We start from the raw sequence: 228805 nt of genomic DNA on the forward strand, positions 1-228805 counted from the left end.
GCGTTGAGAGTGACGTGGGAAAAGGCAGCATATTCTGGTTCGAACTGCCTGTTAAAGTCTCGGGTGACGCGCCGCCAAGCACCGATTCCGCCGCAGCCTATGCACCTGACAGTGCGGGGCACTATGATGCCCGCATTCTTTTGGCAGAGGACAACGCGATCAACAGCGAAGTGGCAAAGGCCCTCCTTGAAAGCTTTGGAGCGACGGTCACAGTGGTGGAAAACGGGCAACTGGTCATCGGGCGTCTGCGCGAACAAAGCTTTGACTTCGTGATCATGAATCAACAAATGCCGGTTATGGACGGGATCGCGGCCACGCAGGAGTTGCGCGCGATGGGATGCGCCGCGCCGATGGTAAGCTTGACTGCAAACGCGTTTGCCGAAGACCGCCAGCGCTGCCTTGACGCAGGCATGGATGATTTCGTCGCGAAACCCGTAACACGCGAAAAAATTGCAGCGATCCTCGCCCAATTCGCGACGCCAGCAAAAGAGCCTGACCTGCTCGACCTGAACCAGTTGGAACAGGTTATCGATGATTTTGGACTTCCGCTGTTCGAAGAATTACTCGCGCAATTGGCGCGGGACGGACAGTCACTTTTGCAATTGGCGACTGACAACGCGGACTGACAAGACGCCGATATCTTTGACCCTCCGCTTCATGCGCTGAAAGGGGCTGCATCTACCCTTGGACTGAAACGCGCAGGGGGACAGGCGCAGGCATTGCGCCACGGCCGGTCACCAATACTTCAAGCGCTTGATTCGTTGGTCAATCTGTTGGGCAAAAGCATTGACGCAGCCAGCGGTTAGGGCCGCTTTCGCATTGGCCGCGAGGGCCAAAAAAAGCCCCCCGCACAACGATGCGGGGGGCTTTTGCTGCCTTTTGGCAGTGATTGATTATTCGTCGCCCTTCAGCGCCGCACCAAGGATATCACCCAAGGATGCGCCGGAGTCAGACGAGCCGTACTGCTCAACCGCTTCTTTTTCTTCTGCGATTTCACGTGCTTTGATCGACAGGCCCAACTTGCGGGTCTTGCTGTCGATGTTGGTCACGCGGACGTCAACCTTGTCACCAACGCCGAAACGCTCTGGGCGCTGCTCGGCACGGTCACGGGACAGGTCGGACCGACGGATGAAGCTCTTTGCACCTTCATAGTCGACTTCGATGCCACCGTCTTCGATCTTGGTCACTTCAACAGTGATGATCGAACCACGCTTCACGCCGCCAACAGCTTCTGCAAATGGGTCACCGTCAAGTGCCTTGATCGAAAGCGAGATACGCTCTTTTTCGACGTCAACTTCAGCAACTTTCGCACGGACCATGTCGCCCTTGCGGAAATCACCGATGACGTCTTCGCCGCGGCCTTCCCATGTCAGGTCGGACAGGTGAACCATACCGTCGATATCGCCTTCAAGACCGATGAACAGACCGAACTCAGTGATGTTCTTGACTTCACCCTCAACTTCAGTGCCCTCGGGGAACTGCTCTGCAAAGACTTCCCATGGGTTGCGCTGGGTCTGCTTGAGCCCAAGGGAAACGCGGCGCTTGGCGCTGTCGATTTCCAGAACCATGACTTCGACTTCTTGCGAAGTCGAAACGATCTTGCCGGGGTGAACGTTCTTTTTGGTCCAGGACATTTCGGAGACGTGGACCAGACCTTCGACACCGGCTTCCAGCTCAACAAATGCGCCGTAGTCTGTGATGTTGGTCACGCGGCCCTGATGCACAGTGCCGATACCAAAGCGGGATTCAACTGCATCCCATGGGTCTTCCTGCAACTGCTTCATGCCAAGGCTGATGCGGTGTGTTTCCTTGTTGATCTTGATGACCTGCACCTTGATCGTTTCACCGATCGCGAGGATCTCGGATGGGTGGTTGACCCGGCGCCATGCCATGTCGGTGACGTGCAGCAGACCGTCAACACCGCCCAGATCAACGAACGCACCATATTCGGTGATGTTCTTGACCACACCGTCAACTTCCTGTCCTTCGGTCAGGTTACCGATGACTTCGGCGCGCTGTTCGGCACGTGATTCTTCAAGGATCGCACGACGGGACACAACGATGTTGCCACGGCGACGGTCCATTTTCAGGATCTGGAATGGCTGCTTGAGGCCCATGAGCGGGCCAGCGTCACGCACAGGGCGCACATCAACCTGTGAGCCCGGCAGGAACGCAACCGCGCCGCCAAGGTCCACGGTAAAGCCGCCTTTTACGCGGCCAAAGATCGCGCCATCGACACGCTCTTCGTCAGCATATGCTTTTTCCAGACGATCCCATGCTTCTTCACGGCGCGCCATCTCGCGAGAGATAACAGCTTCACCGCGGGCGTTTTCAACCTGACGCAGGAACACTTCAACAGTGTCGCCAACGGCCAGTTCAGCCTCTTCACCGGGATTTGCGAATTCTTTGATATCAACGCGGCCTTCCATCTTGTAGCCGACGTCAATGATGGCTTGGCCTGCTTCAATAGCGATGACTTTGCCTTTGACAACAGACCCTTCGGCCGGTGTGTCAATTTCGAAGCTTTCGTTCAAGAGTGCTTCAAACTCTTCCATAGTGTTAGCCATGTGGCAGTTTTTTCCTAATCTAGCTTTTATACGGGCCGCGCGGTTGTCTCCGCCGGTCTTTAGGTGATTACCCACCGCAGGTGGGACGGGTTTCAGTTGGTCTAGCATCGTCACGGAACATAAAACGACAGGGCCGGCTTAGTTACCGACCCCGCTCAAATCTCAAGTCCGCGCCTGTCTCGACGCTTCGACAGCGGTGATATAGGACGGTTTGGCTATGTTTGCAAGGGACTTTGCGCCAAACTTGCCCGGCACATCAGGCCGGGTTTTCCGCCGCTTTGCGCAATTGATGCGCCGCTGCAAAAGACACCAGCTTGCGGCTTCCGGCATCCCACAGGTCCAGCCGCGCGCATTTGAAGCTTTCCATCAGGGTCATGCGGTTACAGTCAACCAGTTCTTCGTGGTCGCGCAGAACCTCGCTAAGCCGATAAAAGGGGATGCGGCTATAAAGATGGTGCACGTGGTGAATCCCGATGTTGGCGGAAAACCAGCGCAGGATCGGCGGCAGGTCGTAGTGTGAGCTGCCATAAAGCGCCGCCTCGTGCAGTTGCCAGTCTTCGCTATGGTCCCATTGGGTCTGTTCGAACTGGTGCTGGATATAGAACAGCCAAACCCCCACTGACGCTGCAATCAGGGTGGTTGGAAGCGCCACCAGAAACAACGCCTGCCAACCGCCGAAATAAACGATTGTGGCCATGATCGCGGCTGTGCAGAAATTCGTACCCATCGCAGAGATCCAGTAGCTTTTCCCCTGAGTCATCAATCCAAATGGCAAACGGTTTTGCAGTAAGAAGATGTAGCTTGGCCCCAATCCGAACATGACAATCGGGTGCCGGTAAGCACGATAAAGGAACCGGCCAAAGGCCGTCCGCTGGTGATATTCCTCTGTTGTGAGGGTCATCACGTCGCCAATGCCCCGGTGATCCAGGTCACCCGCATGACTATGGTGAATCGAATGGGTGCGCCGCCATACATCGTAGGGTGTCAGTGTCACAACGCCCAGCGCCCGGCCGACCCAGTCACTGACGTTGCGGTTCCCAAAGAATGACCCATGCCCGCAATCGTGCTGGATGCAGAAGAGACGCAGCAGAAAGCCACCATTGACCGCCGAAATCAGAAAGGCCCCGAGATAGCTGTATTGCGCCACCCAACAAGCCAGAACCCACAGGGCAATAAAGGGGATGACACTGATCCCAAGCTCAAATGTGCTGCGTAAACTGTCAGGTTCACGGTACTTCGCAAGAATCCTGATCCAGTCACGGGCGGCGGGAATGTTATGTGGGGCGGGCTGAGTGGTCGCGTGGGTATTGTCTGTCATGGTGGTGCGTTGTTCCTTTGCCGTTCCCCGATACAGCAATTCCGTTACTTAGCAACTAAGCATCTTGCCCTAGCGGCAAGGAAATTGGCTTTGTCTCATTGCTGCAATTGTCCCTAGGCCCGCTTATGGTGCCGATTTCCATCTTCAAGGGGCCGAAAAATAGCAGTTTTTTTGGGGTGCACCCGAACAGGTCGCGAAAAACTCCTTGTAGCATTTTTCCGGCACAGGCCGCGCAAGGCGCTTATGTCGCAGGGCCGTTGGATTTTACAGCTTGTGCAACGCGTCCTGCACCGCGCCGAAATAGGCGCCGACCTGCGCCCCATCGACCAAGGCGTGATGCACCTCGAGTGTCATGGCCATGTCCCATCCATCGCCATTTTGGACGAATTTTCCCCAAGTCACCCGCGGGATGCAATCCTCTGGGCCCGGAAGGGCATTGTTGATGCTGCTATAGTCCAGCCAGGGCATACACGACAGATAAGCCAGATCGTCGCGCTCACCGGTGTTCGGGGCAAGAGAACGGCCAGCGGCGACCGCAGTGATCAATCGGGCCGCTTGCGCATCGAACGCGGCAAAATCTGCCACGAAGGGGACGTATGCGTAACCAAAACTGCCCGCCGCCTTTGGCACCGTCATGGACAGGCTGATCATGTCATGGCGCACCACCTGATCACCCCGAAAACGCATGCACAGTTCCGGGACCGCATGAATGCCCGCGCCAATCGCAAAAAGGCAGGCCCGATAGGCAGAAAGCCCACCCGCCTTGCGCGCAATGATATTGCTCACATCCAGTCGGGATGTGATGGCGTAATGCGGTTTCTGGTAGGACCGGAACAGTTGAAACTGGGCAGCGCGGGGCCATGTCGCAAGGTCAACAGTCCGATAGGTCATTGGCGTTCCTTCAATTCGATCCAGGAAACAGCAAACCGCCGTTAGCGCGCGCGCTCGATAACCTCGACCGCGCGCGCGATAGCATCTTCGATCGTCATGTCCGAAGTGTCCAACATCACCGCGTCGGCTGCAGGTTTCATCGGCGCCTCAGCGCGGCCGCTGTCACGGGCATCGCGTGCCTTCACATCCGCCAGAACAGAGGCCAATGTGACGTCAGCCCCCTTCGATAGCAGTTCCTTGTATCTTCGTTCCGCCCGGCATTCGGCACTGGCGGTCACATAAATCTTGACCGCCGCATCGGGGCAGATGACCGTCCCGATATCGCGGCCATCCAACACGGCCCCATCGGCACGCGCGGCAAACTTGCGCTGAAAATCAACCAATGCGCTGCGCACATCAGCAATGACAGCAACCTTGCTGGCGGCTTGGGCTACAGCGGCGGTGCGCAACTGATCATCCTCAAGATCACATGGGTCAAGCGTGTGGGCAACGTCAACAGGATCGCCACCAGCCAGCACCTTGGCCGCCACAGCACGATAGAGCAGACCTGTATCCAGATGTGCAAAGCCAAAACGCGCCGCCACAGCCTTGGAGATCGTGCCTTTACCGGCTGCCGCTGGTCCATCAATGGCCACTGTAAATGTCACTCTATGCTCCCGACTATTACCGCGATTGGTCCTGTGTCAGCGCCCTAGCCATTCTTGCGAACAAGTTGCGCCCCCAGGTCAGCCATCAGACTCTCAAAAATTGGGAAGGACGTGGCAATTGGCGACCCGTCGTCAACGGTCATCGGTTTCTGAGTGGCCATTCCCATCACCATAAATGCCATGGCGATGCGATGATCAAGCACACTCGCAACGGTGACGCCGCCAGGCACATTGCCATGGCCGCGTCCCGTGACGCGCCACCAGTCAGGGCCTTCGTCAACGGTAACGCCTGCCGCCCGCAAGCCCTTGGCCATCGCATCAATGCGGTCGCTTTCCTTGACGCGCAATTCCCTGACGCCCAGCATATCCGTAACGCCCGTTGCAAAGGACGCCACAACCGACAAAACAGGATATTCATCAATCATACTGGCCGCGCGTGCCGGGGGGACGGCAACGCCCTGCAAATCAGGAGAATATTTGGCACGCAAATCGGCAACAGGTTCACCGCCTTCTTCGCGCATGTTTTCATAGGTCAGATCGGCACCCATTTCCTGCAGGGTCGTAAACAGCCCGGCCCTGGTAGGATTCAAGCCGATGTTGGGAACCAGAACATCAGATCCCGGCGTGATGATCGCCGCGCAAACAGGAAAGGCCGCAGAGGAGGGATCGCGCGGCACGACAATATTCTGCGGGATCAATTCGGGCTGACCATCAAGAGTGATCACGCGGCCTTCGTCCGCCTCTTCAACAGTCAGGGTTGCACCAAACCCTTGCAACATCCGCTCCGTATGGTCGCGGGTCGCTTCCTTCTCGATCACGACGGTCTGGCCGGGGGCATTAAGGCCTGCCAGCAAGACCGCAGACTTCACCTGCGCTGATGGGACAGGAACAGTGTAGCGCACGGGAACAGGGTCAGCCGCGCCAACAATCGTCATGGGCAAACGGCCCCCTGCCCTGCCGACGGCCTCGGCCCCGAACAGGGCCAACGGGTCCGTGACGCGGCTCATGGGGCGGCCGTTTAAGGATGCATCGCCCGTGAAGGTGGCCGAAATTGGTGAAGTCGCCATCGCCCCCATGATCAAACGCACACCTGTGCCGGAATTCCCGCAGTCGATGACTTGCTCAGGTTCCGCAAAACCACCGACGCCAACACCTTGAACAGTCCATGTGCCATCGCCATGATCGGTCACGGTGGCCCCAAAGGCGCGCATCGCCTTGGCTGTATCCAGCACATCTTCGCCTTCCAGCAGACCGGAAATATGGGTTTCTCCCACGCAAAGTGCACCAAGAATCAATGAGCGATGTGAAATCGACTTGTCACCTGGCACATTTGCGATCCCGCGCAAGGGACCACAGGGGCGAGAGGTCATTGGAACAGGGGTGCCATGGCCGGACATCAAATCACTTTCCTATTGCATCAGCGGCCTGATACCGTAGCAACGGATCAGGGTCCATCGCCCCGACTTCTTTTGGCCAAAAATATCCAATCCCCCCGGATCAAGCCGCGTGAAACGTCAGATAGTAGGGTCTACGGCCTTCCCGCAGGGCTTTTTGCTCATACCGGGTCGACGCCCAGTCAGCCCAGGGCGTCTGCCAGTCGGCGGCGCATTCAGCTTGCCAGACAAAGCCATGACGGGGCACCTGCTCAAGCGTTTGACGGACATAGTCGGGAATATCCGTCGCAACGCGCAACTCTGCCCCGGGTTTCATCACGCGCGCCAGTGGGGCCAGGTGTTCCGGTGTCACAAAGCGGCGCCGATGATGGCGCTTCTTCGGCCAAGGATCAGGGTAGTTGAGGAAAACTCTGCTGAGCGTATCATCGGGCAACACATCAAATAAATCCCGAACATCGCCGGGGTGGATGGCAACATTGTCGATATCAGCCTTGCGTATTTTCCCCAACAGCATGGCCACACCATTGATGAAAGGCTCACAGCCCAGAATCCCGACATCGCGATATGTCTGCGCCATATGAACCAGATGCTCGCCACCGCCAAAGCCGATTTCAAGCCAGATGTCCCGATCACCAAACAAACACGCCAGATCAAGTGGGGTGCGTTCGGGATTTTCTTCCCAACTGACAGGGCCGGGCGAAAGCGGAGCGAGGTCGTTTTCAAGGTAATCATGCTGTGCGGCACGAATGGTCTTGCCACGAAATCGGCCGTAAAAATTGCGCCAAGGGGCGCCGGATGGATGGTTAGTCTTGCTCATGCGGCGGCATCTAGCAATTGCACGCCGCATGAGCAATATTTTAAAAAGCCGGCGGATCAAGATCCACCTTACGCTACTTTAGCTGCTTCACTTTGAAGAACCGTAAGATGGGTTTCAACCCATCCCCGCCTAAACAGCCCCTTTGAGCGCATCAACCAAATCAGTCCTTTCCCAACTGAAACCACCATCAACATCGGGCTCGCGACCGAAATGGCCATAGGCAGCTGTACGTTCATAGATCGGCCTGTTGAGCTGAAGGTGATGGCGGATGCCGCGAGGGGTCAGATCAACCAACTGGCCAATCGCGCGCTCAATCGCCGCTGGGTCGACTTCGCCTGTCCCGTGGGTCTCGGCATAAATGGACAGTGGCTTGGCCACACCAATTGCATAGCTCAGTTGTATTGTGCAGCGTTCTGCCATACCCGCAGCCACCACGTTCTTGGCCAGGTAGCGGGCAACATATGCCGCCGACCGGTCAACTTTTGTCGGGTCCTTACCAGAGAACGCACCCCCGCCATGTGGGGCCGCCCCGCCATAGGTATCAACAATGATCTTGCGCCCGGTCAGCCCTGCATCGCCGTCAGGCCCCCCGATGACAAACTTGCCCGTCGGGTTAACCCACCATTCGGTCTGTGGGGTGATCAGCCCGTCGGGCATGACCTGCCTGATATAGGGTTCAACAATGGCCCGAATATCATCGCTGGACTGGTTTTCATCAGCATGTTGGGTCGACAAAACAATCGACATCACCTCTACCGGTTTGCCATTGGCATAACGCAGAGATACTTGGCTCTTGGCATCGGGGCGCAACGTGGGCTGTTCGCCGGATTTACGCACTTCGGCCAAACGGCGAAGAATTGCATGGGCGTATTGAATAGGCGCGGGCATCAACGCATCGGTTTCGGTTGTCGCATAACCAAACATGATGCCCTGATCACCGGCACCTTCTTCCTTGTTATCACTCGCATCGACGCCTTGGGCAATATGCGCGGATTGTTCGTGCAGCAGGTTCGTAATCTTGCAGGTCGCATGATGGAACTTGTCCTGCTCGTAGCCAATATCCTTGATGCATGCGCGGGCAATATCATCAACCCTGTCCATGCAATCCGTGAGCTTGGCCTTATCGGCAAGACCGATTTCTCCGCCAATGACAACGCGGTTGGTGGTTGCAAAGGTTTCGCAGGCCACGCGCGCCTCTGGTTCTTCGGACAGCAGTGCATCCAGAACCGCATCTGAAATGCGGTCACACACTTTATCCGGGTGTCCTTCGGACACAGATTCCGAAGTGAAAATATAGTCCTGTCTTGCCATGGGGAAGTGCTCCAGTAAAATCATCTGCCACGTCAGGAAGCCGTTGTGACAGCACTGTCCACGGGTCTATGCTTTCGGTCGGCTAAGGTCAATCGTCGTTCCGCAGTCGCCCCCAATAGGCACCAAATGTTAACAAAACCAGCAACAGTAAGATCGGTCGATCGCCCCATTTGGCATAGAGTGTCATCGGCAGCACCCGCGGCAGCGCCAGATCCATGGCACCTGCATGACCCAGCGGAATACTCTGCACGATGCGCCCATGCGCATCAATAACCGCGGAAATACCGGTATTTGCGGCACGCACCATCGGCAGCCCCTGCTCGATCGCGCGCAAACGCGCCTGTGCCAGATGTTGATACGGGCCCGCCGCCTGACCAAACCAGGCGTCGTTGGTGATCAGGACCAGCAGACGCGGGCGCTGGACGGGGCGCGCTATCTCTTCGGCAAAGATACCTTCGTAGCAAATCAGTGGCACGGCGGCACCAATTCCCGGCAAAAAGACCGTGTCGCTGCCCTGCCCGGGCGTGAAGCCACCACCGATGACATCCGCCAACCCGGACACCCCAAACTGCGCCGCCCAGCGGCCGCCAGGGATGTATTCGCCAAAGGGCACAAGGTGGCTTTTGTCATAGAGGTCAGTGATTTCCCCGTTACCGTTCAGCACCACAAGACTGTTGTAGAACCGGTCTTGATCGTCAACGCGCTGAATACCAAAAACCAATGGTGCCCCCTGCGCCGCCTCAACCAGCACAGAGGTGTCGGCTTCAACATAGTGCAAAAGAGAAGGGATTGCCGTCTCTGGCCAGACAACCAGATCAGGGGCAGTGCCCTGTGCGCTCAGGTCCAAAAGCCTGCGCAAGAAAATGTTCCGAAATGCCGGGTCCCATTTTTGATGCTGCGGCGCATTGGGCTGGACGATCCTGACAATCGGTGCCTCGGCGATCGGTTCATTGGGTTCTGGTGGGACCAACGCAAACGCCACGGCAAAAAACCCTGCCCCAATCAAAACACCCATCACCCTGCGCCCGAAAAAGAACTGCGCCGCGCCATAGGCAGCCAGCACCGTGAGCAGCGTCAAGAAATGCGGTCCCCCAAACCCGGCGGCCTGTGCCAGCCATGTCGGCACCCAGATGTGCCCCAGAAGAGCCCAGGGAAAGCCTGTCAGAATAAGTGACCGTGCGATTTCGACCCAGACCAGACATAGGGCGAGCATGAAAAGACTGCGCGGTGCCAAACGCGCCGCCACATAGGACGCCAGCGCCCAGAACAGTGCCGCCCCGGAGGCCATAAAAACGATCGCAAATGGGGCCATCCAGCCGTGGCGGGCCAGATCAATCAGAAACGGTTCGATGATCCAGCGCAGGCTGAACCCAAAGTACCCCAATCCGACGCTCCACCCATAGAACGAGGCTTGCCGGGGCGAAACAGCAGTTGAATGAATCGCCAGCACAGCCGCCAGCGCGACAATGGAAACCGGCCACAGGTCATTTGGCGCCTGCCCAAGTGCGGCCAGTAAGCCAAGCAAGACAAGCAAGGCAAAGCGATACCTTAGACCAAGCCCCACAAACCGGCCCAGAGTTTTAGCCACGCTGACTGCCGCTCAGACACACACGCAGGCGCTTGATACGGCGCGGATCGGCGTCCAGCACCTCGAATTCGACCCCGTCAGGATGTGTGACGACCTCGCCACGCGCGGGCAAATGCCCGGCAAGCAATGTCACAAGGCCACCCAGCGTGTCGATTTCCTCTTCATCAATCTCTTCATGCGCTGTCAGATTGATGCCGATTTCTTCCTCGAAATCCTCAAGTTCTGTCCGGGCCTGCACAATATAGATGCCCGGCTTTTCAAGTGACCAGCTTTTGGCCTCTTCGATGTCATGTTCATCTTCGATCTCGCCCACGACCTGTTCGATCAAGTCTTCGATCGTAACCAACCCATCGGTGCCGCCGTATTCGTCGATGACCAGCGCCATGTGAATCCGTTCTGCCTGCATCTTTTGCAGCAACACACCCAGTGGCATGGACGGGGGCACAAACAGCAAAGGGCGCAGCATAGCGCGCAGGTCAAAATCATCACCCGCGCCGTTAAAGCCATATCGCAGCGCGAAATCCTTGAGGTTCGCAGTACCGATCGGCGTATCAAGGGTCCCGTCAAAGACCGGCAGGCGGGTGAGGCCACACTCGCGAAAAATCTCGACCAGCTCCTGTTTGGTCGCGGTGACCGGGGCTGCGATGATATCCGTTTTGGGGATCGCCACGTCTTCAACACGCATCCGGCTGAGGTTGAGCATGCTCAATGTGGACCCCGCAGATGAATAGGATTGCCGGGGGCTTTCTAGATCTTCTTCGTCTGTGTGTGGGGGAAAGACGGCATCCCGAAAACGGGCAAATACGCCCGGCTTGTCATCGTCATTGTCCAACTGCGCGCTTTGCGCTGCAATAGATGGACCTTCGCTCGTGTCGCCCATTTCATCCTTACCTACGCGCGCGGAATTGCGCGCTTATTCCCTATATGGATCACAAATACCCATTTTGCCAAGTATCTCTGTTTCCAATGCTTCCATCAGGGTGGCGTCGCGGTCACGCTCGTGATCGAAACCCAGCAAATGCAGAGTGCCATGCACAAGTAAATGAAGTGTGTGATCGGTGATCGATTTGCCTGCGGCAGCCGCTTCTTTTGCGCAGGTATCATAGGAAATCGCAATATCGCCCAGTTCGTTATCCGGACCAGGTTGCGGCGGCAGCGGCATTTCGCCGTCGACAGCAGCGCCCCGTTCGTCCGCAGGCCAGCTCAGCACGTTTGTTGGCGTTGGCCTGCCACGAAAATCCTCGTTCAAGGCGGCGATCCGCGCATCATTGCAGGCAAGCAGGCTGACTTCAAACACCGAAGGCTCCAGCCCCAACCGGGTGAGAGTGGCATCGGTGGCCTGCTCTGCCAGTTCCTCCAGTGAAACGGAAATCCAGCGCCGATCCTCAACCATGCAATCAACAGTCACAGGCACCACCCATTTTTTTATGGCTCACTAGTCTTAAGGCTCACTTGGGGTCGTCTTTTTCATAGGCTTCGATGATCGCGGCCACCAGCGGATGCCGCACGACATCTTTGGCTGTGAAATAGTTGAAACTGATTTTGGGAATGTTCTTGAGCAGACGCTCCGCATCCCATAGCCCCGAATTGACGCCACGCGGCAAGTCGATCTGGGTGCGGTCGCCGGTGATGACCATACGCGATCCTTCGCCCAGACGGGTCAGAAACATTTTCATCTGCATGGTGGTTGCATTCTGCGCCTCGTCCAGCACCACGAATGCGTTCGACAGAGTGCGCCCGCGCATAAAGGCCAAAGGCGCGATTTCGATGACCTTTTCCTCCATCATCTTGGCCGCCTGCTTGCCCGGCAGAAAATCATTCAGCGCGTCATAAAGCGGCTGCATGTAGGGGTCGACCTTGTCCTTCATGTCACCGGGCAAATAGCCCAGCTTCTCGCCCGCCTCGACCGCAGGGCGGGACAGGATGATCTTGTCCACGTGACCGCTGATCAGCATGTTCACACCGACAGCCACGGCCAGATAGGTTTTACCCGTCCCCGCAGGGCCGATGCCAAAAGCCAGTTCCTTGTCAAACAACGATTTGACATAGGCTTTCTGCGCATCGGTGCGCGGTTCAATCAGCTTTTTGCGGGTCTTGATCTCGACCCGGCTGGTTTCGCCTTTGAACAGCTCGATCTGGTCACCATCACGCGCAGGCCCGCGCACAGGCTCCGGCCCCATCCGCAATTCGCGGTCCAGATCGCCGGGTTCAAGCGTGCGCCCGGCTTCGAGCCGCTGATAAAGCGCCTGCAGGACTTGCACGGTATCCTTGCGCGCATCCTCTTCGCCGATCACGGCAAGCTGATTGCCGCGGCGCAGGATCTGCACACTTAGTCTATCTTCGATGGTGGTGAGGTTGCGGTCATATTCGCCGCAAAGGTCAATCAACAGAAAGTTATCGGGGAATTCCAAAAGGTCTTCTGCGGTCGCTTCAGCGGGTGGGGTCAGGGCACCGGTGGCCAAACAGCTCTCCTTTGAGTCTTTATGATCTGATGGTGCCGACACAAGCACGCAGGCGCAAGCGCTGGCTGACATTTGTCATCGAATTGATACGAAAAAGATGATCAAACCGTTTGGCGTGCGCGCAGGTTCGCCCGAATAAACGCCAGAATGAAAATCACGGTAAGCATAAGGATGATCGTGGGGGCTGGTGCGCTGTCAATAAAGAAGCTCAGGTAGACCCCTGCCAACCCGGCCAAGAGTGTGACGCCAAAGGCAATCGGAAGCATCAGACTTAACCGTCTGGTGAGCAGAAACGCAATAGCTCCGGGTGCGATCAGCAGGCCGATGGACAGGATGATACCAACCGCTGACAATGTGGCCACGATGGTCAGTGACATCAGCGCCAGCAGCCCGTAATGCAGCCAGCCCACCCGCAGCCCCACGGCCTGCGCCTGGACGGGATCAAAGGCGTGCAGCATGAAATCCCGCTGTTTGGCAAGGATCACAAAGCCCACAAGTGCGGCGATCACCCCGGTTGTCCAGAGATCCGCCGCCGAAACCCCGAGCATATTGCCAAAAAGGATATGATCCAGATGCACCTCGGTCGAGATTTTGGTGTAGATCACAATCCCAAGGCCGAACATGCCCGAAAAGACGATCCCCATCACCGTATCCTGTTTGACCCGGCTGTTGGCCGACAGAAAGCCGACGGAAAGCGCGCAGACCATGCCCGCAGCAAAGGCCCCGATGATCAGCGGGATATTCAGCAGATAGGCAAAGACCACGCCGGGCAAGACTGCATGGCTGATGGCGTCGCCCATCAGGGACCAGCCCTTCAGTACCAGAAAGCACGACAAAAGGCTGGTTGGCACCGCGATCATGGCGACCATCAGGAACGCCTTGTTCATAAACGCGAACTGAAAGGGGAAAAGCCAATCCATCACGCGCGCTCCAATGCTTGGGCGGCTTTCCGTCGCGCGGCCAGATAGCCGTGCTTTGGGGCCCAGACGAACGTCGCAAGAAAGATCAGCGTTTGCAGCGTCACAATCATGCCGCCTGTCGCCCCATCCAGAAAATAGCTCAGGTACGCACCGACAAAACTGGTCCCGGCCCCGATGGCGACACTCAGCATCAGCAAACGCGGGAACCGGTCGCAAAGCAAATAGGCCGTAGCCCCCGGCGTGACCACCATCGCAATGACCAGAAAAGCGCCTACTGTCTGCAATGCCGCCACGCAGGATGCCGAAAGCAGCGTAAAGAAAACGACGCGCAAAAGGCCCGGCCGCAAACCAATAGACCTTGCATGGTTTTCGTCAAAGAAGACGACCATCAAGTCCTTCCACTTCGCCAACAGCACCGCCAGCGTCACAAAACCGATGATTGCCAGTTGCAGCGTATCCGACGGGGTGATGGCCAGAATGTTGCCCATTGTGATGGTCTGGATGCTGACCGATGTAGGCGACAGCGACACCATGAACAGGCCCAGCCCAAAAAACGACGTGAAGATCAGGCCGATGATCGTGTCCTCTTTCAATCCGGACCGTTGGTTGAGGAACAGCATCGCACCGGCAGCCAGCCCGCCAGCGGCAAAAGCGCCCAGCGCAAAGGGCAGCCCCAGCATATAGGCACCAGCGACACCGGGCACGATTGAATGGCTCAGCGCATCGCCGATCAGCGACCAGCCCTTGAGCATCAGGTAGGCCGACAAGAACGCACACACGCCCCCGACCAGCGCACTGACCCACATGGCGTTGAACATGTAACCGTAGCTGAAGGGTTCCAGCAACAGGCCCATCACCTTTCATCCTCATACATCACAAAGGGCCGTTCATCGTCGGTGATGACACGGATCGTGCGGCCGTCTTCGTCTTCGTGCAGGTCAGAGCCGCCCAAAACGAAGTGACGCAGCACGCCGCCGAACGCGACTTCGAGATTCGCGCGGGTAAATGTCGTTTCCGTCGGGCCGTAGGCCAGCACGGTTTCCTTGACCAGCACGGTCCGGTCACAGAATTCAGGCACCGACCCAAGGTTGTGAGTCGATACCAGCATCACCCGGCCTTCGTCCCGCATTTCGCGCAGCAGGGCGATGATCGCCTCTTCGGTCTGCACATCGACGCCCGTGAAAGGTTCATCGAGCAGAATCACCTGACCCTCTTGCGCCAGTGCGCGGGCAAGAAAAACGCGCTTGCGCTGCCCGCCCGATAGCTCGCCAATCTGCCGATGCCGAAAGTCGGACATATTCACCCGCGCCAAGGCGCCGGTGACGGCGTCATGATCGGCCTTCTTGGGACGGCGAAAAAACCCCATATGGCCATAGCGACCCATCATCACCACATCTTCGACCAGCACCGGAAAGGTCCAGTCGACCTCTTCCGACTGGGGCACATAGGCGACCGTGTTCAGGCGCAACGCTTCTTTCACGGGCATGCCCAGTACCGTGATGTCACCGCGGGCCGTGGGGACAAAACCCATGATTGCCTTGAACAGCGTAGACTTGCCTGCCCCGTTCACGCCCACCAGTGCAGTGATCGTACCGGTCGGAATCTCGAAAGATGCATCGCGCAGGGCCGTGTGGCCGTTGCGATAGGTCACAGTTACATCATGGGCAGAAATGCCTGATGTCGTCATTCTGTCAGACCCTCGGCGATAGTTTCGGTCGTGATCCGCAGCAGATCAAGGTAGGTCGGCACATCACCGTCCGCTTCGGTCAGACTGTCGACATAAAGCACACCGCCATATGTGGCACCTGTTTCACGTGCCACCTGTTCGGCGGGTGACTGACTGACGGTGCTTTCGCAGAAAACGGCGGGAATTTTGTTGTCGCGGACCCCGTCGATGACCTTGCGCACCTGTTGCGGCGTGCCTTGGGCATCAGCATTCATCGGCCAGAGGTAAAGCTCTTTCATCTGATAATCGCGAATCAGATAGCTGAATGCCCCCTCGCAAGTGACGAGCCAGCGGCGGTCTTCCGGCACGGCCAGAATGCGGTCGCGCAAAGGTGCAAGGGTTGCCGTAATCTGCGCTTTGTAGCTTGCGGCATTGGCGCGGTAGGTGTCCGCATTTGCAGGATCATACCGTGAAAATGCGTCGCTGATATTGTCGACGTAAATCAGCGCATTGGTCAGCCCCATCCATGCATGCGGGTTGGGCTTGCCGTCATATTCGCCCTCGGTGATGCTGATCGGGTCAATCCCGTCGGTGATTGTCACGCTGGGCACATCGCCGAGATTGGCGAGGAACGGCTCAAACCACAACTCAAGGTTCAGCCCGTTCCACAGGATCAAATCGGCATCAATCGCCCGGACGATATCGCGCGGGGTCGGCTGATAGCCGTGAATTTCCGCCCCCGCCTTGGTGATGCTTTCCACATCAGCCACGTCGCCCGCGACGTTGCGTGCCATATCCGCTATGACGGTAAATGTCGTGACCACTTTGAAGCGGTCTTCCTGCGCCCAGCCACCCGTCGCGAGACAGGCGAAACATACGAACGCGCCGATCAATTTCATCCTGATCATACTTTTGATGTCCCCAATCAAATGAATCGACAGTTGCATATGAGAATAATTCGCAACAGTAAACATCATTGTGTGACTTGCACAGTCTTGTGAGACGCCTTGAGAGAGACGCCCAAAAAAAACGGCCCGCAGTTTGCGGACCGTTTTCATCAATCTGACCCAAGGGAGGATAGGTCGATCGGAGAGACTTACTTAGCGGAAGTAGTTGCTTTCTTGGCAGCAGCAGTCACTTCGTCAGTTGCTTTCTTGGCAGCAGCAGTCATGTCCTCGGACATGTCCTTGCCAGCGGCGAGAACCAGTTCCATTGTCTGGGTCTGTACTTTTTTCGCGATTTCGGCGAAAGCGGACATGTGCTCAGCAGCGGACTCGGCCTGTGCAGACGCGAAATCCGTCATGGCTTTCGCATAGTCAGCAGGGTCGGCCTTTGCTTTGGACATCGCTTCAACTTTTGCCAGAGTGTCCTGTGTCCACTTTGAAGAAATCTCAGCAGATTTGCCCGCAGCTTCGATTGCAACGCCAGACATTTTTTCTGCCAGCGTCGTCTGGTTCTTGAACTGCTCTTCCATTGCCTTTGTATCCACAGGGAATGATCCCATCATGTCTTTGAATACGGCGGTGAAGTCTTGTGTCTTAGCCATTGTCTTTAATCCTTATATATGTCGGTGCGGAGCCCCCTCCGCGTTTATTTGATACCGACAATATGCATGCTGCAGTGCAGCATTTCAAGCTTTTTCTGCACTGCAGCATAAATTTCTCGAAAGAACTGCTTTAAGACATTAAAACAACTATTTAGGAAGCACATAGGTCCCCGGCGCGGGACAAAGCACAGGACTATCTTCACCGCCAGGTTGTCTTGCCTCCACTTTTTTCCCTGATTTACCCGCTAACCACGAATCCCACCTTGGCCACCATGACCCGGCATGTTTTTCAGCGGCGTCAAACCAGTCGTCTGCCGTCAAACCCATTTCCGGGTTCGTATAGTGACCGTATTTGTTTTTCGTTGGCGGATTGACGATACCAGCGATGTGACCGGATTCGGACAAGATGAAGGTCTTGTCTTTTGAACCCATCTTCTGCACGCCGTTGTAACTGCTTTTCCACGCCGCAATATGATCGGTTTCGCAGGCGATGGCACACAGTGGCACAGTGACATCTTTCAGATGCAGGGTGGTGCCGCAGACTTCGAACCCGTCGGTTGCAAAGCGGTCATCCTGACAAAGCCCGCGCAGATATTCCACGGCCATCTTGGCTGGCAGGTTGGTGCCGTCACCGTTCCAGTACAGCAGATCGAATGCAGGTGGCGCCTTGCCCATCATATAGCTTTTGATTGCCGGCCCATAGATCAGATCGTTTGACCGGAGATAGGAAAAGGTGCGTGACATGAAGAAGGAGTCGAGGATTCCGTTTTGTTCGACTTCCGCCTCGATCCCATTGACGAAATCGTCGTCAAGGAAAACGCCCACTTCTCCGCGGTCAGAAAAGTCGGTCAGCGTCGTAAAGAATGTCGCGCTGTTTACGGAATTGTCTTTGCGCTCTTTCATCAGGGCAAGCGTCAAAGCCAGCGTTGTGCCCGCGATGCAGTAGCCCACCGCATTCACCTTTTTGACACCACAGATCTTTTTGACCTGGTCAATCGCGGTCAAATATCCGTCTTCGATGTAATCATCCATGGATATGTCACGATAGCCTGCATCCGGATTGACCCATGACACGACAAAGACAGTGTATCCCTGATCAACCGCCCATTTGATCAAGCTGTTCTGGGGCTTGAGGTCCAGAATATAGAATTTGTTGATCCACGGCGGAAAGATCATCAGCGGCGTGTTATACACCTTTTCAGTTGTGGGCGTGTATTGGATCAGCTCGAACATGTGGTTACGAAACACCACTGACCCCGGCGTTGTCGCAAGGTTTTCGCCCAGCTTGAACGCCGACTTGTCCGCCAGGGTGACAACGAGGTCACCATCGTTCGCTTCCAGATCGGAAATCAGGTTTTCAAGGCCCGCAACAAGGCTCTCTCCTTCGGTTTCTGCGGCCAGAGCGAGAGCTTCGGGATTCGTGGGCAAAAAGTTAGTCGGGCTGATCAAATCGACCAGTTGCTGCGAAAAATAGCGCAAACGCTTCTTTTCCTCAGAATCAAGCGTTTCGATATTTTCCACTGCCTGCTGCACTGCGGCGCTGTTCATCAGGTACTGTTGCTTGATGAAATTGAAATAGGGGTTGGTGTCCCACAACTCATGAGAGAACCGCCTGTCTTTCGGCGTTTCATCGGCCGCAGGCTGAAGCTTGCCCTGCATCAGCAGATGCTGCGCTTCGACGTAATGTTTGACCGACTTGCCCCAAAACGACACCTGATGTTCGATCAGCTTGGCTGGATTATGCATCATTTCAGTCATGTAGGCCGATGCCGCCTTGACGTATAAGTCGTGGCTTGGCCCCTGCAATGCAGGCGGGACCGGGCGCGATTGCCCCATGACTTTTAGCAAGCGTTGCGTCAGCGCCTCAACTTTTGCCAAGTTTGCTTCAAGTTTCGCCACATTTTGTTGTGATGTCGCTTGATCGACCAAATCGCTTGTTGTCATGTTAACGTTCCTATGCCTATGCTGCACACGCAGCATCCTCTGCGCACCCCGATCGGAGTTACCAAATGAAGTATATGTTGACCTATGACCTGATGGAAAGTGCGCGCAACACAAACCAATGGATGGGCGCCACCGCCCATGCGTTCGCCTCTTACCCCATGATGTCCTGGGGTGCCAACCCCGCAATGGACTGGCTCAAGGCCTGGGGTGAGGTGACTGAACGCACCTTTGCGCGCATGGTGGTCAAGCCCGACTGGAACATTCCGCCGGTGACCGGCGACAAGGGCCGGGATTACCCTGTTGTCGTCGAAACCGTTGTTGAACGCCCCTTTGGTGATCTTATTCATTTCACAATGCCCGGCCGTGCGCCAAGCAAGCGGCGCGTGCTGCTGGTTGCCCCGATGTCGGGTCACTACGCCACGCTGTTGCGCAAGACTGTCATAAGCCTGCTGCCGGATTGCGACGTTTATATCACCGACTGGCACAATGCCCGTGATATTCCGGTTAGTGCTGGCAAGTTCGATATCGAAGATTATACCCTCTATCTGGTTGATTTCATGCGCGAGCTTGGATCGGATATCCATGTCATCGCCGTCTGCCAGCCCGTCCCGCTGACACTGGCCGCGACCGCCTATCTTGCCGAACAAGACCCAGAGGCGCAGCCAAAGTCCCTGACCCTGATCGGCGGCCCTGTCGACCCCGAGGCGAACCACACCGAAGTGACCGACTTTGGCCGTTCCGTCACCATGGGGCAACTCGAAGAAACGATGATCCAGCGCGTCGGCTTCAAATATTCTGGCGTGGGTCGCATGGTCTATCCCGGCCTGTTGCAGTTGGCCTCTTTCATCTCGATGAACGCCGAAACGCACACGAATTCCTTCCGTGATGAAATCATCCGTGTCGCCAAGGGCGAAGCGTCAGAGCATGACCGCCACAATGCATTCTATGATGAGTACCTTGCCGTGATGGACATGACTGCCGAGTTTTATCTGTCAACGGTCGAACGGATTTTCAAGGGGCGTGAAATCGCGCAAAACGACTTTGTCGTTGCCGGGCACAAAGTCGACTTTGGCAAGGTCACAACCGTTGCTGTCAAGATCGTCGAGGGTGAAGCTGATGATATTTCCGCCCCCGGTCAGTGTCTGGCCGCCCTTGGTCTGCTGACCAATCTGCCCGATGAAAAGAAGGCATCGCACCTTGAACCTGGTGCCGGCCACTATGGCATTTTTGCCGGTGGAAGCTGGCGGAATAACATCCGACCGCTGGTGCTCGACTTTATTGACGCCAATTCAGGCGACGCCCCGAAATCCGCCAAAGTTGTCGCAATGAAATAGGCGTAGCGGGCCCTTTCGGCGCTATCCTGCTGGAGCCAGCCTATGGCGCACCACGTTAAAGCCTTCTTTTGCAGTCGGTGGTTCAAAATGCCGTGCGATTTGCCAGAACTGTTCATCGGTCAAGGCAAACGGATGATCACCAGCCAGATTACGGGCGCGCAACCGATCAAGGCATACAGAGTCTGGCACATCCAGATAATGCAGATGATGGGCCACGCCCATATCGCCAAGAATGCCGCGCATCCAGTTACGATTGGCCACCGTATTTGCAGGGAAGTCCAGAACCACCGAAACTCCCGTGCCCAGCAATGAAACGACGTGTGGTGCGATGACTGTCTGCAACTTGGCTGCACACCGCACATAGTCCGACACAGATGTCATCTGGTCTGCAAACAGAGCCGCCAGCCAGACATCCTCTGCCAGCATCACGGTGGCATCCTCACCTGCCAGTGTTGATTTGCCTGTTGCGGGTTTGCCGCACAGAAGGTGCAGCGCAGGTACTGAAGCCGCCATCAGGGCCGCAACATCAAAGGCATTTGCATCCAGCGACGCAATGCATCTGTCACCGGCTCGGCGGCGTCCAATGTAGGCAAATATCCGGCCTGTTCGATCACTTCGAGCGTGCCGTAAGGCAGCATCTCGGCCATGACTTCCTGACGTTTCAAGGGGAATTGCCCGTCAAAACGACCGCAGATCACCATCGATGGTTGCTGCTTGATCGCGCGCAATGTTGCCTGCTGGTCCTTGCGGCGCTGCATCGCACGGGCTTGTTTGACATAGACGTCCGGCCCAAGTGCGCGCCCCATATCCTTGAGCAATTCGATAATCCGCACCTTGTCGCAGTTCGGTCCAAGCCATGTGGAATTCACTTCGTGCTGCAACACGTCATCAAAGCGACCCGATCGCGCGGCAATAATGTGCGGTTCGCGGCCCGCAGCCACCTCGGGCGTGTCGGATTGTGCGGTCGTCGCAATCAGGGCAATGCGCGTGACCCGTTCCGACGCACGCCGCATGATCTCCATCGCGACCATCCCGCCCATGCCCATGCCAGCAAGCGCAAATTTGGACGGGGCCCAGCTCAGGATTTGGCTTGCGACCTCTTCCATCCGCTCGCCACGTGTGGTCGGCGCGAACATGACCGCATGCTCCATACTCAACATTCTGATCTGATAGCCGAATATGCGCGCATCACACAGCATTGGCGGAATCATCACCAGCGTTTCACTTGGCATTCATGCCACCCAATTATTGCCCTGCCGCTAGTTAGCCTGCCGGGCGGGCGCGGTACAAGTGCCCGCATCGCGCAATATACGATCCGACCAAGCGGAAATCTGCTGGACCAGCGGTGCGGTCTGACCAGGGCTGAAAATATCGCCCGCCATGACATGACCATTGGGATCGTCGCCCTTTTGAGGAGTGATCATCAGCGCTTCCGCATCTCCCCCCCAGCGGCCGATCACTTTGCGGATTTCGACCGGGTTCACCACGGTATCGGCATCATTAAAGGCAAAAAAGGCCGGGACGCGAATGGTTGACAGATCAGCCCCCCGCACGGCCCGCACCGCGTCGGCCATGGTGGATACGGCTTCGGTCGGATAGCGGGTCGTCCAGAATTTGGCGTGCGCGGCGTTGATCGGGTCAAAATTGCGCTCGCGTCCAACAAGATATTTCCCCCACACGCGGGAATAAGGCATATCAAGCAGCATTTGTGCAGCCCTATTTGTCAGCCCATAATTTGGCGAAACATGAACCACTGCTGCGGCCTGCCGTCCCTGCGCCAGCGACAGGGTCGCCAACGTGCATCCGGTTGAACAACCCATGATGACAACTTCGTCACCCAATGCTGCGGCAATATCAAACGCCTCTGCCATGTCCTGCTGCCAATCCGCAAATGTGGCCCGCGCCATGGCAGGTCCATCCTGACCATGCCCATCAAGACGGGTAAAAAAGATGTTCGCCCCCAAATGCCCCGCAACCAGATCAGGCAGTGGGCGCAATTCTTCGCCAGTGGCCGAGAATCCATGCACATAGAGCAGGACATAGCGGGTCTTTTGCCCCTCAGCGCCAGCCCAGATGACGCGCTTTTCACAGCCCGGCCTCAGGTTGGGCACAAGCGCTTCCGTCTCGCGCAGATAGTCAGTGATATTCTTGGGATCAAGCAAGGGCACGCTCCGCCTGTGGTCGGTAGAAAATGACAAGACCAAGCACTGCGATGCTCAGGACCGCTGCCGGGATCAAGGTAACAGATAGCTGCAAAGCCGCCAGCGCGCCATCAGTTTGCGCGACATAGCCGCCGGTGGCCTCTTGCCAGCCCGCAGCCGACAGGATCAGCCCCAGCACAGCAGGGGCCAGCGCGTTGGCAAGCTTCTGGCCAAACAGCCAAACCGCCGAAAAGGCCCCTTCCAACGCCAGTCCGGTCTGCGCGCGGGTGACATCCATCAGGTCCGGATACATAGCCCACGGGATTTGCTGATAAGCGCCATTGGTCATGCCCGCCAGCACGAATATCCCTGCGATTGCGGTCACATTGACCGACGGCAGCGCCAGATAGAGCCCGTAAAGCAACCCCACATAAAGACATAGCCCCAGCACCAGCGCCCACAGTTTGCCCAAACGGTGCGACAACAGCACCCATACCGCCTGGCTCAGGATCGCGCCTGCAACAAAGGCCGCAAACATCAGGCTGAGTGTCGACAAGGCCGCCGCAGCGCCTGACAGGGCGGTATCGCCACTATCCACCACCAGATAGATCGCCGCAAAAGGGAGCCCGGCCGTGATCAGCGCAATCGCCATGGTCATCACGCCATAAAGCACCACCAGAACAAGAAACGCACGGTTGGCAAGGACAGTGCGAAAGCTTTCCGACAGACCAACAGGGGCGGCCTGCACAATATGCGGCGCCTTGGCCGTGGCCAGCAAAGACAGCCAGACAGCCCCCGCTATCAGGGGGCTGACAGTGATTGCGGCCCACGCATAGCCTTTCGCCGCTGCAATCCCGGGTATCAGTGCGCCGCCGACCAATATCCCCACGCTGGCAAAGCCCATGCGCCACCCAGTCATGGCAGAGCGTTCGCGCGGGTTCTGTGTAATCTCGCCCGCCATCGCGCCATAGGGAATGGCAATCATCGTAAATCCGATGGTGGCCAGCACGAAAAAGCCGGTGACCCATACCAGATTGCCCGCCAAAGCCAGCCCCTGAGGGACGGCAAAAAGCCCGATCATGCCAGCAGGCATGACAAGCGCACCCCAGAACATCCACGGGGCACGGCGGCCAAACCGGCTTTGGGTGCGGTCGCTCAGATAGCCGATCAACGGGTCTGTAATCATGTCGAAAACCAAAACGGCGGTGGTGACAAAGCCCGCAATGCCCACGGGCACACCAAGGAAAGATGTCAGGAAAGTCAGCACCAGCAATTGCTTGACCACGACAAAGACAACCACGCCCATGTCAGCCAGACCCCAGCCTGCTTTTTGCCCCAATGTCAGCGCCATGCAATGTCCTCCGTCTTGGCGGCAGGCTAGCGGGCCAATGGTGCTGCACGAAACAGAGACGTTGCGTAAGATGGGTTTTAACCCATCCCCGCTGACAGGACGTCCTCTACCGACCGGACGATCAGAGCCAGACAGGCGTCATCTGAAAACCTGTGATCTGCGCCATCCACAAGTGTTAGACGCATATCCGGACCCTCTGCGTGGGCCAGCAGACGCAAGGCCACCGACATATCAACATCCGCATCAGCGGTCCCCTGCAAAAAGCGTACCGGAAATGGCAGCTCCAGCGGATCACGCAGCACCAATCGGGTGCGGCCTTCTTCGATCAGGCGCTTTGTGATAATATAGGGGTCCCCGTATTCAGAAGGCAGTGCCACCTGCCCTGCGGCCAGTTCCGTCTTTTGGTCGTCTGTGAAACTGGCCCACATGCTGTCCTCAGTGAAATCCGGGGCAGCGGCGATTGTGACCAACCCCGCGACCCTCTGCGGCATGGCGCGGGCCACCAGCAGTGAAATCCACCCCCCCATCGAGGAGCCCACAAGAACCACCTTCCCTGCCAAAAGGCCCAATGCGGCACAGGCATCCTCGAACCAGTCGCCGATCGCGCCATCCTCAAAGCGCCCGTCGCTTTCGCCGTGGCCGGAATAGTCAAATCGCAAAAAGGTGCGTCCCGACTCGCGCGCCCATTTTTCCAGATGAACCGCCTTGGTGCCCTCCATGTCGGACTTGAAGCCCCCCAGAAAAACAACCGCCGGGCCTGTGCCATCAGTCAGATGATAGGCCAGCCTGCGGCCTTGCGGTGTCACGAAACTCTCAGCCATTTTGCACCTCTTGCAGCCCACTTGCGATCATGGCGGCAACAAAACACATGACGGCAAAAAGGCCAATCACCAGTGGCACGCTGATAGCGGCCAATACGGCAAAACCCGCGCCGCCAATCATCAGAACAAGCCCGACAATCGTGTTGGAAAGGGCCGTATACTGCGCCCTATCCTGCGGCCCGGCCATATCGACCAGATGCGTGGACCGGCCATTGCGCACCCCCTGATAGGATATCATCAGCCCAAACAGCAAAACCGGCAGCACCAGCGGCACGCCAATGAGCCCTGCAAATTCCAGCCCGATCACCAGAAGCAGCGCGACGCCGCCCGCAATACCGGCCATTTGCAGGACACGCCGCGATGATCTGTCCGACAATCGGCCCCAAACATAAGACGACACCAAAGCCGCCGCGGCCGATGCTAAAACCAATGCCCCCAATGCGCCAAATCCGCTGTCGGGGTTCAGCATGACCAGATAGGGTGGCGCAAGGGCCGTGCCGACCAGCAAAGACCGCACCACGATAAAGCGGGTCAATTGCGGGCGGTCCCGCAACAGACCAAAGGGGACAAAACATATGTCGGCGACCTCTGCGTCAGTACCCGCCTCGCGCAGAGTGGCAAGGATGACTGCGCCCATAGCCCAAAAAGCGGCAGCCAGAAAAATTGCCGAAATTACAATGACAAAGCGATCCCCCAGCCCGGTTAACAGCAAGGCAGCAAAGGCGATCACGCCGACTGCCGCCGCACTGCTGGCCACGCCTGTCGCGGTGCCCCGGCGCGATTTGCCAACGGTCTTGCCCAGAATATCCTTGTAGCTGGCCGAACAGACGGATCGGGCAATGGCCAGCAAGGCCAGAAGGCCCACAATCACCGGCCCCGCCGCTGCCCCGTCAAGTGTCAGGGCGGCCACGGCAATCGCCGCCGCGCTCAGCCCCTGTACAAATGCCCCGCCAACCCAGAACCATTTGCGCACCTGTGCACGCGCAATCACGGGGGATGTCAGCAGTTGTGGCAACAATGCGCCAGATTCGCGGACGGGCACCAACAATCCAGTCCAGAATGCGCCCGCGCCCAGATGGGTCAGGAGCCAGCTCAGCACCAATTTGGGGTCGATCAACCCATCCGCAATCTTGCTGGCGCCGAGCGACAGAACATGCCGCAGGAAATTACCGGCTTCGGCGTCTTGTGCCTTTTGCGGCAAATCCGGATCTGCCGCCTGATCATCGACCAGCACGTCGAATAGCTTTGTGGTCATACTGTCGATCATCCTGACACCCCTTTCGGGTATCAACATAGGGCTTGTCCACAGAATTCTTGTCGCACTGTCTGATAAGCGCAGCGGCGGCACCTGATTTTCCCCAAACGAAACAGTTGCCAAAGACAAGAAAAGACCGGGCCAAGCCCGGTCTGTTTGTCTCTGCACTTTCTGTAAATGCGGATACTTACGAACCGAAGGGTCTAGCCCCCGACGTAGACCGATTTCTGCGGACGGTAAAAAATCTTCTGGTCGTGCAAACGGCCTAGAAGTTCTTCGTTTTCGCGCTGGTCACGCTCGATCACCGAGATCGATTCCAGATGCGCGGGGTTTTCTTCGGTCAAGGCACGGCGCATCCGGCACAACTCGCGGCCGCGCGCGCGCAGTGCTTCTTCAATCATATCGACATCAGATATCGTCAGTTCGAACGTACGATTATAACGCGCCATGGTGAATCCTTTCAGCATAGTTTCATATCGGAAATTTGTGTCGGTTTTACCCACAGACAAGTCGCAGTCAACGTATTCTTGGGTATACATCCGCCTTGCGCCCGCTTAGGGCGATCCCCGCGCGAAAACCGCGGACCAAGGTCGCCTCTTTTTGCGTCGGCCCGCCTTATCTTACAGCACTCACAAACAGGGCCGCGCCTGTCGTGCTGCGCCCATTCGCCCAAGCTTCATCCGCATTGATGACTTCAACCAGTTCGGCATTTGGTCCAAAAAACTCAACCACGCGCGTGGAAAGATCGTAAGTCTCTGTTTCGCCTGATGTTTTCGTTACGGAGCCGATAACGGCATCATTTGCGGGATTGAAGGAGAGCTCACCAGCAATTGCTGTCGCATTTGTCATGCTGAGTTCGTCAGAAATGTTGCTACCCTGGTTGAGTGCGTCAACAACCTCGTCGCTTAACTGGTAAAAATTGTCAGCCTTTCCGGATATTGACTCTTGCGTGAAGTCCACAACCAATTCAGCGTTTCCCACGGCTGCGAAAACGGCATCCACCCTTGAGAACTCAAGAAGTGTAGCTGGCCCATTGTACGAAGCTATACCTGATGTCGGAACGCTGCTCGTCGGGGTCGATTCGAGGTCTGCTGTTATCGTTTCTATTTCACTGTATAAATCGTTTAGCGCGAAAAGACTTAATTCATGGGTTTCCACCGCTCCGTCGGTCGTGCTTGACCCTCCGCAGGCAGAAAGCCCAAAAATACACAGCACAAGGGAAATTTTTAGAAATGTCACTCAGGTTTCTCCTCACAAATCGTTAACAAGGGGTAAACCTCTGGGTTTATCGAAGAAAGCTGAAACGCCGTGCATGGTAAACTCGTGACTTGACAGCAACAGTCGCAGCGGCGACACCCCCGCCATCAACCCGCAACCGGGCGTCCCGTAGGCGCCAAACTGACGAGGAGCCCATCAGATGGCCCAAATCTCTCTCACATTTCCGGACGGCAACGCGCGCCAATATGATGCGGGGATCACCCCTGCGGATGTCGCTGCGGACATTTCATCGAGCCTGCGCAAAAAGGCGATCAGCGCGACCGTGAACGGCGCGCATTGGGACCTGCAGTGGCCGATCGACGCTGACAGCAGCATCGCCATCAACACTATGAAAGACGAAGAACCCGCACTTGAACTGGTGCGCCACGATCTGGCGCACATCATGGCCCGCGCGGTGCAAGAGATCTGGCCCGATGTGCAGGTAACGATCGGACCCGTGATCAAGGACGGCTGGTACTACGACTTTGACCGCAAGGAACCCTTCGTGCCCGAAGACCTCGCCCTCATCGAAAAGAAGATGAAGGAGATCATCAACAAGCGTGATGAGGTCAGCACAGAAATCTGGGACCGGCCCAAGGCGATCCAATATTACAAAGACCAGGGCGAGCCCTACAAAGTCGAACTGATCGAAAGCATCCCCGGGGATGAGCCGCTGCGCATGTACTGGCACGGTGACTGGCAAGACCTTTGCCGCGGGCCACACCTGCAAAACACCGGACAGGTTCCCGCTGATGGCTTCAAGCTGATGTCGATTGCGGGTGCCTATTGGCGCGGCGACAGCGACCGCGCGATGCTGCAACGGATTTACGGCACGGCTTTTACCAATAAGGAAGGGCTGAAAGCGCACTTGCACCGGCTCGAAGAAGCCGCCAAACGCGATCACCGCAAACTTGGCCGCGAGATGGACCTGTTCCACATGCAGGAGGAAGCCCCAGGCCAGATTTTCTGGCACCCTAACGGCTGGACAGTCTACACCGAATTGCAGGACTACATGCGCCGCCAGCAGCGCAAGGGCGGCTACGTCGAGGTCAACACACCACAGGTCGTGGACCGCAAGTTGTGGGAAGCCTCGGGTCACTGGGAAAAATATCAGGAGCATATGTTCATCGTCGAAGTGGACGAGGATCACGCCCGCGAAAAGGCGGTCAATGCGCTTAAACCGATGAACTGTCCCTGCCATGTGCAGATTTTCAATCAGGGCCTGAAATCCTACCGCGACCTGCCCCTGCGGATGGCCGAATTCGGGTCTTGCAACCGCTATGAACCATCCGGTGCCCTGCACGGCATCATGCGGGTGCGCGGCTTTACGCAGGATGACGGGCATATTTTCTGCCGCGAGGACCAGATCGAAGAGGAAACAGCCGAATTCATCCGGTTCTTGACGGTCATCTACAAGGACCTCGGCTTTGAAAAATTCAGCGTGAAATTCTCTGATCGGCCCGAACTGCGCGCTGGCGCGGATGAGGTATGGGACAAGGCCGAAGCCGCCCTGTTGTCCGCAACCCGCGCTGCCGGGATCGAACCCGAACTGAACCCGGGCGAAGGGGCATTCTACGGCCCCAAGCTGGAATTTGTGCTAACCGACGCGATTGGCCGCGACTGGCAATGCGGCACCCATCAAGTGGATTTCGTGCTGCCCGAACGGCTTGATGCCAACTACATCGGCGTAGACGGTAACAAACACCGCCCCGTCATGCTGCACCGGGCGACGCTTGGATCGTTTGAGCGGTTCATCGGTATCCTGATCGAGGAACATGCTGGCAAACTGCCGTTCTGGCTGGCACCCCGTCAGGTGGTCGTTGCCACAATCGTGTCGGATGCGGATGATTTCGCGCTTGAAGTCGTCGCGGCGCTGAAAGCGGCTGGCGTGCGGGCCGAGGCTGATTTGCGCAACGAAAAGATCAACTACAAGGTCCGCGAACATTCGGTTGGCAAGGTGCCGGTCATTCTGGCGCTTGGCGCGCGCGAAGTGGAACAGCGGACCGTCACAGCACGCCGCTTGGGTGAGAAACAGACCGCCACGGTAGCACTTGACGATATCGTAGCCGAGCTTGGTGCGGCGGCAACACCGCCCGATCTGGCCTAAGCCTTCAGGTAAACCGACTGGACATCGGGTTTCCACCCGATTGTCCAGTTGCCGTCAGCCTCAATCGCCGGCCGTTTCATCAAGGTGGGGTGTGCGGCCAAAAGCGCCATCGGGTCGCCAGCCTTTTCCTCATCCGTCAATCCACGCCAAGTGGTCGAGGATTTGTTGATCACCGCTGCACCGAAGGTTGCGATAATCTGTGCAAGATCCTCAGGCGCGACGCCGTCCGCACGGACATCTATGATGGTTGGATCATATCCTGCCTCTGCCAAGGATTTCCGCGCTTTGCGGCACGTATCGCATGTTTTTAGCCCAAAAAATTTCATTCTGCTGTCCCATTATGCAAACGGTCGCCGAAAACCCAAGTGCGACGACATGTCATTTGCCTTTTTCATAAAACGGTTAAGTCTAAAGGGGCAAGGTCAAGACTGACCCTGCTTTGGGACTTATGATGCAAGTTCCAGATACGGCAAGAAGGAGAAGGACGATGCCAAGTGGCACTGTAAAGTGGTTCAACACAACAAAGGGGTACGGATTTATTGCACCCGCAGATGGCGGCGCGGATATCTTTGTGCATATTTCAGCGGTAGAGAAATCCGGGCTCACCGGGTTGGCCGATGATCAAAAAGTGACGTTTGATCTGGTTGAGGGGCGCGACGGCCGTAAAATGGCCGGAAGTCTCGAAGTCACACCAGACTGAGATTTCCGCCAACAAAGCATGCGGCCTTTAATTCTCAGGCCGTAAATCTGGATGACTCATTGTCCTCGTTTGAGGGCACTTTGGACTGCTGGGTCACCACACTACTCGTTTCACGGGTCAAACGATCGACCAAGCGGACCTGAATTGGCAATTAAAGCCAGACATTCTGCTCCGCTTCGTCCCAGCCCAATGTCCAACGGGTTCCATCGCTAATCACAGGGCGCGCCATCAGAGCGGGTTGGGCTTCCAATTGCGATTCGACCTCCGATTCCCGTAACCATGCGTTCAGATTGCGGAATGTCTGCGTTTTGCGATCAACCAGATTGTCCCCGAACTCAGCGATAAGCGGCGACCATTCCGCCTCTGACATGGGGTCGGCCCGGACATCGCGGAAGATTACGTCATGCCCCGCCTCTGCCAGCGCTTTGCGGGCTTTGTTGCAGTCAGGGCAGGTCGGCAAACCGTATAGGATCATTTGGGGTATCCGATAAGACAGGATTTCAGGTCATAAAGAAGCAAGTCAGCAGATCATCAGGCATATGCGCGCCCTTGTCACGCCCGACACCGCAGGTACTCACGCACGACACATCGGGGGCCTTCCGCGCGCAGCACCCGTTCGTTCACGATGGTCCACGCACGCAAGTCCAATTCAGGAAAGTAGGTATCAGCGGCATCAACCCGCAGATCGACATCCGTAAGCAGTAGCCTGTGTGCCAGTGGGATCATCTCTTTGTAGATCCCTGCCCCGCCCATACCATAAATACGGTCATAGCCCTGATCGCGGGCATGCTTGACGGCGGCGGTCACGGACGGGGCCACAACTTCTGCTACATCAGATCGGCCGGACACGACAATATTATAGCGGCGGGGCAATGGCTTGACTGGCAGACTGTCCCATGTATTCCGCCCCATGATCAGCGCGCCGCCAAGCGTTTCGCGTTGGAATGACTTGAGGTCTTCGGGGATATCCCATGGGATCGCGCCGTTATGTCCGATTGCACCACTCTGATCCTGCGCGACGATAAGTGTAATCATCGCTCAGACCGCCACGGGTGCGCGAATTGCAGGATCCGGATCATAGCCAATGATTTCGAAATCCTCAAAACGGAAATCGAAAATAGAAGCTACGTCGCGTTTGATCTGCAATTTCGGCAAGGCCTTGGGGGTCCGCGATAGCTGCAATGCCACCTGCTCCATATGGTTGGAATAGATGTGCGCATCGCCAAGCGTATGGACGAATTCACCAGCCTCATAGCCTGTCACATGGGCGATCATCTCGAGCAGCAGCGCGTAAGACGCGATGTTGAATGGCACGCCCAGAAACATGTCGGCAGAGCGTTGGTACAGTTGCAGATGCACGCGGCCATTCAGCACCCGCACTTGCCACATGGTGTGGCACGGTGGCAGTGCCATGCGGGGCACATCTGCGGGGTTCCATGCAGACACGATCAGGCGGCGGCTGTCGGGTGACGTCTTGATCATCTCGATCAGGTTCGCAATCTGGTCAATGCCTCCCGCAGTAAAAAGCGGTGCGCCCTCCTGTGACTGCCCTGTGGATTCAAGGGCGGGAAATGCGCGCCACTGATGGCCATAGACAGGGCCCAGATCGCCATTTTCATCGGCCCATTCATCCCAGATCGAAACGCCGTTTTCTTTCAGGTATCTGATGTTCGTGTCCCCTGACAGGAACCACAAAAGTTCGTGGATGATCGAGCGCAAGTGCAGCTTCTTGGTTGTAACCAACGGAAACCCGTCAGCAAGCCGATAGCGCGACTGCATACCGAAATAGGATAGTGTGCCTGTCCCTGTGCGGTCGGTTGATTCCTCGCCGAATTCCAGAATGGCGTTCAGCGCATCATGATACTGCTGCAATTTTATCCTCGACTCTCGTTCCTCTGACCGAACTCCATCGTGCCAAGGTTTAGGCTGTTATGCAATCAGATGGGTGCGCATGTAAAGGAACGCTGCCCGGAGGCGGAAAATGCGTAATTCTATAATCATAAGGCATTTTATCTGGGTTTTCTGGAATACAGTCGCCCTTTATTAACTATATTGTTGCCTAACAAAGGCCTAATTCTGGAGTCAGAAGCAAGGGACGTCTGTGGTAATTCCTCCATAGCCCGTCGCCAATATACAGGTGGCTTGGGTTGAATGTTGACATAAGAAAAGGCGCGCAAGATGTTATGCCCAAAGAAAAAAGCGAAGAGGCAGAATACCATGACAAGATTTGCAACAGCCGCCGCGCTACTGGCGTTGCTGGCCGCCTGTGACGACCAGCCGCTCAATTTCGATGGAGACGAGGAAGAACCGGCGACGGAAACCCCCACATCCCCCCCCGCGTCTACCCCGGACGTGATTGAGGATGATCCGCTCAACCCCGAAGGCATACCGGCCGTGAACGGTGTTTTCGGCCCAGTCGCAGGTGACGTGAAAGCGGGCAGTTATAGCACCAGTGGTGCAGGACAGGTGACTGTGCAGATTACGCTGGACGGTGACGATCTTGATCAGGTCTATGCCCGTGATACGGACCGTGAAACGCAATTCTCAGGCACTCAGTATCGTGCATTCAGTCAGCAAGATGATGGTCGCGACCGTGCATTTACCGCCTTGGCAGGGCGCTCGGCTGATGGGAACGCCACAGCAATCGTCGCTGCAGACGGTGGGCAGTTCCTCAAGTTCTTTGGCGGTGTGACCTACAGTGCGACCGACTATGTTGCCCCGACAAGCGGATTGGCCAGCTATGCAGGCAGATACGCCGGTCTGCTAAATCTTGGCCGCACAGATGACCTGCTTGATAATTCCGGAGCGACAGGCAGCGTTGTTCCAAGTCGTTCAACTACTGTGACGGGCAACGTTTTTATCAATGCAGACTTTACGGACAGCTCTTTGAACGGCGCAATCCAAAACCGGGTGAACGAAGGTGGAACCCCGTCTGCGGCGCCCGAAATTGTGTTGACGCCTGACGCGATCAACGCAGATGGAACGTTCCGTGGCGCTGTCGAGTTCGTCAATAGTGGTGGTTCTGTTTCGTCAATCGGTACATATTCTGGTGCGTTTGGTGGCACCGACGCCAGCAGTGTCGCTGGTGGTATTGCGATCCAAGATTTTGATGACGCGTCTGATGACGAGAAGGAATTCGGTATCTTTGTCCTCAGTCAATGCGGTCAGGGGGCGCCAACGACGGCGTGTGGCAACGTCGACGACATTGATGAATAAAGCGATCTTGCTTGCGGCTTGCCTGTTTGGGCAGGCTGCAATTGCACAAACCACAGTCGATATTCCTATTGACGAGGCCAGCGTGATTGCGAGGCGGGCGCTTTTTGCGGGCGAAACAGAGCTTGCCCTGCAAATTGCACGTGGGCTTTTGCAGGTGAACCCTGATGATCGCGAAGCGTTGCTGCTTGTTGCCGCAGGGGCCCCTCGTGTCGGACAGGCCACCCAAGGACGCATCGCGGGTGCCCGCGCCTACAGGCTGGCCCAGAATGATATTCAGGCCTATGAGGCCGCCCGTCTGACGGCACTGGCTGCGGCAAACGAAGAACGCTTTACGCTTTCAACCTTCTGGCTGCGGCGCGCGCTGATCTATGTACCCAACGATTCCGAGCGTGAACGCACGCTTGCCGACGCCAGAACAGTCCGCCGCGCAAACCCTTGGTCAACAAGCATCGGCTTTTCAGTTGCCCCGTCCAACAACGTCAACGGCGGCGTTGACGATGCGGATGGCGGCACCGTCGGTGTGTTGACGCAGACATTCTCTGCCGATGCAGTCGCACAGCCCGGCGTGCGGGCCTCGCTGAATTTCGGGACAAGCTATCGGTTCCATGAAAGCCCCGTTGATCGCGCTTCTGTATCCCTGCAATATCAGGCGGCCCGCGTGAAGCTGCGCGATGAAGTGGTGGAAAATCCATTCTATGAAGCGGCCATCCAGAGCGGACGGTCCACTGAAGGGATCGCTGAAACGGTCCAGCTGGACGCAGCACAGTTCGGTCTGGACTACCTGAGCGTCGGCGTCAGCTATGACCGCGCACTGGAAATCGGCACTGTTGGCGTGCGGTATGACACCGGCCTGCTGGAGTTCGGTGAAGAGCGGATTTACGACTTCAACCGTGCCACCCTGAGTTTCAGCCGCGCCCTGACTGAGGACACAACTCTGCAATTGGTCGGTCGCCGCGAGATTCAGGAACATGAAAACGAAAACACAGGGCAGGTTCGCCGGACGACCCTGATTGCCGGCCTGTCTTACCGGCTTGGCAATGGCGACCGGATCAGCACGAGCTATACCAAGCTCGACAGTGAAAGCGAAAGCATCAACTACACCTATGACGAATGGTCTTGGGAGGTGGGCTACGGCTGGGCAGAGCCGATTGGCCCGGTATCAGTCAGTGTCAGCGCCGGGATCAAAAGAGCCGACTACCCGTCGTATTTTCTGTCATTTGCTGACGGCCGCCAGGACGAAGGCTATTTCTACGGAATCGAATTGGACTTTCCTGAATTCGAATATGCAGGTTTTAGCCCCGGCATTTCCATTCAGGGCACTGATACGGAAAGCAATGTTAGCCGGTTCACGCGCAACTCAATCTCGACCCAATTGACGATAAATTCAGCGTTCTGACGTCTATCGCAAATGGCAGCCCGAAAAAATGGTGTGCCTTTCAGCCTGCGTTAAAGCACAGGCTATCGCTACGACTGGCTTCAGTTTTGGCTGGTATCAGCCAATTCCCGATCTTCCTCGGGAACGTTCAGCGTAGACCAGGTATCGTCGCGTGACGGCGATGGTGGCGTCACACAGGCCCCTTTGTGAATATTCACCTTGGCGATGAAATTGGCCGAAATTGGCGCAGTCACAAAAAGGAAGGCCATGATCAGCACCTCGTGCAGTGACCCATCACCAAAGGCCCAAGAATGGATCATCGAGGCCAGCAACAGCGCCCCGATCCCCACGGTGCCGACTTTGGTCGGGGCGTGCAGACGTGTCATTGAATCGTTGAATTTCAGCAGACCAATCGCGCCGACCATCGCAAAGATGGACCCGACAATCAGACAGAAAGCAACAAGGGCAGCGGCAAGTTCAGTCATTCGATAATGTCCCCCCGCAAGATAAACCGGGCGAGTGCGACGGTCGATACAAACCCCAGCATCGCGATAATCATCGCCACTTCGAAATAGATTTGCACCCCTTGGGAAATCCCCAGAAGCACGATCAACCCGATAGCGTTCAGCACCATCGTGTCCAGTGCCAGAATGCGATCACCGCTGCCGGGCCCTTTGACCAGACGCACCATGCACAAGGCTTGCGACAAAACGACGGCAACAAATGCAATCGAAATGGAAATGTTCATTAGGGCGATCATACGAATATCTCCTTCAAGCGACGCTCGTATCGGTCCTTGATTTCGTCGCGCACGGCATCGGGGTCGTCGGTGTCAAGCACATGCACCAACAAGCTATGCCCCTCATCAGACAAGTCCGCAGACACAGTCCCCGGTGTCAGCGTGATTGTCCCGGCAAGCACCGTGATTGCTTCGGGCTGTTTGAGGTCCAGCGGGATCACGATCCATGCAGGACGCAAGCTTTCGTTGGAGCGCGTCAGCACGATGATCGCCACCTGCACGTTGGCCACCAGAATATCCCGGATCACAACCATGGAATAGCTGATCATCTTGCTCATCCGAAAGCGGTTTGGCCGGTCCGGCCACCAAGCTTGCGTGATAACAGGAATGATAATGCCAAGGATCAGGCCAAACACCAGCATTCCTGCGGACAGTTTATTCTGCAGCAGTATCCAGACAACAGTCAAAAGGATCGTCAGCAGTGGGTGCGGCATCAGCCAGTAGAAGGCGCGCGGCATGTCAGTGATCCTCCTGCGGTTTGCTCAACTTGCCCGGCGTGTCCAGGACCGTGGCAACATAGGCATCGGGTGCGAAAAGTTGCACCGCCATCGCGGTCGTGTACCGGTGCATCTGCCCTGCAAAGACCGTGTGCGCGATCAACAGGGCGACCAGTCCGGACACCGCCACATAAGACAGGTTGCCCGGCCGGGCGACTGCCTCGGTTGGTTCAAGGCTGTTGGCTTTCCAAAAGATCACGCTGCCCGCGCGGGCAAAACCCACGACGCTGATCAGGCTGGCGCTCAGGATAATGGTCCAGATCCATGCCATCTGCGCAGTGGTGAATCCCGCGCTCAGGATCAGCAGTTTGCCGATAAAGCCCGACAACGGCGGCAGACCCGCCATCGCGATGGCCGCCACAAAGAAAAGCCCCGCCGTCATCGCAGCGCCAGCCACTGGCGGCTGTGCAGTCAGATCAAGGTTGTTTCGCCCTGCCCGCACCAGATCGGAAATCAGGAACAACGCGGCCCCCGCCAGAGTGGAATGCACGATATAGTAAAGCGCCGCCGCGATCCCTGCCGGGGTAAACAGCGCAATTGCCACCATCACCATCCCCATTGATCCAATCACCGAAAAGGCCACCAACCGGTCAAGTTTGCGCGCCGCAAGCACGCCGACCATCCCAATTGCCAGAGAAATCAGCGCCGCTGGCAATAGCCACATCGTCTGCATCCCTGCAGTGACCTCCAGATCGGGCGGGAAAATCAACGTATAGACCCGAATGATCGCATAGGCCCCGACTTTTGTCATGATCGCAAACAGGGCCGCGACGGGTGCTGGCGCCTCGGCATAGCTGGATGGCAGCCAGAAATGCAGTGGCACGATGGCGGCCTTGATCGCAAAGACCAATATCAGCAGGACGGCCGCAATACGGATGCCGACGCTCGCAGCCGGATCAATCAGCGTCACCCGTTGCGCCAGATCGGCCATATTCAACGTGCCCGTTTCGGCATAGATGGACCCCAGCGCAAACAGGAACAAGGTCGAGCCCAGCAGGTTGAACAGTACATACTGCACCCCCGCCTTGAGCCGCGCATTGCCCCCCGCGTGGATCATCAGACCATAAGAAGCAATCAACAGAACTTCGAAAAAGACAAACAGGTTAAAAAGGTCGCCTGTCAGGAACGCCCCCATGATGCCCATCAGCTGGAACTGGAAAAGGGCGTGGAAATGGCGTCCGCGCTCATCCCAGCGTGACCCGACCGCATAAAGCAGCACAAACAGCGCCAAGACAGCTGTCAGCAGCACCATCATGGTCGATAACCGGTCGCCGACCAGCACAATCCCGAAAGGGGCCGCCCAATCGCCCAACTGGTATAGCGTGACTGTTCCGTCAGATGCCTGCCAAACCAGACCGGCAGCCGTCGCAATCATGGCAACGACCCCTGCAATCGACACGACCCGCTGAATACCAATGTGATAACGTGCCGCGAACACAATAAATGGCGCAAGGAAGGCCGGCAGAATAATCGGAAGGATCAGCCAATGGGTCATGACGCATCCTCCGTCTCAGACCGGTCATCGACGTGATCGTCATCCGCCCCCAGATAGGCCCCCAGTGCAATCATCACGACCACGGCTGTCATTCCGAATGAAATCACAATCGCTGTCAGGACAAGCGCTTGCGGCAGCGGATCGGTGTAGTTTGTCGCGTCGGTCAGAATCGGCGGTGCACCGATGGTCAGGCGACCAGACGCAAACAGGAACACATTCACCGCATAGGTCAGCAACGAAATTCCAAGGATCACCGGGAAAGTCCGCAGCCTCAGCACCAGATAGATGCCAGCGGCGGTCAAAAGTCCGATTGCGGATGCAACAAGCAGCTCCATTACACGGCCTCCCGCTCTTCACGGGATGGATCGATATCCATCGGATGTTCACTTTCCGGTACATGGGCGCGGCGCGCCAATCGCGAGAAACTTTCAAGCGACAGCATGACCGCCCCGACCACCGCAAGGAAAACCCCAAGATCAAACAGAGCAGCTGTCGCCAGTTCAAATTTGTAGAATGGCGGAATGCGCACATAGGTGAAGTCGGAGGTCAGGAAAGGTTTGGATACAAACCATGACCCGATGCCCGTCAGTCCCGCAATCAGGACCCCTGCCCCGATCACCCCATGATAAGGATAACGCAGACGCGCAGACGCCCAGCTAAAGCCGCTGGCCATATATTGCATCACCACGGCAATTGACACGATCAGACCGGCGATAAACCCGCCACCCGGTTCATTGTGCCCGCGCAGGAAGATATAAAAGCCCACCATCAGCACAACCGGCATCATCACGCGGGTCAGCACAACCATCATCGTTGGGTGCATATCTCCCGCCCGGGGCTGGTCCGGTTTGCGGTTCAGCAAACGCGCGCGCACCGGTCCGGACAAAAGCGTTTCGGTCAGCGCATAGATCAACAGGGCAGCAATCCCCAGCACGATAATCTCGCCGTATGTGTCAAAGCCCCGGAAATCCACAAGGATCACATTGACCACGTTGGTCCCGCCCCCGCCTTTGTAGGAGTTGGCAAGGTGGAATTCCGAAATCGACGGGCTGACCGTGTCGCGCAGCAGGTAGTAGTAGGACAGGGCCATCGTCGCCACCCCTGCCGCTATCCCGATGGCGCCATCACGGACGCGCCGCAGGCTGCTGCTTTCAATCGGGGTCCGGTTTGGCAGAAAGTTGAGCGCCAAAAGCAGAAGGATAATGGTCACCACTTCGACCGTAAACTGTGTCAGCGCCAGATCAGGCGCGCTGAAATAGACAAACGCGACTGACACCATCAGCCCGACAATTCCAATCAGGATCAGTGCAAAAAACCGGTTGCGGTGCATGAACACCAGCGCAAGCGTCGCGGCCACCAACATAGACCATCCCGCCGCTGCAATCGGTGTGATCGGCTGCATGGTCCTTGTCGCTTCGCCAATCGTGCCGGTGGCAAACGCATGATAGCCTGCAGCCACAACCGTGATCGCCATGATGCCTGCATAGCGCGTGAATGCCCCGTCATGCAGCGGCTGGATGATTTTTTGCGCCAGCGCCACAACCGCCGCGATCAGCGCTTCAAAAATTGTCTTTGCCTCGGGCCGTGGGGCTGCATCCCATGCGCGCAACAATGGTCTGAAGATCGCCAGAACCAACAGCCCACCAACAACGGCAATGATGGACATATAGAGCGCAGGTACAAGCCCGTGCCAGATCTTGATGTAGTTCTTGGGCACCTCTGCCGCCTCGCCAAGCACAGAGGCTGTGACAAGCTTGACAAACGGCTCTGCCAGAAAGGGTGCGACCCCGATCAGCACGACAAGCGACACAAGAAACGCAGGTGGCCCCCAAAGGCCAAAGGGCGGGTCATGCGGTTTGGCAGGGTAGTCATCGCGCACCGGCCCAAGGAAAACATGACCGATCAGGCGGAAACAGTAGGCCGCCGAGAAGAGCGATCCAAAGGTCGCAAGCGCGGGCACAAGCCAGTGATTTTCGAACAGGACGGTGTGATACGCCTCTTCCAGCATCATTTCCTTGGATAAAAAGCCGTTCAGCAATGGAATCCCTGCCATCGACAAGGCCGCCAACGTAGCAATGACAAACGTCACAGGCATCAGTTTGCGCAAACCGCCAAGCCTGCGGATATCGCGGGTGTGTGCCTCGTGGTCGATGATCCCTGCCGACATGAACAAGGCCGCCTTGAACGTCGCGTGGTTGAGGATGTGAAACACCGCTGCCATCGCCCCGAATGCTGTGCCCGTGCCCAGCAGCATGGTGATCAGTCCCAGATGGCTGACGGTCGAAAAGGCCAGCAGCGCCTTGAGGTCATGCTTGAATAGCGCAATCACCGCCCCCAAAACCATCGTGATCAGGCCCGCTGACGTGACGATCACAAACCATTCGGTTGTCCCCGATAGCACCGGCCACATGCGCGCCATCAGGAAAATACCCGCTTTGACCATCGTGGCCGAGTGCAGATAGGCCGACACTGGCGTGGGGGCCGCCATCGCGTGCGGCAACCAGAAATGGAACGGGAACTGGGCGGATTTGGTGAAACAACCCAGCAAGATCAGGATAAGCGCGGGCAGATACAGAGGCGACGCCTGAATCATTTCGCGGTTTTGCAGAATGACGCTGAGGTCATAACTGCCCACGATCTGGCCAAGGATCAACATGCCACCAATCATCGCCAGACCACCCATGCCGGTCACGGCAAGCGCCATGCGCGCGCCCTGCCGTCCCTCGGGCAGATGTTTCCAATAACCGATCAGCAGGAAAGACGAAAGCGACGTGAGCTCCCAGAAAATCAGCAAAAGCAGAATGTTGTCAGACAGAACAATTCCTACCATCGCGCCCTGAAACAGCAGCAGATAGGTAAAAAACTCGCCCATGTTGTCTTCGCGGGCCAGGTAAAAGCGCGCATAGGCGATGATCAAAAGGCCGATCCCAAGGATCAAACAGGCAAAGAAGAAGCCCAGCCCATCCAGCATAAGGTTGAAATTCAGCCCTAGCAGGGGAAGCCAATCAATCCCGGTGGTCACGGTTTCGCCCGCTATGACCGCAGGCAGATTGCTAAGCAAGCCGATCAATGCTGCGAGCGTGACAGTAAATGTCACGCCGGCACAGGCTTGGCGGCCCGCGGAATTCATCAATCCGGGTAACAGCGCACCCACAAAGGGTAAGGCGACGATAAAGAAGAGGGACACGCGCACTCCTGATCTTAAGGGCCCAAAAACGTCTCACCTTACTGGTTGAGAATTCCAACTTTCTCAAGCGAAACCCACAGTATTGCGGCGAAAAAGTTGACACAGGTGCCAAAAACTCAAACTTGGACCCTCAACATAAACCGGTCGCTGCCTTCTTCAATCTGCACACATGCATTTGAAACACTGCAACATGCTTTTCATCTATGGCTGTGGCAGAACTTCACCAGCTAGGACATTACATGCGCTTTTTCATTTTGGTTCTCATTTTGCTGACGGGCCCGCCAGCGCTTGCAGATTCGGTACAGCCACGCGATGGCTGGGTGGTAGAGCCGACCGACAAACCCTTTGATGCACTTCTTGGCGACCTGCGCGCGGCAGTCCGCGAAAACGGCATGGCTGTTGTGACTCAGGCCGGACCAACGGGCGCCGCCGCGCAACGCGGCATTATCATTCCGCAAAACCGGGTTGTTGGCGTGTTCAACAATGTCTTTGCGGTTCGAATTCTGGATGCTTCCGTGTCCGCGATGATCGAAGCCCCAGTGCGGTTCTACTTGACCGAAGAAAACGATGGCGTTGCCACTCTTTCCTACAAGAAACCCACCTTTGTCTTTGCGCCCTATGCGCTGGACGCAGGGCCGGACCTGATGTTAGCTGCAAGCGAACTGGATGCGGTTTTTGCCGCCATCGCTGCGGACGCAATACAATAAGCCTAGGATTTCCAAATGTTACAGTCTCTTCGTGCCGCTGATGTTTTGGCACGCCGTCTTTACGACGCAGGATGCCGCCATGCGTTCGGGATGCCCGGTGGCGAAGTACTGACCCTGATTGATGCGCTGGAAAAAGCGGGTATTCGTTTCGTCCTGACCAAACATGAAAATGCCGCCGGTTTTATGGCCGAGGGGGTGCATCACTTGGATGGTGCCCCTGCCATTCTGGTGGCAACCGTTGGCCCCGGTGCAATGAACGGCGTGAACGTGATTGCAAATGCACAGCAGGACCGGGTGCCACTGATTGTCTTGACCGGCTGTGTCGATGCCGCCGAGGCCGAAACCTATACCCATCAGGTGCTGGATCATCGTAGAGTACTCGAACCGATCACGAAGGCCACATTCACCCTCAATGCCCCGGCGGCGGGTATCATCGCCGACAAAGCCGTCGGAATCGCCACAGAAGGGCGCGCGGGCCCAGTGCATATCGACGTGCCGATTGCGGTGGCCGAACAGACCGCACAGCCGATGAATGGCAGCCGCGCCCCTGCCAGTCCTGTGGCCCCGACCGGTGCTGATCTGCGCACCGCGCGTGACTGGCTCGCGCAGGCAAAACGCCCTGTTATGCTGGCCGGACTGGATGTGCTGAAAGACGGTGCCGCAGCGGATGTGCAGCAATTTGCCGAAACCTTCGGCGTGCCGGTGATGACCACATACAAGGCCAAAGGTATCATCCCCGAAGATCACCCTTTGGCGCTGGGGGGCGCAGGCTTGTCACCACTTGCGGACAGGCATTTGTTGCCCTTTGTGGCAGAGGCTGACCTGATCATTCTGGTTGGCTATGATCCGATTGAAATGCGCACAGGCTGGCAGAGCGCATGGGACCCTGTGCAACAGAATGTCATCGACATTCATGCAGCGCCCAACCACCACTACATGCATCAGGCCACACTCAGTTTCATCGCTGATACGGGCGCCGCCCTGAATTGTTTGTCCGCAGGCACCGCCCCGCAGGCCACATGGGCCGAAGGTCAGGTGCCCGCATTGAAGTCTGCCCTTGCCGCCGCCTTTCCAACGGATGAGCCATGGGGACCGGGTGCCGTAATCGACACCTGCCGCAATGTGATGCCACCCGAAACTATTGCGACCGTCGACAGTGGCGCGCACCGCATCATGCTGTCGCAGATGTGGACATGCCCTGCCCCGCGCAAATTGCTGCAATCATCGGGCCTTTGCACGATGGGCTGTGCTGTGCCCCTTGCCATCGGCGCCAAAATCGCAGCACCGGATCAGCCCGTCATCAGCTTTTCAGGCGACGCGGGCCTTTTGATGGTCGCAGGCGAGTTGGCAACAGCCGCAGAGCTTGGCCAGAACACGATTTTCGTTGTCTTTGTCGATGCCTCGCTTGCGCTGATCGAACTGAAACAGCGGCAGCGGCAGATGGACAACCGTGGCGTCGATTTCGTGCATCACGACTATGCTGCCGTGGCGCAGGCCTTTGGTGGCAACGGTGTCACCGTCAGCGACCGCACGGAACTCACCGCGGCATTGCAGGATGCGCTGAACGCCGACAGCTTTACCTTGATTGCAGCAAAGATTGCACAACAATCATATGACGGACGTATTTGACATGGGACCACTTCACGGCATTCGCATTCTGGACCTGAGCCGTATTCTGGCGGGGCCGACATGCACCCAGCTGCTGGGCGATCTGGGCGCTGAAGTTATCAAGATAGAAAACCCGAACGGCGGTGACGACACCCGCTCATGGGGGCCCCCCTTTGTGACAGGCAAGGATGGTGCCCCAACCGATCTGTCAGCCTATTTTCTTTGCGCCAACCGTAACAAACTGTCTGTTGCCGTCGATATTTCCACCCCCGAAGGGCAAGGCACAGTCCGGGCCATCGCCGCACAATCCGACATCGTGATCGAGAACTTCAAACCCGGCGGCTTGGCAAAATACGGTCTGGATGCAGCCACGCTGTGCGCGGCTGACCCGGCGCTGATCTACTGCTCAATCTCGGGGTATGGGCAAACCGGCCCCAATGCCCACAAGCCGGGCTATGACCTGATGGCGCAGGGCTATGGCGGGATCATGTCACTGACCGGCGAACCTGACGGCGAACCGATGAAGGTTGGCGTGGGCATCGCAGACGTGATGTGTGGCATGTACGCCAGCGTAGGCATTCTGGCGGCGCTGCGCCACCGCGACCAGACCGGTGCAGGCCAGCATATTGATCTGGCACTGGTCGATAGTCAGGTCGCATGGCTGATCAACGAAGGAACTAGCTATCTGGCAACCGGAAAAGCACCAGTGCGACGCGGTAACGGGCATCCCAATATTGCGCCATATCAAGTGTTCGAGACGGCCGATGGGCATGTCATCGTGGCTGTCGGCAACGATGGCCAGTTCAAACGTTTCTGCGGCTTCCTGAGACTGGAAGCGTTGCCTGCTGATCCATGCTTTGCCACCAACAGCGCGCGGCTGGAAAATCGCGCGGCGCTGATCGCGGCGTTGACCCCGGCGATTGCGGCGCTTTCCACGGCACAGATGATCGCCGGTCTTGAGGGATGTGGGGTGCCCGTCGGACCGGTACAGACGGTTGATCAGGTTTTTGGCTCGGATCAGGTAGCCGCCCGCGATATGGCCGTAACGATCAATAGTGATGCTGCCGAAAGCGGTAAGGTCGATCTGATCGGCAATCCGCTGAAATTCTCGGCCACGCCGGTTGATTACAGACGTCCGCCGCCAACACTCGGGCAAGATACAGCGGACGTGCTGGCAAGGCTTAAGATAAAGCCCTGAAATTGAATGCTTATGTTCAATTGAAACAATATATGACAGGTTCGTCAATCACGGCCCTGTGTGATGTTTGTGCGCGGCGGGACTGATACCCATGCAGACAGACTGAGACAGCGATCGGAGAGACGATGCAGGATATTTTTGGCCAAGAAACCACGCTGACCACCACGGCAGCGCTGGACAGATGGAACAAAACCCAGCTTGCCTTCCTTGCTCACGGGGCAGGTACGCCGGTCCATCTGGCCGAGACCCTGACAGCCGAACCGGATTTCGCACTTGGACATACCGTCAAGGCGATGTTCTATATCCTTCTGGGCCGCAAGGAACTTTTCGCGACCGCCCAAGAGGCGTGTGAGACCGCTCAGGCCGCACAGCGTGCCCGCCCAATATCCACCCGCGAGCAGCATTTTCTTGAGGCGCTGCGCGTCTGGATGCAAGGCCACCCCAAAGCCGCCCTGCACCATTTCGAAGCCGCCCTAGCGCAAAACCCCACCGACACGCTGGCCATGAAGCTGGATCATGCTGTGCGCTTTGTTGTCGGCGACAACGTCGGGATGCGCAGGATGATTGAAAGCGTCATGCCGTCATACGACAACACCCATCCGGGATATGGCTATCTGCTGGGCTGTCACGCCTTTGCATTGGAAGAAACCGGCGATTACCACGCGGCGCAAGTCGCGGGACGCAAGGCGCTGCTGCTTGCCCCTGATGATGCCTGGGGTCTACATGCCGTCGCCCATGTGCACGACATGACAGCCGACGCCGCTGGCGGCATCAAGTGGCTGGCGGGGCGTGAAAATGCATGGGCGCACTGCAACAACTTCCGCTATCACGTCTGGTGGCATAAAGCCCTGATGCACCTTGATCTGGGCGAGATTGACATCGTACTGGACCTTTACGACCAGAAAATTCGCAATGACAAAACCGACGACTACCGCGACATCTCGAACGCGACATCACTCCTCAGCCGTCTGGAGCTTGAAGGTGTGAATGTCGGGAGCCGCTGGGAAGAGTTGGCCGATCTGGCGGCCAACCGGACCGAAGATGGCTGCCTGATCTTTGCGGACCTGCATTACATGCTGGCCTTGGTTGGTGACAATCGAGACACGGCAATAGCATCAATGATGGGGCGCTTGCACAAGGACGCCAGGGAAGGCCGCACCGATATGCAAAAAGCGATGGCAGACCCCGGACTGGCTGCAGCAGCCGGCCTTGAGGCGTTTGGCGAGGCCCGATTTGAAGCCGCCTTTGCCAACCTAGCCAAGGCACATGGCAATTTGCAGGAGGCAGGTGGCAGCCATGCCCAGAGGGACGTCTTTGAAAGGCTTACGATTGACAGTGGTATTCGTGCGGGCCTGCTCAATCAGGCCGAGACATTTCTTGCCCAACGCACCGCCCGGCGTAATGGACGCATTGACGGCTATGCTGCGGCGCGGCAATGGTTGATAGCAGAAGGTCGACGGGCTGCGGGTGCCGGTTCGCATGTCGTAGCCTAAGTTCTGCGCGAAGGCTCAAATAATTGAAAAACATGACGATATCCCCATCTCACGCGGTCCAGACCCCCACGATCCGCGATCCGCGACTGGATTTCTATCGCGGGATCGCGATGTTTATCATCTTGATGGCGCACACGCCGGGCAACTGGTGGAACCAGTGGATCCCCGCCCGTTTCGGCTTTTCGGACGCGGCAGAGATCTTTGTCTTCTGTTCCGGCATGGCCTCTGCCGTGGCATTCGGTCGGACCTATGACCGACGCGGGTGGCTGTTGGGCACGTCGCGGATCATGTTCCGGGTCTGGCAGATTTACTGGGCCCATATCGCGACTTTCCTGCTGACAGCGGCATTGTTGGCGGCTTTCGATCAGGCGGGCATGTTTGACAAGAACTATATTGGATCGCTCAACCTTGGCCGGTTCTTCAACGATACCGGCCCGCAGTTGGTTGGACTTTTCACGCTGACTTATGTGCCCAATTTTTTCGACATCCTGCCGATGTATATGATGATTTTGCTGATGGTGCCGATTGTGATGGCCTTGTCGCGCGTCAACCCATGGCTGGTCGGCGCTTTTGTGGCCCTTGTCTGGCTCATGGCGCAGGGGCAGTTGCTGACATCCGTCGGTCTTGGCTGGTTGCAAATTGATCTGCCCGCAGAGCCGTGGTCGGACCGCGCATGGTTTTTTAACCCGTTCGGCTGGCAACTGATCTTTTTCACTGGCTTCGCCCTTATGCGCGGCTGGATACCCGCCCCGCCGGTGAACAAATGGATGATTGGGCTTGTGGCCTTGGTGTTGCTGGCCAGTTTTACCGTGTCACTCGTGGCGATGCGCGAATTTGGCTGGACATGGGCAAGAGAATGGCGATCAGACAACGCGATGTGGATCACCAAAACAGACAGCGGTATCTTTCGGTATATCCACTTTCTGGCGGTCGCCTATTTCGGCTGGGTCATCGCAGGCCCGCAAGGCCGCCATCTGCGCGCATCCGGCATGACATTTCTGGCAAGGCTCTGGCGCGGGGTCGTGGCCCAGATCACCAAGGTCGGCCAACAGTCGCTGGCGGTCTTTCTTGTGTCGATCGTTTTGTCCCGGCTGCTGGGCTTTGCCCTGGATGTCGCCGGCAACAGCCCGCTGCCCGTTGCGGCCGCCAACATTGCTGGTTTTGCCATCTTGCTGGCAACGGCCTATCTTGCTGGTTGGTTCAAAGGACAACCGTGGAAAGGCCAGCCCGTGAAAGGACAGTCCAAACCGTGATTGATCGTCGCACATTTCTGGCGTTGATGGCCGCCGCGGGAATGCCTGCGCAGCTTGCGGCGCAGGCGGCACAGCCCTTTTCACGGGACTGGCTTATCAATCTGGCGCGCGAAAAGTCGCAAACGGATTATATCGCCCGCCCCCTGATCCCCGAGCCGTGGCGCACGATGGATTATGATGATTTCCAGCACATTTGGTTTAACGCGAAAAAGGCGATCTGGAACGACACCGACAGTCCGGTCAAGATTGATCTGTTTACAGCCGGGCTTTATGTGGAGCGAGCGACGACAATCCATCTGGTCACGGACGGGCAGGCACGTGTTCTGCCCTATGACATCTCGCTGTTTGACAAGACCGATGATTTCCCCGACCTGCCGATTGACGACACGATGGGCTATTCCGGCCTGCGCCTGCGGGCGGAACTGAACCAGCCAGAAATTTTTGAAGAATTCATGGTCTTTCAGGGGGCCAGCTACTTTCGTGCGATTGCAAACAAGCAAACCTACGGACTGTCTGCCCGTGGTCTGGCCCTGCGCACAGGCGACCCCGCAGGCGAAGAGTTCCCCGATTTCACCGATTTCTGGGTCGAGGCCCCTCGTGCCGACGCTGACAGCTACATCGTGCACGCCCTGCTCGATGGGCCTTCGGTCACAGGTGCCTTTCAGTTCACCATCACACCCGGCGCGCCGACAACTGTCACGGTGCAAAGCACACTTTTCCCCCGCGTAGATCTGATGCATGTGGGCCTTGGCACACTGACTTCGATGTTTTTGTTCGATGAGACAAACCGCAACCGCTTTGACGATTTCCGCCCGGCTGTGCACGACAGCGAAGGGTTGCTGATCGTCAACGGCAATGGCGAACGCATCTGGCGGCCTTTGGCCAACCACAAAACGGTCGAGGTCAGCGCGTTTATCGATGACAGCCCTGCCGGGTTCGGTCTGATGCAACGCGACCGCGATCCCGAAAGCTACGCCGATCTTGAGGCGCATTACGATGCCCGCCCGTCTCTGTGGATCACACCCGATACCAATTGGGGCGCAGGCGCGGTTGAACTGGTCGAAATCCCTGCCGATCGCGAGATTTACGACAATATCGTTGCCTACTGGCGCCCGCGCGAACCGCTGCAAGCGGGCCAGCGCTATGACATCGGCTATCGGATGGACTGGGGCGATGAACCCGCAGGATTGCCCGATGTGGCGCGCGTCATCAACACACGCATCGGCAAGGGTTTTGACCAGATCAAGACCGTATTTGCGATTGATTTTGCGCCGCACCCCGCGCTGGAGGGCCCGCTTGATGATCTGACGATCATCCTGCGCGGCACTGCGGGCGAGGTATCACCCCCGATCCTGCAACAAAACCCCGGCACCGGGGGTCTGCGCCTGAATTTCAGTGTCTTGCCCGGCGATGCACCGCTGATTGAGTTACGCGCACAAATGCTGCTGAACGGCAACGCGCTGACAGAAGTGTGGCTCTACAGATGGACGGTGTGAAGCCCCCGGACATGATGCCGCCGCAGGTGCCATTGGCGCGGCCGATTCAGGCGTTGAACAAACCGCACAAAGATCAGACAGCCCCTGGCTCCGTTGACCGTACAACAACATTCTGGTGGCGCATCTTTGCGTTTCTGCCCGCCTTTGCGGTGACAACTGCGGTTGTCACGATGATTGTGAACTGGTTTGCGATGGCAGGGCTTTACCCCGTCGAAATCGCGATTATTGCGCTAATCACGGTCACGTTCTTCTGGGTCGCCCTGTCTGTGTCGACGTCTGTTGTCGGTGTCAGCAGCCTCTTTCTTGGAAAGGGGCGCACGCCCAAGGCGCACGATCCGGCACCGCAGAAAGTGGCCTTGTTGGTGCCGGTTTACAATGAAGTCCCCACCGACGTGTTTGGCAATGCCGCCGCGATGATGCGCACCCTGATTGAACGCGACGGCGGCCATGATTTTTCCCTTTTCATCCTGTCTGACACCCGCGGCGATGCGGCTGCCGCACTGGAAGAACGCGCCTTTCTCAACCTGCAGGCCCGCTTGCCGTTGGGAGCCCATATCTATTACCGCCGCCGGATCGAGAACACCGACCGCAAGGTCGGCAATCTGGCGGACTGGGTCGAACGCTGGGGCGGTGCATATGACGCGATGCTGGTGCTGGACGCTGACAGTCTGATGAGCGGTGAGGCGATCCTTGCAATGACCGACGCGTTGGCCGAGGACCCCGCAGCAGGGCTGATCCAGTCCTTTCCGACGATCTTTGGCGCGCGCACTGTCTTTGCCCGCCTGCAACAGTTTTCCAACCGGGTTTACGGCGCGCCGCTGGCCGAGGGGCTAAGCCGCTGGACAGATCAGGACGGCAACTATTGGGGCCATAATGCAATCATCCGCACGCGGGCCTTTGCCGCCTGCGCCGGCTTGCCCAAAAGCGGCAAAGGTGAACTGATCCTGAGCCATGATTTCGTCGAGGCCAGCTTGCTGCGTCGGGCCGGATGGGCTGTGCGCTTCTTGCCCGGTGTGCAGGGCAGTTACGAGGAAGTCCCCGCAACCCTGATCGACTACGTGTTGCGCGACCGGCGCTGGTGTCAGGGCAACCTGCAACACCTTGGCCTGCTGCGCGCGCGTGGGTTTCATGCCCTGTCCCGCTTTCATCTGATCAGCGGTGCTATGGGCTATTTGATGTCGCCCGCATGGTTCACACTCCTGATTATCTGGGCGCTTGTGGGGAACGGCGATGAGGCGAACGTCGTCAAATACTTCAGTGGCTACAATTCGCAGGTGAACTGGCCCACCATGTCGACGGGTAACAGCATGGCTATTCTTGGTTTTATGTATGCCATGCTGATTGCGCCCAAAATTCTGGGCGCAGGCGTGATCCATAAATCCGGGCTGCGGCTGCGCGACATGGGCGGGATCTGGCAGTTCCTGACATCCATGTCGCTGGAGATCGCTCTGTCGATCGCTTATGCGCCGGTACTGATGGTGCAGCAGACCAAGGCCGTAGTGGCGAAATGCATTGGACGCAAGGTGGGCTGGAACCCGCAGAACCGTCAAGGCGGGCACTATTCCCTTGCTGTCATGGCGAAATTTCATGCCGTTGAAACATTCTTGGGTGCCTGTGCCCTGTTCGGGATGGCTGCGGGTCTGATGTCACTGTGGCTATTGCCTATCGCCCTGAGCCTCGCATTCGCTGTGCCCCTGTCGTGGCTCAGCGGGGTGGACCTATCCAAACGGCGCTGGTCGGCCCGTCACATGGGCACGCCAGAAATTATCAATGCGCCCCCCATCATTCGTCGTGCCATGGCAGAACGCCGCCGCGCCGCCGCAACGCTTGAGGCGCAGGCAAGGATCGCGGCGGAGTGAGTAAGCAGATGACCAGCGGCATGACACTATTCGGAGTTGACCTACCGAACTTGGCCGCAGTCTTCCCGAAGCGGTATGCGCAATACTGGTGACCTGCCCCCGAGGCTCCCTCATTCATAACGAGAGTTAGCGGGTCCGGTTTTCCTATTTTTCGTCGTTGGTTTGGGCAAGCGCGCCGGTCGCGGAGCCCTCATTTTGCTAACGCGTCCGGCGTGCTTCTGCGGGTGTTTGGTTTCCAAGCGATGAGTGCGGTCTGACGTTGTTGTAGTCGTAGCGCCAGAGGACCAACTTTCGCCGTGCATCGTCGAGGCTGTCGAACATCTCCTCGTTCAAACATTCATCCCGCAGTTTGCCTTTGAAACTTTCGATGAAGCCGTTCTGCTCGGGTTTTTATGGCACGATGTTGTACCAATCGAGGCCCGCACGGTGGAGCTTTTGCCCGCGAACCGAATTGTCTTTAGGCGCAAAGAACAGTTTTCTACCCGGCTCTTTCACCCACTCTTAGGAAATACTGAGCGTTTCACGAACGGCAGAAATGCGAAAGCTTCGGCGCAAATCAGGAGGTCGAGATTTGTTGGTATCCGACATTGCCAAACCCTCCTATTCCTCTGCCTCCAGCCCCTCGAACCAATCCAGCGTCATCGCGGTCCAACCGCGCGGAATGCCATGCCCGCCGGGATGTAGCGCGAATTCAAGGGCTGTGCCGGGCATGCAGTCTTCCCATTTCCGCCGCCAGAACCGATCCGTCATCGTGAATGTATCGGGTCGCAGCATGTCGCAGGCGTTTTCCGCCCGCCAAACCTGCATCGCTTGCCAGACGTCGCCCTGATAGATGCGCCCGCCGCCCAACGGCCGCCCTTCGAGCGGGACGGTCTGGTCTTTCCAGCCGTGGGTTTGCATCAGCCGCACCGGACCGTTGCAGGCAGCGGGTTCCGGTTTCCAGAAACTGCCGCCGACGGGCGCGTAGGCAGCGAACATGTCAGGTTCAGCGCAGGCGAGGTAGCTGGTCATTGACCCACCCACGGAAAACCCCGCAAGGATCATCGCGCTACGGTCCAGCCCGAAACGGGCCGCCGCATCGTCTGCGACCGATGCCAGATAAGCGATATCGTCGCGGTTCTTGGGTCTGTCGGGATGGAAATACCAGCCAGTGCCAAAGCGTCCCGGACGGTCCTGCCCGTTTGCCCCGATGACCGCATATCCTCGCGCAATCAGCGTATCCACCATGCCGCGATTGCGCAGCGCCCCGGCCCCTGTGCCCCCGGCCCCGTGCAGCCAGAGGATCGCGGGCGCCTTGTCAGGCGTATCGGGCAGGGCGATATGATAGGTGCCGGTGGTAACAACACAAGCGTCGGCCTGTTCCGTGCAAGCTGCCTGCAACGACGTCCCAAACGCCGCGAACGCGGCAGCCGTCAGCCAGCCCCGCATCATCCTTCCTTCACTACAGGCAGACCGCGTTTTAGCCAGCCGGGTCCTGCCGCAGACCCCATCATGCCTTCGGGCACATCAATGATCCGGGTAAAACCCGCCTTTGCCAGTTGGTTGGCCACTCTTGCGGAACGGACCCCCCGTGCGCAGATCAGCGCGATCGGCGCGTCTTTGTTGCCATCGGTCAGAGTAAGCAGCGCATCGGCAAAATCGTCACGGCGCAGATCGACGCGATGCGCCCCTTCGCCACTGCCGGTACGCGCCCATTCATCGGGGCGGCGGATGTCGATTAATGTGATCTTTCCCTCAACTGCGGCAGCATGGGCCTGCGGTGCGGTCAATTGTGCGCCTGCGACGTCCTCAGTGATCAACGCATAGAACAGGTTGGTGTTGAACAAGGCGGCGACTCCCACACCACCTGCGCAAGCGACACCAAAGAGCAGCGCGCGCCGCGACATCTGCATCAGCTTTTGTGCGCGCTAAGATAGGGTGTGATGATGCCAACCGCTTGATCCACATCCATGACAGGTGGCACGAGGGTGAGGACCTCGCCATCGCTGTCCAGCAGATACAGAAAGCTGCCATGCGCGAACACTTCGCCACCTGCGGGGTCGGTAAAGAGCACCTCTTTCTCGACCGAAAAGGCATCATAGGCTATTTGCAAGGCCGCCTCTGAACCCGTCAACCCGACAAAATCGGGGTGATATTGCGCCAGCGGTTGCCCGATATTGGCGACAGTATCGCGCGCAGCGTCCACCGTGATCATCACCGGTGTGAGCAGTCCAACATCTGCCAATTCATCCACGATATCGGCCATCAACGGCAAGCTTGCCGAACAGATCTGTTCGCAGTTGGCATAGCCAAAGAACAAAAGCTGGAGATGGCCGTCAGGGGCAACCTGCGTGCGGTTTACGCCGAATTGGTCAACCAGACTGAACGCCCCGCCTATGTTGAACGGAAAATCGTTTGCATAGGCGGGGCCAGCAGCAATTGCCGCGATCAAGGTTGCTGCGTGGATCATTCGAAAAGGTCATCCTTGATTTCTTCGTCCTGCACGAGCCCCAGCCCAAAGTAGCCTTCGCTTGCGATTTCAGCCAGCACCCGTGGGTCGCGGCGGAACCACGGGCCTTTGCCTGCTGCGTCGGGATGGTTTTCGGCCCAGACCTTTGTCCAGCTATTGGCGCGAACCCATTCATCACTATCAAGCACGCGTATGCGCTGGACCAGATAGATGTTCTTTGCGCCAAGATACTCGTCTTCCAGCAGCAGGCCATCCACTTCGACGGTCTGCGTGCAATAGGGTAGCAGTTCCTGCACTGCCCCGGTGAAGGCAGCCTGCGCGTTCTTGTTAGGAAACACCAGAACATTATCAGCGCTGCGCACAAGGCCCAACTGCCGATTGCCAGCGCCGCAGTTGTCCGGGCAGTCGCCGGTCAGTTCACACAGGATATCGACGACTTTTGCCTCGAACCGGGCGGGCTGTTCGGCGTAAAGGTTCCAGGTTTTCGCTTCGGACCCTTCGGAAAAGTCCTGCGCCATAGCGGGGGTTGCAACAAGTGCGATCAGGAAAAAGAGATGCTTCATTGGTCGGCCTCCGGAACGGCAAAGGGGGGCACGGGGCCATAGCTGTCATGGCTCAGGTTCTGGATATCAAGGTCGCTCACGACCTCTTCCACGATCAGGTAGTTCAGCCCGTCGCGTTCATAAAACATCCCGTCCGCCTCGACCACATGACTGGCAAGGCGCAGTTGCGTATCGCCGCTGGCATTGTCCGTGCTGTCCTCGATCTTGAGTACCATATAGACGGTCCCATCCTCGGCCAGCAGACCAACGGGAATACCCCCCGCAGAGCACCAGAGCGCACAGGTATGGTGCGCGGTGCCAACAACCGCATCCGGGCCGCCCATGACGCCCGAGAAATAGCACCATGTGTCGATGATCTCGCCTTTGACGCTGATCCTTTCACCCTCTGCCGCGCTCGCCTGTGCGGCGGACAGGACAGAGCAGGCGAAGAGTGCCGAAGATAAAATTTTCACGAATGCGCCCCCTGAATGAATGAGCGAAGTTGAGCACAGGACCGTATTACAAACAACTCACGTTCGATTGAGGGCGCGCGTACGGGCCGTCCGGGGCACCAAAATGATCAAAATGGTTTATGTCACCGCTGCTGCATCAAGTCTTTCGGCCTTGCCCAACGATGCAAATGGCAATGCGCATAAAGGGGCGGATGCTGCAAGACGCATGAATGTCTTCAAACCTCGCCAATCATGCAGTCATTCCATAGGGCAAGCACCAGATTTTTGATAAACGTTCTTCGATGTTCAGGCGCTTAATAAGCTCTTGGCGGGCGATCAGGGCCTGTTCCGTTTGTTTGGAACTCGAGGCCGGCACAGCGTTGATGATGCATTCGGCAGCAGCAAGATAACTGATAATCGAGTTGGAAGTGAAGCTGCTGTGGTGCGGCACAAAAATCGAAGCCTTTGCGTTGGCAGTAAGCGGTGAACTGGCAAGGTCTGTGATTGTGACACGCCGTGCTTCTGAGATGAGTTTGATTGCCCTCTCAAAGCTCTCAGCGTCAAAGTTGTCCACGAAATGATCGATATTCGCTTGGTTCTCGTGACAAAGCTGCGCTGCGCGTTGTTTGATCGGCTGATCTGCGTTTGAGGTCACTGATTGCGCTTGGTTAAGATAGAACGACCCCGGCTGTCGCGGACGTGTGGCAAGCAATGCTTTTTGAAACGGACCAAAGCCCGAATAACCAAGCGCTTTCGCAAGTCGAGTGATCGTGGACGGGTTGGTACCTATCCTTTACGGCGCAAATGATATTGCGCTTTTGGGCAATGAAATCATCCAAGGCCGCGTCCCGAACGCAGACTTTCAGGCGCTCATCGTTCTTGGGCGCTACAGCGCTGGCCAACAGTCTGATCCCGATGCTTTGGCGCCACTGGTAGAACAGCTTTGCCAAGTCGTACCCTCCTTCGATTGGGCCGCTTGCGCGTTTGGGAAATCTGAGACCGAATGCTTGAGGCGGGCTTCCGAGTCGGGTGGTAAGGTGCGAGTTGGGTTTGAAAACAACCTGTTTGATAGTACGGCACGCTCGCCAAAAAAACGCAGCCCGCGTGGCCGGGGTCGTCCGGCTATGAAACCGGTGCAGTCGCCCCAAGCCGCCGCCGACCTCATCCCGGTTGGGGTGCCGATCATGATCGGCGGGTTCATGGGCGTCAGTTCCCTGAACCGTTTGATTGACGCCAGCGCCAGCGCGAGCCGCAAAAACCCGACCACATCGCAAACGACACCGCCTTGCCCGAAGCGGAGACCGGCAAGCCGATGATGTAGGCAACTTGGAGTACACCCTGACGGCGCAGAACTATAACCCTATTATGGCGCTCGCGGCCGAAACCATGATCAGCGAGGCAGACCATATCCTGCCCTTTGGCATGATCCCACCAGACGCCGTCCGCAGCCCCGGCGTGCTGGAGGATCACCTGCTGGAAAGGTCAAATTGATGGACGCCCAGACCAGAATTCTCGAACACGTCGCACAGAACATACAGCCCGGAATGCTGCTAAGGCCTGGTATCGGCCTCCCGTTTTTAGTGGCGCATGATACCGAACAAGATACGGGCGTTTTCTTTCAGGCGCAAAACGGTGTTATCAGCCTCGGCGACCCAGCGCCGACAGGCATGGAAGATCGCATTCTAGACGGATCCGGCGGGTGGTTTCATCACCGCGATCCCAGGTGCCGCCGCAACAGACAGCGCGACCGGCTTTGGTCTGATCCGGGGCGGACACATAGATTTGACAGTTCTCGGCGACTGCACGTTGACGCTCACGGGATGCCTGCAAACTGGAAAATACCGGAAAATTTGTGCCCGGCATGGGCGGCGCAACGGACCTTATCTCCGGTGCCCGCAGGGTGATCGTTGCAATGACACAAACAGCGAAGCGCGTCAGTAAGAAGATCCCACCATGTACGCTCCCGATTGCGTCGTCCAAGGCAGTCGATTTGATTGTAACCGAACTCGCGGCACTTCAGCCATCGTCGACGAATTGACCCTGTTGAAGCATGCTGAAGATGCCTGAATTGACAAAGTAATTTCCATGACTGAAGCCGCGTTGATCATTCCGCATTATTTGCGGGTGACTGATTGCTGAAAAGAGCCCGTAATATGCGCCAGAGCGGTCATTGGCGCAGCCGCTGCGAATTCACTCTTTGTCACGCTTGTCACAGGCGGAAGCTCTCACAGATGTCGCGTACCTTAAGCCAATAGCGGGTCCGAATTCTGGCCAAAGAAATGCAAAATGCCGGGGCGTTGCGGCCCCGGCATTTCATTTGAGACAAGTTCTGCTTACCTGATCAGCTCAGCCGCCCAAGCGCCATCGACAACGCTACTCTTGCTGAACAGGCCAGCCACGTCGCCGTTTTCGTCAAAGTCCTGATTGCCAGCGGCCCCTTCGTAGTTGATGTCACCACCATCGGCGAGGATCGCTTTGGCTTTTTCCCATTCACCGGGGTAGATCACCTCACCCGGTGCACTTGAAATGTCGCGCAGCGCGGCGGATACAGATGCACGGTCGTCAGACCCTGCTTTTTCGATTGCCAGTGCCAGCATGAATGTCGCGTCATAGCTGTTCGGCACAAACGGATCACCGGCCGGAATACCTGCGCCTTCGGCCAGTGCCTGCCACGCGCCAAAGGCAGGCGTGGAATCGTCTGAGGCCGCTGTTGTAAAGGTCACGTTGGTCATATTCTCGGCACCCAACTGCTCGATCACCTCGTCAGACAACATGCCATCGGCCCCGATGAATGTGCTGAACGCGCCGGTTTCCAGTGCGTTGCGCATCAGGGTGATCCCGCCGGAGCCATAATAGGCAAACAGCGCCAGATTGTCGGACGTGGCCCCCAGCGTGGCCACTTCGGACCGGTAGGACGCTTTGCTTGGCTCATGCGCCTCGTTCGCAGTCACGGTGCCACCGGCTGCGGTGAAGGCTTCGGCAAACACCCCTGCAATCGCTGCGTTATAATCATCGTTGGCGTAGGATACGGCCAGCTCTGTGATCCCCTGCTCGATCGCGAGTTCAGCAAGGGCAACACCCTGATAGGCATCAGACGCCGCAGCGCGGAAGACAAGGTCAGTGCCGTCTTCCATGGTGCTGATCGCTGGCGACGAGGCCGAGACAGACAGCGTTGTCACACCCGCAGGGATCGATACAGATTCAGCTTGTGCAATCGCCGCACCCGAACAAACCGGCCCAAGGATGGCCGAAACAGAGTTGACGTTGATCAGTTTCGTGACCGCATCAACCGCCGCCACCGGATCACAGCCAGAGTCAGCGCGAATGATGTTCAGCGCCTGCCCGTCAGCGAACATGCCGCCCTGGTCGTTAATGTTCTTGGCAGCCAGATCCACGGCCTGCGCCATGGGGGCCACCAGATCAGGGATCGGGCCTGTCAGGGCCAACGGATTGCCAATGTTGACGTCGGCCATGGCGGCGGTTGAACACAGCATTGCCGCTGCGGTGGAAAGAAGTGTCTTTTTCATTATGGTCTCCCTGAACCTGCTATTCTTGTTTTCTGCGCTGAGGCGACGCAGGCCGCGCCTCTGGCAATATCCCTTGGGGATATTTCTGTAGAATCACCTGCAAAAGCAAGCCGATTAGCATCATCCGCAGGAAACCAGCGCGTGTGCGCAGGGCACCCGGGTCAACGGTGTCAAAGATGTATGCGAACAGATCAATCGCGCCGGTGATCAGCAGCTCGGAAGCCGACCAGATCGTCCAGATCAAGAACGCGCCCAGCATCGCACCCCTGTTGTTGCCGGACCCGCCCGCAATCAGCATGACCCAGACAAGGAACGTCACCTTGGCACTGTCAAATGTGTTTGTGGGCTCGATCAGGCGCAAGTGCTGCGCAAAGAGCGCGCCACCAAGGCCCATGATCGCGGCGCCGATCACGAATGCCTCGATCCGCCGTGCGGTCACGTTCTTGCCCGCCGCCCGTGCAGCCGGTTCGTTTTCGCGGATCGCCGTCATCATCCGGCCCCATGGCGAGGTGCGCGCGCGTTCCAGCATCCAGTAGATCACAAGCATCACAAACAGGATCGTCCCGGTAAAGAACGGCTGCCACCACCAGTTCGGCAATCCGTCAAAGAAGGCGGACCAGCTTTCGGGGGTGCCGAACCAGCTCATCGGCCAACTGGAATAGAACCGTTCTTCTGAAAAATGTTCCCATGCGCGGGGGATCTTGTTGATCCCGCGCGGCCCGTTGGTGATATCGGTTTCGTTCTTGAAGATCAGCTTGATGATCTCGGCGATGCCAATTGTTGCAATGGCCAGATAGTCAGACCGCAGCCGGATACAGATAAAGCCGATCACGGCGGCCACAAGCGTGGATGCAATCATCGCCACGAACATGGCCACCGGCAGCGGCCAGCCAAAGCCGCCAAGGTGAAAGGTGCTTTCTGCCGTGGTCAACAGCGCATAGGTATAGGCCCCCACGGCCGCAAACCCAACGATACCCACGTTGAACAGCCCTGCGAACCCCCACTGAACGTTCAGCCCCAGTGCAAAGATCGCATAGATACCGCCAACGGTCAGCAGCGACAGAAAATAAAGGAGGATGCCTGCGTCCATCAGAATGACCTCCCTTTGAACAGCCCTTGCGGGCGCACGATCAGCATGATGACCATGATCGCAAAGGCGACCCCTGTTTTGTAGCCGGGGCTGATAAGGGGCGCATCGCCGATCCATGGATAGGCAGAAAGCTCCTCTGCCAGTCCGATCACCAGCCCGCCAAAAACAGCACCGTAAGGTTTGCCGATGCCGCCGAGGATCGCGGCGGCAAACATCGGCAGCAGCATCCGAAAGCCCATCGTTGTTTCAAGCATCTGGATATCCATCGCCAGAAACACGCCCGCCGCCATCGCGCAGGCACCACCGACGATCCATGTGGCCCGGATCACCTGATCCACGTCAATCCCCGTGACATGGGCCAGATCGGGGCTGTCGGACACCGCCCGCATCGCTTTACCGATCCGGGTTCGGTTCAGCAGATAGCTCAGGGCAATGACGATCACGATCGTGCCGGTAAAGATGAACAGGTGCTTGTTGGGGATCAGCAAGAGCATGTCGATTGACTGGCTGAAGCTTTGCAACACTGTATTCGGCTTGGCGATGCCCTGCACGAACGTCAACTGGTTCGGCCCCCAGATCACCTGCACCGCAGAGCGGATAATCAGCATCATGCCAAAGCTGGCCATCACAACCTTGATCGTGTCTGCCTTGCGGAAGGGTTTATAAAAATACTTGTCCGTCAGCAGGAACAGCCAGATCACAATCAACCCGGCAGGCACCGCGGCCACAAGCGGATGCACAGCAATCCCAAGCACTGATGTGATGATCGCCATCACTGTCCACGTGAGATAGGCCCCGGACATCATCACTTCGCCATGGGCAAAGTTGGCAAAGCGCAAGATACCGAATGTCAGGGTGATCCCGATTGCGCCCAAGGCATAGATGCAGCCCAGTACCAAACCGGGGATGAAATAGAAATTGATGAACTCAAAACCGAATGCGTCCCACATATCAGTGTCCCCCGCCCAAGAACATGCGCGCAATCTCGCGGTCTGCGATCAGTTCGGCCCCGGTACCGGTAAAGCGGTTGGCCCCGTCAACCAGCACATAGCCGCGATCAGATACGCCCAGCGCCTGTTTGGCATTCTGTTCGACAATCAGGATCGGCACACCGGTTGCCTTGATCTTTTGGATAGTGCCGAAAATCTCTCCCCGGTATTTCGGGGACAGGCCCGCAGTCGGTTCATCCAGCAGCAGGATTTTTGCGTCCACCATCAGCGCCTTGGCCATCGCCACCATCTGGCGCTGTCCGCCTGACAGGGAGCCTGCGGCCTGATTGCGTTTCTCGCGCAGGTCAGGGAAGAGTGCGAACATCTCTTCCAACCGCTCGGGAATACCGTGTGGCCGGGTCCATGCCCCCATCTCAAGGTTTTCCTGCACCGTCAAATTCACAAAGACATTGTTCGTTTGCGGCACGTAGGAAATACCGAGCTGTACGACCTTGGCCGCAGGGGTATTCGTGATGTCTTCGCCATTCAGTTCAACCGTGCCTTCGGTGATATTCAGCAGGCCAAGCACCGATTTCATCGCCGTCGATTTGCCAGCTCCGTTTGGGCCGATGATGGCGACGATTTCGTTGGGCTGAACATAGATCGACAAATCATGCAGAATCTCGGTCTGGCCGTACCCGGCCTTGAGGTTGTTGAGAGACAAGACAGGGGTCATACCACTTCCCCCCCGAAATAGGCGTCGATGACCCGTTCGTCATTGCGCACCTCGTCCATGGTGCCTTCCATCAGGACTTTGCCTTCTGCCAGCACGACCACCTTGCCGCACAGGCGCGCGATCATGTCCATATCATGCTCGATGATGCAGAAGGTATAGCCTCGCTCCTGATTGAGTTGTTCGATCATCTCGGCCACTTTGCGCATCAACGTGGGGTTCACCCCCGCCCCCGGTTCATCCAACAGCACGACCTTGCTGTCGTTCATCATGGTGCGCCCGATTTCGAGCAGTTTTTTCTGCCCGCCCGACAGATTGCCCGCCAGTTCGTCTGCCACATGGGTCAGCCCCAGAAATTCCAGCGTGTCGCGGGCCAGATCAAGTACTTCGGCCTCGCGCGCGCGGACCTTGCCCCCGGCAAACCAGCTTGCAAAGATCGCCTCACCGGTCTGGTCAGGTGCCGCCACGGCCAGATTTTCCAACGCTGTCATGCGGGCGTATTCGTGGCTCAGCTGGAATGTACGCATCAGCCCCTTGTGATAGAGCATGTCCGTGCGCTGTCCGGTGATATCTTCGCCCAGCAGGATGATCTTGCCAGCAGAGGGCGGCAATTCACCCGCAATCATGTTGAATGTCGTCGTCTTGCCTGCGCCATTGGGGCCGATAAGCCCGACAATTGCGCCTTTCTCGACCTCGAAATCAACACCCTGTACGGCTTTCAGGCCACCAAAGCTTTTGGCCAGTCCGGCCACGCTCAATACTATGTCTGTGGCCATCCCTGCCCTCGATACTTCTTGCGCGGTCGTCTGCGCTGCGGGACCATTACGCCCGAATTTTTTTTTCGCAAGGGCTGACAGGGGATTGAAAGGGCAATTCCCTCGTTTTCTTACGTCACACTGGCGCAATCGCAACCATGAAGTGTACCGACGCACATCGCTTGCCGGGGGAAAACTTGTACACTACTGTCCAATCAACCCAATCATCGCCAGACAGTTTGATAGGATGACAGGATGAAATACTCTGCATTCAGCATTTTGCGCGAAGGACTGCGTGGTCATAGAGGATGGGCCAAGGCGTGGCACAACCCCACCCCCAAAGATACCTATGATGTGGTGATTATCGGCGGGGGAGGGCACGGGCTTGCGACCGCCTACTACCTTGCCAAGAACCACGGGGTATCCCGCGTTGCAGTGATCGAAAAAGGCTGGCTTGGCGGCGGCAATACAGGGCGCAATACCACGGCCATCAGGTCAAATTACTTCTATCCGCAAAGCACGGCACTTTATGATCTGTCGGTGCGCCTGTACGAAGATCTGTCTCGGGAATTGAATTACAATGTCATGTTCTCGCAACGCGGAATCATGACGCTGGCCCACTCTGAACCGGACATGGAAATGGCCGCCCGGCAAGTCAATGCAATGCAGTTGGGTGGCGTTGATGCGGAATTGCTGAACCGCGACCAGGTGCGCAAGTATGCCCCCTTGCTGAACTTCCGCGATGATGCGCGCTTTCCCATTCACGGGGCCACTTGGCAGGGGCGTGCAGGCACGGGGCGCCATGATGCGGTGGCATGGGGTTATGCGCGTGCCGCCGACAGCCTTGGGGTCGATATCATCCAGAACTGCGCCGTCACCGGCGTTTTGATCGAAGGCGGGGTTTGCAAAGGGGTCGAAACCAGCCAAGGGCTGATCCGTGCAGGCAAAGTCGGCGCGGCGGTTGCGGGCCATTCGACCAATCTGGCCGATATGGCTGGTTACAGCTTGCCTATTCATTCCTATGCCTTGCAGGCCTTTGTTTCAGAGCCCGTGAAACCTGTGATGAACACGGTCGCGCTGTCCCCGGCTTTGGGTGTCTATTTTTCACAATCAGACAAGGGCGGCATCGTGGTTGGCGGCGGGTTGGACCGGGTGCCTTCATACGGGCAGCGCGGCAACACCCCGATGCATGATGTGGTGCTGGGTGGCCTTGTCGAAATGGCCCCCATTCTGGCGAAGGTGAAACTCTTGCGTCATTGGGGCGGGATCGTTGATGTCACGCCTGACAGCTCGCCTATTATCGGGCCTTCACCGGTGCCCGGCCTTTACCTCAATTGCGGCTGGGGCACAGGCGGGTTCAAGGCAATCCCGGCGGGCGGCTATCTGTTTGCCCATTTGCTGGCCCGCGACAGCCATCACGAGATCAGCCGCCCCTTTGATCTGGACCGTTTTCAGACCGGGCATTTGATCGACGAAAGCGCCGCGTCCGGCATTGCCCATTAGGAGACAGTCCCATGCAACGTTTCCCCTGCCCCTTTTGCGGTTTGCGCGATGAACGCGAATTCAGCTACGTGGGTGATTTTGGCAAGGTCCGCCCGGATACCAAGGCCCGCGTCAGCGACGCTGAATGGGCCGCTTACCTTTACGACCAAAAGAACCCCAAGGGCCAATCGACCGAAATCTGGGTTCATTTGCCCTGTCAGGAATACTTCAAGATGACCCGCGATACCGTATCGATGGACGTGATCGATGCAGCCCCTTTGCGAAAGCCTGCGCAATGACAGCCCGCCGGATACATATCGCCACCGCAGGATCAAAGCGCCTGGCATTCACGTTTGACGGCCAACCATTGCAGGGCGTGGCGGGCGACACTATTGCGTCTGCGCTACTGGGCGTGGGGGTCAGAATCGTCGGCCGCAGCTTCAAATACCACCGCCCGCGCGGCGTTTGGGGCGGCTGGACTGACGACCCGAACGCCATCTTTGATGTGTCCTTGGCAGGGGTCACGAAACCGAATGTTCAAGGCACCGCGACATTGCTTGAGGACGGCATGATCGTCCGCTCTGTCAACAGTTGGCCCACTGCCCGGTTTGACGTCAAGGCGGGGCTGGATTTGCTCAGCCCGTTTCTGCCTGCCGGTTTCTATTACAAGATGTTCAAATGGCCCGACTGGCATCTGTTTGAACCGGCGATCCGCAAAATGGCCGGGCTCGGCCGTGTCGGGCCGGATGTGGCGGACGGTCCGGATGGGCTACAGATACATGACCAATGTGATGTGCTGGTGGTCGGCGGCGGCCCTGCGGGATTGAGTGCGGCGCGCGCGGCGGCCCATGCAGGACAAGATGTCGTGCTGGTTGATGACCATCCCGATGTCGGCGGCAGCCTTCGGGACAATCCCTGCCAGATTGACGGCACAGCCCCTGCTGTCTGGATCACCCCCCAGACCGACGCAATCAAGGCCGCTGGCGGGCGCATCATGGCGCGGACAACCGCCTTTGGTATCTATGACCACAGCCTGATTTCGCTACACCAGACCGCTCCCTTTGCGACACATCCCAAGCTGATCAGGATGCGGGCCGGGCGCGTTATTCTGGCTACGGGGGCAATCGACCGACCGGTGGTTTTTGGGAACAACGACCTGCCCGGTGTGATGTCGCTGCGCGGCGCTGCCGCCTATCTGCATCGCCATGATGTTCTGACAGGCACAGACATCACACTGCTGGCGTCCGCGCAGGACGTGGCCCACTTTGGCCCGATGTTCGAAAGGGCTGGCGCACAAGTGCGAGTCCTGCCGCTGGAAACGGAAGGCTTGCGCGCTGTGGGGCGCGGCAAGGTCAGGGCGCTGTCTTATGGTACCAACCGCCATCACGCCGACGCGGTGCTTTGTTCGGCCGGGCTGTCCCCTTTGGTGCATTTGTGGTGCCACGCAGGCGGCCAGTTGGAGTGGGACGCAGGCCGCGGCGCTTTCCTGCCCGGCGCGGGGCCAGACCATCTGTCGATCGTTGGCGGCGCGCGCGGCGCAAACGATCTGGACCAAAGCATCGACGACGGGCACAAGGCCGCGACAGGCCAGACGCCTGCGCCGCTCCCCTCTATTGCGCCACTGCCCACCACGCCAAAGCCTTCACGGGCCCGCCAGTGGATTGATCTGCAAAATGATGTCACTACCAAAGATGTCGCGTTGGCCGCGCAAGAGAATTTCGCCTCGGTCGAGCACCTCAAACGCTATACCACGCTCGGAATGGCCACCGATCAGGGCAAGACATCAAACGTCAACGGACTGACAGCACTTGCGGTGCAGTTGGGCAAACCCATCGCCGATGTCGGCACAACGCGGTTCCGCCCGCCCTATGTGCCGGTGCCTTTGCAACTTTATCGCGGCGCGCGCAGCAGCACGCAAATTGCACCTCTGCAACGCTCCGTGCTTGAGCCGCAAATCCGCGCGCTGGGGGGTGCGATGGCGGAATATGGCGGCTGGCTGCGCCCGGCGTGGTACGGCGATGATATGACCACGGCCATCGCGCAGGAATGCGCCCAGGCCCGCAACGATGTGGCGATGCTGGATGCCTCATCGCTTGGCAAGATCGAAGTCATGGGCCCAGATGCCGCTGGCTTTCTGAACTTTGTCTACTACAACAGCATAGCAAATCTGCCAGCAGGCAAAATCCGCTATGGCTTTATGCTGACCGAACGGGGGATCATCTATGATGATGGCGTTATGGCCCGCTTGGATGAAAATCATTTTGTGGTATCATGCTCTTCCAGCCATGTCAGCGGTGTGACGGCACTGCTTGAGGCATGGCGCCAGGACGGACACGACCCCGACCGGGTTTTTGTGCATAATGTGACCCAAGCATGGGCGACCGTGACCGTGACCGGCCCCAAGGCGCGGGATGTTGTCGCGGCCCTTGATCTGGGCATCGACCTTCAAGCGGAGGCCTTTGCGCACATGTCGCTCCGCCTTGGCACCTATGATGGCATGCCTGTGCGGGTGTGCCGCGTCAGTTTCACCGGCGAGCTGAGCTTTGAGATCTCGATCGCGCGGGATTCCGCACCGAACCTGTGGGACCATGTGCACCAGCTGGGGGCGACGCCGATCGGGATGGAGGCAACGTCGATCCTGCGTGCTGAAAAGGGCTATATTATCATCGGCAAAGACACGGACGGCGAAACCATGCCGCAGGATCTTGGCTTGATCGGACCCCGTGACCGCAAGACACAGCCCTATGTCGGCAACCGTGGCCTGCAAACCCCTGTTGCGAAGGCGACCGGACGGCAGCAACTCGTAGGGCTTGCAGTGCCGGAGGGTGCCACGCAATTGCCCACAGGCGCGCATCTGACGGCAGCAGGCAAATCAATCGGCTATGTAACATCCAGCTACCTCAGCCCCACATTGGGGCATCCGATCGCGCTGGGTCTGGTGCAAGACGGGCTGAGCCGCCTGAACGCGGATCTGACAGTCTATCATCTGGGCGAGAATCGGTCAGCCCGGATCGTTCCGGCGTGCTGGTATGATCCAAAGGGGGACAGGCTCAATGCGTAATGACACTGCCAAATGGCCAGCCCCGGCAGTTGGCCCGCGCGGCCAAGTGCAGGCACAGGGGATTACGCTTGACCAGATCACCCTGCCCCGGCAGGTCCTGATCAGCGGGCCGCGCGATGCGGCCATGGCACTGGCGGGAACCACACAGGCAACCGGCTGGCCGGATGTGGCGATGGGCGACCATTACGCCCTGTCGCTGCGCCGTGATCGAATTCTGATGGTGGGTGGCCAAATCGACAGCTTCGGCTGGCGTGCGGATGTTGGGCTGGCCACCTCGGATATCGGCACCGGATATACTGTTTTCAGCCTGCAGGGGCCGCGCGCGGAAAAAGTTCTGCGGACAGGGACAGAATTGTCGGAAAAGATACCATCGGCATCCTGCCTGCGGCTTTGGAACGGCTATGACATCCTGCTTTACCGCCACACCGCCACTGATCGCTATCTTTTGCATGTCGGCAGCGCCCTTGCAGAGGGGCTGTGGGACATGCTCAACCGTCAGATCAGAATGGTGTCCGCGTGACCGCCCCTAAGGCCGTCAGGGGCAGCAGCCGCACATCCCGCGCAGACTGGACGAGGGCGGCACTGGACACATTGATCGAGGAAGGCGTCGATCAGGTCAAGGTTGCGGTCCTGTCAAAGCGCTTGAAATGCGCACGGTCCAGCTTCTACTGGTATTTCAAGGACCGACAGGCGCTTTTGGGTGCGCTACTCTCCCATTGGCAAGCCACGAACACGGCGGCAATCGTCACACAAGCCACGGCACCTGCGGACAGCATCAATCTTGCACTGGTCAATCTGTTCGCCTGCTGGATCGATGGCGGACAATTCGACACGCAACTTGATTTTGCAGTCCGGGACTGGGCGCGGCGAGACGGGACCGTGCGGCAGGCAGTCGATGTCTCTGACCAGACGCGGATTGCGGCGCTGACAGCCATGTTCACCCGTTTTGACTATCCCCCGGCCGAGGCGAAAATTCGTGCGCGCATCGTCTATTTTACGCAAATTGGCTATGACGCACTGGACCAGCGCGAAACGAATTTTGAACGCGCCCAAAGCGGACCGGATTACCTTTTCTGCATGACAGGCCACGAACCCACGCCCCGCGAAACGCAGGCTGTACTGGCACTGGGCGGCTGACAGGATCGTCTTTTGTACAGCACCGTACATAATGATGGACAGCGCCACGTGGCGCGGCTAGCGTTTCGCCAGTCAAGATGATCGAGGTGACAAAAATGAAAACGTCATACAGGGCAGTGGTCATCGGGGGCGGCGTGGTCGGCGCATCGGTTCTGTATCACCTGACGAAATTGGGCTGGTCTGATGTGGCCCTGATCGAAAGGGCCGAGCTGACAGCAGGGTCCACTTGGCACGCAGCCGCCGGATTTCACGCGTTCAACGGCGATCCGAACATTGCGGCGCTGCAAGACTACACCATCAATCTGTACAAAACGATTGAATCCGAAAGCGGTCAGGACGTTGGCCTGCATATGACGGGCGGCGTGAACATCGCCACCAACCAAAGCCGTTGGGAACAGCTTCAGGCAAGCTGGGCGACCTTCAAGGCGATGGGGATCGAAACCGCGCGGCTTGTCACCCCTGCCGAAGTGCATGATCTGACCGGCGGTGTCATCCGCACCGACGATGTGCTGGGCGGATTGTGGGACGATAACGAAGGCTACCTAGACCCCAACGGCACCACCCATGCCTATGCAGGTGCCGCCAAAAAGCGCGGTGCAGAAGTGATTTTGCGCAACCGTGTGCTGGAGCTACACCACAGGCCCGACGGCACATGGGACGTTGTGACAGAGAAGGGCACAATCAACGCCGAACATGTGGTCAACGCAGGCGGGCTTTGGGCCAAGCAATGCGGCCTGATGGCGGGCGTTGATTTGCCCGTCACCCCGATGGAGCACCACTATCTGATCACCGACGACCTTGAAGGTATCAAAGCCTTGCCCGGCGGGCGTGAACTGCCCGTCATAGCCGATCTGGACGGGTTCACCTACGCGCGCCAAGAAAGGCAAGGTCTGCTGCTGGGCGTGTATGAACGCAATCCCAAGCATTGGAACATGGACGGGGCACCGTGGGACTACGGGATGGAGCTGATCCCCGAAGATATCGACCGGATCGCCGAAGAACTCGGCATCGGCTTTGACCGCTATCCCGAGCTTGCCAATGCCGGGATCAGAAAATGGGTGAATGGCGCTTTTACATTTGCACCGGATGGCAACCCGCTGGTTGGCCCTGTTGGCCCGCGCGGCTATTGGGTGGCGTGCGGTGTTATGGCGGGTTTCAGTCAAGGCGGTGGCGTCGGCAAATCGCTGGCCGAATGGATGATCCATGGTGCACCTGAAAACGATATTTACGGCATGGACGTTGCCCGCTTTGGCCCACATCAGTCCAACAAGGAATATATTCGACAGACCACCGGCCAGTTCTACGCCCGCCGCTTTGTGGTCACCTACCCCAACGAACAACTGCCCGCCGGCCGCAACATAAGACTGTCTGGGGCGTATCAGGACATGACCGCCGCTGGTGCGCGCTGGGGCAACCTGTGGGGGCTTGAGGTTCCGCTTTATTTCGCCGCGCAGGACTTCGAAGAACCCGGCACCCTGCGCCGGTCTGCCAACTTTTCGCTGGTTGCCGCAGAATGTGCAGCGGTGCGCGACGCAGCGGGCCTGCTCGATATCAGCGGCTATGCCCGATACAAAGTAACGGGGCCGCAGGCCCGACAGTGGCTTGATCGTTTGCTGGCCTGCGACATGCCTGCAACGGGGCAAATCAAACTGGCGCCGATGCTGCATGAGAATGGCCGGTTGATGGGCGATCTGACCGTCTTTCAATGGGAAGATGGCTCCTATTGGCTGATGGGGTCTTACGGTCTGCGCGCGTTCCACATGCGCTGGTTCCGCGATCATCTGGAGAACGGGGTGCAGATTGATGATATCTCTGACGCCACGGCAGGGTTTTCGCTAAGTGGTCCAAAAGCAAGAGAGATATTACAATCTGTGGCAGAGGTGGACCTGTCCACCCTTGGGATGATGCAATGCGGCAGTTCTGATCTGGGGCTGCATCGCGTTGCTATTGCACGATTGTCCCTTTCTGGCGAACTGGCCTATGAAATCAATTGCCCCGCTTGCGAACATGCCTCTTTGCGCAAACTCCTGCTGGATGCGGGTGCGGCGCATGGGATCAAAGAGATTGGCTTTGCCGCCATGCTGTCGATGCGACTGGAAAAATCAATCGGTATCTGGAACGCCGAGTTCACCCAAGGCTACACCCCCGCAATGACCGGGCTTGATCGCTGGATCGCATGGGACAAGGGAGATTTCATCGGGAAAACCGCAGCGGCAAGTGCCCCAGCCCCTGACCGCATGCTGACAATGCTGCAAATTGATGCGGACGGTGCTGATGCCGTTGGTTTTGAGCCTGTCTGGAAAGACGGCGCAGTGGTCGGTGTGACCACCTCGGGCGGGTACGGTCACAGGCTTGGGCAAAGCCTCGCACTGGCGTTGATTGACAACGACGCACGCACCGAAGGATTAGACATCGCGGTGCACGTGATGGGTGAGTTGCGCCCTGCCAAGGTGATTGCGATGTCGCCCTATGACCCGACCGGCGCGCGGATGCGGGCCTGACGCACGTTGACCATTCTACGCCTATGGGCCACATCGGTGGCGAACGGTTTGGAGCAGTATCATGATCATCGGGCATATTGGCGCACGCGCGGGCAGTAAGGGCGTTCCGAACAAGAACTTCCGCATGTTGCACGGCAAACATCTGATCGACTGGTCACTTGATCAACTTTTGGCCAATGACCGTGTCGATCATGTGGTCGTTTCCACAGACTCTCCCGAGATTTACGAACACGGTCTGAAACGCGGCTGTCTGGATATTGGCCTGCGCCCTGCCGCGCTGGCCACGGATACCGCCGCCAAATGGCATGTCTGGCAACATGCGCTTGCAGAGGTTGAAAAACAGACCGGACCGGCAGAGGCCTTTCTTGATCTGGATTGCACCTCGCCGCTGCGCCTGCCGCAGGATATTGATGCAGGGCTTGATCTCTTTGCCGCCGAACAACCCGATATGGTCATGTCGTGCTGCGAAAGTCGCAAGAACCCCTATTTCAACATCCTCGAAACCGATGCGGACGGGGCGCTGCATGTTTCAAAGCCTCTCCCCGGCGGGGTTGTCGCACGGCAACAGGCACCGATGGTCTACGATCATGTGGGGCTGGTCTATGTGGTTCGGCCCGACTATCTGCGCCGCGCGCAAAGCCTGTTCGAGGGCCGCGTGATCCCGCTGGTGCTACCCAATGAACGCGGGCTGGACGTGGACAGCCCGTTTGACTGGGACGTAATCGCATATTTGCTGGGGAAACAGATCGCGGATGGCCTGCGCTAGCGCCAGCCCTGCCAGAACCGCAGGTTTTCCTGCTTGTGCCGAAAGCTCTTGATCAGGGCGGCACGGTCATATTCTTCCTTGATCCACTGATCGACGGGGATCGGCGACGTGGCATTGCGCGCCGCATAAACATCCAGAAAATGGTCAAGAATGCCGGTTTCCGTCCGGCGAATGTGCAGAAAACGAAAGCTCAACTGCTTGCGTGCAACCTCGATCGGCTGGCCCTCCTGCAGCATCAGATAAAGTGTTGCTGCCAACCCGGTGCGGTCAGCCCCGGACTTGCAGTGCACAACGAACGGATGCTCGATCGTGTCAAACGCATCCATCAACCGCACAAGCGCATCGACGCTTGGCGCCTTGCGGGCCGCCATTTTCACGTTGACCAATGTCAGGCCAAGTTGTTTGCAGCTTTCTTCCTCAAACAGATAATGCGGTTGCAGTTGTTCGCCGCGCAGGTTCAGAACGGTCTTGATCCCTTGCTTGTGAAAGCCCGACAGACGCTTGTGATCCGGGTGGTTCGAGCGATAGGCCCCGGGGGCGAATTCGGCGACATTGTGCCAAAATACCCGCAAAATCCCATGATCCAGCCAGCGCACATGCTGGACCGACCGTTTGCGTTCAACCGGGTCGGTGATGTCATGCCCAAACGACTTGCGGAAATCATATTCCTTCTGTTCCAGATATTTCGACAGTTTGCGGATCATCTAAGGGGTCCAGTTTTCTTTGAATGCTCACTTGGCCCATCAGTGCCGCCATTGCAATGGTTACACTGAATTGCCCCTGCGGCACAAACCCCTTAGATACAGCACAACGCGCAAATTCAGGAGCACCCCATGCAGATCGCAGGCCGCAAGATCGGACCCGAACACCCCCCGTTGGTGATTGCAGAAATCGGTATCAACCATGGTGGCGACCTCGCAACTGCAAAGGAAATGGTGCGCCTTGCCGCTGGCGCCGGCTGCGAGATGATCAAACACCAGACCCACATCATCGAAGACGAGATGACAGAGGAAGCCAAACAGATTTTCCCGCCCAACGCCGATGTGTCAATCTGGGACGTGATGGCGGCCTGCGCCCTGTCGCTTGAAGAAGAGGCGGAACTCAAGCGCTATACGGAAAGCCTTGGCATCATCTGGATTTCCACTCCGTTCAGCCGGGCTGCGGCCGATTTTCTGAACGACCTTGATGTGCCTGCCTTCAAGATCGGATCAGGAGAGGCGGACAACTTGCCGCTGATCCGTCACATCGCGCGTATGGGCAAGCCGGTCATCATGTCCACAGGCATGCAAAGTATCGACAGCATCCGCGCGTCGGTTGATATTCTGGATCAGGCAGCCGTTGACTATGCGCTGCTGGAATGCACGAACCTCTATCCCTCGCCGCCGGAAATCGTATCGTTACAAGGCGTGACCGACCTGAAAAGCGCATTCCCGAAAGCTGTGGTCGGCTTCTCTGACCATTCCATCGGGCCGGAAATGGCGCTGGCTTCGGTCGCTTTGGGTGCGTGTATTCTGGAGCGTCATTATACCGACACCCGCTACCGCAAGGGCCCTGACATCATCAATTCAATGGATCCGTCCGAATTGCGCCACTTGATTGACCGGTCGCGTGAAATCCACACAGCCCTGCGCAACCCAAAAGAACGCACCAGCGCCGAAGAAGACGTCTATCGCTTTGCCCGTGCGTCCGTTGTGGCTGACAAGGACCTGCCCGCCGGTCATACGATTACTGAGGCAGACATCTGGGCGCGCCGCCCCGGATCGGGTGAAATTGCGGGCTATGATTTTGACAAGGTCATCGGCAAGGTGCTGAAGGCCGCAGTACCCCGCAACAGACAGCTAAAGTGGACAGATTTCGAAGGCTAGGGCGCGTCTTATGACAGATCAAAGACCAATTGCCTCTTCGTTTGACAGGCCAATTGTCCAGCTAAGGGACGTTGATCGCCTGTCACAGGGGGCTGGCCGCGTCGTTTACCGCCATCCGGAACGATCTGATCTGGTGATCAAGATACATAAGCCGCTCAAGGTGAAACCGCTGCAGCGTTTGCGCACTGCGTTGCGCTATCACCGTCGCCGCTTTGGCAGTCTCTTGAACTCTTTCGTCGAAATCGACGAGTTCGCCGCCATCGTGGCCCGCAACGGCAAGGTGCCCCCTTTTGCAGCGCAGTTCATGGGATTTGTCCAGACAAACCTTGGCCCCGGCGCGATGTTTGAGGCAATGGTCCGGTCCAACGGCAAACTGGCACTCAATCTGCAATCCCACGCCCGCAGCAAGGCGGTTGAGCAGGGAATAGTGTCTGCCATCGACAAGCTTTGGGATCAGATCGTCGAGTCTGGCGCCGTTGTTGCAGACCCAAGTCTGCGCAATGTCGTCGTGACAGGTGACGCCACCAGCGGCTACCGCCTGATTTTGGTGGACGGCTTGGGCGAACGGACATTGATACCGATCCTGCGCCTGTCAAAGAGAGCGCACCAAGCCTATTGCGCCCGCGCCCGCAGAACGATGCAAAAAGAGTATCGCGCGCAGGCCCAGCGCCCCTGACAACCCTTGCGGCACAAAGCCCCTGACAGTATCGAGTTTGCTATGAACAGATCCATCCTCTTTGTGACGGGCACCCGTGCCGACTTTGGCAAGCTGGAGCCGCTGGCCATCGCGGCCCGCGACGCGGGCTTTGCTGTGTCGTTCTTTGTGACGGGGATGCATCTTTTGGCGCGCTACGGCCTGACAAAGGTCGAAGTACAGCGCACCCCCGGCGTGCAGGTGCATGAATTCCTGAACCAGCGCCCCGGTGACCCACAGGATATGATCCTTGCCAAGACCGTCATAGGCTTTTCCGATTTTGTGCGCGAACAGCAGCCAGATCTTGTCATCATCCACGGCGACCGGGTCGAGGCACTATCTTGTGCGCTGGTCTGTGCGACCAACTACATCCGCTGCGCCCACGTAGAAGGTGGCGAGGTGTCCGGCACGATCGATGAAATCTACCGCCACTGCAACAGCAAGCTGGCGGCGCACCACTTTGTATCATCCGACGATGCCGCCCGCCGCGTCATGTCACTGGGCGAGGCAGCCAACCATATCCACCCGATCGGATCGCCTGAGCTGGATTTTCACGCAGGGCCGTCCGGCGTGACATTGGCAGACGTCAAGACACGCTATGAAATCGCGTTTGATGAATACGGCATTTGCGTGTTCCACCCCGTCACGTCAGAGGCCGACACAATGGGCGCACAGGCCAAAGCCCTGTTTGCAGCTCTGCGCGCATCAGACCGGCCCTTCGTTCTGATCGCGCCCAATAATGACCCCGGCTCGGCCCCGATCTTTGCCGAAATCGACACCCTGCCCAGCGATCAGTTCCGCGTCTTGCCGTCAATGCGCTTTGCCCATTTCTCTGAACTGATGAAAAATGCGGCCGTGCTGGTTGGCAATTCATCCGCTGGCGTCCGCGAGGCGCCATTTATCGGCCTGCCATCGCTGGATATCGGCACCCGCCAAACGAACCGGGCCAAGTCCCCGTCGGTCTTTTTTGCCGACGCTGGCGCGACCGATCAAATCGCGGCATTCCTGCGGGACCAGTGGGGCCAAAGCTACCCGCGTCATAGTGCATTTGGCGGCGGCAGCGCGGCTGAACGATTTGTCGCCGTATTGCAGACCGACGCATTCTGGGATGCGCCCTTGCAGAAAACTTTCCATGACAACGCAGGTTAAGATGCACCGTGGCTGGCAGTTGCGCCTATATCTGTCGGCCTCTCATCTGTTTCCCCTCTTTGCCCGGCGCCTGCTGCGGCGCAGGCTGGCGCGGGGAAAGGAACACCCTGACAGGTGGCGCGAAAAACTGGCGCAAAATCTGGCGCCACGGCCCAAGGGCACGCTGATCTGGCTGCATGCCGTGGGTCTGGGCGAAGTGCTATCGCTGCGTGGCCTGATTGCCCGCATGGCGGCACGGGACCCGACTGCGCATTTTCTTGTCACCTCCTCCACTCTCGCCTCTGCCGAAGTGCTGTCCAAAAATATGCCGCCCCGCACGCTGCATCAATTCCTGCCGCTTGACGCCCCGGCCTACCACCGCGCTTTTCTGGATCACTTTCGCCCCGATCTGGCGCTGTGGGCCGAGCAGGACCTGTGGCCGGGATTTGTTAGCGGATTAGCTAAGCGTGCCATCCCGCAAGCGATCATTGCCGCACGTATGAACGCGAACTCCTTTGAAAAGCATCATAAAGCAGCAGGCCTGTACCGCGACCTTTACGGCGCAATGCAGTTGATCACCGCACAGGATGAACACACCATCGCCCATCTTGTTGCATTGGGCGCGGGCGATCAGGTGGCGCTGACAGGGTCGTTGAAACCCACAGCTCCGCCGCTTGGCCATGACGCCCAGGCACTTGCAGCCTTGCAAGTGGCACTGGCAGGGCGCACGGTCTGGGCAGTGGCCCCGTCGCATGCGCCGGATGAGGCGATAGCACTTGAAGCCCACGCAAAGTTGCGCGCAACACACCCCGACGCGCTGCTGATCATTGCGCCGCGTCATCCTGATCGCGCGGCTGACATTGCCACCCAAATCCCCGCCAAATTCCGCAGCCGGGATGACATCCCCACCCGCGATGATCCGATCTGGATTTGCGACAGCTTTGGCGAACTGGGGCTGATCTACCGCCTTGCCAGCCTTGTTCTGATCGGTGGCACATTTGGCGATACCGAGGGGCATAGCCCTTGGGAAGCCGCCGCACTTGGCTGTGCTGTCGCCCACGGCCCCCGCGTGGCCAACTTTGCCGCAGACTATGCGCTGCTGGATCAGGCGGGAGGCGCAAGGCAGATCAAAGATGCGGCCGACCTGCTTGCTTTGTTACATGACAGCGGCGACATGGTGGCCTGTGCTGCGGACACAATTGCCGGATTGGATCAAAAGGCCGATCAGTTGGCGGCCGATCTACTGCGCCTCGCGAAGGTGGATCATGACTGACAATTTCCCCTCGCTCAAACTGCGGTTTGCCCTGATGGTTTACAGTGTCCTGTGGTGGGTTCTGATGCCGATTGTCCTGCTGTATCTGCGCAAACGCGGGGCAAAGGACCCGTTGTATAAATCACATCTGGCCGAGCGTTTTGGCATCTATCCAAATGCGCGCCCTGATGCGGTCTGGGTCCATGCGGTGTCACTTGGCGAAATGCGCTCGGCCACGCCGTTGATCCGCGCGTTGTTGGCACGGGGCGACCATGTGGTCACAACCCATTTCACCCCGGCAGGCCGCCGCGAGGCGCAGCGCGAGTTTGCAGGTGAAATCGCAAGCGGGCAGGTCCAACCGGTCTGGGTGCCTTTTGAATATGGCTTTGCCTACCGGCGCTTTCTGCGTGCCTTTGCCCCCAAATACGGGCTGGTGATGGAAATCGAGATTTGGCCACGCATGATCATGGCCTGCCGCAAACAGGGCACGCCCCTGTTCATGTGCAATGCGCAATATCCGCGCAAAAGCTATGAAAAAGACAGGGGCGGACTGCGCGCGGCCCTTCTGGCCGGTTTCGCAGGCGGGTTTGTCAAGTCGCAGGCCCAGAAAGACCGCTTTGCCGATGCAGGCATGTCCAACATTCACATCACCGGCGAATTGCGCTTTGACCAGCCAATCCCGCAGGCACATCTGGATGCCGCTGCCACTGTCCGCGATCATTTCACCAAGGGGCGCCCGGCCTACACGCTGACCAGCGTGGTTGAAGGCGAAGATCATATCTATATCGACATGATCCGCCAGACGCCCGACGCCTGTTTCGTCTATGTTCCCCGCGCACCTGAACGGTTTGACGAAGTCGCCGCGATGCTGCGTGATGCCGGTGTCAGGTTTGCCCGCCGCTCTGATCTGTTTGATGCGGCGTTAGAACCCGTTCAACCACTGGACGACATTGACGTGCTGCTGGGTGACAGCATGGGCGAGATGTATTTCTATCTGGGCCTTTGCGACCGGGCGATCGTTGGCGGCGGCTTTGTCACCAAAGGCGCGCACAACGTGATTGAGCCGCTGGCGTTGAAAAAACCCGTCATCGTGGGGCCGCATATCTGGACAATCGAATACCCTGCCACCGAAGCGATTGCCGCAGGTGTTTGCACCCATGTGGCAAATCCCAAGGCATTGCAGGACGCCGTCGGCCATCCCGCAATAGTCACCGACGCGCAAATCACGCAGTTCTACGCGGCGCATGCAGGCGGGGTCACGCGCACGTTAGCCGCATTGGACAGGTTGTTTTAGCCGCCGATATCCTCCGGCCCGACGGCGGTGGCCTTGATGATCGCGTAAACCTGCTGGCCCACGGCCAGCCCCATCCGCCCTGCACTGCGCCGCGTCACACGCGCCAAAAGCTGGTCGGTGCCAGCCCGCAGGCCGACTGCCACACCCGGCCCGCGCCCTTGTTCAAGCGCTGTTATCGTCACGGAAAGCACATTCAGTGCGCTGATCCCTTTGGGTGGTTCAGTCGCAAGAATCACATCTTGCGCAGGTATCCGCAAACGGACTGACTGCCCCAGTTTGCCAAGGTTTCCCGGCATCAGGATACGGCCACCAGAAAAGGTGAGCTCTGTCAGCCCGTCATCCAGCAACCGCCCCGCGACTTTCATCCCGATCACGGCACCCGCATCGCGCACGCCTAACAGGGGCACCACATCGGGACGCGACAAGACAGTACCCACAGGGCCGGAGGCCACGACCTGTCCGGCTTCGAGGATCACAAGCGTTGTGGCCAGTCGCGCCACCTCTGACACATCGTGACTGACGTACAGGATCGGGATTTGCACCTCGTCCCGCAGCCTTTCGATATAGGGTAAAATCTCGGCTTTGCGGGGGGCATCAAGGGCCGCCAGCGGTTCGTCCATCGCCAATATCTGCGGGGCTGACATCAGCGCACGCCCCAGTGCCACCCGCTGCTTTTCGCCACCAGACAGGCCCGCAGGTCGACGATGCAGCAAATCGCCAAGGCCCAGAACGTCAATGACACGCGCCATATCATGCGTGCCACCGTAGGTCAGATTGCGATGCACGCTCATATGCGGAAACAGCCGCGCATCCTGAAACACGTAGCCCACGCTGCGGTGCTGCGGGCGCAGGTTGATGCGACATTGCCTGTCATACAACACCTTGTCGCCTACCGCGATCTTGCCCGCATCAGGCTGCAACAGCCCCGCAACCGCATTGACCACGCTTGTCTTGCCAGACCCGGACCGACCAAAGACAGCCGTGACACCCGCGGGCGCATCGAACGCAACATTCAGCGCGAAAGCCCCAAGGCTTTTCCCGATCGCGACATGCAGCATCAGCGACCCAGCCTTTTGGACATCCGATGCGCCAGCCATTCCGACATCAAAAGCGCGCCCATCGCCAGCACGACTGAAATCACCACCAGCCCAGTCACGGCGCCTTCCCCGCCGGGCACCTGCAACAGCCCATAGATGGCCGACGGGATGGTTTGTGTTTGACCGGGGATCGCGGCGACAAAGGTGATTGTTGCCCCAAACTCGCCCAGCGCCTTGGCAAAGCCCAGCACGGCCCCTGCCAGAATACCTGGCAAGATCAGGGGCAGTGTGATCGTGCCCCAGATGCGCCAGCGCGATGCGCCCAGCGTCTCGGCTGCCTGTTCCAATCCCTGATCGACCGCCTCAATCGCCAGCCGGATGGCCCGCACCATCAGGGGAAACGCCATGATCGCCGCCGCCAGCGCCGCCCCGGTCCAGCGAAAAGCCAGTGTGATACCAAATATATCATAGAGGACCGCGCCCAGCGCCCCCTGCCGCCCGAACAGAACCAGTAACAGATAGCCGGTCACAACCGGCGGCAGCACCAAGGGCAAATGCACCAACCCATTCAACAGTTGACGCCCCGGAAAGGATTTGCGCGCCAAAAGATAAGCCACAGCAATTGCGACGGGCAACGCACAGATCGTCGCCACCAGCGCCACCCGCAGCGACAGCCGGATCGCCGCCCATTCCGCTGGCCCAAGCTGGTCTATCATTGCGCAGACATAGGCGGCAGAAACCCCGCGTCGGCAAGAACTGCCTGACCGGACGGGCTTTGGATGAAATCCCAAAACGCCGCCGCTTTTTGGTCTGACTGTGCAGTCAACGCACCGGTGTAGCGGATCGGCGCATGGGTATTCGCGGGAAAGCGGGCCACGATACGCACTGCATCCGTCGCACGCGCGTCAGTCTGATACACAATACCCAACGGGGTCTCTGCCCGGGCGACAAGGGTTAGCGCGCTGCGCACGCTATCCACCTCGGCCAGTTTGGGTGACAGGGTGTCCCAAAGGTCTAGCGCAATCAGTGCCTGTTTCGCATAAATCCCCGCCGGAACTGAGCCTGTCAGCCCCACAGCCATACGCCCGTCACCCAAAGCCGCAGTCATACCGCCCTGATCCAGCGTGACATCTGCGGCAGTGGCTGGCCCGATCAGTACCAGAGCGTTACTCGCAAAATCGGCGATTGTGTCAGCTTGCACAAACCCTTGTTCTTGCAGCACATCCATCCATTCGCGGTTGGCCAGCAGAACAAGGTCAGCGGGCGCGCCTACGCTGGTCTGGCGCGCAAGCGTGCCACTGCCCGCATAGGACACCACAACATCATCAAATTCGGCAGCAAGCCTATCGACAGGTTCCTTCAGGCTGGCCGCTGCAAAAACGACCACGTCTGCCCGCAGCATAGCAGGGGACAAGAGCATCAAAAGGGACAGAAAAAAACGGGCCATCATGGCGCGACTATCCGGCGATTGCGCAGGCAAGGCAAGGGCTAGGGCCCTGATCCTAGACCCACGCTTTGGCGCGGGCGCGCAGCGCGCGCAATCTGTCGCGCAAATCCTCGCCGATGGGGCCGTTGCGTGGCGCATCCCGTAGCGTGCTGACCCAATGGGGCTGCGGTTGGTGGACACGGGTTGGCCCCTGCCAATGCAGGCTGCGCAGGATATCCTGTACATGCAGCGGCAACTGGTCTGGTATCTCTGCCCCCGTAAGCGTGGCCCAGACACCGGACCAAAGACGGCCAACCGACCACGGGTTATAGCCACCTCCGCCAAGCACCAGATAACGCGGCGCCATTCCCTGCAAAGCGGCAACAATCGCCCAATGGGCGTTGTTCGACAGAGCCAGCCGCGATTGCGGGTCCTCCAGCACCGCGTCAGCACCGCATTGCAGCACAATCGCGTCAGGGCGAAAATCCGCAACCCGCCGCAAGATCAGATCATCGCGGATCAGCGCCATCTCGTCATCATGCATCCCTGCGAGTACGGGCAGGTTATAGACCTGACCCACGCCACAATCCGTCAGCGCGCCGGTGCGTGGCCAGCGGTTTTGTTCATGGACCGAGATCATCAGTGTGTCCGGATCAGACGCAAAGGCATGTTCGACCCCGTCAGGGTGATGCGCATCGATATCAACATAGGCGATGCGCGTGGCCCCGTTCCGGCGCAGTGACTGAACTGCAAGAACCGGATCGTTGAGGTAGCAAAATCCGTTCGCCCTGTCGGGCAGCCCGTGATGGGTTCCACCGGCAGGGGAATAGATGATGCCACCTTTGGCCAACAACTCTCCCGCCAGCAGTGATGCACCCGCTGACGTGGCCGGACGGCGGTACATTTCCGCATAAACGGGGTTCGACACCGTTCCCAGCCCATGCCTTGCGCGTATGACGTCGCTCACCGATTGGGTGGCTTCTGCCTTCTGTAAAGCCGCCAGATAGGTGGCCGTATGATAGCCTGTAAGTGCGGCAGGCTTGGCGCGCGGACTGTTGATGAATTGCCCGGGCGTCAGCCAGCCCAGCGCCCGCGTGACATCCATCACTGTCGACACGCGTGGCACCCTTAACGGATGCCATTCGCCGTAGCTTGAGTGCCGATATATCTCAGACCCGATAAATCGCGGCGCGGGGGTTGTGGTGGTCATATTGTCTTGGCAACTTTCCAGCATAGTTGGGATTTAACCCAAACGCAGGCTGAAACCATGGCAAAAGCAACAGTCCGGCAGCTTCCTCTGAAACTGCGCGCAGGGCGCAAGACCGATGTACGCGCCCAGTTCGCCGCCTTGTGCTGGCGGATGAAGAATGGCGAATTGCAGATTTGCCTTGTGACCAGCCGCACGCGCAAGCGCTGGATCATTCCAAAAGGCTGGCCGATGCATAAACAAACCCCCGCACTGGCCGCAGCAACCGAAGCCTATGAAGAAGCAGGCGTAAGCGGCACGGCAAGCGACATGTGTCTGGGTGCTTATTCTTATGTCAAGCCACTCAAAACGGGGGAAGCGCCCGTGTTGACGATGGTTTATCCGCTGCATGTCCAGCATGTGCACAGCAATTGGCCTGAGAAACATCAGCGCAAGCGCAAATGGTTCAGTGCAAAGAAAGCCGCCAAAAAGCTGAGCGAACCGGAGCTCAGGCAGATTGTCGCGACCTTTTCGCCCGGCAAACTGGCGGATTAGACACGCGGCGCCGCCGTGCTATCTTCGTTCGAAGCCGCTTGCGCAATGGTTCAAAACGCCTATTTAACAAATAGGCCCCTAAACTCAGACGGACATGATCAAATTTCACCTCAAATGTGACCAGGACCACCATTTTGAAAGCTGGTTCCAGTCAGGCGACGCATATGACAAGCTCGTCGCAACCAAAATGGTGACTTGCGAGCAGTGCGGATCGTCCACGATCAGCAAATCCATCATGGCCCCTGCCGTCAGCACATCCAAAGCGATTACCGCCCCAAAAGCGACAGAAGCCGCCCTGACCGCCTTGCGCGAAAAGATCGAGGCAAACTCCGAATATGTTGGCAGCACATTCGCAAAAGAGGCGCGGGATATTCATGATGGCATCAAGCCAGACCGCCCCATCTATGGAGAGGCCAATCTGACCGAGGCCAAAAAACTGGTCGACGACGGGATACCCGTTGTCCCCCTGCCCTTCGTACCACGCAAGAAAACCAACTAGGAGATCGCAATGACCACGCTGATCACAGGTGCCAATCGTGGCATCGGCAAAGCCCTGCGCGAGCAGTATGCCTCCCTTGGTCGCACCGTCATAGGCACGCATCGCGCCCCTGCGGCAGATGGCATGCTGCAACTGGATGTGACAGAACCTGCATCGCAGGCCAGTATGGCCGCGCTGGTGCAAGGGCCGCTTGATCTGCTGATCTGCAATGCTGGCGTCTATCTGGACAAGGGGCAGGACCTTGCATCCGGTTATCCACCCCGGATGTGGGCCGACAGTTTTGCCACCAACGTCACCGGCGTCTTTCTGACGATCCAGCATTTGCTGCCCAAGTTGCAGCAGGCGCAGAGCCCCAAGATTGCAATCATTTCGTCGCAGATGGCATCCGACACGCACGCGCCGGGGGGCAGCTATATCTACCGGGCGAGCAAGGCCGCAGCACTGAACCTTGGGCGCAATCTGGCAACAGACCTGAAACCACAGGGGATTGCTGTTGGCATCTATCACCCCGGTTGGGTCCAGACGGACATGGGCGGCAGTGCGGCGGCGATTGATGCCCAAACTGCGGCAGCCGGACTGGTTGCAAGATTTGATGCGCTGTCACTGGCAACAACGGGCTGTTTTGAAACATGGGACGGGCAGCCACACCCCTACTGACGCATTCTACGGGAAACGGTTTAAGCGTTTGCGCTTCACCTTCGCGGTGATTAAAGGGGACGCGGACCAAAGGATCTATCGCTAATGCCTACCCTTGTGATGAAATTCGGCGGCACGTCAGTCGCCAATCTGGACCGGATCGCCCGCGCAGCAAAGCGTGTCGCACTGGAAGTTGCCAACGGCTATGATGTGATCGTCATCGTGTCGGCCATGTCCGGCAAAACCAATGAATTGGTGGGCTGGGTTGATGAAACCTCGCCGCTTTATGATGCGCGTGAATATGATGCGATCGTTTCATCGGGTGAAAACGTCACGGCGGGCCTGATGGCGCTGCGCTTGCAGGAAATGGATATTCCTGCCCGCAGTTGGCAGGGCTGGCAAGTGCCGGTCAAAACCACATCTGCCCATTCCAACGCCCGCATCGAAGAAATCCCTGCCGACAATATCAACGCCAAATTCGGTGAAGGCATGAAGGTGGCAGTCGTCGCCGGATTTCAGGGGATCAGCCCAGAAGGGCGCATCACAACACTGGGGCGTGGCGGATCAGACACAACCGCCGTGGCATTTGCCGCAGCCTTCGGGGCAGAGCGCTGCGACATCTACACCGACGTGGACGGCGTCTATACGACTGATCCGCGCATCACCAGCAAAGCCCGCAAACTGGACAAGATCGCTTTTGAAGAAATGCTCGAATTGGCGTCGCTTGGCGCCAAGGTCCTGCAAACAAGGTCGGTTGAACTGGCCATGCGCTATAAGGTGCGCCTGCGGGTGCTGTCATCATTCGAAGAACCATCGGACAGCGCAGGAACGCTTGTCTGTGATGAGGAGGAAATCATGGAATCCAATGTAGTCGCAGGCGTCGCCTATTCCCGTGATGAAGCGAAAATGACCCTGATATCTGTGGCCGACCGTCCGGGCATCGCAGCCGCCATCTTTGGGCCCCTGTCCGAAGCAGGGGTCAATGTCGATATGATCGTGCAGAACATCTCCGAAGAAGGCCGGACCGACATGACGTTTTCATGCCCGGTCGATCAGGTGTTGCGCGCCGCCAAAGCAATGGAAGACGCCAAGACATCAGGTGATATCAATTTCCACGATCTGGTCACGGATGACGGTGTTGCCAAGGTGTCAGTCGTTGGAATCGGCATGCGCAGCCACGCCGGTGTTGCCGCACATATGTTCAAGGCACTCCACGATGAGGGGATTAACATAAAGGTCATTACAACCTCAGAGATAAAAATATCTGTGCTGATTGACCGAAAATACATGGAACTTGCGGTGCAAGCACTTCATGATGCCTTCGAATTGGAAAAAGCGGCCTGATCCTTTCCGGGGATCGGACCGCATGACGGGAGATCCATGCCACATCGGTTAGAAAGCGAAAGCCGGAAGCTGCTTGGACGCCTGCGCGAAGCGCTTGCTGGCGACAACGAAGGTCAGGCGCGGCTGGACAGGGTCGTTGATCTGATCGCCAGTTCCATGCAGGCCGAGGTCTGTTCCATCTACCTGTTTCGGGATTCCGAGACACTGGAACTCTGCGCGACGCAGGGGCTTGAACAAGAAGCGGTTCACCAGACACGGATGCGGCTGGGCGAAGGGCTTGTCGGGCGTACCGCCCAAAGTGGCACGGTCATCAACACTGCCGATGCGCCCGCCGCCAAGGGTTTCCGCTATATGCCGGAAACCGGCGAAGAACGCTATTCGTCCTTCTGCGGTGTGCCCATTCAACGGCTCGGAGATTCGCTGGGTGTGCTGGTCGTGCAGACAAAGGCCGCACGCGAACTGACGCCAGATGAAGTGTACGCGCTGGAAATCGTCGCCATGGTCATTGCAGAAATGACCGAACTAGGTGCGTTCGTTGGCGAAGGTGCCGCCCTTTCGGCCCGACACCAGCAACCGGTCATGTTGCGCGGTACAGTCGCTCAGGAAGGCGCCAGTGAAGGGCAGGTTTTCCTGCATGAACCACGCGTCGTGGTCACAAACCCGATTTCGGACGATCCGGACAGGGAATTGGCCCGATTGCGCGAGGGTGTCGAAACCTTGCGCAAGTCAATCGACAACATGCTGATGGGGGCCCGGACGGCCGACACAGATCAGGCGCAGGTTTTGCAAGCCTATCGGATGTTCGCCAACTCATCCAGCTGGATGAAACGGATGGAGGCAGACGTGGCAAACGGCCTCTCTGCCGAGGCAGCCGTCGAAAAAGAACAATCCTTGGCGCGCACGCGCTTGTCCAAGGCTGGTGATGCCTATCTGCGCGAACGGTTGCATGATCTGGACGATCTCTCCAACCGGCTATTGCGCATCCTCACTGGGCAGGGGTCCAACGCAGAACACGACATGCCCGACGCGCCGATCCTTGTTGCGCGCAACATCGGGCCCGGCGAATTGCTGGACTACGGTAAAAAGTTGAAAGGTATCGTGCTTGAGGAAGGGTCTGTCGGCAGCCATGCTGCGATTGTCGCCCGCGCATGGGCCATCCCGTTGGTCATCAATGCCAAGGGAGTGACTCGTGAAGCCCTGAATGGCGATACCATCCTTGTGGACGGGGAACAGGGCATCGCGCATCTGCGCCCCGATGACACCGTTCACGCGGCATTTCGTGACAAGCTTGAAATGCAGACGCGCGCGCAGGAACGCTATGCTTCAATCAGGGACCTGCCTGCCACGACCAAGTGCGGTCAGACGATTTCACTTATGATGAACGCCGGTTTGATTGCCGACTTGCCATCGCTGGAAGGATCGGGCGCGGAAGGTGTGGGGCTGTTCCGGACAGAATTGCAATTTCTGATCCGCAATCAAATGCCCAAACGGGCGGAACTTTCCGCGCTATATTCGCGGGTGCTGAAATCTGCGGATGGCAAACGGGTCGCATTCCGCACGCTTGATATCGGGTCGGACAAGGTTCTGACGTACATGAAGCCCAACGACGAACCGAACCCTGCGATGGGTTGGCGCGCCATCCGGGTCGGACTGGATAAACCCGGCGTGTTGCGCATGCAGCTTCAGGCGCTGTTGCGGGCCGCTGATGGCGGGCCACTCGCAGTGATGTTCCCCTTTGTTGCACAAATGAGCGAATTCCGGGCCGCAAAGGCTGAAATGGACAAGGCAATCGCCCGTGAAGAAAAGCTCGGGCATGCGCTGCCGTCCAAGCTTGAAATTGGTGCAATGCTGGAAACACCCTCGCTGGCCTTTGCGCCAGACACGTTCTTTCAAGAGGTCGATTTCATCTCGATCGGGGGCAATGATCTCAAGCAGTTCTTCTTTGCTGCGGACCGCGAAAACGAAAGAGTGCGCAAGCGTTATGACACGCTAGATGTCAGTTTCCTGACGTTCCTCGAACAGATCGTGAAACGCTGCCAGACCAGCGGCACGCCTGTTTCATTCTGCGGGGAAGACGCCGGTCGTCCGGTCGAAGCGCTGTGTTTTGCCGCATTGGGGCTGCGCAGCCTGTCGATGCGCCCGGCGTCAGTCGGTCCCGTCAAACACCTGTTGCGCCGTGTTCACCTTGCCGAAGTCCGCGCCGTCATGGACAAAGCTATCGCAGAAGGGCACCAGTCCGTGCGCCGGGCTGTGTCCGACTGGCTGGTCTATCAGGTTTGATGGACAGCCTGCTCAGTCACCCTGTTGGAAGGTTGTGTGCCGCAAGGGCTGCATGGAATTCATCCAATACAGGCGTCTCGCCATGGGTGCGCGCCAGCTTGCGCAGCCCGAAATGCACATGAGCCAGTGCCACGTAGTAGTCCACAAATGCATAATTTGTGCCCGCCCCTGCCGCAGCCCCCAAAATGGGGACAGTCTGCGATGCAAGCTTTTGCGACAGAACGGCGGCAAAGCGCGGGGCTACCCGGCTTAGCAGGCCATTCAATGCAGCGCCGGACAGGCTTAGTCGTGCGCCCAGAAATGCGGTATCAACACCGTCATCTTCTGCGCCCGGCCCGCCAGCCCCAAAGACGGCCAGACATTCCAGCCGCGTTTCTTCCGAAACAGGGTCTTCGCCATATTCGGACGCCACAGTCTGCACCGCCCGAAAAATGACAGTCGTCGCAACCGGCAGTTCCGCAATCGCCGTGGGCAGGCCGCCAAAGCCACCAACAGCGCCTGAAAAGCTGCCAAGTGCCTTGTGAAACCGATCTGACCCCACCTTTTCACCGAGCCCGCCGCGCGATTTCGCTGCCAGATCATAGCTTTGGCGCAGCGCATTGCGTGCGATGTCATCCAACTGCGAACGGACCGTTTGGGGCAACAACTTCAAACCGTCTTCGACTTGGCTGCCCACAAAGTTTATCGCAGTCAAAAGCAGGCCATTGGCCTTGCGCTGACGGGCCGCGAGCGCGGCGATGCCCTCTTTCGCCTCTGGCGGCAGTTCTGAAGGCGGCACATCCGGTGTCGGCAAGCCGACAGTCACATCAGGTTCATCCATGCTTTACAGATGGGTATTGGTCGTGTCGCTGTCAATCTTGCATAGAGGTCACATCACCCGTGACCCCGTCCCATGCGCCGGGCCTAAGGGCCAACCCAAGCACCCGGTCGGGGTTGGTCGGCGGCGGCATCGCCACCCCCTGCAACTTTTCAAAACCGAATTTGCCGTAATAGGGCGCATCGCCCACCAGCATGATCCGCTCCCAGTTCTGCGATCGCGCCAGATCAAGACAACGCTGCATCAACAAGGATGCAACGCCTTCGCCCTGCCGCGTCGGATGCACCGCGATCGGACCCAGCAGAATGGAAACGGCCCCACCGACCCGCACCGGCCAATTGCGTACTGCACCGGCCAGAATGCCGTCGCCATCCTTCGCCGTCAGACAAAGTGGCGCAATCGGAGCCACACCTTCGCGCAGCCGGTAGGACGACAGCGCCGAGCGCCCCGGCGCAAAGCACAGATCATAAAGCGCCTCGACTTCCCACCAGTCCTCTGCCGTTTCTTCGGCCAAATTCAATGTGACCTGCTGCATGTGTCTTTCGTCTGGCCCTGCCTGTCGTGGCAAGCTACTCCTTGGGAAAGGCAAGGAAAAGGCTTGGACAAATGTTTTATGAACCGCAAAATGGCCATGGGTTGCCACACAACCCATTCAACGCAATCGTCACGCCGCGTCCCATCGGCTGGATTTCAACCCGAGGAGCCGACGGTCAGGATAATCTGGCCCCCTACTCGTTTTTCAATGCGGTCGCCTATGTGCCGCCGCAGGTGATGTTCGCCTCGACCAGCGCAAAACCGGACCGTGACGGCACCAAGGACAGTGTTGCCAATATCCGCGAGACGGGCGTTTTCGCGGTCAATGTCGTCGAATATGCAATGCGTGATGTGATGAACAAGACCTCGGGGCCGTGGGAGCGCGAAACCGATGAATTTGAGCTTGCCGAAATTGAGAAAGCCCCGTGCAACACCATCAACTGCGCGCGCGTCGCAGGCGCCCCCGCGACGCTGGAATGCAAACTGACGCAGATCGTGCAACTGCCCGGAGAAGCCAATTTCACGGTCTTTGGCGAAGTCACTGGCGTCCACATGCGCGACGATTGCATCGTCGATGGCACATTTGATGTCACAACATTCAACCCGCTGACCCGTCTGGGCTATCGGGATTATTCGGTGATCCGCGAGGTTTTCAGCCTCAAACGCCCGGGCGACTAGGTGACGAACGCATATCGGCCCAGACCGTAGACATATAACAGCGCAAACAACAGGTTGATGTATTTCAGCTGCCGTTCACCGTGCAGCCAGCCGCAATACATCCAGATCAGACAGAACGGCAGACTCAGCAGCATCGCCCAAAGTTGCCAGCCCTGCACCACACAAATCGTGCTGCCGATTCCCAGCGCGACTGCGGTCCACTTCAAATGCTGTTCGAAAACAGCAAAATCCATTAATTTCATATTTGTTGACCATTGGATTCGTCCGCCGTGAACCCGGCGTCTGACGTCCCCAAGATCTACTTCAATCCGGCCCCCGCAACAAGCGATCAGTGGCCCCCGATAATCCCGGTCTTGACGCCATAATCGACGGCAATCTCGTAATCGGGGTCATCGTCGCTATCAACAACAAGGTGGCCTGCCTTCGACAGCAACTGATGGCAATCGTGTGTCAGATGCCGCAACTGAATTTTCTTGCCAGCCTGTTCATATTTAAGAGCGACAGCCTCGATGGCTTGCAGCGCTGACTGGTCGGCCACGCGGCTGGCCTCAAAATCAATGATCACAAGCGACGGGTCATTTTCGATCTGAAAAAGCTCTGAAAAACCATCGGCGGAGCCAAAGAACAGCGGTCCGATGATCTGATAGACTTTCGCGCCTTCAGGTGTCTGATAGGTCTTGGCGTTGATCCGTGTTGCATTGCTCCAGGCGTAGGCCAGCGCCGAGACGATGACACCAACGACAACGGCTGTGGCAAGGTCAGTGGCGACGGTCACAATCGTCACAAGAATGGTAACAAATGCATCTGTGCGCGGCACTTTGCGCAGAATGGTCAGTGAATTCCAGGCAAAGGTCCCGATGACCACCATGAACATCACGCCGACCAATGCGGCCAGAGGAATTTGTTCAATCAGCCCACTGGCAAACAGGATAAAGGCAAGCAGGAACAGCGCCGCCACGATCCCCGCGACCCGCGTCCGGCCACCCGATTTCACATTGATCATGGACTGGCCGATCATCGCACAGCCGCCCATGCCGCCAAAAAACCCCGTCACGGTATTTGCTGCCCCTTGGGCAATACATTCCTGACTGGCACCGCCACGCTTGCCGGTCATTTCACCGACAAGGTTAAGGGTAAGCAGACTTTCGATCAGGCCAATCGCCGCGAGGATCAGCGCATAGGGCAGGATAATTTCAAACGTGGCCCAATTCAGCGGCACCATGGGGATGTGCAGCGGTGGCAGACCACCCTCGATGCTGGCCAGATCGCCCACCAAGGGCACATCAAGCCCGAAACCGATCACGATTGCTGCCACAATCGCGATGCCAGCAAGCGGTGCGGGCACCACATTGGTAATCCGGGGCATCAACCAGATGATCACCATGGTCAACACAACCAGACCCAGCATCAGATAAAGCGGCGCGCCGGACAGCCATTCGCCGTTGGCCATACCGTGCCCGCCCCCCTCGGCAGAGCCCGGCACCTGAAACTGGCCCAACTGCGCCAGAAAAATCACAATTGCCAGCCCGTTGACAAAGCCCAGCATGACAGGATGCGGCACAAGTCGAATAAATTTGCCCCAACGCATGATCCCGACAAAGATCTGGATCAGGCCCATCAACACCACTGTCGCGAACAGATATTCAACGCCGTGCTGGGCAACCAGACTGACCATGACCACGGCCAAAGCCCCCGTCGCACCGGAAATCATACCCGGGCGTCCACCAAACAGAGCGGTAATCAGGCCCACGATAAAGGCCGCATAAAGCCCAACCAGTGGTTCCACCCCTGCAACAAATGCAAAAGCCACAGCCTCTGGCACCAGCGCCAGCGCAACCGTCAGACCGGACAATACTTCTGTTCGCAAGCGCGTAGGTGTCATCGGGGCTTCGGGGTCACGAAGCGAAAGACTATCTGCGAAACTCGCAAGTAAGGCGCGGGCCATGGGTATACCTGTCATCAATGGGATGTTGCGCACGCACTAACGGACCGGGCCGACATTGTCACCCCTTCCCACCACACTGCACAAATTAGTTGCTGACAAGGCACCGAACGTAGCCTTCACTTTTCCTTTGTTTCAATCCAGTGTTCTCACATCAGGGTTAAGCAGAGGTTTGCAATGCAAACAAAGATAGGCGTGATCGGCGGATCAGGGATTTATGACATTGACGGGCTTGAAGGCGCCAAATGGGTGCCGGTCGACAGCCCGTGGGGTGATCCATCTGACGCCATCCTGACTGGAAAGTTGGGTGGCATTGATATGGCATTTCTGCCCCGGCATGGACGTGGCCATGTCCATTCACCGTCGACGGTCCCCTACAGGGCCAATATTGACGCGCTCAAACGGCTTGGCGTCACCGATATCATCAGCGTGAGCGCCTGCGGGTCCTTTCGCGAAGATCTGGCACCGGGCGATTTTGTCATTGTCGATCAATTCATTGACCGGACTTTTGCGCGTGAAAAGTCATTCTTCGGGACCGGCTGCGTCGCCCATGTGAGCGTCGCGCACCCGACCTGTCCGCGCCTGTCGGATGCTTGTGAAACGGCGGGGCGCGACGCCGGTATCAAGATGCACAGTGGTGGCATCTATCTGGCGATGGAAGGGCCGCAGTTCTCATCGCAGGCCGAAAGCCTTCTTTATCGGCAGTGGGGCTGCGATGTGATCGGAATGACCAACATGCCCGAAGCCAAACTCGCCCGCGAAGCCGAGATTTGCTATGCCTCTGTTGCGATGATCACCGACTATGACAGCTGGCATCCTGATCATGGCGCAGTGGAGGTCAGCGACGTTATCAAAACGCTTCAAGGCAATGGCACAAAAGCCCGCGACCTTGTGACCCGGCTCCCTGCGCTGTTGGGCGGTGAGCGCTCTCCTTGCCCTCATGGCTGTGATAGGGCGCTCGAATATGCGGTTATGACCGCAGTTGACAAACGTGACCCCGCGCTTGCTGCAAAACTTGACGCCATTGCCGGCCGTGTCCTTTGAAACGAAAGCAACCGATGAAAACTATCCAAGATTACATCCGGACGATCCCGGACTTCCCCCATAAGGGCATCATGTTTCGGGACGTGACGACACTGTTTGGCGACCCGCGGGGCTTTCGGATCGCGATTAACCAACTTCTGCATCCTTACGCCGGGCAACCCATTGACAAGGTTGTGGGGCTGGAGGCGCGGGGTTTCATCCTGGGCGGGGCGATTGCACATCAGTTGTCAGTGGGCTTCGTGCCGATCCGCAAAAAGGGCAAACTGCCGGGCACGACAATCGAACAAAGCTACACGCTCGAATATGGCGAGGCGATCGTCGAAGTGCATGACGACGCGCTGCAACCGGGCGAGAAAATCCTGCTGGTTGACGATCTGCTGGCGACCGGCGGCACGGCTGAAGCCGGAATCAAACTGATCGAGCGTATGGGGGCAGAGGTCGTCGGCTGCGCCTTCATCATCGACCTGCCCGACCTTGGCGGGCGCGCAAAATTGGAAAAGCTCGGCATGGATGTGCACGCACTCTGCCAATTTGAAGGGGACTAAAAACAGCAACACACTATGCTGTCAAAAAAGCAGGTCACCGCACCTCCTTCTTATGGCCAAAAATATCCCCGCCGGAGGCATCCCCCTTTTTCAAAATCGCTCAGGCGGGCTGCCGCAGCACTGCCCCCGGGTTCATGATCCCGGCTGGGTCCAGCGCATCTTTGATCGCACGTAGCATCGCCAATTTGACCGGATCGCCATAACGCTCCAGATCGCCGACCTTCAGCCGCCCGATACCATGTTCGGCACTGACCGAACCACCCATGCCATGGGCCAGATCATGCAGAGCCGTTTTAACCAGTTGGCGTTCTGCCATGAAGTCAGCGCGGGACAGGCCGGGCATCGGAAAGACATTGTAATGCAGGTTTCCATCACCCAGATGGCCGAAACAATTGATCCGGAACGCACCGATTGCCGCAATCGCTTCACCACCGCGCTTGATGAAATCCGGCACAGCACTCAGGGGCAGCGAGATATCATGCGAGCTGATCGACCCGATACGCCTGTTCGCTTCGGGGATGTTTTCGCGAATATCCCAGAGTTCCTGCCGCTGGTTCAGACTTTGCGCGATCACCCCGTCCGTCACAAGTCCCGCTCCAAAGGCGGCCTCGAAAAGACCCTCAAGCGCGTCCTGCGACGCCAGCCCTTTGGGCAACCCCACATCAATCAGCACAGACCATTCCGGGAGTTCTGTAAATGGCTGGCGGACGTCCGGCCCGACTTCGGCCAAAAAATCGAAACCCTGACGGTGGATCAATTCGAACGCGGACAAGCCATCGCCAATATGGCTCCCCGCCATGGCCAACAGTTGCAGAGCCGCCTCTGGCGAGGGCACGGCCATCATCGCCGCTCCGATGGATGCAGGACGCGGTACAAGCCTGAGCGTGGCACCTGTGATAATGCCAAGCGTGCCCTCAGCGCCGATCATCAAATCGCGCAGGTCATACCCCGTGTTGTCCTTGCGCAGCCGCGTCAGCCCGTGCCAGACCGTGCCGTCGGGCCGCACGACCTCCAGCCCCAGACACAAGGCCCGGGCGTTGCCATAGCGCAGCACGTTAACCCCGCCTGCATTGGTGGACAAAAGACCGCCAACCCGAGCGGACCCTTCCGACGCCAGCGACAAGGGAAACAGACGGTCTACATCTTCTGCCGCTTTCTGCACATCCGCTAGGATCACGCCCGCGTCGCAGACAAGCACATTCTCGGTGGGGTAAACCGCGCGGATGCGGTTCATCCGTTCCAATGACAAAACAACTGGTTTGGCACCTTCTTGCAGCAATTGCCCGCCCACAAGGCCGGTGCCCCCACTATAGGGCACGATTGCGACATGCTCTGCCGCACAAGCTTTGACCACAGCGGCCACTTCGTCAACCGTAGCGGGGGCCACGACAAAACCCTGACCCGCCCAACGGCCACGTGGTTCAGACAGATAGGGGGCCGTATCCTCCTTGAAGGATGTGGCGGGCAAAATTTGCCGCAGTTCTGCTTCAAATGCGGGCGTAACTGGGCTGAGCATGAGGGACCCTCCTGTTTGGGTGATGACTTGGGGCAAAGCCCTGCAAAATCCAACGAAAACGAGGCTGGCCCATTAACCGACGTCGGTCTTGCCGCGCCTGTCATGGCGCAGGTTCGCGTAAAGCACATGATTGCGCCAGCGCCCGTTGATTTGCAGATAGCTTTGCGCGACCCCTTCATATTTGTAACCGCATTTTTCCAGCAAGCGTCGCGATGGTTCGTTTTCGGGCAGGCACCCCGCCTCGATCCGGCTGATATCAAGGACGGTGAAAGCATGATGGACGACGGCTTCGATCGCTTCGCGCATGTAGCCCGAGCGTGCAAAGGGCTGCCCGATCCAATAGCCCGTTGTACCGGCCTGTGCCGGACCGCGGCGGATATTGTCGAGCGTGATCGCCCCTAGTAGCGCTGCGTCGGACCGGCGCGTCAGAAACAAGGGAACAGCAGTTCCATTCGCGATTGACCGCTGTGCCCAATAGACGCGATTAGTGAACGCCTTGCGCGACAGATGGTCGGATGCCCATGTGGGCTCCCAAGGGGTCAGGAAGGCTTCGCTTTCGCGGCGCAAGGCCGCCCAGTTTCGAAAATCTCCATGCATTGGCGGGCGCAGCGTCATGCGCTCGGTCTCAATCCGGACCTTCCGCCGCCCCCCCAGCATCAGGCGACCAGCCGCGCTTTCAGATCATCAAGACCCGGTGCGGCATCCGCAGGACCGTAAAGCGCCATCGCAGTACCCACCTGCCCCGCCATCTTGCCTGCAAAATCCTTGACGTCGCCCGTTGTGACGGCATCGATATGACCGATGGTTTCCTCAAGGCTTGGAATACGTCCCCAGATCGACAAAAGGCGGGCCAGACGCTCGGCCCGATTTGACGGGCTTTCCAGCCCCATCAGCAGCCCCGCCTTCATTTGCGCACGGGCACGCGCGACTTCGGCGGCGGTCATATCGTCAGAGGCACGCTTCATTTCGTCGATTGTGACATTGGCCAATGCGCCAATCTGCTCTGCACTTGTGCCTGCATAGATTGTCGTCAGGCCGGTGTCCTCATAGGCGCCCGCTTGGGCGAAAATCGTATAGCACAGCCCACGGTTTTCGCGGGCCTCCTGAAACAGCCGTGATGACATGCCCCCGCCCATCGCAGAGGCATAGATTTGCGCGGTGTAAATCGCCGGGTCCAGATAGGTCGGCCCTTCGAGGGCGAGCGCGAAATGGACCTGCTCCAGTGATTTATTCTCGCGCCGCTCGCCGCCGCCGAATTTCGCGGGTTGCATCAATTCGGGCGCGCGCGGAATACTGGGCAAATGGCCAAACAATGCTTCTGCCTGAGAGACGATGGCATCGTGATCCACAGCGCCAGCTGCGGCTAGGATCATCTGGTTCGGGCCGTAATGTTCGCCCACAAACCCTTGCAGATCGTCACGTAAAAAGGCGCTAACCCGATCGGACGGGCCAAGGATCGTGCGCCCGAGTGCCTGATCGGGATAGGCGACCTCTTGCAACCAATCAAAAATGATATCGTCGGGCGTATCCAGCGTTTGGCCGATCTCCTGCAAGATCACGCCGCGCTCGACCTCGATCTCAGCAGGGTCAAAGACCGGATTCAGCAGGATATCGGCAATGACATCAAGGCCCAGGGCAACATCTTCTTCGAGGACCCGCGCGTAATAGGCTGTCATTTCGCGGCTGGTATAGGCGTTGATATAGCCGCCCACATCCTCGATCGTCTCTGCAATCTGCAAGGCGCTGCGTGTCTTGGTGCCCTTAAAGGCCATATGTTCAAGGAAGTGGGCAATGCCATTCTGTTCAAGCCGTTCATGGCGGCCGCCAGCCTGCACCCAGATTCCGATACTTGCCGATTTCAGTCCCTGCATCGGTTCCGTCACGATCCGGAAGCCGTTGGACAGCGTGTGAATTTCAATTGCCAATTATGTGATCCGTTCTCTGATGACCGATTGCAGTGCGGCAAGGTCATTGGCGACCCGCGTGACACGCTCTGGTCGGTCATACAGGTCCGCCATGCGTGGGGGAAGAGGGGCCGCAACACCTGACGCGGCTTTCACAGCGTCCGGGAATTTGGCGGGATGGGCGGTAGCCAATGTGACCATGGGAACCGTCCCCAGATGCGCTTCGGCCACACGAGTACCCACCGCCGTATGCGGGCACAGCAATTCACCGTGGTCTGCCAGATAGGTCTTGATCGTTGCCTGGGTTTCCTGCTCGGACACGCGACCCGATTTGAAGGTGTGTTTCAGCATCTGATAGGCCCCCTGACTGATCTGGAAGCCACCGGATTTCAGGTCGTCCATCTGGGCGGCCACGGCGGCACCGTCACGGTCGTAGGCATCAAACAATGCGCGTTCAAAGTTGGAACTGACCTGAATATCCATGGACGGGCTGATCGTCGGAGTGACGCCCTGTTTTGTGTAGCTACCGGTTTCCAACGTGCGGTGCAGAATGTCATTCTGGTTGGTGGCCACCACAAGGTCAGCGATCGGCAGGCCCATCTTTTGCGCTATGTAGCCTGCAAAGATGTCGCCAAAATTGCCCGTCGGGACCGTAAAGCTGACCTGCCGGTGGGGCGCGCCAAGGCTGACAGCGGCGGTGAAATAATAGACCACCTGCGCCAGAACCCGCCCCCAGTTGATCGAATTGACACCGGCCAGCTTGACCTCTTCGCGGAAGGCAAAGTCGTTGAACATATCCTTTACAGCCGCCTGACAATCGTCGAAATCGCCGTCCACCGCCAAGGCATGTACATTGGATTCTGTTGGCGTTGTCATTTGCCGGCGCTGCACTTCGCTGACGCGCCCGTGCGGATAAAGGATAAAGACGTCAACAGCCGCAAGACCCCGAAACGCCTCGATCGCCGCTGACCCGGTATCGCCGGACGTCGCGCCCACGATTGTCACCCGATCACCTGACCGTCCCAAAGCGGCCTGAAACATCTGACCGATCAGTTGCATTGCAAAGTCTTTGAAGGCCAGCGTTGGCCCGTGAAACAGCTCCAGCAGGAAATGATTGCTGTCGAGCTGCACCAAAGGCGCGCGCGCGGCATGGCCGAAGCCGGCGTAGGCGTTTGCGATCAATTCCTTGAAGGTCGCGTCAGTGAAGGTGTCACCAATGAACGGGCGCATCACCTGAAATGCGACCTCTTCGTAGCTTTTGCCTGCCATGTCCGCGATTTCAGCGTGGCTGAGTGTGGGCACCGTTTCGGGGACATAAAGCCCGCCGTCGCGGGCAAGACCTGTGAGCATCGCTTCTTCGAATGTGAGCTTTGGGGCTGTGCCGCGGGTTGAAATATAACGCATGTCTTAGACGTCCTTTGGCCGGGTGGTCCGATAGATCAAGTATAGGCTCATAGTTGCCCAGACAGCCGCCAGCAAGAACCATGTGATGGCATATTCCAAATGGTCATTCTTGATATTTGCTGTTGTCACCGGCAAGGGGGTCAATCGCGGGTCTGTCGGAGTGGTGGTGCTGGTAACGACCATCAGCGGCTGCGTGCCCAGATGCTGCGACATGGTGGCGACATTGCGGGCGAACCAGATGTTCTTGCCAAGGTCCGGGTCGGGTGTGTTGCTGTTCTGGTCATCCGGCCACAGCAGCGTGCCGGTCACTTGCATTGGATCTGTCAGTGGTGCGCTTTGTTTGGAGTCCAACGGCAGCAACCCTTGATCAAGCAGAATGGTTGGCCCCAGAGACGTTTCGAACGCGGAAATCACACGATAACCGGTGCCTGCCTGCGTGCCCGACACGAGCACGTGCAATTCCTGCCCGGTGGGCGTGCCGCTGAGGGTGACGCGGGTATATTCGTCTGTGGTTTCACGGGCGTCCAGCCGAAGTGGTGCGGGTTCACCGGACAGTCGTGCATTGATGTCGGCCAGAATAGACTCTTTCCAGGCGAGGCGTTGCACTTGCCATGTGCCAAGGCTGACCAGCACGGCGCAGCCAGATAATCCAAGCAAGAGAGGAAAGAGAATTCTGCGGAGCATTTTCAGCCTTTGACAGGAAAAACGCGCGCGGAGGCCCACGCGCGTTTTCTATTGGGGGGATGGGTCAAGACCCATCTTACGATCTTGCGTCTGTGGTTAGCCGCCCCAGACGTAGACGGCCGCGAAGAGGAAGAGCCACACGACATCAACAAAGTGCCAATACCAGGCGGCTGCTTCGAAGCCGATATGCTTTTCAGGTGTGAAATGGCCCTTTTGCAGTCGGAAAAGGCAGATCAGGAGAAAGATTGTCCCGATAAAGACGTGCGCGCCATGAAAGCCCGTCGCCATAAAGAAGTTCGCCCCATAGATATTGCCCGCAAAGCCGAATGCTGCGTGGGTATATTCATAAATCTGGAACACTGTGAACAGCGCACCGAGGGCCACAGCAAGGATCAACCCCCACTTCATGTCCTCCCGGTTGTTCTCATGCACCAGCGCGTGGTGCGCCCATGTTGCAGCCGCACCAGAGCACAGCAGGATCAGTGTGTTGATCAGCGGCAGATGCCACGGGTCAAACGTTTCAATCCCCACTGGTGGCCAGACACCATCAACGGCAGGGCTGAGCGGCCCCATCGGGTACATTGCATGTTTGAAAAATGACCAGAACCATGCAGCAAAGAACATCACCTCGGACATGATGAACATGATAAAGCCATATCGCAGGCCGATGCGCACGACCGGTGTATGATCGCCGACCTGACTTTCGGCGATAACGTCAGACCACCACGCGAACATCACATAAAGGACCAGCGCCAGGCCGATCAGAAAGATGTAGGGGCCAGAGCCGTGCATCCAGAGCACAGAGCCAAAGAGCATGACAAAGCCCCCAATTCCACCCAGCATGGGCCAGATTGATGGTGGCAGGATATGGTAATCGTGGTTCTTTGCGTGGGCCATGTTGGTCCGTCCCTGTGGCTGGTCTTCAGTTCAAGTCTATGCCGGGTTCCGGCTGGAGTGTCAAAACGTCAGAGCTGAGTGCCGCTTGAATTTCTTCCTCCGGCACGTCGATCTGATAAAAAGTATAACTAAGCGTGATCGTGTGGACATATTGCCCTTCGCGGTCGTCAACAATGGCGGGGTCCACAAAGAAGCTGACCGGCATCAACATGGTCTGGCCAGGTTGCAGGACCTGTTCTGTAAAACAGAAACATTCGATCTTGTCGAAAAAACCGCCCGCTTCGTAGGGTGTCACATTGTAGGACGCCTGCCCCGCGATGGGGACATCCAGCGGATTATGCGCCTCATAGAACGCAAGCCCGGTTTCGCCTATCCGGATTTCCATTTCGCGGACTTCCGGTTTGAACGTCCACGGCATATCGCGTTCCAGCGAAGCGTCGAACCTGATCTTGATCGTCTGATCGAGGATCACGTCGCTTCCGGCTTCTGCGACATTGGTCGCGCCACCAAAACCGGTCACGCGGCAGAACCAGTCATAAAACGGTACCGACGCCCAAGCCAGTGCGCCCATCGTCACAACCACCGCGCAGGTCTGTACGACAGTCCGCTTTGGCCCTTGCAAGTTGGCGAACAGCTTCATTGGGTAACTTCCTCCTCTGGGACGATCTGCGGACGCGCGACATGGTCGAACTTTTCGAATTGGGAAGCTTCGCCCAATTGCAGGACCTTCACAACGGTCAGCCCAAAGACAATGGCAATAAAACCTGCCAGCAGCAGAAAGACGCCGATATTTCGCCCCTTGCGTCGCGCGTGCAGTTCATGTTCGACCTTGATTGCCATCACCAGCCTCCCATGCCCGCATGCCGCAATGCGGCCTCGACCAAGAGCGCCCCGAAGTGCAGGAACAGGTAATAGAGCGACACTTTGAAGGTTTTGATTTCGACTGAATGTTTGTCCGCCTCGCAATCGGCATCGCTGCGGCGATAAATGTCGAAGGCCCCCTTGAGGAACCATGCATTCATCACGACCGCCACAGCCATATAGATCGGCCCACCAATGCTGGTCAGACCCAATCCCAACGCAACTGGCACCAATAGAAGCGTATAGATGATGATATGTTTGCGGGTCGCGTCACGCCCATGCGTTTCGGTCAGCATCGGCACACCGGCATTGCCGTAGTCAGACTTCACAAACAGAGCCAGCGCCCAGAAATGCGGCGGCGTCCACATGAAGATCAGCGCAAACATCAGCGTGCTTTCGAGACTGACGCTGCCTGTTGCCACCGCCCAGCCGATCATCGGCGGAAAGGCCCCTGCAGCCCCGCCAATCACGATGTTTTGCGGGGTCGTCCGCTTGAGCCACATCGAATAGACGACCGCATAAAAGAAAATTGTGAAAGCGAGCAGAAAAGCCGCAAGAAAATTTGTGGCCAACGCCAGCAGAACAGTTGCGAAACCGGACAATGCCAAGCCGACGCCCAACGCTTCACCCGGTGTGACGCGGCCCGAGGGGATCGGGCGCCCCGCTGTCCGCCTCATGCGCGCATCAATATCCGCGTCCCACCACATGTTGAGCGCACCGGACGCCCCGGCACCAACGGCAATACATAAGATCGCCACAAAACCGATGAAAGGATGGACCGGCACGGGCGCAACAAGCAGCCCCACCAGCGCCGTAAAGACAACCAGCGACATCACCCGTGGCTTGAGAAGGGCGAAATAGTCGCCCATGCGAGCCTCGTAGGGTGTGTCTTGCATACTGACGTCAGTCATAGGAACCTTCCAATAGGGATGGGTTAAAACCCATCTTACGATGTTGGTCTGCAATGCGCCATTGCAGACCGCCTGACCGGTTAAGAAGTCTGTTCGGCCATCCATTCATCATAAAGCTCCTGGCTCACGACCTTGACCGTGATAGGCATGTAGGCGTGGTCTTTCCCGCAAAGCTCTGAGCATTGGCCAAAATATGTCCCTTCGCGGTCTGCGGCAAACCACAGTTGCGCAAGGCGACCGGGCACCGCATCCTGCTTGACGCCAAATGCCGGTACAGTCCACGAGTGGATCACATCAGCACCGGTCACGTTCATCACAATCGTTGCCCCAACCGGAACAACGACAGCCGTATCGGTGGCCAGCAGGTATTCTTCCTGATTGTAGCCGAATTCCTCGAGTTCATCGCGCTGCAGCAGGAAACTGTCGAACGACACGCCTTCGTCAACATACTCATACCCCCAATACCACTGGTATCCGGTCACTTTGATGGTGATGTCAGCCTCTGGGATTTCCTGCTGTTTGAACAGAACCGGCAACGATACCGACCCGATTCCGACAAGAATCAGCACCGGCACAAGCGTCCATGCGACCTCGAGCGGTGAGTTGTGTGTGAAAGTCGCGGGCACCTGCTGGCGTTTTTGGTTGTAGCGCACCATGACCCAGATCAGCAGGCCGGTGACGAACAGGGTGATCGCCGTGATGATAACGAGCAAGAGGTGATCAAGCCATTGCACATCAACAGCCAATTCGGTTGCGGCAGGTTGAAAGCCAGTGGCGCCATCGACTGGGCGGCCCACAATTTCGAGAGATTGTAGTTGCGCGTCCACTGTTGAATCTTGTGCCATCACGGATGATCCGGCCATGATCAGTCCCGCAGTGGCCCAAAGTGACGTCGCATAGGTTTTCAGCTGCATATCTTACCCTAACTTCGTTGCGCACGATGGCGCTGCTGTCTGGTCTGTCCGCCCAGTCTCTGGCCGGAATCCCATTGTATAACGACGACCGTTTCCCATATCTAGTTTCACAACTCAAGAACCCCTGTTGCGTCAAACAGACGCTTTTTTGCGAAAACTCTGCCTCAGCGAAGGAAATACAATGGCCTCAGACCCGTTTCGCCCCTTTGAAACAACGTTGGATCAAGACACCGCGTTGCATTTGCTGCGCGAGGCGACGCAAGGTGCGGATGATGGCGAATTGTTCCTTGAGAGGCGCAAATCGGAGGTGCTTTCCTTTGATGACGGTCGGATCAAGACAGCAAGCTTTGACGCGTCCGAAGGATTCGGCCTGCGCGCGGTGAAGGGTGAAACTGCGGGCTATGCGCACTCGACAACTATTGACGAACATGCGCTGCGGCGTGCCGTGGCGACCGCCCGACTGGCGGTTGGCGACGGCGGCGGCATGATGGCCGACGCGCCCGGCGGCACCAATCGCAAGCTTTACGCGGATGACGACCCGATTTTGCAGGCGACATTTCCCGCAAAAGTCGACGTGCTGCGAGAGATCGACGCCTTTGCGCGTGAACTTGACACGCGGGTCGTCCAGGTCAGTGCCACTCTTTCGGCATCACATCAGGAAGTTGTCGTCTTGCGCCCGGAAGGCACGCTGGTGACGGACGTCCGCCCGATGTCGCGGCTGAACATCAGCGTGATCGTTGAAGGCAACGGCAAACGCGAAACCGGCACCGCCGGTGGCGGTGGACGCGCAGGGCTTATCGGTCTGATCGCCCGTGACCATTGGGAACCTGTCGTGCGCGAAGCATTGCGGATCGCCGTGGTCAATCTTGACGCCGAACCAGCCCCTGCTGGCGTGATGGATGTGGTGCTTGGCCCGGGTTGGCCGGGTATTTTGCTCCATGAAGCGATTGGCCATGGGCTGGAAGGCGACTTCAACCGGAAAGGATCAAGCGCTTTTGCCGGGCTGATGGGCACGCAAATCGCGGCCAAAGGCGTGACTGTTCTGGATGATGGCACCATTCCGGACCGGCGCGGTTCGATCACGGTGGATGACGAAGGCACACCCAGCGCCAAAAACACGCTGATTGAGGATGGCGTTTTGGTCGGCTACATGCAGGACCGTCAGAATGCGCGGCTGATGGGGGTTGCGCCCACAGGCAATGGCCGTCGCGAAAGTTATGCACATGCGCCGATGCCCCGTATGACGAACACATACATGTTGGGTGGCGATAGCCCACCTGAAGCATTGGTCGCGGACTTGAAGGATGGCATTTATGCAGTTGGGTTCGGCGGTGGTCAGGTGGATATCACCAACGGCAAGTTCGTGTTTTCTTGCACGGAAGCCTACCGGGTACGCAACGGCAAGGTTGGCGCACCGGTCAGCGGAGCGACTCTGATCGGCGACGGTGCAACCGCGCTGAAACAGATTCGCGGGATTGGCAATGACATGCAGCTTGATCCGGGGATTGGGAATTGCGGCAAGGCTGGCCAATGGGTGCCCGTTGGTGTGGGCCAACCCTCGCTTATGATTGGCGGCCTGACGGTTGGCGGATCGGCGGCTTAAGTTGTTGGCAATGAGGGTCTATCCAGGTCGCGGCCGCGACAAGCGGGCCCAGAGCCATTGGGTCACGCCCGGCACAATGGCCAATCGGTAAGATTTTGCCCCGCAATGATATTCCTGTGGATCGTCCACCCTACGGCGACCAGATTGTAGTAATGTGTTTCCCAGCCACTTTCATCCTGTTCAAACACGCGCAACCATGACCCGTCGACTGTTACAGGCAGCCGAATCGATGTGATGTCGGGCAGGTCGGGTCCCTGCCTCCTGGCAGCCCGAAATTTCCTGACCTTCAGTGCGCCCAAGGCACGCAGAAGCGGCAGGGCCTGTACGCCGTGCTGACCGGCAAACAGGACATCGACTTTCAGATTGCCGTCGACATACCCGCGGATCAGCAGATCATCACGTTCATTGCTCCAGAAGCAGGGGACAAGATCGAGCGGGACGCTGCAAAGCGGATTTTGGTTCTTCGCTGCGGCAGGGTGGTGGGGTGCAGGCGGAAAATCTTGCTTGCGGGCATTCAGCATCTGGCATCCGATCCGTTCTGGCGCACGCACGTCGTTACGGGGTGCTCGGCGTCATCTTAACTGACCACAGTTTAATGCGTAATGCTTAAGAAACGCTTTAGTCGTTTCCGATTCGGAAACGGAAAGACGACCCAACGCAAAAATGCGACTTCCGCCGTGCGAGTTTCTGCCCAAATGATCCCTTATTTGCGCCACTGCCAGAGATCTTGCGTGATCAGGTGGCGCTATTCAACTTAAAGCCCAAGAAGTTAAATTTAAAATCAATACGCTAGGGGTTTTCGCACCTGATCTCCACAAATTCACAGCTTTTTGTTCATACCTCGTTAACTCTGTCCTTTTATCTCTGTTGAAGTAATAGGCGGAGCTGATGGGATGGCCGGAACACAACAATCTTCCACTCACCCCCCACTCCTACCCACCACGGAAGAGGATACGGTCAACCGGCTTCGTCTATTGCGTTCACGCCGCGTTGGTGTCGCGACATACCGTCGACTGATGGCCGAACATGGCAGCGCCGCAAACGCGCTCGGGGCGCTTCCCGAAGTTGCGAAATCTGCCGGGGTGCAAGGCTATCAATCCTGCCCGCACGCGGTTGTGATTGCAGAATTGAATGCAGGGCGCACGGCTGGTGCAAAACTTCTGGTAGAAGGCGGCACGGACTACCCAAGCGACCTTGCAGATATTCCCGACGCGCCCCCCCTGTTGTGGAGTTTGGGGCGAACCGATCTGTTGCGGCGGCCGCTGATCGCACTCGTGGGGGCGCGGAATGCGTCTTCGCTTGGCACACGTATGGCCAAACGGCTGGCCGAAGAGCTGACGGAGGAAGGGTTCGTCATCGTGTCCGGGCTTGCACGCGGGATTGATGCGGCAGCGCATCTTGGGGCGCTGGCTGGCGGGACCATCGCCGTGCAGGCCGGGGGGGTCGATGTCATCTATCCGGCTGAAAACGCGCAACTTGCTGAAAAAATAGCTGAAACCGGATTGCGACTTTCTGAAATGCCGATGGGCATGCAGCCACAGGCACGTCACTTTCCTGCGCGTAACAGAATCATTTCAGGCCTGTGCCGGGCCGTTGTGGTGGTGGAAGCCGCAGCGAAATCGGGCAGTCTGATCACCGCGCGCAATGCATTGGATCAGGCCCGTGATGTCCTGGCTGTGCCGGGGCACCCTTTTGATGCGCGTGCGACTGGCTGCAACATGCTGATCCGTGACGGTGCAATCCTTGTGCGCAATGCGCGGGATGTTATTGAAGCAATTGCGCCCCTAGCCCCAACGGCGAAAGAACTGCCACTTGTGTCTCCTGAGAAGAGCTCTCCGAACCTTGCGCAAACCGCCAAATTGCACGACGTGATCTTGTCGCGTCTGGGCCCCGCCCCGGTTGCAGAGGACCAATTGATGCGTGATGTGGCAGCGCCTGCTTCAAAGATCACGTCTGTCCTTGTCGATCTTGAGCTCGAGGGCAAGATTGCCCGTCAGGCAGGGGGCCTGCTGTCGCGGGTTATATAGGTGCCAATCGGGCGAAATCGGCAAAGAGTTTTCATTCCATTGACATTCCGTCATTAGACGACACATCTTGCGCGACCTAAACGAACGCGATGTTGAAAAAGGATTCCCATGCCAGTTGTCGTCGTCGAATCGCCCGCAAAAGCTAAGAGAATCAATAGCTACCTTGGCAACGACTACACCGTTCTTGCGTCTTATGGGCATGTGCGGGATCTGCCCGGCAAAGACGGATCTGTCCTGCCGGAAGAAGATTTCGACATGAAGTGGGAAATCGCGAGCGACAGTAAAAAGCATATCAAGGCCATTGTTGACGCGCTCAAGAATGACAAGGAACTGATCCTTGCCACTGACCCCGACCGCGAAGGCGAAGCGATCAGTTGGCACCTGACCCAGGCGCTGTTGGCCAAGAAGGCAATCAACAAGGATACGCCCATCAGCCGCGTCGTTTTCAACGCGATCACCAAGACCGCCGTCACCGATGCAATGAAACACCCCCGCCAGGTCGATGAGCCATTGGTCGAAGCCTACCTGGCCCGCCGCGCGCTGGACTATCTTGTTGGCTTCAAACTTTCGCCTGTTTTGTGGCGCAAGCTGCCGGGTGCCAAGTCAGCCGGGCGCGTGCAATCGGTGTGTCTGCGCATAATCGTCGAACGCGAGATGGAGATCGAAGCCTTCCGCAGTCAGGAATACTGGACCGTCAAGGCGCTGCTGCAAACTCCGCGCGGTCAGACGTTCGAAGCCCGCCTGACCACGCTGGCCGGGAAAAAGCTTGAGAAATTCGACCTTGGAAACGAAACGCAGGCCGAAATGGCCGTGCAGGCGATCAATTCGCGCGACCTGGTTGTCAAATCGGTCGAGGCGAAACCAGCGACGCGCAACCCCTCCCCCCCCTTCATGACCTCCACCTTGCAGCAAGAGGCGAGCCGAAAATTCGGCATGGGCGCAAAACAAACCATGTCCGTTGCCCAGCGCTTGTATGAGGCCGGTCTGATCACCTACATGCGGACCGATGGCATCGACATGGCGCCAGAGGCCGTTACCGGTGCCCGCGATGCGATCAAATCGAAATTCGGCGCAAAATATCTGCCCGAGAAGCCACGCGTTTACAAAAACAAGGCCAAGAATGCGCAAGAGGCGCATGAATGTATCCGCCCTACCGAAATGTCTCTGGATACAGCCGCAGCCAAGATCGCAGATGCCGACCAGCGCAAGCTTTATGATCTGATCTACAAGCGCACCATGGCCAGCCAGATGGCGGCCGCCCGGCTGGAGCGGACGGTTGTCGACATCGCCAGTGCCGACGAACAGGTCGTGCTGCGTGCGAACGGACAGGTGATGGTGTTTGACGGCTTTATCGCCGTCTATGAAGAAGGCAAGGACGACAGCGTTGATGATGATGACAAGCGCCTGCCACAGCTAACCGAGGGCGAGCCTGCCAAGAAGGAATCGATCGACCCGGAACAGCATTTCACGCAGCCACCACCGCGCTATACCGAAGCCACATTGGTGAAGCGGATGGAAGAGTTGGGGATCGGTCGCCCGTCAACCTATGCATCGATCGTGACCACAATTCAGGACCGCGGTTATGTGGAAAAGGACAAGAATCGCCTGATCCCGCAAGATAAAGGCCGTTTGGTGACGGCTTTCCTTGAAAACTATTTTCGCAAATATGTCGGCTATGACTTCACCGCCGATCTTGAGAACCAGCTGGATGAAGTCAGTGCGGGCGACGCCGATTACAAAGAAGTCCTGAACCGTTTCTGGCGCGATTTTTCCGCCGCAATCGCCGAAACGGCCGATCTGCGCATCACCGAAGTGCTGGAAAAAATCAATGAGGTGCTGGAGCCGCATCTGTTCCCGCCCAACGAAGATGGCAGCGACCCGCGCATCTGTACTGCCTGCGGCACCGGTCGTTTGTCGATGCGCACGGCGCGGTCCGGCGGGGCCTTTATTGGCTGTTCCAACTATCCCGAATGCCGTTATACCCGCCCCTTCGGCCCGCCAGATCCAGAGGCCGAGGCGTCTGCCATTCCGCCTGATGGCAAGCTGCTGGGCATTGATGACGGCGACGAGATTCGCATTTTCAAGGGGCGCTTTGGCCCCTACGCCCAGCGCGGTCCGGTCACCGAAGAGAACAAGAAGCCCCCGCGCCAGTCGATCCCTGCTGATTGGCAACCCGAAGAGGTGACGTTGGAAGAGGCGGTCAAGCTGTTGTCACTGCCCCGTGAAATTGGGCCCCACCCCGACGATGGCGTCATGATCTGGGCCAATATCGGGCGTTATGGCCCCTATCTGAAACATGCCGAAAGCACGTCTCATAAGGGCGGCACCAACGCCAACCTTGAAAGCATAGACGAGGTTTGGACTGTTGGCATGAACCGCGCAGTGCAGCTGCTGGCCGAAAAGGTTGCGTCGCGTGGGGGGCGCGGCAAGGCGGCGGTTCCGATCCGCGAGTTGGGCGAACACCCCGAAGCGGGCGGGCCGGTCAATATCTACGACGGCAAATACGGCCCCTATGTGAAGTGGGAAAAGATTAACGCCACGATCCCCGACACGATCGAGCCTGCTGATCTGACCATGGCGCAGGCTGTCGATCTGATTGACGAACGTGCGGCCAAGTCGGGCAAGAAAAAACCCGCCGCCAAGAAGAAGGCCGCGCCCAAGAAAAAGCCTGCGGCCAAGAAAAAACCTGCGGCGAAAAAAACGGCACCAGCCAAAAAGAGCTGAGCGCAGGGCCCCGGGGCAACTCCGGGGCCATTGCTGCACTGCCGCATTTCATTGACTCTCTGATGTGCAATCGGCATGACTGCGCCACCGAACTTGGGAGTAGGCGTGTATGAAAAAGATTTATCCAAATGCAAAAGAGGCGCTGGATGGCCTGCTGTTTGACGGCATGTTCATCGCGGCCGGTGGCTTTGGCCTGTGCGGCATTCCGGAATTGCTGCTGGACGCCATCAAGGACGCGGGCACAAAGGATCTTACCTTTGCCTCCAATAATGCGGGCGTTGATGACTTTGGCATCGGCATCCTGTTGCAAACCAAGCAAGTCAAAAAGATGATCAGCTCTTACGTGGGCGAAAACGCGGAATTCATGCGCCAGTATCTGTCGGGTGAACTTGAGCTTGAATTCAACCCCCAAGGCACTTTGGCCGAGCGGATGCGCGCGGGCGGCTGCGGCATCCCCGGTTTCTATACGAAGACCGGCGTTGGCACCGTGATTGCCGAGGGCAAGGAGCACAAGGATTTCAACGGCGAGACTTATATCATGGAGGAAGGCATTTTTGCCGACCTCGCCATCGTCAAGGCATGGAAAGCGGATGAAACCGGCAACCTTGTGTTCCGCAAGACTGCCCGCAACTTCAACCCGCCGGCTGCCATGTGTGGCAAGGTTTGCGTCGTTGAGGTCGAGGAAATCGTGCCGACAGGCAGCCTTGACCCCGACCATATCCACCTGCCCGGTATTTATGTGCATCGCCTCATTCAGGGTGATCATGAAAAGCGGATCGAACAACGCACCGTGAGGAAAGCATAATGTGGGATCGTAATCAGATGGCCGCCCGTGCGGCACAAGAGCTTCAGGACGGCTGGTACGTGAATCTTGGAATCGGGATTCCGACACTTGTTTCCAACTACATCCCCGATGGCATCGAAGTGACCCTGCAATCGGAAAACGGCATGCTGGGGATGGGGCCCTTCCCGGTCGAGGGTGAAGAAGACGCTGACCTGATTAACGCAGGCAAGCAGACCATCACCGAACTGCCGCAAACCGCCTATTTCGATAGTGCGCAAAGTTTTGGCATGATCCGTGGGGGCAAGATCGCGATGGCTATTCTTGGCGCTATGGAAGTGGCCGAAAACGGCGATCTGGCGAACTGGATGATTCCGGGCAAGCTGGTCAAGGGCATGGGGGGTGCCATGGACCTTGTGGCTGGTGTGGGCCGCGTTGTGGTGGTCATGGACCACACCAACAAGCACGGCGACAGCAAGGTGCTGAAGGCATGTACCCTGCCGCTGACCGGCAAGGGCGTTGTTGATCGCATCATCACCAACCTTGGTGTGCTGGATGTCGTCGATGGCGGATTGAAGATCGTCGAAACTGCCGAGGGCGTCTCAGAAGAAGAGCTGCGCGCCGCGACCGACGCAACGATCGTCTAGGAACCGTTGACGTTAAAGACACACGCGTCCGTAATCAGTTCCGGAGGGGTCACGCAAAGCCCCTTCGCGACGTGCCAGGCGGCCAGAACCTTGGGCACATAGGCGCGTGTCTCTGCAAACGGCGGGATGCCATTGTGCTTGCGCACATTGCCCTCGCCTGCGTTATATCCGGCCAGTGCCATCAGCACATCACCGTCAAAATGATTTAGCAGCCAGTCAAGATAGGTCACGCCGCCCCTGATATTCTGCGTTGCATCCATGCTGTCAGTGACGCCAAAGCGCGCTGCGGTGCCGGGCATAAGCTGCATCAGCCCCTGAGCGCCTGCGCTGCTGGTCGCATCGGCACGCCCCGCGCTTTCAACAGCAATCACCGCAAGAACAAGGACAGGCGATACGTCAGTGCCGACAGTGTGGCGCAAGATCTCGCGCCCATGTTGGGCGGCGATGTCCTGTAGGCCCTGCAAACGGGGCGCTGCAACCCCTTCTCCCGTCGGGGGGTTGGAGACCCGCAACAGCGCCTGCGTTACGCGGCCTGCGGGGGCACCGACAAGCGTTGGCGACACATTACCCCAGAACCACTCCATACCTGCCGCAATCGGCGCGGTGGTGCCGCCTGCCGCTGGCAGTTGCGCCTCTTCAGGTTCGTCCGAATAGACGGGGCCAATGCGGCGCGGGGCTGTGGGATCGATCTGTACCGTGACACGCTTTGCCGTGCCGGGCGTCGGCACACCTATACGGCGAAACGTGAATTCGGGTTGCAAACGTTCGACTTCTGACAGGACCGGAGTCGCAACGCCTGCAATCGTGGCGAAAACCAAAGCCAAGGTTTTACAATTCATTAGACACTGCCTGTTAGTGTTCTTGTTGAGTCGAACATGGCATAAGTTCGTCGAAATGCCATTCTCACAGGGACAATTGGTTAATTTAGGCCGCATTGCGGACTTTTTCGCAACGCCAGTCATGAGTGAAGTAAGAAATGCAAAAAATATTGCATATAAAAAACAATCACTTGCAATAATTCTCGCCAAAATTGCGTGAGTGACAAAAAAAGCGCCAAACGCGTCAAACTCCCGCCCCATTCCGGAGGCTATATATATTCATCCAAGACGGGGAGTGAGCCAGACGCGAGACGGCAAGCAAGATCCGGCGAGGTAAACTTGAACCCTAGCGACACCCTGAGGAGGGACCACACAATGCTTAACTTTCTGAAAACATTCCGCAACGACGAAGACGGCGCCGTAACAGTTGACTTCGTTGTTCTGACAGCTGCAATCGTTGTTCTGGGCCTGGCCATCGGCGCAGCTCTGACACGCGGTGCAACTGATCTGGCTGGCGACATCGAAGCCAACCTGACAAACACAACTATCCCAGCCGGCAACTAAGTTCTGCTGACTTGCTGATATGGACCGCGCCACGAAAGCGGCGCGGTCTTTTCTGTCAGGTAAGCCGCAGGTGCGATGAAGCGTCAATTTTTCATTTAATCTGCAAGGCTTTGACTTTTGGGATGATTTGCGGCTCCGGCCTAATTAGAGTCAGACTTAGTGGGATTCGCATCTGCGATGGTTCTGATCAAAGGGGTTACAAATGATTACATTGATGAAAAAGTTCTTTGAGAGCGAAGAGGGTGCGGTCACTGTTGACTTCGTCGTTTTGACAGCAGCAATGGTTGTTCTTGGCTTGTTGATTGCCGGGGCACTGTCACGTGGTGCAACGGACCTTGCTGGCGACATCGAAGCCAACCTGACAGCGACGACTATCCCGGCGGGCAGATAACACGCGCCGTCAAATAAACATCGCGCCTCGAAAGCGGCGCAGCTCTGTTAACCTTAAGTTTTTTTCTTTTGGAAACAAACTGTTCCGGTAGAAATTAAGGTCTCGTTAATTGGTCTGATTTTAGACTGAACGCGGTGGGGATGACATGTACCGCAAGGACGATCAAAGGAAGACAAGATGATCACACTATTGAAAAAATTTCGTGGGGACGAAAACGGCGCAGTCACAGTCGACTTTGTTGTTTTGACCGCGGCAATCGTGGTCCTTGGTCTGGCCGTTGGTCAGTCTATCTCTGCAGGTGCGGTTGAGCTTGCTGACAAGCAAGAACAATCGCTCACTGATCGGCCATTGGGCACAGACTGGTAATTACGGGCGAACTATCCGGCGTCTAAATCGGCATCCGTCGATAAGGCGCCGTTCTGCAGTCTGAAGTCCAGGGTGCCCTGTTTGCACATCAATTCCATTGCGCGCTGCATTTAGATTTGCGGTTTAGCGGTGTCATATTCCATTTTGTTAACCAGAAATTTGCTCCAGCCACAGTATCACCTTATTACGGTCCAAGTCTTGAGCAGATTGGGCTCATGAGATATAAACTCAGTTTCGGTTTGCGGTTCCCGATACGGCCATTAAGTCAGGTCGCAAGACAACATAACAAAGGTTGAGACATGCGCGCAGTTTTTGGATTAGTCCTGTTGATCGGAATGGGTTTGGCAGGATTTGCTGTCTATCTGGCAAACAACTACTTTGCCGAACAGGAAGCGAAATTGCGGCAGGTCGCGCAACGTGCCGCTTCCGCCGTACAGACAGTGGACATCTACGCTCCGAAGCGGGATATGACTTATGGTGAACTGATCACGCCTGATGATATACATATTATCAAATATGCTGCCGATTTCCTGCCAGAGGGCGTGTTCCGAACTGAAGAAGAACTTTTCCCGCTCGGCACGAGTACCCCGCGGGTTGTGCGGCGCCCGATGGAAACCAATGAACCTATCCTTGCCGTCAAAGTCACAGAAGCTGGCGCGCCACGCGGGATCACTGCCCTGCTGAAGCCGGGGATGGCGGCCTTCCCTTTGTCCGACAATATGACAGAAGCCTTTGCTGGTGAGCTCCGTGTTTCTGATCGTATCGACCTCTACTGGGTAGGAAGCGTGGGACGCGGCCCCGAGATATCGCGCCTTGTGAAAGAAAGGCTCGAGATTATCGCAATGGATGAACCAGATAACCGGGGACGAGGCGGCGGTGGGGGCGTGGTGCTTGAAGTGACCCAGCAGGACTTCGCGGATTTGCAGGTCCTGCGCAGTTCAGGTCGCCTGACATTAACACCTGTGGCCACCAGCGACATCTCGACTGTTCGTGAGGCGCCAGTTGATACAAACCTAACAACGATTCTCGGCATCAAAGAACCAGAGCGGGTTGTCGAGGAAGTCCGCGAGCCGGAACCAGAAGAGTGCTTTATTATTCGTCAAAAGGGAACCGAACGGGAAAGAGTCGTCATTCCCTGCTCCGAATAACAGGGCTCATTCTACCTCCGAGTGATCAACCCATTAGCCACATGGGCATGCATCATCCAACTGGGCACAGATGCTCGTCTATGACAATGCCGATACAAGACATGGTAACAAGTAAGGGCGTCGACATAAGGTGGACGCCCTTTTCGATTGTCTTGGATTTTATAAGTGTTGCGCGTTATCCACATTCGGTTTGGCCCTTAACGTATTGATTATTGCAATAAATGGTTAAGTCGCCCATGCTTCAAAAAATCATGGGCAGTTAAGACCCAAATAACGAGGCGTGATCGGAGAGGCAGGTCACTTATGAAGTATGACAGATTTATCAAAGCCGCAGTTGCCGGCTTGGCGTTGTCGCTAACAGCGGCAGCACCGACTATCGCACCGGCAGAAACGTTGCGCGTATTGCGCGGCGCGGCGTCGAGTGCGTTGAATGTTCCAATGAACAGGGCTGTTGTCGTCGAAAGCGACACCCCCTTCACCGAATTAACGATTGCAAATCCTGGGATCGCAGACATTTCGTCCTTTTCCGATCGCACGATCTATGTGCTCGGCAAAGAACCAGGGCGCACGACACTTACGCTACTTGGGGCGGATGGCCGTCTGATTACCAATGTTGAGGTCCGGGTCACACCAGACATGGCCGAATTCAAAGAGCGTCTGACGCAGATTCTGCCCAACGAAAAAATCGAAGTGCGCACCGCGAATAACGGGATCGTGCTTTCGGGCACCGTCAGTTCAATCGCGAAACTCGACCGCGCACTGGAACTGGCAGAGCGTTACGCGCCAGAGCGTGTATCGAATTTGATGAATGTTGGCGGGACCCAGCAGGTGATGTTGAAAGTCCGGTTTGCAGAAATGCAGCGTTCGGTCAGCAAGTCACTTTCTTCATCACTCAGCCTCGGCGGTGAAGCATTCAGTGGCGACTTGGGACTATCAGGCGGTACAAACACAACCAATTCGTCCGGTGCGATCGCAAACACCTTCGACGGTAATGTCCCTGCAGCAAACGCTAACAATGGCGCGATCCTGTTTGGATTTGGCGCTGGCGGCGTTGAGGTTGGCATCCTTTTGGAAGCGCTCGAATCACGCGGTGTTGTTCGCACACTGGCAGAACCCAGCCTGACAGCACTGAGTGGTCAGAACGCCACATTCCTTGCTGGCGGTGAATATCCAATTCCGGTCAGCGGTGACGAAGGGTCCATCTCAGTTGAGTTCAAGCCATTCGGTGTCGAACTGGAATTCGTGCCGACTGTTGTGGATGAAGACATCATCAACCTGGAAATGCTGGCGGCCGTGTCGGCTCTTGATCCGGCAAACAGCTTTACGGCCAACGGTCTGACAATCGCCGCGTTTACCCGCCGCGAAACATCTACCACGGTTGAAATGCGCGACGGCGAAAGCTTTGCCATTGCCGGCCTTTTGTCTGATGACTTCACTGACCTGAGCGGTCAGGTGCCATGGATCGGCGACGTGCCGATTTTGGGCGCCCTGTTCCGCAGCTCGAACTACCAGCGCCGCCAGACGGAATTGGTAATCATTGTGACGCCTCATCTGGTTTCACCAACACGCGGCACCGCACTGGCATTGCCCACGGATCGCGTCCAACCCCCGACCGAACGGGATCTTTTCCTGTTTGGCAAGGTTGCCGCGTCTGATGCACCAACACGCGGTGGTGCGGGCGAAGTGGCACGCCAGGACTTTAGCGGGTCCTACGGCTATGTCCTTGATGAATAATTGGAGTTTGAGGTCAATGAAAAAACTTATGACAACAGCAATGGCCGCTGCACTCCTTGCAGGTTGCACGGCCGACGATCCAACCTACTCTTCCTTCTTCTCGGAAGCAGGATCAGAGATTGATTCCGGCGACTTCGGCAATGCCACCATGAACAACATGTTGGTGCAGACCGGACAGCAGGATTACACCATCAATCTGGCGCGTCGTTTCGCGTCGGATGTGAACTCGACGGTGAATTTCGCCTTCAACTCGACCGTGTTGGACGCTGATGCGCGTGCAACATTGATCAAGCAGGCCGATTGGATTCGCCAGTTCCCAGAGGTTCGGTTCCGCGTATATGGCCATACCGATCTGGTGGGCAGCAATGCCTACAACCGCAGACTTGGTCTGCGTCGGGCACAGGCCGTTGTTGGGTTTCTGACCTCACAAGGCATTGATCGTAGCCGTTTGGAGGCGCTAGCGTCATTCGGCGAGACACGGCCAGTGGTCGCAACGCAGAACCGCGAACGCCGCAATCGCCGTACTGTGACCGAGGTTTCAGGGTTTGTTGAAAGCAACCCACTGATTCTGAACGGCAAATACGCTGAAGTTATCTTCCGCGAATATGTACGGTCTGCAACGCCGCAATCAGGTCGGCGCCAGACGGTTATCAGTACCGGCGGTTAACTGCCTACCTTTTTGTTCACGCCAGGCCATGCCTTGGCGTGAACAACACTGCATTATTTCCCAGATCGTCGCAAATTTCCGCACAATTACGATCTTTTCGTCCAAATCTCGACATGATTGTAACCAATAGTCCGTCTAAGGGGTTTAAGGTCTGTTCTAGTAACTGATCCAGAACCCGGTATCTGGACCACATGCCCCAAGTTGCATTAGGTTTTCGTGATAAATAGATAAGGACGTGTCATTATGAGTACGAGCCCGGTCGTTCAGCATGATCAGCCATCAATCGTGGCTTGCACGATCAGCAGAGACGTACAGATCTTCGATCTTTTGATTGAGGATATGGAAGCCGCTCTTGGCGATTCATGGGGCGACCTGAGCTTTGAAGATGCCGCGTCTTTTCTGTCCCAACCAGAAGCGAATTCGCTCCAGTTCGTCACGATTGCGATGGACACCGAAGACGAAGACAACCTTGCCATCATTTCGGAAGTGGTCTCTGCGGCGAAGGCGGCAAGGATCAAGGTTATCCTGATTGCAGAGGATGTTAGCCCATCTGCCTTGCATCAGTTGTTGCGCGAGGGCGGGGACGAATTTGTGCCCTATCCGCTTCCCGAAAACGAACTTGCCAACGCGATTGAGCGCGTTCTGACCGCAGAAGAGCCTGAGGTTCCCGCGACTGGTGAAAATAAATTCAAGGCGACCGGCGACCGATCCGGTGTCGTGATTCCGGTTCACGGACTTGCAGGCGGCGTCGGCGCCACGATGTTGGCGGTGAACCTGGCGTGGGAACTGGCGAATGTCGAGAAAGAAGACCCACCCAAGGTGTGTCTGATCGATCTGGACTTTCAGTTCGGCAGCGCATCGACCTACCTTGACCTGCCCCGGCGCGAAGCCGTTCTTGAAATGCTGACCGATACCGAAGCAATGGACAAAGATGCGTTCATGCAGGCTTTGCTAACCTATGGCGACAAATTGCATGTGTTGACATCGCCAATGGACATGATTCCGCTCGATATGATCACGCCCGAAGATATCGGCAGGGTGATGGAAATGGCCCGCGTCAATTTCGATTACGTCATTGTGGATATGCCTTCCACGATGGTCGAATGGTCGCAAACGGTACTGGAAATGTCACACGTTTATTTCGCCATGATCGAGCTGGATATGCGCTCGGCCCAGAATACGCTGCGCCTTAAACGTGCGCTGCAATCCGAAGATTTACCTTTTGAAAAGCTCCGTTTTGTACTGAATAGAGCACCCGGCTTTACTGACCTGAATGGCAAAAGCCGGGTCAAGCGTTTGTCAGAAAGCCTTGGCATCTCGATCGAAGTTCTACTGCCGGACGGCGGAAAGCCCGTGGCACAAAGCGCAGATCATGGTGCGCCAATGGCAGAGCAGATACCAAAGAATCCTTTGCGCAAGGAAATCACGAAGCTTGCGAAATCCGTCCATGATGTGAACCAGTCCGAAGCCACCGAAGCACGAGCATAAGAGGCCCTATTATGTTCTCGAAGTACAAGAAACCAACCGCCCCCAAAGACGCATCCACTGGTGCAGCACCCTCGGTGGCCGCAAAGCCAACCGTGACACCGATTGCCGTCGCCCCTGCCGAAGAGCCGCGCAAATCGCTCATGAAAACCATGCCCAAACGCGCCGCAGAAGCGGGGCCAATGGACAAGGAAAAACGCCGCAAGGAACGTCTGGGCGAAATCAAGCTAGAGTTGCACAAGGCCCTGCTGGATAACCTGAACCTCGCCGCTTTGGAAACTGCATCAGAGCAGGAATTGCGGACTGAAATCAACGCGATCGCCAACGAGACGCTCGAGGATATGGGAATCGTCCTGAACCGGGACGAACGCCAGACACTCAGCCAGGATCTGTTTTTCGAAGTGACTGGCTTGGGTCCGCTTGAAACACTTCTGAAAGACGACACCGTCAACGATATTCTTGTCAACGGGCCGCAACAGATCTTTGTTGAACGTGCAGGGCGACTTGAGCTAACGGACATCACCTTCAAGGATGAGAAGCACCTCTTGCGTATCATCGACAAGATCGTATCTGCGGTGGGTCGGCGTGTGGACGAAAGCAACCCCTACGTCGATGCGCGCCTTGCCGATGGGTCCCGCTTCAACGCGATGGTGCCCCCGATTGCCGTTGACGGATCACTTGTCTCTATTCGTAAGTTCAAAAAGGACAAGCTGGGCATTGAAGAGCTTGTCAAATTCGGTGCCTTCACCGAAGAAATGGCCGCTTACCTTCAGGCCGCGGTGTCCACCCGACTGAACGTGATCGTGTCAGGTGGTACAGGTTCCGGGAAAACAACAACGCTGAACGCCCTATCGGGTTTTATTGATGATGCCGAACGTATCCTCACGATCGAGGATACCGCCGAACTCCAGCTGCAACAGACCCATGTGGGCCGGATGGAAAGCCGACCCCCTAACGTCGAGGGCAAGGGCGGCGTGTCACAGCGTGACTGTTTGAAGAACGCCCTGCGGATGCGCCCTGACCGGATTATTGTGGGGGAAACGCGAGGCGAGGAAGTCATCGACATGTTGCAGGCCATGAACACCGGTCACGACGGGTCAATGACCACAATCCACGCCAACTCTGCCCGTGATGGCGTGTCGCGTCTGGAAAACATGATTGCCATGGCCGGAATCGAGATGCCAATCAAGGCGATGCGCAGCCAGATTTCGTCAGCGGTAAACCTGATCGTGCAGGCGTCGCGCTTGCAGGACGGCTCGCGGCGGATGACGTCGATCACCGAGATTACCGGCATGGAAGGCGACGTGATCTCGATGCAGGAAATCTTTCGGTATCAACGCGTTGGCCTGACCCCTGAAAATAAGATCATCGGTCACTTCACGGCCACCGGCGTCCGCAGCAACTTCTCCGAACGCTTCAAGCTTTGGGGTTACGACCTGCCACCGGCCATCTTTGAACCAATGGTTGCGGAGTAAACATCATGATTTCTGCTGAACCGATTATCTACATTGTCATATTCATTGCTGTATTGGCGCTGGTCCAAGGTGTCTATCTGGTGATTTTCGGCAAGTCGATCAGCATGGACGGCAAGGTTAACCGCCGTCTGGATATGCTGGACAAAGGCGGAAACCGCGAACAGGTTCTTGATCAGCTGCGCAAGGAAATGACGCAGCACATGAAGTCGCAAAGCATTCCGATCTATTCGATGCTTGCAAGCAAGGCGCAGAAGGCCAACATCGCTTTTACACCGGGGCAGCTTATGCTCTTGATGGTGGTGGTAAGTTTCTTTGCCTTTATTTTGTTGACACTACAAACAGAGGTCAACGTCGCCATCCGCGCGCTTGTCGCAATCTGCATGGGCATCGGCGGTGTCTATACGTGGGTCAGCGGCAAGGCGAAGAAGCGCATGAACATGATCGGCGAGCAATTGCCCGAAGCGGTTGAACTGATGGTGCGCTCTTTGCGCGTGGGCCATCCGTTTTCATCTGCTGTGTCCATTGTTGCCCGCGAAGTGCCTGACCCATTGGGGACAGAAATGGGCATGATCTCGGACGAGGCCGCATATGGCCGTGACATGGGTGAAACGCTCAAGGCGATGGCCGAACGGCTGGATATACAGGATTTGCGCTTTCTGGCGGTCGCCGTGACCATCCAGCAGACATCCGGTGGCAATTTGGCCGAAATCCTCGACGGTCTGGCAAAGGTTATCCGCGCGCGTTTCCGCCTGTTCCGACGGGTTGACGCCATCACCGCCGAGGCGAAGTGGTCCGGCAAACTGCTTTCGGGCTTTCCCTTTCTTGCGCTGGTCGGCATCAACATGGTCAAGCCTGACTATTTTGATGAGGTCATGGAAAGCAGCTACTTTATCCCAGCATGTCTGATTGTGGGGGCATTTCTGGTGCTGAACCTCATCGTCATGCGCGCACTTGTTGATATCAAGGTCTGAGATCATGAACATGGAAGAACTCCAAACTCTGGTGACCGATTACCTTGGTCCGTTTGGCCCCCTGATTTTGGTCGGGATGCTTGGGGTCTTTTTGATCCTGATCACCCTGCCCATCCTACTCAAGAAAGAAGCTGATCCGCTAGACCGGCTCAAGGCCAGTACCCGTCAGGAAGTCAAGGGTAAGGAAAAGGGTGAAAAACTCCGGAATGCGACAAGCCGCGACAAGTTGGAAAAATACTCCAACTTTCTGGAACCACAGAACGAGGAAGAGTACTCGGCTGTCAAACTGAAGCTGATGCAGGCCGGATATCGCGGAAAGAATTCGGTTCGGATTTTCCACTTCCTGCAGTTCGCCCTGGGCATCTTTGGCCTTATCCTGGGCGGCGCATACGCGGTTTTCATCAGCACGCAAGGGGATGTGGAGACACAGGAACTGGCACTTTCGGTGCTCGTTCCGGGTGCGGCTCTTTACTTGCTGCCACGCTACTGGGTGACGCGCCGGCAGCAGATGCGGCAAGAAGCAATTCAGAACGGATTTCCAGACAGCCTTGATATGATGCTTGTTTGCGTCGAAGCCGGGCAATCGCTTGATCAATCCATCCTTCGGGTCGCCCGTGAACTTGCGGCCGGCTTTCCAGAACTTGCCGCCGAATACGAGATTGTCAGTCAAGAAATGAAGGCAGGCAAAGACAAGACGAGCGTGCTAAAGGACATGGCCGAACGGTCAGGGACTGCGGATATTTCCAGCTTCGTGACCGTGTTGGTCCAGTCACAACAATTTGGTACATCAATTTCTGACGCCCTGAGGGTCTATGCATCGGAAATGCGGGACAAGCGGGTCATGCGTGCAGAAGAAGCTGCAAACAAATTGCCCACAAAAATGACATTGGCCACGATGATGCTGACCGTGCCACCGTTGATGGCTATCCTGATCGGACCTTCAATCTACGCAATTGTGCAAAATCTTGGCTCTGGCTGACGAAAGCCCAATGATGAAACGGGTGATTGCCCTTTTTCTTATTGCTATATTGGCCGCCTGCAACTCAGGCGGCCTTGGTCGTTCGGATGGGGTATTTGCACCCGGTGTTGCGGGGAAGTCAGATATTGACGGGCTGATTGTTGGTCATCGACTGATGGCGGCCAGCGAATTTGAACTGGCGCTCAAAGCCTATACACGTGCCGCAGCCCAGCAGGGCCTGAATGTCGATACACTGTCGGCCCTAGGCTCAGCAAACTTGCGACTTGGCCGTCTGGGACAGGCGGAAAAACTGCTACGCCGGGCCACAGAAGAAGACCCGAGCTTCCCACCTGCATGGAACAACCTTGGCGTCATCCTGATGGAAAAGGGTAATGTCGCCGAAGCAAGCGAGGTTTTTCGACGCGCATTTGCCGCAGATAACGGAAATTCGGACGAAATCCGCGACAATCTGCGCTTAGCACTCGCAAATTTGGAGAATTCAAGTGATAATGTGCGGGAAGAAAATCAGAACTTCAATCTGATCCGCCGGGGCTCGGGCGATTTCGTCCTAATGTCGGCACTATAGGGTAGAGCAGCAAAAGGACGCAAAAATGCGCCATTCCATTTTTTTGACGCTGGCGGCGACTGTCGCCTTGGCCGGGTGTGAGCCAGCGGGCGATGCGGAAGTCGAACGTGCACTCAAAGATCTCAACGTCGTTGATGAAACCAATCTGAACGACATCTTCCTGACGGTTGGCGACCCGAACGAAGCAGTCAGCTATTTTTCCAAAGCAAACGCCAACGATCCGGGCCGCATCGACTTGCAACGAGGGCTCGCCAAGTCACTTGTTCGCGCGAAACGCAACGCAGACGCGGTTGTTGCATGGCAACAGGTCGTTGGTCACGAAGAGGCCGAGAACGTCGACCGCGTCGATTTAGCCGACGCGCAAATCCGCGCCAACAAGTGGGACGATGCAGCGGCCACATTGAATACAATCCCCCCGACCTACGAGACTTTCAAACGCTACTCGCTAGAAGCGGTCATCGCCGACAGCAAACAGCAATGGGAAAAGGCAGACAGCTTTTACGAAACCGCCGTAGGCCTGACGACACGTCCGGCGAATACCTACAATAACTGGGGATATTCGAAACTGACTCGGGGCGAGTACCGCGAGGCGGAGCGTTTGCTTCTTGATTCGATCCGCTACGATCCGACCTCTTTTTCTGCCAAGAACAATTTGGTGCAGGCCCGCGGCGCGCGTCGGCAATACACGCTGCCGGTTGTTCCCATGACGCAGGTCGAACGTGCCGAGCTCTTGCATAATTTGGCGCTAACGGCGATCAAGCAAAACGATGTTACGACTGGAAAGTCGCTTCTTGCAGAAGCTGTAGAAACCCACCCAAGGTTTTTTCCAGAAGCATCGCGCGCGCTGGACGCGCTCGAGAACAACGTGAACAACTAGACATGGCAATGACGGCAGAAGCGGCCTACTGGTTTTTACCTGCCGTCATTCCATTTTCGATCTACGTCGCCTGGCGCGACCTCAGCACAATGAAAATCCCCAACAAGGCGAATATGATCTTACTGGGGATTTACGCTGTCTTTGGCCTCTTTGCTTTTCCATTCGATCTGTACCTGTGGCAGTGGCTGCATATTCCGATTGTGTTTGCGGTAGGTCTGCTGCTCTGGATGGGCCGGTTGATGGGTGCCGGAGATGTCAAATTCCTTGTCGCCGCCTCCCCCTTTTTTGTCGTCACTTCATGGGATGACGGCTATTTTCTGATCGTCCTGTACACCTCTAGTCTGCTTGCGGGGGTCATTGTATTTTATAGTTTCAAGTTCTTGCCGGTGTTGCACGCGCCGGTGTCGGGCTGGCAAAGCCTGCGCGAAGGTCGCAGGTTCCCCAAAGGTCCAATGCTCGCAGTCATTCTCTTGGCATATCTGATCCTCGCAGCGGTTTATGGCTGAAAAAACTGGTTAATGCCTTGGTCAAGGTCGTCTTTGTTCACTATTTCGCCATAATGAGCTGCGATCTTGGGGCAAGGCTGCGTTGCGGCCTGACGTAGTTTAAGGGCAAGGGGCAGCATCCAGATGAACGTACAAACCTCCAGTGTGCTAGCGCCACCAGCGCCCCGCAGCCTTGAAGGAATGTTGCTGCCGCTCGCGATGATGCGCGATATCCTGATCAAGACGATGTTCCGGATGAACCTTGATCTTGTGTCGCAACTCAGCCGGGCCGTGTGTTTGCCCATTCCCGTGACGCAGGAACTGGTTGATATGGCCCGCAGCCAACTGCTGCTTGAGGCGACAGGCACCTTGAATGCCAACAACGGCAATGAAATGGGCTATCAGCTGACCGATGCAGGCCGTGCGCGTGCGCTGGATGCGCTATCGCAGTCCGAATATTACGGTGCGATGCCTGTGCCGCTTGATATCTATTCGCAACAAATCAAACGCCAGTCGATCCGCAATATTCAGATCACCCGCGATCAATTGTCGACGGCTATGGGCCATCTGATTTTGCCCGATGATCTGCTTTCAAACCTTGGGCCCGCGGTTGGTGCCGGTCGTTCTATTCTGATGTACGGTCCGCCGGGCAACGGGAAATCCTCGATCTCGAACGGGATCAGGGATGCGCTGGGCGACAAGATTTATGTGCCTCGCGCAATTGAGTATTCCGGTCAGGTCATTACCGTCTACGACCCCATCGTGCACAGCGCGGCAGAGGATGACGTCGACGACCCCAATAGCCTGCGCCGCACCTCTGGCCGCTTCGATACGCGGTATGTCCGCTGCGAACGTCCAACCGTGATTACCGGTGGTGAATTGTCATTGTCGATGCTTGATCTGGTCTATAACCCGACGGCGCGGACCTATCAGGCCCCACTGCAACTGAAGTCAACCGGTGGCATTTTTATCGTGGATGACCTTGGTCGCCAGGCCGAACCGCCACAGACCCTTGTGAACCGCTGGATCGTACCACTGGAAGAAAACAAGGATATCCTTGCGCTTCAGTCTGGTGAAAAATTCGAAGTCCCTTTCGATACGCTTGTGATCTTTTCCACAAACTTCCACCCGAACGCGATCTTCGATAAGGCGGCCTTGCGTCGTATCTTCTTCAAGATCAAGATCGACGGGCCAGAGCAGGAAGATTTCCTCAAGATTTTTGCCATGGTCGCCCGCAAACGTAAAATGCCGTTGGACGAAGATACGCTCGTCCACCTGTTGAACGTGCGCTACCCCGAGATTGACAACGTCTATGCGAACTATCAGCCGATTTTCTTGATCGACCAGATGATCGCCATTTGCGAATTTGAAGGCATTCCCTACCAGATGACCCCGGAACTGATTGACCGGGCTTGGGCCAACATGTTCGTCAAAGAAGAAGATATCGTGCGCTAGACCTGCGCCCCGCATTCCCAAGTGACTGGCTTCCCTTTAGCATAAGGGAAGCCATTTTTATGTGGGGGCTAACCGATGGATAAATTGATTGGCGTCGCAGGTTGCGGACGTATGGGAGCCGGAATGCTGGCCAACCTAAAACGCGCAGGCATCCCGGCCAAAGGCTATGACATCCGCCCCGTTCCGGGTGTTGGCAGCGACGTTCAGCATTTTTGCGACAGGTTGACCGTTTTGATCAGCGTCGTCCGGGATGCCGCCGAAACAGATGCGCTGCTGTTCGATGATCAGGCCGTCATCAACCATGCATCACAACTGCATACGATCATGATCTGTTCCACGCTTTCGCCCAACTATGTCAAGGGGTTGCGCGACCGTGTTCCAAACAGAATTACGTTGATTGATGCCCCGATGTCAGGCGCGCAGGTCCGCGCGGATGCGGGCACCCTGACGTTTATGACAGGCGGAAACATTGAACCTGTTACCGATTTGTTGAATGCAATGGGTCAGACCACACATCACATGGGGGCCTATGGTGCAGGCATGACCGCGAAAGTCCTGAACAATCTGCTGGCCGCCAGCAATACCGCTATGACCCGTTTGGTGCTGGATTGGGCGGATGCAAACGGGGTCGCGGAAAGCGCATTGCTTGACCTGATTGCAAGCGCATCGGGTCAAAACTGGTTTGCATCAGGCTTCAACAACATCGAATTCGCCCGCGACGGATATGCCCCTGACAACAGCATCGGCATTCTGGTCAAAGATGTTGCGGCGGCCCTGGATATTGGCCCAAACGATGACACATCGCTTCCCAAGCTCGTCCAGAGCAGCCTGCGCCAATTGGCGCCAAGACCACGCTGACATGAGCAATAAAAAGGGCCCACGAAAAAACGCAGGCCCTTTGAAGTAAAATCAGCGCTTTAGGCGGCTGCAGTCACTGCGCGCCCAGTCATGACCTTCACCAGATGCGCGCGGTAAGCCGCATCGCCGTGCAGATCGCTGATCATATCATCGGCGCTGACACTCAGCCCTGAAATCGCATCGGCAGAGAAGTCGGCAGACAGTGCTGCCTCGGCTTCTTCCCAGCGGAACACACCGTTGTTTGACGCACCTGTGACAGCAACACGCACGCCGTCGCTGTATTTCGCGACAAACACGCCGACGAGCGCAAAGCGCGATGCAGGCTGAAGGAACTTTTGATAGTTCGCCTTTTCCGGAATCGGGAAGGAGACAGCCGTAATCACTTCGCCTTCGTGCAGGGCTGTGGTGAACATGCCCTCAAAATAATCATCCGCCGCGATTTCGCGGTTGCTGGTGATGATTGTCGCACCGGTCCCGAGTGCGGCGGCTGGATAACAGGCAGCCGGGTCGTTGTTGGCCAGTGACCCGCCAATCGTACCCCGGTTACGCACGGCCGGGTCGCCAATGTGCGATGCCAGCCCGGCAAGGCCGGGAAAGCTGCTTGCCGCCTCTGCCGCGACCGTGGCGTGAGTTGTTGCCCCACCAATCCGCAACATGCCGTGGTCAGTACTGACCCCGACCATTTCCTCAACCCCTGTCAAGGACACCAGCTTGGCTGGTGACGCCAGCCGCTGCTTGAGTGTCGGGATCAAGGTCTGCCCCCCGCCCAATGGCATCGCGTCCTCTGTTCCCAAAGCGGCGACCGCGTCAGCCACTGATTTTGGGCGTTCGATGTCAAATGCATACATATCCGCTCTCCTGCTTTATGCGTTGTTCATGGCTGACCACACGCGATGTGGGGTCAATGGCATGTCGATGTGGGCAACCTTCTTGCCGCCCGAGTTGATGGCATCAAGCACCGCGTTCACGACCGATGGCGGTGATCCGATGGCGCCTGCCTCGCCACAGCCTTTCACACCTAGTGGGTTGTGTGTGCACGGTGTCTGGCAGGAATGATCCACGCTGTAGAATGGCAAATCATCAGCGCGCGGCATGGCGTAATCCATGTAGGACGCGCTGATCAACTGGCCATCTTCATCGTAGGAACAGTTTTCCAGCAGCGCCTGACCCACACCTTGGGCAATACCGCCATGGACCTGACCGGACACGATCATCGGGTTGATCACATTCCCGAAATCATCAGCCGCACTGAAACTCTCAATCGTGACTTTACCGGTTTCCGGGTCAAGTTCGACTTCACAGGCATAGGCCCCTGCGGGGTAGGTGAAGTTTGCCGGATCATAGAACGCGGTTTCCTCCAGACCTGGTTCGATATCTTCGAGCGGGTAGTTGTGCGGCACATAGGCGGCCAAAGTCACTTCGCCCCAAGCCACCGATTTGTCGGTTCCCGCAACGCTGAACGTCCCGTCCTTCAGTTCGATATCCGCGTCGGAGGCTTCCAACAAATGAGCCGCAATTTTCTTGGCCTTGTTGATCACCTTTTCCGCAGCCCGCACCATCGCAGAGCCACAGACAGCCAGCGAACGCGACCCATAGGTTCCCATTCCAAACGGAATTTTCGAGGTGTCGCCGTGCACGATATCGATCTGGTCTTCGGGGATACCGATCATTTCGGAAATCACCTGCGGGAAGGATGTTTCGTGCCCCTGCCCGTGGCTGTGTGCCCCGACCATTACGCTAATCGACCCCGTTGCGTTCACGCGCACTGTCGCCGCATCATAAAGCCCCGCGCGTGCGCCCAACTGCCCGACAAGGTTTGACGGCGCGATGCCGCAAGCCTCGATATAGCAGTTCACACCTAAGCCGCGCAGTTTTCCGTTCTTTTCTGATTCCGCGCGACGTGCTGCAAAACCGCCGACATCGGCAATCTCTTCCAGCTTGGCCATTGTGGCCTCGTAATCACCAGTGTCGTATTCAACAGCCACAGGCGTGGCATATGGGAATTCCGTCACAAAGTTTTGGCGACGCAGGGCAATCGGATCGACCCCCAACTCGCGCGCGGCCTGATCAATGACCCGCTCCAGCTGGAATGTGGCCTCTGGTCGACCAGCGCCGCGGTAGGCATCAACCGGCACCGTGTTAGTAAAGACAGCTTTGACGTTCACATAGATGGCCGGGGTCTTGTAGTTCCCCGCCATCAGGGTGCCATGCAGCCACGTAGGAACAGATGGCGCAAAGGTGGACAGGTAGGCGCCCATGTTCGCGTAGGTTTCTGTCCGCACAGCAGTGAAGTTATTATCGGCGTCCAGTGCCAATTCAATTTTGGTCACATGGTCACGGCCATGGGCATCAGACATGAACGCCTCTGACCGGGTCGAGGTCCATTTGACAGGGCGCTTTACGGCCTTGGCCGCAAACGTGCAAAAGGCCTCTTCCGCATAATGGAAGATCTTGGTGCCAAAGCCGCCACCTACATCGGGGGCGACAACCCGCAGTTTATGCTCCGGAATTCCCAGCACAAAGGCGCCCATGAGCAGGCGAATGACGTGAGGATTCTGGGATGTCGTATGCAGGGTGTGCATATCATCCGACTGGTCATATTCCCCAACGGCCACGCGCGGTTCCATCGGGTTGGCAACCAGGCGGTTATTGACCAACTCAAGGGTTGTGACATGAGCTGCATTCTTGATTGCCTCATCCACAGCGCCCTTGTTTTCTTCGACAAAGCCCCAATCGTAACAAAGGTTGCCCGACAGTTCGTCGTGTACCTTGGTGCCGCCAGCAACTGCGTTTTTCATATCTATGACGGCAGGAAGCTCAGACAGGTCCATCTCGATCGCTTCGCCTGCGTCACGGGCCTGGGTCAGGCTTTCGGCAACAACCGCGGCAACAATTTCGCCAACATGGCGAATTTTGCCATGCGCAATGATTGGATGCTTGGGCTCCTGCATCGGCTCGCCGTGCCGGTCGGTGACTTGCCAGCCGCAGGGCAATCCGCCGACGGCTTCAAAATCCGCACCGGTAAAGACCTTCAGGACTCCGGGCATGCTCTCTGCCGTACTGGTGTCGATGCTGTTGATGGTGGCGTGTGCTACGTCAGCACGCACAAAATGCACGTAGGTCTGGCCGTAAATATTGATATCATCTGTGTATTTGCCGTTACCTGTCAAAAAGCGCACGTCCTCCCGGCGCTTGGTGCTGGCTCCAATTCCACTGTCTTTGGGCATTCTTATTCCTCCCTGTCGAAGCAAGATTTTTAGCTAAAAATCTTGACTTCAAAATTTTCTAGAAAATTTTGTTATTCGGCCGCAATCGCGCTCACATCCTGACCGGACGCAGCCATGATGGCCTTGACGATGTTGTGGTAACCCGTGCAGCGGCAAATGTTTCCTTCAAGATAGGCTCTGACCTCACTCTCGGTCGGCTTTGGATTCTCTTTCAACAACGCAGCGGCTGACATCACCATACCCGGTGTACAAAACCCGCACTGCAATCCATGGTGGTCCTGAAAGGCCTGCTGGATCACGTTAAGAGACCCATCAGCATTGGCCTGTCCTTCAATCGTGGCCACGTCAGCACCTTCTGCCTCTGCCGCAAACATGGTGCATGACTTCACTGCCTTGCCATTCACATGCACCACACAAGCCCCGCACTGCGATGTGTCACAGCCAATATGTGTGCCGGTCATGTGCAAGTCTTCGCGCAGGAAAGTCGCAAGCAGTGTACGTCCTTCTACCTCGCCAGAGACCTCTTTACCGTTTATCTTCATCGTGACTTTTGTCATCGACATCCTCCCTTTGAATTAAATTCGAAACGATGGTTAGCCGCCTTTTAACTTGCTAAACCATCCCTTTTTCTTTGTATCCTGGTCTGTTTCCGTCTCATCGCTGCTTTCGTCAGGGGGCTCGACGGCCTCCTGAAAATTGGCAAAGAACTGATCGGCCATGCGTTTGGCAAAGCCGTCAATGATGCGCGACCCCAATTGCGCGAGCTTGCCGCCGACTTTTGCTTCGACGTCATAATGCAGAATGGTTTGGTCGCCTTGCGCTTCCAGACGCACGGTTGCGCCACCTTTGGCAAAACCGGCGGGACCACCCTTGCCTTCACCGCTGATCTTCAGACTCTCATGCTCAACCCGGTCGCTGATTTCGACTGCCCCTTTGAAAGTTGCTTTGACAGGCCCGACCTTTTGAACAACGGTTGCCTCGAATCCTTCTTCGGCAGAGCCTGACATCTCCGTGCATCCGGGCACACAAGCCTTGAGCACATCGGGGTCCAGAAGCCCCGCCCATACTGTCGCCACATCTGCATTAATCGTGCGGCTGTCGGTTAAATTCATGGTATTCCCCGTACCTTCCCTCTGGCACCATATGTGCCACTGATTTTTCACGATATGCGACCAAGGGCATAGGCAGCCCCGTCTCGCCAGCGTTCGCAAGTTCAATCAACAGCTTGCGGAAAATTCGGCTATTCGTCCATCCTGTAATGTAAAAATCATCCGATCTTTCTGCGTGCCGTATGTACTATATACACTGACGACACATCATAGGCATCCTATCCATGACTGCGCTATAGGACCTTCGTGCGGGATAGCCTGCCACCAAGACCAAAGTCGTGCTCGACCCGGGAGTGCGCGTCGGTAGCGTGGCGCCATGGGACAGAAACTCAGACAGCGCAAGACAACACTTGAACGGTTTTGGGTCACAATGGCTGTTGCCTCTGTGTCGCGAATTTTCTTAACCTGTTGGAACATCAAAGGTATCAAGAACTGCGTTATACCGGCTTTATCGACCAGAATGTTACCGACCGCAGACGCCGCACCTGAAAATCAAGGACTTTCCTCATGGTCAACCATAGCCTGATCATCGCAGCTTTCGCCGCTGACGTCACGCAACGATGAACGGAATCAGTGTCAAAAATCTGTCCTACGATTATGGTGGCAAGCCTGCCTTGAACAACGTCAGTTTCGAGATTGAGGCGGGCAGCTTCTGCGCATTGCTTGGTCCGAACGGGGCCGGGAAATCCACGCTCTTTAATCTGCTGACGCGCCTGTTTGTACCGCCACAAGGCCAGATTGAAATTGCCGGGCATAATCTGCACACGGATCCACGCGCCGCATTGGCACAACTGGGCATCGTGTTCCAGCAAACCACCCTCGATCTTGATCTGACCGTTTATCAGAATCTGAGCTATTTCGCGGCACTCCATGGCATCTCTGGACGGCAACGCAGCGTGCGTATTGAGGAAGTGCTGGATCGCCTCGATATCGCCGACCGCGCGAAACAAAAGGCACGCACGCTGAATGGCGGTCACAGAAGGCGCACGGAAATTGCGCGGGCCTTACTGCACAAGCCTGCGGTTCTTTTGCTGGATGAAGCCACCGTGGGGCTGGATGCAGCCGCGCGGGCCAGCATAACCGACCATGTGCATGGGCTGACGGATGACGGCACAACAATCCTGTGGGCCACGCATCTGGCCGATGAAGTCCGCCCGGATGACCGCCTGATCGTGCTGCATCAGGCAGAAATCCTCGCGGATGGCTTTGCCCGCGACCTGCAAAAAGACACCAGCCTGCAAGAGGCGTTTCTTGCCATGACAAGGGCAAATGCATGAGCGGCTATCTGACATCCCTGATTGCCATTGTCGGTCGCGAAGCCTTGCGCTTTGTGCATCAGCGCGAAAGATTTGTGGCTGCCCTCGTGCGCCCTCTGGTCTGGCTGTTGGTCTTTGCGGCCGGGTTTCGCGCGGCCTTGGGGCTGTCCATTATCCCCCCCTACCAGACCTACATCACCTACGAGACCTATATCGTGCCCGGTCTGTGTGGCATGATTCTGCTCTTCAACGGGATGCAATCATCCCTGTCGCTGATCTATGACCGCGAAATGGGATCAATGAAGCTTTTGCTGACCAGCCCCCTCCCCCGCTGGTGGCTCTTGATCTGTAAACTGCTGGGCGCCACTGCGATTTCAATCCTTCAGGTCTATGCCTTCCTAGGGATCGCAGCGATGTTCGGAATCATCATGCCACCGTTGGGCTACGTGGCCGCCCTGCCCGCCCTGATCGTCGCGGGACTGATGCTGGGTGCGCTTGGCCTGCTTTTATCAAGCTTTATCAAACAGTTGGAAAATTTCGCGGGCGTCATGAACTTTGTCATATTTCCAATGTTTTTTCTTTCATCGGCGCTCTACCCGCTGTGGAAAATGGCCGAGTCATCGGTGCTATTGCGAGATATCTGTGCCGTGAACCCGTTTACGCATGCGGTGGAATTGATCCGCTTTGCGCTGTACCTTGATTTCAACGGCGCCGCTCTGGGGTGGACAGTTCTGGCGACAGTCGTTTTCACTTCCGCCGCACTTTGGGGCTATAGCCCCGAAGGAACAGGCATTCGCCGCCGCGGCTAAAGAGGGCGACGGGTATATTGGCCTTTAGACCTTTGGCGAAGTGGTCGACAGATGAAACGCTTGCTAAGCTAACCGCATGGCCCCGATCCCAGATACCCGCACGGCCCCTGCCGTCACCAAACCGCCGAAAGGCTGGGCCTTGATCATTGACGATCACCCTTTGTTTTGCGACGCGCTGGAATTGACCTTGCGGGCTTTGGACAGCTTCACCGAAGTGCGGACCGCCGACTGCATGGAGGCGGGTTTGCGACAACTGGAAGGTGCGCCTGCACCTGACCTGATCCTGCTGGATCTCAACCTGCCGGATGTCAGCGGGCTTGACGGGTTGATCCGGATCAAACGCTGCGCCGAACAGTCACCTGTCCTGATCGTTTCATCGATGACTGACAATGCGATCATTATCGGCGCGATTGCCGCCGGGGCATCAGGTTTTGTGCCAAAACATTCGGGCAGAGCCGTTTTCAAGGAAGCCCTCGCTGCGATCGCCACGAACACAGTCTATAAGCCGCCCGGATTTGTAGAGGCCCCGGACGGGACAGATCATGCCCGCGTTATCGCGCGTCTGTCATCGCTTACAAATCAGCAAGGCCGCATTCTGGAACTGATTTGTCAGGGCAAACTGAACAAGCAAATCGCATATGACCTGTCCATCGCCGAAGGGACGGTCAAGGCGCATGTCACCGCGATCATGCGCAAACTGGGCGTCCAACGCCGCACGCAAGCCGTTCTGGTCGCGCAAGAGGCGCGCTTTTTTAACGCCTTGCCAAAAATAAAATGATGGTTCTATCCTAGATTGTTCGGGGAGGAGCAATTTGATGACCACGGAACTTTCGTTGCGTGAAAGTCTGCTGTGCAAAGCGCAGGTCAGTTGGAGTGTGAGTGCACCCGTGGCGCAGTTACACGAACAACTGGGCCGGGAACCCTTGAGCCTGCTTTTCTTGTTTGTGACACCATACGCGGATTTCAACGCTGTCGTGTCAGAAACCGAAAAGCTCTACCCCGGCACAGACGTGGTCGCCTGTACGACGGCCGGTGAAATTGGGGCTACCGGGTACGACGAAGGGCTGATTGTGGCCGTCGGCTTTCCCGCATGCGATTTCGCGTCCACATGCCTTGCGTTTCCGCGCCTCGATCAATTGCAGATCAATGCAGAAACGGACCGCATTGCACAAGAACGGGTCGCGTTGCAGGAACGCAGTCCGCAAATGGAGACAGGCTTTGCCTGCCTTATGGTCGACGGGTTGTCACGACGCGAAGATGCGCTGACGGCGATGATCTCGCCTGCTTTACGCGACATGCCGATGTTCGGGGCCTCGGCCGGGGACGGCACCGACTTTCAAACCACGTTGGTCGCCCTGAACGGGCGCATCATGATCGGTGGGGCCGTTCTCAGCCTTGTGCGCACAACTCACAAAACAAAGGTTTTCAGTCTTGATCATCTGGTGCCGACAGACACGCGGATGGTTGTCACCGAAGCCGACCCCGCGCTGAGAATCGTCAAATCGATCAATGCAGAACCCGCCGGGCGCGAATATGCCCGCATTGTCGGCAAGGACCCCAATCAGCTGGACAGGTTCACATTTGCGTCGCATCCGGTTGTTGTGCGGATCGGCGACGACCACCATGTGCGCGCCATCCAGCAGGTCAATGAGGCGGGCGAGCTGGTTTTCTTTTCAGCTATCGACGAGGGCATGGTGCTCACCGTGGCAAAGCCACTGAACATGGCCGACCACCTGCGCCAGAAACTCGAAAGCATGTCGGAAAAGGAACATTTCACTGATATTATCGGTTTTGACTGTATCTTGCGCAAGATTGAGGCCGAGCAAAGCCAGATGTCACTACGCCTGTCAAAGGTCATGGCCGAATATAACGTGACGGGTTTTTCCACCTACGGTGAACAGATCGGCCCCCTGCACGTCAACCAGACCATGACAGGCGTCGCTTTCTACCCCAAAGAACCGGCAGGCTGATGTCGATCATTGATCCTTCTGACACCGTCGAGCGGCAGAATGAAAAGCTTCTGCAAATCGCACAATCCCTTATGCGCCGGGTCGAGGAAAAACACGACCAATCCGGACTTGCCTACCAACAGTTTGAACGTGCGGCTATGCTGGAAACACAGGTCAGGCAGCGCACGCAAGAACTGGAACGCACGCTGGACCTTTTGCAGGAATCCAATGCGCAGCTTGAGCAGGCCAATGTCGCAACAGAACGGGCAAGGTCCAACATCACCGAAGCGATCGAGACGATCAACGAAGGCTTTGCTCTTTTTGATCCTGACGAAAGGCTAGTGCTGTTCAACAGCCGTTTCTGTCGCGATATCGCGGATATAACCGATCATCTGACCGAAGGGATGCATTTCAGCGACTATGTGACCCTAGTGTCGCGCAGCCAGCATCTGGCCCTATCCAAAGGTGAAACAGCACGCGACTGGGCAACCCGTCGGCTGGCCCGCCACAGCAGCGATCATGTCGTCTTTAACGTGCGACTGATGTGGAATCGCTGGTTGCAAATCAGCGAACATCGCACCGCACGCGGCGGCACGGTTATCCTGCAGACCGACGTCACCGACATCATGCGGCTGGAACGCCAGCAGCGCGACCGGATGCTGGATCAGCAGGCGAAAATCCTGCAAGCGACGTTGGACCATCTTAATCAGGGTGTGTGCATCTTTGATCACCACAAGAAACTTGTCGGCTGGAACAAGACCATGAATGGTTTATTGTCATTGCCACCGCAGCGCAGCGTTCAGGGCCTGACATTTTCCAAACTGCTCAGCATGTTGAAAAGCGATCTGACGTTTGAAGGCTCGTTCGGGCACGACAGCCTCGAGAATTGGGCCAACTTGCGCGATCGCCGTCAGCCAATCGCCTTTGAAATCACCCGCAACAAGGTCCAGACGCTCAGCGTTTTTGCACAGGAAATGCCCGACCGCGGATTTGTTATCAGCTTTACGGATGTGACCGCAGAACGCGAAACCGCGCGGGCCTTGTCGGATATGAATGAAACGCTTGAACGGCGCGTGTCGCAACGGACCCAAGCGCTTGGCGAAGCGCTGGCAGAGGCAAAACGCGCGAACGCCTCCAAATCGCGGTTTGTTGCTGCTGCCAGTCATGACCTTTTGCAGCCCCTTTCTGCCGCCAAGCTGTTCATGTCGTCGTTGAGTGACCAGTTGGATGACGCGGGTGCTGCCGTCACGCTGGGCAAAGCCGAAAACGCATTGCAAAGCGTTGAAAACATTATCGCGGCCTTGCTGGATATCTCCAGGCTCGACGCGGGCAAGGCCGTTTTTGATATTCGGAACGTGCCACTCTCGGCGATCCTGAAACCCTTGCGGGACGAATTAACCCCTGTGGCTGCAGCCAAAGGGTTGGAGCTGACAATCATGGATTGCGACCTGCGTGTCGTCAGCGACCCGGGCTATCTGCGCCGCATCCTGCAAAATCTGATTGGCAACGCAATCCGCTACACCCAAACCGGCAAAGTGCTTGTCGGCGTGCGCCGCAACGGCGGTTCGGCGCGGGTCGAGGTTTGGGATACCGGTCCCGGCATCGCCGCACATAACAGAAAGACCATTTTCCAAGAGTTTGCCCGCCTTGACGCGACCAGCACCAACGACGGATTGGGGCTTGGTCTGGCCATTGTCGAACGGGCGGCCAAGGGACTTGGCCATGATCTGAGCCTTTGGTCCGAAGTCGGTCAGGGCAGTTGCTTTTCGATCAACCTCAAGATTGCGCCCCCGACTGACACACCATCACACAGGCGATCCGATATCCAGCCGTCGTGGGAGGACGCGTTAAGCGGTCTGATTGTGATGCTGGTCGAGAATGACGAACAACTTGCCAACGCCATGGCCCTGATGATCGAAAACCACGGCGCCGAAGTCCTGCTGGCCCACAGCGCGCAGGACGCTATCGACCTGCTTAGCGAAATTCAACTGACCCCCGATGTCATGTTGCTGGATTACCAACTGGGTAGCGATGCAGATGGCGTTGCTCTGCTGGACGATATTCGCATGCATCACGGCCCCGTTCCCGCAGCGATTATTTCCGCTGACCGCAGCAAGGGCTTGCAGCAAGACTGTACCATTCGCGGGCTGCACCTGCTGGCAAAGCCGATCGACAAGGAAAAACTGCTGGGGTTCCTGGCAACCGTTTCCGAAGCCTGCACTTAGGATCCTGACCCTATGCGCCGAGGTCTGGCGTGATGAATTCGTTCTTGGCGTAGCCTTGTAAATACAGCAGCCCGGTCAGGTCCCCGTGATTGATCCGGATATCGCATTTTTCCTGTACCGACGGCTTGGCGTGCAGCGCAACACCTGTGCCCGCCCGGCCCAGCATCCCAAGGTCATTGGCCCCGTCGCCCACTGCAATCACGTCCGCTTCGGTGATGCCCAGTTTGCCGGTGACATCTTCAAGGGCCTGCACTTTGGCGGCCTGACCCAGAATCGGCAATCCCGGCGCGCCAGTCAGCTTGCCATCCTGCACCAACAAGGTATTTGCACGGTTTTCATCAAAGCCAAGGGTTGCCGCAATATGCGCGGTAAAGGCCGTAAACCCGCCCGACACCAGCGCCGCATAGCCCCCCTGCGCCTTCATCGTCGCCACCAATGCAGGGCCGCCCGGCATCAGGGTGATCCGCTCGGCCAGCACCTTGGCGATCACCGTCTCTGGCAGCCCTTTCAGCAGGCCAACTCGCTCTGTCAGCGCTTCTTCGAAATCCAACGCGCCATTCATGGCACGTTTCGTGATGTCCGCGACACGCGGGCCAACGCCCGCCTCAACGGCCAGTTCGTCGATACATTCCTGCTCGATCATGGTGCTGTCCATATCGGCCAAAAGCATCTTTTTACGCCGATTCTCAGTCCTTTGGACGATCAGGTCTGTTTGGGTCGATTGCAGATCAGCCCACACGTCCCAGCGATTGCCGGGAATCGCCGCCACCTGAAACTCCGCCGCCTCGTCGGGGGCAAGCCACAGCGCGTCACTGCCCCCCCATGCATTACGCAGGGCATCAACCATTGCCCCGTCCAGTGTCGGATTAGCGGGCGAAGTCAGCAGAGTAACAGTAAACATCAGTTTCCTATGGGCGTCAGACCGGGTGCGGAATTGTACATCGACGGCGGTCTAGCGTCATTTTGCCTGTTGTGAAAGCCCCGCGCGCTGCGTATGTCCGGCGGTGGGACACCCTTCCCCAACGAAGGGCGCATATCTGTGAGGATACCACTGATGGTACAGCAAAAACCGGCAACGCGGCCGGCCAATCCGCGTTTTTCTTCTGGCCCCTGCGCCAAACCCCCCGTTTGGAATCTTGAAGCACTGAGCGACGCCGCATTGGGCAGATCGCACCGGGCGGCTGTGGGCAAGGCCAAGCTCGCCGAAGCCATTGAGCTGACCCGTGAAATCCTCGGCGTGCCAGATGATTACCGGATCGGAATCGTGCCCGCCTCTGACACTGGTGCATTTGAGATGGCGATGTGGTCGCTGCTGGGCGAACGGCCCGCAGAAATGGTCGCATGGGAAAGCTTTGGCGCAGGCTGGGTTACTGATGTGATCAAGCAACTCAAGATCGAGGCAACGACCCATACCGCCGATTATGGCGAAATCGTCGATATGGCAGCACTGAACTACGACAATGATGTCTGCTTTACGTGGAATGGCACGACATCTGGCGTGCGCATGGTCTCTGGCGATGCCATTCCTGCCGACCGGGCCGGCCTGACACTATGTGACGCAACCTCTGCTGTATTCGCGCAGGACCTGCCATGGGACAAATTGGATGTGACAACATTCAGCTGGCAAAAGGTCATGGGCGGCGAAGCTGCACACGGTATGCTGATCCTATCGCCAAGAGCCGTGGAACGGCTCGAAAACTACACGCCCGCTTGGCCACTGCCCAAAATCTTCCGCCTGACCAAAGGCGGCAAGCTGATCGAAGGAATCTTCCGGGGCGAAACGATCAACACACCCTCGATGCTGGCGGTCGAAGATTACCTCGTGGCGCTCAAATGGGCAAAATCCATCGGCGGGCTGGACGCGCTGATCCATCGGGCCAATGCCAACGCACAGGCGATCTGGAATTTCTGCGCCGAACAGCCATGGATTGCCAATCTGGCGGTTGATCCGGCGACACGGTCAAACACCTCAGTCTGCCTGAAGTTCACCGACGACCGGATCACCGATGGGGCTGCGTTCGCGAAATCCGTGGCCAAACGGCTCGAGGCTGAAAATATCGCGCTTGATATCGGGGCCTACCGTGATGCGCCCGCGGGTCTGCGAATCTGGTGCGGTGCGACAGTCGAAACCTCCGACATCGAAGCCATGCTGCCGTGGCTGGCATGGGCATTCGAGACCGAGATCACAGCGTAAGATGGGTTTTAACCCATCCCCCCTTCCAAATTAACGACACACCAAGGAGCGGCACAAATGGCCCCCAAAGTCCTCATTTCCGACAAACTCTCTCCTGCTGCCGTGCAGATCTTCAAGGATCGCGGCATCGAGGTCGATTTCCAACCCGACCTCGGCAAAGACAAGGCCAAACTGCTGGAGGTCATCGACCAATATGACGGTCTGGCCATCCGTTCTGCGACAAAGGCCACCGAAAAGATCATCAACGCAGCAACCAATCTCAAGGTCATTGGTCGCGCCGGTATCGGCGTGGATAATGTTGACCGTGAAGCAGCGTCCCGCAAAGGGATCATCGTGATGAACACGCCTTTCGGCAACATGATCACAACCGCAGAACATGCGATTGCAATGATGTTTGCGGTGGCGCGACAAATCCCCGAAGCCAGCGCCTCCACCCATGCGGGCAAATGGGAAAAGTCGAAATTCATGGGGGTAGAATTGACTGGCAAGACCCTCGGCGTGATTGGTGCAGGCAACATTGGTTCCATCGTCTGCGACCGCGCACGCGGGCTCAAGATGAAAGTCATCGCGATGGACCCGTTCCTGTCCGAAGAACGGGCCACCGAGATTGGTGTTGAAAAGGTCGAACTGGATGACCTTCTCGCGCGTGCAGACTTCATTACGCTGCATGTGCCGCTGACAGCGGACACAAAAAACATCCTGAGCGCCGAAAACCTGGCCAAGACCAAGAAAGGCGTGCGGATCATCAACTGTGCCCGTGGCGGTCTGGTGGACGAAGCCGCATTGGCAGAGCTTTTGAAATCAGGTCATGTGGGCGGGGCGGCCTTTGACGTCTTTGCAGAAGAACCGGCCACCGAAAACCCCCTGTTCAACCTGCCCAACGTCGTGGTCACACCGCACCTTGGGGCCGCCACAACCGAAGCGCAGGAAAACGTGGCGCTGCAAGTGGCCGAACAAATGTCGGATTATCTGCTGACCGGTGCCGTGCAAAACGCGCTGAATATGCCATCGGTGACCGCCGAAGAAGCCAAGATCATGGGGCCCTGGATCAAACTGTCTGGTCATCTTGGCAATTTCATCGGGCAAATGACGGACGAGCCGATCAAGGCGATCAATATCCTGTTTGACGGCCAAGCCAGCGAAATGAACCTCAAGGCGCTGACAGCCGCGACTGTTGCGGGGATCATGAAAACGGGCAACCCGGACGTAAACATGGTGTCAGCGCCAGTGATAGCAAAAGAGCGCGGCGTCAAAATCTCGACCACCAAGCAGGACCAGTCAGGGGCTTTCGAAGGCTATGTAAAAGTGACTGTCGTCACAGAACATCGCGAACGGTCCATCGCGGGCACAGTATTCAGCGATGGCAAGCCACGGTTTATCCAGATCAAGGGCATCAATATCGATGCCGAGATTGGTGAACATATGATTTATACCACCAACGAAGATGTGCCCGGTATTATCGGGACGCTGGGCATGACCATGGGGGCAAACAACGTCAACATCGCCAACTTTACCTTGGGGCGTTCCACCGCCAAGGGCGAGGCAATCGCCCTGCTTTATGTGGACGAAGCAGTGCCCCATGATGCCGTTACCGCCCTGCAGGCGACTGGCATGTTCAATCAGGTCAAGCCATTGAGGTTTGACGTCTGACCCCCACAGCCAATGCAACGTAAGATGGGTTTATACCCATCTTACGGTTTGGCCTCACCCCCACACCGGAGCAAAGCGCATGACCCCGATTTATGCCATCGGCGATATTCACGGGCAAAAGGACATGCTCGACCGCGCGCTGTCACTGATTGCAACAGACGGCGGGCCCGATGCGCATGTGGTATTCTTGGGTGACTACACCGACCGCGGCCCAGACAGCCTTGCTGTGGTTCAGACATTAATTGAAGGCAAATCCACCGGACGCAACTGGACCCTGCTCAAAGGAAATCACGACCGGCTGTTTTCCAACTTCGTGCGTCACGGCATTGCGCATGATGCGCGTATCAAATCGGGCCTGAGCTGGCTCAATAGCCGACTTGGCGGCGAAAACACATTGAAGTCCTACGGCATCGATGGACAGATGCATTTTGACCCTCACTCCCCACCGCAGTTGGAAAGGCTCGCCCATTTCGAAGGGCCCACGGGGTGGACTGACAAGGCCGGGCTGCACCTGTTGGCACAACGGGCCGTCCCAACAGCGCATCTGGATTTTCTGGACGGCCTGCCGCTGACATTTGAAACCGATGATCTGATCTTTGTGCATGCAGGGCTGCGCCCCGGCATCGCGATCAATGATCAGGATATTGAAGATTTGATTTGGATCCGTGATGGTTTCCTTGACAGCAAGCACGACTTTGGAAAGCTGGTGGTGCATGGCCATACCGCGATTGATTATCCCGCACATTTTGGCAACCGCATCGATCTTGACGGTGGCGCGGGCTACGGCAGGCCCTTGGTCCCTGCTGTTTTTGAAGGGCGCGAGTGTTGGCTGCTGACCGGTCAGGGCAGAGTCGCGCTCACCTCTGATTAGCAGGCCCCAGCGCGGCTCCGCCATTGACACCACCGCCCGTTCACCGCATCCAATTATGCACAAGGCAGGGCCACACCATGACAAAGAAAATATCAAAGCAAAAAGTATATACACTGCTGGTCGAAGTGGGGCGGACAGCAAACGATGGCCTGCCCGAAGGGGCGACAGGCGGCGCGCTGATGTGCTTTTCCAGCGGCATTGACGAGGAAGAAGCCGTGCGCGAGACGGTCGCCATTCTCAAACAGGCCGACCTCGCGCCGCTGGACGTGTCCGGCTATGGCACGCTCGAAGAGCGGCTTGCCGAGGGGCACGATATATCTGACGATGAAAAGGCGTTGATGGCGCGCGCGCTGGAAGAAAACAGCGTGATTGTCGCCCAGATGACGCCATTCTTTGATGAACCTGCCTAAGCTGCTCAGATCATTTTCACGACTTCATCGGTTTGGTCGCTCTCCCTGCGCACTTGTGGCAAGAACCTGTCTTCTTGATGCGTGACCAGCCATTGGTCATGCTGAAGCGCGTCGATTTCACCTGAAACCCTGATCAGGTGACCTTGTCGTTCGCCCAGATCGACGGCATTGCCGGTGCGCTGGCGCTTCGCCTCCTGCGGACCCGCCGGACCGGGCCCGGTGATAGAAAGGCAAATTGCATCTGCCCGCCGCAAAGGTTAGCCATGCCGCCAAAGGAGCCCGCCCATGTCTGACCCCATTGACCCTGTCGCCCTGACCGCTGATCTGGTCCGCTGCCCCTCGATTACTCCGACCGAAGGCGGCGCGCTGGTCTTGCTGGAAAGACTGTTAAGCGACGGTGGCTTTGACTGCACCCGTGTTGATCGTGGCGACACATCCAACCTCTATGCCCGATGGGGGCGCAAAGGTGCCAATCGGACCTTTGGGTTCAATGGCCATACCGATGTTGTGCCTTTGGGCAATGAGGCCGACTGGACCGTTGCCCCCTTTGGTGCCGAAATCAGGGATGGCTATCTTTACGGGCGGGGTGCGACCGATATGAAATCAGGCGTCGCCGCCTTTGCCGCAGCCGCACTTGATTTTGTGGCGGAAACACCGCCCGACGGGGCTGTCGTTCTGGCAATTACCGGGGATGAAGAAGGCGACGCCACCGACGGCACCGTCGCCCTGCTGGACTGGATGGCAGACCAAAACGAGGCGATGTCCGTCTGCCTTGTCGGCGAACCCACCTGCCCCGATGTCATGGGCGAGGCGATGAAAATCGGCCGGCGCGGGTCACTGACCGCGTGGCTGACAGTGCGCGGCACGCAGGGCCATGCGGCCTATCCACACCGCGCCAACAACCCTATTCCGGCGATGGCGCGCCTTGTCGACCGATTGTCATCGCATGTATTGGACAAAGGGACCGACCATTTTGATCCGTCTACCCTTGCGGTCGTGACCATCGACACAGGCAACCCGGCGACAAATGTGATCCCCGCAGCATGCGCGACAACCGTCAACGTACGCTTCAATGATGCGCATAGCAGTCAGGACATCATTACATGGATGCAGGCCGAGGTTGCGCGCATCAGCTGGGAGTTCGGGGTCGAGGTCGACAGCAAGATCAAGGTTTCCGGCGAAAGCTTTCTGACACCGCCGGGCGATCTGTCCGAGCTGGTGGCTGCCGCGGTCATGGCGGAAACCGGGGTGACGCCCGTGCTGTCGACATCCGGAGGGACATCAGATGCGCGTTTTGTCAAAGATCATTGCCCCGTCGTTGAATTCGGTCTGGTTGGCAAAACCATGCACCAGGTGGATGAGCGGGTGGCCGTAGAGCAGATCAATCAGCTCAAGGCGATCTACAAGCGTATTCTGACCGACTATTTCGCGTAGCGTGCACAAAGCCGTGCATTGAGGATGACGCGCGCAATCGCGCGTGCTAGGCGGTCTTCATGACAAAGATCCCTTCAAAATCCGAAATCCTGTCATGGATTTCCGAAAACCCAACCAAGACCGCCAAGCGCGACATCGCCAAGGCGTTTGGAATCAAGGGGGCCGCGCGGATCGACCTCAAGCGCGTGCTGAAGGAGTTGCAGGACGACGGCAAACTGGCCAAGCGCCGGAATTCCTATCGCGATGCCGAAGAGCTTCCACCCGTTGCCGTGCTGGAAATCACCGGTCCCGACGCCGATGGAGACCTGTTTGCGCGGCCGCTGGAATGGCAGGGCAAAGGGCCGGAACCTGTGGTGTTGATGATGCTCCGCGCATCTGATCCGGCACTTGGTGCGGGCGACAGGATCCTTGGCCGTCTGACCGTGGACGCCACCGAAAGCCATTCGCACACAGCCCGGATGATCCGCCGGATCGGGGCCAATCCGCTACGCGTTCTGGGGGTGTTCCGGGCCGGGTCGGAAGGGGGCCGTATCGTGCCCATTGACAAGGGCGCCGACAAGGAATGGAGCGTCCCTGCGGGTGCCGCGGGAGGTGCAAAAGACGGCGAACTGGTCGAAGCCGAACAAGCCGGGCCCAAGGGCCGGATGGGTCTGCCAAAAGCGCGCATCGTGGCACGGCTGGGTGATCCCTCTGCGCCGCGGGCGGTGTCGCTGATTGCCATCCACCAGCATGGCATTCCCGACCATTTCCCTGACGAAGTTGTGGCGGATGCGGACAGCGCAAAGCCCGCCCAGCAGGGCAAACGCACCGATTTGCGCCACCTGCCCCTGATCACGATCGACCCGTCGGACGCCCGCGATCACGATGATGCCTGCTATGTCGCGCGCGACGGCGACGGGTTTGTCATCTGGGTCGCGATTGCGGATGTGGCGCATTATGTAAGACCTGCCTCCGCGCTTGACCGCGAAGCACGCAAGCGCGGCAACTCCACCTATTTCCCCGACCGCGTTGTCCCGATGTTGCCCGACCGGCTGTCTGGCGACCTGTGTTCCCTGCACGAAGGGGTCGAACGCCCCTGTCTGGCCGTGGCGATCAAGATCGACGCCGGTGGGCACAAGACGGGGCATGAATTCCACCGTGGCCTGATGAAATCTGTCGCATCACTCAGTTACGAAGACGTGCAAGACGGCATGGACGGGCGGCCCAACGCCAAGGTCGCCCCACTGATGGATGATATCATCCGTCCGCTCTATGAAGCCCATGAAGCATTGAACAAGGCACGCGAATTCCGGCAACCGCTGGAACTGGACCTGCCCGAACGCAAGATCGTTCTGGATGACGACGGCAAAGTCCGGTCTGTCAACTTCAAAGACCGGCTGGACGCCCACCGCCTGATCGAAGAATTCATGGTGCTGGCCAATGTCTGCGCGGCGGAAACGCTGATCGCCAAGAAATCTCCCTTGCTTTTCAGGGTCCACGAAGAACCAAGCGCCGACAAGATGGATGCGCTACGCGATGTCGTACAAGCCTCTGGCCTTGTGCTGGCCAAGGGGCAGGTCCTGAAGACCGCCCATCTGAACCGGCTGCTGCGGCAGGCAGCGGAAACCGAACAGGCCGAACTGGTCAATATGGCAACCCTGCGGTCCATGACGCAGGCCTATTACAACCCCGAAAACTTCGGGCATTTTGGGCTGGCGTTGCAGGCCTACGCGCATTTCACATCGCCGATCAGGCGCTACGCCGACCTGATCGTGCACCGCGCATTGATTACAGCGCACGGCTGGGGCGATGACGGGCTGACCCCTTGGGATATTGAGCATCTGGCCGATACCGGCAAGATCATCAGCGATACGGAACGCCGGTCGATGATGGCCGAACGGGACACGACCGACCGCTACCTCGCTGCCTTTCTCTCCGACAGGATCGGGGCGGAAATGTCCGGACGGATCAGCGGGATTGCCAAGTTCGGTGTCTTTGTACGGCTGGACGAAACTGGCGCTGACGCGATGATTCCCATTCGCACGCTCGGGGCAGAATATTTTCACTATGACGCCGAGAGCCAGACCCTGATGGGGGCGGACAGTGGCCGCATCATCAGCCTGGGCCAGCGCGTGACCGTCAAACTCGCCGAGGCCGCCCCCGTCACCGGCGGACTGATCGTCGAACTGCTGACCCTCGCAGGGGAAGACGTGCCAAAGGGACCATCGCGCGGACGCGGGAAGCCGCCCCGGCGCAAGGTAAGCGCGTCCCGCAAAAAGGCCGCCAAGACAGCGCGCAAGGTGAAACGCAAACGCCTCTAGGGTCCAAATTCCCTGGATCACCTGCTGATCTGGTTAATCAACTCTTAACGAAATCGCGGGCACTGTAGGGCATGGTCGTCCCTACTATGCGAAAGACGCAGTTTCACATGACTGATATCTTGCCTGCAACACTCCTTTGTCTAAGCCTTCTTAGTCTGTCCGGCTGCGGCAGTGGTGGATCGGATGAGCAGTTAACCGTTGGGAACATCACTGACCAATATCTCAGCCTTGCTGAAAAGATTGACAGCAGCGCACTCGCCCCTGCGTCCGACATTCCGACAACCGGCAGCGCCAACTATTCGGGATATGTGAACACTTTTGTCGACACCCAAAGCTTTGGGGACGGTCTGATCGTGGGCGATCTGTCACTGCGCATTGGATTTTCCGGCGATGGTGAGGTGGAAGGCAAAGTGGATGACTTTGTCTTTATCGATTTGCAGGACAACAGCAACAACCTTCCTCCCCGCTCCGACCCTGTCCTGAGCCTTGACGGGCGGCTGAATATCAGTGGAGGGTCAATCACCCGCGCAACCCGCACCAATCCGACACAGTTTCAGGCGAACCTTGCCGGTGGCATCACGCTGCCACCATCAATTTCGGGGGCTGACAGCGACGCAACGGCACAGGTCGCAGGCAAGATGAACGGCGATTTCGTTGAAGGCGGTGTCAGAGGATCCATCGTGGCCACATCCGCAGTTCCCGGCCTGCCGGGCGTCCCCCTTGACGGAAGTTTTGGAGCAGAGCGGGACTGACATACTTGTTTTCTGCCGTGGCCCGGTCATCCGAACAGCACGATATGCCATAGGGTGCAGACAAACCGCTCAACCAACCATGTGATAGCGCCACTAGGCCAAGTTTCTCTTGTGCATTTTCACAGTTTAGAGGGTTTATCATATGCAAATTTCAACCAAAACGGCTTTCATTTCTTGTTCTATCATCGCTGCCACGGCCTGTGGTGGTGGTGGTGAAGAGGAGACTTTTGGAGATATTGAGTACCGCTATCTTCCGGTGATGGAGCGGTTGCATAATAGCCCCGAACTGCCCAGCAGCGAGATTCCAACGACCGGCAAAGCAAATTATGCAGGCGTGGCATAGATCTCTGCACAATCGGCGGACTACGGTGCCGGGCTGATTGCGGGTGATATCGGTCTGACTATCGGTTTCGCCAATACGGGCTCAGTGAATGGAAAAATAGATGAATTTGTCTTCGTGGACCTTGTAGAAGGAACTGATGAGTTCCCACAGGAGTCTGCGACTGTGATCAGCATGGATGGCGAACTGGATATTTCAAACGGTTCTGTTATTCGGGCGTCCAGGCGTGGCAGGCCCACCTTTTTCAATGCTGATATCGATGGGAATGTTACCCTACCGCCAGAGATTACCGGCGAAAGCACAGATCAGGTCGCGTCCATCACAGGCGACTTGAGTTTCGGTCGTTTTTATGAAGACGGCGTCGCCGGTGACATTGATCTCGTGGCCTCTGTCCAAGGGGTCGGTTCAGAGGAGTTGAACGGGCAGTTCGCCGCAGAAAATCAATAGGATGTATTACGCCTTTGTGGCGTAAAAGAATTCCCCGCATGGCGTCATCCGCAAGGCGGGAAATGCTCTTTCGCGCACTATCGCGTTTCGCGAAAAGCCTTTCGCCCAGCTTTTCGGAAAACGCCGTGCGCCATTCATATGTCGTGGGGGTTTCGCAATTCGCTGGTGCCGCAGGTCAAAGCCGAAAGGCCTTAAAGGCGCGACTCGATCGCTTCCCAGATTTTTTCAGCGACATTAGTGCCGTCGAACCGCTCCAGTTCCTGAATACCGGTGGGCGAGGTCACGTTGATCTCTGTCAGCCAGTCGCCAATCACATCAATGCCGACGAATATCTGCCCCTTCTCACGCAAAAGCGGGCCGATACGGGCACAAATCTCACGGTCGCGGTCGGTCAGGGCGACCTTTTCAGGCCGGCCGCCGACGTGCATGTTTGACCGGGTTTCACCGGCGGCGGGGACCCGATTGATCGCACCGACAGGTTCGCCATCAATCAAAATGACACGCTTGTCCCCCGCACTGACCGCAGGCAGGAATTTCTGAATGATGAGTGGTTCGCGATTGATGCCGCTGAAGAGCTCATGCAGCGAAGCAAGGTTGCTGTCCGCATAGTGCAGCTTGAAGACGCCCGCCCCGCCATTGCCGTAAAGCGGCTTGAGGATGACATCGCCATGCGCTTCGCGGAACCGCTTGAGTGTGGCAAGATCGCGCGCGATCATCGTGGGCGGGGTCAGGTCGGGGAAGTTCAAGACCAACAGTTTTTCGGGATAGTTGCGCACCCAAAACGGGTCATTCACAACCAGTGTCTCGGGGTGGATCATATCCAGAATATGGGTGGTTGTGATATAGCTCATGTCAAAAGGCGGGTCTTGCCTGAGCCAGACAACATCCATATCCGCAAGGTCAAGATTGGTTTCGTCACCCAATGAAAAATGATCGCCTTTGACCCGCCGGACCGTCAGTGGATGGCCACAGGCCACAACCTTCCCCTGATCATAAGCAAGCATGTCGGGCGTATAGTAGAAAAGTGCATGGCCGCGCGCTTGCGCCTCTTCGGCGATACGAAACGTGCTGTCCGCATCAATATCAATCGGGCCAATCGGGTCCATTTGAAAGGCTATCTTCAACGCCATATCCAACCTCATTCATGTGAGTTTTCCAGATGGATACATGACGCAGCAGACGACCATGCGCAATGGCTCTATCAGGCTTCGGCAAAGGCGTTTTCGATCACCTGAACGGCCCCCGAGCCATCAACCATGGCGAGATCAAAACGCACATCGGTCAATTGTCCACGCGGTTCACCGGCCAGAAATTCGCTACCAGCGGCGCACAGGCGATCCATTTGCCGCCGCCCCAGACGGGTTGCGGCGCGGGCGAATGATTTGCTTTTCTTGACCTCGACAAAGACCACAGCATCGCCGTCGCGCATAACAAGGTCAATTTCGCCTGATTGTCCGCGCCAACGCCTTGCGGCCACACTGTGTTGGCGGCTTTCGTAATCGCTGGCGACGATATCTTCGGCAGCCAAGCCTGCCTGGTATCCCGTTTGACCCGTCATTCTTCTTGTCCCATCTTCAGCGCCAATTGATAGACCTGCCTGCGCGGCAAACCCAATGCGCCCGCCACAACCGTTGCAGCATCCTTGACGCGCATTGTCTTCATCGCCTCAGCCAAGGCGGTTGTCACATCCACGTCTGCCACATCCTCCGCACCGGCACGGCCAACCAGAACGACCAATTCGCCTTTGACATTTCGGTCGGCGAAATGATCAGCCAGTTCCGAAAGCGTCCCGCGCGTGACCTCTTCAAACCGTTTGGTGAGTTCGCGACACACAACACCGGACCTTTCACCCCCAAACACATCGCACATACCAGATAATAATCCATGAATGCGTTTCGGACTTTCATAAAATACAAGCGTAAATGGTATGTCCCGCAGTTCCGCCAGTTCGGTATCGCGCTGTTGCTTGGCGGCAGGCAGAAACCCGATAAAGGCAAACCGGTCACTTGGCAGCCCCGACACCGTCAGCGCCGCCAGCACCGCGGAAGCCCCCGGCGCGCTTGTCACCATCAGCCCCTTTTCGATCATTGCGCGCCCCAGTTCATAGCCCGGGTCGGCAACAAGTGGCGTTCCCGCCTCGGACACATAGGCCACCGAACCACCTGCCTGCACCTTTGCGACAAGGCCCGCGATTGCCCCTGCATCGCTGTGATCATGCAGTGCGACAACCTTGCGCCCATTCAGGGCAACGCCATGAATTTCCATCAATTTTCGCGCTGTGCGCGTGTCTTCCGCGGCAATTAGGTCGGCCGAAGCGAGGATATCCAGCCCGCGCAACGTCATATCACGCGCTGTCCCGATCGGTGTCGACACAAAGTACAATCCCGCCGCCAATGGTTTGTTGATGTGATTCATCGCTGGACCCGACTGCCCCCTGCTTTATGATACGTCTCAATCGGCGGATAGCCCACAGCCAGATGGCACTGGCGTAATCCGCACTTTTTCAGGAGGGACGCCTTTATGTTTGCTCGTTTCAGCATGGCCCGCAACCCGGCGGTGCGCTTTTTTGCATTTCTTTCTATGATGTGGCTGGCCGCTTGCGACACAGCCATCCTATCACCAACAGCCAACACCGGCCAGCAAATCGACGCGGGCGCGCCTGTTCAGGTTGCCCTGCTGGTGCCCGGTGGGTCCGGAGCCGGCAGCGACGCCTTCTTGGCCCAAAACCTTGAAAACGCAGCGCGTCTTGCCATCGCTGATCTCAATGGCCCTGATATTCGCTTGCGGGTCTATAACACCGGTGCCAATCCTGTATTGGCTGCGGATGTGGCCCGGGCTGCTGTGGCAGATGGTGCACAGATCATTCTGGGTCCGCTCTTTGGTGAGGCCGCCAATGCCGCAGGCGTTGCGGTTGCCAGCCAGAACGTGAACGTCCTCGCCTTTTCGAACAACCCGACGATTGCCGGGGGCAATGTGTTTATTCTGGGTGCAACATTCCAGAATACCGCAGACCGCCTCGTGCGCTATGCAGGTCGGCAGGGTTTGAACCGCTTTTTGGTCTTGCATGGCGATGATGCGGGCGGTGCAATTGGTCGTGATGCAATTACCAGTGCCGTACAGAACAATGGCAGTCAGGTTGTGGCAACGCAAAGCTATCCGCTTTCACAGCAGGGGATCATTTCTTCGACCGGTCGCATTGCGGCAGCCGCGCGCAATGCAGATGCCATCTTTATGACAGCCGGTGTGAACGCCGATCTGCCGATTTTGGCGACAACTTTGCCCGAGGCAGGCGTGACAAGCCGTTTTATCGGCCTGACCCGTTGGGACGCAGCCCCGCAGGCAGCAGCATTGCCGGGACTTCAGGGCGGTCTTTTTGCAACCGCTGACCGGGCAAGGACAAGCCTGTTCAACGACCGCTATGCCGCGACCTATGGCGAAAACCCGCATCCGCTTGCCGGTCTGGCCTATGATGGAATTGCCGCAATTGGCGCGTTGGTCGCATCGGGTGAAAGCAACGCTTTGACCAAGGCAGCTTTAACCAATCCTCAAGGGTTTCAAGGCACGTCGGGCGTGTTTCGTTTCTTGCCAAACGGTCTGAACGAACGCGCATTGGCTGTTGCAACCTTTCAAGACAATCAGGTGGTGATCCTTGAACAAGCCCCAAGAAGCTTTGGCGCCGGATTCTAATCCTGCGTCGACCCTCGCACACGCAGCGCCGGACAATCTGATTTGTCCGGCGAACGTGATTTTTGATGCCCCCGGCATCCACGACGAAATCGCGCAAGCAATTGAGACTGCGGCGTCGGAAAAAGGCGTGCGCGAGGCTGTCGTGACGATCCTGTCGCGCGCCCTGAACTCGGGGCGTCAGGCCATCGCGGATGCGTTCCGCGCTGATCCTTTCGCCGCGCGTCCCACAACACGCGCCTATGCCTGGCTCACAGATCAGGTCATTCATCAGGTGCTCTGGGTGGTCAAGGACCGGCTGCACCCGCTTGCAAACCCGACCGAGGGGGAGAAACTGTCCCTTGTTGCCGTTGGTGGCTACGGGCGCGGCGAAATGGCCGCATATTCAGACGTTGATCTGCTGTTTCTGACGCCCTACAAGGTCACCCCCTGGGCAGAGAGCGTGATCGAGTCCATGCTTTATATCCTGTGGGACCTTAAACTGAAGGTAGGCCATGCCAGCCGCACCATCAAGGACTGCATCCGTCTGGCCCGCGAAGATTACACCATTCGCACGTCGCTGGTCGAATGTCGCTATCTTGCTGGCGACGCCCCCCTTGCGAGACAGTTGAATGAAACGCTCTGGACAGAACTTTTCCAGTCAACCGCGTCCGATTTCATCGAGGCCAAGCTGGCCGAAAGGTCCGAACGCCACCGCAAGCAAGGCGGACAGCGCTACGTGGTCGAACCCAACGTAAAGGAAGGCAAAGGCGGCCTGCGCGATTTGCAATCGCTCTTCTGGATCAGCAAATACGTGCATGGCGTCACCGATACCGCCGAACTTGTGCGTCTGGGTGTTTTTACACAAGACGAATTTGAGACATTCGTCAAAGCAGAGAGTTTTCTTTGGGCCGTCCGCTGTCACCTGCATCTGCTCGCCGGTCGCGCCATGGACCAGTTGACATTCGACATGCAGGTCGAGGTGGCGAGCGCCATGGGTTATACTGACCACGGCGGCAGGCGCGCGGTTGAACATTTCATGCAGGCCTATTTCCGGCAAGCCACCCGCGTGGGCGAACTCACGCGGATCGTTCTCACCGCGCTTGAGGCGGATCATACAAAACCCGAACCGATGCTGTTGCGCCTGCTGACCCGCCGCAAAAAGGCGAAAGCCCCGTACGCGATCAAGCAAAACCGGATCACGGTCGCGGATGAGACCGCGTTTCTGGCCGACAAGCTGAATATGCTGCGGATATTTGAGGAAGCCTTGCGCACGGGCACGCTCCTGCATCCTGACGCGATGCGCCTGATTTCGGCAAATCTTGATCTCATTGATGAGGACATGCGCAACAACAAGGAAGCGCGGCGCATCTTCCTTGATTTGATGCTCAAGCATGGCAACCCCGAACGCGGGCTGCGCCGGATGAACGAGCTTGGGGTTCTCGCCGCGTTCATACCGGAATTCGCCCCGATCGTGGCGATGATGCAGTTCAACATGTACCACGCCTATACGGTCGACGAACATACGATCCAATGCATCAGCCATCTTGCCCAGATCGAACGCGAAGAGCTGATCGAGGAACTGCCCGTTGCTTCCGGCATCCTGCGCCGCGGCGTGAACCGCAAGGTGCTTTATGTGGCCTTGCTTCTGCACGACATCGGCAAGGGCCGCCCGGAGGATCATTCGATCCTTGGCGCGCAGATCGCTCGCAAGGTCGCGCCCCGGCTGGGGCTCAGCAAAAAGGATTGCGAGACTGTTGAATGGCTGATCCGCTATCACCTGCTGATGTCCGATGTGGCCCAAAAGCGCGACATTTCGGAGCCGCGCACGGTCAAGGGCTTTGCCAAGGCGGTCAAATCGGTTGAACGGCTCGAGCTTCTGACCGTGCTGACCGTGTGTGACATTCGCGGCGTTGGCCCCGACACATGGAACAACTGGAAAGCGGTGCTGATCCGCAACCTCTACAAGGCCACCAAGGACGCACTGCAAAACGGGCTGGAGGACATCAACCGCGAAAACCGCGAGGCCGAGGCCAAACGCGCCTTGCGTGCCGCACTGTCGGACTGGAAGCCCAAGGAACTCAAAGAGGAAGTGGGCCGCCACTACGGCCATTATCTTCAGGGGATGCCATTGTCGGCCCAGGTCGTCTTTGCGGGCCTGCTCAAGGATATTTCCGACGATGAAATCCGCGTTGATCTGATGCTGGACGAAGACAGGGACGCCACCCGCGCCTGTTTTGCGATGGTTGACCATCCCGGCCTGTTCAGCCGCATGACCGGCGCGCTGACCCTTGTGGGTGCCAACATTGTCGATGCGCGCACCTACACGACCAAGGATGGCTATGCGACCGCGGTATTCTGGATTCAGGACGATGACGGAAATCCATTTGAAGAATCCCGCCTGCCGCGCCTGCGCCAGATGATTATGAAGACGCTACAGGGCGAAGTTGTGCCGGGCGAAGCCTTCAAGAAAAAGGAAATCAAGAAGCGCGAACGCGCCTTCAAGGTGCCCACTAACATCACCTTTGATAACGAGGGCTCCGAGATCTACACGATCATCGAAGTTGACACCCGCGACCGCCCCGGTTTGTTGTTCGATCTGACCCGCACATTGGCCGATAATTCGGTCTATATCGCCTCTGCCGTGATTGCGACCTACGGCGAACAGGTCGTCGATACCTTCTATGTCAAGGACATGGTGGGCATGAAGTATCACTCCGAAAACAAGCGTCAAATCCTTGAACGCAAGCTGCGCCATGCCATTACCCAAGTGGCAGAGCGGGCCGGGGCGTAGCCGGAGCACACCCATGAAACCCATTCGGCTGATGGCCGGTTTCTTTACCGTCGGCATCTGGACCCTGCTTAGCAGGGTAATGGGTTTTGTGCGCGACATCATGATTGCCGCCTTCCTTGGCACCGGCCCCGTGGCAGAGGCGTTTCTGATCGCCTTTTCGCTGCCAAATCTGTTCCGCCGCTTCTTTGCCGAAGGGGCTTTCAACATGGCCTTTGTGCCGATGTTTTCCAAGAAGCTCGAAGCGGATGAGGGCGCGCAAAAGTTTGCACAGGATGCGTTTGTCGCTTTAGCGGCAATCCTGACCGCCTTTACCGTGATCGGCGTCATTGTGATGCCGGTTTTGGTGACGATGATGGCCAGCGGCTATATCGGGTCAGAGCGGTTTGATCTGGCGGTCTATTTCGGACGCATCGCCTTTCCCTACATTCTGTTCATTTCGCTGGCAGCGCTTCTGTCCGGTGTGCTGAATGCAACAGGGCGCTTTGCGGCGGCGGCGGCGGCACCGGTTCTGCTGAACATCATTTTCATCACGGCAATTTTGTTGGCCGTGATTTTCGGGCAGGATGGGCCCGGCGAAATCGGCAGTGCGCTGGCCTATGCTGTGCCTGTGGCCGGGGTGGCGCAAATGGCCATGGTCTGGGTCGCGGCCAAGCGTGCCGGATACGCCCTGCACCCCGGCTGGCCCAAATTCACGCCTGAACTCAAGCGGCTGGCGATGATCGCCGCCCCTGCCGCGCTGGCGGGGGGCGTCTTGCAGATCAACTTGCTGGTCGGGCGTCAGGTTGCCAGCTTCTTTGACGGGGCTGTGGCATGGCTGAATTATGCGGACCGGCTGTATCAATTGCCGCTTGGCGTGGTCGGGATCGCCATTGGTGTCGTTTTGTTGCCCGACCTGTCCCGCCGTCTTCGTGCAGGTGACGACAACGGGGGCCGCGACGCCTTCAACCGCGCCTGCGAATTCTGTCTGGCGCTGACGGTACCCGCGGCGGCTGCACTATTGGCCATCCCCGATGCGCTTGTTTCAACCTTGTTTGAACGCGGGGCCTTTACCGCAGAGGATACGGCAGCCACGGCCCTTGCGGTGGCAATCTATGGGTTGGGGTTGCCCGCATTTGTGATGCAAAAGACGTTGCAACCGCTTTATTTCGCGCGCGAAGACACCAAGCGGCCATTCTATTTTGCGGTCGCCGCGATGTTCTTGAACGCAGGTTTGGCTGTCGGGCTGTCGCCGATCATCGGGTTCACTGCGGCCGCAGTTGGCACCACCGTGACAGGCTGGGCCATGGCGCTGCTGCTTTGGGTCGGGTCGCGCAACATGGGGAACGCGGCACGGTTTGACGCGCGCCTGATCCGCCGTGTCTGGCGCATTTGCACAGCGGCGGCGGCAATGGGCTTGCTCTTGTGGCTGATCCCGCCGCTGCCGTTGCCGCGCGGGATTGAACTGTGCGTCCTGGTGACCGTCGGCATCGTCAGTTACTTCGGCATAGGCCATCTGATCGGGGCGTTCCGCCTGTCAGAGTTCAGATCAGCCCTGCGCCGCTAGGGCCGTTGCCGCATCCGCGCGACGAACGACGTCCACCCGCCGGGCGCAAGCAGCACCGAAACAGAAAAACCCGCCACAAAAGCCCCGACCTCGGCCACCCACGTGGGCCAGCCATTGGACGCTTGCCCCATCACGACGATCACGACGGTAAAGATTAACTGAATGGCAATCAGCACCCCGATCAGACGGAAGGCCAGCAACTGGTTCGATCCCGCTTTGCCCAGCCGCATCCACAGCACATAGGTGTAAGCCCCAATCAGCCCGAAAACCGGCGGATAAGCCCCCAGCAGGGCCAGCCCCTTTGGAAAGACCAACGCATAGGCAACAGCCCCCACCACAGCAGTCAGCACAAAGATACAGGCAAACTGCAAGGCGCCGTAAAATTCACTGACGAACTTGCCCAGTGCAAGGATCAGCGCCGACGCAAAAAGCGCCGGTGCCATGCCCTGATTGATGAAGGGATAGGTGAAAAAGGTCCAGATCGCGGACAGCGCATAGTCTTTGCGCACAAAGATCCGCTCCAGCGTGCCGGGGTCAAAGGCAAACGCGTTGTAGGCATCCAGCCGCCAGCGCACCGCGCTGTTGGATGAAATGATCTGCCGATCCGCCAGTGAAAACGCCACTTCAATCCCTAACATCGCAAGAGAGGTCAGCACGACGATAAATGCAATCGGGTTCACCGGGCTTTCGGGTTTTGGATCTTCGAGGGTCATGCGTGGCTGCTTTGCGGGCTGTTGAAGTTGACGAGGCTCTCTGGCAGGGGTAAGCGAGCATTGCCCCGAAATCCAGCCCCGGACATGATGATGACTGAAACAGCTTTTACCCCTCGCGTATTCTCTGGGATCAAACCCTCGGGTGGGCTTCAGCTTGGCAACTATCTGGGCGCGATCAAACGGTTTGTCGGCATGCAGGGCGAGATGGAGACGGTCTATTGCGTTGTCGATCTGCACGCCATCACGGTCTGGCAGGACCCTGCCGAACTGGCCAGCGCCACGCGTGAGGTGGCCGCAGGTTATCTGGCAGCGGGCCTCGATCCGACAAAATCGATCTTGTTCAATCAAAGTCAGGTGTCCGCGCACGCGGAACTGGGCTGGATTTTCAATTGCGTGGCCCGCGTCGGCTGGATGAACCGGATGACCCAGTTCAAGGACAAGGCAGGTGCAAATGCCGAAAAGGTATCGCTTGGGCTATATGCCTATCCATCACTGATGGCCGCCGACATCCTGCTGTATCACGCGACCCATGTACCGGTGGGCGAGGATCAGAAACAGCATGTGGAACTGACCCGCGATATCGCGGCCAAGTTCAACCATGATTACAAACAGGATTTCTTTCCAATCACGGAACCAGTGACCGAAGGCCCGGCCACGCGCATCATGAACCTGCGCGACGGCACCAAAAAGATGTCCAAGTCCGGCGAAAGCGACATGGAACGCATCAACATGACCGACAAGGCCGAAGTGATCGCCAAGAAGTTCAAAAAGGCGAAGACCGACCCGGAACCGCTGCCCGAAACAGTCGAAGGGCTGGCAGGCAGACCCGAAGCGCGCAATCTGGTCGATATCTATGCTGCCCTGAATGACACCACACCCGAGGCCGTCATTGCAGAATATGCCGGTGCGGGCTGGGGGCGTTTCAAACCGGCGCTGGCTGACCTTGCAGTCGCCAAACTCAGCCCGATCGCAGATGAGATGGCCCGCCTGATGGATGATCCGGCCGAGATTGACCGTGTGCTGGCAGACGGGTCCGCGCGCGCGCGTGAGATCGCGAACCCAATTCTACAAAAGACCTACGATATCGTCGGGCTTTTGCGATCCTGACACGCAACATTCGGTCGCTCGCCCACGAGGATCGTGTCAATGATCGTGCTGAGAAGTTCACCACGTCCGTTGGTGCCGGACTTGCGATAGATCGCGTTCAGTTGTGCCTTGACCGTCCCCTACGCGCAGCCGCGAACAGATGCGATTTCAGCTATGTCCAGAGTCCAGACCTTTGACACGGAATGTCGCGATATCCGTTTCTGACGGTGACAATTTCCACTGAATGAAATGTGAGACGATCACATCCTGCATTTCCGCGCTGGCGATATGCAACCCCTGTTCAAGCCGCGCCTTTTTTGGCGCAACAACGAAAGCAGATACCGCGTCTCGAACAAGATCGCGGCAAACATGCTGAGTTACGCAATCGCTTCGATCACCAGATGGAAAGGGAAACCGGCACTTTCCGGCGACTCGCCCATGTCGGCGATGACATCTGTCAGAAAGAAGACGGCACAGAACATTTGCACGGCCAACAACAAGGACAAACCAACCGGTACCTTAGGGTTGTTTTCAATACGTAGCGCCATCAACATGCGTTCAGCGCGCCGGAATGTATTTGTAGCCCCTTATCATCGCTTTTGGCAGGTTCACGCCTGTGCGTCTGCTTTCATAAAACACAGCGGCGATATTCAGCAGGACTGAAATCTCTGTCCAGTGCACCGCGAATTCATGCACGGTTTCAGGCCACTCGACGCCCCAAAACATGTCCGTTGTCATCAGATACCCCGACAGTCCCACAACCAACAGTGCCAACAACAGAGTATAAATCATCAGCGCACCAAGCGGTGTGTGGCCCACGTGTACCTTGCCGCCTCTGCCCGTCAATTCAGCGATTTGCTCTTTGGCCCCCCAGCACTTGGCGGAAAGCCTGAAAAGCGCGCGTATGTGCTGCCTAAAAAGCCCCGGACGATGCGGACCACGAGCAGTCCGACAACGGCGTAGCCAACCCATTCATGCAGATTACCGTCATAATCGATCACCAGCGCATTTGCGCCAAAAGGCCAACACCAATGACCAATGACCAATGACCAATGACCAATGACCAATGAAACACCCCCACGAGCGGGTCCCATACCTTGATGCGATGCATGTCTTGTTCCTGTGCTTAGAATAGTGAACGGGCGATGAGTAACGCCGCCCGTCAAAGGTCTGTTTTCAGCTCTGCGCTCAATCGCTGCTGGATCGCAGATGCCGCCAGATCTGGGGGGGCCACAGTTGCAAATTCGGGATATGGCCCCTTTGTTGTCTAAGATTGCAGCTACGGTTTAGAGTCCGTGGCTTCACCAGTCCTGTCCGGTCGCTCAGGTCTGCTTTACCTGCCCGCTTGCCCGCCATAAGCTGTGTGAAAAGAGGGGGAACAGATGGCAACCGGCACTCATATTCGCACTTATTTTAATGGCGCATGGCATGATGGCGACGTGCCGATCATGCGCGCTGCCGATCATGGGGCATGGCTGGGATCAACGGTGTTTGACGGAGCGCGCTATGTGAACGGGCTGGCGCCTGACCTTGATCTGCATTGCGCCCGTGTAAATCATTCTGCCAAGGCCCTGATGATCACACCCACGGTCAGCACAGACGACATGATTGCCATCGCCCGCGAAGGGCTTGCCCGCTATAACAGGAACGCGGCAGTCTACATCAGGCCGATGTATTGGGGTATTGCCGGTGACGCGACTGCCATTGTGCCTAGCCCCGACAGCACCGGATTTGCGCTCTGTCTGGAAGAAATACCTTTTGCTCCGGACACAGCCAGCACAACCCTTGGCCTGACCCGGTTCCGCCGCCCTGTCATGGAAGATGCCGTCGTCAATGCCAAGGCGGGGTGTCTGTATCCAAACAACGCGCGGATGTTGGCCGAAGTGCGCGCGCGCGGATTTGGCAATGCACTGGTGGCCGATGCCATGGGTAATGTTGCTGAAACGGCGACTGCCAATATCTTTATGGTCAAGGACGGTGAAGTCATGACCCCGATAGCAAACGGCACCTTCCTTGCCGGGATCACCCGCGCCCGGCACATCGCCAACCTGAAAGCCGACGGGGTACATGTGCACCAGACTGTGCTGACATTCGACGATTTTCACAATGCCGACGAAGTATTCATGTCTGGCAACATGTCAAAAGTGACCCCTGTCACTGCCTTTGAGGACACGCAATATCAGGTCGGCCCGGTGACCCGCCGCGTTCGCGAGATGTACTGGGACTGGGCCGCATCCAACGGCTGATGCTGGCTGTTTGACCGCAACCGCAGACTTCGTCTTTCATTAGCCCGTTGCCAGTCGCGCACTGATCCTCCAATAATGCGAACAATAGGGAGAATAGTTATGCGCAAATTTTTGGTCGTGCTGGATGATAGCCGCGAATGCCTGAATGCAATGCGCTTTGCGGCGATGCGGGCTGCACACTCGGGCGGAGGTGTGACAGTCTTGTCGATTATCCCGCCCGATGAGTTCAATCACTGGATTGGCGTCGGAGAGATCATGCGCGCCGAAGCCCGCGAGCGGATCGAAGTGCATTTCGAGGTCTTTGCGAAATGGATGCGTGATAAGCAGGGCGTACACCCCGAACTGGTGATCCGCGAAGGCGAGGCTTTGACGGAGATCATCGCACATATCAACGATGATAGTGAAATCGGCGTGCTGGTTCTGGGTGCAGGTACCGACAACAAAGGCCCTGGCCCCCTGATTACGCATCTGTCGCGGCAAGCAGGCACCCTGCCTATTCCCATCACCATCGTGCCGGGCGACTTGCCCAAAGAACGTCTGGAAGCGATCACCTGATTGGGCGACGACATGAGGCGACTCATGTCGCCCTTTTGGCAAATTGCCTGCTTTTTGCGGTCTGAACGGTGCCATTCCCGTGAATTGACCGAAATAATGGGCCATCACGCAAATGCGTGCGGCTGTAATTTGTGAACAGCGACTTGGCTGCGGGGCCGTTTTGACCAAGGCCAGAGGCCGTGGGCGCACCGAAGGCGGGGTCTATCTGTGCACGGGCGCACGCAAGCGCCGGACGGTCAACGCAGCGTTCATGTCAAGCACCAGACATCATCACATTTGTCACCATTTTCGTGATGGCGCAGGCCCTACCCAAACCCCCGTCGCGTGGCAATCTTTGTCTCATCAAACGCACCGCAGAGACTTTCTGCAATCCGCGAAAACCGCTCTGATGAGTAAACGAAAGGAAACCACTCATGTCTATCAAGACTCTGATCCTCGCCGCCGCAGCCGCAACGGTCACCGCATCAGCAGGTGCCGCCGATACATATTTCGAGGTTGGTCCAAACCTTGAAGCGGGCGACATTCTTGAACTGGGGCTGATCACAGCCGATGGCAAAGGCATCGTCGAAATCTATGACTTCAGGACTGGCACCCAAGGCAAACTGTTGGGCACACAGTCACTGAACGCAGGCGCCAACCCGGACGTGCGGGTAAAAACCGGCCTGCCCGCAACCGGCAATGTTCTGGCTGTGGTCAAAGTTGACGGCGCAACTGCCGCGACAAAGTCATTCTACATCTACTAAAACATCTGCCCGGTCCGGCTGCATACCAGACCGGGCGCTCAATTTCCTTCCCTCGTGAAAAGCCGTGACCCCCTTGTGGTTGCGGCTTTTTCCACTTTAGAACCATTCCAAACACTTGACTTGAACGCATCACAGGCGCATATCTAAAGCCTGACAAAAAAGGTTGGCCCCATGTTTATTCAGACTGAATCGACCCCGAATCCTGCGACCCTGAAATTTCTGCCCGGTCAGAATGTGTTAGAGGTTGGCACTGCTGATTTTCCCACCGCTGAAGCGGCGGAGAACTCGCCGCTTGCGCAACGCGTTTTTGCGACAGGCGGGGTGACTGGCGTGTTCTTTGGTATGGATTTCGTCACCGTGACCAAGGCTGATGATGTAGAATGGGACCATATCAAACCCGGTATTCTGGGCGCGATCATGGAACATTACCAATCCGGCCAACCGGTAATGGCCGAAGATCACAAGCCTGCCAGTGGCCACGCCGAACATACAGGCGAAGACGGCGAAATCGTAGGCCAGATCAAGGAACTGCTTGATACGCGCGTGCGCCCCGCAGTGGCACAAGACGGCGGCGACATCACGTTCCACAGGTTTGACCGCGGCATCGTTTATCTGCACATGCAAGGCGCTTGCGCGGGTTGCCCGTCATCGACCCTGACTTTGAAGATGGGCATCGAAAATCTGCTGCGTCACTATATCCCAGAGGTGGTCGAGGTGCGCCCGGTTGCGGCCTGAATCCAAGCTCATTGCAGATGAAGGGTCGGCGGCACGATGTGCCGCTGCGTTGCTTTTTAGGGGATGATATCATCCATGACACCCGACGCGCTGGCGGCCCTCTACGGCGCTGCATTTCCTGACACACGCGGTTGGTCGGCCAGCGAATTTGAAAATCTGCTTGGCCAAAGCGGCGTAACCCTTTGCACGGACGGGCAGGCGTTTGCACTGTTTCGGGTCACGGTGGATGAAGCTGAACTTTTGACCATTGCGACCCACCCGACCGCCCGTCGGCAAGGTTTGGCAAGCGCCCTGCTAACCCGCGCAGAGGAAAGCGCCACACGCCAAGGCGCTACACAGATGTTTCTGGAAGTGGCCGAGGATAATGCAGCCGCCCGCGCACTTTACGTTGCGGCAAGCTACGTCACCATCGGAATGCGCCCCGGTTATTACCGCCGAGAGTGGAAATCGCCCGTGACGGCCTTAATCCTTGGGAAACAACTCGTAGCGGCGCAATCATAGTCAAAACCTAAATATTGTGCAGATGACCCTCCGTCGGTCGTTAAATCATCAAGAATCGGTTGATCTTCCCTGCCGGTAAGGGCCTTATCAGGCATGGAACCGGCGAAGACCGGCTCGATTTTGTTTTGGGTGGCAACGATTGGTCATGCGCCGCCTTTTTGTTCAACGACTTGGGAGACATGAAATGACCCTTATGCAAAAAATGCTTGGCGCATCTGCCGCATTGGCTTTGACTGCCGGCACAGCGGTGGCAGATCCAGCCATTCTGTTTGATCTTGGCGGCAAGTTCGACAAATCCTTCAACGAAAGCGCCTACAACGGTGCGCAGCGTTGGGCCGAAGAAACCGGCGGCAGCTATGCCGAAGTTGAGATCCAGTCTGACGCGCAGCGCGAGCAGGCGATCCGCCGTTTTGCTGAATCAGGTGCGAACCCGATTGTCATGGCTGGTTTTTCGTGGGCAACGCCACTGGGCGAAGTTGCCGCTGATTATCCTGACACCAAATTTGCCATCATTGACATGGTTGTTGATGCGCCCAACGTCCGGTCGGTCGTTTTCAACGAACATGAAGGGTCTTACCTTGTCGGCATGATGGCCGCGATGGCGTCTGAATCCGGCACGGTGTCGTTCATCGGCGGTATGGATATCCCGCTGATCCGCAAATTTGCCTGTGGCTACGCGCAAGGCGCCAAGGCCGTGAACCCGGATGCAACCGTCATCGCCAATATGACCGGCACAACACCAGCCGCATGGAACGATCCGGTCAAAGGCTCTGAATTGACACTGGCCCAGATCAGCCAGGGCTCGGACGTGGTATATGCTGCGGCTGGCGGGACTGGCGTAGGCGTTCTGCAGACAGCTGCTGATAGCGAAATCCTGTCGATCGGCGTTGATGCGAACCAGAACTACCTGCACCCCGGCAAGGTTCTGACATCGATGCTCAAGCGCGTCGACAATGCTGTTTACGATGCATTTACCCAAGGCGAGGCGCTGGAAACAGGCTTTAACGTCATGGGTGTGGGCAACGCAGGCGTGGGCTACGCGCTGGACGAATTCAACGCGCCACTGGTCAGTGATGAAATGAAGGCCGCAGTGGATGATGCCGCCGCCAAGATCGCGGCTGGCGAACTGGCCGTGCATGACTACACAAGCGACGAATCCTGCCCGGCGCTTAATTTCTAAAGCTGCCAGTCAGGCCAAAGAAAAAAGGGCCGCGCTGGAAACAGTCGCGGCCCTTTTGCATAACGAGGGAGCAGATCATGACCGATAAGACGGAAGCATTCTTTGAAGCATGGGGCATGACGGACGCAGCCGATCGCCTTGCAGCCTTGCAAGCGGCAGTGACCTCGGATGCCAGCTACGCTGACCCGCGCACAGACGCCCCTTTATCCGGCCCTGAAGCTATCGCCGCGTATGTCGGCATGTTCAGCCAAGCTGCCCCCGGCGCGGTTGCCGAGGTCGTCCACACAGACACCCGCGACGGCGTGACCCGTGCAACAATTGCATTCAAGATGCCAAACGGTATGGAACAGATGGGCCAGTATTTCATCGAACACGATGCTGTTGGCCTGATCTGCCGGATGGTTGGATTTGTAGGAACCGGAACCCCCACATGACTGAAGTCGCCCCCGCTATTGAACTCAAAGGTATATCAAAGGCGTTTGGCCCGGTGCAGGCCAACAAGGATATTTCCATCCGTGTCATGCCCGGCACCATCCACGGCATTATTGGAGAGAACGGCGCTGGAAAGTCCACGCTGATGTCGATCCTGTATGGTTTTTACAAAGCGGATGCGGGCGAAATCTATATCTCTGGCCAGAAAACGGCCATTCCGGATAGCCAAGCCGCGATTGCAGCCGGTATCGGCATGGTGTTCCAGCACTTCAAACTCGTCGAAAACTTCACTGTTCTGGAAAATGTGGTTCTGGGGGCGGAGGACAGCGGCCTGTTGCGCCCGTCACTTGCCCGCGCGCGGCGTGAACTCAAAAGCCTTGCCGACGAATATGAACTGAACGTAGACCCCGACGCCCTGATTGAAGAGGTCGGCGTGGGCATGCAGCAGCGCGTTGAAATCCTCAAGGCGCTTTACCGCAAGGCCGATATTCTGATCCTTGACGAACCGACCGGCGTGCTGACCCCCGCCGAGGCCGATCACCTTTTTCGCATCCTTGAAAACCTCAAGCGCGAGGGCAAGACGATCATCCTGATCACCCACAAACTGCGCGAAATCATGGAAATCACCGATACCGTCAGCGTCATGCGCCGCGGCGAGATGACGGCGACGGTCAAGACAGTCGACACAAGCCCCGCGGAACTGGCCGAACTGATGGTGGGGCGCAAGGTGCTTTTGCGGGTCGACAAGGCGCCCGCGCAGGTGGGTGAGAAAACTCTTGAAGTCACGAACCTGAATGTGACTGACAGCAAGGGTGTGCACCGCGTCAAAGACGTCAGCTTTGATGTTCATGCCGGCGAGATTCTGGGCATCGCCGGTGTCGCCGGTAACGGGCAGTCCGAATTACTTGAGGTTTTGGGCGGATATGAAAAGGCCACCGGTTCAATCCGCATCAACGGAGAGGAACTTGACCTGACAGGTGCTAAGTCGGATGGCCAGAGCAGACGTGCCAAAGGCATTGGCCATGTGCCCGAAGACCGGCAGCGCGAAGGGCTGATCATGGATTTCCATGCGTGGGAAAACACCGTATTTGGCTATCATCATGATGCCCGCTATCAGCGATCACGGCTGTTTATGGATAATGCGGCCATCAAAGAGGATACCATCGGCAAGATGGCCCGTTTCGACGTCCGCCCGCCAGACCCGAACCTTGCCGCGAAAAGCTTTTCCGGCGGCAACCAGCAGAAAATCGTGCTCGCCCGCGAGATCGAGCGCAACCCCGACCTGCTGCTGATCGGCCAGCCCACACGCGGGGTGGACATTGGGGCGATTGAATTCATCCACCAGCAGATTGTTGCATTAAGGGATCAGGGCAAAGCAATTTTGTTGGTTTCCGTGGAGTTGGAAGAAATTCTGTCACTGTCAGATCGCATCGCCGTTATGTTCGACGGAAAAATAATGGGCGAGCGGATGCCACTACAAACGGACGAAAAAGAACTGGGCCTGCTCATGGCCGGGATGAGCACGGAGGCCGCGTAAGTCATGGATGTCATGCCAAAATGGGCCGATGTGATCCTGATCCCGCTGATTTCGATCCTGCTGGCTGCCATCCTGTCGGCGCTTGTGATCCTTGCCATCGGGGAAAACCCGTGGGCGGCGCTGAAACTAATGGTGCAGGGCGCGCTGGGGTCTACCTATGGCTGGGGTTACACGCTGTATTATGCGACCAACTTCATCTTTACCGGGCTGGCCGTATCCATCGCCTTTCACGCGCGCATGTTCAACATTGGCGGCGAAGGTCAGGCGTTGCTGGGCGGCTTGGGCGTGGCAATCGCCTGTCTGTACATCCCATGGCCGCATTGGTCGCTCGCGCTGCTGGGCGCATCCGCGATGGCTGCATTGTTTGGGGCCGCATGGGCGGCGATCCCCGCCTTTTTGCAGGCCAAACGCGGCAGCCATATCGTTATTACTACGATCATGTTCAACTTTATCGCCGCTGCGTTGCTGAATTACTTTCTGATTGGTGCGCTGAAAGTTCCTGGCTCGATGGAACCTGCGTCGGCCAAGTTCCCCGAACCCACGCACCTGCCATCGTTTCAGGATATGTTCAGCTTTGGCGAGGCAACGCTATTTCGTGGCGCACCCGCGAATGTCACGTTCTTTGTGGGTATCGCGGCCTGCATCGCCCTTTGGGCGCTGATCTGGCGGACGCGGTTGGGCTATGAAATCCGGTCATTCGGCCATTCGGAGTCAGCGGCCAAATATGCGGGTATCAGCCCGACCAAAATCATCATGGTTTCCATGCTTATCTCAGGCGGACTTGCCGGCATGATGGCCATCAACAATGTCCAGGGCGAGGCCGAACGGCTGGTCCTGAACGCAGTCGAGGGCGCCGGTTTCATCGGTATTGCCGTCGCACTTATGGGGCGCAGCCATCCTTTCGGGGTATTGCTGGCGGCCCTTCTTTTCGGCTTTCTATATCAAGGCGGCGCAGAACTCGCCCTATGGACGTCGATCCCCCGTGAATTGATCATCGTAATACAGGCATTGGTGATCCTGTTCACGGGCGCACTGGATAACATGGTGCGGATGCCGCTTGAGCGGCTGTTTCTATCATTGAGGAGAGCAAGACAATGACAATGGCAGGACCATTCAAAATAGGTGTCGAAGATGACACCGGCGCCGATCTGGGCTTTGTGCTCAGCTGTTTGGCGTTTGGCATTATCACGATGGACGAACTGCACCAGTGGATCCATCATGTGATCGCGCAAACACCTGGCGGCGATGTACCGCCGCATCTGGTGGCACTTCTGGCGTTGAAAAAGCCTGCAAGTGTTTTCCGCCCGAACGAAGCTGTAATGCATCGTATCCCGCATGATCCGTTCATTACCGACGAGCGGTTTGATGCGATGCTGGGGTTGCAGTTCTTCTTGCGCCGGGACCGGACACAAGCGGTCGATATCACCCAATCCGAGGCCGAAGAGGCCCTGCGCCGGAACCCCGAAGTGGCGAACCGCTTTTTCGATCTGTTCCCCTTCCTGATGGAGAAAGTAGACTAAACCATGGATTTTGGGACGCTGCTGCAAATGCTGGACGCCACCGTGCGTCTGGCAACCCCGCTTTTGCTGGCCTGTCTGGCAGGACTCTTTTCAGAGCGGGCCGGTATCTTTGATATCGGACTGGAAGGCAAAATGCTGGCAGCAGCGTTCTTGTCCGCAGCGATTGCTGCGGTCACGGGGAACGTCTGGCTGGGGCTATTGGCAGGTATCGGCGCGTCGATGGTGCTTTCCGCGATCCACGGGCTTGCCTCGATTACCTTTCGGGGCAACCAGTTGATTTCGGGCGTTGCGATCAATTTTCTGGCCGCAGGGCTGACTGTCGTTATCGCCCAAAGCTGGTTTCGGCAAGGCGGGCGCACACCGCAACTGTCCGGCGATGGGCGCTTTAACCCCATCACCCTGCCCTTTGCTGAAGCCTTGCGCGATGTCCCCATCATTGGCCCGATCTATTACGAACTGATTTCCGGCCATACCCCCCTTGTCTATATCGCGATCCTGATGGTCCCGCTCACGTGGTGGGTGCTCTTCCGGACCCGTTTTGGCCTGCGCCTGCGGGCGGTCGGTGAAAACCCGGCTGCTGTGGATACAGCAGGCGTGTCAGTGATTTTCCTGCGTTTTTCTGCCGTTGCGATTTGCGGTGTGCTTTGCGGCATTGCAGGTGCCTATCTTGCCACGGCATTGCAGGCGGGCTTTGTCAAAGACATGAGCGCCGGTCGCGGCTACATCGCGCTGGCTGCGTTGATTTTTGCCAAATGGCGGCCGTGGTATGCGCTTTATGCCTGTCTGCTGTTCGGTTTCCTCCAAGCCATGGCCCTGCGGTCCGACGTAATCGAAGGCGTCATCGGATTTGCAGTCAACGGTCAGTTGCTTGACGTACTGCCCTATATCCTGACCGTCATCATTCTGGCCGGTTTTGTCGGCAAGGCAATCCCGCCACGCGCAGGGGGCGCACCCTATGTCAAAGAACGCTAAGGCGCTTGCCAACCAGATCCGCGCCACAGCAGGTGCTGCACCTGTTCGTGTCGGTCTGATCCTTGGGTCCGGCCTGGGCCATATTGCCGATGCGGTTGATGGCGTGGCGATTCCTTACGGCTACCTGCCCGGCTTTCCCCATGCGGGCGTGTCCGGGCACAACCCAAACCTTGTGGTCGGTGATTTCGAAGGAGTGCGTGTTGCGGTCTTTGGTGGGCGATCGCATTATTACGAACACGGCAAAGCCGACGCAATGCGCCTGCCCCTTGAAGTACTCAGGGAACTGGGTGCTGATACGATGATTGCAACCAATGCGGCGGGCTCCATGCAGGCGGATATGCCCACCGGATCAATCATGTGCCTTTCGGACCACATCAATTTTTCGGGCCTGAACCCGTTGATTGGAGAACCCACCGATGCGCGGTTCGTGCCCATGAAAGACGCCTATGACCCCGACCTGCGCAAAGCCTTGCGCGCAGCGGCCACGGCGACTGACACAGAGATGGCCGACGGCGTCTATGCTTGGTATTCCGGCCCGTCGTTCGAAACGCCAGCCGAGATCAAGGCCATCGCCATGCTGGGCGCGGATGCTGTCGGCATGTCCACGGTGCCCGAAGTGATCCTTGCGCGTTTTCTGGGGCTCAAAGCCGCCGCGATTTCGACTATTACCAATATGGCCGCAGGGATGAGCGACGAAAACATAAGCCATGAGCACACCAAAGCCATGGCGCCCATCGGGGCGGCAAAGCTGGAAAAAGTCCTGCGCCACACACTCGCGCATTTTTCTTAAGTCCAATTCAATAAGTCTGCTATATCCAAGTGGCTGATTTGCTGCATTTGCAGCATGAAATGGCCCGCACCATTTGACAGAACCGCCCGAAAGGTTTTTGTTGCTTTGCAGGGGCACAAGCGCCCGGATCAGTTCATGCAGATTTACCTTCCTATCGCCGAGGTTTCGGTGAATGCCTTCCTTTTACTTGGACTTGGCGGAATTGTGGGCATTTTGTCCGGTATGTTTGGTGTTGGCGGCGGCTTTCTGATGACGCCTCTGCTGTTCTTTATCGGCATTCCGCCGGCTGTTGCGGTTGCGACAGAAGCCAACCAGATCGTGGCATCTTCATTCTCCGGCGTGCTCGCCCACCTGAAACGCAAGACCGTCGACCTGAAAATGGGCATTGTCCTTTTGATTGGCGGGCTTGTCGGGTCGGCGCTGGGTATCCTGCTGTTCAATTACCTCAAGGCGTTGGGCCAGGTCGAGTTGCTGGTCCAACTGTGTTACGTCGTCTTTTTGGGGATGATTGGGGCGCTGATGTTTATCGAAAGCCTCAACGCGATCCGAAAAACCAAGAAGTCACCCGGTGCCGCACCAGCCCGTCGCAAACACAATTGGGTACATAACCTGCCCTTCAAGATGAAATTCCGAGTGTCCGGGCTTTATATCTCTGTCATTCCGCCGCTTTTGGTGGGGGTCCTTGTGGGGGTCCTTGCCGCTATCATGGGTGTGGGTGGCGGCTTTATCATGGTGCCTGCGATGATTTATCTGTTGGGTATGCCAACCAAGGTGGTCGTGGGCACGTCGCTTTTCCAGATCATCTTTGTGACAGCCTTTACAACCATGTTGCACGCCACGACGAACTACACCGTTGATGTTGTTCTGGCAGTTCTGTTGCTGGTCGGCGGCGTGATTGGCGCGCAGATCGGCACCCGGATCGGGGTAAAGATGAAAGCAGAGCAATTGCGCATCCTGCTTGCCATCATGGTGCTGGCGGTCTGTGGCAAGCTGGCGTTTGATTTGCTGGTCCAACCTTCCGAATTATATTCAATCGGCGCAGGAGGCCACTGATGCTGCGTCTGGCCACATTCTGTCTGCTTCTAGCCATGCCAGCGAGCGCCGAAGAAATCGTTCTGGGGCTCAGCCGTGACGAAGTCGCAATCACAGCCACTTTCGAGGGTTCTGAGATTGCCATCTTTGGTGCGATCAAACGCGAAGAACCCCTACCGACCGAGGGTGATTTGGGTGTCATTGTGACCGTTGCAGGGCCTGATATGCCAGTGACCGTTCGCCGCAAGGAACGCAGGCTTGGCATTTGGGTGAACACAGAAGCGGTAGATATTGACGTCGCGCCTTCATTCTACGCGGTTTCAACAAACCGGCCACTGGATGAAATCCTGTCCGACAGCGAAGATGTGAACACGCGGATCAGCACCCGCCGCGCAATTCGCTCTGTCGGCCCGTCAGAGCTTGGCAGCGATCAATTCACCAATGCGCTGGTCCGTATTCGCGCGGCCCAAGAACTGTACCAGACCATCCCCACCGGAGTCTGGGTCAAGGATGATACGCTGTTTCGCACGATCATCACCTTGCCTGCGAATCTGACAGAGGGTGATTACAAGGCCGAGATTTACCTGACCAGGGACGGCAGGATCATCGACCTTTATTCAGCAGTCATTCCGGTGAAAAAAGTCGGGCTGGAGCGCTGGCTTTATAACCTTGCCCATGATCAAGCGCCCATTTACGGGATCATGTCCCTGTCGATCGCGATTGCGGCGGGCTGGCTTGCCTCTGCTGCATTTTCGTTGCTGCGCCGCTAGATTTCCGGAATTACTGGTCCTCTGCGGTGAGTTCCAGCGCCGTTGGCGCCGCAGCCAGATCATCGATCCGTAACGCCCCGTGGGGTTTGGCCAACCTGTTGCGCACAACCCAACGCAACTGGTTTTCGGCACGCGTAATCGCAACATAGGTCAGCCGTTTCCAAAGTGGCTGCCCCGCCTCGACCCGGCCCATGCGAGAAGCTGCAAAGATGTCCGGCGCAAAGACCTGCACCGTGTCCCATTGCGACCCCTGCGCCTTGTGGATCGTCACGGCAGCCCCATGCAGGAACGTGGCCCCCATGCGGGCCGCAAAGGGAATGAAAGGCTCTGTATCGCCTTCCTGTTCGATTTTCACGATGCTTGCGACTCCGACCTGCGGATCTTCGGCGCCCATGACGAACAGTTTGGAAAATCCTGGCCGTTTGCCCGGCCCCAGATAGACCACCTGCGCGCCTTTGATCAGGCCGCGCGCCTCAAGATCAAGACGCTTTTTGCGGTGTTTCACCGGCAGTTCGATCCCATCGCAAATCAACGGCTCGCCCGCCAGCAGTTCATCTGGCGGCGCCCCAAATGCAGCGCGGAACGCATGGATCAGACGTATGCGCGTGGCATTGCGCCAGACCAGACAGGGTGAGCGCGCCATCAGGTCAGCCTCTACCCTTTGGGCCACGACGACCCGCTCATCGGTCTTGGCGGCATCTTCGACCATGCGCTCGAAGGCGTAGAAATCAACCTGCGGGTCGGCGAGCGCGTGAGCCAGATCAAGAATGGGATTGCCCGCGTCCTGCCGGTGAATCCGGTTCAGGGCCAAAACATGCTTTGGCGGAAGGGTTTCAAAGACCATCCCGCCAGACGACTGCACCGGCGGCAATTGTGCCGGATCGCCGAACAGCAGCAAGGTGGGAAAAATCTCTTTCAGATCTTCGAATTGCTTTTCATCCAGCATCGAACTTTCATCGACAAACCCGATGTCCAGCGGCTCTTCGCGCCGTTTCCAGCCCGTGATGAAATCGCTGCCACGCAATCCGGCTGCGGCAAGGGCGGCAGGTACTGATTTGTTGACGCGGTAGGATTCGAATGCGCGGTCCAGCGAAATATCGGTCAGCCCTTCAATTTCGGGGCGTTCACCCTGCCCTGCCAGCCACTCAGCGACCTTTTCATATTCGGGGTCATAAACCGGTGTGTAAAGAATACGGTGGATCGTCGTGGCCGGCACGCCGCGATTACGTAGCACGCTGGCGGCCTTGTTTGTGGGGGCAAGAATGGCAAGCGTGCGTCTGTCCTTACGTTTGCGCCCTTCCCAGTCGCCCGAGATCACGTCGACGCCCGCCTCTTCCAATGCCTTGTAGAGCCGGGCAAGCAGCATGGTCTTACCAGACCCCGCCTTGCCAATCACCGCCATTACCGAGGTGCTGTCAGACTTGGGCGGTGTGAGCAGACTGTCGTCCAGATCAATGCCCGACTGACGCAATGCAAGAGCGACGTTGTCCCAGGCTTCGGCCTGATCATCAGAGAATGTTATGGCAGGCATGTTCATGCCGTGACAGTATCCGGACCGTCACGGCGCTGCCAGCCAATTACGCAGCCACCGCCACCTGCTGGACCGTGCGCCCAAAAGAGCGGTCGAACCAATGTTCCGAGATTTCCGATGACAGGCCCGCGCGGCGCAACACCTTTGTGCGGTCTTCGGGCTTGAAAGCCCACAGGCCAACGCTGATTTTGTCGCGCCCTTCGCCCGCGCTGCCCAGCACCTCGGGTGACGCCCCGATCATCGAATAGATGCGCACCATGCGGGGGTCAAATACACCTAGCAGGTGCGTCAGTGAAAAGGCGCGCATCAACTCACCACCGGCCAGCATCATCGCTGCCGCAACCCGCGGATTCGATTTCTGCCCCAAGCAAAAGCGGGTGCATTCCCAGATGAACGGGCTGCAAATATCGGTCCCGTTCAACAGTTCGGCGAAATGGTCATTGACCATGGTGCGTTCTGTCGTGGGCAAAAACCGCATGGACCCACCGTGGCTGCCATCGGCATTTTCCCAAATGACATAAAGCGGGTTCATGTCGTCATACTCATCCCGCTCCCATCCGTTTTCATCAACGCTGACGGCCCATTTGAGCCGTGCGGAAAACTGGACTGCACGGTCAAGGTGCATAGAAGCCTGAAGTGCCGGATACTGTGCGAGGTCGTCTGCGTAAATGTAACGAAGCATATCTGCTGCCCTTTGCTGAATTTGCGATGGGTACAGATTATGGTTTCAATCCCTAACGAGGGATAAGACTGCCGTTCCAAGCGGGTAAGAGCTTTTTAACATCTGCTAGTTGGCAATTGATTTTGGTTTATCTGATTCTTCTTCGTCGCGGCCGGGCCATTGCCCCTGCGCCGCCCGTGCAGAGCCCCCGACGATGATCAGCCCCTCGGTGATGGCGCGCGCAACCGCGTGTGTCGTATTCAGCGCCGACAGTTTGAACCGGGCACTTTCGATATAGGCCCGCAAGGTATGTTCCGAGATACTCAGCAAATCCGCCACCTGTCCTCGGCTGTACCCCATGCCCAGATACGTCAGTGCATCCGTCTCTCTGGGCGACAAAGTCCGGATCGGTTCAGGTGCCCGTCCTTTTTCCAGTTGCAGCGCCTTGTTGTTCAGGTAGTGCGCAATCAAGATGAAATCGCGGCGATGCGTTTCCATAAATGCACTCCAACTGTCGTCGTCAGTCGTGTGCGATGCCGTCAGGACAGCCAATTGCCCGTTGGGGCCACGAATAGGAATGGAAAAACCCTGATTGCCAATCCCATGTGCAATTGCATCTGCGCTGAATGCGCGCGCTGCCTTTGATGACCAATCGAGCCTGCGCCAGTCAACCGGGTCAAATCGCCGAAAACAACCTACGATGACTGGATCAATCCGCAGATAGTCCATTTCAGTATAGCGTTTGGCCCACGCCGCGCTGAAAGTCCCAAAGCCGTAAGGCTCACCATCTGCACTGATCCAGTGATAGACAACATGATCGATCTCATAGCTGTCGCGCAGTGCAACAATGAGACCCTGTATCTGTTCAAGCGCGTCTGCCGCTTCCAGTGCTTGTAAGAATTGATCGAGTTCCAGCATAATCCCCTTGTGCTACCGGGGACGTGTCGTCAACTTTTGCGGCAATCTCTACCGAAGCAACCAGCGCAGTTTCTTCCAGTTGCGCCGCGAGCAAAGGAAGCTCGTTTTGCTTTGCGAAGGTTTTCAAATCTGCAAGTACGTCGATAATCCACTCTTGTCCCATGCACTATTTTCCTTAATAACCATTAACGAAGTGTTAATAAGTCATCGTAGCATGGGTGTTACAGGATTATTATTCGCATCTTCGGTCCCCCCATAAATGGGGAGTAGACTGCTTTACCAAGGACAAGCGCATTCTCGATAAAAGGGCCCAACAGCTGCGTCGGGCCCTTAAACGCTGCAATTTCCGGGCTCAACCTTTGGGCGAGGCCTCGAGCGCGTCCTCGAATGTCCGCAACCCGGTTTGGGGTGATTGGACAAGGACAGCCATGTTCCCCGGCTTATGTTCATTCTTGCGCATTTTCGTATGGGCTTGCGGTATCTGTGCCCACTCGAAGCACTCTGACATGCATGGGTCAAGCCGCTGTTCGATCATTAGACGGTTTGCCGCGCTCGCCTGCTTGAGGTGGGCAAAATGGCTCCCCTGCAGGCGCTTTTGGTGCATCCACATGTAACGCACGTCAAATGTGCAGTTAAACCCTGTCGTGCCCGCGCAAATCACGACCATGCCGCCCTTTTTACAGACCAGCGATGACACCGGAAACGTCGCCTCGCCCGGGTGTTCAAAGACCATGTCAACATTGACGCCTTTGCCGGTAATTTCCCAGATCGCCTTGCCAAACTTTCGGGCTTCTTTCAGCCATGCATTATATTCGGGCGTGTTCACCGTGGGCAGCTGGCCCCAACACGCAAAATCATTCCGGTTAATGACGCCCTTTGCGCCCAGTGACATCACGAAATCGCGCTTGCTTTCGTCACTGATCACACCAATGGCATTTGCGCCCGCCGTGTTGATCAATTGAATCGCGTAAGATCCAAGGCCGCCGGACGCCCCCCAGACCAGCACATTCTGCCCAGGCTTCAGATCATGCGGCTCGTGACCAAACAACATCCGGTAAGCTGTGGCGAGTGTTAGCGTGTAGCAGGCGCTTTCTTCCCAGGTCAGATGCTGCGGGCGCGGCATAAGTTGCTGTGATTGCACGCAGGTAAACTGGGCAAACGATCCGTCCGGTGTTTCATACCCCCAGATACGCTGGCTCTCGGAAAACATCGGATCGCCACCGTTGCAATGTTCATCATCACCGTCATCCTGATTGCAGTGGATCACCACTTCGTCCCCGACTTTCCAGCGCTTGACCTTGTCACCCACGGCCCAAACGATACCAGCCGCATCGGATCCGGCGATATGGTATTCTGCCTTGTGGACATCAAAGGGGCTGATCGGAATGCCCAAACCGGCCCAGACGCCGTTGTAGTTCACGCCCGCCGCCATCACGAGAACAAGAACCTCGTGGCTGTCGGGCTTGGGGCAATCAACGACTTCCACCTGAAACGCCTGCTCGGGCTCTCCGTGCCGTTCACGGCGAATGGTCCAAGCATACATCTGTGCGGGCACATGCCCCAGCGGCGGCATTTCCGCCACCTCATACAGATCCTTTTTCGGGGCATCATATGTTGCGTTCGGCGCGGATTGGTCCAGTGCCATCTTGGTCTCCATCGGTCAGGTCCATCGGTTTGCTGCACCGCAGAATCGGCGCTCTTGCTCTGAATACAAGACCAAAGAGTAACTATGCAATCATTTTTAGGTCATTTTTGTAATTTAATTGCGCGCCAAATCCTTGGCTTCCGACGGCACGGCCTCTGCACCTTCGAAATGATGTATGATCGAGTTGGCGTAATAGGCCAGCACTTCCTGTTTTTCGGAGCGGATCGTGCCCGTTTCAGCATCGACCGACAGGATACCGCGGTCTTCCAACTGTGCGAGTGCGGCTTTGACGACTGCAGAGGAATCTGGCTGCTTCGCGGGGAGCGTTTTTGGCCCCAGTTGCACAAGTGATTGTTCCACCGCCCTTTCCAATGCGCCGACTTCGGTGATGCCCTGCAACACATGCCGCGCAACAAGCGGGACATCAAGAACAGGCACGACCGCGGAAATCCGGCTCATGACTTCTGCGGCCACGGCGCGCGGCAAATCGATTTGCGGATCACGGGGCATTTCGGACAGCGCCAATGGTTCACCAAAACTTACCGATGCAGCGCCAAACCCGTCGAACTTGCGGGTTGCACGCAGCCAAAGATGGCGGGCCAACCGTTTGAGGATTTTCTTCAGCGGCGGACGAAACCGCCGTTTCCCTGATTTGTCAGCAGCAATCAGGTAAGTGTCTTCCAGCACACGGTCATAGTTCAGCGCAACCGGCACAAAGATCAAATCCCGCCGTGCGGGATCAAAATCTTCGATCATATAACTGATTATCCCCAATTTCGGCGATGCGATCTTGCCGTCCAGACTAAGCCCGCCTTCGGGGAAAACAGCCTGACTGACCCCGCCGCGCGTCGCCATTTGCACGTAGCGGGCCAGCACTTTTCGATAAAGCGCCCCGCGCGATTTGCGCCGGATGAAATAGGCACCCATCGCACGGATCAGAAATGACAACGGCCAGACCCGTGCCCATTCCCCCACAGCGTAGGACAATGCCCCCGCATTTGCCGCCAAATAGGTTACAAGCACATAATCCATATTGCTGCGGTGATTGATGACAAAGACAACCGTGGAGTCCGCATCAAGATGCGCGAGTGTTTCGCGGTCAAAATTACCCAACTTCACCTTATAAAGAGATGTGGACAGCCACCGCGCCAGCCTGATCCCGATGCTGAAATAGGCGGTCGCTGAAAAAGAGGGGACGATTTCGCGGGCGTACCTCCGGGCTTGTTCAAAAGCCACGTTTTCAGGGATGTTGTACTGGCGCGCGTGATCGACAATCGCCTGCGTGACGTCAGGATCATAGATCAGACGCTGGATCATATCGTAGCGGCGCGCGAGTTTGAACGGCTCGATCGGGCGTTGCAGGCGTTCGTTCAGACGGGCGATCACACGCTCGGCCCGTTTGCGAAAGAACCAGCGGACGGATGGGAACAGGAAATGCGACGCAAAGGTGACTGCCGCGAAAAGAACAATCAGAACAAATATCCAGAGCGGCATAGAAACAGTTTGCGTCATCGGATTAACCTGACAGGGTTTGTCGCCGGGGTAAATCCCGTCATGCCGCAACGCAGCGAATTGACAGTGGCAGAAAATTTCCTATACCTGCATCAACGCGCAATTAAGTTGCGCCCAGTGATTCAGGAGAGCCCGCATGTCAGAAACACAAAAAGACCGCCCTTGGCTGTTCCGGACATATGCTGGCCATTCGACGGCTGCGGCGTCAAACGCGCTTTACCGTGGCAACCTGGCCAAAGGACAGACGGGATTGTCTGTCGCCTTCGATCTTCCCACGCAGACCGGCTATGACAGTGACCACGTTCTGGCCAAGGGCGAAGTGGGCAAGGTCGGCGTACCGGTCAGCCATCTGGGCGACATGCGTGCGCTATTCAAGGACATTCCGCTGGATCAGATGAACACATCCATGACGATCAATGCGACCGCCCCTTGGCTTCTGTCGCTTTATATTGCGGTGGCACAGGAACAGGGCGCTGATGTCAGTGCCCTGCAAGGCACTGTGCAGAACGACATTATCAAAGAATATCTTTCGCGGGGCACCTATATTTGCCCGCCAGAACCATCGCTGCGGATGATTACGGATGTGGCCGCCTATACCCGCGCGCACTTGCCGAAATGGAATCCTATGAACGTCTGTTCCTATCACTTGCAGGAAGCGGGTGCGACGCCACAAGAAGAGCTCGCATTTGCATTGGCCACGGCAACCGCCGTGTTGGATGATCTTAAAGGAAAAGTCCCCGCAGAACATTTCCCCGCGATGGTCGGGCGCATTTCGTTTTTCGTAAATGCCGGTATTCGCTTTGTCACCGAGCTGTGCAAAATGCGCGCCTTTGTTGAGTTATGGGATGAAATCTGTGCCACACGCTACGGCGTCGAAGATGCCAAATACCGTCGTTTCCGCTATGGCGTACAGGTTAATTCGCTGGGTCTCACCGAACAGCAGCCGGAAAATAACGTCTATCGCATTCTGCTGGAAACGCTGGCTGTCACACTGTCCAAAAACGCTCGCGCCCGCGCGGTGCAATTGCCAGCCTGGAACGAAGCGCTTGGCCTGCCACGCCCTTGGGACCAGCAATGGTCGCTGCGGATGCAGCAAATCTTGGCCTATGAAACCGACCTTTTGGAGTTTGACGATCTTTTCGACGGCAATCCGGCAATTGATCGCAAGGTGAATGAACTCAAGCAAGGCGCCCGCGCCGAATTGGCCCAAATTGACGAAATGGGCGGGGCCGTTGGCGCAATTTCCTATATGAAATCACGGCTCGTCGAAAGTAATGCAGCCCGCATTGGCGGGATTGAGCGTGGCGAAACGACAGTTGTGGGCGTGAATAAATGGCAAGCGGGCGAGCCCTCACCGCTGACGGCAGGCGACGACGCAATCATGGTGTCAGACCCAAAGGCCGAGGCCGATCAACTCTCCCGGCTTGATGCTTGGAAGGAAGCGCGCAATCGCGATGCCGTCAACGCCGCATTGGCAGACCTGCGGCAGGCCGCGATCGACGGCAGCAACATCATGCCCCCTTCCATAGCCTGCGCGCAGGCGGGTGTGACGACTGGCGAATGGTCTGACGTGATCCGCGCGGTCTTTGGTCAATACCGTGCGCCCACCGGTGTCAGCAGAAACCCGTCCAACCGGACGGAAGGGCTGGATGATTTGCGCGAACAGGTGGATATGGTCAGCGCGGCACTGGGGCGCAGGTTGAAATTTCTGGTCGGCAAACCCGGATTGGACGGTCATTCAAACGGGGCCGAACAAATTGCCGCGCGCGCCCGTGACTGCGGCATGGATATTTCCTATGAAGGCATTCGCCTGACGCCGGACGAAATTGTGGCTGCGGCCCAAAATGATGATGCGCACGTCATTGGTCTTTCTATTCTGTCGGGGTCGCATATTCCACTTGTCCGCGATGTTATTGCCAAATTGAATGCCGCTGGTCTTGGCCATATCCCCGTGATTGCGGGGGGAATTATCCCAGACGAAGATGCAATCGCGCTGCGCGAAATGGGCGTTGCAAAGGTCTATACCCCCAAGGATTTTGAGCTGAACAAGATCATGCGCGATATTGTCACTTTGGTTGATCCCACCCAATTAGCCGCCGAGTAAACGCAGATAGACTTCCATTTATATGTCCTTTTGTGTAGTAGATTTCGATTAGGTGCTGCTTTGCAACTACCTGTTTGTTATGCACATTTCGTTCTTAATCGGAGATCAAAATGAAACCAGACCTCAAATCAATGACCCGCAAAGAGTTGGAAAAACTTAAGGCGGACGTTGAAAAAGCGCTCGATCGTGTGGCGGCGAAAGAAATGAAAGCCGCACTTGCCGCTGCCGAAAAGGCAGCCGCAGCGCACGGTTTTTCACTTGCTGAAATCACAGGTGATGCGCCTGCTGAAAAGAAAACACGCAAATCCAAGACCGGCCCCAAAAAGCCCTCTGCGCCACGCTTTAAAAACCCCGAAAACCCTGATCAGACATGGACAGGCAAAGGCCGCCAGCCTGAGTGGTACAAAGCAGCCATTGCCGCGGGCAATACGCCCGAGCAGATGGAAATCAAATAAGCGACCAAGACGGCTGTGTCGCCTGTCGCGGCATTGGCGTAAAACTCTGTTCCTCTTTTCATCTTTCGCGGCATAAGATGGCCGCAAATGAAAAGAGGATACGACCATGACAGTTCATATTGGCGCCGCCACGGGTGATATTGCACCCACGGTTCTTATGCCCGGTGATCCCTACCGCGCGAAATGGGCCGCCGAGACATTTCTGCAAGACGCACGATGCATCAATGAAGTGCGCGGCATGCTTGGCTTTACAGGCACATGGAACGGGCACCCGGTCACGATCCACGGATCCGGCATGGGGATGCCTTCGCTTTCTATCTACGCCAACGAATTGATCAAGGATTATGACGCGCAAACGCTTATCCGCATCGGGTCCTGCGGGGGGATGCAAGAACGGGTCAACATCCGCGACGTCATTCTGGCAATGACGGCATCGTCCCTGTCCACACCGTCGCTTGGTATGTTCAAGGAACTTAATTTCGCCCCTTGTGCTGATTACGGCTTGCTGGCGGCCGCCGAAAAAGCAGCCCGCGACAAAGGCGTGCCAACGCATGTCGGAGGCATTTATTCATCCGATGTCTTTTATGATGAACGGCCCGATCTGAACGAACAGATGCAGCGCCATGGCATCCTTGGCGTCGAAATGGAGGCCGCCGAATTATACAACCTTGCCGCGCGCTATGGTCGCCGCGCTTTGGCGGTGCTGACCGTCAGCGACCATCTGATCACCCACGAAGCCTTGCCATCGGAGGATCGCGAGAAATCCTTTGGTGATATGGTCGAAATCGCATTGCAGGCGGCCTTTGCATGAAACAGCGCAAACTCGGGGCCGACGGGCCAATGGTAGGGGCACTTGGCCTAGGGTGCATGTCATTTGGTGCAACAGCGTCCGGTGCGACCGATCAGGCAACTAGTTACGCCGCCATGGATATGGCATGGGACATGGGACTGACCCATTTTGATACGGCCAATGTATATGGGCCGCACACGTCGGAACAGATTGTCGGGCAGTGGATGGCAGATCGCGGCCACCATCCCAGCATTGCGACAAAGGCAGGCATCCAGCGCGACCTCGATCACCCTGTCAACAATGACCCAGCCTATCTTGAGGTCGAGCTTGATGGTTCTCTTGCCCGCCTTGGTGTCGATCACGTCGACCTGTTTTATATCCACCGACGCGAACAAGCCGTCCCGATTGCCGATGTGGCCGGTTTTATGGGCCGGATGGTTGAAAAAGGGAAAATAGGCGGCTGGGGCTTGTCCGAAGTGTCACCAACAACGCTGCGGCTGGCCCATGCACAAACGCCCGTGCGCGCCGTGCAGAACGAGTATTCATTGTGGACGCGTCAGCCCGAGCTTGGACTGATAGCGGAATGCGCGCAACTTGGTGTCGCATTCGTGGCGTTCTCGCCACTGGCACGGGGCGTGTTCGGGCGGACGATCATCGACCCGAGCGATCCCGACTTTGGGCCTTTTCGGGCTGTCATGCCGCGTTTTCAACCCGATCTCTGGCCGCGGAACAAATGTCGCGCCGAAGAATTTGGCGAACTGGCGGCAAAGATTGGAACGACGCCCCCGGCACTGGCGCTGGCATGGCTGCTTGCACAAGGGGATCACATCATTCCGATTCCCGGCACGCGGACCGCCCACCACATGTCGGACTGGGCGGACGCAGACAAGATCGATATGACGCCGGCTCTTGTTGCGCAGATTGAAACTATTCTGCCCGTCGGTTGGGCTTGGGGGGATCGTTACGCCGACAGCCAGGCGCGCACCCCCGAAGCCTACTGCTAGAGCATTATCGCCCGTGACTGCGATCATATGAATTGATGCGGGCCGGGGTCCATCCGGGCAAATCATCAGGGGCATAAACTTCTATCAACAACGGATAGCAGGCGGCGGTGTCGCTTGAATGTTCTGCGCTACAATCTCCACCGGGGCAGGCGCTAAGCACTGCCAGCAGGTCAATTTCGGCCAGAAACTCGATATAGTCACCGGGTCTGACCGGACTCGCCTTCATGAAATACTGGCCTGTATCGCGGGTGAAACCAGTGCACATGAAGACATTCAAAACGTCATGCACGTAGGCTTCGGCCTCAGTCAGGGGCAACCCTGTGTGATCAGCCAAGGCGCGGGTCAGGTTGGAATGACAGCAATGATGGTAGTTTTGCCCCGACAGCAGGCGCCCTGTGTAGGGATCGCAACGGGTGCCAATCACATCATGGACACTGCCACCAAACGCATCGATCCCGTACCAGCCCAGCGTGTCATGGGTTACGGTGGCCATCGGACGCATTGCAGGAAAAGACGACCAAAGCTGGTCACCTTTGCTGACATGGGTGCCATGCAAGGCCCGCGTTTTGCCCGAATAGAAGCGTTCGTTCAGGTTATGCTGGTGAAATAGGTTCAAATCCCCGACCTGCGGCCCCTCGATACTGACGATCCGCATGAAATGGCCTGCGGGCACGACGATGCTGGCCGCTTCACGCGGCGGCACCGAAACCGCGTCAACCTTTGTCAGGTTTTGACGGGCTTGGTTGTAAAGCACCATGTCGGGCTGCGGCAAATGGTCGGTTGGATAGCAGATGACAGGCGGCACAGCGCGTCTGTCATCTGCGTCAATTGGCAGAGTTTGATCAGTCATGCTTTCTTATCGCTGCATATGCACTGCAGTGGCAATCCAATTTCACCATGATCGGCGTCAATTCCGCAGGTCAGCAACACTGGTCCGTCTTCCGCAGGTCGGCCTTTTTTCTGACAAACAAAGACTGTTTGTCCGTATTCAGCTCAAATTGTTTTGATTCTTAGGAGTGTTCGAAAATGAACAAACTGAAATGCCTGTCAGCCGCCTGTCTTGTCTTCGCAAGTGCCTGCACAGATCAAATCATTGATGACAACACAACCTCGCGGTTCGTCACTCCCGAAGCAAACGGAGCAATTCTGTCACCAGGCGGCGCAACAGGCGGCTTCACGGACTCGTTCGGGCAAGGGTATGCATTCAAAGCGGGTAGCGACGGCGATGGCATAGCCGCCGTAGCCGGGGTTATTCCCGGCACCGTCGCAACTGAAGCGCCGACATCGGGCACTATCAGGTTTGAGGGCAACTACCAGTTGGTCTCCGTCGGTGGCTTTTTTCTGGATGATGGCAACGTTGTCGGCATCTCAGTACCGGTCGCGGGCCCAATTTCGCTAAATGGGAACTTCGATGATGGCACGTTGCGCGGATCAGCCGACCGCTTGTCGATTGATGGCCGTATTTCAGGCAATGCCTTATCCGGGAATGTTGAATATGACGGTGTTGAGGGTAAGTTAACCGGTGTCATCGGCGCAAACAAAGCGGTCGGCGCGTTCCACGGCAATGATGAAGACGACATTTATGCCGGTGGTTTCTACGCGACCGCACGGACGGACTAAATGCGGAAGGCCCGATAATGCAAATGCAGCACCGGGCCCTTTCGATCAGATAACGCGTTCGACCATCATCTTTTTGATATGGGCAATCGCCTTTGCCGGGTTCAGACCCTTCGGGCACGTCTTGGCGCAGTTCATGATAGTATGACAGCGATACAGTTTGAACGGATCTTCCAATTCGTCCAGACGCTCGCCTGTTGCCTCATCCCGGCTATCGATGATCCAGCGATAGGCGTGCAACAGGGCTGCTGGCCCAAGATAGCGGTCGCCGTTCCACCAATAAGATGGGCACGAAGTCGAGCAGGATGCGCACATCACACATTCATAGAGACCATCCAGCTTTTTGCGATCTTCGATTGATTGCTTCCACTCTTTGGCAGGGCGGTTTGTCTTGGTCTCAAGCCACGGCATGATTGACGCATGCTGGGCATAGAAATGCGTCAGATCGGGAATCAAATCCTTGATCACCGGCATATGGGGTAACGGATAGATTTTCACGTCGCCCTTGATTTCATCCATTCCATAGATGCAGGCCAGCGTATTGATCCCGTCGATATTCATTGCACAAGACCCGCAAATCCCCTCGCGACAGGACCGGCGGAAGGTCAGGGTCGGGTCAATTTCGTTCTTGATCTTGATCAGCGCATCCAGAACCATCGGGCCGCAGTTATCCATATCAACGAAATAGGTATCCAGTGCGGGGTTCTTGTCGTCATCCGGGTTCCAGCGGTAGATCTGGACCTTGCGCAGATTAGTGGCCCCTTCCGGCTTTGGCCAGGTCTTGCCCGTCGTCATGCGCGAGTTCTTTGGAAGTGTCAGTTGTACCATTCTATCATTCCTTCCGTCAGAGGCATTGCTGCCCCAAATCCTTAAATTGCTCGTAAACGCGGGGGCCGAATTGGCGGCTGCCCGGTCAGGTTCATGACGCAGCTTTCGTAGATCGCCAAAGGATCAGCGCCGCGGACAAAATCACTTGTGATGCCAATGCTTCCGCTGGCAAATGGGCCGGATTCACTGTTTGCGCCAATGGTCAATCCGACTTCGGGTCCCTGCGCGGCGCGCGCACGTTCTTCGCAGCGTTGGGCCGCCTGTTCAGGCGTTGGCGGCGTCGGCGCACATGCTGACATGGCCAAGCTGACCACTAATGCGGCGCGCCAGATCATAGGGTGCCCAGCGCCCCCAGTATATTGCCCGCAGTCAGCGTCTTTTCTGCGATACAGCGCACCGACTCGGGGCGCTGCGCAATGCCAAGCACCAGTTGGGTGGTTTGCGTGGTGGACCCAACAACGGCGGCCTGTGCGATTTGCAGCACTTCCGCGCCCGTTGCATTGTCAATCACGCAGTCTGTCACCGGGCTGACGTCGACACCCGGATATTGGGCTGACAACACATTATTCACGACGCCTTTGGCCGTCTGCCGCGCAATCTGGTCGGCTTGTCCGGCCCCGTCTGCACAGGCTGCAAGGGCCAGCAGACCAACAGCGGCGATCAGTGCGCGCATCAGAAAGTCCTTTCTTTTGGCGCAATCCGCGCCTCTGAAATACCACCCTCGGACTCTGTGGTCAGGGCTTCGGTTATGACCGGGCGGTAGCTCAGGTCTACCTTGGCCCCGTCGATGTGGCTGATGGTGTGCACCCGCCAGTTTTCATCGTCACGTGTGGCGTAATCCTCGTGCGCGTGCGCGCCACGGCTTTCCTTGCGCGCCTCGGCGCCAACGATCGTGGCCAGCGCGTTCGGCATCAGGTTGGTGAGTTCCAGCGTTTCCATCAGGTCGCTGTTCCAGACAAGGCTGCGGTCGGTGACAGACAGATCGTCCATCTTGCCCGCAATCGCCATCATCTTTTCAACGCCTTCGGCAAGGGTCTTGTCAGTACGGAACACAGCAGCATCGGCCTGCATCGCCTTTTGCATCTCAAGACGCAATTCAGCGGTTCCAACCGTCCCTTTCGCATGGCGCAAACCGTCGAAGCGGTCAAAGCATGCATCCACGGAAGCCTGATTCAGCGTTGGGTTCGGTGCATTCCGGTCCACGACCTCGCCCGCACGAATGGCCGCCGCCCGCCCAAAGACCACAAGGTCGATCAGCGAGTTGGACCCAAGGCGGTTGGCCCCATGCACCGATGCACACCCCGCCTCGCCCACAGCCATCAGGCCGGGCACAACGGCGTTTGGGTCCTTCTTGGTCGGGTTCAGAACCTCGCCATGATAGTTCGTCGGAATACCGCCCATATTGTAGTGCACGGTCGGCAAAACAGGGATCGCTTCCTTGGTCACGTCAACGCCCGCAAAGATGCGCGCGCTTTCGGAAATCCCCGGCAAGCGCTCTGCCAAGGCTTCTTTGGGCAAGTGGTTCAGGTTCAGGTGAATATGGTCGCCATTGGTGCCTACACCGCGGCCTTCGCGAATTTCCATGGTCATGCAGCGGCTGACATAGTCGCGGGGGGCAAGGTCTTTGTAGTTGGGCGCGTAACGCTCCATGAACCGCTCACCTTCGGAGTTGGTCAGGTAGCCACCCTCGCCACGGGCCCCTTCGGTGATCAGGCAGCCCGCGCCATAAATACCGGTCGGGTGAAACTGGACAAATTCCATGTCCTGCAACGGCAGCCCCTGCCGCGCAACCATACCGCCACCGTCACCGGTGCAGGTGTGCGCAGACGTGGCGCTGAAATAGGCGCGGCCATAACCACCCGTTGCCAGAACAACAGTCTTGGCGTTGAACACATGCATGGTGCCATCGTCCAGCTTCCAGGCGATAACGCCCTGACAGACACCATCATCTGACATGATCAGATCAAGCGCAAAGTACTCGATGTAGAATTCAGCCTGCTGTTTCAGCGACTGGCCATAAAGAGTGTGCAAGATGGCGTGGCCGGTGCGGTCTGCAGCAGCACAGGTGCGCTGCACGGCGGGGCCTTCGCCAAATTCGGTGGTGTGGCCACCAAAGGGGCGCTGGTAAATCTTGCCTTCTTCGGTGCGGCTGAACGGCACGCCATAGTGTTCCAGCTCGTAAACCGCCTTGGGCGCTTCACGGGCAAGATATTCCATCGCATCCGTGTCACCCAGCCAGTCAGAGCCTTTGACCGTGTCATACATATGCCACTGCCAATGGTCAGGGCCCATGTTGGACAAGGACGCCGCGATGCCGCCTTGGGCCGCAACCGTGTGCGACCGTGTCGGGAACACCTTGGTGATACAGGCCGTCCGCAACCCCTGTTCGGCCAGACCCAGCGTTGCCCGCAGCCCAGCGCCACCAGCCCCTACAACAATCGCGTCATAGGTATGCGTTTCATATTCGTATGCAGCCATTTGTCAGTTGCTCCGGAGGAATTAAAGTGCGAGCCGGACGATTGCGAAAACCGCAAATGCCGCAGCCGAGTAAGAAAGGCAGATCATCGCAATGATGGTGATCTTGCGTGCCGTGCCATGAACGTAGTCTTCGATAAGGGTTTGCACACCCAGCCGGAAATGGAACCAGCCCACCAGCATCGTCAGGATCGCCACCACCGCCGGGAATGGACGCTGGTAATAGGCGACGACCTCTTCGTAGGGCGCGCCGAGGATCATGCCAAAGGTAAAGACGAAAAGGGGCATCAGCACGATCAATGCCGCCGAAGACACCATCATTTTCCAATGATGTTCGGTCCCTGTTTTTGCGGAGCCCAGCCCCTCGGCGCGTTTACGGTCTGTCAGAAATGCCATTGATCAATTCCCCCTTACAGCACGATGACAGTGAAGATGGTCATCAGCACAGCGGCGATCATCATCACCTGCCCGGCCATTTCCGACTTGTCGACATCCAGCATGCGACCGCTGTCCCAGATCAAATGCCGGATACCGCCGAACATGTGATACCACAGCCCCAGTACCGAAAAGAACATGACCAGATCGCCGAACCAACTGGTCAAGAAACCATTCGCGGTCGCATACGCCTCTGGCCCCGTTGCGGCGGCGACGAACCACCAGACAATCAACAATCCCGATATCAGTAGCGCGTTACCGCTGATCCGAACAAGGATCGAGGTGATCGACGTCAGTTGCGGGCGGTAAATCTCAAGATGCGGCGAAAGCGGGCGATTGCCCCGGTTTACATCTGCCATGTCTATTCCCTTCGTTGGCTGTTGCCGTCTTTAGAAAAACGACGCCTTGCGCCACTTTTGCACCATTCACACAGCAGAGTCACGCAGACGAAGGTGACTAAGGCGTGAAAAAAGGTCGCGTTTGTCACAATTTTTCCACCTTGTGATCACAGAAAATTTTCTTGTGATCACATAATGCCCAAATGGCCGCCGAGGTAGCAAAATGGATTGCCGCCCTCAGAGCGGCATCAAAGCCCAATAGTCGAGGTCCAGCAGCACGTCAGGCGCATATTTGCCGTCATCGGTGCGCAGCACACCTGCCGCACCTTTGGTCGCCACCAGCCGCAGCCTGATTGCGCCGACACCTGCGACGGCAGTTTCAGCCAGCTCCAGCACCTCTGACCAAGCGCGTACAGTATCGCCGGCAAAACAAGGGTTTGCATGTGCACCTGCGTTTAGCGCCACAATCATCTGGGCATTTGCAAGCCCGTTGAATGACAGCGCGCGGGCCAGTGAAATCACATGTCCTCCATAGATCAGGCGCTTACCGTCAGCCCGGTTTGTCGCATCAAAATGCACCTTGGACGTGTTTTGCCACAGCCGGGTAGCAAGCATATGTTCGGACTCTTCAACCGTGACCCCGTCCACATGGTCAATTACCTCGCCCACGGCATAGTCACGCAAGCGATGCGGTTCGCCCGCCAATGTCGCGTCATAGTCATTGAAGTGCAGACCATCCGGCACCTGCAAGTCAGACGGCGCAATCGCCGGGGCAAGCGTGGGCACAACAGTCGCCGGGGCATCGCCCTCGCTCCGTTTGCGCACCATGACCCAGCGGACATAGCTCAGCACGTCAGCCCCATGCTGGTTGCGCCCTGTGGTGCGCACCCAGACCACGCCGGATTTCCCGTTCGAGTTTTGCTTAATTCCGATCACCTCTGACACTGACGTCAGCGTATCGCCCGGATAGACGGGAGCGAGCCAGCGCCCTTCGGCATAGCCCAGATTTGCGATGGCATTCAGCGAAACATCAGGAACGGTTTTGCCAAAGACAGTGTGAAAGGTGATCAGGTCATCCAGCGGCGATGCGGGTAGTCCGCAATTGCGCGCGAATTCATCGGACGAATAGAGCGCGCCGCGGGCCGGATAAAGCGCGTGATAGAGCGCCCGCTCGCCCCCTGACATGGTACGCGGCACCGCATGCGTGATGACGTCACCCACCGCATAATCTTCAAAGAACCGGCCCGCGTTGGTCTTGGTCATTGGTGGCCCAGCTTCATGTCTTTGTCGTATGGTTTTTCAATGTCCTTGGTCACGGCCTGCCCGCAGCGCATCACACCATTGGCCTGATCGAACGCATAAGTCGGATCACCGTACAGAACCCAGCCCTTTGACAGGGCTTCGGACACTTTGTGGCAAAAGGCCGATGTGTCGTCTTCGGTCAGAAGTCGGTATATTTTGGTCATCTTAACCCCAAGGTGGTACGCCAAGCGCGTAGTGAATGCCCATCACGACAACAACAACGACAATGGTAACGACGACTGCCGTGATCTCTTTCTTGACCGGCGCGCGCGGGGGGCGCTGCCATGGGCCTTCCTGCGCGTTGATGATCAGGATTTCGACAATGGCCCATATCAGCAAGCCACCGAACAAGATGAACGACGGCGAGTCCCCATTGACCAACAAATGCGAAACGGCCCAGATCGAAAAGCCTGTCAACTGCGGGTGCCGGACTTTTGTGCCCAGCCAGATCTTTGCGCCCTTGGCAGCACTGGCGGCGTAGAAATAGAAGGCAACGATCATCAGCAGATTGTTGATGCCGACCATCGCCGGGCTCCGGCCCCAATAGAACGCCCCGTCAGCCGACCGATAGCCAAGCACCATCAAGACGATACTGAGGATAATCAACACTGCCATGACCGGATAGCCTGCAGTCCCCAGACCGGCACGCACGCCGGGCAAAAGGCGTTTAAACAGATGCGCCGCCCACCATAGGGCAACCCCGGAGATCAAAAGTGTCATGCGCTCTCCAATTCAGAAATGGCTTCGGCTTTGGCCAAAGTCGCCCGCGCGGTCACGATATGCAAGTTTTCAACGATCCGCCCGTCAACGACAGCGACCCCCTGCCCTGCGGCCTCTGCCGCTTCAAAGGCTTCGATTTGCCGTTGGGCCAGCGCGATTTCCTCCTCTGTGGGGGCAAAAGCGGCATTGGCGATGGCAACTTGCGCCGGATGTATCAGCGTCTTGCCATCAAAACCCAGATCGCGCCCTTCGGCGCATTCGGCACGCAGACCATCATCATCCTTGAAGGCGTTGTAAACACCGTCAAGCGCCACGATCCCCGCCGCTTTTGCAGCAAGGATGCATAATTGCAGGGACGTCATCAGGGCTGCACGGCTGCGCGAGTTCAAGTCCTTTGCCAGATCATTGGTCCCCAGAACAAAACCGGCGATCCTTGGATGATTCGCTATTTCGGCTGCATTCAGGATGCCTTGCGGTGTCTCCATCATGGCCCAGATCGGCAATTCGGGCACAAGGGCGGCCAAGGCATCTACATCCTTGGTGCTGTTGACCTTGGGCAACAAAATCGCGTCGCAGTCCATCGCCGCGACCGCCGCAGCATCAGCCGCGCCCCATTCGGTATCAAGTCCGTTGATCCGGACAATGCGCAGGCGCACGCCATAACCGTCGTCTGCGAGTGCTGCGGTCAGCGTGTCGCGGGCCGAGACCTTGGCATCGGGGGCAACAGCGTCTTCAAGATCAAAAAGGATAACATCAACGGGCAAGCCTCGCGCTTTCTCCAATGCGCGATCTTTCGACCCGGGAATATAAAGGGCGGAGCGGTAGGGACGGGCCAACACTGATTCTTCCTCGCAATAAAGTTGCGCGAAAATGGTCAGAATTCGGCAGATTATTCAAGCGTGATTGCGCCGCAGCGCAGCAAAAAGAGACAAAGAGGGAACATTTTTGGTGTGGAATTTCTGATATGTTTCAATGACTCAGCGCCTCAGAACTTCTAAGGCACTGATATAGATGATGGAAAATTAGCCCACCGTCACGGTGTATTAACTAATTCCAGTCAAGTTCGTTTCAGACTTTGAAGACATACCGACTGCGACGGAGTAACAGCCGCGGTCCCCAATTCGCAGAAAGGTAATCGTCATGAAGCGGAAACTATTCTTAATGTCCTTCGGGATCGGGGCCATGATGCTGGCCGCCAATCACGCAAATGCCCAATCGCGCAATTGCGCAGCCCATGAAGCTGTTGTTGAACGGCTGGCTGATCGTTACGGCGAAAGCCGGAAATCAATCGGGCTTGGCAGCGACAACTCGGTGGTCGAGGTATTTGCCTCTGACACGACGGGCAGTTGGACCATCGTCGTAACGAAACCGGGTGGCCCCACTTGCCTCGTTGCCGCTGGTCAGTCATTCCAGACCGTGTCCGATGCGTTGCCCGACACAGACCAAGGCACCTAGGGTCATAGCGCGCTAACGCCGTCCCATAGCAGTTTCAGGGATAGCAATAGCAGCGCCCAGACAATGAATTTGAAGAACAGCTTTTCGGGCAGGATGCGGACAAGCCGCACGCCCGAAAGCACCGCCAGCCCCGCCGGAACCATCAAGACAAATGCGATCTTGAGATTTGAAACGTTCAACTGGCCCAACGCATAGTAGGGGATCAGCTTGATCAGGTTGATATAGGCAAAGGCGATAATCATCGTACCGGTAAAGGTAAGTTTCTCCATCTTCAGCGGCAGTGTATAGACCTGATAGGGCACACCGCCCGAATGGCTGACAAAACTGGTAAAGCCAGTGATCCCTCCCCAAAACAAACCAGCGCCCCACTTTGGTCTGCGGGCAGGTTTTTCGACCTTGCTGCGCAGCATCATCGTCAGAGCAAAGACGGCGCCAATCAGCCCAAGCAGCGCGACAATCAATGCCTCTGACACCAGATCAACAGTCAGATAGCCCAACAAAACGCCCGGCGGCATGGCCACCATCATGATCAGCAAGACCCGGCCGTTGAAATATTTGCGGTAAGCCATCAAGCCAAAAAAATCAGCCACAATGTAGACCGGCAGCAGCAGGCCCGCCGCCGCAATCGGCGAGATCACCAGCGCCAGCACCGGAACCGCGAGCGCGGTCACAACCGGCACACCACCCTTGCCCAGGCCGACAAAAATGGCGGCAAAGGTCGCCGCAACCCAAAACATCATCCCGTCCACGTCTTGTCCTTTTCCTGAAACCTGCGCCCCGCAAGACTTGCGCCGTCGCCTTCAAAGGAATAGGCACTGCGCCAAACCAACTAGGACAGGACCCACTCCCATGGCCAGACCCAAAATTGCGCTTATCGGTGCCGGACAGATCGGCGGCACGCTCGCTCACCTCGCTGCCGTCAAGGAACTCGGCGACGTTGTGATGTTCGACATTGCAGAGGGCACGCCCCAAGGCAAGTCGCTCGACATCGCGGAGTCCGGCCCTGCGGCCAAGTTCGACGGCTCTTTCAAGGGCACGAACGATTATGCCGATATCGCAGGCGCGGACGTATGCATCGTCACCGCCGGTGTGCCGCGCAAGCCGGGCATGTCACGCGATGATCTGCTGGGGATCAACCTGAAAGTCATGAAGTCGGTCGGTGAAGGCATTGCAGCACACGCACCGAACGCCTTTGTGATCTGCATCACCAACCCGCTGGATGCGATGGTCTGGGCGCTGCGCGAATTCTCTGGCCTGCCGCATAACATGGTTTGTGGCATGGCCGGTGTCCTTGACTCGGCACGCTTCCGGCACTTCCTTGCAGAAGAGTTCGACGTCTCGATGCGTGACGTCACAGCCTTTGTGCTGGGCGGCCATGGCGACACGATGGTTCCTCTGACACGCTACTCGACCGTTGCCGGTATTCCTTTGCCCGATCTGGTGCAAATGGGCTGGACCAGCCAGGAAAAACTGGACGCGATCGTACAGCGCACACGTGATGGCGGGGCAGAAATCGTGGGGCTGCTCAAGACGGGCTCTGCATTCTATGCGCCTGCCACGTCCGGTATCGAAATGGCCGAGGCCTATCTGAAGGATCAAAAACGCCTTCTGCCATGTGCGGCATACGTTGACGGCGCCTATGGGCTGAACGGATTTTACGTGGGTGTCCCAACCATTATCGGCGCTGGCGGCATTGAACGCGTGGTTGAGATCAAGATGAACAAGGACGAACAAGCGATGTTCGACAAATCCGTCGATGCGGTCAAAGGATTGGTCGAGGCCTGTAAAGGCATCGATGACAGCTTGAGCTGAAGCCTGCGTAACGATCACATCCCAAAGGGCATCCGGTTGGGTGCCTTTTTTTTTTGGCAGTACGACCTAAGGCTGCGGGCGCTGCCCACCATGCATAAGTGCGGTGATGCCTTGCTTGTGCTCCGAAAGCCACAGATCAACAGACGCATTGGTCAGATCAATTGCTTCACCGGGAAAATATGTGGCAAGCGCCTGCGTCACATCAAATGGCGGTCTTTGCAGCAAACCAAGTTCAGCCAACGCCGCGTAATCAGGCTGTTTGAGCCGGTCGTGCAACGCATCCGCCTCTGCCGGATCAGCCAAAAGCGCCGCCACCTGTCGCTTTCGATGCGGTGCGGGCGGCATTCCGTCATGATTGGCGAACGCATCCGCCATCCGCATCATTTTGAAGATCCAATGCCGAGTCGTAAGCCCCTCGAAATGCAGCAGTTCGACCGTGTCCGGTGCAATTCGCTTCACCGTCGGCCCATCATCAGCCAACGCTGCCTTTGGCCGATGGATCGAAAGCCGTAGGTCCCGGCCCGTCCGAACGAAACATTTTCCCTGCGTATGCCCGGTCAGGCCGCGATTTGTCAGGTCGTAGTCTTTTCCGAAGGTGGCCCGCCCTTGCGCCTTTTTGCCCGGAAACGGACGCCGAAAGGCCCCGGTCAGAAACGTTGGTTGCATATCCGGCGCACTGATCCGTTCAGCGACGGACAAGGCGCAACAATCCGTTTCATCATCCACCTCAGAAAGATAGTCTCCCAATTGCTCCTGCGTCCAAACGAACTCGTCCGCGTCACAATGCAAGAGCCAATCGCTTTGGCACAGACTGTAGGCATGGCGCGCATTGCGCATCTGACGCACCTCGTGCCGGTGTGGCCGTTTACAACCCAGATTGCGCCAATATGCTGCACCGCAAGCCGTTACTTGAACCTGTGGCAAATGGGAAAACAACGATTGCACCGGGTCATCTGGCCGGTCACAAAAGAGATTCACGGCAGTTGCGCCCAGTGACAGGTGCCACGCAACAAAGGCCTGTACCAACGCAGGTGGTTCATCAACCGTCGCGACAACGGCCCAACTATCAGCTTTGATACCCATTTTTGGAAAGCTACCAGTCAAACGAATCTTTTCAAACCGTTCAATTCCATGAAAAAGCATCCGAGCTTCATTTTTGTGATCACACCCTGAAAAACTGTGATCACAAATGTCGGATTATCCACCGATCACCCATTTTTCAGTTAGAAACCCCTAATTTCTTATGTTCTAAACATGACCAACCGAAGCCATATTGGATCATCCTCATGAACATCCACGAATATCAGGCCAAAGCGCTCCTTGCCAGTTTTGGTGCCCCTGTTTCCGACGGCCGCGCCGTTTTGAAAGCGGAAGACGCGAAAACAGCCGCAGGCGAACTTGATGGCCCTCTCTGGGTGGTCAAGGCGCAAATCCACGCGGGCGGTCGCGGCAAAGGCAAATTCAAAGAAGCCGACGCAGGCGAGGCCGGCGGTGTGCGCCTGACCAAATCCGTGTCAGAGGCGGCGGAAGAAGCCAAGAAAATGCTGGGCCGCACGCTGGTAACGCACCAGACCGGCCCCGCTGGCAAGCAGGTCAACCGTGTTTATATCGAGGATGGGGCCGGCATTGAGACTGAAATGTACCTTGCACTGCTGGTCGATCGCCAGACCAGCCGCGTGGGCTTTGTCTGCTCGACCGAAGGCGGCATGGACATTGAAGAAGTCGCGGCAAACACGCCCGAGAAAATCCTGAACTTCACCGTCGATCCCGCGACCGGTTATCAGCCGTTCCATGGCCGTCGCGTGGCCTTTGCCCTTGGGTTGACCGGCGGGCAGGTCAAACAATGCGTCAATCTGATGGGGCTTCTTTACAAAGCCTTCATCGAAAAAGACATGGAGATGCTGGAAATCAACCCGCTGATCATCACCGACAAGGGCGATTTGAAGGTGCTGGATGCAAAAGTGTCCTTCGACGGCAACGCGGTCTATCGCCACGCCGACGTGGCCGCCCTGCGCGACGAAACCGAAGAAGACCCCAAGGAACTCGCGGCCTCCAAGTATGACCTGAACTACATCGCGCTGGATGGTGAAATCGGCTGCATGGTCAACGGTGCGGGCCTTGCCATGGCGACGATGGACATCATTAAGCTTTACGGCGCCGAGCCTGCCAACTTCCTTGATGTGGGCGGTGGTGCGACCAAGGAAAAAGTGACAGAGGCGTTCAAGATCATCACTTCTGACCCGCAGGTCAAAGGCATTCTGGTCAACATCTTCGGAGGCATCATGCGCTGCGACGTGATTGCAGAAGGCGTTGTGTCGGCTGTCAAAGAGGTTGGTTTGAAAGTGCCGCTTGTCGTGCGTCTGGAAGGCACAAACGTCGAAAAAGGCAAAGAGATCATCAACAACTCCGGCCTCGATGTTATTGCCGCCGACGACCTGAAAGACGGCGCGCAGAAAATCGTGAAGGCCGTGAAAGGATAGTACGGCTTGCGGGTGTTACCCCGCAACGTACGTGATCGCGGACACACACCCGCACTACATAAGATTTTCCAAGGAGGCCCAAATGGCCATTCTCGTAAACGAAAACACCAAAGTCATCTGTCAGGGCCTCACCGGCTCACAGGGGACATTCCACTCTGAACAGGCCATTGCCTATGGCACCAAAATGGTCGGTGGCGTGACCCCCGGCAAGGGTGGGCAGACCCATCTGGACCTGCCGATCTTCAACTCGGTTCACGAGGCGATGCACGCAACCGAAGCCAACGCATCGGTCATCTATGTCCCTCCACCCTTTGCAGCGGATTCAATCCTCGAGGCGATTGACGCCGAAATGGAACTGATCATCTGCATCACCGAAGGCATCCCCGTGCTGGACATGATGAAGGTCAAGCGCGCACTGGAAGGGTCCAAATCGCGCCTGATCGGCCCCAACTGCCCCGGTATCATCACGCCCGACGCATGCAAAATCGGCATCATGCCTGGCCACATCCACAAGCGCGGGTCGGTCGGCGTTGTGTCCCGTTCCGGTACGCTGACTTATGAAGCGGTCAAGCAGACATCAGATTCCGGCCTTGGCCAGTCTACTGCTGTGGGCATCGGCGGCGACCCCATCAAAGGGACGGAGCATATCGATGTGCTCGACATGTTCTTGGACGATGACGAAACCCATTCCATGATCATGATCGGGGAAATCGGTGGTTCCGCCGAAGAAGAGGCCGCTGAATTCCTGACCGCCCAAAAGAAAAAGGGCCGCTGGAAACCCGTCGCCGGTTTCATCGCCGGACGCACCGCCCCTCCGGGTCGTCGCATGGGCCACGCCGGCGCGATTGTTGCCGGCGGCAAAGGCGACGCGGAAAGCAAGATCGAAGCGATGAAAGCCGCCGGGATCATTGTTGCCGACAGCCCCGCAACGCTTGGCGAGGCTGTACTGGAAGCGATTGGCTAGAAAGGTGACACGCAAAGCCGCCATAAATGCCGGACTTGAGACGTTTTCCGCAAAGGGGCAACGCCCCAAGCGGACAAGTCTCCGGCAATTCAGGCTCTTTGCGCCGCTCATCATGTTGGGTCTGGCATCACTGCGCGCATGGGGGCTGCGATTTTGCGGTCCGTCTGATCCGATGCGCAACAACGTCGAGATGTCAGGCCTGTTCACCCGATCAATCCATGTCCCTTCGCCACAAATGTTGCAGTGCGTGTTCTTTGCAGGTTCATGCGCCTTGCCCGCCTCTGCCCCTAAAACCATCAACCTGCCGACAGCAGATATTATCCGCCCAGCCCGAAGAGGTCCCTTATGAACGACCAATCTCCTAATGATGTCTACCACGCCTCCTCATTCTTGCAGGGGCACAATGCTGAATATGTCGAACAGCTTTACGCCCGTTACGCCGACAATCCCGGCGCGGTAGATGAAAGCTGGCAGGCGTTTTTCCGGTCATTGGGTGACACGCCTGCGGATGCCAAGGCAGAGGCCTTAGGCCCATCATGGAGCCGGATGGACTGGCCGCCTGTTCCCAATGATGACCTGACCGCAGCGCTTGACGGGCAATGGCCAGCCGAACCGGAAGCGGCAGGCAAGAAGATCAAGGAAAAGGCCGCCGAAAAAGGCGTGAGCCTTGATGAAACGCAAGTGCGCGCCGCTGTGCTGGACAGTATCCGCGCGCTGATGATCATTCGTGCCTACCGGATCAGGGGCCATCTGATTGCCGACCTTGACCCCCTGGGCATGCGCGCAAACACGCCCCATCCAGAGCTTGACCCGGCGTCCTATGGCTTTACCGCCGCCGACATGGACCGGCCCATTTTCATCGACAATGTGCTGGGTCTTGAAGTCGCTACGATGAACGAAATTCTGGCGATTGTGCAGCGGACTTATTGCGGCACTTTCGCCCTGCAATATATGCATATTTCCAACCCGGCAGAGGCAGGTTGGCTGAAAGAACGGATCGAAGGTTACGGCAAGGAAATCGCCTTTACCAAGGAAGGCCGCAAGGCGATCCTGAACTCGCTGGTCGAGGCTGAGGGATTCGAGAAATTTCTGCACGTCAAATATATGGGGACCAAACGGTTCGGCCTTGATGGCGGCGAAAGCCTGATCCCCGCGATGGAACAGATCATCAAGCGCGGCGGGCAGCTGGGGCTTGATGAAATCGTGATCGGGATGCCCCACCGTGGGCGCCTGTCGGTCCTGGCCAACGTGATGGAAAAGCCCTACCGCGCCATTTTCAACGAATTTCAGGGCGGGTCTTTCAAGCCCGAAGATGTCGACGGCTCCGGTGATGTGAAATACCACCTTGGCGCATCCAGCGACCGCGCATTTGACGACAACACCGTGCACCTGTCGCTGACCGCGAACCCCTCCCACCTTGAGGCTGTTAATCCGGTTGTTCTGGGCAAGGTCCGCGCCAAACAAGACCAGAAAAAAGACACCGACCGCACCCGCGTGATGGCGATCTTGCTGCATGGCGATGCTGCATTTGCCGGGCAGGGTGTCGTGGCCGAAGGGTTCGGGCTGTCCGGCCTGAAAGGGCACAAGACCGGCGGCACCATGCATATCGTCGTCAATAACCAGATCGGGTTTACAACCGCGCCCCATTTCTCGCGCAGTTCCCCCTACCCCACCGACATTGCGCTAATGGTCGAAGCCCCGATTTTCCACGTCAATGGCGACGATCCAGAGGCAGTGGTTCACGCCGCTCGTGTCGCAACTGAATTCCGCCAGAAATTCCACAAGGACGTTGTGCTGGATATTATCTGCTATCGCCGGTTCGGACATAACGAAGGCGATGAGCCGATGTTCACCAATCCGGTGATGTACAAGAAAATCAAGAAGCAGAAAACAACACTGACGCTTTATACAGAACGGCTTGTCAATGACGGACTGATCCCGGAAGGCGAGATCGAGGATATGAAAGCCGCGTTTCAGGCCCACCTGAACGAGGAGTTCGAATCCGGCAAGACCTACAAACCCAACAAGGCCGACTGGCTGGACGGGAAATGGTCGCATCTGGACCGTCAGGATGACGAGAAGTACCAGCGTGGTCAGACCGCGATTGCGCCAGAAACGATGGCCGACATCGGCAAGGCCCTGACAACCGTGCCTGAAGGTTTCCCGATCCATAAGACGATCGGGCGGTTGATCAAATCCAAGCAGGACATGTTCGACAGCGGCACCGGTTTTGACTGGGCCACGGGCGAAGCGCTCGCGTTCGGATCGCTGCAATTAGAAGGCTACCCCGTCCGCCTGTCTGGTCAGGATTGCACCCGCGGTACATTCAGCCACCGCCATTCCGGCCTGATTAATCAGGAAACCGAAGACCGCTACTATCCGCTGAACAACATTCGCAAGGGCCAAGCGCATTATGAAGTCATCGACTCCATGTTGTCAGAATATGCAGTTCTAGGCTTTGAATATGGCTATTCGCTGGCCGAACCCAATGCGCTGACCCTATGGGAGGCGCAATTTGGCGACTTTGCCAATGGCGCCCAGATCATGTTTGACCAGTTCATCAGCTCTGGCGAAAGCAAATGGCTGCGCATGTCCGGTCTGGTTTGCCTGTTGCCGCACGGCTACGAAGGGCAAGGGCCGGAACACTCCAGCGCGCGGTTGGAGAGGTTCCTGACCATGTGTGGCGGCGACAACTGGATTGTCGCGAACTGCACGACGCCTGCGAACTATTTCCACCTGCTGCGCCGCCAATTGCACCGGTCATTCCGCAAGCCGCTTATCCTGATGACGCCAAAATCTTTGCTGCGGCACAAGTTGGCCGTATCGCGGGCCGAGGAATTCACCACAGGCTCCAGCTTCCACAGGGTTTTGTGGGACGATGCGCAACAAGGCAACTCTGACACCAAGCTTGTCGCAGATGACAAGATCAAGCGGGTCGTGATGTGTTCGGGTAAGGTCTACTACGACCTGTTGGAGGAACGCGATGCGCGCGGCATCGACGATGTTTACTTGTTGCGGATCGAACAATTCTATCCGTTCCCCGCCCTATCCGCCGTCAAGGAACTTGAACGGTTCAAAGACGCCGAAATGGTCTGGTGTCAGGAAGAACCGAAAAATCAGGGTGCATGGACCTTTATCGAACCCAATCTGGAATGGGTCCTGACGCGCATTAAAGCCAAGCACATCCGCCCCGTTTATGCAGGCCGGAACGCCGCCGCGTCACCCGCAACCGGTCTGGCCAGCAAACATAAAGCAGAACAAGCAGCCCTCGTAAATGATGCGCTGACAGTCGAAGGATCAAAGAAATGAGCACTGAAGTCCGCGTCCCAACCCTTGGCGAATCCGTCACCGAAGCGACCGTCGCCACATGGTTCAAGCAGCCCGGCGATTCAGTTGCCGTTGATGAAATGCTTTGCGAACTCGAAACGGACAAAGTCACCGTAGAGGTCCCAAGCCCGATCGCCGGAACCCTTTCCGAGATCGTGGCGGCAGAAGGCGAGACCGTAGGTGTTGACGCCCTGCTGGCCCAGATTTCCGAAGGCGACGCAGCCCCCGCCCCCAAGGCCGAAACGCCAAAAGCGCCTGAAACGCCCGCGACCCCGGAACCGGCTGCACCATCTGCCGCCGCGCGGACTGACGTGGAAAACGCCCCCTCTGCCAACAAACTGATGGCCGAAAACAACCTGACGGATGTGCAGGGAACCGGCAAGGACGGCCGCGTGATGAAAGAGGACGTGTTGAACGCCCTCGCCAAGCCAACCGCCGCTCCGGCAGCGCCCGCCGCCCCGCGCGCACCTGTCGCCGCCAATCAGTCGGAACGCGAAGAGCGGGTGAAAATGACCCGTCTGCGCCAGACCATCGCAAAGCGCCTGAAAGACAGCCAGAACACCGCTGCCATGCTGACCACCTATAATGAGGTCGACATGACCGAGGTCATGGCGCTGCGCAACGAATACAAAGACCTGTTCCTGAAAAAGCATGGCGTAAAGCTTGGCTTCATGTCCTTCTTTACCAAGGCCTGCGTGCATGCCCTGAACGAAGTGCCCGAAGTGAACGCCGAAATTGATGGCACTGATGTGGTTTACAAAAACTACGTCAACATGGGCATCGCCGCAGGCACACCGACCGGCCTTGTTGTCCCTGTCATCAACGACGCCGACCAGATGTCATTTGCCGCAATTGAAAAGGCGATTGCCGAAATGGGTGCCAAGGCCCGTGACGGCAAGCTGTCCATGGCCGAAATGCAGGGCGGCACCTTCACCATCTCCAACGGCGGGGTCTATGGCTCGCTCATGTCCTCACCCATCCTGAACCCGCCGCAGTCGGGTATCCTTGGCATGCACAAGATTCAGGATCGTCCAATGGCCATCAACGGTGAAGTGGTGATCCGCCCGATGATGTATTTGGCGCTGTCCTATGACCACCGGATCGTCGATGGCAAAGGGGCCGTGACATTCCTTGTGCGGGTGAAAGAAGCGCTTGAGGACCCTCGGCGGTTGTTGATGGATCTGTAAACAGACTGAGTTGGCCCAATAATGTCCGTGAAAGTCGAATTGCTGATGCCTGCACCAGCATTTCTTCTGTTGGCAGGATGCTGGGAAGCGGGAGCGGCAGAACTAAGTGATGGTCCACTTCCGAAAAGCTGTCGCGCTTCGCTGCAATCCACGAGACAGGGTCGCACCCGGACCTCGGGGTGGGCGCTGTGATGGCTCCGTTTTGCAAAACATCGCCAAGAGTCGCAAAGACAGCGCAAATCGCAACGCCGCAAAAGCGCCCTCCCCATGGGGGAGGTTCGCGCGCTGCCCGGCGATGCTAGGCGGATGCGCTATATGACTCGTGGGCCTTTGAAAATTTAGGGAATCGGAATTATGACACCTGAACTCACAGTCTTGGCCCTCGCCGCACTTCTGCAAGGGCTGCAATTCTCTCTCTACTCAGCGACCTCGATCGCGCAGGTCGGCCCCGAGAAAGCCGCTGGCCCCCGTGACAACAAGATTGAATTGACCGGTGGCGCGGGCCGTTTGCAGCGTGCGCTGACGAACCATTTTGAAGGGCTGATCCTGTTCACTATTGCCGTCGTGGTCATCAGTCTGGGCGACAAAGGCACCGGGTTCAGCGCGACTTGCGCATGGACCTATCTGATTGCCCGCGTCCTCTATGTGCCCGCCTACTATTTCGGCTGGGTCCCATGGCGGTCGGTGATCTGGTTTGTGGGGTTTCTCTCGACCATACTCATGATATTGTCAGCCCTGATCTGAGTTACAACTGTATGTATAGTATATTTACGCTGTATTTACGCCATCTGTACGACGCATAGAATTGAAAACCGCCCAAAGGAGTCCCCATGTCCAGCTACGATGTCATTATTATTGGTGCCGGTCCCGGCGGCTATGTCTGCGCCATCCGCTGTGCCCAACTTGGGATGAAAGTCGCTGTGGTCGAAGGCCGCGAAACGCTGGGCGGCACCTGCCTGAACGTCGGGTGTATCCCATCCAAAGCCATGCTGCACGCCAGCCATATGCTGCACGAGGCAGAGCATAATTTTGCCTCCATGGGCCTGAAGGGCAAAGCGCCTTCTGTCGATTGGAAGCAGATGCTTGCCTATAAGGACGAAACAATTGGCCAGAATACCGGCGGCATCGAATTCCTGTTCAAAAAGAACAAGATCGACTGGCTGAAAGGCTGGGGATCAATCCCAGAGGCGGGCAAGGTCAAGGTGGGCGACGATATCCACGAGGCCAGGCATATCGTGATTGCCTCAGGGTCCGAGGCATCCTCCCTGCCCGGTGTTAAGGTTGACGAAAAGACGGTCGTGACCTCGACCGGCGCGCTGGAGCTTGGCAAAATCCCCAAGAAGCTTGTCGTGATCGGCGCAGGCGTCATTGGCCTTGAACTTGGGTCCGTTTATGCGCGTTTGGGGTCAGAGGTGACGGTGGTCGAATTCCTTGACGCCATCACTCCCGGCATGGACGCTGAAATCGCCCGACAGTTCCAGAAAATGCTGACAAAGCAGGGATTGAAATTCACGCTTGGCGCTGCTGTGCAGGGCGTCACAGTCAAGGGCGCCAAAGCGACCGTGACCTACAAACTGCGCAAGGACGACAGCGAACATACGCTGGCCGCCGATACGGTGCTGGTTGCGACAGGTCGCAAGCCCTATGTCGAAGGGCTTGGGCTGGACGCGCTTGGTATGGAAATGACTGATCGCGGCCAGATCAAGACAGATGCCAAATACGCCACCAACATTGCCGGCATCTATGCCATCGGTGATGCGATCGAAGGGCCAATGCTGGCCCATAAGGCCGAAGACGAAGGCATGGCCTGCGCCGAGGGCCTTGCCGGGCAACATCCCCACGTCAATTACGGTGTGATCCCGGGCGTCATCTACACCCACCCCGAAGTCGGCAGCGTCGGCGAAACCGAACAGACGCTGAAGGAAAAAGGCCACGCCTACAAGGTTGGCAAGTTTCCCTTTATGGGCAACGCCCGCGCCAAGGCGAATTTCGCAGGTGACGGCTTTGTCAAAATTCTGGTGGATGCCGCGACCGACCGCATTCTTGGCGCCCATATCATCGGTCCAATGGCGGGTGACTTGATCCATGAAATCTGCGTCGCAATGGAATTTGGCGCCGCCGCCGAGGATATCGCCCGCACCTGCCACGCGCATCCGACCTATTCGGAAGCGGTCAGGGAAGCCGCACTTGCCTGCGGTGACGGGGCGATCCACGCCTGACCAATGTGGTCAAATCTGCAAGATAATGGCCGCGTTGGGGATGAACCTGACGCGGCTTTCTTACGTCACACAATATCACCGATCATCGGTCAACGGGGCTATTTGCGCGCCATCCTGCGGCTTGTCTGGACTGACCGTCAAAGACTGCCCTGATCGCCATTTGCGCGCAATATTCCGGAACGGGATGCTGTAGAGCTTCCAAACAGAGTTATATTCGCTTTCTTCCATGCCATAGATTCCGAATTTCACGTCTCTGGCGTCCTCGGGCATGTGGTATGTCTTGAACAACACATCCCAGAGCGGAAACATGAAGGCGAAATTTTTGTCCAGATGATCCGGATGGCAGCTATGATGCACATGGTGGTGCGCCGGCGACGGAAAAATCATCGACCATTTACCCGGCCAGCGAAGCCAGATGTGCGAATGGCGCAGATGATATCCCCCCAGATTGAACAGGAACACCAGCAGCGGGACACCCAGCACAACGGGCATATTGGGCAAATACCCCAAGGTCGCGCTGACACCACCCATGACAACCCCGTAAACCGCCCCGATCCCCAGTGCATAGGCGACATTGTCGAACGGGTGTTCGCGAAAGTTGGAGATCGGGTGCATCACTTCGGGGCTATGGTGAACCTTGTGAAACTCCCACAGAAGCGGAATTTTGTGCTGCAAGTAGTGCAGGTAAAAGGCTGTGAAATCGGTGATTGCAATAATCACAACCATGTAGAGCAGAGAGATAAGAATATCAGCAAGCCCCGGCACCTCTGACGTCCGGATCGCATCGACAAGGCTATCTCCACCGGTTGTCACCCCAAAGGCAAAGGCCATCGTGGCACCTGTCAAACCGACATACAGCAGCTTGCCCGTGAACTGGTTCACCAAGAAGAATTTGAAATCCAGCCATGCAGAGGGATGGCTCCAGACTGAACGCGGAAGCAGGAACGCAAGAAACGAATCGTCCGCCGTCTTTGTCTTGCGTCGCAGATAGACCCAGAAAGCAAAGGCGAGGCCACCCGCAATATAGATCACATACAGCCGACCTGATGGGTCAAACGGCATCTGGACAAGTGACCAGAACTGCTCTGCAAGAACAGCAAAGATACTCTCAAAAAAAGCGAGAAACTGGTTCATCGTCAATGCTCACCCCATGTATCGCAAAGCCTAGCTTATCTTACCTGCCTATATGGCTTTTTTTGAGCATAATTGCGACCAAAGCCTGCCTGCCAACAATGAAAAGATGAAATCACGCGCCTTTGACAGGTTTCGCCTTCCTCGTGCGAAGAACTCTGACAAACGCCCCAGACAATTTCGGAAAAAAACACAACTACGCCACAATTCCACCCTTAAAAGAGGGTCGTGCCGGGCGAGTGAAGGAATAGTTTCATGAAGAACGCATTCTTTGCATTTATGTGCCTGCTGGTATGCGCAGCACCCGCAAATGCCTTGTCGTTCGACGATCTGCGCAATCTCTCCAAGGATGACCTCCGGAACTTTTCAATCGATGACCTGATGGTCGAGAAGTACGAATTCATCGCCCCGACACGTATTCCGAGCGAAGCAGCCACGCGGGCCCCGTTGGGCGAAAACGGCAGGATGTCGCTCTGCTATCTGACGCGCGGGATCGAGATTTTTGGCTACTCGGTCACAAAGGACGTGCAAAGCTATGTGCTTGCCAGTGATGGCTGCGCAGGCACAGCAGACGCCGAGATTCGCCCGTTCGACTCAGACCAGATGATGGCGGCCCAGTCCGCCACGCTGAACCTGATTGATGCGAACATCCCTCCGGTCGCAAAAAACGACATGAGGCGAAACATCGAAACCTACGGACTTCTGGCCGGTGTGGCGCTATTGATGCTTGCCATAATCATCAAACGTCTGAAGTCGTTGCTTGGGATTAGCCGCCAAGGGCCACTGCGCAAGAAGGCTGCGCATGCTCTGCTTCTCGCGCTTTGCCACGCCGCCAAATGCGATGGTCTGGTGGCCTCCAAGGAGATCAGCATGATCGGCAAGACCATGAAACGGCTTGCACAGCGAAATTACTCAACGGCTGAGATCATGCGCATTTCTGACCGGGTGCATATCAATCTTTCGACCGAGGATTATATCAATTTCGGCAAAGGGCTGCGGGACCGGGAAAAGGATCTGATGCTTAAGGGCGTGCTCTATGTCACTATGGCAGGCGACCGTATGCTGCCTGCGGAATACACGTTTGTTTCAGAACTAGCGCATGGGCTTGGCATCCCCGCAGAGGACTTCCGCAGGGTCATGTACGACGCTTTTGCCGAAAAAGAGGCAAACCCCATCTAAAACTTGCGCCTGTCGAGGTCAGCCCTTCAACATCCGCAAACCTTGTATGGCATCGGTGCGCACGGCAAGCCGTAGTCCCGGTTCATCCCCGGCCTTAAGCGCCGCGAGAATATGCTTGTGATGGAATGGTGGCTCTTTGCGGTTCAGCCGCCCGTAGAGCGCGCGCATCGTCGGCCCCAATTGCAGCCAGACCGTTTCGGTCATGGCGAGCATTGCTGGGGCCTGCGCCCGCAAATAAAGGGTCCGGTGAAATTCCAGATTCATCCGGATATAGCCCGTCGCATCATGACGGGCGATCATCTGGCTGACCCCTTGGTTGATGGCCTCCAACCGGTCCAGCAAGGCAAAATGCGCACGCGGCAGGGCACGAGAGGCCAATTCGGGCTCTAGCATGGCGCGCAAAGCCGCAAGTTCTTCGATACGTTCATTTGTCAGCGCAGGTGTGGATACCCGGCCGGACGAAGACAGGAAAAGCGCGCCTTCGGCCACCAGACGCCTGACCGCCTCGCGCGCGGGCGTCATCGAAACATCATAGGTCTTGCCGATCCCGCGCAGGGTCAGGGCCTCTCCGGGCTCGATCTCGCCGTGCATGATCCTAGTGCGCAAAGCACGATAGACCCGTTCATGGGCAGCAGTCGTGGGGTCAACGGGGCGGGCGGATAACATCATATGCAAGTTGTGATTACAAAGTGCAAAATCGTCAATCCGCGAAGATCACGCGATGCAGCTGGTCTCCATGTTGACGCAACCATTTTCGCGGGCTGTCGTAGTCTGGAAACAAATCCCCGACCACCGCCCAGAAAGCAGGGCTATGATTCATTTCCCGCAAGTGTGCGACTTCATGAGCCGCCACATATTGCAGAACCTCGGGCGGTGCCATGATCAGCCTCCAAGAATACATCAAAACGCCCTGACTGGAACAAGACCCCCAGCGCGATCTGGTATCGCGCAGCGACAAACGGCTGTATGTCTGTCCCAGCTTGGCGGCATAATGGTCAGAGGCGGCAGCCAACCGGTTGCGCGCATGGGATTTCAATAAGCCCTGCACGCTTGCCCCCACCGCAGCACCGGACGCAACCGCAATCTGGTCAGGCTCCATCCGCGACCGTTTGCCCGCACCCAAGACAATCGGAAGCGCGCGCCCTTCGACCAAAACCGTCCCCCCGACCCGTACCTGCTGAGCTGGGGCCAGATCTGCCAGATGCCCACGTAACCAGCTTTCTCTGTCACGCAAAAAAGCGATCCCTTCACGCTCGGCTGCGCGGATGGGTAAAGTCAGGGTCACACGGCCATCCAGCCGCGACACCCGCAGCGACAACCGTTTGGCCCGGGCCGACCGGCGCAGCGTTACGTCAATCGCAGGGTTGCCTTCAAGCCTGTGACGTCCCATATCCAACACTCGTATTGTTCATGTGCCAAAGGCTTTGACACGCCCTGCTGCTTATGGCAGTTGGCACCGATAACCCGCAAGGGTCCAAGATAGATTTTGAAGGGACAGCCAATGCCTAAGGAAGAGTGGGGCACAAAGCGTCTTTGCCCCGAGACCGGCAAACGCTTCTACGACCTGAATGCCACGCCGATTATAAGCCCCTACACGGGCAAGGAAGTCACCGTTGATACGTCCAAGACCCGGACAATGGTTGCAGACGCCGAAGATGCACAAACCAAGAAGATGGAGGAATCGACCGAGGACGAGGATCTGGTGCTCGACGATGACGACGACGATGACGTCGACCTTGGTGATGATGTTCTGGAAGATGACGACGACGACACGGTGTCGCTTGACGAACTGGCCGATGTCGCCACTAACGACGACGAATAATTTGATTGCAAGCCGGGCGTTTTCTACTTGATCTCGCCCGCTTCGCTGCCTAGACAGCAGCACGCCGCGGCAATTGCCGCACGGATGGGGCCTTAGCTCAGTTGGGAGAGCGCTTGCATGGCATGCAAGAGGTCAGGGGTTCGACTCCCCTAGGCTCCACCATTCGCCCCCTTTCTCTTTATGGTGAATTACAGGTCCTTCAGGGGCAGCTATTTGTCAGGATTCGTTGGTCAGCATGGGACAGCGAAACATGGCAGGCCGCCACGTGTCGGAAATCATTGCCCCCCTGCTCCCTCAGACCCAGCGCAAAAACCTAACCCCCCTTGGGAAGTATCGGGACTAAATCGCGAAGAGGGGGCATGTGACCGTACCCCGAGGAGAGACCATCAAGTCGGGCTGAAATGAACCGATCAGCAAATCAAAATCACCGCTACCGAGAACTTGACCTTCATGCATCACAGCAGTGTGCATGAATGGCCGGGTTCTGCCACATGGCCGCACAAATGATGGCGCACAAAGAAGACAAGAAAGGACATGCCAGCGTTGATCGCAACAAGACCACTGAGACATGAACAAGGGTGGGTCAAATCTCGGTGACAATCAACATTTCTGCTCTTCATTACGCATGCGCAATCAAGGCAGGAGTAGATTAGTTGGCGGTTGATCAAAGATATATCTGGCGAGCGATCCCGATTTTATCGAGGAATTTCTCGTCGTGGCTGACCACAAGGATTGCCCCGTCATACGCATTCAACGCTGTTTCCATTGCTTCGATGGCTTCAATGTCAAGATGGTTGCTTGGTTCGTCCAGCAGGAGAAGTTTCCGCGGTTGACTGTGTCCAAGGGTGCAGGCCAAGGCTGCACGCATCCTTTGACCCCCGCTTAGTGAACCGATGCGTTGATTTGCGTCATCACCGCGAAAGAGAAAGCGGGCGAGAGTCGCACGGCGGGCGTTCTCGCTGGCGTTGGGATCTATCCGCGCGATCGCCTCGCGAACAGTCTCGTTCGGGTCTAGCAGGCTGAGGTCCTGGTCGATCATCGCGGCAGGCACTTGAACGGAAACAGACCCCTGCTGCGGTTTGAGTAGCCCCTCGATACAGGCAAGCAGGGTTGATTTTCCCGTTCCGTTCGCCCCGCAAACGGCAACACGCTCGGGACCTCGGATCGAGAACGAAATCCCCTCAAGCAGGGGGATGTGCGTTTGGTGTCGAAATTGAACTGCCTCAACCCGCAACACATCCACGCCTGAGGCCAGACCAGATGGAGCGATATCCATAGCCAACGGCTCCAGCCTCTCCATTTCTTCGCGGGCGGTTTCAAGCGCGCCCTCAGCCTTTTCAGACTGGCGGCTACGAAGCCGTGCAGCGGATGCGCCTGAGCCTTCACTGCGCTCCTTTGCGGCGTTTAACAGAAGTTTTGATTGACTACCCGACGCACGAAGCTGTTTTCCCTGCCGGTCTGTGCGCGCTTTGCGTTCCGCCGCAACCTGTGCACGTGCCCGGGTTGCGGCAACAGCACGCTCCGCCTGCACCAACGCGTGTTCTGCAGAAGCCATTTCGGCATCCTTTTCCGCGCGAAAGACCTGATAGTTACCGCCATAGACGCGTGCGCCAAGGGTCGTCAGCTCAACGGTTTCGTCCATTTCATCAAGCAGGCTGCGGTCGTGACTTGCAACAACAATGCAGCCGCGCCAAGCACGCAAGGCATCAATAACATATTGCCGTCCTGCCCGATCAAGGTGGTTCGTGGGCTCGTCCAGCAAAAGTGCATCATGCTGAGCGAACATGAGTGCAGCGAGACTGGCCCGGGTCCGCTGGCCACCGGACAAGGATGCCAGAGGCGTTTGAGGCGTGTGCTCGAGCCCCATGTTGCTCAGAGCCACCTGCAATCTCGCCTCAAGGGTCCAGTCCGCATCGGCAAAATCATCTTGGTTGGCTTCGCCGCGTTCAGCCCGCGCCAGAATCATGAGTTGTTGCGTGGCACCAAACAAGTCAGCAATCGTGGCGTCTTGATCGCACGCTGGGTTTTGACGCAGAAAGCCAACCGAAGGTGGTTTTGTGACTGTCCCCGCCGATGGGGTCAGCTCGCCTGTGATGATACGAAGAAGCGTCGATTTACCTGTTCCATTTCTACCGACAAGACCGGTCCTCAACGCGCCAAAGGTTACGGTCAAATTGGCAAGAATGGGTTCGTTTTCAGGTGTGTGCCAGCTCAATCCGGCAAGAGAGATAGTAGACATAATTTGCGCCCCAATGAGGAAACCGAGTGGTGATCAAACGGTGAGTGCGCAATCCATGATGATGTCTCCAAAACTGATTGGTCTTCGAATAATGGGCATCTTACAAGAAAACAAGGGATTGCTGGCCGAAAGGCTTGCCGTGACCGCAGCTTCCACGCCTATTTGATGTTGGTCATTGAAATGCGGCGATAAAATCTGCTCATCGCCGCATTGCCATGGTTGCCCTGACATCGCCTCTGCATCAAATGGCTGCAAAAATCTGCCTGCGGCGCCAAATCGAACCAGACATGAGCAGGCTGACACAGAATGCGAGTTCCGCAAGCACAGGCAACCCATAGGCCGGCGCAAAGACTACGAACATATCCGGCGCGAGGAAGCGCATTCCACTGCCTGCAAGATAGACAGCACCCGCAGCAATGATCCCCCCTCCGATGATTTTGGGAAACATGCCGGAGTTCCAGATCAGCAGGCCTGTCAGAAAGCTGTTGATCGCAAAGAAGATCAATCCCAGATCATAGCCATGCGCGTGCAGATTAAGATATGCGAGGGCGAGGGCCTCGGTCTCTGCGCCGCCCAGACCTACGCTGTCCTGCCCGCCAGTGATCAGAAGCCATGCGACCTGCATATTGAGCAGATTGGCGGCGATCAGAACGGACTGAATCAATCGGAAGACCATCGCTGCCAAAGCCAGAATCGGTGCGACGGACCGGAACAACACAAAAAGCGTGATTGCCAGAGCCGCGTCAGCCACTGCCATGATGACATCAGCGATGATCGCCAATGGCAGGGTCAGCCCGGCAGCGCGGACTGCAACGGCTGTTGCGGAAGCTGACGAGAGATCAACAAGCGGACCGCGCAGGGCGACTTCGGCGCCGATGCCGCAGATGATGATGACGAGATAGAGAAGACCAGAGATAAGGGCGAGCGATAGGTCGCTTTGATTCAGTTGGCGTTGCATGGGTACATTCCTTTTGGTTGATGGATTTCAGGTGTGGGATGTGAGCAAGGATGCTTGGCGGTGGTCGCGGGCTGATTGCGCGGCGCGACTGACGATCGCCGGGGCCTTGCCAGACAGGCTGGCATCGGTGAGGGCATTGACCATGAACAGTGCAAAATCGGTGCGGCGCGTCCGGTTGGACGCAAGGATCGGATCACCGACGTTCGCGGCCCAGACTGGCAACCCTTCGGTTTCGCCTTCTTCCAGATCAGAGGCCCGGACGATGGTCCAGTCCCTGTCCGCGCCGAATACCAGTTGTGCTGCCGCTTCCTGATCGTCGATGTCGGCCATCTGCGTGAGCTTTGCGATCCGTCCGAAGACCCAAGACTTGATCCGCTCTTTCAGCGGATAGCGGTCGGTATCTTTCAATTTGACATGCCAACCGCAGGAAAAGACCAAACGTGCGTCGGGCTTGGCATATCTGAGAACCGCCTCAGCCATTCGCGTGGCCATCCGGTCGCGCCCCCAGGGCACGAGCACGGTCAATACGCCGTCCGCGTCCTGCACGGCCTTGCGTATGATCTCCGGGTCTGTGGTACTGCCGGGTATGACGCTGATCCGCTGACCGAACCGCGCAAGCTTATCGACACTTTCCGGTCGGCAGACGCCAGTCACCTCGTATCCGCGGGACAGGGCGTGTTCGGTCATATACTGACCAAGCTTGCCGGATATTCCGATGATCGTGATGCGTTTCATGGTATGTCCTTTCATTTCGGGCGATGCATTGCCCAAAGGATGAAAGAACAGACGCGCGGGAATAACCGCCCCGGCGGAAAATCACTCTTTAGCGGTTGTTAAGAATGGGTCAGACGGCCAACGCGCCACGTAGGTGATCAATGAAAGCCAATACGCGCGCATCCATACCAAGTCGCGAGCCCGTCACCGCGTAGATGTCCCTCGTGGGCAACGTGTAGTCTGGCAGTACCCGCATGAGTTCGCCACGCGCCTCTGGGCCTTTTGACACGAAACTGGGCAGCGGGCCGATGCCGTAGCCAGCGGCGAGTATTTCTGACAGGACAATGCTGTTGGATATCTTCAGGTCCGGATCGACGCTGATCGTCTCGGTGCTCTGCGGTCCGGTCAGAGCCCATTCCAACAAATGGTCGGCAAGCAGGAAGCCTGCGATACGATGTCCTGCGATTTCGTCAGGGCTTTGCGGGGTACCATGTTTTGCCAGATATGCAGGCGATGCGAACAGTCGCTGATGAAAGGTTCCGATCTTGCGCGCAATCAGGGAACTATCCTGCAATACAGCGCCCACCCTCAGTGTAAGGTCAATACCTTCTTCGACAACATCCACAACCCGCTCCTCGAGCGCCAACGTCACACGCACGTCGGGATACTCTGACAGAAAGCCGGGCAGCATCGGCCCAATGATCGCCTGACCAAAGGAATTGGAGCAACCAATCTTGAGCGGGCCGCTTACCGTGCTGGCGCTCTCACGGATGCCGTCCTCAACACGCGCGACCGCTTCAACGATGTCGCGCGCCTCGTCATAGAAGCGTCTGCCGTGGTCGGTCAGCGACATTGACCGGGTGGTGCGTGTCAGCAAGGTCGTACCGAGGCTTTCTTCAAGCAGCTTGACCTCGCGGCTCAGTAATGCGGCTGACACACCGAGATCATCCGCAGCTCTCGAAAAGCTGCCGCGTTCGACAATGCGGCAAAAGGCCTTCATGACGGATAGCTTGTCCATGCCTCATTATAGGCTTGCAAACGGGTAGATCGTCCAGCGATCTTGGTGATACTGCGGGAAAAGATACCTTAAAAAGGAAGATGCGGTCGTCTTATTCAGGAAATCAGCGCTTGTTGCACCCAAACTCAGACTGACTTTAATATTCTGATCAGCGTGAACATGGCATCCAAAATTGGTTACGCTCACTGCGTCTCATAGTGTTCGCGGGATATTCACCCCGGTTCCGAGACAACTCTGCCCCAAATTACACAAGTGCTAGTGGGTCCAGACGCCACGCCGGTTGGTTGCAAAATTCTCGCCATATCCGCCAGGGCGGATGTTGGCCTTGCGGCGTTTGGGTTCCTGCACGACCGGATCAATCCCCTTGTCGCGGGCGTAATGCAAAGCGGCTTCCTTGGTATCAAACGTCAGTTTGACCTGCGACTGCGTGTCAGAGGACGAAGTCCAGCCCATCAAAGGATCAACCTCGCGGGCGGTCTCGGACACATACTCCAAGACCCAATGTTTTGTCTTTGCGGTGCCCGACGACATGGCCGTGCGAGCGGGCTGATAGATTCGTGCACGCATCTGATACTCCTGATCCTGAGGCTTTATCCGGCAAACACGCATGGCACGCAAGGGTTTCGGTCTGGCAAAGACTCGGGGGAATTGCAGTCTGCGCCAATAGCACGCAGGACGACTACCAAAACGTCTGCCAAAAAGGCGCGCCAATCCTCGTTTCCTAAACCGCCGTGCCTGCGTCCAACCTATCCAGCCAATCCTGCGCTTCTTTCAGCACCTTATCGCGCCGTTTCTCGTCCATCCTGTCCCAGACGCGGTACATATTGCCCATACGCGGGTTACCCTTGAAACGTTCCCGATGCCGGTCAAGGAAATGCCAGTACAACAGGTTGAACGGGCAGGCGTCGGGGCCGGTCTTGTCCTTCACCTTATAGGCACAGGACCCGCAGTAGTCCGACATTTTATGAATATAATTCCCGGACGAAATGTAAGGTTTTGACGCGATGATTCCCCCATCCGCAAACTGCGACATGCCAATCACATTGGGCGCCTCGACCCATTCATAGGCGTCGGCGTAAACAGCGAGATACCACTCATGCACCTGCACAGGATCCACGCCCGCGAGCAGCGCGAAGTTGCCCGTTACCATCAGGCGCTGGATGTGGTGGGCATAGGCCTCGTCCCGCGTCTGCGCCACGGATTTCGCCATGCAGTTCATCTTGGTCTCGCCGCCCCAATAGACGGCAGGCAGATTGCGGGTATGGTCCAGCGCGTTGCGCGAGTTATAGTCAGGCCCCTCGCGAAAATAGATGCCGCGCACATATTCGCGCCAGCCAATGATCTGGCGAATGAACCCTTCGACCGCATTCAGCGGCGCGTCGCCATCGAGATAGGCCTGCTCTACCTGCTGACAGACCTCCAGCGGGTCAAGCAGGCCAGCGTTGATATAAAGCCCGATTATCGCATGATAAAGAAAGCGATTATCGTTTAGCATCGCATCCTGAAAATCACCGAATTTCGGCAATCCGCCTTTGATCCAGTGTGTCAAGTGCCTGCGGGCCTGGGTTTGATCCGTGGCGAACCAGAAATTTTCAACATTTCCAAAATTGTCGGCAAAACGGTCCGCGACCAGTTCCAACACCTCTTGCACGGTGTCATCCGGCGTGAACTGCATCGGCCCGCTATAGTCAACCTGATCAGGCGCGGGCTTGCGGTTGTCGTGGTCGTAGTTCCATTTACCGCCTTCGGGCTGATCGCCATCCATCAACAGACCGGTCTTGCGGCGCATGTCGCGATAGAAATATTCCATCCGCAACTGTTTGCGGCCCTCGGCCCACGCGTCAAATTCATCATGGCTCGCGATAAAACGGTCATCGGGCAATTGATGCGCCTTGATCGGCAAATCCCCCAGCGCTTCGATCAGCCGCCATTCGCCGGGTTCGGTATAGACAACGCCCGCAGCCTCATGCTCTGACGCGCGGCGGATCAACTCACCTGTGATTGACCCGCTGTTGTCGGGCTCATCCCACTTGGTGTAGGCGACCTTCCAGCCATCATCGCGCAGTTTCCGGGCAAATTTGCGCATGGCTGCAAAGGTAAAGGCGATTTTCTTGGGGTGATGGGGGACATATGTGGCCTCTTCCATCACTTCGGCCATCACAACCACATCGTTCGCCTTGTCCGTCTTGCGCAGGGCGGACAGATTTGACGACAGCTGATCGCCCAGAACAAGAACCAGCCTCACCAGGGAATCTCTTTCGCGGCGTAGTCGTAGAACCCCCCGGTGTGTTCCGGTTTTAGCGCTTTGATGACGCGGAGCAGATTTTCAGCGGCTTCTTGTGGCGGCACGGTTTTGTGCCGTCCGGCATACTCGGCAGTGAATGGCGTTGCCACGGTGCCGGGATGGAGGGCGACACAAAGCGATTCCTTATGCGAACGCCCCAATTCGATTGCCGCGCCGTGGACGATCTGGTTCAGGGCGGCCTTGGATGCGCGGTAGCTGTACCAACCGCCAATCTGGTTGTCCCCGATTGAACCCACGCGTGCCGACAGCGTCGCCACAACCGCGCGCCTGTCTTTTGGTATCAGCCGGGCAGCATGGGACAGAACCAATGCGGGCCCGATTGTGTTGACCTGAAAGACACGCGCCATGTCGTCATGCTTTAGCGCACTCAGGCTTTTTTCCGGGCGTCCGGTCAACGGTGCAAGAATACCGATTGAAATAAAGATCAGATCAAACGGCCCGTCCAGCCTGTCCAGACAGCGGGCGACTGTTGCGGGGTTGCTGACGTCGAACCCATCCACGGACCGGGACAGGCGGGTAACGTCGACCCTGTCGGCTTCAAGCTGGTCGGCGACCGCTGCGCCGATGCCACCAGAGGCGCCTATGATCAAAGCTGATTTCATGCAACCGTACCTAAGTCGCAAAGGCCACGTTGCAACAGGAACTTCGCACGGCTCCGGCAAAATTGGATGGTGACAATGTGCGGCGTCACTCAAAATGGAAAAATTTATCTTGTTGGCGGCATTCATCACTTTTCAACGCTAAAAAGGTTTGTATAGTCGCCGACATGGAAAAGCGCGCCCATATCATCAGCATTGCCCCCAACGGGCTGCTTTCACGCGATCTCCTACTCCTTAGCTGCCTCTGAGCGTGCCTTTTGGCGCGTCCGCTCAGAGGGGAACAGCGCCAGCACACGCAAGCTAAGGAAATATCATGCAAAATAATCATATCGACTGGATTGGTCCTGTAACTTTCGGTCCGGGTGGGCTTTTCACCCTACCCCCAAATGTCGTAGGTCGCGCCACGGCCAGCACCCCGATGAATAGCGTTGCGGAAACATCCGCCGCCCACACGATCAAATTTGAAGGATCACGCTCATGACCAAGGATAAAGTCCTGATCTTCGACACGACATTGCGCGACGGCGAACAAAGCCCCGGCGCCACCATGACACATGATGAAAAGCTGGAGATCGCCGAACTGCTGGACGAAATGGGCGTCGATATCATTGAGGCCGGCTTTCCGATTGCATCCGAAGGCGATTTTCGCGCTGTCAGCGAAATCGCAGAGCGTGCGAAAGCGGCTACCATCTGCGGATTGGCGCGCGCCAACTACAAAGATATCGACCGCTGTTGGGAGGCGGTGAAACACGCGAAATCCCCCCGCATTCATACATTTATCGGGACCTCGCCACTGCATCGCGCGATTCCGAACCTGACGATGGATGAAATGGCCGAGCGTATCCACGACACTGTCACGCACGCGCGCAACCTGTGCGACAATGTGCAATGGTCACCGATGGATGCGACCCGGACGGAAGAGGACTACCTGTGCCGTACCGTTGAAATCGCGATCAAGGCGGGCGCGACCACGATCAATATCCCAGATACCGTCGGCTATACCGCACCTGTTGAAAGCGCTGATCTGATCCGCATGCTGATCAACAAGGTGCCCGGCGCGGACGAGGTGATTTTTGCCACCCATTGCCACAACGATCTGGGCATGGCGACCGCCAATTCGCTGGCAGCCGTCGAGGGCGGTGCCCGTCAGATTGAATGCACGATCAACGGTCTGGGCGAACGTGCGGGCAATACGGCGCTGGAAGAGGTGGTCATGGCGCTGAAAGTGCGCGGCGATATCATGCCCTATGAGACGCGCATCGATACCCGCAAGATCATGAATATCTCGCGCCGGGTCGCAACCGTGTCTGGCTTTGCCGTGCAGTTCAACAAGGCCATTGTTGGCAAGAATGCCTTTGCCCACGAAAGCGGCATCCATCAGGACGGGATGCTGAAGAACAGCGAAACCTTCGAGATTATGCGCCCCGAAGATGTGGGCCTGTCCGGGACCTCTCTGCCGCTCGGCAAACATTCGGGTCGCGCGGCACTGCGCGCGAAGCTGGCTGAATTGGGATTTGATCTGGCCGACAACCAGTTGAATGATGTGTTTGTGCGCTTCAAGGATTTGGCAGACCGCAAGAAAGAGGTTTTCGATGACGACCTGATGGCTTTGGTCTACCAAAACGACAGTGGCGCAGATAGGCTGAAGCTGAAATCCCTGCGTGTTGTCTGCGGCACCGAAGGACCGCAAACCGCAGACATGACCATGGAAATTGACGGTGCCGACGTTAAAACGTCGGCCACGGGCGACGGTCCCGTGGACGCGACGTTCAACGCGGTCAAATCCCTGTTTTCGCATAACGCGCGCCTGCAGCTTTATCAGGTGAGCGCGGTTACGGAAGGCACCGATGCGCAGGCAACCGTATCTGTGCGGATGGAAGAAGACGGCCGTATCGCGACGGGCCAATCTGCGGACACTGATACTGTCGTCGCCAGCGCCAAGGCCTATATAAACGCGCTCAACCGGCTGCTGGTCCGGCGTGAGCAATCGGAACCGGGCTATGATGTGAAGGGCGTCAGCTATAAAGACGCCAATTGAATAGAAAATGGTGCGGCGGTTGGAACTGACCTTTTCCTTTCCTGCCGCCGCACCGTGGTGCCCCACATTTTTTGACCGGGCAAGGGTGTGATTTGCCGCCGACGGGCGGGAGTCTGCTTCTGCGCTGTTATGCCTTGGCACTGAGTCCCTGCACTGGCTTTGGGGAGAGACTGGCAGCAATCAGTCAATGAATTTCGCCTCAAGCTGGGACAGATCAACATTTTAAATTGAATTTTGTACATCAATCTTACAAATTATTTCCAAATGACGGCAAATAAGTTGAAAAAGTGAAAGCAGCAAAATGCTGCCTTCTCGCTTGAAACTAGGGGTTCTATCCGTCCTTGGCCTTCTTTATAAGCAAACCAGACCGCAGCGGGGGTACAGCTGCACTAATGAGACAGTCAGCAGCAGGAAGGCCGGATTATGGCAGGCTTCGGTGGGTTATTTTCGTCTGATATGGCGATTGATTTGGGCACGGCAAACACGCTTGTCTATGTCCGTGGCAAAGGGATCATCCTATCTGAACCCTCGGTGGTCGCGTACCACGTCAAGGATGGTGTGAAGAAGGTTCTGGCGGTCGGCGAAGATGCCAAGCTGATGCTGGGGCGCACCCCGGGCAGTATCGAGGCGATCCGCCCGATGCGTGACGGTGTCATCGCGGACTTTGATACCGCCGAAGAGATGATCAAGCATTTCATTCGCAAGGTGCATCGCAGGACCACCTTTTCAAAACCCAAGATTATTGTCTGTGTGCCGCATGGTGCGACTCCGGTGGAAAAGCGCGCCATCCGCCAGTCGGTATTGTCGGCAGGCGCGCGCCGCGCCGGATTGATTGCAGAGCCGATTGCAGCTGCGATTGGCGCAGGCATGCCGATTACCGACCCAACAGGTAGCATGGTTGTCGACATCGGCGGTGGTACGACCGAAGTGGCCGTATTGTCACTTGGCGATATTGTCTATGCCCGGTCTGTGCGCGTTGGCGGCGACCGTATGGACGAGGCGATCATCAACTATTTGCGCCGTCAGCATAACCTGCTGATAGGCGAAAGCACCGCCGAGCGGATCAAGACATCTATCGGCACCGCCCGGATGCCTGACGACGGGCGTGGCCAGTCCATGCATATCCGTGGCCGTGATCTGCTGAACGGCGTGCCCAAGGAAACAGAGATCAGCCAGGCCCAGGTGGCCGAAGCGCTGGCAGAACCCGTGCAGTCGATTTGCGAGGCGGTCATGACCGCGCTGGAAGCCACCCCGCCGGACCTTGCCGCTGACATCGTTGACCGTGGCGTCATGCTGACCGGAGGCGGCGCGCTGCTGGGCCAGCTTGATCTGGCCCTGCGTGAACAGACAGGGTTGGCCATCTCGGTTGCCGATGAATCCCTGAATTGTGTGGCTTTGGGAACAGGCCGTGCGCTAGAATATGAAAAGCAACTGCGACACGTGATTGATTACGACAGCTAGGAAGCGTCTTGGCCAAAGACAAGAATAGCGACGATTTCATTGGCCCGATCCGCCGTTTGCTGGTCGGGCTCATTGTGATCGCGTTGATGCTTTTGTTCCTTGTCTGGCGCATCGACAGCCCACGTGTAGAGCGGTTTCGCGCCGCGGCCATCGACAAGGTCGTCCCGTCATTTGACTGGGCGATGGCGCCTATTACGGGCATGGCTGATCTGGTCACGGATTTTCAAAGCTACCAGCAACTGTCAGCCCAAAATCAGGACTTGCGGCGCGAGTTGCAGCAGATGAAGGCCTGGAAAGAGGCCGCTCTGCAGCTGGAGCAGGAGAACGCCAAGCTTCTCGGGCTCAACAATGTGCAGCTTGACCCTGAATTGACCTATGTAACGGGCGTGGTGATTGCCGACAGCGGGTCGCCGTTCCGCCAATCTGTTCTTGTCAATGTCGGTGCCCGTGACGGGATTATTGACGGTTGGCCTACGATGGACGGTATCGGGCTTGTGGGACGTATCGCCGGTGTTGGGCAGGAAACCAGCCGTGTCATGCTGCTGTCGGACACATCCAGCCGGATTCCGGTGACGATCCAGCCTTCGGGGCAAAAGGCGATTTTGGCCGGTGACAACACTCTGAACCCGCCGCTGGAATTTCTGGAAGACCCGGCCATGATCCGCCCTGGTGATCGCGTGGTATCATCTGGTGATGGCGGGGTCTTTCCGGCCGATCTTTTGGTGGGGCAGGCCGCATTGGACGGCAACGGACGGCTGCGGGTCCGGCTTGCGGCGGATTATCAGCGTCTGGAATTCTTGCGTGTGTTGCGCGCCCAACCGCACGAAGTCATTAACGATCCCGGCGACCTTCTGGCGCCCGAGGCCGAGTTTTTTGGACCTGCGGCACCCACGACAATCGGTGCCGTCGATGGCTGAGGCGCCTTCAACACGCGTCTGGTTCAACCGGCTGGTCTTTGTGGGACTGGCCTTTGTTCTTATCGTCGTGCAGCTTGTGCCGCTGGATATGCGCCCGATGATATGGGCTGCCCCCGATATTTTACTGGCAGCGACACTGGCATGGGTCGCCCGCCGTCCGGATTATCTGCCCGTCATTGTCATTGCTGCTGTTTTCCTTCTGACGGACCTGTTGTTTCAGCGCCCGCCCGGTTTGTGGGCGGCCCTTGTCGTGGTGCTGACCGAAGCAATCCGAAAGCGCGCGCGGGGCATTCGTAATATGCCGCTGCTGCTGGAGTGGGGTACGATTGCCTTTGGCATTGTCGCGATCACATTGGCCAACCGGTTGGTTCTGGCTGTAGTGATGACGCCGCAACCGCCTTTGGGCCTGACCCTTATTCAAATGATTGCGACAATCCTGTCTTACCCGTTGGTGGTCTTTGTGGCCTATGCCATATTCCGCGTGAGCCGCCCGGCACCGGGGCAGGTCGATGGCAGAGGTCACAAACTATGAAACGCTCTCCCAAGGATGTGATGGACAGCGCGCGGACGATCAGTCGCCGGGCCCTGGTGATGGGTGGCGTGCAGCTGGGTGTCGTTGGTGTGCTGGGCTGGCGCTTGCAGTCAATGCAGGTCGAACAAGCCGATCAATTCCGCCTGCTGGCCGAGGAAAACCGGATCAACATTCGCCTGTTGCCACCTGCGCGCGGGCTGATCTTTGATCGCAATGGCATCCCGATTGCGGACAACGAACAGAATTACCGTGTTGTGATGGTCCGCGAAGATGCAGGCGACATCGGTGAAGTCCTGGCCCGCCTGACCCGACTGGTTGACATCGACCCCGACGATCTGACGCGGGCCATGGATGAAATGCAGCGTCGCTCGCCATTTGTGCCCGTGACAATTGCCGACCGGCTTTCATGGGAAGATGTGGCGCAAATCAACCTTAACACGCCGACGTTGCCCGGCATTACCGCCGAGGTCGGGCTAAGCCGGGTTTATCCCGCTGGTGCTGATCTGGCGCATGTTGTCGGCTATGTCGGACCGGTAAGCGACTATGACCTGAGCCGGATCGACGATTCTGATCCACTGCTTCAAATCCCGAAGTTCCAGATTGGCAAATCCGGTGCCGAAAACAAACTGGAACGCACGCTACGTGGCAGCGCCGGCACCCGCCGGATCGAGGTCAACGCCGCCGGACGCATCATGCGCGAACTTGATCGCAAAGAAGGCGAGGCTGGCAAGGACATCCAGCTGACATTGGATAGCCGCCTGCAAACCTATGTGCAGGCCCGGCTTGAAGGCCAGAGCGCGGGCGCTGTTGTCATTGATCTTGAAAATGGCGATTTGCGCGCTGTTGCATCGGCTCCGGCCTTTGACCCCAACAAATTCGTCCGTGGTATTTCGGTCAAGGACTGGACAGACCTGAACGATAATAAATACCGGCCATTGGCAGCGAAGGCCGTACAGGGTGCCTATCCGCCGGGTTCGACCTTCAAGATGGTGACAGCGCTTGCCGCGTTCGAGGCGGGCGTCGTGGCCCCGGATGAGACTGTCTATTGTCCGGGATACACAGACGTTTACGGTATTCGTTTTCACTGCTGGAAACGGGGCGGGCACGGGAATATCAACCTGCACGAAAGCCTCAAGCAATCGTGCGATTGCTATTATTACGAGATCGCCCAGCGCGTAGGCATCGACAAGATGGCGGAAATGGCCCGCAAACTGGGACTCGGGATAAAGCATGATCTGCCACTGTCGGCGGTCGCCCAAGGGTTGGCGCCAGACAAAGCGTGGAAATCCACTGTCCGTGGCGAAGAATGGCGGATCGGTGACACCGTGAATGCCTCGATCGGGCAAGGCTATGTGCTTGCATCGCCGCTTCAGCTTGCGGTGCTGTCGGCGCGCATTGCCACCGGGCGCGAAGTGACGCCCCGCCTGATCCGTCTGATTAACGGCGTAGAGCAGCCCAGCGGGATGGGCGACAGTCTTGGGATCAATGAAAACACCCTTCGCCGTGTGCGTGCTTCAATGAATGACGTTTGTAACCATCGACGCGGGACTGCGTATCGGTCGCGGATTCTGGCCGAGGGCCAAGAGATGGCAGGCAAGACCGGTACCAGTCAGGTGCGCCGGATCACCCCCGAAGAGCGTGCCGCAGGTGTGACCAAGAACGAAGATCTGCCATGGGAGCGCCGCGATCACGCGCTTTTTGTCAGTTTCGCCCCCTACGACAATCCTCGTTATGCTTTGTCGGTTGTTGTGGAGCATGGCGGCGGCGGGTCGTCCGCGGCGGCGCCAATCGCCCGCGATATCATGTTGCAGGCGCTCTATGGCGGCCCGCCCCCTCTCGAGGCTTACCCGTCTGCTGACCGTGACCGCATAGCAGAGCAGCAAAAACGGATCGAGGCCCGGATACCCCCCGGTGCCCGTAGTCGCAGTCAAGTATGAGCTATCTTGAGTATAACACCAAGTTTGTCCCCACTGGCTTTCGCAAACTTCTCTATCTCAACTGGCCGGTGGTGATGCTGCTGATCGCCGTTGCGTCGTTTGGGTTTCTGATGCTTTATTCTGTGGCTGGTGGTGCAACCAACCCGTGGATGGAACCGCAGATGAAGCGTTTCGCCGTCGGCATGGTGCTGATGGTCATCATCGCGATGGTGCCAATCTGGTTCTGGCGCAATATGGCTTTTCTCGGGTTTGGCGGCTCGATCATATTGCTGCTGGGCGTTGAATTCTTTGGCGAAGTCAACATGGGCGCACAGCGCTGGATCAATCTTGGGTTCATCAGGCTGCAACCGTCGGAGTTGACGAAGATCACGCTCGTGATGTTTCTTGCGGCCTACTATGATTGGTTGCCAAACAACAAGAAGTCGCATCCTTTCTGGGTCCTACTGCCTGTACTGTTCATACTGGTACCCGTGTTTCTGGTGCTCAGCCAACCTGACCTTGGTACTGCGCTGCTCTTGCTCATGGGCGGGGCCACCATCATGTTTTTGGCAGGGGTACACTGGGCCTATTTCGCCACGGTGATTGGCGCCGGTGTCGGCGCGGTTGTTGCCGTTTTCGAAAGCAGGGGAACGCCCTGGCAACTGCTCAAGGACTATCAATACCGGCGGATTGATACGTTTCTGGACCCATCAAACGACCCGCTTGGCGCGGGCTATCACATCACGCAGGCCAAGATTGCACTGGGTTCCGGTGGCTGGACCGGCCGTGGTTTCATGCAAGGCACCCAAAGCCGTCTGAACTTCCTACCCGAAAAACACACCGACTTTATCTTTACGACTCTGGCCGAAGAATTCGGCTTTGTCGGCGCCTTCACTTTGCTGTTCCTCTATCTGCTGATTGTGGCGTTTTGCGTGATTTCCGCGCTCAATAACCGTGACCGGTTTGCGTCACTGCTAACGCTGGGGATTGCGATGACATTCTTTTTGTTCTTTGCAGTCAATATGGCAATGGTCACAGGGCTTGCGCCTGTTGTCGGTGTGCCCTTGCCGCTGGTCAGCTATGGCGGGTCGGCCATGTTGGTCTTGCTTGTCGGCTTCGGGTTGGTACAAAGCGCGCATGTGCACAGGCCAAGATAATGATTAACGTACTTTTCGGGGCCAAGCCCGACATGTGGGCGGAATATGAAGCGCCTCTGAATGACGCTTTTGCAAAATCGGGCCTGCAGGTGGACCTTTCGGTTGATCACGCGCCTTCTGAGGTGGACTATATCATTTATTCCCCCGCAGGCACGGTCAGCGATTTTACCCCGTTCACACGTTGCAAGGCCGTGATGAACCTCTGGGCAGGCGTTGACAGTATCGTCGGCAACCAGACCCTGACCCAGCCTTTATGCCGTATGGTCGATGACAGCCTGTCACGGGGCATGGTCGAATGGGTGGTAGGGCACACGCTGCGCCATCATCTGGGCATGGACAGGCATATTCTGGGGCAGGATGGTGTCTGGCGCAGTGAATTTTTCCCGCCCGTGGCACCTGACAGGCCGGTTACCATTCTGGGCATCGGGCAGCTTGGGGCGGCTTGTGGGCAGGCCCTGCACCAGCTTGGATTCCCCGTCACAGGGTGGAGCCGATCTGCAATGGACATCCCCAACATCCGTTGTCTGCAGGGCGATGCGGGGCTGCAAAAAGCGCTCACCGGTGCTGAAATCGTGATCCTGCTTTTGCCCCACACCCCGCGGACAGAAAACATCCTGAACGCCGAAAGACTGGCCTTGCTTGCCTCAGGCGCTTGCGTGATCAACCCCGGTCGAGGCCCCTTGATTGATGATAACGCTTTGCTGGCGGCTCTGGACAGTGGCCAGATCGGACATGCGACATTGGATGTGTTCCGGGCCGAACCGTTGCCCGCAGATCATCCTTTTTGGGCACAGCCGCAGGTCACAGTGACGCCCCATATCGCCGCGACAACAAGACCAGAGACATCAAGCGGAATCATCGCAGACAACATCAAGCGTGGCGAAGCGGGTGAACCGTTCCTGCATCTGGTCGACCGGACGGTTGGATACTAATCTGCGTAAGATGGGTCTTGACCCATCCCCCCTGCAAAAGGCCCTATTCCCTAATTACCGCAGTTTGGGAGGGTTTTCCGGGTCCATGCCCGGTGCGCCGGGCGCGGTTGATACCTCTAACTCGGGCAAATCAAACCGCAGGCCGACTTTCGCCAGATGACCCGCCAAAGGGTCAGAGGCCCGCACAAACATCACGTCGATCATGCCTGCCTCGATCCCCGAAAATGTCAGGGCCTCGCTTGCCGCTGATGCCAGCGCCTGCTCAGCACCGGGCACCGCGTCCACAAAGGCCAACACATGCCCTTGCATGCCGCCCTCGTAAGTTGCCGCGGCCAGATAGGCAAAGCGCGCGCGACCTGCGGCAATGGCCAGCTTGCGATCCAGCCCGGTCACGACAGATTCCGGCAGGCCAGCGGGCGCGGAAAGTTCCGACAATCGTGCCTCTGCCTCTTGCGGGCCATGCGACAGGGTTTGCACCAACCAGTCCACAGCCTCTGCCGGGATCAGCATGGCCGACGGGGCGACCTCAAGGTTCAGCGCAAGGCCAATGCCCTGCCCTTGCAGCATTTGCACCAGATCGCGACCTGCCAACCCGGCATAGGGGGCCTCGCGGCCCACAAACTGCGCCAGCCGCTCTTCGCGGTCGAAAACAAGCGTAAAGCGCTGGTCCTCGATCTCGAACAACTCTGGCGTGACCTGATCGCCTGCGGCCTCCGCCCCAAGCAACATGAAAAGTTCCGTATCCGCCAGCCGTTCATAAAACCGCAACCGGGCGGCATCATCGTCTGGCGCTGCGTCCATCGCGGCATGTGCAATATCAAGATCTGTCATGCGGGCTGACCTAGGGCGGCGGGCCATGGTAAGCAAGCCCAATGACAGATGAACTGATCCGCAAAATCGGCAAATGCGACCTGTGCGCCGAAAACTTCGCGCTGACGGCCACGCAGCACCGACCACGTCCAGTGCCTTGGTTTCGCGCAGGCACACCGATCATGGTCGCGGGGCAAGCGCCCGGAATGCGGGTACATAAGGAAGGCAAACCCTTCTGGGACCGCTCGGGCGATCGACTGCGTGACTGGATGGGCATCAGCCACGCACAGTTTTACGACCGGGACCTCGTCTCTGTGCTACCGACCGCCTTTTGCTTTCCGGGGTACGACGCCAAGGGGGCCGACCTGCCCCCGCCGCCCCGCTGCTGGGATCGATGGCACGCAGAGGCATTGCAGCATATCGGGACACCACAGGTACGGGTGATCGTTGGCAGTTACGCCATCCGCAGGCATTTGGGGCTAAAGGGGCCGATGTCGGAAATTGTGGCCCAGTGGCGTACCCATGCGCCCGGCACCTATGTGTTGCCGCACCCGTCGTGGCGCAACAACGGCTGGCTGCGCAAACACCCCTGGTTCGAAAGTGACCTTCTGCCGGACCTCAAACGCACGGTGGGCGCAGTGTTGAATTCCGCTTGAAACCGCGTTGTCCTGTTTGATGCTGTAAAATTGCCCTATTTTTGCACGATTAACCGTATATTGAGAACATTGAGACGGCGAATTAACCTATTGTCGCCATGACCAAGGGGCCCATACTTCGGGAAGACGATGCTAGAGTTTGCAAATGTCAGCAAATCGTTCTGGACCGGTACGCAGCGCAAGGTGATCCTTGACCGCGTTTCCTTTCGGGTTGAGCTGGGCAATTCGCTGGGCATTCTGGCCCCCAATGGTACCGGCAAGACGACCCTGATCAAGATGATGGCGGGATTGGAAAAACCTGACGAGGGGACGATCACCCGCACCAGCAAAATCTCTTTCCCGCTGGGGTTCATGGGGGGGGTGGTTTCCCGGCTGAGCGCCATGGAAAACAGTCGCTATATCGCCAGGCTTTACGGTCTTGACCCTGACTATGTCGAAGCGTTTTGCCGCTGGCTTTGCGGGCTTGAAGAATATTTCGACCAGCCTGTTGGCGTCTATTCCAGCGGCATGGCGCAGCGGTTTTCGTTTGCCTTGATGCTGGCGCTGGATTTTGACATCTACCTGATTGACGAAGGCATGCCCGGTGCCACAGATGCCGAATTTAACCGCAAGGCAGGCCAGATTTTGCGTGACCGGCTGGAAAAGACGACGATCATCATCGTGTCGCACCAGCCCGCCACGCTTGAACGATTTGCCCGTTCGGCTGCTGTCTTGCGCAATGGCCAACTGAACATGTTTGATACCTTGGAAGAGGCGAAGGTGCTTTATGACTACGAAACCCAAGGTTAAAAAGTTCCGCATCCGGCGGCGCAGCACCCTGATCAAGCCGCAGGAACAGGAAGCCATTGCCGCTGGCAAAGTGGCGCCGCCTGCCGCCCCGGAACCTGTTACACCTGTTGAGCCGACCGACGATGCCATTGCCGCCATTGGACGTGAGGGGCTGACAGGGCGCCAGTTGCGCATGGCGCGCCGGGTGGCGCAAAAGAACGGCATCTCTGTCACATCGGATTATGACGCGGTGTTCCAGTTGCGTCAGGCCGGCATTGATCCGTTTCAACGCAATTCAGTGCTGGAACTCGTCAAAGGCGAGCCGACCGCCGCACCCAAAGCGCAGCCAAAGCCTGCGCCCAAACCCAGTGCGCCCGCTGCGCCAAACAATCGGCACATGAATGAAGTTGCGTCCATCCAGCGTGACATCGCCCGCCGCCGCCGCCGCAAGCTTGCGCTGCTATTCACGCGGCTGTGCTTCTTTGTCTTTCTGCCCACCGCCATTGTCGGGTGGTATTATTTCAACATCGCAACACCAATGTACGCGACAAAATCCGAAATTGTCATTCAGCAAGCGCAGGCCCAAGGCCCAAGCGCCGGTGGGCTGGCGGGGCTGTTTCAGGGCACCTCCATGGCAACGCAGCAAGACAGCATCGCTGTGCAGTCTTATCTGGCCTCACGCGAGGCGATGTTGCGGCTGGACGCCGACCATGGATTTAAAGAACATTTCAGCGATCCTGCGATCGACGAAATCCAGCGCCTGCCCGAGGGGGCGACCAATGAAGAGGCCTATAAGCTTTACATGAACCACGTCCAGATCAGCTATGATCCAACCGAAGGGATCATCCGGATGGAGGTGATCTCTGCCGATCCTGCGAAAAGCACTGAATTCTCCGAAGCACTGATCAGCTATGCAGAAGAACAGGTGGATCAATTGACAAGCCGTCTGCGCGATGACCAGATGGCCGGGGCGCGCGAAAGTTACGAGGTCGCGGAACGCCAGCGTGCCGATGCTTTGGCACAGCTTTTGCGCATTCAGGAAGATTTTCAGCAGATCGACGTCGCCGGTGAAACCTCTGCCCGAATGTCGCAGATTGCGTCGCTGGAAAGCGAACGCCAGCGGTTGGACCTGATCCTGCAGTCACGGCTGAACGTAGCCCGGCCCAGCGCGCTGCAAGTCGAAAGCCTGCGCGCACAGATCGCCAATATCGACAGCGCCATCGAAGAATTGCGCGCCGGTCTGACGGTTGGCACCAACGCGAACATCTCGCTTGCGGCCCGCAACACCGAATTGCGCACGGCCGAAGAAAACTACAGCTTCCGCGTGGCCCTTGTGCAGCAGGCCCTGACCCAGATGGAAACCGCACGTATTGAGGCGAACCGCCAAGTGCGATACCTGTCCCAAAGTGTGCGACCGATTGCACCGGATGAGGCGACCTATCCACGCAAATTCGAAAACACGCTGCTGGCCTTTTTCATTTTCTCGGGGATTTATCTGATGTTCTCACTCACTGCGTCCGTGCTGCGCGAACAGGTCAGTTCGTGATGCATGATGTGACGATCGGCGGGCTCACAGTCAGCAACACGCGCCCTTTGCTGTTGATCGCGGGGCCCTGCGCGCTGCAATCCACCGACCACGCACTGATGATCGCGTCCCACATGGCCGAGGTTTGTGCAAAACACGGCGCGCAATATGTGTTCAAAGGCAGCTTTGACAAGGCGAACCGTACCTCTGTCACGGGCAAGCGCGGCACCGGGATTGATGCGGGGCTACAGATCATGCAGGCGGTCAAAGATCAGATCGGCTGCCCGACCCTGACCGATGTACACACCGCCGAACAATGTCAGACGGTGGCCGACGTCTGCGATGTGCTGCAAATCCCCGCGTATTTGTGTCGTCAGACTGACCTGTTGCTGGCCGCAGGTGAAACCGGCGCGGTGATCAACGTCAAAAAGGGTCAGTTTCTGGCCCCCTGGGACATGCCAAATGTGGTTTCCAAGATCGAAAGCACCGGTAACAGAAATATCATGCTGACCGAACGCGGCGCGTCTTTCGGTTATAATACGCTGGTTGCCGATATGCGGTCGCTCCCAACAATGGCGCGCACCGGCTACCCGGTGGTTATGGATGCGACCCATTCCGTGCAACAGCCGGGTGGTCAGGGGGGCTCCTCTGGCGGTCAGCGTGAATTTGCACCCGTCATGGCGCGGGCCGCCGTATCGCTCGGGGTCGCAGCCGTTTTCATCGAAACGCACGAAGACCCTGACACTGCGCCATCAGACGGGCCGAACATGATACCGCTTGGCCAGATGGATGCGTTGGTCAAAAGCCTGATGGGGTTTGATCAGCTTGCGAAAGCCGACCCTTTGCACGTCTGACAAAAGGGGTGGCAGCGGAGCGCATTTGGCCTAGGATCGGCGCAACAAACGTCGGGTTAACTGAATGCGCTTCCTTCTTGCTTTGGCTGTCATCCTCGGCCTGTCCAATCCGGTCTGCGCCCAAGAGGCGACTGGCATAATCACCATCGAAAACTCTGCCCAGCAGGATGCGGATATAGCCAATCGCATCCGCGAAATCCTGAGTGAACTGGGCAACTATGACGATGTATCGGTGATCGTGAACGAAGGTGTCGTGACCCTGCGGGGCACCACCACATCAACCATCGAGGCATTGGCACTGGAGCCTTTGGCCGCACGGGTTGAAGGCGTTGTGACCGTCAGGAACAACGTGACCGAAACGACAGATATCGGCGATCGGCTGAACCCCGCGCTGACGCGGTTCCAGTCCAGATGGGACCAGTTCGTCATTTTCCTGCCGCTGGCGCTCATTGCCGGGCTGGCCTTTGCCGTTATTGTCTTTTTCGGCATGAGCATTGCCCGCTGGCAACGCCCTTGGGAACGCTTGGCGCCAAACAGCTTTATGGCAGACATTTACCGGCAACTTTTCCGGCTGGTGTTTGTCGTTCTTGGCATAGTCGTGGCGCTGGATATCCTGAATGCAACGGCGCTGCTCAGCACGATCCTGGGGGCTGCGGGGATCATTGGGCTTGCGATTGGTTTTGCCGTGCGCGACACGGTAGAGAATTTCATCGCATCTGTGATGCTGTCATTCAGGCAACCCTTCCGGCCCAATGATACGGTCGAGATCAACGGCGACCGGGGGAAAGTCATTCGCCTGACCAGCCGGGCGACGATTCTCTTGTCATTTGACGGCAACCATATCCGCATACCCAATGCGACAGTCTTCAAAAGCCGGATCATCAATTACAGTCAACATGCAGAGCGTCGCTTTCTCTTCACGATCATGGTTGATCGCGAATCGGACTTGCAGGCTACCCGCCAGTTGGTCGAAGAGACGGTGCAGGGGTTGCCGTTCGTCCTTGCCGAACCCGCAGCGCAAACCTGGATCGAGGCATTGCACCCGGCAGGCGTCGAATTGGTTGTGACGGGGTGGGTCGATCAGAACGCAACCTCTATCGTGCGCGCAAAGGGTGAAGCACTGCGTCAGGTCAAGCTGGCGGTCCGCTCCGCAGGCGTCGTCATGCCTGACGCGACGCAGGCGATCACCCTGACGCGGCATGTTGATGTGGGCCCGCCAGATGCGCACGAAAGCACGCAGGTCGAAGCCGTAGAGGCCTCGGACGATGCGGCATTACAGCGTATCGTCGATGCAGAACGCGATGTCACAGCCAACGAAGACTTGTTAAGCGACAGCGCTGCAAATGAATGATGCTTTTTCGATAAACGGGGCTTGAACCGGACGCACCTTCACAGTATGCAGCCACTCGCTGATGGGATGTAGCCAAGTGGTAAGGCAACTGTTTTTGGTACAGTGTACCGTAGGTTCGAATCCTACCATCCCAGCCAGCACTCATAACATTTTTCTAACAGTACGAGTTTTCGCATTTTTGCCCGTTTATTCCTTGGCCTTTCAGGTTGTCCGGCATCCCCAGACTCGGAACTTGCCGCAAATCAGTAGGATTCTGCCAAAAGTCTGGAAACGGCATTTGCACGGTCGACGGTTGGGTGTGTTAGATGCTGCTGGGATCGTGCGGCGCTGGTCCAATCAGGCCCCGTACTTTCTTACAGCGTGCGGAACGTTTCTCTCTGCTCATCCCAAAGCGCGGGATAGTGTGTCGCAGCAACCATTCGGTCGTCAGGCCAGTTGGTTGAGAACCGGCAAACACATCACGCAGAAGGTCCGGTGCCAGGAAGGCCAGATCGACCAACTTATAAATCCGGTGTTCTGATACGCCTTCAGATGCAGCAATCTCAGCATAGGTTTTCCCTGCACGGATCAGGTCAAAGTAGTGATGTGCTTTTGCGATGTTTTTGAACCGGGTTTCATCGCGCGGGTTGGCTGTGTCGGCCAGGATAAGTTTCGTTTCGACACCCCGCTTGCGGTGTTGGAACGCGGCGTCAATCTCGAGTCACTCGTCTGACACACGTTCAGGGGCAACATCCAAAAGTTCGGCCAGACTGTTCGCGCACATCGAAATTTTGATCTGTCCTGGTTGGATCTGAATGCGATGACAAAGCAGCAGGAGGTGGCTGCTTTTTTCGGTTTGCTCAACGGATCCGCTACCAGTGATTTCTACCAGCATTTCTACAACCGCCGCAGTCTCTTTTGTCGTCGAGTTGCTCACGATATTTGCCGTCACGGCTGGGGCGCTCAGATGCTTGCGGAGCAGTGTGGCAACCAGTATTTCAAGCTCAGACCCGGGCAGTCGCCAGCCAGGTGGGTCTTTGGGGCCTTTACTTCGGATTAGCCGGTTTGAGACATAGTATCTGAGACGGTGTCCTTTGGAGGACTTTGCATGGCTCGGGGTCAGCCGATCACCGGTTTCGTCAAACAGCTTGCCGATCAAAAGCGAGACTTGCTTTCGACCACCCCTAGCCTTGCCTCTCTCTTTGGCCAAACGCTCACAGACAGAACGTCCTGTTAGCTGGTCTTGCAGCGCATCCCAAATCTCTGGCTCAATGAGCTCGGGATGCTGGCCGGGATACACGTTTGTCTTATGGCGAATGCGGCCCGCATAATTTACGCCCAATCTCGCGCTGATCCTTGTTCATGAACATCTCCTTCTTCCCAAATCTGGGACGTTAAAAGAAATGTCTCGCGAATAACGGCATATCTACATGATGCCAGGACCATTCGGTCCAAAGACGTTGGCGATCGAGATAGATTTTTAGCTTAAGCCACGCCGAGATTTTCCAGATTGCCCTCTTGTTTACCTATCGATAGATAGTTTGCAGAGTGAGGACGGTTTAGCACTCGACCTCAATGCGGGTGCGCTCCATCACTCCAAGTTCGAAAAAGGTAGAAAAAGCTATGGAATTGAATGCAGACTTTGGCGCACGCGTGGTGGTGCACTCGGAGAAACTGGACTGGATCGCCTCCCCCATGGCTGGCGTGGAGCGGCGCATGCTCGACCGGATCGGGGACGAAGTGGCGCGCGCAACGACGATCGTGCGCTACGCGCCCGGCAGCCATTTTTCAGAGCACACTCACACGGGCGGGGAAGAATTCATCGTTTTGGACGGTGTGTTTCAGGACGAGCATAACGATTTTCCCGTTGGGTCCTACGTGCGCAACCCGCCCACGACCAAGCATGCGCCTTGGTCAGTTGAGGGATGCACGATCTTTGTCAAGCTTTGGCAGTTCGACAAGGACGACCGCACCCAATTTCACAAGACCATGGCCGATGAAACCGCGCCGCCGATCAACGGGGTTGCAACAGCGGAACTGCATCGGGACGCCTGGGAAAAGGTGACGTATCACGAGATCTCGCCCGGCGCGACGCTGGAGATCGCGGAGCCAGGAGGCACTGAAGCTCTCGTCTTGGCGGGCAGCGTGACAGAGGGGGGTGACACCCTCAACACCGGCGGCTGGCTGCGTCTGCCACATGGTCACCCGCTGTCGGCGAAAGCCGGGGATGATGGCGCAAAACTCTGGATCAAAACCGGCCATTTGGCCCATGCAAAGGCACCGGCTGTTTGATGACTGACCAAGCACCCCCAGCACTTGTAGCAGGCGCCGGGCCGGGACTGGGTCAGGCCCTTCTGGCGGGGTTTGCTGCGGGGGGATTTGCCCCCGTGGGCCTCGGCCGCAGCACGCCTGACACGCCGCTTGGCGCGTTCCATGTTCTGGACCTCTCGGATGAAGAAGCCATGCGCGCCACGATTACGCAGATCATTGCCGAGTAAGGCGCAACAAAGGTGGTCATTCACAATGCCGCCGAACTGGTGAAGCCTATTGGCACATCGCGCATCAACCTCAATCCGCTTGGACACATGAGCTTGATCTGTGTCCAGCCACAGAAGGGTTCTGATTCTTGAAGACGCTCATCATCGGAGGCGGCTTGTCGGGTCTCGCCCTGGCGGAGCGCTTGGAAGCGCAGGGGCAGGACTATCACGTGCTGGAGGCCCGCGACCGGTTTGGCGGGCGCATCATGACGGAGCAGCTCGACGGCAGCTATTTTGACTTGGGACCAGCTTGGTTCTGGCCCGGCCAGCCGCGAATAGAAAAGCTAACCGCGCGTCTTGGTCTCAAGAGGTTTAGCCAATTTGCCACGGGCGAACTGACGTACGAGGATGCGAGGGGCCCCGTGCAGCGAGGTCTTGGCTTTGCCTCCATGGAGGGCTCTTGGCGCTTAGAGGGCGGGCTTTCCCGGCTGACAGACGCGCTACAGGACCGTTTGCCGCAAGCCCGCAAGCAGGTAAATGCGCAGGTTACGGGGCTGGAGCAGACCGGCAATGGCATCCGCGCAACGCTGAGCGATGGCAGCGCCGTTAAGGCGGATCGCGTGGTCCTCGCCATGCCACCGCGTCTTGCTGCGGGCCTTGTGTTCTCCCCGGCCCTGCCCACCGCTGCCCTGCAGGCGATGACCAGCGTGGCCACCTGGATGGCCGGGCAAGCCAAAGCGGTAGCGGTCTATGAGAGAGCCTTTTGGCGCGAAGCGGGGCTGTCGGGGGACGCTATCAGCCGTCGCGGACCAATGATCGAAATACACGATGCCTCCCCTGCAGAGGGCGGGCCGTACGCGCTTTTTGGATTTATCGGCGTGCCTCCCAAGGCCCGTGCAGATGAGCAGGCCTTGCGCGAGGCCATTGAAGCGCAACTGATGCGTCTTTTTGGAAAAGATGCCGCCGCGCCGCGCGCGCTCTTCATCAAAGATTGGGCCTTCGATCCGCTGACCGCCACGCTTGCTGACGCAGAACCGCAGTACTCACACCCGGCTTACGGCCTGCCCTTGGCGCTGGAAAACCTTTGGGAGGGGCGGCTGATCCTCGCGGGAACGGAAGTGGCAAAGGGCTTTGGTGGCTATATCGAAGGCGCTTTGGAGGCGGCAGAGACAGCACTGGAGCGGCTTGAGGCTAAAGAGCATGCCTATCGGAAAGCCAGAGATCGGCGGACCTACGGGCGGAACCTAAAGGAAAAGTGCAAAGGCCAAAGCGATGACCCACCGACACGATAAGATACTGGACGTGGCCGAGAGGCTCATCCGGGCCCGTGGCTACAGCGGGTTTTCCTTTCGGGATATAGCCGACGAGGTGGGCATAAAATCCGCGAGCGTCCACTATCACTTTCCCACAAAGCCGGACCTCGCTGCTGCTGTCGCCAAGAGGTACCGCGAGCGATGCGCACAAGTACTTGAGGCGGCCGAACAACAGGGCACCGGACGCGTCAATGCTTGGCGCGCGCTATTTCATGAGGCACTCAAGCAGGACGGGCTGATGTGCTTGTGCGGGATATTGGCCGTAGACGGTGCGAGCCTTCCTGCAGAAGTCGCGCGGGAGGCCCGTGCCTTTCTGCAGTTTGGCATCGCGTCGCTGGACGAAGCGCGCCCGGGCGAGGGCCTGCGCATCCTGTCTCAGTTGGAAGGTGCGATGCTGATCGCTCGATCCGCCGGGGATCCTGGCGTTTTTGCGCAAGCTACTGATGACCTTGGCGCGATTTAGTTGAGGGCCCCGGCGGA

General features: G+C 57.3%; 229 protein-coding genes, 2 tRNA genes, 1 pseudogene and 1 riboswitch (1 of these 233 running past the window's edge). Of the genes and pseudogenes, 121 read left to right on the forward strand and 111 right to left on the reverse strand.

Going from position 1 to position 228805, the window contains the following annotated elements:
* Positions 1-626 carry the 3' portion of an ATP-binding protein gene (locus tag C8N45_RS08525; protein WP_168769433.1) on the forward strand. The gene continues 340 nt to the left of window position 1, outside the view, so only the last 626 of its 966 coding nucleotides appear in the window; the start codon falls outside the window, past its left edge; the stop codon is at positions 624-626.
* A 267-nt stretch (positions 627-893) separates the two neighbouring features.
* Here the strand turns inward: C8N45_RS08525 and rpsA are convergent, their stop codons facing one another.
* The 17 genes from rpsA to C8N45_RS08615 all read right to left on the reverse strand — a co-directional run bounded on the left by rpsA (position 894) and on the right by C8N45_RS08615 (position 19071).
* Positions 894-2567, reverse strand: coding sequence for a 30S ribosomal protein S1 (gene rpsA, locus C8N45_RS08535; protein WP_258793143.1), 1674 nt, complete (start codon positions 2565-2567; stop codon positions 894-896).
* Positions 2568-2823: 256 nt separating this feature from the next.
* Entirely contained in the window at positions 2824-3885 is a 1062-nt protein-coding gene (locus tag C8N45_RS08540) for a fatty acid desaturase (RefSeq protein WP_108385830.1), read from the reverse strand.
* Positions 3886-4149: 264 nt separating this feature from the next.
* Positions 4150-4776, reverse strand: coding sequence for a CatA-like O-acetyltransferase (locus tag C8N45_RS08545; RefSeq protein ID WP_108385831.1), 627 nt, complete (start codon positions 4774-4776; stop codon positions 4150-4152).
* Between the two features lie 41 nt (positions 4777-4817).
* Positions 4818-5423 carry a (d)CMP kinase gene (gene cmk, locus C8N45_RS08550; RefSeq protein ID WP_108385832.1) on the reverse strand — a complete coding sequence of 202 codons (606 nt, stop codon included), beginning with the start codon at positions 5421-5423 and terminating at the stop codon, positions 4818-4820.
* Between the two features lie 44 nt (positions 5424-5467).
* Positions 5468-6820 carry a 3-phosphoshikimate 1-carboxyvinyltransferase gene (gene aroA / locus C8N45_RS08555; protein WP_108385833.1) on the reverse strand — a complete coding sequence of 451 codons (1353 nt, stop codon included), beginning with the start codon at positions 6818-6820 and terminating at the stop codon, positions 5468-5470.
* Positions 6821-6920: 100 nt separating this feature from the next.
* Positions 6921-7634, reverse strand: coding sequence for a tRNA (guanosine(46)-N7)-methyltransferase TrmB (gene trmB, locus C8N45_RS08560; RefSeq protein ID WP_108385834.1), 714 nt, complete (start codon positions 7632-7634; stop codon positions 6921-6923).
* Between the two features lie 129 nt (positions 7635-7763).
* Entirely contained in the window at positions 7764-8945 is a 1182-nt protein-coding gene (gene metK, locus C8N45_RS08565; RefSeq protein ID WP_108385835.1) for a methionine adenosyltransferase, read from the reverse strand.
* Between the two features lie 7 nt (positions 8946-8952).
* A riboswitch (SAM-SAH riboswitch) is annotated at positions 8953-9000 on the reverse strand.
* Between the two features lie 33 nt (positions 9001-9033).
* Entirely contained in the window at positions 9034-10533 is a 1500-nt protein-coding gene (gene lnt / locus C8N45_RS08570; protein ID WP_245882603.1) for an apolipoprotein N-acyltransferase, read from the reverse strand.
* Positions 10526-11413, reverse strand: a complete 888-nt coding sequence (locus C8N45_RS08575; protein WP_108385836.1) for a transporter associated domain-containing protein — start codon at positions 11411-11413, stop codon at positions 10526-10528. Before C8N45_RS08575 ends, lnt begins: the two co-directional genes overlap by 8 nt.
* A 33-nt stretch (positions 11414-11446) precedes the next feature.
* The gene (gene ybeY / locus C8N45_RS08580) at positions 11447-11941 is read right to left on the reverse strand and encodes an rRNA maturation RNase YbeY (protein WP_108386062.1); all 495 of its coding nucleotides are present in this window, start codon (positions 11939-11941) and stop codon (positions 11447-11449) included.
* Positions 11942-11981: 40 nt separating this feature from the next.
* Positions 11982-12995, reverse strand: a complete 1014-nt coding sequence (locus C8N45_RS08585) for a PhoH family protein (RefSeq protein WP_108386063.1) — start codon at positions 12993-12995, stop codon at positions 11982-11984.
* 101 nt (positions 12996-13096) lie between these two features.
* A complete protein-coding gene (locus C8N45_RS08590) occupies positions 13097-13915 on the reverse strand; it encodes a metal ABC transporter permease (protein WP_108385837.1) in 819 nt (272 codons plus the stop codon).
* Positions 13915-14769: a metal ABC transporter permease gene (locus C8N45_RS08595; RefSeq protein ID WP_108385838.1), complete on the reverse strand. Its 855-nt coding sequence runs from the start codon at positions 14767-14769 to the stop codon at positions 13915-13917. Before C8N45_RS08595 ends, C8N45_RS08590 begins: the two co-directional genes overlap by 1 nt.
* Positions 14769-15602, reverse strand: a complete 834-nt coding sequence (locus tag C8N45_RS08600) for a manganese/iron ABC transporter ATP-binding protein (RefSeq protein ID WP_108385839.1) — start codon at positions 15600-15602, stop codon at positions 14769-14771. The genes C8N45_RS08595 and C8N45_RS08600 overlap by 1 nt, the downstream gene beginning before the upstream one ends.
* Positions 15599-16480, reverse strand: coding sequence for a metal ABC transporter substrate-binding protein (locus tag C8N45_RS08605; protein ID WP_245882604.1), 882 nt, complete (start codon positions 16478-16480; stop codon positions 15599-15601). Before C8N45_RS08605 ends, C8N45_RS08600 begins: the two co-directional genes overlap by 4 nt.
* Positions 16481-16677: 197 nt before the next feature.
* Positions 16678-17127: a phasin family protein gene (locus tag C8N45_RS08610; RefSeq protein WP_108385840.1), complete on the reverse strand. Its 450-nt coding sequence runs from the start codon at positions 17125-17127 to the stop codon at positions 16678-16680.
* A gap of 147 nt (positions 17128-17274) precedes the next feature.
* Positions 17275-19071: a PHA/PHB synthase family protein gene (locus tag C8N45_RS08615; protein WP_108385841.1), complete on the reverse strand. Its 1797-nt coding sequence runs from the start codon at positions 19069-19071 to the stop codon at positions 17275-17277.
* Positions 19072-19136: 65 nt separating this feature from the next.
* On the opposite strand from C8N45_RS08615, the gene phaZ reads away from it, so the two are divergent.
* Positions 19137-20405 (forward strand): polyhydroxyalkanoate depolymerase, encoded by a 1269-nt coding sequence (gene phaZ / locus C8N45_RS08620; protein ID WP_108385842.1) that lies wholly within the window; start codon positions 19137-19139, stop codon positions 20403-20405.
* 21 nt (positions 20406-20426) lie between these two features.
* Here phaZ and C8N45_RS08625 read toward each other — a convergent pair whose 3' ends face one another.
* The 8 genes from C8N45_RS08625 to C8N45_RS22990 all read right to left on the reverse strand — a co-directional run bounded on the left by C8N45_RS08625 (position 20427) and on the right by C8N45_RS22990 (position 27212).
* Positions 20427-20918, reverse strand: a complete 492-nt coding sequence (locus C8N45_RS08625) for a P-loop nucleotide/nucleoside kinase family protein (RefSeq protein WP_108385843.1) — start codon at positions 20916-20918, stop codon at positions 20427-20429.
* A complete protein-coding gene (locus C8N45_RS08630) occupies positions 20918-21637 on the reverse strand; it encodes an alpha/beta fold hydrolase (protein WP_108385844.1) in 720 nt (239 codons plus the stop codon). The genes C8N45_RS08625 and C8N45_RS08630 overlap by 1 nt, the downstream gene beginning before the upstream one ends.
* 27 nt (positions 21638-21664) lie before the next feature.
* The gene (locus C8N45_RS08635) at positions 21665-22567 is read right to left on the reverse strand and encodes an alpha/beta hydrolase (RefSeq protein WP_168769434.1); all 903 of its coding nucleotides are present in this window, start codon (positions 22565-22567) and stop codon (positions 21665-21667) included.
* Positions 22560-23897, reverse strand: a complete 1338-nt coding sequence (locus tag C8N45_RS08640) for an MFS transporter (RefSeq protein ID WP_108385846.1) — start codon at positions 23895-23897, stop codon at positions 22560-22562. The genes C8N45_RS08635 and C8N45_RS08640 overlap by 8 nt, the downstream gene beginning before the upstream one ends.
* Before the next feature lie 77 nt (positions 23898-23974).
* Positions 23975-24718, reverse strand: coding sequence for an alpha/beta fold hydrolase (locus C8N45_RS08645; RefSeq protein WP_108385847.1), 744 nt, complete (start codon positions 24716-24718; stop codon positions 23975-23977).
* Positions 24711-25985, reverse strand: coding sequence for an MFS transporter (locus tag C8N45_RS08650; RefSeq protein ID WP_108386065.1), 1275 nt, complete (start codon positions 25983-25985; stop codon positions 24711-24713). Before C8N45_RS08650 ends, C8N45_RS08645 begins: the two co-directional genes overlap by 8 nt.
* Positions 25986-26176: 191 nt before the next feature.
* Positions 26177-26422 carry a hypothetical protein gene (locus C8N45_RS08655; protein ID WP_108386066.1) on the reverse strand — a complete coding sequence of 82 codons (246 nt, stop codon included), beginning with the start codon at positions 26420-26422 and terminating at the stop codon, positions 26177-26179.
* Positions 26423-26588: 166 nt separating this feature from the next.
* Positions 26589-27212, reverse strand: a complete 624-nt coding sequence (locus C8N45_RS22990) for a hypothetical protein (RefSeq protein WP_133175960.1) — start codon at positions 27210-27212, stop codon at positions 26589-26591.
* A 178-nt stretch (positions 27213-27390) separates the two neighbouring features.
* Between C8N45_RS22990 and thrS the strand changes: the two genes are divergently transcribed.
* Complete coding sequence (thrS, locus tag C8N45_RS08665; RefSeq protein WP_108385849.1) at positions 27391-29337, forward strand: threonine--tRNA ligase; 1947 nt, start codon at positions 27391-27393, stop codon at positions 29335-29337.
* Here thrS and C8N45_RS08670 read toward each other — a convergent pair.
* Positions 29334-29663: an arsenate reductase family protein gene (locus C8N45_RS08670; RefSeq protein WP_108385850.1), complete on the reverse strand. Its 330-nt coding sequence runs from the start codon at positions 29661-29663 to the stop codon at positions 29334-29336. The two genes, thrS and C8N45_RS08670, sit on opposite strands and share 4 nt — an antisense overlap.
* A 161-nt stretch (positions 29664-29824) precedes the next feature.
* Here C8N45_RS08670 and C8N45_RS08675 point away from each other — a divergent pair, with 161 nt between their 5' ends.
* Complete coding sequence (locus tag C8N45_RS08675; RefSeq protein ID WP_108385851.1) at positions 29825-30037, forward strand: cold-shock protein; 213 nt, start codon at positions 29825-29827, stop codon at positions 30035-30037.
* A 151-nt stretch (positions 30038-30188) separates the two neighbouring features.
* Here C8N45_RS08675 and C8N45_RS08680 read toward each other — a convergent pair whose 3' ends face one another.
* The 3 genes from C8N45_RS08680 to C8N45_RS08690 all read right to left on the reverse strand — a co-directional run bounded on the left by C8N45_RS08680 (position 30189) and on the right by C8N45_RS08690 (position 31909).
* The gene (locus tag C8N45_RS08680; RefSeq protein WP_108385852.1) at positions 30189-30512 is read right to left on the reverse strand and encodes an arsenate reductase family protein; all 324 of its coding nucleotides are present in this window, start codon (positions 30510-30512) and stop codon (positions 30189-30191) included.
* A gap of 77 nt (positions 30513-30589) precedes the next feature.
* Positions 30590-31072, reverse strand: a complete 483-nt coding sequence (locus C8N45_RS08685) for a dihydrofolate reductase (protein ID WP_108385853.1) — start codon at positions 31070-31072, stop codon at positions 30590-30592.
* 3 nt (positions 31073-31075) lie between these two features.
* Positions 31076-31909 carry a thymidylate synthase gene (locus C8N45_RS08690; protein ID WP_108385854.1) on the reverse strand — a complete coding sequence of 278 codons (834 nt, stop codon included), beginning with the start codon at positions 31907-31909 and terminating at the stop codon, positions 31076-31078.
* A 345-nt stretch (positions 31910-32254) separates the two neighbouring features.
* Between C8N45_RS08690 and C8N45_RS23195 the strand changes: the two genes are divergently transcribed.
* Both C8N45_RS23195 and C8N45_RS08695 read left to right on the forward strand, forming a co-directional pair.
* Positions 32255-33253 carry a HupA family protein gene (locus C8N45_RS23195; protein ID WP_168769435.1) on the forward strand — a complete coding sequence of 333 codons (999 nt, stop codon included), beginning with the start codon at positions 32255-32257 and terminating at the stop codon, positions 33251-33253.
* A complete protein-coding gene (locus C8N45_RS08695; protein WP_168769436.1) occupies positions 33246-34649 on the forward strand; it encodes a surface lipoprotein assembly modifier in 1404 nt (467 codons plus the stop codon). The genes C8N45_RS23195 and C8N45_RS08695 overlap by 8 nt, the downstream gene beginning before the upstream one ends.
* Before the next feature lie 80 nt (positions 34650-34729).
* On the opposite strand, the gene C8N45_RS08700 is transcribed toward C8N45_RS08695, so the two are convergent.
* The 6 genes from C8N45_RS08700 to C8N45_RS08725 are packed head-to-tail and all read right to left on the reverse strand — an operon-like array spanning position 34730 to position 40606.
* The gene (locus C8N45_RS08700; protein WP_108385856.1) at positions 34730-35113 is read right to left on the reverse strand and encodes a Na+/H+ antiporter subunit G; all 384 of its coding nucleotides are present in this window, start codon (positions 35111-35113) and stop codon (positions 34730-34732) included.
* Positions 35110-35388: a K+/H+ antiporter subunit F gene (locus C8N45_RS08705; RefSeq protein ID WP_108385857.1), complete on the reverse strand. Its 279-nt coding sequence runs from the start codon at positions 35386-35388 to the stop codon at positions 35110-35112. Before C8N45_RS08705 ends, C8N45_RS08700 begins: the two co-directional genes overlap by 4 nt.
* A complete protein-coding gene (locus C8N45_RS08710) occupies positions 35385-35885 on the reverse strand; it encodes a Na+/H+ antiporter subunit E (RefSeq protein WP_108385858.1) in 501 nt (166 codons plus the stop codon). Before C8N45_RS08710 ends, C8N45_RS08705 begins: the two co-directional genes overlap by 4 nt.
* A 1-nt stretch (position 35886) precedes the next feature.
* Positions 35887-37419: a monovalent cation/H+ antiporter subunit D gene (locus tag C8N45_RS08715; RefSeq protein WP_108385859.1), complete on the reverse strand. Its 1533-nt coding sequence runs from the start codon at positions 37417-37419 to the stop codon at positions 35887-35889.
* Positions 37416-37754 carry a Na+/H+ antiporter subunit C gene (locus C8N45_RS08720; RefSeq protein ID WP_108385860.1) on the reverse strand — a complete coding sequence of 113 codons (339 nt, stop codon included), beginning with the start codon at positions 37752-37754 and terminating at the stop codon, positions 37416-37418. Before C8N45_RS08720 ends, C8N45_RS08715 begins: the two co-directional genes overlap by 4 nt.
* Entirely contained in the window at positions 37754-40606 is a 2853-nt protein-coding gene (locus tag C8N45_RS08725) for a monovalent cation/H+ antiporter subunit A (protein WP_108386067.1), read from the reverse strand. The genes C8N45_RS08720 and C8N45_RS08725 overlap by 1 nt, the downstream gene beginning before the upstream one ends.
* A gap of 239 nt (positions 40607-40845) precedes the next feature.
* On the opposite strand from C8N45_RS08725, the gene C8N45_RS08730 reads away from it, so the two are divergent.
* The 7 genes from C8N45_RS08730 to mdoH all read left to right on the forward strand — a co-directional run bounded on the left by C8N45_RS08730 (position 40846) and on the right by mdoH (position 50220).
* On the forward strand, positions 40846-41313 hold the full coding sequence (locus tag C8N45_RS08730; protein ID WP_108386068.1) for a DUF302 domain-containing protein: 468 nt from the start codon (positions 40846-40848) through the stop codon (positions 41311-41313).
* Between the two features lie 15 nt (positions 41314-41328).
* Complete coding sequence (locus C8N45_RS08735; RefSeq protein WP_108385861.1) at positions 41329-42942, forward strand: thiamine pyrophosphate-binding protein; 1614 nt, start codon at positions 41329-41331, stop codon at positions 42940-42942.
* Between the two features lies 1 nt (position 42943).
* Positions 42944-44119: a CaiB/BaiF CoA transferase family protein gene (locus tag C8N45_RS08740; RefSeq protein WP_245882605.1), complete on the forward strand. Its 1176-nt coding sequence runs from the start codon at positions 42944-42946 to the stop codon at positions 44117-44119.
* Positions 44120-44244: 125 nt separating this feature from the next.
* Positions 44245-45612 (forward strand): tetratricopeptide repeat protein, encoded by a 1368-nt coding sequence (locus C8N45_RS08745; RefSeq protein WP_108385863.1) that lies wholly within the window; start codon positions 44245-44247, stop codon positions 45610-45612.
* Between the two features lie 32 nt (positions 45613-45644).
* Complete coding sequence (locus tag C8N45_RS08750) at positions 45645-46865, forward strand: OpgC family protein (protein ID WP_108385864.1); 1221 nt, start codon at positions 45645-45647, stop codon at positions 46863-46865.
* Positions 46862-48361: an OpgD/OpgG family glucan biosynthesis protein gene (locus C8N45_RS08755; protein ID WP_245882606.1), complete on the forward strand. Its 1500-nt coding sequence runs from the start codon at positions 46862-46864 to the stop codon at positions 48359-48361. Before C8N45_RS08750 ends, C8N45_RS08755 begins: the two co-directional genes overlap by 4 nt.
* Entirely contained in the window at positions 48349-50220 is a 1872-nt protein-coding gene (gene mdoH, locus C8N45_RS08760; RefSeq protein ID WP_108385866.1) for a glucans biosynthesis glucosyltransferase MdoH, read from the forward strand. Before C8N45_RS08755 ends, mdoH begins: the two co-directional genes overlap by 13 nt.
* 198 nt (positions 50221-50418) lie before the next feature.
* Here mdoH and C8N45_RS08765 read toward each other — a convergent pair.
* The 7 genes and pseudogenes from C8N45_RS08765 to C8N45_RS08795 all read right to left on the reverse strand — a co-directional run.
* Positions 50419-50610, reverse strand: a pseudogene (locus tag C8N45_RS08765) (integrase core domain-containing protein); the annotation flags it as partial.
* 210 nt (positions 50611-50820) lie between these two features.
* Entirely contained in the window at positions 50821-51648 is an 828-nt protein-coding gene (locus C8N45_RS08770; protein ID WP_245882607.1) for a CE1 family esterase, read from the reverse strand.
* Positions 51648-52106, reverse strand: a complete 459-nt coding sequence (locus C8N45_RS08775) for a rhodanese-like domain-containing protein (protein ID WP_108386069.1) — start codon at positions 52104-52106, stop codon at positions 51648-51650. The genes C8N45_RS08770 and C8N45_RS08775 overlap by 1 nt, the downstream gene beginning before the upstream one ends.
* A gap of 5 nt (positions 52107-52111) precedes the next feature.
* Complete coding sequence (locus C8N45_RS08780; RefSeq protein ID WP_108385868.1) at positions 52112-52669, reverse strand: SCO family protein; 558 nt, start codon at positions 52667-52669, stop codon at positions 52112-52114.
* Complete coding sequence (locus tag C8N45_RS08785) at positions 52666-53232, reverse strand: hypothetical protein (RefSeq protein ID WP_108385869.1); 567 nt, start codon at positions 53230-53232, stop codon at positions 52666-52668. Before C8N45_RS08785 ends, C8N45_RS08780 begins: the two co-directional genes overlap by 4 nt.
* Complete coding sequence (locus C8N45_RS08790; RefSeq protein ID WP_245882608.1) at positions 53229-53684, reverse strand: hypothetical protein; 456 nt, start codon at positions 53682-53684, stop codon at positions 53229-53231. Before C8N45_RS08790 ends, C8N45_RS08785 begins: the two co-directional genes overlap by 4 nt.
* A gap of 229 nt (positions 53685-53913) precedes the next feature.
* Positions 53914-54318 carry a MurR/RpiR family transcriptional regulator gene (locus C8N45_RS08795; RefSeq protein WP_133175961.1) on the reverse strand — a complete coding sequence of 135 codons (405 nt, stop codon included), beginning with the start codon at positions 54316-54318 and terminating at the stop codon, positions 53914-53916.
* A gap of 115 nt (positions 54319-54433) precedes the next feature.
* Here C8N45_RS08795 and C8N45_RS23600 point away from each other — a divergent pair, with 115 nt between their 5' ends.
* Positions 54434-54979 (forward strand): 3-keto-5-aminohexanoate cleavage protein, encoded by a 546-nt coding sequence (locus C8N45_RS23600; protein WP_245882609.1) that lies wholly within the window; start codon positions 54434-54436, stop codon positions 54977-54979.
* 10 nt (positions 54980-54989) lie between these two features.
* The gene (locus C8N45_RS23605) at positions 54990-55154 is read left to right on the forward strand and encodes a sugar phosphate isomerase family (protein WP_245882610.1); all 165 of its coding nucleotides are present in this window, start codon (positions 54990-54992) and stop codon (positions 55152-55154) included.
* An 842-nt stretch (positions 55155-55996) separates the two neighbouring features.
* Here the strand turns inward: C8N45_RS23605 and C8N45_RS08815 are convergent.
* From C8N45_RS08815 to C8N45_RS08835, 5 genes are read right to left on the reverse strand one after another with little or no spacing between them, the layout of a single operon-like run.
* Positions 55997-57190, reverse strand: a complete 1194-nt coding sequence (locus tag C8N45_RS08815; RefSeq protein ID WP_108385873.1) for an ABC transporter substrate-binding protein — start codon at positions 57188-57190, stop codon at positions 55997-55999.
* 19 nt (positions 57191-57209) lie between these two features.
* Positions 57210-58280, reverse strand: coding sequence for a branched-chain amino acid ABC transporter permease (locus C8N45_RS08820; protein WP_108385874.1), 1071 nt, complete (start codon positions 58278-58280; stop codon positions 57210-57212).
* Positions 58280-59230, reverse strand: coding sequence for a branched-chain amino acid ABC transporter permease (locus C8N45_RS08825; protein WP_108385875.1), 951 nt, complete (start codon positions 59228-59230; stop codon positions 58280-58282). Before C8N45_RS08825 ends, C8N45_RS08820 begins: the two co-directional genes overlap by 1 nt.
* 1 nt (position 59231) lies before the next feature.
* The gene (locus tag C8N45_RS08830; protein WP_108385876.1) at positions 59232-59945 is read right to left on the reverse strand and encodes an ABC transporter ATP-binding protein; all 714 of its coding nucleotides are present in this window, start codon (positions 59943-59945) and stop codon (positions 59232-59234) included.
* On the reverse strand, positions 59942-60718 hold the full coding sequence (locus C8N45_RS08835; RefSeq protein ID WP_108385877.1) for an ABC transporter ATP-binding protein: 777 nt from the start codon (positions 60716-60718) through the stop codon (positions 59942-59944). Before C8N45_RS08835 ends, C8N45_RS08830 begins: the two co-directional genes overlap by 4 nt.
* Positions 60719-60952: 234 nt before the next feature.
* On the opposite strand from C8N45_RS08835, the gene C8N45_RS08840 reads away from it, so the two are divergent.
* The 7 genes from C8N45_RS08840 to C8N45_RS08870 all read left to right on the forward strand — a co-directional run bounded on the left by C8N45_RS08840 (position 60953) and on the right by C8N45_RS08870 (position 69644).
* Positions 60953-62200, forward strand: coding sequence for a sarcosine oxidase subunit beta family protein (locus C8N45_RS08840; RefSeq protein WP_108385878.1), 1248 nt, complete (start codon positions 60953-60955; stop codon positions 62198-62200).
* A gap of 11 nt (positions 62201-62211) precedes the next feature.
* On the forward strand, positions 62212-62478 hold the full coding sequence (locus tag C8N45_RS08845) for a sarcosine oxidase subunit delta (RefSeq protein ID WP_108385879.1): 267 nt from the start codon (positions 62212-62214) through the stop codon (positions 62476-62478).
* Positions 62475-65240: an FAD-dependent oxidoreductase gene (locus C8N45_RS08850; protein WP_108385880.1), complete on the forward strand. Its 2766-nt coding sequence runs from the start codon at positions 62475-62477 to the stop codon at positions 65238-65240. The genes C8N45_RS08845 and C8N45_RS08850 overlap by 4 nt, the downstream gene beginning before the upstream one ends.
* Positions 65233-65760 (forward strand): aminomethyltransferase family protein, encoded by a 528-nt coding sequence (locus C8N45_RS08855; protein ID WP_168769437.1) that lies wholly within the window; start codon positions 65233-65235, stop codon positions 65758-65760. The genes C8N45_RS08850 and C8N45_RS08855 overlap by 8 nt, the downstream gene beginning before the upstream one ends.
* Positions 65757-66377 carry a TetR/AcrR family transcriptional regulator gene (locus C8N45_RS08860; protein ID WP_108385882.1) on the forward strand — a complete coding sequence of 207 codons (621 nt, stop codon included), beginning with the start codon at positions 65757-65759 and terminating at the stop codon, positions 66375-66377. Before C8N45_RS08855 ends, C8N45_RS08860 begins: the two co-directional genes overlap by 4 nt.
* A 95-nt stretch (positions 66378-66472) precedes the next feature.
* Positions 66473-68878, forward strand: a complete 2406-nt coding sequence (locus C8N45_RS08865; protein ID WP_108386071.1) for a GcvT family protein — start codon at positions 66473-66475, stop codon at positions 68876-68878.
* A gap of 61 nt (positions 68879-68939) precedes the next feature.
* A complete protein-coding gene (locus C8N45_RS08870; protein WP_108385883.1) occupies positions 68940-69644 on the forward strand; it encodes an acylneuraminate cytidylyltransferase family protein in 705 nt (234 codons plus the stop codon).
* On the opposite strand, the gene C8N45_RS08875 is transcribed toward C8N45_RS08870, so the two are convergent.
* Positions 69641-70348, reverse strand: a complete 708-nt coding sequence (locus C8N45_RS08875; protein WP_108385884.1) for a fused DSP-PTPase phosphatase/NAD kinase-like protein — start codon at positions 70346-70348, stop codon at positions 69641-69643. The two genes, C8N45_RS08870 and C8N45_RS08875, sit on opposite strands and share 4 nt — an antisense overlap.
* Before the next feature lie 129 nt (positions 70349-70477).
* On the opposite strand from C8N45_RS08875, the gene C8N45_RS08880 reads away from it, so the two are divergent.
* Genes C8N45_RS08880 through C8N45_RS08900 form a run of 5 tightly spaced genes read left to right on the forward strand, consistent with a single transcriptional unit; the run spans position 70478 to position 75877 of the window.
* The gene (locus C8N45_RS08880; RefSeq protein WP_108385885.1) at positions 70478-71509 is read left to right on the forward strand and encodes an N-acetylneuraminate synthase family protein; all 1032 of its coding nucleotides are present in this window, start codon (positions 70478-70480) and stop codon (positions 71507-71509) included.
* Between the two features lie 10 nt (positions 71510-71519).
* Positions 71520-72185, forward strand: a complete 666-nt coding sequence (locus tag C8N45_RS08885) for a YrbL family protein (protein ID WP_108385886.1) — start codon at positions 71520-71522, stop codon at positions 72183-72185.
* 42 nt (positions 72186-72227) lie between these two features.
* Positions 72228-73352 carry a UDP-N-acetylglucosamine 2-epimerase gene (gene neuC / locus C8N45_RS08890; RefSeq protein WP_108385887.1) on the forward strand — a complete coding sequence of 375 codons (1125 nt, stop codon included), beginning with the start codon at positions 72228-72230 and terminating at the stop codon, positions 73350-73352.
* Entirely contained in the window at positions 73336-74604 is a 1269-nt protein-coding gene (locus tag C8N45_RS08895; protein ID WP_108385888.1) for a 3-deoxy-D-manno-octulosonic acid transferase, read from the forward strand. The genes neuC and C8N45_RS08895 overlap by 17 nt, the downstream gene beginning before the upstream one ends.
* On the forward strand, positions 74597-75877 hold the full coding sequence (locus C8N45_RS08900; protein ID WP_108385889.1) for a 3-deoxy-D-manno-octulosonic acid transferase: 1281 nt from the start codon (positions 74597-74599) through the stop codon (positions 75875-75877). The genes C8N45_RS08895 and C8N45_RS08900 overlap by 8 nt, the downstream gene beginning before the upstream one ends.
* On the opposite strand, the gene modC is transcribed toward C8N45_RS08900, so the two are convergent.
* Genes modC through C8N45_RS08920 form a run of 4 tightly spaced genes read right to left on the reverse strand, consistent with a single transcriptional unit; the run spans position 75874 to position 79574 of the window.
* Positions 75874-76935 (reverse strand): molybdenum ABC transporter ATP-binding protein, encoded by a 1062-nt coding sequence (modC, locus tag C8N45_RS08905; protein ID WP_108386072.1) that lies wholly within the window; start codon positions 76933-76935, stop codon positions 75874-75876. The two genes, C8N45_RS08900 and modC, sit on opposite strands and share 4 nt — an antisense overlap.
* Positions 76935-77630 (reverse strand): molybdate ABC transporter permease subunit, encoded by a 696-nt coding sequence (gene modB / locus C8N45_RS08910; protein ID WP_181868916.1) that lies wholly within the window; start codon positions 77628-77630, stop codon positions 76935-76937. The genes modC and modB overlap by 1 nt, the downstream gene beginning before the upstream one ends.
* Positions 77627-78364, reverse strand: a complete 738-nt coding sequence (gene modA, locus C8N45_RS08915) for a molybdate ABC transporter substrate-binding protein (RefSeq protein ID WP_245882611.1) — start codon at positions 78362-78364, stop codon at positions 77627-77629. Before modA ends, modB begins: the two co-directional genes overlap by 4 nt.
* Positions 78365-78416: 52 nt before the next feature.
* Positions 78417-79574 carry an acetoin utilization protein AcuC gene (locus C8N45_RS08920; RefSeq protein WP_108385890.1) on the reverse strand — a complete coding sequence of 386 codons (1158 nt, stop codon included), beginning with the start codon at positions 79572-79574 and terminating at the stop codon, positions 78417-78419.
* A gap of 33 nt (positions 79575-79607) precedes the next feature.
* Here C8N45_RS08920 and C8N45_RS08925 point away from each other — a divergent pair, with 33 nt between their 5' ends.
* The 5 genes from C8N45_RS08925 to ptsP all read left to right on the forward strand — a co-directional run bounded on the left by C8N45_RS08925 (position 79608) and on the right by ptsP (position 84840).
* The gene (locus C8N45_RS08925; protein WP_108385891.1) at positions 79608-80081 is read left to right on the forward strand and encodes an NUDIX hydrolase; all 474 of its coding nucleotides are present in this window, start codon (positions 79608-79610) and stop codon (positions 80079-80081) included.
* Between the two features lie 94 nt (positions 80082-80175).
* Positions 80176-80580: a DUF1178 family protein gene (locus C8N45_RS08930; RefSeq protein WP_108385892.1), complete on the forward strand. Its 405-nt coding sequence runs from the start codon at positions 80176-80178 to the stop codon at positions 80578-80580.
* Between the two features lie 9 nt (positions 80581-80589).
* Positions 80590-81237: an SDR family NAD(P)-dependent oxidoreductase gene (locus C8N45_RS08935; protein ID WP_108385893.1), complete on the forward strand. Its 648-nt coding sequence runs from the start codon at positions 80590-80592 to the stop codon at positions 81235-81237.
* 84 nt (positions 81238-81321) lie between these two features.
* Positions 81322-82560, forward strand: coding sequence for an aspartate kinase (locus C8N45_RS08940; protein WP_108385894.1), 1239 nt, complete (start codon positions 81322-81324; stop codon positions 82558-82560).
* A 36-nt stretch (positions 82561-82596) separates the two neighbouring features.
* Positions 82597-84840, forward strand: coding sequence for a phosphoenolpyruvate--protein phosphotransferase (gene ptsP / locus C8N45_RS08945; RefSeq protein WP_108385895.1), 2244 nt, complete (start codon positions 82597-82599; stop codon positions 84838-84840).
* 16 nt (positions 84841-84856) lie between these two features.
* Here the strand turns inward: ptsP and C8N45_RS08950 are convergent, their stop codons facing one another.
* Both C8N45_RS08950 and C8N45_RS08955 read right to left on the reverse strand, forming a co-directional pair.
* Entirely contained in the window at positions 84857-85660 is an 804-nt protein-coding gene (locus C8N45_RS08950; RefSeq protein WP_108385896.1) for an EcsC family protein, read from the reverse strand.
* A gap of 31 nt (positions 85661-85691) precedes the next feature.
* Complete coding sequence (locus C8N45_RS08955) at positions 85692-86192, reverse strand: GNAT family N-acetyltransferase (RefSeq protein ID WP_108385897.1); 501 nt, start codon at positions 86190-86192, stop codon at positions 85692-85694.
* A gap of 71 nt (positions 86193-86263) precedes the next feature.
* Here C8N45_RS08955 and C8N45_RS08960 point away from each other — a divergent pair, with 71 nt between their 5' ends.
* Positions 86264-86869, forward strand: coding sequence for a flavin reductase family protein (locus C8N45_RS08960; protein WP_108385898.1), 606 nt, complete (start codon positions 86264-86266; stop codon positions 86867-86869).
* Here the strand turns inward: C8N45_RS08960 and C8N45_RS08965 are convergent.
* Together C8N45_RS08965 and C8N45_RS08970 are read right to left on the reverse strand one after the other, a co-directional pair.
* Positions 86866-87111 (reverse strand): peptidase, encoded by a 246-nt coding sequence (locus C8N45_RS08965; RefSeq protein ID WP_181868917.1) that lies wholly within the window; start codon positions 87109-87111, stop codon positions 86866-86868. The two genes, C8N45_RS08960 and C8N45_RS08965, sit on opposite strands and share 4 nt — an antisense overlap.
* An 86-nt stretch (positions 87112-87197) precedes the next feature.
* Positions 87198-88814, reverse strand: a complete 1617-nt coding sequence (locus tag C8N45_RS08970; RefSeq protein WP_108385900.1) for a SulP family inorganic anion transporter — start codon at positions 88812-88814, stop codon at positions 87198-87200.
* Between the two features lie 174 nt (positions 88815-88988).
* Here C8N45_RS08970 and C8N45_RS08975 point away from each other — a divergent pair, with 174 nt between their 5' ends.
* Together C8N45_RS08975 and C8N45_RS08980 are read left to right on the forward strand one after the other, a co-directional pair.
* Positions 88989-89855 carry an S-methyl-5'-thioadenosine phosphorylase gene (locus C8N45_RS08975; RefSeq protein ID WP_108385901.1) on the forward strand — a complete coding sequence of 289 codons (867 nt, stop codon included), beginning with the start codon at positions 88989-88991 and terminating at the stop codon, positions 89853-89855.
* A gap of 14 nt (positions 89856-89869) precedes the next feature.
* Positions 89870-90400, forward strand: coding sequence for an adenine phosphoribosyltransferase (locus C8N45_RS08980; RefSeq protein WP_108385902.1), 531 nt, complete (start codon positions 89870-89872; stop codon positions 90398-90400).
* 100 nt (positions 90401-90500) lie between these two features.
* Here the strand turns inward: C8N45_RS08980 and C8N45_RS08985 are convergent, their stop codons facing one another.
* The 10 genes from C8N45_RS08985 to coxB form a co-directional block, all read right to left on the reverse strand.
* A complete protein-coding gene (locus tag C8N45_RS08985) occupies positions 90501-91916 on the reverse strand; it encodes an FAD-binding oxidoreductase (RefSeq protein ID WP_108385903.1) in 1416 nt (471 codons plus the stop codon).
* Between the two features lie 72 nt (positions 91917-91988).
* Positions 91989-92573, reverse strand: coding sequence for a GNAT family N-acetyltransferase (locus tag C8N45_RS08990; protein ID WP_108385904.1), 585 nt, complete (start codon positions 92571-92573; stop codon positions 91989-91991).
* Positions 92573-93841: a M16 family metallopeptidase gene (locus C8N45_RS08995; protein WP_108385905.1), complete on the reverse strand. Its 1269-nt coding sequence runs from the start codon at positions 93839-93841 to the stop codon at positions 92573-92575. The genes C8N45_RS08990 and C8N45_RS08995 overlap by 1 nt, the downstream gene beginning before the upstream one ends.
* The gene (gene thrC / locus C8N45_RS09000; RefSeq protein WP_108385906.1) at positions 93842-95224 is read right to left on the reverse strand and encodes a threonine synthase; all 1383 of its coding nucleotides are present in this window, start codon (positions 95222-95224) and stop codon (positions 93842-93844) included.
* A 3-nt stretch (positions 95225-95227) separates the two neighbouring features.
* Positions 95228-95908: an SURF1 family protein gene (locus tag C8N45_RS09005; RefSeq protein ID WP_108385907.1), complete on the reverse strand. Its 681-nt coding sequence runs from the start codon at positions 95906-95908 to the stop codon at positions 95228-95230.
* Between the two features lie 96 nt (positions 95909-96004).
* The gene (locus C8N45_RS09010; RefSeq protein ID WP_108385908.1) at positions 96005-96805 is read right to left on the reverse strand and encodes a cytochrome c oxidase subunit 3; all 801 of its coding nucleotides are present in this window, start codon (positions 96803-96805) and stop codon (positions 96005-96007) included.
* Between the two features lie 25 nt (positions 96806-96830).
* On the reverse strand, positions 96831-97445 hold the full coding sequence (locus C8N45_RS09015) for a cytochrome c oxidase assembly protein (protein ID WP_108385909.1): 615 nt from the start codon (positions 97443-97445) through the stop codon (positions 96831-96833).
* On the reverse strand, positions 97442-97645 hold the full coding sequence (locus C8N45_RS09020) for a cytochrome c oxidase system small membrane protein (RefSeq protein WP_108385910.1): 204 nt from the start codon (positions 97643-97645) through the stop codon (positions 97442-97444). Before C8N45_RS09020 ends, C8N45_RS09015 begins: the two co-directional genes overlap by 4 nt.
* The gene (gene cyoE, locus C8N45_RS09025) at positions 97645-98577 is read right to left on the reverse strand and encodes a heme o synthase (RefSeq protein WP_108385911.1); all 933 of its coding nucleotides are present in this window, start codon (positions 98575-98577) and stop codon (positions 97645-97647) included. Before cyoE ends, C8N45_RS09020 begins: the two co-directional genes overlap by 1 nt.
* 80 nt (positions 98578-98657) lie before the next feature.
* Positions 98658-99491 carry a cytochrome c oxidase subunit II gene (coxB, locus tag C8N45_RS09030; protein ID WP_108385912.1) on the reverse strand — a complete coding sequence of 278 codons (834 nt, stop codon included), beginning with the start codon at positions 99489-99491 and terminating at the stop codon, positions 98658-98660.
* A gap of 181 nt (positions 99492-99672) precedes the next feature.
* Between coxB and tldD the strand changes: the two genes are divergently transcribed.
* A complete protein-coding gene (gene tldD, locus C8N45_RS09035; RefSeq protein ID WP_108385913.1) occupies positions 99673-101094 on the forward strand; it encodes a metalloprotease TldD in 1422 nt (473 codons plus the stop codon).
* A gap of 62 nt (positions 101095-101156) precedes the next feature.
* On the opposite strand, the gene C8N45_RS09040 is transcribed toward tldD, so the two are convergent.
* Positions 101157-101615, reverse strand: coding sequence for a hypothetical protein (locus C8N45_RS09040; protein WP_108385914.1), 459 nt, complete (start codon positions 101613-101615; stop codon positions 101157-101159).
* A 372-nt stretch (positions 101616-101987) separates the two neighbouring features.
* Here C8N45_RS09040 and dprA point away from each other — a divergent pair, with 372 nt between their 5' ends.
* From dprA to C8N45_RS09060, 4 genes are all read left to right on the forward strand, one after another.
* Entirely contained in the window at positions 101988-103121 is a 1134-nt protein-coding gene (dprA, locus tag C8N45_RS09045) for a DNA-processing protein DprA (protein ID WP_181868918.1), read from the forward strand.
* 108 nt (positions 103122-103229) lie between these two features.
* A complete protein-coding gene (topA, locus tag C8N45_RS09050) occupies positions 103230-105845 on the forward strand; it encodes a type I DNA topoisomerase (RefSeq protein WP_108385915.1) in 2616 nt (871 codons plus the stop codon).
* A gap of 109 nt (positions 105846-105954) precedes the next feature.
* Positions 105955-106650, forward strand: coding sequence for a CoA transferase subunit A (locus C8N45_RS09055; protein WP_108385916.1), 696 nt, complete (start codon positions 105955-105957; stop codon positions 106648-106650).
* Positions 106647-107273: a 3-oxoacid CoA-transferase subunit B gene (locus C8N45_RS09060; protein WP_108385917.1), complete on the forward strand. Its 627-nt coding sequence runs from the start codon at positions 106647-106649 to the stop codon at positions 107271-107273. The genes C8N45_RS09055 and C8N45_RS09060 overlap by 4 nt, the downstream gene beginning before the upstream one ends.
* On the opposite strand, the gene C8N45_RS09065 is transcribed toward C8N45_RS09060, so the two are convergent.
* On the reverse strand, positions 107270-108112 hold the full coding sequence (locus C8N45_RS09065) for a lytic transglycosylase domain-containing protein (protein WP_108385918.1): 843 nt from the start codon (positions 108110-108112) through the stop codon (positions 107270-107272). The genes C8N45_RS09060 and C8N45_RS09065 overlap by 4 nt on opposite strands.
* 354 nt (positions 108113-108466) lie before the next feature.
* On the opposite strand from C8N45_RS09065, the gene C8N45_RS09070 reads away from it, so the two are divergent.
* The 15 genes from C8N45_RS09070 to C8N45_RS09140 all read left to right on the forward strand — a co-directional run bounded on the left by C8N45_RS09070 (position 108467) and on the right by C8N45_RS09140 (position 122111).
* Positions 108467-108655, forward strand: coding sequence for a Flp family type IVb pilin (locus C8N45_RS09070; RefSeq protein WP_108385919.1), 189 nt, complete (start codon positions 108467-108469; stop codon positions 108653-108655).
* A gap of 214 nt (positions 108656-108869) precedes the next feature.
* Positions 108870-109046 carry a hypothetical protein gene (locus C8N45_RS23200; RefSeq protein WP_168769438.1) on the forward strand — a complete coding sequence of 59 codons (177 nt, stop codon included), beginning with the start codon at positions 108870-108872 and terminating at the stop codon, positions 109044-109046.
* 177 nt (positions 109047-109223) lie between these two features.
* On the forward strand, positions 109224-109412 hold the full coding sequence (locus C8N45_RS09080; protein ID WP_108385921.1) for a hypothetical protein: 189 nt from the start codon (positions 109224-109226) through the stop codon (positions 109410-109412).
* Between the two features lie 299 nt (positions 109413-109711).
* Complete coding sequence (gene cpaB, locus C8N45_RS09085; RefSeq protein WP_108385922.1) at positions 109712-110560, forward strand: Flp pilus assembly protein CpaB; 849 nt, start codon at positions 109712-109714, stop codon at positions 110558-110560.
* A 303-nt stretch (positions 110561-110863) separates the two neighbouring features.
* Positions 110864-112294, forward strand: a complete 1431-nt coding sequence (locus C8N45_RS09090) for a type II and III secretion system protein family protein (protein ID WP_108385923.1) — start codon at positions 110864-110866, stop codon at positions 112292-112294.
* Positions 112295-112310: 16 nt separating this feature from the next.
* Entirely contained in the window at positions 112311-112961 is a 651-nt protein-coding gene (locus tag C8N45_RS09095) for an OmpA family protein (protein WP_108385924.1), read from the forward strand.
* Between the two features lie 243 nt (positions 112962-113204).
* Entirely contained in the window at positions 113205-114449 is a 1245-nt protein-coding gene (locus C8N45_RS09100) for a CpaE/TadZ family protein (RefSeq protein WP_108385925.1), read from the forward strand.
* An 11-nt stretch (positions 114450-114460) separates the two neighbouring features.
* Positions 114461-115921, forward strand: coding sequence for a TadA family conjugal transfer-associated ATPase (locus C8N45_RS09105; protein ID WP_108385926.1), 1461 nt, complete (start codon positions 114461-114463; stop codon positions 115919-115921).
* 5 nt (positions 115922-115926) lie between these two features.
* Positions 115927-116892 (forward strand): type II secretion system F family protein, encoded by a 966-nt coding sequence (locus tag C8N45_RS09110; RefSeq protein ID WP_108385927.1) that lies wholly within the window; start codon positions 115927-115929, stop codon positions 116890-116892.
* 10 nt (positions 116893-116902) lie between these two features.
* Positions 116903-117871, forward strand: coding sequence for a type II secretion system F family protein (locus C8N45_RS09115; RefSeq protein WP_108386076.1), 969 nt, complete (start codon positions 116903-116905; stop codon positions 117869-117871).
* Positions 117872-117881: 10 nt separating this feature from the next.
* Complete coding sequence (locus tag C8N45_RS09120) at positions 117882-118436, forward strand: tetratricopeptide repeat protein (protein WP_108385928.1); 555 nt, start codon at positions 117882-117884, stop codon at positions 118434-118436.
* A gap of 25 nt (positions 118437-118461) precedes the next feature.
* Entirely contained in the window at positions 118462-119313 is an 852-nt protein-coding gene (locus tag C8N45_RS09125; protein WP_108385929.1) for a tetratricopeptide repeat protein, read from the forward strand.
* Between the two features lie 2 nt (positions 119314-119315).
* On the forward strand, positions 119316-119819 hold the full coding sequence (locus C8N45_RS09130) for a prepilin peptidase (protein ID WP_108385930.1): 504 nt from the start codon (positions 119316-119318) through the stop codon (positions 119817-119819).
* Positions 119820-119942: 123 nt separating this feature from the next.
* On the forward strand, positions 119943-121253 hold the full coding sequence (locus C8N45_RS09135) for a DUF8689 domain-containing protein (RefSeq protein WP_108385931.1): 1311 nt from the start codon (positions 119943-119945) through the stop codon (positions 121251-121253).
* 75 nt (positions 121254-121328) lie between these two features.
* Complete coding sequence (locus C8N45_RS09140; RefSeq protein WP_108385932.1) at positions 121329-122111, forward strand: NAD(P)-dependent oxidoreductase; 783 nt, start codon at positions 121329-121331, stop codon at positions 122109-122111.
* Between the two features lie 59 nt (positions 122112-122170).
* On the opposite strand, the gene C8N45_RS09145 is transcribed toward C8N45_RS09140, so the two are convergent.
* The 4 genes from C8N45_RS09145 to C8N45_RS09160 form a co-directional block, all read right to left on the reverse strand.
* Positions 122171-122959 carry an FAD binding domain-containing protein gene (locus C8N45_RS09145; protein ID WP_108385933.1) on the reverse strand — a complete coding sequence of 263 codons (789 nt, stop codon included), beginning with the start codon at positions 122957-122959 and terminating at the stop codon, positions 122171-122173.
* Positions 122960-122974: 15 nt separating this feature from the next.
* On the reverse strand, positions 122975-125338 hold the full coding sequence (locus C8N45_RS09150; RefSeq protein ID WP_108385934.1) for a xanthine dehydrogenase family protein molybdopterin-binding subunit: 2364 nt from the start codon (positions 125336-125338) through the stop codon (positions 122975-122977).
* A 71-nt stretch (positions 125339-125409) separates the two neighbouring features.
* Positions 125410-125895, reverse strand: a complete 486-nt coding sequence (locus tag C8N45_RS09155) for a (2Fe-2S)-binding protein (RefSeq protein ID WP_108386077.1) — start codon at positions 125893-125895, stop codon at positions 125410-125412.
* Positions 125896-125931: 36 nt separating this feature from the next.
* On the reverse strand, positions 125932-126450 hold the full coding sequence (locus C8N45_RS09160; protein ID WP_108385935.1) for an SRPBCC family protein: 519 nt from the start codon (positions 126448-126450) through the stop codon (positions 125932-125934).
* A gap of 557 nt (positions 126451-127007) precedes the next feature.
* On the opposite strand from C8N45_RS09160, the gene pedB reads away from it, so the two are divergent.
* The 5 genes from pedB (at position 127008) to C8N45_RS09185 (ending at position 132686) form a co-directional block, all read left to right on the forward strand.
* Positions 127008-127724, forward strand: coding sequence for a lanthanide ABC transporter ATP-binding protein PedB/LutE (gene pedB / locus C8N45_RS09165; protein WP_108385936.1), 717 nt, complete (start codon positions 127008-127010; stop codon positions 127722-127724).
* A complete protein-coding gene (pedC, locus tag C8N45_RS09170; RefSeq protein WP_108385937.1) occupies positions 127721-128512 on the forward strand; it encodes a lanthanide ABC transporter permease protein PedC in 792 nt (263 codons plus the stop codon). Before pedB ends, pedC begins: the two co-directional genes overlap by 4 nt.
* A 76-nt stretch (positions 128513-128588) precedes the next feature.
* Positions 128589-129290 carry a response regulator gene (locus C8N45_RS09175; RefSeq protein WP_108385938.1) on the forward strand — a complete coding sequence of 234 codons (702 nt, stop codon included), beginning with the start codon at positions 128589-128591 and terminating at the stop codon, positions 129288-129290.
* A gap of 37 nt (positions 129291-129327) precedes the next feature.
* Positions 129328-130482: an FIST N-terminal domain-containing protein gene (locus C8N45_RS09180; protein ID WP_108385939.1), complete on the forward strand. Its 1155-nt coding sequence runs from the start codon at positions 129328-129330 to the stop codon at positions 130480-130482.
* The gene (locus C8N45_RS09185; RefSeq protein WP_108385940.1) at positions 130482-132686 is read left to right on the forward strand and encodes a hybrid sensor histidine kinase/response regulator; all 2205 of its coding nucleotides are present in this window, start codon (positions 130482-130484) and stop codon (positions 132684-132686) included. Before C8N45_RS09180 ends, C8N45_RS09185 begins: the two co-directional genes overlap by 1 nt.
* 10 nt (positions 132687-132696) lie before the next feature.
* On the opposite strand, the gene serB is transcribed toward C8N45_RS09185, so the two are convergent.
* Positions 132697-133587: a phosphoserine phosphatase SerB gene (gene serB / locus C8N45_RS09190; protein ID WP_108385941.1), complete on the reverse strand. Its 891-nt coding sequence runs from the start codon at positions 133585-133587 to the stop codon at positions 132697-132699.
* A 153-nt stretch (positions 133588-133740) separates the two neighbouring features.
* On the opposite strand from serB, the gene C8N45_RS09195 reads away from it, so the two are divergent.
* The 4 genes from C8N45_RS09195 (at position 133741) to C8N45_RS09210 (ending at position 137811) form a co-directional block, all read left to right on the forward strand.
* The gene (locus tag C8N45_RS09195) at positions 133741-134880 is read left to right on the forward strand and encodes a phosphoserine transaminase (protein ID WP_108386078.1); all 1140 of its coding nucleotides are present in this window, start codon (positions 133741-133743) and stop codon (positions 134878-134880) included.
* A 57-nt stretch (positions 134881-134937) separates the two neighbouring features.
* Positions 134938-136530: a phosphoglycerate dehydrogenase gene (gene serA, locus C8N45_RS09200; RefSeq protein ID WP_108385942.1), complete on the forward strand. Its 1593-nt coding sequence runs from the start codon at positions 134938-134940 to the stop codon at positions 136528-136530.
* Positions 136531-136609: 79 nt separating this feature from the next.
* Positions 136610-137401 carry a metallophosphoesterase family protein gene (locus tag C8N45_RS09205; RefSeq protein ID WP_108385943.1) on the forward strand — a complete coding sequence of 264 codons (792 nt, stop codon included), beginning with the start codon at positions 136610-136612 and terminating at the stop codon, positions 137399-137401.
* Between the two features lie 77 nt (positions 137402-137478).
* Complete coding sequence (locus C8N45_RS09210; protein ID WP_108385944.1) at positions 137479-137811, forward strand: DUF8846 family protein; 333 nt, start codon at positions 137479-137481, stop codon at positions 137809-137811.
* A gap of 5 nt (positions 137812-137816) precedes the next feature.
* Here the strand turns inward: C8N45_RS09210 and C8N45_RS09215 are convergent, their stop codons facing one another.
* Positions 137817-138065 (reverse strand): hypothetical protein, encoded by a 249-nt coding sequence (locus C8N45_RS09215; protein ID WP_108385945.1) that lies wholly within the window; start codon positions 138063-138065, stop codon positions 137817-137819.
* Between the two features lie 31 nt (positions 138066-138096).
* Between C8N45_RS09215 and dapE the strand changes: the two genes are divergently transcribed.
* From dapE to C8N45_RS09240, 5 genes are all read left to right on the forward strand, one after another.
* Positions 138097-139245, forward strand: coding sequence for a succinyl-diaminopimelate desuccinylase (dapE, locus tag C8N45_RS09220; protein WP_108385946.1), 1149 nt, complete (start codon positions 138097-138099; stop codon positions 139243-139245).
* Between the two features lie 59 nt (positions 139246-139304).
* On the forward strand, positions 139305-141545 hold the full coding sequence (rnr, locus tag C8N45_RS09225) for a ribonuclease R (protein WP_108385947.1): 2241 nt from the start codon (positions 139305-139307) through the stop codon (positions 141543-141545).
* Between the two features lie 107 nt (positions 141546-141652).
* Positions 141653-142297 carry a hypothetical protein gene (locus C8N45_RS09230; protein WP_108385948.1) on the forward strand — a complete coding sequence of 215 codons (645 nt, stop codon included), beginning with the start codon at positions 141653-141655 and terminating at the stop codon, positions 142295-142297.
* 142 nt (positions 142298-142439) lie between these two features.
* Positions 142440-142640 carry a hypothetical protein gene (locus tag C8N45_RS09235; RefSeq protein WP_108385949.1) on the forward strand — a complete coding sequence of 67 codons (201 nt, stop codon included), beginning with the start codon at positions 142440-142442 and terminating at the stop codon, positions 142638-142640.
* Between the two features lie 162 nt (positions 142641-142802).
* Positions 142803-143084, forward strand: a complete 282-nt coding sequence (locus tag C8N45_RS09240; protein ID WP_133175962.1) for a hypothetical protein — start codon at positions 142803-142805, stop codon at positions 143082-143084.
* A 191-nt stretch (positions 143085-143275) separates the two neighbouring features.
* On the opposite strand, the gene gshB is transcribed toward C8N45_RS09240, so the two are convergent.
* From gshB to rsmI, 3 genes are all read right to left on the reverse strand, one after another.
* Positions 143276-144214, reverse strand: a complete 939-nt coding sequence (gshB, locus tag C8N45_RS09245) for a glutathione synthase (protein ID WP_108386079.1) — start codon at positions 144212-144214, stop codon at positions 143276-143278.
* A gap of 71 nt (positions 144215-144285) precedes the next feature.
* Positions 144286-144642, reverse strand: a complete 357-nt coding sequence (locus C8N45_RS09250) for a YraN family protein (RefSeq protein ID WP_108385951.1) — start codon at positions 144640-144642, stop codon at positions 144286-144288.
* A complete protein-coding gene (gene rsmI / locus C8N45_RS09255) occupies positions 144639-145499 on the reverse strand; it encodes a 16S rRNA (cytidine(1402)-2'-O)-methyltransferase (RefSeq protein ID WP_108385952.1) in 861 nt (286 codons plus the stop codon). Before rsmI ends, C8N45_RS09250 begins: the two co-directional genes overlap by 4 nt.
* 105 nt (positions 145500-145604) lie before the next feature.
* On the opposite strand from rsmI, the gene C8N45_RS09260 reads away from it, so the two are divergent.
* Genes C8N45_RS09260 through murJ form a run of 3 tightly spaced genes read left to right on the forward strand, consistent with a single transcriptional unit; the run spans position 145605 to position 151084 of the window.
* A complete protein-coding gene (locus C8N45_RS09260; RefSeq protein WP_108385953.1) occupies positions 145605-146771 on the forward strand; it encodes a penicillin-binding protein activator in 1167 nt (388 codons plus the stop codon).
* The gene (locus C8N45_RS09265; RefSeq protein ID WP_108385954.1) at positions 146755-149541 is read left to right on the forward strand and encodes a [protein-PII] uridylyltransferase; all 2787 of its coding nucleotides are present in this window, start codon (positions 146755-146757) and stop codon (positions 149539-149541) included. The genes C8N45_RS09260 and C8N45_RS09265 overlap by 17 nt, the downstream gene beginning before the upstream one ends.
* Before the next feature lie 13 nt (positions 149542-149554).
* Positions 149555-151084: a murein biosynthesis integral membrane protein MurJ gene (gene murJ / locus C8N45_RS09270; RefSeq protein ID WP_108385955.1), complete on the forward strand. Its 1530-nt coding sequence runs from the start codon at positions 149555-149557 to the stop codon at positions 151082-151084.
* On the opposite strand, the gene C8N45_RS09275 is transcribed toward murJ, so the two are convergent.
* Positions 151081-151797, reverse strand: a complete 717-nt coding sequence (locus tag C8N45_RS09275; RefSeq protein ID WP_108385956.1) for a rhomboid family intramembrane serine protease — start codon at positions 151795-151797, stop codon at positions 151081-151083. The genes murJ and C8N45_RS09275 overlap by 4 nt on opposite strands.
* 90 nt (positions 151798-151887) lie before the next feature.
* Between C8N45_RS09275 and trpS the strand changes: the two genes are divergently transcribed.
* Positions 151888-152904, forward strand: a complete 1017-nt coding sequence (gene trpS / locus C8N45_RS09280) for a tryptophan--tRNA ligase (RefSeq protein WP_108386080.1) — start codon at positions 151888-151890, stop codon at positions 152902-152904.
* A gap of 356 nt (positions 152905-153260) precedes the next feature.
* On the opposite strand, the gene C8N45_RS23615 is transcribed toward trpS, so the two are convergent.
* Positions 153261-153431, reverse strand: a complete 171-nt coding sequence (locus tag C8N45_RS23615) for a hypothetical protein (protein WP_245882613.1) — start codon at positions 153429-153431, stop codon at positions 153261-153263.
* Between the two features lie 10 nt (positions 153432-153441).
* A complete protein-coding gene (locus tag C8N45_RS23620) occupies positions 153442-153729 on the reverse strand; it encodes a cytochrome b/b6 domain-containing protein (protein WP_245882614.1) in 288 nt (95 codons plus the stop codon).
* A gap of 536 nt (positions 153730-154265) precedes the next feature.
* On the opposite strand from C8N45_RS23620, the gene C8N45_RS09295 reads away from it, so the two are divergent.
* The 14 genes from C8N45_RS09295 to C8N45_RS09360 all read left to right on the forward strand — a co-directional run bounded on the left by C8N45_RS09295 (position 154266) and on the right by C8N45_RS09360 (position 165896).
* Positions 154266-155129, forward strand: a complete 864-nt coding sequence (locus tag C8N45_RS09295; RefSeq protein WP_108385957.1) for a branched-chain amino acid aminotransferase — start codon at positions 154266-154268, stop codon at positions 155127-155129.
* Between the two features lie 99 nt (positions 155130-155228).
* Positions 155229-155684, forward strand: a complete 456-nt coding sequence (locus tag C8N45_RS09300) for a universal stress protein (protein ID WP_108385958.1) — start codon at positions 155229-155231, stop codon at positions 155682-155684.
* Between the two features lie 413 nt (positions 155685-156097).
* Positions 156098-156427 (forward strand): hypothetical protein, encoded by a 330-nt coding sequence (locus C8N45_RS09305; protein ID WP_108385959.1) that lies wholly within the window; start codon positions 156098-156100, stop codon positions 156425-156427.
* A 171-nt stretch (positions 156428-156598) separates the two neighbouring features.
* Complete coding sequence (locus C8N45_RS09310) at positions 156599-157162, forward strand: NifU family protein (RefSeq protein ID WP_108385960.1); 564 nt, start codon at positions 156599-156601, stop codon at positions 157160-157162.
* 75 nt (positions 157163-157237) lie between these two features.
* Positions 157238-157663, forward strand: coding sequence for a GNAT family N-acetyltransferase (locus tag C8N45_RS09315; RefSeq protein WP_108385961.1), 426 nt, complete (start codon positions 157238-157240; stop codon positions 157661-157663).
* Positions 157664-157847: 184 nt separating this feature from the next.
* On the forward strand, positions 157848-158843 hold the full coding sequence (locus C8N45_RS09320) for a BMP family lipoprotein (protein WP_108385962.1): 996 nt from the start codon (positions 157848-157850) through the stop codon (positions 158841-158843).
* Between the two features lie 77 nt (positions 158844-158920).
* Entirely contained in the window at positions 158921-159277 is a 357-nt protein-coding gene (locus tag C8N45_RS09325) for a nuclear transport factor 2 family protein (RefSeq protein ID WP_108385963.1), read from the forward strand.
* A complete protein-coding gene (locus C8N45_RS09330; protein ID WP_108385964.1) occupies positions 159274-160812 on the forward strand; it encodes an ABC transporter ATP-binding protein in 1539 nt (512 codons plus the stop codon). Before C8N45_RS09325 ends, C8N45_RS09330 begins: the two co-directional genes overlap by 4 nt.
* A gap of 3 nt (positions 160813-160815) precedes the next feature.
* A complete protein-coding gene (locus C8N45_RS09335) occupies positions 160816-161910 on the forward strand; it encodes an ABC transporter permease (RefSeq protein WP_108385965.1) in 1095 nt (364 codons plus the stop codon).
* Positions 161907-162332, forward strand: coding sequence for a hypothetical protein (locus C8N45_RS09340; protein ID WP_245882615.1), 426 nt, complete (start codon positions 161907-161909; stop codon positions 162330-162332). The genes C8N45_RS09335 and C8N45_RS09340 overlap by 4 nt, the downstream gene beginning before the upstream one ends.
* Positions 162333-162335: 3 nt before the next feature.
* The gene (locus C8N45_RS09345; protein WP_108385967.1) at positions 162336-163304 is read left to right on the forward strand and encodes an ABC transporter permease; all 969 of its coding nucleotides are present in this window, start codon (positions 162336-162338) and stop codon (positions 163302-163304) included.
* Complete coding sequence (locus C8N45_RS09350; RefSeq protein WP_108385968.1) at positions 163288-164094, forward strand: purine-nucleoside phosphorylase; 807 nt, start codon at positions 163288-163290, stop codon at positions 164092-164094. Before C8N45_RS09345 ends, C8N45_RS09350 begins: the two co-directional genes overlap by 17 nt.
* 135 nt (positions 164095-164229) lie before the next feature.
* Positions 164230-165147: a sulfite exporter TauE/SafE family protein gene (locus tag C8N45_RS09355; protein ID WP_108386081.1), complete on the forward strand. Its 918-nt coding sequence runs from the start codon at positions 164230-164232 to the stop codon at positions 165145-165147.
* The gene (locus C8N45_RS09360; protein ID WP_108385969.1) at positions 165147-165896 is read left to right on the forward strand and encodes a TIGR02186 family protein; all 750 of its coding nucleotides are present in this window, start codon (positions 165147-165149) and stop codon (positions 165894-165896) included. The genes C8N45_RS09355 and C8N45_RS09360 overlap by 1 nt, the downstream gene beginning before the upstream one ends.
* 10 nt (positions 165897-165906) lie before the next feature.
* On the opposite strand, the gene C8N45_RS09365 is transcribed toward C8N45_RS09360, so the two are convergent.
* The 6 genes from C8N45_RS09365 to C8N45_RS09390 form a co-directional block, all read right to left on the reverse strand.
* Entirely contained in the window at positions 165907-167433 is a 1527-nt protein-coding gene (locus C8N45_RS09365) for an ATP-dependent DNA helicase (protein ID WP_108385970.1), read from the reverse strand.
* Between the two features lie 40 nt (positions 167434-167473).
* Positions 167474-168109, reverse strand: coding sequence for an acyl-homoserine-lactone synthase (locus tag C8N45_RS09370; RefSeq protein ID WP_108385971.1), 636 nt, complete (start codon positions 168107-168109; stop codon positions 167474-167476).
* Between the two features lie 105 nt (positions 168110-168214).
* Positions 168215-169006, reverse strand: a complete 792-nt coding sequence (locus C8N45_RS09375; RefSeq protein ID WP_108385972.1) for a helix-turn-helix transcriptional regulator — start codon at positions 169004-169006, stop codon at positions 168215-168217.
* Complete coding sequence (locus C8N45_RS23425) at positions 168954-169169, reverse strand: hypothetical protein (protein WP_108385973.1); 216 nt, start codon at positions 169167-169169, stop codon at positions 168954-168956. Before C8N45_RS23425 ends, C8N45_RS09375 begins: the two co-directional genes overlap by 53 nt.
* Before the next feature lie 189 nt (positions 169170-169358).
* Positions 169359-170651, reverse strand: coding sequence for a crotonyl-CoA carboxylase/reductase (ccrA, locus tag C8N45_RS09385; RefSeq protein WP_108386082.1), 1293 nt, complete (start codon positions 170649-170651; stop codon positions 169359-169361).
* A gap of 114 nt (positions 170652-170765) precedes the next feature.
* Positions 170766-172163, reverse strand: coding sequence for a 1-acyl-sn-glycerol-3-phosphate acyltransferase (locus tag C8N45_RS09390; RefSeq protein ID WP_108385974.1), 1398 nt, complete (start codon positions 172161-172163; stop codon positions 170766-170768).
* Between the two features lie 136 nt (positions 172164-172299).
* Here C8N45_RS09390 and C8N45_RS09395 point away from each other — a divergent pair, with 136 nt between their 5' ends.
* The 4 genes from C8N45_RS09395 (at position 172300) to C8N45_RS09410 (ending at position 176516) form a co-directional block, all read left to right on the forward strand.
* The gene (locus tag C8N45_RS09395) at positions 172300-174267 is read left to right on the forward strand and encodes an ethylmalonyl-CoA mutase (RefSeq protein WP_108385975.1); all 1968 of its coding nucleotides are present in this window, start codon (positions 172300-172302) and stop codon (positions 174265-174267) included.
* Positions 174268-174377: 110 nt separating this feature from the next.
* Positions 174378-174722 carry an H-NS histone family protein gene (locus tag C8N45_RS09400; RefSeq protein ID WP_108385976.1) on the forward strand — a complete coding sequence of 115 codons (345 nt, stop codon included), beginning with the start codon at positions 174378-174380 and terminating at the stop codon, positions 174720-174722.
* Between the two features lie 106 nt (positions 174723-174828).
* On the forward strand, positions 174829-175533 hold the full coding sequence (deoD, locus tag C8N45_RS09405; protein ID WP_108385977.1) for a purine-nucleoside phosphorylase: 705 nt from the start codon (positions 174829-174831) through the stop codon (positions 175531-175533).
* The gene (locus C8N45_RS09410; RefSeq protein ID WP_108385978.1) at positions 175530-176516 is read left to right on the forward strand and encodes an aldo/keto reductase; all 987 of its coding nucleotides are present in this window, start codon (positions 175530-175532) and stop codon (positions 176514-176516) included. Before deoD ends, C8N45_RS09410 begins: the two co-directional genes overlap by 4 nt.
* A gap of 4 nt (positions 176517-176520) precedes the next feature.
* Here C8N45_RS09410 and C8N45_RS09415 read toward each other — a convergent pair whose 3' ends face one another.
* The gene (locus C8N45_RS09415) at positions 176521-177366 is read right to left on the reverse strand and encodes an urea carboxylase-associated family protein (protein ID WP_108385979.1); all 846 of its coding nucleotides are present in this window, start codon (positions 177364-177366) and stop codon (positions 176521-176523) included.
* Positions 177367-177542: 176 nt separating this feature from the next.
* Between C8N45_RS09415 and C8N45_RS09420 the strand changes: the two genes are divergently transcribed.
* Entirely contained in the window at positions 177543-178136 is a 594-nt protein-coding gene (locus C8N45_RS09420; protein ID WP_108385980.1) for a hypothetical protein, read from the forward strand.
* Positions 178137-178181: 45 nt separating this feature from the next.
* On the opposite strand, the gene C8N45_RS09425 is transcribed toward C8N45_RS09420, so the two are convergent.
* The 10 genes from C8N45_RS09425 to C8N45_RS09470 form a co-directional block, all read right to left on the reverse strand.
* Positions 178182-178961 carry a succinate dehydrogenase iron-sulfur subunit gene (locus C8N45_RS09425; RefSeq protein WP_108385981.1) on the reverse strand — a complete coding sequence of 260 codons (780 nt, stop codon included), beginning with the start codon at positions 178959-178961 and terminating at the stop codon, positions 178182-178184.
* 41 nt (positions 178962-179002) lie between these two features.
* Positions 179003-179296: a hypothetical protein gene (locus C8N45_RS09430; protein ID WP_108385982.1), complete on the reverse strand. Its 294-nt coding sequence runs from the start codon at positions 179294-179296 to the stop codon at positions 179003-179005.
* Positions 179293-179634 carry a succinate dehydrogenase gene (locus C8N45_RS09435; RefSeq protein WP_108385983.1) on the reverse strand — a complete coding sequence of 114 codons (342 nt, stop codon included), beginning with the start codon at positions 179632-179634 and terminating at the stop codon, positions 179293-179295. Before C8N45_RS09435 ends, C8N45_RS09430 begins: the two co-directional genes overlap by 4 nt.
* A complete protein-coding gene (sdhA, locus tag C8N45_RS09440; protein WP_108385984.1) occupies positions 179634-181439 on the reverse strand; it encodes a succinate dehydrogenase flavoprotein subunit in 1806 nt (601 codons plus the stop codon). The genes C8N45_RS09435 and sdhA overlap by 1 nt, the downstream gene beginning before the upstream one ends.
* 21 nt (positions 181440-181460) lie before the next feature.
* Positions 181461-181832, reverse strand: a complete 372-nt coding sequence (gene sdhD, locus C8N45_RS09445) for a succinate dehydrogenase, hydrophobic membrane anchor protein (RefSeq protein WP_108385985.1) — start codon at positions 181830-181832, stop codon at positions 181461-181463.
* A 14-nt stretch (positions 181833-181846) separates the two neighbouring features.
* The gene (gene sdhC, locus C8N45_RS09450) at positions 181847-182230 is read right to left on the reverse strand and encodes a succinate dehydrogenase, cytochrome b556 subunit (RefSeq protein ID WP_108385986.1); all 384 of its coding nucleotides are present in this window, start codon (positions 182228-182230) and stop codon (positions 181847-181849) included.
* Positions 182231-182446: 216 nt separating this feature from the next.
* Positions 182447-183472, reverse strand: a complete 1026-nt coding sequence (locus C8N45_RS09455) for a MaoC family dehydratase (RefSeq protein ID WP_108385987.1) — start codon at positions 183470-183472, stop codon at positions 182447-182449.
* Complete coding sequence (locus C8N45_RS09460; protein WP_108385988.1) at positions 183469-183675, reverse strand: DUF1737 domain-containing protein; 207 nt, start codon at positions 183673-183675, stop codon at positions 183469-183471. Before C8N45_RS09460 ends, C8N45_RS09455 begins: the two co-directional genes overlap by 4 nt.
* A 1-nt stretch (position 183676) precedes the next feature.
* Positions 183677-184231: an NnrU family protein gene (locus C8N45_RS09465; protein WP_108385989.1), complete on the reverse strand. Its 555-nt coding sequence runs from the start codon at positions 184229-184231 to the stop codon at positions 183677-183679.
* Complete coding sequence (locus tag C8N45_RS09470; protein WP_108385990.1) at positions 184228-185070, reverse strand: HpcH/HpaI aldolase/citrate lyase family protein; 843 nt, start codon at positions 185068-185070, stop codon at positions 184228-184230. The genes C8N45_RS09465 and C8N45_RS09470 overlap by 4 nt, the downstream gene beginning before the upstream one ends.
* A gap of 301 nt (positions 185071-185371) precedes the next feature.
* On the opposite strand from C8N45_RS09470, the gene C8N45_RS09475 reads away from it, so the two are divergent.
* Positions 185372-185686: a hypothetical protein gene (locus tag C8N45_RS09475; RefSeq protein ID WP_108385991.1), complete on the forward strand. Its 315-nt coding sequence runs from the start codon at positions 185372-185374 to the stop codon at positions 185684-185686.
* A gap of 2 nt (positions 185687-185688) precedes the next feature.
* Here C8N45_RS09475 and C8N45_RS09480 read toward each other — a convergent pair whose 3' ends face one another.
* Positions 185689-186426: a sulfite exporter TauE/SafE family protein gene (locus tag C8N45_RS09480; RefSeq protein WP_245882622.1), complete on the reverse strand. Its 738-nt coding sequence runs from the start codon at positions 186424-186426 to the stop codon at positions 185689-185691.
* 109 nt (positions 186427-186535) lie between these two features.
* Between C8N45_RS09480 and mdh the strand changes: the two genes are divergently transcribed.
* Positions 186536-187498: a malate dehydrogenase gene (mdh, locus tag C8N45_RS09485; protein ID WP_108385993.1), complete on the forward strand. Its 963-nt coding sequence runs from the start codon at positions 186536-186538 to the stop codon at positions 187496-187498.
* A 66-nt stretch (positions 187499-187564) separates the two neighbouring features.
* On the opposite strand, the gene C8N45_RS09490 is transcribed toward mdh, so the two are convergent.
* A complete protein-coding gene (locus C8N45_RS09490) occupies positions 187565-188581 on the reverse strand; it encodes a glycosyltransferase family 2 protein (RefSeq protein WP_168769439.1) in 1017 nt (338 codons plus the stop codon).
* Between the two features lie 203 nt (positions 188582-188784).
* Here C8N45_RS09490 and sucC point away from each other — a divergent pair, with 203 nt between their 5' ends.
* The 6 genes from sucC (at position 188785) to lpdA (ending at position 197675) form a co-directional block, all read left to right on the forward strand.
* The gene (gene sucC, locus C8N45_RS09495) at positions 188785-189978 is read left to right on the forward strand and encodes an ADP-forming succinate--CoA ligase subunit beta (protein WP_108385995.1); all 1194 of its coding nucleotides are present in this window, start codon (positions 188785-188787) and stop codon (positions 189976-189978) included.
* An 82-nt stretch (positions 189979-190060) separates the two neighbouring features.
* Entirely contained in the window at positions 190061-190942 is an 882-nt protein-coding gene (gene sucD, locus C8N45_RS09500) for a succinate--CoA ligase subunit alpha (protein WP_108385996.1), read from the forward strand.
* Between the two features lie 345 nt (positions 190943-191287).
* Positions 191288-194251, forward strand: a complete 2964-nt coding sequence (locus tag C8N45_RS09510) for a 2-oxoglutarate dehydrogenase E1 component (protein WP_108385998.1) — start codon at positions 191288-191290, stop codon at positions 194249-194251.
* A complete protein-coding gene (odhB, locus tag C8N45_RS09515) occupies positions 194248-195456 on the forward strand; it encodes a 2-oxoglutarate dehydrogenase complex dihydrolipoyllysine-residue succinyltransferase (protein ID WP_108385999.1) in 1209 nt (402 codons plus the stop codon). Before C8N45_RS09510 ends, odhB begins: the two co-directional genes overlap by 4 nt.
* Before the next feature lie 354 nt (positions 195457-195810).
* The gene (locus C8N45_RS09520; protein WP_108386000.1) at positions 195811-196200 is read left to right on the forward strand and encodes an MAPEG family protein; all 390 of its coding nucleotides are present in this window, start codon (positions 195811-195813) and stop codon (positions 196198-196200) included.
* 86 nt (positions 196201-196286) lie between these two features.
* On the forward strand, positions 196287-197675 hold the full coding sequence (gene lpdA, locus C8N45_RS09525; RefSeq protein ID WP_108386001.1) for a dihydrolipoyl dehydrogenase: 1389 nt from the start codon (positions 196287-196289) through the stop codon (positions 197673-197675).
* 75 nt (positions 197676-197750) lie between these two features.
* Here lpdA and C8N45_RS09530 read toward each other — a convergent pair whose 3' ends face one another.
* Positions 197751-198809 carry a sterol desaturase family protein gene (locus C8N45_RS09530; RefSeq protein ID WP_108386002.1) on the reverse strand — a complete coding sequence of 353 codons (1059 nt, stop codon included), beginning with the start codon at positions 198807-198809 and terminating at the stop codon, positions 197751-197753.
* Positions 198810-199061: 252 nt separating this feature from the next.
* On the opposite strand from C8N45_RS09530, the gene C8N45_RS09535 reads away from it, so the two are divergent.
* Positions 199062-199985: a TerB family tellurite resistance protein gene (locus C8N45_RS09535; protein WP_108386003.1), complete on the forward strand. Its 924-nt coding sequence runs from the start codon at positions 199062-199064 to the stop codon at positions 199983-199985.
* A gap of 18 nt (positions 199986-200003) precedes the next feature.
* Here C8N45_RS09535 and C8N45_RS09540 read toward each other — a convergent pair whose 3' ends face one another.
* On the reverse strand, positions 200004-200654 hold the full coding sequence (locus C8N45_RS09540; RefSeq protein WP_181868922.1) for a GntR family transcriptional regulator: 651 nt from the start codon (positions 200652-200654) through the stop codon (positions 200004-200006).
* Between the two features lie 31 nt (positions 200655-200685).
* Complete coding sequence (locus tag C8N45_RS09545) at positions 200686-201375, reverse strand: M48 family metallopeptidase (RefSeq protein ID WP_108386005.1); 690 nt, start codon at positions 201373-201375, stop codon at positions 200686-200688.
* Positions 201376-201486: 111 nt separating this feature from the next.
* Between C8N45_RS09545 and C8N45_RS09550 the strand changes: the two genes are divergently transcribed.
* Positions 201487-201807: a TIGR02300 family protein gene (locus tag C8N45_RS09550; protein WP_108386006.1), complete on the forward strand. Its 321-nt coding sequence runs from the start codon at positions 201487-201489 to the stop codon at positions 201805-201807.
* Positions 201808-201893: 86 nt separating this feature from the next.
* A tRNA-Ala gene (locus tag C8N45_RS09555) sits at positions 201894-201969 on the forward strand.
* Positions 201970-202471: 502 nt separating this feature from the next.
* On the opposite strand, the gene C8N45_RS09560 is transcribed toward C8N45_RS09555, so the two are convergent.
* The 7 genes from C8N45_RS09560 to C8N45_RS09590 form a co-directional block, all read right to left on the reverse strand.
* Positions 202472-204046, reverse strand: coding sequence for an ABC-F family ATP-binding cassette domain-containing protein (locus C8N45_RS09560; protein ID WP_245882616.1), 1575 nt, complete (start codon positions 204044-204046; stop codon positions 202472-202474).
* Positions 204047-204287: 241 nt separating this feature from the next.
* Entirely contained in the window at positions 204288-205004 is a 717-nt protein-coding gene (locus C8N45_RS09565; RefSeq protein WP_108386008.1) for a DUF4386 domain-containing protein, read from the reverse strand.
* A gap of 27 nt (positions 205005-205031) precedes the next feature.
* On the reverse strand, positions 205032-205739 hold the full coding sequence (locus C8N45_RS09570; protein ID WP_108386083.1) for an NAD(P)-dependent oxidoreductase: 708 nt from the start codon (positions 205737-205739) through the stop codon (positions 205032-205034).
* 109 nt (positions 205740-205848) lie between these two features.
* Positions 205849-206736, reverse strand: coding sequence for a LysR family transcriptional regulator (locus C8N45_RS09575; RefSeq protein ID WP_108386009.1), 888 nt, complete (start codon positions 206734-206736; stop codon positions 205849-205851).
* A 255-nt stretch (positions 206737-206991) separates the two neighbouring features.
* Positions 206992-207303 (reverse strand): ETC complex I subunit, encoded by a 312-nt coding sequence (locus C8N45_RS09580; protein WP_108386010.1) that lies wholly within the window; start codon positions 207301-207303, stop codon positions 206992-206994.
* Between the two features lie 154 nt (positions 207304-207457).
* Positions 207458-208981, reverse strand: a complete 1524-nt coding sequence (locus C8N45_RS09585; RefSeq protein ID WP_108386011.1) for a cryptochrome/photolyase family protein — start codon at positions 208979-208981, stop codon at positions 207458-207460.
* Positions 208978-209643, reverse strand: a complete 666-nt coding sequence (locus C8N45_RS09590) for an SDR family NAD(P)-dependent oxidoreductase (RefSeq protein ID WP_108386012.1) — start codon at positions 209641-209643, stop codon at positions 208978-208980. Before C8N45_RS09590 ends, C8N45_RS09585 begins: the two co-directional genes overlap by 4 nt.
* A gap of 310 nt (positions 209644-209953) precedes the next feature.
* On the opposite strand from C8N45_RS09590, the gene C8N45_RS23205 reads away from it, so the two are divergent.
* The 8 genes from C8N45_RS23205 to C8N45_RS09625 all read left to right on the forward strand — a co-directional run bounded on the left by C8N45_RS23205 (position 209954) and on the right by C8N45_RS09625 (position 218592).
* Positions 209954-210121 (forward strand): hypothetical protein, encoded by a 168-nt coding sequence (locus tag C8N45_RS23205; RefSeq protein ID WP_168769440.1) that lies wholly within the window; start codon positions 209954-209956, stop codon positions 210119-210121.
* Positions 210118-211677: a 2-isopropylmalate synthase gene (locus C8N45_RS09595; RefSeq protein ID WP_108386013.1), complete on the forward strand. Its 1560-nt coding sequence runs from the start codon at positions 210118-210120 to the stop codon at positions 211675-211677. Before C8N45_RS23205 ends, C8N45_RS09595 begins: the two co-directional genes overlap by 4 nt.
* Before the next feature lie 423 nt (positions 211678-212100).
* Positions 212101-213138: a rod shape-determining protein gene (locus tag C8N45_RS09600; RefSeq protein WP_108386014.1), complete on the forward strand. Its 1038-nt coding sequence runs from the start codon at positions 212101-212103 to the stop codon at positions 213136-213138.
* Between the two features lie 8 nt (positions 213139-213146).
* Positions 213147-214055: a rod shape-determining protein MreC gene (mreC, locus tag C8N45_RS09605; protein WP_108386015.1), complete on the forward strand. Its 909-nt coding sequence runs from the start codon at positions 213147-213149 to the stop codon at positions 214053-214055.
* A complete protein-coding gene (locus C8N45_RS09610) occupies positions 214048-214587 on the forward strand; it encodes a rod shape-determining protein MreD (RefSeq protein WP_108386016.1) in 540 nt (179 codons plus the stop codon). The genes mreC and C8N45_RS09610 overlap by 8 nt, the downstream gene beginning before the upstream one ends.
* A complete protein-coding gene (gene mrdA / locus C8N45_RS09615; RefSeq protein ID WP_108386017.1) occupies positions 214584-216524 on the forward strand; it encodes a penicillin-binding protein 2 in 1941 nt (646 codons plus the stop codon). The genes C8N45_RS09610 and mrdA overlap by 4 nt, the downstream gene beginning before the upstream one ends.
* A complete protein-coding gene (rodA, locus tag C8N45_RS09620; protein ID WP_108386018.1) occupies positions 216521-217660 on the forward strand; it encodes a rod shape-determining protein RodA in 1140 nt (379 codons plus the stop codon). The genes mrdA and rodA overlap by 4 nt, the downstream gene beginning before the upstream one ends.
* Positions 217660-218592: a 2-hydroxyacid dehydrogenase gene (locus C8N45_RS09625; RefSeq protein ID WP_108386019.1), complete on the forward strand. Its 933-nt coding sequence runs from the start codon at positions 217660-217662 to the stop codon at positions 218590-218592. The genes rodA and C8N45_RS09625 overlap by 1 nt, the downstream gene beginning before the upstream one ends.
* Before the next feature lie 54 nt (positions 218593-218646).
* On the opposite strand, the gene C8N45_RS09630 is transcribed toward C8N45_RS09625, so the two are convergent.
* Complete coding sequence (locus tag C8N45_RS09630) at positions 218647-219423, reverse strand: SseB family protein (RefSeq protein ID WP_108386020.1); 777 nt, start codon at positions 219421-219423, stop codon at positions 218647-218649.
* A 41-nt stretch (positions 219424-219464) separates the two neighbouring features.
* On the opposite strand from C8N45_RS09630, the gene C8N45_RS09635 reads away from it, so the two are divergent.
* The 6 genes from C8N45_RS09635 (at position 219465) to C8N45_RS09660 (ending at position 224693) form a co-directional block, all read left to right on the forward strand.
* Positions 219465-220058, forward strand: a complete 594-nt coding sequence (locus C8N45_RS09635) for a uracil-DNA glycosylase family protein (protein ID WP_108386021.1) — start codon at positions 219465-219467, stop codon at positions 220056-220058.
* Between the two features lie 129 nt (positions 220059-220187).
* Positions 220188-220847, forward strand: a complete 660-nt coding sequence (locus C8N45_RS09640; protein WP_108386022.1) for an ABC transporter ATP-binding protein — start codon at positions 220188-220190, stop codon at positions 220845-220847.
* Positions 220825-222372 carry a KpsE/RkpR family capsule polysaccharide export protein gene (locus C8N45_RS09645; RefSeq protein ID WP_108386023.1) on the forward strand — a complete coding sequence of 516 codons (1548 nt, stop codon included), beginning with the start codon at positions 220825-220827 and terminating at the stop codon, positions 222370-222372. Before C8N45_RS09640 ends, C8N45_RS09645 begins: the two co-directional genes overlap by 23 nt.
* The gene (gene kdsA / locus C8N45_RS09650; protein WP_108386024.1) at positions 222372-223205 is read left to right on the forward strand and encodes a 3-deoxy-8-phosphooctulonate synthase; all 834 of its coding nucleotides are present in this window, start codon (positions 222372-222374) and stop codon (positions 223203-223205) included. The genes C8N45_RS09645 and kdsA overlap by 1 nt, the downstream gene beginning before the upstream one ends.
* A gap of 64 nt (positions 223206-223269) precedes the next feature.
* Positions 223270-224556, forward strand: coding sequence for a mechanosensitive ion channel domain-containing protein (locus C8N45_RS09655; RefSeq protein WP_108386025.1), 1287 nt, complete (start codon positions 223270-223272; stop codon positions 224554-224556).
* 62 nt (positions 224557-224618) lie between these two features.
* Positions 224619-224693, forward strand: a tRNA-Gln gene (locus C8N45_RS09660).
* Positions 224694-225256: 563 nt separating this feature from the next.
* Here the strand turns inward: C8N45_RS09660 and C8N45_RS09665 are convergent.
* Complete coding sequence (locus tag C8N45_RS09665) at positions 225257-225877, reverse strand: hypothetical protein (RefSeq protein ID WP_133175963.1); 621 nt, start codon at positions 225875-225877, stop codon at positions 225257-225259.
* Positions 225878-226158: 281 nt separating this feature from the next.
* Here C8N45_RS09665 and C8N45_RS09670 point away from each other — a divergent pair, with 281 nt between their 5' ends.
* The 4 genes from C8N45_RS09670 (at position 226159) to C8N45_RS09685 (ending at position 228788) form a co-directional block, all read left to right on the forward strand.
* Positions 226159-226827 (forward strand): cupin domain-containing protein, encoded by a 669-nt coding sequence (locus C8N45_RS09670; RefSeq protein WP_108386027.1) that lies wholly within the window; start codon positions 226159-226161, stop codon positions 226825-226827.
* The gene (locus C8N45_RS09675) at positions 226827-227033 is read left to right on the forward strand and encodes an SDR family oxidoreductase (RefSeq protein ID WP_108386028.1); all 207 of its coding nucleotides are present in this window, start codon (positions 226827-226829) and stop codon (positions 227031-227033) included. The genes C8N45_RS09670 and C8N45_RS09675 overlap by 1 nt, the downstream gene beginning before the upstream one ends.
* Positions 227034-227161: 128 nt before the next feature.
* Complete coding sequence (locus C8N45_RS09680) at positions 227162-228304, forward strand: flavin monoamine oxidase family protein (protein WP_108386029.1); 1143 nt, start codon at positions 227162-227164, stop codon at positions 228302-228304.
* Positions 228285-228788 carry a TetR/AcrR family transcriptional regulator gene (locus tag C8N45_RS09685; protein WP_108386030.1) on the forward strand — a complete coding sequence of 168 codons (504 nt, stop codon included), beginning with the start codon at positions 228285-228287 and terminating at the stop codon, positions 228786-228788. The genes C8N45_RS09680 and C8N45_RS09685 overlap by 20 nt, the downstream gene beginning before the upstream one ends.
* Positions 228789-228805 lie beyond the last annotated feature (17 nt).

Origin of the sequence: Yoonia sediminilitoris (assembly GCF_003058085.1) — a bacterium.
GTDB classification, from domain to species: domain Bacteria; phylum Pseudomonadota; class Alphaproteobacteria; order Rhodobacterales; family Rhodobacteraceae; genus Yoonia; species Yoonia sediminilitoris.

Coding starts and splice junctions, on each gene's coding strand:
- rpsA (WP_258793143.1), bottom strand. CDS start 2,567: ATGGCTAACACTATGGAAGAGTTTGAAGCACTCTTGAACGAAAGCTTC.
- C8N45_RS08540 (WP_108385830.1), bottom strand. CDS start 3,885: ATGACAGACAATACCCACGCGACCACTCAGCCCGCCCCACATAACATT.
- C8N45_RS08545 (WP_108385831.1), bottom strand. CDS start 4,776: ATGACCTATCGGACTGTTGACCTTGCGACATGGCCCCGCGCTGCCCAG.
- aroA (WP_108385833.1), bottom strand. CDS start 6,820: ATGTCCGGCCATGGCACCCCTGTTCCAATGACCTCTCGCCCCTGTGGT.
- trmB (WP_108385834.1), bottom strand. CDS start 7,634: ATGAGCAAGACTAACCATCCATCCGGCGCCCCTTGGCGCAATTTTTAC.
- metK (WP_108385835.1), bottom strand. CDS start 8,945: ATGGCAAGACAGGACTATATTTTCACTTCGGAATCTGTGTCCGAAGGA.
- C8N45_RS08575 (WP_108385836.1), bottom strand. CDS start 11,413: ATGGGCGACACGAGCGAAGGTCCATCTATTGCAGCGCAAAGCGCGCAG.
- C8N45_RS08590 (WP_108385837.1), bottom strand. CDS start 13,915: ATGGATTGGCTTTTCCCCTTTCAGTTCGCGTTTATGAACAAGGCGTTC.
- C8N45_RS08595 (WP_108385838.1), bottom strand. CDS start 14,769: ATGGGCCTGTTGCTGGAACCCTTCAGCTACGGTTACATGTTCAACGCC.
- C8N45_RS08600 (WP_108385839.1), bottom strand. CDS start 15,602: ATGACGACATCAGGCATTTCTGCCCATGATGTAACTGTGACCTATCGC.
- C8N45_RS08605 (WP_245882604.1), bottom strand. CDS start 16,480: ATGAAATTGATCGGCGCGTTCGTATGTTTCGCCTGTCTCGCGACGGGT.
- C8N45_RS08610 (WP_108385840.1), bottom strand. CDS start 17,127: ATGGCTAAGACACAAGACTTCACCGCCGTATTCAAAGACATGATGGGA.
- C8N45_RS08615 (WP_108385841.1), bottom strand. CDS start 19,071: ATGACAACAAGCGATTTGGTCGATCAAGCGACATCACAACAAAATGTG.
- phaZ (WP_108385842.1), top strand. CDS start 19,137: ATGAAGTATATGTTGACCTATGACCTGATGGAAAGTGCGCGCAACACA.
- C8N45_RS08625 (WP_108385843.1), bottom strand. CDS start 20,918: ATGGCGGCTTCAGTACCTGCGCTGCACCTTCTGTGCGGCAAACCCGCA.
- C8N45_RS08630 (WP_108385844.1), bottom strand. CDS start 21,637: ATGCCAAGTGAAACGCTGGTGATGATTCCGCCAATGCTGTGTGATGCG.
- C8N45_RS08640 (WP_108385846.1), bottom strand. CDS start 23,897: ATGGCGCTGACATTGGGGCAAAAAGCAGGCTGGGGTCTGGCTGACATG.
- C8N45_RS08645 (WP_108385847.1), bottom strand. CDS start 24,718: ATGGCTGAGAGTTTCGTGACACCGCAAGGCCGCAGGCTGGCCTATCAT.
- C8N45_RS08650 (WP_108386065.1), bottom strand. CDS start 25,985: ATGATCGACAGTATGACCACAAAGCTATTCGACGTGCTGGTCGATGAT.
- C8N45_RS08655 (WP_108386066.1), bottom strand. CDS start 26,422: ATGGCGCGTTATAATCGTACGTTCGAACTGACGATATCTGATGTCGAT.
- thrS (WP_108385849.1), top strand. CDS start 27,391: ATGGCCCAAATCTCTCTCACATTTCCGGACGGCAACGCGCGCCAATAT.
- C8N45_RS08670 (WP_108385850.1), bottom strand. CDS start 29,663: ATGAAATTTTTTGGGCTAAAAACATGCGATACGTGCCGCAAAGCGCGG.
- C8N45_RS08675 (WP_108385851.1), top strand. CDS start 29,825: ATGCCAAGTGGCACTGTAAAGTGGTTCAACACAACAAAGGGGTACGGA.
- C8N45_RS08680 (WP_108385852.1), bottom strand. CDS start 30,512: ATGATCCTATACGGTTTGCCGACCTGCCCTGACTGCAACAAAGCCCGC.
- C8N45_RS08685 (WP_108385853.1), bottom strand. CDS start 31,072: ATGATTACACTTATCGTCGCGCAGGATCAGAGTGGTGCAATCGGACAT.
- C8N45_RS23195 (WP_168769435.1), top strand. CDS start 32,255: ATGACAAGATTTGCAACAGCCGCCGCGCTACTGGCGTTGCTGGCCGCC.
- C8N45_RS08695 (WP_168769436.1), top strand. CDS start 33,246: ATGAATAAAGCGATCTTGCTTGCGGCTTGCCTGTTTGGGCAGGCTGCA.
- C8N45_RS08700 (WP_108385856.1), bottom strand. CDS start 35,113: ATGACTGAACTTGCCGCTGCCCTTGTTGCTTTCTGTCTGATTGTCGGG.
- C8N45_RS08705 (WP_108385857.1), bottom strand. CDS start 35,388: ATGATCGCCCTAATGAACATTTCCATTTCGATTGCATTTGTTGCCGTC.
- C8N45_RS08710 (WP_108385858.1), bottom strand. CDS start 35,885: ATGCCGCGCGCCTTCTACTGGCTGATGCCGCACCCACTGCTGACGATC.
- C8N45_RS08715 (WP_108385859.1), bottom strand. CDS start 37,419: ATGACCCATTGGCTGATCCTTCCGATTATTCTGCCGGCCTTCCTTGCG.
- C8N45_RS08720 (WP_108385860.1), bottom strand. CDS start 37,754: ATGGAGCTGCTTGTTGCATCCGCAATCGGACTTTTGACCGCCGCTGGC.
- C8N45_RS08730 (WP_108386068.1), top strand. CDS start 40,846: ATGCGCTTTTTCATTTTGGTTCTCATTTTGCTGACGGGCCCGCCAGCG.
- C8N45_RS08735 (WP_108385861.1), top strand. CDS start 41,329: ATGTTACAGTCTCTTCGTGCCGCTGATGTTTTGGCACGCCGTCTTTAC.
- C8N45_RS08740 (WP_245882605.1), top strand. CDS start 42,944: ATGGGACCACTTCACGGCATTCGCATTCTGGACCTGAGCCGTATTCTG.
- C8N45_RS08745 (WP_108385863.1), top strand. CDS start 44,245: ATGCAGGATATTTTTGGCCAAGAAACCACGCTGACCACCACGGCAGCG.
- C8N45_RS08750 (WP_108385864.1), top strand. CDS start 45,645: ATGACGATATCCCCATCTCACGCGGTCCAGACCCCCACGATCCGCGAT.
- mdoH (WP_108385866.1), top strand. CDS start 48,349: ATGGACGGTGTGAAGCCCCCGGACATGATGCCGCCGCAGGTGCCATTG.
- C8N45_RS08770 (WP_245882607.1), bottom strand. CDS start 51,648: ATGCGGGGCTGGCTGACGGCTGCCGCGTTCGCGGCGTTTGGGACGTCG.
- C8N45_RS08775 (WP_108386069.1), bottom strand. CDS start 52,106: ATGTCGCGGCGCGCGCTGCTCTTTGGTGTCGCTTGCGCAGGTGGTGTG.
- C8N45_RS08780 (WP_108385868.1), bottom strand. CDS start 52,669: ATGATCCACGCAGCAACCTTGATCGCGGCAATTGCTGCTGGCCCCGCC.
- C8N45_RS08785 (WP_108385869.1), bottom strand. CDS start 53,232: ATGAAGCATCTCTTTTTCCTGATCGCACTTGTTGCAACCCCCGCTATG.
- C8N45_RS08815 (WP_108385873.1), bottom strand. CDS start 57,190: ATGAAAAAGACACTTCTTTCCACCGCAGCGGCAATGCTGTGTTCAACC.
- C8N45_RS08820 (WP_108385874.1), bottom strand. CDS start 58,280: ATGGACGCAGGCATCCTCCTTTATTTTCTGTCGCTGCTGACCGTTGGC.
- C8N45_RS08825 (WP_108385875.1), bottom strand. CDS start 59,230: ATGTGGGACGCATTCGGTTTTGAGTTCATCAATTTCTATTTCATCCCC.
- C8N45_RS08830 (WP_108385876.1), bottom strand. CDS start 59,945: ATGACCCCTGTCTTGTCTCTCAACAACCTCAAGGCCGGGTACGGCCAG.
- C8N45_RS08835 (WP_108385877.1), bottom strand. CDS start 60,718: ATGGCCACAGACATAGTATTGAGCGTGGCCGGACTGGCCAAAAGCTTT.
- C8N45_RS08840 (WP_108385878.1), top strand. CDS start 60,953: ATGAAATACTCTGCATTCAGCATTTTGCGCGAAGGACTGCGTGGTCAT.
- C8N45_RS08845 (WP_108385879.1), top strand. CDS start 62,212: ATGCAACGTTTCCCCTGCCCCTTTTGCGGTTTGCGCGATGAACGCGAA.
- C8N45_RS08850 (WP_108385880.1), top strand. CDS start 62,475: ATGACAGCCCGCCGGATACATATCGCCACCGCAGGATCAAAGCGCCTG.
- C8N45_RS08855 (WP_168769437.1), top strand. CDS start 65,233: ATGCGTAATGACACTGCCAAATGGCCAGCCCCGGCAGTTGGCCCGCGC.
- C8N45_RS08865 (WP_108386071.1), top strand. CDS start 66,473: ATGAAAACGTCATACAGGGCAGTGGTCATCGGGGGCGGCGTGGTCGGC.
- C8N45_RS08870 (WP_108385883.1), top strand. CDS start 68,940: ATGATCATCGGGCATATTGGCGCACGCGCGGGCAGTAAGGGCGTTCCG.
- C8N45_RS08875 (WP_108385884.1), bottom strand. CDS start 70,348: ATGATCCGCAAACTGTCGAAATATCTGGAACAGAAGGAATATGATTTC.
- C8N45_RS08880 (WP_108385885.1), top strand. CDS start 70,478: ATGCAGATCGCAGGCCGCAAGATCGGACCCGAACACCCCCCGTTGGTG.
- C8N45_RS08885 (WP_108385886.1), top strand. CDS start 71,520: ATGACAGATCAAAGACCAATTGCCTCTTCGTTTGACAGGCCAATTGTC.
- neuC (WP_108385887.1), top strand. CDS start 72,228: ATGAACAGATCCATCCTCTTTGTGACGGGCACCCGTGCCGACTTTGGC.
- C8N45_RS08895 (WP_108385888.1), top strand. CDS start 73,336: ATGACAACGCAGGTTAAGATGCACCGTGGCTGGCAGTTGCGCCTATAT.
- C8N45_RS08900 (WP_108385889.1), top strand. CDS start 74,597: ATGACTGACAATTTCCCCTCGCTCAAACTGCGGTTTGCCCTGATGGTT.
- modC (WP_108386072.1), bottom strand. CDS start 76,935: ATGCTGCATGTCGCGATCGGGAAAAGCCTTGGGGCTTTCGCGCTGAAT.
- modB (WP_181868916.1), bottom strand. CDS start 77,630: ATGATAGACCAGCTTGGGCCAGCGGAATGGGCGGCGATCCGGCTGTCG.
- modA (WP_245882611.1), bottom strand. CDS start 78,364: ATGATGGCCCGTTTTTTTCTGTCCCTTTTGATGCTCTTGTCCCCTGCT.
- C8N45_RS08920 (WP_108385890.1), bottom strand. CDS start 79,574: ATGCTGGAAAGTTGCCAAGACAATATGACCACCACAACCCCCGCGCCG.
- C8N45_RS08925 (WP_108385891.1), top strand. CDS start 79,608: ATGGCAAAAGCAACAGTCCGGCAGCTTCCTCTGAAACTGCGCGCAGGG.
- C8N45_RS08930 (WP_108385892.1), top strand. CDS start 80,176: ATGATCAAATTTCACCTCAAATGTGACCAGGACCACCATTTTGAAAGC.
- C8N45_RS08935 (WP_108385893.1), top strand. CDS start 80,590: ATGACCACGCTGATCACAGGTGCCAATCGTGGCATCGGCAAAGCCCTG.
- C8N45_RS08940 (WP_108385894.1), top strand. CDS start 81,322: ATGCCTACCCTTGTGATGAAATTCGGCGGCACGTCAGTCGCCAATCTG.
- ptsP (WP_108385895.1), top strand. CDS start 82,597: ATGCCACATCGGTTAGAAAGCGAAAGCCGGAAGCTGCTTGGACGCCTG.
- C8N45_RS08950 (WP_108385896.1), bottom strand. CDS start 85,660: ATGGATGAACCTGATGTGACTGTCGGCTTGCCGACACCGGATGTGCCG.
- C8N45_RS08955 (WP_108385897.1), bottom strand. CDS start 86,192: ATGCAGCAGGTCACATTGAATTTGGCCGAAGAAACGGCAGAGGACTGG.
- C8N45_RS08960 (WP_108385898.1), top strand. CDS start 86,264: ATGTTTTATGAACCGCAAAATGGCCATGGGTTGCCACACAACCCATTC.
- C8N45_RS08965 (WP_181868917.1), bottom strand. CDS start 87,111: ATGAAATTAATGGATTTTGCTGTTTTCGAACAGCATTTGAAGTGGACC.
- C8N45_RS08970 (WP_108385900.1), bottom strand. CDS start 88,814: ATGGCCCGCGCCTTACTTGCGAGTTTCGCAGATAGTCTTTCGCTTCGT.
- C8N45_RS08975 (WP_108385901.1), top strand. CDS start 88,989: ATGCAAACAAAGATAGGCGTGATCGGCGGATCAGGGATTTATGACATT.
- C8N45_RS08980 (WP_108385902.1), top strand. CDS start 89,870: ATGAAAACTATCCAAGATTACATCCGGACGATCCCGGACTTCCCCCAT.
- C8N45_RS08985 (WP_108385903.1), bottom strand. CDS start 91,916: ATGCTCAGCCCAGTTACGCCCGCATTTGAAGCAGAACTGCGGCAAATT.
- C8N45_RS08990 (WP_108385904.1), bottom strand. CDS start 92,573: ATGCTGGGGGGGCGGCGGAAGGTCCGGATTGAGACCGAGCGCATGACG.
- thrC (WP_108385906.1), bottom strand. CDS start 95,224: ATGCGTTATATTTCAACCCGCGGCACAGCCCCAAAGCTCACATTCGAA.
- C8N45_RS09005 (WP_108385907.1), bottom strand. CDS start 95,908: ATGCTCCGCAGAATTCTCTTTCCTCTCTTGCTTGGATTATCTGGCTGC.
- C8N45_RS09010 (WP_108385908.1), bottom strand. CDS start 96,805: ATGGCCCACGCAAAGAACCACGATTACCATATCCTGCCACCATCAATC.
- C8N45_RS09015 (WP_108385909.1), bottom strand. CDS start 97,445: ATGAAGCTGTTCGCCAACTTGCAAGGGCCAAAGCGGACTGTCGTACAG.
- C8N45_RS09020 (WP_108385910.1), bottom strand. CDS start 97,645: ATGGCAATCAAGGTCGAACATGAACTGCACGCGCGACGCAAGGGGCGA.
- cyoE (WP_108385911.1), bottom strand. CDS start 98,577: ATGACTGACGTCAGTATGCAAGACACACCCTACGAGGCTCGCATGGGC.
- coxB (WP_108385912.1), bottom strand. CDS start 99,491: ATGCAGCTGAAAACCTATGCGACGTCACTTTGGGCCACTGCGGGACTG.
- tldD (WP_108385913.1), top strand. CDS start 99,673: ATGGCCTCAGACCCGTTTCGCCCCTTTGAAACAACGTTGGATCAAGAC.
- C8N45_RS09040 (WP_108385914.1), bottom strand. CDS start 101,615: ATGCTGAATGCCCGCAAGCAAGATTTTCCGCCTGCACCCCACCACCCT.
- dprA (WP_181868918.1), top strand. CDS start 101,988: ATGGCCGGAACACAACAATCTTCCACTCACCCCCCACTCCTACCCACC.
- topA (WP_108385915.1), top strand. CDS start 103,230: ATGCCAGTTGTCGTCGTCGAATCGCCCGCAAAAGCTAAGAGAATCAAT.
- C8N45_RS09055 (WP_108385916.1), top strand. CDS start 105,955: ATGAAAAAGATTTATCCAAATGCAAAAGAGGCGCTGGATGGCCTGCTG.
- C8N45_RS09065 (WP_108385918.1), bottom strand. CDS start 108,112: ATGAATTGTAAAACCTTGGCTTTGGTTTTCGCCACGATTGCAGGCGTT.
- C8N45_RS09070 (WP_108385919.1), top strand. CDS start 108,467: ATGCTTAACTTTCTGAAAACATTCCGCAACGACGAAGACGGCGCCGTA.
- C8N45_RS23200 (WP_168769438.1), top strand. CDS start 108,870: ATGAAAAAGTTCTTTGAGAGCGAAGAGGGTGCGGTCACTGTTGACTTC.
- C8N45_RS09080 (WP_108385921.1), top strand. CDS start 109,224: ATGATCACACTATTGAAAAAATTTCGTGGGGACGAAAACGGCGCAGTC.
- cpaB (WP_108385922.1), top strand. CDS start 109,712: ATGCGCGCAGTTTTTGGATTAGTCCTGTTGATCGGAATGGGTTTGGCA.
- C8N45_RS09090 (WP_108385923.1), top strand. CDS start 110,864: ATGAAGTATGACAGATTTATCAAAGCCGCAGTTGCCGGCTTGGCGTTG.
- C8N45_RS09095 (WP_108385924.1), top strand. CDS start 112,311: ATGAAAAAACTTATGACAACAGCAATGGCCGCTGCACTCCTTGCAGGT.
- C8N45_RS09100 (WP_108385925.1), top strand. CDS start 113,205: ATGAGTACGAGCCCGGTCGTTCAGCATGATCAGCCATCAATCGTGGCT.
- C8N45_RS09105 (WP_108385926.1), top strand. CDS start 114,461: ATGTTCTCGAAGTACAAGAAACCAACCGCCCCCAAAGACGCATCCACT.
- C8N45_RS09110 (WP_108385927.1), top strand. CDS start 115,927: ATGATTTCTGCTGAACCGATTATCTACATTGTCATATTCATTGCTGTA.
- C8N45_RS09115 (WP_108386076.1), top strand. CDS start 116,903: ATGGAAGAACTCCAAACTCTGGTGACCGATTACCTTGGTCCGTTTGGC.
- C8N45_RS09120 (WP_108385928.1), top strand. CDS start 117,882: ATGATGAAACGGGTGATTGCCCTTTTTCTTATTGCTATATTGGCCGCC.
- C8N45_RS09125 (WP_108385929.1), top strand. CDS start 118,462: ATGCGCCATTCCATTTTTTTGACGCTGGCGGCGACTGTCGCCTTGGCC.
- C8N45_RS09130 (WP_108385930.1), top strand. CDS start 119,316: ATGGCAATGACGGCAGAAGCGGCCTACTGGTTTTTACCTGCCGTCATT.
- C8N45_RS09135 (WP_108385931.1), top strand. CDS start 119,943: ATGAACGTACAAACCTCCAGTGTGCTAGCGCCACCAGCGCCCCGCAGC.
- C8N45_RS09140 (WP_108385932.1), top strand. CDS start 121,329: ATGGATAAATTGATTGGCGTCGCAGGTTGCGGACGTATGGGAGCCGGA.
- C8N45_RS09145 (WP_108385933.1), bottom strand. CDS start 122,959: ATGTATGCATTTGACATCGAACGCCCAAAATCAGTGGCTGACGCGGTC.
- C8N45_RS09150 (WP_108385934.1), bottom strand. CDS start 125,338: ATGCCCAAAGACAGTGGAATTGGAGCCAGCACCAAGCGCCGGGAGGAC.
- C8N45_RS09155 (WP_108386077.1), bottom strand. CDS start 125,895: ATGACAAAAGTCACGATGAAGATAAACGGTAAAGAGGTCTCTGGCGAG.
- C8N45_RS09160 (WP_108385935.1), bottom strand. CDS start 126,450: ATGAATTTAACCGACAGCCGCACGATTAATGCAGATGTGGCGACAGTA.
- pedB (WP_108385936.1), top strand. CDS start 127,008: ATGAACGGAATCAGTGTCAAAAATCTGTCCTACGATTATGGTGGCAAG.
- pedC (WP_108385937.1), top strand. CDS start 127,721: ATGAGCGGCTATCTGACATCCCTGATTGCCATTGTCGGTCGCGAAGCC.
- C8N45_RS09175 (WP_108385938.1), top strand. CDS start 128,589: ATGGCCCCGATCCCAGATACCCGCACGGCCCCTGCCGTCACCAAACCG.
- C8N45_RS09180 (WP_108385939.1), top strand. CDS start 129,328: ATGACCACGGAACTTTCGTTGCGTGAAAGTCTGCTGTGCAAAGCGCAG.
- C8N45_RS09185 (WP_108385940.1), top strand. CDS start 130,482: ATGTCGATCATTGATCCTTCTGACACCGTCGAGCGGCAGAATGAAAAG.
- serB (WP_108385941.1), bottom strand. CDS start 133,587: ATGTTTACTGTTACTCTGCTGACTTCGCCCGCTAATCCGACACTGGAC.
- C8N45_RS09195 (WP_108386078.1), top strand. CDS start 133,741: ATGGTACAGCAAAAACCGGCAACGCGGCCGGCCAATCCGCGTTTTTCT.
- serA (WP_108385942.1), top strand. CDS start 134,938: ATGGCCCCCAAAGTCCTCATTTCCGACAAACTCTCTCCTGCTGCCGTG.
- C8N45_RS09205 (WP_108385943.1), top strand. CDS start 136,610: ATGACCCCGATTTATGCCATCGGCGATATTCACGGGCAAAAGGACATG.
- C8N45_RS09210 (WP_108385944.1), top strand. CDS start 137,479: ATGACAAAGAAAATATCAAAGCAAAAAGTATATACACTGCTGGTCGAA.
- dapE (WP_108385946.1), top strand. CDS start 138,097: ATGTCTGACCCCATTGACCCTGTCGCCCTGACCGCTGATCTGGTCCGC.
- rnr (WP_108385947.1), top strand. CDS start 139,305: ATGACAAAGATCCCTTCAAAATCCGAAATCCTGTCATGGATTTCCGAA.
- C8N45_RS09230 (WP_108385948.1), top strand. CDS start 141,653: ATGACTGATATCTTGCCTGCAACACTCCTTTGTCTAAGCCTTCTTAGT.
- C8N45_RS09235 (WP_108385949.1), top strand. CDS start 142,440: ATGCAAATTTCAACCAAAACGGCTTTCATTTCTTGTTCTATCATCGCT.
- gshB (WP_108386079.1), bottom strand. CDS start 144,214: ATGGCGTTGAAGATAGCCTTTCAAATGGACCCGATTGGCCCGATTGAT.
- C8N45_RS09250 (WP_108385951.1), bottom strand. CDS start 144,642: ATGACGGGTCAAACGGGATACCAGGCAGGCTTGGCTGCCGAAGATATC.
- rsmI (WP_108385952.1), bottom strand. CDS start 145,499: ATGAATCACATCAACAAACCATTGGCGGCGGGATTGTACTTTGTGTCG.
- C8N45_RS09260 (WP_108385953.1), top strand. CDS start 145,605: ATGTTTGCTCGTTTCAGCATGGCCCGCAACCCGGCGGTGCGCTTTTTT.
- murJ (WP_108385955.1), top strand. CDS start 149,555: ATGAAACCCATTCGGCTGATGGCCGGTTTCTTTACCGTCGGCATCTGG.
- C8N45_RS09275 (WP_108385956.1), bottom strand. CDS start 151,797: ATGACCCTCGAAGATCCAAAACCCGAAAGCCCGGTGAACCCGATTGCA.
- trpS (WP_108386080.1), top strand. CDS start 151,888: ATGACTGAAACAGCTTTTACCCCTCGCGTATTCTCTGGGATCAAACCC.
- C8N45_RS23615 (WP_245882613.1), bottom strand. CDS start 153,431: ATGGCGCTACGTATTGAAAACAACCCTAAGGTACCGGTTGGTTTGTCC.
- C8N45_RS09295 (WP_108385957.1), top strand. CDS start 154,266: ATGGCAACCGGCACTCATATTCGCACTTATTTTAATGGCGCATGGCAT.
- C8N45_RS09300 (WP_108385958.1), top strand. CDS start 155,229: ATGCGCAAATTTTTGGTCGTGCTGGATGATAGCCGCGAATGCCTGAAT.
- C8N45_RS09305 (WP_108385959.1), top strand. CDS start 156,098: ATGTCTATCAAGACTCTGATCCTCGCCGCCGCAGCCGCAACGGTCACC.
- C8N45_RS09310 (WP_108385960.1), top strand. CDS start 156,599: ATGTTTATTCAGACTGAATCGACCCCGAATCCTGCGACCCTGAAATTT.
- C8N45_RS09315 (WP_108385961.1), top strand. CDS start 157,238: ATGACACCCGACGCGCTGGCGGCCCTCTACGGCGCTGCATTTCCTGAC.
- C8N45_RS09320 (WP_108385962.1), top strand. CDS start 157,848: ATGACCCTTATGCAAAAAATGCTTGGCGCATCTGCCGCATTGGCTTTG.
- C8N45_RS09325 (WP_108385963.1), top strand. CDS start 158,921: ATGACCGATAAGACGGAAGCATTCTTTGAAGCATGGGGCATGACGGAC.
- C8N45_RS09330 (WP_108385964.1), top strand. CDS start 159,274: ATGACTGAAGTCGCCCCCGCTATTGAACTCAAAGGTATATCAAAGGCG.
- C8N45_RS09335 (WP_108385965.1), top strand. CDS start 160,816: ATGGATGTCATGCCAAAATGGGCCGATGTGATCCTGATCCCGCTGATT.
- C8N45_RS09340 (WP_245882615.1), top strand. CDS start 161,907: ATGACAATGGCAGGACCATTCAAAATAGGTGTCGAAGATGACACCGGC.
- C8N45_RS09345 (WP_108385967.1), top strand. CDS start 162,336: ATGGATTTTGGGACGCTGCTGCAAATGCTGGACGCCACCGTGCGTCTG.
- C8N45_RS09350 (WP_108385968.1), top strand. CDS start 163,288: ATGTCAAAGAACGCTAAGGCGCTTGCCAACCAGATCCGCGCCACAGCA.
- C8N45_RS09355 (WP_108386081.1), top strand. CDS start 164,230: ATGCAGATTTACCTTCCTATCGCCGAGGTTTCGGTGAATGCCTTCCTT.
- C8N45_RS09360 (WP_108385969.1), top strand. CDS start 165,147: ATGCTGCGTCTGGCCACATTCTGTCTGCTTCTAGCCATGCCAGCGAGC.
- C8N45_RS09365 (WP_108385970.1), bottom strand. CDS start 167,433: ATGAACATGCCTGCCATAACATTCTCTGATGATCAGGCCGAAGCCTGG.
- C8N45_RS09370 (WP_108385971.1), bottom strand. CDS start 168,109: ATGCTTCGTTACATTTACGCAGACGACCTCGCACAGTATCCGGCACTT.
- C8N45_RS09375 (WP_108385972.1), bottom strand. CDS start 169,006: ATGCTGGAACTCGATCAATTCTTACAAGCACTGGAAGCGGCAGACGCG.
- C8N45_RS23425 (WP_108385973.1), bottom strand. CDS start 169,169: ATGGGACAAGAGTGGATTATCGACGTACTTGCAGATTTGAAAACCTTC.
- ccrA (WP_108386082.1), bottom strand. CDS start 170,651: ATGGCACTGGACCAATCCGCGCCGAACGCAACATATGATGCCCCGAAA.
- C8N45_RS09390 (WP_108385974.1), bottom strand. CDS start 172,163: ATGACGCAAACTGTTTCTATGCCGCTCTGGATATTTGTTCTGATTGTT.
- C8N45_RS09395 (WP_108385975.1), top strand. CDS start 172,300: ATGTCAGAAACACAAAAAGACCGCCCTTGGCTGTTCCGGACATATGCT.
- C8N45_RS09400 (WP_108385976.1), top strand. CDS start 174,378: ATGAAACCAGACCTCAAATCAATGACCCGCAAAGAGTTGGAAAAACTT.
- deoD (WP_108385977.1), top strand. CDS start 174,829: ATGACAGTTCATATTGGCGCCGCCACGGGTGATATTGCACCCACGGTT.
- C8N45_RS09410 (WP_108385978.1), top strand. CDS start 175,530: ATGAAACAGCGCAAACTCGGGGCCGACGGGCCAATGGTAGGGGCACTT.
- C8N45_RS09415 (WP_108385979.1), bottom strand. CDS start 177,366: ATGACTGATCAAACTCTGCCAATTGACGCAGATGACAGACGCGCTGTG.
- C8N45_RS09420 (WP_108385980.1), top strand. CDS start 177,543: ATGAACAAACTGAAATGCCTGTCAGCCGCCTGTCTTGTCTTCGCAAGT.
- C8N45_RS09425 (WP_108385981.1), bottom strand. CDS start 178,961: ATGGTACAACTGACACTTCCAAAGAACTCGCGCATGACGACGGGCAAG.
- C8N45_RS09430 (WP_108385982.1), bottom strand. CDS start 179,296: ATGATCTGGCGCGCCGCATTAGTGGTCAGCTTGGCCATGTCAGCATGT.
- C8N45_RS09435 (WP_108385983.1), bottom strand. CDS start 179,634: ATGCGCGCACTGATCGCCGCTGTTGGTCTGCTGGCCCTTGCAGCCTGT.
- sdhA (WP_108385984.1), bottom strand. CDS start 181,439: ATGGCTGCATACGAATATGAAACGCATACCTATGACGCGATTGTTGTA.
- sdhD (WP_108385985.1), bottom strand. CDS start 181,832: ATGGCATTTCTGACAGACCGTAAACGCGCCGAGGGGCTGGGCTCCGCA.
- sdhC (WP_108385986.1), bottom strand. CDS start 182,230: ATGGCAGATGTAAACCGGGGCAATCGCCCGCTTTCGCCGCATCTTGAG.
- C8N45_RS09455 (WP_108385987.1), bottom strand. CDS start 183,472: ATGACCAAGACCAACGCGGGCCGGTTCTTTGAAGATTATGCGGTGGGT.
- C8N45_RS09460 (WP_108385988.1), bottom strand. CDS start 183,675: ATGACCAAAATATACCGACTTCTGACCGAAGACGACACATCGGCCTTT.
- C8N45_RS09465 (WP_108385989.1), bottom strand. CDS start 184,231: ATGACACTTTTGATCTCCGGGGTTGCCCTATGGTGGGCGGCGCATCTG.
- C8N45_RS09475 (WP_108385991.1), top strand. CDS start 185,372: ATGAAGCGGAAACTATTCTTAATGTCCTTCGGGATCGGGGCCATGATG.
- C8N45_RS09480 (WP_245882622.1), bottom strand. CDS start 186,426: ATGATGTTTTGGGTTGCGGCGACCTTTGCCGCCATTTTTGTCGGCCTG.
- mdh (WP_108385993.1), top strand. CDS start 186,536: ATGGCCAGACCCAAAATTGCGCTTATCGGTGCCGGACAGATCGGCGGC.
- C8N45_RS09490 (WP_168769439.1), bottom strand. CDS start 188,581: ATGGGTATCAAAGCTGATAGTTGGGCCGTTGTCGCGACGGTTGATGAA.
- sucC (WP_108385995.1), top strand. CDS start 188,785: ATGAACATCCACGAATATCAGGCCAAAGCGCTCCTTGCCAGTTTTGGT.
- sucD (WP_108385996.1), top strand. CDS start 190,061: ATGGCCATTCTCGTAAACGAAAACACCAAAGTCATCTGTCAGGGCCTC.
- C8N45_RS09510 (WP_108385998.1), top strand. CDS start 191,288: ATGAACGACCAATCTCCTAATGATGTCTACCACGCCTCCTCATTCTTG.
- odhB (WP_108385999.1), top strand. CDS start 194,248: ATGAGCACTGAAGTCCGCGTCCCAACCCTTGGCGAATCCGTCACCGAA.
- C8N45_RS09520 (WP_108386000.1), top strand. CDS start 195,811: ATGACACCTGAACTCACAGTCTTGGCCCTCGCCGCACTTCTGCAAGGG.
- lpdA (WP_108386001.1), top strand. CDS start 196,287: ATGTCCAGCTACGATGTCATTATTATTGGTGCCGGTCCCGGCGGCTAT.
- C8N45_RS09530 (WP_108386002.1), bottom strand. CDS start 198,809: ATGAACCAGTTTCTCGCTTTTTTTGAGAGTATCTTTGCTGTTCTTGCA.
- C8N45_RS09535 (WP_108386003.1), top strand. CDS start 199,062: ATGAAGAACGCATTCTTTGCATTTATGTGCCTGCTGGTATGCGCAGCA.
- C8N45_RS09540 (WP_181868922.1), bottom strand. CDS start 200,654: ATGATGTTATCCGCCCGCCCCGTTGACCCCACGACTGCTGCCCATGAA.
- C8N45_RS09545 (WP_108386005.1), bottom strand. CDS start 201,375: ATGGGACGTCACAGGCTTGAAGGCAACCCTGCGATTGACGTAACGCTG.
- C8N45_RS09550 (WP_108386006.1), top strand. CDS start 201,487: ATGCCTAAGGAAGAGTGGGGCACAAAGCGTCTTTGCCCCGAGACCGGC.
- C8N45_RS09560 (WP_245882616.1), bottom strand. CDS start 204,046: ATGTCTACTATCTCTCTTGCCGGATTGAGCTGGCACACACCTGAAAAC.
- C8N45_RS09565 (WP_108386008.1), bottom strand. CDS start 205,004: ATGCAACGCCAACTGAATCAAAGCGACCTATCGCTCGCCCTTATCTCT.
- C8N45_RS09570 (WP_108386083.1), bottom strand. CDS start 205,739: ATGAAACGCATCACGATCATCGGAATATCCGGCAAGCTTGGTCAGTAT.
- C8N45_RS09575 (WP_108386009.1), bottom strand. CDS start 206,736: ATGGACAAGCTATCCGTCATGAAGGCCTTTTGCCGCATTGTCGAACGC.
- C8N45_RS09580 (WP_108386010.1), bottom strand. CDS start 207,303: ATGCGTGCACGAATCTATCAGCCCGCTCGCACGGCCATGTCGTCGGGC.
- C8N45_RS09590 (WP_108386012.1), bottom strand. CDS start 209,643: ATGAAATCAGCTTTGATCATAGGCGCCTCTGGTGGCATCGGCGCAGCG.
- C8N45_RS23205 (WP_168769440.1), top strand. CDS start 209,954: ATGCAAAATAATCATATCGACTGGATTGGTCCTGTAACTTTCGGTCCG.
- C8N45_RS09595 (WP_108386013.1), top strand. CDS start 210,118: ATGACCAAGGATAAAGTCCTGATCTTCGACACGACATTGCGCGACGGC.
- C8N45_RS09600 (WP_108386014.1), top strand. CDS start 212,101: ATGGCAGGCTTCGGTGGGTTATTTTCGTCTGATATGGCGATTGATTTG.
- C8N45_RS09610 (WP_108386016.1), top strand. CDS start 214,048: ATGGCTGAGGCGCCTTCAACACGCGTCTGGTTCAACCGGCTGGTCTTT.
- mrdA (WP_108386017.1), top strand. CDS start 214,584: ATGAAACGCTCTCCCAAGGATGTGATGGACAGCGCGCGGACGATCAGT.
- rodA (WP_108386018.1), top strand. CDS start 216,521: ATGAGCTATCTTGAGTATAACACCAAGTTTGTCCCCACTGGCTTTCGC.
- C8N45_RS09625 (WP_108386019.1), top strand. CDS start 217,660: ATGATTAACGTACTTTTCGGGGCCAAGCCCGACATGTGGGCGGAATAT.
- C8N45_RS09630 (WP_108386020.1), bottom strand. CDS start 219,423: ATGACAGATCTTGATATTGCACATGCCGCGATGGACGCAGCGCCAGAC.
- C8N45_RS09635 (WP_108386021.1), top strand. CDS start 219,465: ATGACAGATGAACTGATCCGCAAAATCGGCAAATGCGACCTGTGCGCC.
- C8N45_RS09640 (WP_108386022.1), top strand. CDS start 220,188: ATGCTAGAGTTTGCAAATGTCAGCAAATCGTTCTGGACCGGTACGCAG.
- C8N45_RS09645 (WP_108386023.1), top strand. CDS start 220,825: ATGACTACGAAACCCAAGGTTAAAAAGTTCCGCATCCGGCGGCGCAGC.
- kdsA (WP_108386024.1), top strand. CDS start 222,372: ATGCATGATGTGACGATCGGCGGGCTCACAGTCAGCAACACGCGCCCT.
- C8N45_RS09655 (WP_108386025.1), top strand. CDS start 223,270: ATGCGCTTCCTTCTTGCTTTGGCTGTCATCCTCGGCCTGTCCAATCCG.
- C8N45_RS09670 (WP_108386027.1), top strand. CDS start 226,159: ATGGAATTGAATGCAGACTTTGGCGCACGCGTGGTGGTGCACTCGGAG.
- C8N45_RS09675 (WP_108386028.1), top strand. CDS start 226,827: ATGACTGACCAAGCACCCCCAGCACTTGTAGCAGGCGCCGGGCCGGGA.
- C8N45_RS09685 (WP_108386030.1), top strand. CDS start 228,285: ATGACCCACCGACACGATAAGATACTGGACGTGGCCGAGAGGCTCATC.